The organism is Pseudomonas sp. GW821-FHT12A04 (assembly GCF_058807755.1).
In genome coordinates this window covers 1-228762 of record NZ_JBXAQZ010000011.1, presented here as the reverse complement: position 1 = coordinate 228762, position 228762 = coordinate 1, and the positions used below count along the sequence as shown (strand labels likewise).

Annotated in this window: 209 protein-coding genes, 1 other RNA gene, 2 pseudogenes and 1 riboswitch (1 of these 213 only partly in view); of the genes and pseudogenes, 110 read left to right on the top strand and 102 right to left on the bottom strand. The window is 59.9% G+C overall.

Going from position 1 to position 228762, the window contains the following annotated elements; all coding sequences use genetic code 11:
- Together murI and AC1RS8_RS18740 are read left to right on the top strand one after the other, a co-directional pair.
- On the top strand, positions 1-216 hold the final stretch of the coding sequence (gene murI / locus AC1RS8_RS18745; RefSeq protein ID WP_489339214.1) for a glutamate racemase. 576 nt of this gene lie to the left of the window's left edge; the window shows 216 of its 792 coding nt (coding positions 577-792); the start codon falls outside the window, past its left edge; its stop codon occupies positions 214-216.
- Positions 217-338: 122 nt separating this feature from the next.
- Positions 339-857 carry an acyloxyacyl hydrolase gene (locus tag AC1RS8_RS18740; RefSeq protein ID WP_057713321.1) on the top strand — a complete coding sequence of 173 codons (519 nt, stop codon included), beginning with the start codon at positions 339-341 and terminating at the stop codon, positions 855-857.
- Between the two features lie 144 nt (positions 858-1001).
- Here the strand turns inward: AC1RS8_RS18740 and AC1RS8_RS18735 are convergent, their stop codons facing one another.
- The 7 genes and pseudogenes from AC1RS8_RS18735 to AC1RS8_RS18705 all read right to left on the bottom strand — a co-directional run bounded on the left by AC1RS8_RS18735 (position 1002) and on the right by AC1RS8_RS18705 (position 6792).
- Entirely contained in the window at positions 1002-1307 is a 306-nt protein-coding gene (locus AC1RS8_RS18735) for a YkgJ family cysteine cluster protein (RefSeq protein ID WP_056726267.1), read from the bottom strand.
- Between the two features lie 99 nt (positions 1308-1406).
- Complete coding sequence (locus tag AC1RS8_RS18730; RefSeq protein WP_489339213.1) at positions 1407-2189, bottom strand: SDR family NAD(P)-dependent oxidoreductase; 783 nt, start codon at positions 2187-2189, stop codon at positions 1407-1409.
- A pseudogene (locus tag AC1RS8_RS18725) lies at positions 2186-2285 on the bottom strand (nuclear transport factor 2 family protein); the annotation flags it as partial. The pseudogene AC1RS8_RS18725 and the gene AC1RS8_RS18730, both read right to left, overlap by 4 nt.
- A 2-nt stretch (positions 2286-2287) precedes the next feature.
- The gene (gene phrB, locus AC1RS8_RS18720; RefSeq protein ID WP_489339212.1) at positions 2288-3730 is read right to left on the bottom strand and encodes a deoxyribodipyrimidine photo-lyase; all 1443 of its coding nucleotides are present in this window, start codon (positions 3728-3730) and stop codon (positions 2288-2290) included.
- A gap of 21 nt (positions 3731-3751) precedes the next feature.
- Positions 3752-4693: a MerR family transcriptional regulator gene (locus AC1RS8_RS18715; RefSeq protein WP_057713323.1), complete on the bottom strand. Its 942-nt coding sequence runs from the start codon at positions 4691-4693 to the stop codon at positions 3752-3754.
- A complete protein-coding gene (locus AC1RS8_RS18710) occupies positions 4693-5652 on the bottom strand; it encodes a YbgA family protein (RefSeq protein ID WP_489339211.1) in 960 nt (319 codons plus the stop codon). The genes AC1RS8_RS18715 and AC1RS8_RS18710 overlap by 1 nt, the downstream gene beginning before the upstream one ends.
- 153 nt (positions 5653-5805) lie before the next feature.
- Entirely contained in the window at positions 5806-6792 is a 987-nt protein-coding gene (locus tag AC1RS8_RS18705; RefSeq protein WP_489339210.1) for an NAD(P)/FAD-dependent oxidoreductase, read from the bottom strand.
- Positions 6793-6988: 196 nt separating this feature from the next.
- On the opposite strand from AC1RS8_RS18705, the gene AC1RS8_RS18700 reads away from it, so the two are divergent.
- The gene (locus AC1RS8_RS18700) at positions 6989-7891 is read left to right on the top strand and encodes a TIGR01777 family oxidoreductase (protein WP_489339209.1); all 903 of its coding nucleotides are present in this window, start codon (positions 6989-6991) and stop codon (positions 7889-7891) included.
- A 13-nt stretch (positions 7892-7904) separates the two neighbouring features.
- Positions 7905-8927 (top strand): ferrochelatase, encoded by a 1023-nt coding sequence (gene hemH / locus AC1RS8_RS18695; protein WP_349736485.1) that lies wholly within the window; start codon positions 7905-7907, stop codon positions 8925-8927.
- 103 nt (positions 8928-9030) lie between these two features.
- Here the strand turns inward: hemH and AC1RS8_RS18690 are convergent, their stop codons facing one another.
- Positions 9031-10305, bottom strand: a complete 1275-nt coding sequence (locus AC1RS8_RS18690) for a uracil-xanthine permease family protein (protein ID WP_057713328.1) — start codon at positions 10303-10305, stop codon at positions 9031-9033.
- 2 nt (positions 10306-10307) lie between these two features.
- The gene (gene upp / locus AC1RS8_RS18685; protein ID WP_053159679.1) at positions 10308-10946 is read right to left on the bottom strand and encodes a uracil phosphoribosyltransferase; all 639 of its coding nucleotides are present in this window, start codon (positions 10944-10946) and stop codon (positions 10308-10310) included.
- Between the two features lie 166 nt (positions 10947-11112).
- Between upp and AC1RS8_RS18680 the strand changes: the two genes are divergently transcribed.
- From AC1RS8_RS18680 to AC1RS8_RS18665, 4 genes are all read left to right on the top strand, one after another.
- Entirely contained in the window at positions 11113-11670 is a 558-nt protein-coding gene (locus AC1RS8_RS18680; protein ID WP_008045996.1) for a hypoxanthine-guanine phosphoribosyltransferase, read from the top strand.
- 3 nt (positions 11671-11673) lie between these two features.
- Positions 11674-12147 (top strand): WbuC family cupin fold metalloprotein, encoded by a 474-nt coding sequence (locus AC1RS8_RS18675; protein ID WP_057713329.1) that lies wholly within the window; start codon positions 11674-11676, stop codon positions 12145-12147.
- A 170-nt stretch (positions 12148-12317) separates the two neighbouring features.
- Complete coding sequence (locus AC1RS8_RS18670) at positions 12318-12803, top strand: hypothetical protein (protein WP_489339208.1); 486 nt, start codon at positions 12318-12320, stop codon at positions 12801-12803.
- Positions 12804-12866: 63 nt separating this feature from the next.
- Complete coding sequence (locus AC1RS8_RS18665) at positions 12867-13154, top strand: PA4642 family protein (protein ID WP_015096805.1); 288 nt, start codon at positions 12867-12869, stop codon at positions 13152-13154.
- Positions 13155-13219: 65 nt separating this feature from the next.
- Here the strand turns inward: AC1RS8_RS18665 and mqo are convergent, their stop codons facing one another.
- Together mqo and AC1RS8_RS18655 are read right to left on the bottom strand one after the other, a co-directional pair.
- The gene (mqo, locus tag AC1RS8_RS18660; protein WP_154860509.1) at positions 13220-14728 is read right to left on the bottom strand and encodes a malate dehydrogenase (quinone); all 1509 of its coding nucleotides are present in this window, start codon (positions 14726-14728) and stop codon (positions 13220-13222) included.
- Between the two features lie 739 nt (positions 14729-15467).
- Positions 15468-15707 carry a hypothetical protein gene (locus AC1RS8_RS18655; protein WP_057713332.1) on the bottom strand — a complete coding sequence of 80 codons (240 nt, stop codon included), beginning with the start codon at positions 15705-15707 and terminating at the stop codon, positions 15468-15470.
- Positions 15708-15911: 204 nt separating this feature from the next.
- Between AC1RS8_RS18655 and AC1RS8_RS18650 the strand changes: the two genes are divergently transcribed.
- Complete coding sequence (locus AC1RS8_RS18650) at positions 15912-16496, top strand: YajG family lipoprotein (RefSeq protein WP_057713333.1); 585 nt, start codon at positions 15912-15914, stop codon at positions 16494-16496.
- A gap of 119 nt (positions 16497-16615) precedes the next feature.
- On the opposite strand, the gene AC1RS8_RS18645 is transcribed toward AC1RS8_RS18650, so the two are convergent.
- Positions 16616-16822, bottom strand: coding sequence for a hypothetical protein (locus AC1RS8_RS18645; RefSeq protein ID WP_033052291.1), 207 nt, complete (start codon positions 16820-16822; stop codon positions 16616-16618).
- Positions 16823-17012: 190 nt separating this feature from the next.
- Here AC1RS8_RS18645 and AC1RS8_RS18640 point away from each other — a divergent pair, with 190 nt between their 5' ends.
- Positions 17013-17291: a hypothetical protein gene (locus AC1RS8_RS18640; protein ID WP_057713334.1), complete on the top strand. Its 279-nt coding sequence runs from the start codon at positions 17013-17015 to the stop codon at positions 17289-17291.
- A gap of 173 nt (positions 17292-17464) precedes the next feature.
- On the opposite strand, the gene AC1RS8_RS18635 is transcribed toward AC1RS8_RS18640, so the two are convergent.
- Positions 17465-18631 (bottom strand): 1-acyl-sn-glycerol-3-phosphate acyltransferase, encoded by a 1167-nt coding sequence (locus AC1RS8_RS18635; RefSeq protein WP_057713335.1) that lies wholly within the window; start codon positions 18629-18631, stop codon positions 17465-17467.
- Between the two features lie 139 nt (positions 18632-18770).
- Between AC1RS8_RS18635 and AC1RS8_RS18630 the strand changes: the two genes are divergently transcribed.
- The 3 genes from AC1RS8_RS18630 to AC1RS8_RS18620 are packed head-to-tail and all read left to right on the top strand — an operon-like array spanning position 18771 to position 19882.
- Positions 18771-18953, top strand: coding sequence for a CPXCG motif-containing cysteine-rich protein (locus tag AC1RS8_RS18630; RefSeq protein WP_053159662.1), 183 nt, complete (start codon positions 18771-18773; stop codon positions 18951-18953).
- A gap of 9 nt (positions 18954-18962) precedes the next feature.
- Positions 18963-19223 carry a putative signal transducing protein gene (locus AC1RS8_RS18625; RefSeq protein ID WP_489339207.1) on the top strand — a complete coding sequence of 87 codons (261 nt, stop codon included), beginning with the start codon at positions 18963-18965 and terminating at the stop codon, positions 19221-19223.
- Between the two features lie 35 nt (positions 19224-19258).
- On the top strand, positions 19259-19882 hold the full coding sequence (locus AC1RS8_RS18620) for an SOS response-associated peptidase (protein WP_046041890.1): 624 nt from the start codon (positions 19259-19261) through the stop codon (positions 19880-19882).
- 111 nt (positions 19883-19993) lie between these two features.
- Here AC1RS8_RS18620 and AC1RS8_RS18615 read toward each other — a convergent pair whose 3' ends face one another.
- Together AC1RS8_RS18615 and AC1RS8_RS18610 are read right to left on the bottom strand one after the other, a co-directional pair.
- The gene (locus AC1RS8_RS18615; protein ID WP_371918691.1) at positions 19994-20737 is read right to left on the bottom strand and encodes a methyl-accepting chemotaxis protein; all 744 of its coding nucleotides are present in this window, start codon (positions 20735-20737) and stop codon (positions 19994-19996) included.
- 111 nt (positions 20738-20848) lie between these two features.
- Positions 20849-21046 (bottom strand): annotated as a pseudogene (locus tag AC1RS8_RS18610) (HAMP domain-containing protein); the annotation flags it as partial.
- 1360 nt (positions 21047-22406) lie between these two features.
- On the opposite strand from AC1RS8_RS18610, the gene AC1RS8_RS18605 reads away from it, so the two are divergent.
- Positions 22407-23225: a M48 family metallopeptidase gene (locus AC1RS8_RS18605; protein ID WP_090457990.1), complete on the top strand. Its 819-nt coding sequence runs from the start codon at positions 22407-22409 to the stop codon at positions 23223-23225.
- 120 nt (positions 23226-23345) lie between these two features.
- Here the strand turns inward: AC1RS8_RS18605 and AC1RS8_RS18600 are convergent, their stop codons facing one another.
- The 3 genes from AC1RS8_RS18600 to AC1RS8_RS18590 form a co-directional block, all read right to left on the bottom strand.
- Positions 23346-23930 carry a TMEM165/GDT1 family protein gene (locus AC1RS8_RS18600; RefSeq protein WP_008016665.1) on the bottom strand — a complete coding sequence of 195 codons (585 nt, stop codon included), beginning with the start codon at positions 23928-23930 and terminating at the stop codon, positions 23346-23348.
- A gap of 89 nt (positions 23931-24019) precedes the next feature.
- A riboswitch (yybP-ykoY riboswitch) is annotated at positions 24020-24144 on the bottom strand.
- A gap of 50 nt (positions 24145-24194) precedes the next feature.
- Positions 24195-25193 carry a methyltransferase gene (locus tag AC1RS8_RS18595; protein WP_489339206.1) on the bottom strand — a complete coding sequence of 333 codons (999 nt, stop codon included), beginning with the start codon at positions 25191-25193 and terminating at the stop codon, positions 24195-24197.
- Positions 25194-25226: 33 nt separating this feature from the next.
- A complete protein-coding gene (locus tag AC1RS8_RS18590; RefSeq protein ID WP_489339205.1) occupies positions 25227-26192 on the bottom strand; it encodes a 2-hydroxyacid dehydrogenase in 966 nt (321 codons plus the stop codon).
- A gap of 91 nt (positions 26193-26283) precedes the next feature.
- On the opposite strand from AC1RS8_RS18590, the gene AC1RS8_RS18585 reads away from it, so the two are divergent.
- The 7 genes from AC1RS8_RS18585 to AC1RS8_RS18555 all read left to right on the top strand — a co-directional run bounded on the left by AC1RS8_RS18585 (position 26284) and on the right by AC1RS8_RS18555 (position 36990).
- Positions 26284-26913, top strand: a complete 630-nt coding sequence (locus AC1RS8_RS18585; RefSeq protein ID WP_150815205.1) for a LysE family translocator — start codon at positions 26284-26286, stop codon at positions 26911-26913.
- Between the two features lie 270 nt (positions 26914-27183).
- Positions 27184-28866 carry a fatty acid--CoA ligase gene (locus tag AC1RS8_RS18580; RefSeq protein WP_090457632.1) on the top strand — a complete coding sequence of 561 codons (1683 nt, stop codon included), beginning with the start codon at positions 27184-27186 and terminating at the stop codon, positions 28864-28866.
- Positions 28867-29205: 339 nt separating this feature from the next.
- Positions 29206-31110, top strand: a complete 1905-nt coding sequence (locus tag AC1RS8_RS18575) for a DUF1302 domain-containing protein (protein WP_102670976.1) — start codon at positions 29206-29208, stop codon at positions 31108-31110.
- 28 nt (positions 31111-31138) lie between these two features.
- Complete coding sequence (locus AC1RS8_RS18570; protein WP_057713344.1) at positions 31139-32503, top strand: DUF1329 domain-containing protein; 1365 nt, start codon at positions 31139-31141, stop codon at positions 32501-32503.
- A gap of 177 nt (positions 32504-32680) precedes the next feature.
- The gene (locus AC1RS8_RS18565; RefSeq protein WP_489339204.1) at positions 32681-35419 is read left to right on the top strand and encodes a winged helix-turn-helix domain-containing protein; all 2739 of its coding nucleotides are present in this window, start codon (positions 32681-32683) and stop codon (positions 35417-35419) included.
- 90 nt (positions 35420-35509) lie between these two features.
- On the top strand, positions 35510-36151 hold the full coding sequence (locus tag AC1RS8_RS18560) for an MBL fold metallo-hydrolase (RefSeq protein WP_493163260.1): 642 nt from the start codon (positions 35510-35512) through the stop codon (positions 36149-36151).
- Positions 36152-36255: 104 nt separating this feature from the next.
- Entirely contained in the window at positions 36256-36990 is a 735-nt protein-coding gene (locus AC1RS8_RS18555; protein WP_057713347.1) for a YiaD family glycine zipper/OmpA-like lipoprotein, read from the top strand.
- A gap of 274 nt (positions 36991-37264) precedes the next feature.
- Here the strand turns inward: AC1RS8_RS18555 and AC1RS8_RS18550 are convergent, their stop codons facing one another.
- Entirely contained in the window at positions 37265-37699 is a 435-nt protein-coding gene (locus tag AC1RS8_RS18550; RefSeq protein WP_008045970.1) for a Z-ring associated ZapG family protein, read from the bottom strand.
- Between the two features lie 144 nt (positions 37700-37843).
- Here AC1RS8_RS18550 and AC1RS8_RS18545 point away from each other — a divergent pair, with 144 nt between their 5' ends.
- From AC1RS8_RS18545 to zapE, 3 genes are all read left to right on the top strand, one after another.
- The gene (locus AC1RS8_RS18545) at positions 37844-38473 is read left to right on the top strand and encodes an alpha/beta hydrolase (protein ID WP_057713348.1); all 630 of its coding nucleotides are present in this window, start codon (positions 37844-37846) and stop codon (positions 38471-38473) included.
- 24 nt (positions 38474-38497) lie between these two features.
- On the top strand, positions 38498-39853 hold the full coding sequence (locus AC1RS8_RS18540) for a tryptophan--tRNA ligase (protein ID WP_340312917.1): 1356 nt from the start codon (positions 38498-38500) through the stop codon (positions 39851-39853).
- Positions 39854-39943: 90 nt separating this feature from the next.
- Positions 39944-41038 (top strand): cell division protein ZapE, encoded by a 1095-nt coding sequence (gene zapE / locus AC1RS8_RS18535; RefSeq protein ID WP_007998226.1) that lies wholly within the window; start codon positions 39944-39946, stop codon positions 41036-41038.
- A gap of 90 nt (positions 41039-41128) precedes the next feature.
- On the opposite strand, the gene AC1RS8_RS18530 is transcribed toward zapE, so the two are convergent.
- The 5 genes from AC1RS8_RS18530 to AC1RS8_RS18510 form a co-directional block, all read right to left on the bottom strand.
- Entirely contained in the window at positions 41129-42112 is a 984-nt protein-coding gene (locus AC1RS8_RS18530; RefSeq protein WP_489339203.1) for an asparaginase, read from the bottom strand.
- Between the two features lie 77 nt (positions 42113-42189).
- A complete protein-coding gene (locus AC1RS8_RS18525; RefSeq protein WP_489339202.1) occupies positions 42190-43383 on the bottom strand; it encodes a hypothetical protein in 1194 nt (397 codons plus the stop codon).
- A 16-nt stretch (positions 43384-43399) separates the two neighbouring features.
- Positions 43400-44287 (bottom strand): nitrilase family protein, encoded by an 888-nt coding sequence (locus tag AC1RS8_RS18520; protein ID WP_407516661.1) that lies wholly within the window; start codon positions 44285-44287, stop codon positions 43400-43402.
- Between the two features lie 207 nt (positions 44288-44494).
- The gene (locus AC1RS8_RS18515) at positions 44495-46441 is read right to left on the bottom strand and encodes a flavin monoamine oxidase family protein (RefSeq protein ID WP_489339201.1); all 1947 of its coding nucleotides are present in this window, start codon (positions 46439-46441) and stop codon (positions 44495-44497) included.
- A 198-nt stretch (positions 46442-46639) separates the two neighbouring features.
- On the bottom strand, positions 46640-47560 hold the full coding sequence (locus AC1RS8_RS18510; RefSeq protein WP_174245557.1) for a GlxA family transcriptional regulator: 921 nt from the start codon (positions 47558-47560) through the stop codon (positions 46640-46642).
- Positions 47561-47782: 222 nt separating this feature from the next.
- Here AC1RS8_RS18510 and AC1RS8_RS18505 point away from each other — a divergent pair, with 222 nt between their 5' ends.
- Positions 47783-48919, top strand: coding sequence for an acyl-CoA dehydrogenase family protein (locus AC1RS8_RS18505; RefSeq protein WP_150814948.1), 1137 nt, complete (start codon positions 47783-47785; stop codon positions 48917-48919).
- Between the two features lie 101 nt (positions 48920-49020).
- Here the strand turns inward: AC1RS8_RS18505 and AC1RS8_RS18500 are convergent, their stop codons facing one another.
- A complete protein-coding gene (locus AC1RS8_RS18500; RefSeq protein ID WP_150814947.1) occupies positions 49021-50061 on the bottom strand; it encodes an NADP(H)-dependent aldo-keto reductase in 1041 nt (346 codons plus the stop codon).
- A 245-nt stretch (positions 50062-50306) separates the two neighbouring features.
- On the opposite strand from AC1RS8_RS18500, the gene rplM reads away from it, so the two are divergent.
- The 7 genes from rplM to AC1RS8_RS18465 all read left to right on the top strand — a co-directional run bounded on the left by rplM (position 50307) and on the right by AC1RS8_RS18465 (position 55195).
- Positions 50307-50735, top strand: coding sequence for a 50S ribosomal protein L13 (gene rplM / locus AC1RS8_RS18495; protein ID WP_007917032.1), 429 nt, complete (start codon positions 50307-50309; stop codon positions 50733-50735).
- A gap of 14 nt (positions 50736-50749) precedes the next feature.
- On the top strand, positions 50750-51142 hold the full coding sequence (rpsI, locus tag AC1RS8_RS18490; RefSeq protein ID WP_003228056.1) for a 30S ribosomal protein S9: 393 nt from the start codon (positions 50750-50752) through the stop codon (positions 51140-51142).
- A 268-nt stretch (positions 51143-51410) separates the two neighbouring features.
- Complete coding sequence (petA, locus tag AC1RS8_RS18485) at positions 51411-52004, top strand: ubiquinol-cytochrome c reductase iron-sulfur subunit (RefSeq protein ID WP_057713353.1); 594 nt, start codon at positions 51411-51413, stop codon at positions 52002-52004.
- Entirely contained in the window at positions 52004-53215 is a 1212-nt protein-coding gene (locus AC1RS8_RS18480) for a cytochrome b (protein ID WP_489339200.1), read from the top strand. Before petA ends, AC1RS8_RS18480 begins: the two co-directional genes overlap by 1 nt.
- On the top strand, positions 53215-53997 hold the full coding sequence (locus tag AC1RS8_RS18475) for a cytochrome c1 (RefSeq protein ID WP_057713354.1): 783 nt from the start codon (positions 53215-53217) through the stop codon (positions 53995-53997). The genes AC1RS8_RS18480 and AC1RS8_RS18475 overlap by 1 nt, the downstream gene beginning before the upstream one ends.
- 150 nt (positions 53998-54147) lie before the next feature.
- Entirely contained in the window at positions 54148-54765 is a 618-nt protein-coding gene (locus tag AC1RS8_RS18470) for a glutathione S-transferase N-terminal domain-containing protein (protein WP_007989864.1), read from the top strand.
- Between the two features lie 16 nt (positions 54766-54781).
- Positions 54782-55195, top strand: a complete 414-nt coding sequence (locus tag AC1RS8_RS18465; protein ID WP_007998247.1) for a ClpXP protease specificity-enhancing factor — start codon at positions 54782-54784, stop codon at positions 55193-55195.
- Between the two features lie 156 nt (positions 55196-55351).
- Here AC1RS8_RS18465 and AC1RS8_RS18460 read toward each other — a convergent pair whose 3' ends face one another.
- From AC1RS8_RS18460 to AC1RS8_RS18445, 4 genes are all read right to left on the bottom strand, one after another.
- Entirely contained in the window at positions 55352-55930 is a 579-nt protein-coding gene (locus AC1RS8_RS18460; protein WP_057713355.1) for a BON domain-containing protein, read from the bottom strand.
- Entirely contained in the window at positions 55927-56520 is a 594-nt protein-coding gene (locus tag AC1RS8_RS18455; protein ID WP_007972584.1) for a phosphoheptose isomerase, read from the bottom strand. Before AC1RS8_RS18455 ends, AC1RS8_RS18460 begins: the two co-directional genes overlap by 4 nt.
- A 103-nt stretch (positions 56521-56623) precedes the next feature.
- Complete coding sequence (locus tag AC1RS8_RS18450; protein ID WP_489339199.1) at positions 56624-56986, bottom strand: YraN family protein; 363 nt, start codon at positions 56984-56986, stop codon at positions 56624-56626.
- Positions 56986-58797 carry a penicillin-binding protein activator gene (locus AC1RS8_RS18445; RefSeq protein ID WP_489339198.1) on the bottom strand — a complete coding sequence of 604 codons (1812 nt, stop codon included), beginning with the start codon at positions 58795-58797 and terminating at the stop codon, positions 56986-56988. The genes AC1RS8_RS18450 and AC1RS8_RS18445 overlap by 1 nt, the downstream gene beginning before the upstream one ends.
- Before the next feature lie 177 nt (positions 58798-58974).
- Between AC1RS8_RS18445 and rsmI the strand changes: the two genes are divergently transcribed.
- The 18 genes from rsmI (at position 58975) to lpxC (ending at position 78499) form a co-directional block, all read left to right on the top strand.
- Positions 58975-59880, top strand: coding sequence for a 16S rRNA (cytidine(1402)-2'-O)-methyltransferase (rsmI, locus tag AC1RS8_RS18440; protein WP_167362876.1), 906 nt, complete (start codon positions 58975-58977; stop codon positions 59878-59880).
- A gap of 75 nt (positions 59881-59955) precedes the next feature.
- An RNA gene (gene rnpB / locus AC1RS8_RS18435) (RNase P RNA component class A) lies at positions 59956-60309 on the top strand.
- A 356-nt stretch (positions 60310-60665) separates the two neighbouring features.
- A complete protein-coding gene (gene mraZ / locus AC1RS8_RS18430; protein ID WP_007917012.1) occupies positions 60666-61121 on the top strand; it encodes a division/cell wall cluster transcriptional repressor MraZ in 456 nt (151 codons plus the stop codon).
- Positions 61118-62065: a 16S rRNA (cytosine(1402)-N(4))-methyltransferase RsmH gene (gene rsmH / locus AC1RS8_RS18425; protein ID WP_007972589.1), complete on the top strand. Its 948-nt coding sequence runs from the start codon at positions 61118-61120 to the stop codon at positions 62063-62065. The genes mraZ and rsmH overlap by 4 nt, the downstream gene beginning before the upstream one ends.
- On the top strand, positions 62062-62355 hold the full coding sequence (ftsL, locus tag AC1RS8_RS18420; protein ID WP_007998257.1) for a cell division protein FtsL: 294 nt from the start codon (positions 62062-62064) through the stop codon (positions 62353-62355). Before rsmH ends, ftsL begins: the two co-directional genes overlap by 4 nt.
- Positions 62355-64094 (top strand): peptidoglycan D,D-transpeptidase FtsI family protein, encoded by a 1740-nt coding sequence (locus tag AC1RS8_RS18415; RefSeq protein WP_173677933.1) that lies wholly within the window; start codon positions 62355-62357, stop codon positions 64092-64094. The genes ftsL and AC1RS8_RS18415 overlap by 1 nt, the downstream gene beginning before the upstream one ends.
- Complete coding sequence (locus AC1RS8_RS18410) at positions 64094-65557, top strand: UDP-N-acetylmuramoyl-L-alanyl-D-glutamate--2,6-diaminopimelate ligase (RefSeq protein ID WP_489339197.1); 1464 nt, start codon at positions 64094-64096, stop codon at positions 65555-65557. The genes AC1RS8_RS18415 and AC1RS8_RS18410 overlap by 1 nt, the downstream gene beginning before the upstream one ends.
- Positions 65550-66917, top strand: coding sequence for a UDP-N-acetylmuramoyl-tripeptide--D-alanyl-D-alanine ligase (locus tag AC1RS8_RS18405; RefSeq protein WP_489339196.1), 1368 nt, complete (start codon positions 65550-65552; stop codon positions 66915-66917). Before AC1RS8_RS18410 ends, AC1RS8_RS18405 begins: the two co-directional genes overlap by 8 nt.
- Positions 66917-67999 (top strand): phospho-N-acetylmuramoyl-pentapeptide-transferase, encoded by a 1083-nt coding sequence (mraY, locus tag AC1RS8_RS18400; protein ID WP_015096766.1) that lies wholly within the window; start codon positions 66917-66919, stop codon positions 67997-67999. Before AC1RS8_RS18405 ends, mraY begins: the two co-directional genes overlap by 1 nt.
- A gap of 6 nt (positions 68000-68005) precedes the next feature.
- Positions 68006-69352, top strand: coding sequence for a UDP-N-acetylmuramoyl-L-alanine--D-glutamate ligase (murD, locus tag AC1RS8_RS18395; protein WP_349736472.1), 1347 nt, complete (start codon positions 68006-68008; stop codon positions 69350-69352).
- A complete protein-coding gene (gene ftsW, locus AC1RS8_RS18390) occupies positions 69349-70566 on the top strand; it encodes a putative lipid II flippase FtsW (protein WP_056726220.1) in 1218 nt (405 codons plus the stop codon). The genes murD and ftsW overlap by 4 nt, the downstream gene beginning before the upstream one ends.
- Positions 70556-71626, top strand: a complete 1071-nt coding sequence (gene murG / locus AC1RS8_RS18385; protein ID WP_046041926.1) for an undecaprenyldiphospho-muramoylpentapeptide beta-N-acetylglucosaminyltransferase — start codon at positions 70556-70558, stop codon at positions 71624-71626. The genes ftsW and murG overlap by 11 nt, the downstream gene beginning before the upstream one ends.
- Entirely contained in the window at positions 71619-73079 is a 1461-nt protein-coding gene (murC, locus tag AC1RS8_RS18380; protein ID WP_057713364.1) for a UDP-N-acetylmuramate--L-alanine ligase, read from the top strand. Before murG ends, murC begins: the two co-directional genes overlap by 8 nt.
- Entirely contained in the window at positions 73076-74059 is a 984-nt protein-coding gene (locus AC1RS8_RS18375; RefSeq protein WP_150814942.1) for a D-alanine--D-alanine ligase, read from the top strand. The genes murC and AC1RS8_RS18375 overlap by 4 nt, the downstream gene beginning before the upstream one ends.
- 4 nt (positions 74060-74063) lie before the next feature.
- Positions 74064-74933 carry a cell division protein FtsQ/DivIB gene (locus AC1RS8_RS18370; protein WP_057713366.1) on the top strand — a complete coding sequence of 290 codons (870 nt, stop codon included), beginning with the start codon at positions 74064-74066 and terminating at the stop codon, positions 74931-74933.
- A 15-nt stretch (positions 74934-74948) separates the two neighbouring features.
- Entirely contained in the window at positions 74949-76208 is a 1260-nt protein-coding gene (ftsA, locus tag AC1RS8_RS18365) for a cell division protein FtsA (protein WP_007989901.1), read from the top strand.
- A 73-nt stretch (positions 76209-76281) separates the two neighbouring features.
- The gene (gene ftsZ, locus AC1RS8_RS18360; RefSeq protein WP_489339195.1) at positions 76282-77475 is read left to right on the top strand and encodes a cell division protein FtsZ; all 1194 of its coding nucleotides are present in this window, start codon (positions 76282-76284) and stop codon (positions 77473-77475) included.
- Between the two features lie 112 nt (positions 77476-77587).
- The gene (lpxC, locus tag AC1RS8_RS18355; RefSeq protein WP_007916984.1) at positions 77588-78499 is read left to right on the top strand and encodes a UDP-3-O-acyl-N-acetylglucosamine deacetylase; all 912 of its coding nucleotides are present in this window, start codon (positions 77588-77590) and stop codon (positions 78497-78499) included.
- Between the two features lie 173 nt (positions 78500-78672).
- Here lpxC and AC1RS8_RS18350 read toward each other — a convergent pair whose 3' ends face one another.
- From AC1RS8_RS18350 to AC1RS8_RS18320, 7 genes are all read right to left on the bottom strand, one after another.
- The gene (locus AC1RS8_RS18350) at positions 78673-80175 is read right to left on the bottom strand and encodes a sensor domain-containing diguanylate cyclase (protein WP_489339194.1); all 1503 of its coding nucleotides are present in this window, start codon (positions 80173-80175) and stop codon (positions 78673-78675) included.
- Positions 80176-80417: 242 nt separating this feature from the next.
- A complete protein-coding gene (locus AC1RS8_RS18345) occupies positions 80418-80642 on the bottom strand; it encodes a hypothetical protein (protein ID WP_489340646.1) in 225 nt (74 codons plus the stop codon).
- 247 nt (positions 80643-80889) lie between these two features.
- Positions 80890-82254, bottom strand: a complete 1365-nt coding sequence (locus AC1RS8_RS18340) for a heavy metal sensor histidine kinase (protein WP_489339193.1) — start codon at positions 82252-82254, stop codon at positions 80890-80892.
- Positions 82244-82921: a heavy metal response regulator transcription factor gene (locus tag AC1RS8_RS18335; RefSeq protein WP_056726212.1), complete on the bottom strand. Its 678-nt coding sequence runs from the start codon at positions 82919-82921 to the stop codon at positions 82244-82246. The genes AC1RS8_RS18340 and AC1RS8_RS18335 overlap by 11 nt, the downstream gene beginning before the upstream one ends.
- A 9-nt stretch (positions 82922-82930) precedes the next feature.
- Positions 82931-86032 (bottom strand): multidrug efflux RND transporter permease subunit, encoded by a 3102-nt coding sequence (locus AC1RS8_RS18330; RefSeq protein ID WP_090457605.1) that lies wholly within the window; start codon positions 86030-86032, stop codon positions 82931-82933.
- On the bottom strand, positions 86029-87189 hold the full coding sequence (locus tag AC1RS8_RS18325; RefSeq protein ID WP_057713371.1) for an efflux RND transporter periplasmic adaptor subunit: 1161 nt from the start codon (positions 87187-87189) through the stop codon (positions 86029-86031). Before AC1RS8_RS18325 ends, AC1RS8_RS18330 begins: the two co-directional genes overlap by 4 nt.
- Positions 87190-87891: 702 nt before the next feature.
- Positions 87892-88860, bottom strand: coding sequence for a LysR family transcriptional regulator (locus AC1RS8_RS18320; RefSeq protein ID WP_057713372.1), 969 nt, complete (start codon positions 88858-88860; stop codon positions 87892-87894).
- Positions 88861-89200: 340 nt separating this feature from the next.
- Here AC1RS8_RS18320 and AC1RS8_RS18315 point away from each other — a divergent pair, with 340 nt between their 5' ends.
- Genes AC1RS8_RS18315 through AC1RS8_RS18300 form a run of 4 tightly spaced genes read left to right on the top strand, consistent with a single transcriptional unit; the run spans position 89201 to position 94023 of the window.
- Positions 89201-90700, top strand: a complete 1500-nt coding sequence (locus tag AC1RS8_RS18315; protein WP_489339192.1) for an efflux transporter outer membrane subunit — start codon at positions 89201-89203, stop codon at positions 90698-90700.
- A gap of 52 nt (positions 90701-90752) precedes the next feature.
- Positions 90753-92945: an FUSC family protein gene (locus tag AC1RS8_RS18310; protein ID WP_489339191.1), complete on the top strand. Its 2193-nt coding sequence runs from the start codon at positions 90753-90755 to the stop codon at positions 92943-92945.
- Positions 92935-93135 carry a DUF1656 domain-containing protein gene (locus tag AC1RS8_RS18305; protein ID WP_090457594.1) on the top strand — a complete coding sequence of 67 codons (201 nt, stop codon included), beginning with the start codon at positions 92935-92937 and terminating at the stop codon, positions 93133-93135. Before AC1RS8_RS18310 ends, AC1RS8_RS18305 begins: the two co-directional genes overlap by 11 nt.
- A gap of 24 nt (positions 93136-93159) precedes the next feature.
- Positions 93160-94023, top strand: a complete 864-nt coding sequence (locus AC1RS8_RS18300; protein ID WP_489339190.1) for an efflux RND transporter periplasmic adaptor subunit — start codon at positions 93160-93162, stop codon at positions 94021-94023.
- A gap of 115 nt (positions 94024-94138) precedes the next feature.
- Here the strand turns inward: AC1RS8_RS18300 and AC1RS8_RS18295 are convergent, their stop codons facing one another.
- The 16 genes from AC1RS8_RS18295 to yaaA all read right to left on the bottom strand — a co-directional run bounded on the left by AC1RS8_RS18295 (position 94139) and on the right by yaaA (position 114458).
- A complete protein-coding gene (locus AC1RS8_RS18295; RefSeq protein ID WP_489340645.1) occupies positions 94139-94528 on the bottom strand; it encodes a DUF4440 domain-containing protein in 390 nt (129 codons plus the stop codon).
- A gap of 144 nt (positions 94529-94672) precedes the next feature.
- Positions 94673-95497, bottom strand: coding sequence for an SDR family oxidoreductase (locus AC1RS8_RS18290; protein ID WP_057713376.1), 825 nt, complete (start codon positions 95495-95497; stop codon positions 94673-94675).
- A gap of 33 nt (positions 95498-95530) precedes the next feature.
- The gene (locus tag AC1RS8_RS18285) at positions 95531-95995 is read right to left on the bottom strand and encodes a hypothetical protein (protein WP_057713377.1); all 465 of its coding nucleotides are present in this window, start codon (positions 95993-95995) and stop codon (positions 95531-95533) included.
- A 289-nt stretch (positions 95996-96284) separates the two neighbouring features.
- Complete coding sequence (locus tag AC1RS8_RS18280) at positions 96285-97736, bottom strand: mannose-1-phosphate guanylyltransferase/mannose-6-phosphate isomerase (protein ID WP_057713378.1); 1452 nt, start codon at positions 97734-97736, stop codon at positions 96285-96287.
- A gap of 187 nt (positions 97737-97923) precedes the next feature.
- Positions 97924-98580, bottom strand: coding sequence for an alginate O-acetyltransferase AlgF (locus AC1RS8_RS18275; RefSeq protein WP_489339189.1), 657 nt, complete (start codon positions 98578-98580; stop codon positions 97924-97926).
- 14 nt (positions 98581-98594) lie between these two features.
- Positions 98595-99770, bottom strand: coding sequence for an alginate O-acetyltransferase (locus AC1RS8_RS18270; protein ID WP_489339188.1), 1176 nt, complete (start codon positions 99768-99770; stop codon positions 98595-98597).
- An 11-nt stretch (positions 99771-99781) separates the two neighbouring features.
- Positions 99782-101347: an MBOAT family O-acyltransferase gene (locus tag AC1RS8_RS18265; protein WP_057713381.1), complete on the bottom strand. Its 1566-nt coding sequence runs from the start codon at positions 101345-101347 to the stop codon at positions 99782-99784.
- 213 nt (positions 101348-101560) lie between these two features.
- Positions 101561-102685: a mannuronate-specific alginate lyase gene (locus tag AC1RS8_RS18260; protein ID WP_057713382.1), complete on the bottom strand. Its 1125-nt coding sequence runs from the start codon at positions 102683-102685 to the stop codon at positions 101561-101563.
- Positions 102686-102693: 8 nt separating this feature from the next.
- A complete protein-coding gene (locus tag AC1RS8_RS18255) occupies positions 102694-104142 on the bottom strand; it encodes an alginate O-acetyltransferase (protein WP_340312941.1) in 1449 nt (482 codons plus the stop codon).
- Positions 104143-104152: 10 nt separating this feature from the next.
- Positions 104153-105727 carry a mannuronan 5-epimerase AlgG gene (algG, locus tag AC1RS8_RS18250; RefSeq protein WP_057713384.1) on the bottom strand — a complete coding sequence of 525 codons (1575 nt, stop codon included), beginning with the start codon at positions 105725-105727 and terminating at the stop codon, positions 104153-104155.
- 26 nt (positions 105728-105753) lie between these two features.
- The gene (locus tag AC1RS8_RS18245; protein WP_150814297.1) at positions 105754-107238 is read right to left on the bottom strand and encodes an alginate export family protein; all 1485 of its coding nucleotides are present in this window, start codon (positions 107236-107238) and stop codon (positions 105754-105756) included.
- Positions 107235-108737, bottom strand: coding sequence for an alginate biosynthesis TPR repeat lipoprotein AlgK (gene algK, locus AC1RS8_RS18240; protein WP_429520395.1), 1503 nt, complete (start codon positions 108735-108737; stop codon positions 107235-107237). The genes AC1RS8_RS18245 and algK overlap by 4 nt, the downstream gene beginning before the upstream one ends.
- A 15-nt stretch (positions 108738-108752) precedes the next feature.
- Positions 108753-109922: an alginate biosynthesis protein Alg44 gene (locus AC1RS8_RS18235; protein ID WP_057713387.1), complete on the bottom strand. Its 1170-nt coding sequence runs from the start codon at positions 109920-109922 to the stop codon at positions 108753-108755.
- Between the two features lie 36 nt (positions 109923-109958).
- Positions 109959-111440, bottom strand: a complete 1482-nt coding sequence (gene alg8 / locus AC1RS8_RS18230; protein WP_057713388.1) for a mannuronan synthase — start codon at positions 111438-111440, stop codon at positions 109959-109961.
- Positions 111441-111535: 95 nt separating this feature from the next.
- Complete coding sequence (locus AC1RS8_RS18225; RefSeq protein ID WP_057713389.1) at positions 111536-112852, bottom strand: nucleotide sugar dehydrogenase; 1317 nt, start codon at positions 112850-112852, stop codon at positions 111536-111538.
- Positions 112853-113678: 826 nt separating this feature from the next.
- The gene (gene yaaA / locus AC1RS8_RS18220) at positions 113679-114458 is read right to left on the bottom strand and encodes a peroxide stress protein YaaA (RefSeq protein ID WP_489339186.1); all 780 of its coding nucleotides are present in this window, start codon (positions 114456-114458) and stop codon (positions 113679-113681) included.
- A gap of 267 nt (positions 114459-114725) precedes the next feature.
- Here yaaA and AC1RS8_RS18215 point away from each other — a divergent pair, with 267 nt between their 5' ends.
- The 6 genes from AC1RS8_RS18215 (at position 114726) to AC1RS8_RS18190 (ending at position 120067) form a co-directional block, all read left to right on the top strand.
- Positions 114726-115850, top strand: a complete 1125-nt coding sequence (locus tag AC1RS8_RS18215) for a polysaccharide deacetylase family protein (RefSeq protein WP_489339185.1) — start codon at positions 114726-114728, stop codon at positions 115848-115850.
- Between the two features lie 336 nt (positions 115851-116186).
- Positions 116187-117581 (top strand): PhoH family protein, encoded by a 1395-nt coding sequence (locus AC1RS8_RS18210; RefSeq protein WP_008050144.1) that lies wholly within the window; start codon positions 116187-116189, stop codon positions 117579-117581.
- A gap of 235 nt (positions 117582-117816) precedes the next feature.
- Positions 117817-118290, top strand: coding sequence for a cyclic pyranopterin monophosphate synthase MoaC (gene moaC, locus AC1RS8_RS18205; RefSeq protein ID WP_057713392.1), 474 nt, complete (start codon positions 117817-117819; stop codon positions 118288-118290).
- A complete protein-coding gene (gene moaD / locus AC1RS8_RS18200) occupies positions 118287-118529 on the top strand; it encodes a molybdopterin converting factor subunit 1 (protein ID WP_057713393.1) in 243 nt (80 codons plus the stop codon). Before moaC ends, moaD begins: the two co-directional genes overlap by 4 nt.
- 3 nt (positions 118530-118532) lie before the next feature.
- The gene (gene moaE, locus AC1RS8_RS18195; protein ID WP_007989960.1) at positions 118533-118985 is read left to right on the top strand and encodes a molybdopterin synthase catalytic subunit MoaE; all 453 of its coding nucleotides are present in this window, start codon (positions 118533-118535) and stop codon (positions 118983-118985) included.
- Between the two features lie 305 nt (positions 118986-119290).
- Positions 119291-120067, top strand: a complete 777-nt coding sequence (locus tag AC1RS8_RS18190) for an ABC transporter substrate-binding protein (protein ID WP_150814303.1) — start codon at positions 119291-119293, stop codon at positions 120065-120067.
- Positions 120068-120193: 126 nt separating this feature from the next.
- Here AC1RS8_RS18190 and AC1RS8_RS18185 read toward each other — a convergent pair whose 3' ends face one another.
- The 5 genes from AC1RS8_RS18185 to AC1RS8_RS18165 form a co-directional block, all read right to left on the bottom strand.
- Complete coding sequence (locus AC1RS8_RS18185; protein ID WP_007972668.1) at positions 120194-120835, bottom strand: helix-turn-helix transcriptional regulator; 642 nt, start codon at positions 120833-120835, stop codon at positions 120194-120196.
- Between the two features lie 90 nt (positions 120836-120925).
- Positions 120926-122053, bottom strand: coding sequence for an NAD(P)/FAD-dependent oxidoreductase (locus AC1RS8_RS18180; RefSeq protein WP_489339184.1), 1128 nt, complete (start codon positions 122051-122053; stop codon positions 120926-120928).
- 150 nt (positions 122054-122203) lie between these two features.
- Positions 122204-123148 carry an ornithine cyclodeaminase family protein gene (locus AC1RS8_RS18175; protein WP_057713397.1) on the bottom strand — a complete coding sequence of 315 codons (945 nt, stop codon included), beginning with the start codon at positions 123146-123148 and terminating at the stop codon, positions 122204-122206.
- A gap of 138 nt (positions 123149-123286) precedes the next feature.
- Positions 123287-124777: an ATP-dependent RNA helicase RhlB gene (rhlB, locus tag AC1RS8_RS18170; RefSeq protein ID WP_057713398.1), complete on the bottom strand. Its 1491-nt coding sequence runs from the start codon at positions 124775-124777 to the stop codon at positions 123287-123289.
- A 98-nt stretch (positions 124778-124875) separates the two neighbouring features.
- Positions 124876-125532, bottom strand: a complete 657-nt coding sequence (locus AC1RS8_RS18165) for an alpha/beta hydrolase (RefSeq protein WP_057713399.1) — start codon at positions 125530-125532, stop codon at positions 124876-124878.
- A gap of 469 nt (positions 125533-126001) precedes the next feature.
- On the opposite strand from AC1RS8_RS18165, the gene AC1RS8_RS18160 reads away from it, so the two are divergent.
- From AC1RS8_RS18160 to AC1RS8_RS18120, 9 genes are all read left to right on the top strand, one after another.
- Entirely contained in the window at positions 126002-127033 is a 1032-nt protein-coding gene (locus AC1RS8_RS18160; protein WP_008018591.1) for an amino acid ABC transporter substrate-binding protein, read from the top strand.
- Positions 127034-127098: 65 nt separating this feature from the next.
- Positions 127099-128280, top strand: a complete 1182-nt coding sequence (locus AC1RS8_RS18155) for an amino acid ABC transporter permease (protein ID WP_407514545.1) — start codon at positions 127099-127101, stop codon at positions 128278-128280.
- 10 nt (positions 128281-128290) lie between these two features.
- A complete protein-coding gene (locus AC1RS8_RS18150) occupies positions 128291-129388 on the top strand; it encodes an amino acid ABC transporter permease (protein WP_057713401.1) in 1098 nt (365 codons plus the stop codon).
- A gap of 28 nt (positions 129389-129416) precedes the next feature.
- Positions 129417-130181 (top strand): amino acid ABC transporter ATP-binding protein, encoded by a 765-nt coding sequence (locus AC1RS8_RS18145; RefSeq protein WP_489339183.1) that lies wholly within the window; start codon positions 129417-129419, stop codon positions 130179-130181.
- A 252-nt stretch (positions 130182-130433) separates the two neighbouring features.
- Positions 130434-131093: a FadR/GntR family transcriptional regulator gene (locus AC1RS8_RS18140; protein ID WP_489339182.1), complete on the top strand. Its 660-nt coding sequence runs from the start codon at positions 130434-130436 to the stop codon at positions 131091-131093.
- Complete coding sequence (locus AC1RS8_RS18135; RefSeq protein WP_223501938.1) at positions 131083-132387, top strand: CynX/NimT family MFS transporter; 1305 nt, start codon at positions 131083-131085, stop codon at positions 132385-132387. The genes AC1RS8_RS18140 and AC1RS8_RS18135 overlap by 11 nt, the downstream gene beginning before the upstream one ends.
- A gap of 111 nt (positions 132388-132498) precedes the next feature.
- Complete coding sequence (locus AC1RS8_RS18130) at positions 132499-132969, top strand: nuclear transport factor 2 family protein (protein ID WP_057713404.1); 471 nt, start codon at positions 132499-132501, stop codon at positions 132967-132969.
- A 40-nt stretch (positions 132970-133009) separates the two neighbouring features.
- The gene (locus AC1RS8_RS18125) at positions 133010-133330 is read left to right on the top strand and encodes a GIY-YIG nuclease family protein (protein ID WP_349736453.1); all 321 of its coding nucleotides are present in this window, start codon (positions 133010-133012) and stop codon (positions 133328-133330) included.
- 88 nt (positions 133331-133418) lie between these two features.
- Positions 133419-134354: a glutathione S-transferase family protein gene (locus tag AC1RS8_RS18120; protein ID WP_489339181.1), complete on the top strand. Its 936-nt coding sequence runs from the start codon at positions 133419-133421 to the stop codon at positions 134352-134354.
- Positions 134355-134455: 101 nt separating this feature from the next.
- Here AC1RS8_RS18120 and AC1RS8_RS18115 read toward each other — a convergent pair whose 3' ends face one another.
- On the bottom strand, positions 134456-134806 hold the full coding sequence (locus tag AC1RS8_RS18115) for a glutaredoxin family protein (protein ID WP_057713407.1): 351 nt from the start codon (positions 134804-134806) through the stop codon (positions 134456-134458).
- Positions 134806-135810, bottom strand: coding sequence for a nucleoid-associated protein YejK (gene yejK / locus AC1RS8_RS18110; RefSeq protein WP_349736452.1), 1005 nt, complete (start codon positions 135808-135810; stop codon positions 134806-134808). Before yejK ends, AC1RS8_RS18115 begins: the two co-directional genes overlap by 1 nt.
- A gap of 396 nt (positions 135811-136206) precedes the next feature.
- Here yejK and AC1RS8_RS18105 point away from each other — a divergent pair, with 396 nt between their 5' ends.
- Positions 136207-136488, top strand: coding sequence for an HU family DNA-binding protein (locus AC1RS8_RS18105; protein WP_007905514.1), 282 nt, complete (start codon positions 136207-136209; stop codon positions 136486-136488).
- A gap of 173 nt (positions 136489-136661) precedes the next feature.
- Here the strand turns inward: AC1RS8_RS18105 and rlmF are convergent, their stop codons facing one another.
- The 5 genes from rlmF to AC1RS8_RS18080 form a co-directional block, all read right to left on the bottom strand.
- Positions 136662-137684 carry a 23S rRNA (adenine(1618)-N(6))-methyltransferase RlmF gene (gene rlmF / locus AC1RS8_RS18100; RefSeq protein ID WP_057713408.1) on the bottom strand — a complete coding sequence of 341 codons (1023 nt, stop codon included), beginning with the start codon at positions 137682-137684 and terminating at the stop codon, positions 136662-136664.
- Positions 137685-137953: 269 nt separating this feature from the next.
- Positions 137954-140800, bottom strand: coding sequence for a valine--tRNA ligase (locus AC1RS8_RS18095; protein WP_057713409.1), 2847 nt, complete (start codon positions 140798-140800; stop codon positions 137954-137956).
- A 239-nt stretch (positions 140801-141039) separates the two neighbouring features.
- Entirely contained in the window at positions 141040-142356 is a 1317-nt protein-coding gene (locus AC1RS8_RS18090) for an MFS transporter (RefSeq protein WP_057713410.1), read from the bottom strand.
- Between the two features lie 260 nt (positions 142357-142616).
- Complete coding sequence (locus AC1RS8_RS18085; RefSeq protein WP_057713411.1) at positions 142617-143849, bottom strand: transporter associated domain-containing protein; 1233 nt, start codon at positions 143847-143849, stop codon at positions 142617-142619.
- 12 nt (positions 143850-143861) lie between these two features.
- Positions 143862-144674, bottom strand: a complete 813-nt coding sequence (locus AC1RS8_RS18080) for a cytochrome C assembly family protein (RefSeq protein ID WP_057713412.1) — start codon at positions 144672-144674, stop codon at positions 143862-143864.
- 210 nt (positions 144675-144884) lie between these two features.
- On the opposite strand from AC1RS8_RS18080, the gene ffh reads away from it, so the two are divergent.
- From ffh to rplS, 5 genes are all read left to right on the top strand, one after another.
- Positions 144885-146261: a signal recognition particle protein gene (gene ffh, locus AC1RS8_RS18075; protein ID WP_057713413.1), complete on the top strand. Its 1377-nt coding sequence runs from the start codon at positions 144885-144887 to the stop codon at positions 146259-146261.
- Positions 146262-146670: 409 nt separating this feature from the next.
- Positions 146671-146922: a 30S ribosomal protein S16 gene (rpsP, locus tag AC1RS8_RS18070; protein WP_007972721.1), complete on the top strand. Its 252-nt coding sequence runs from the start codon at positions 146671-146673 to the stop codon at positions 146920-146922.
- A 5-nt stretch (positions 146923-146927) separates the two neighbouring features.
- Positions 146928-147464 carry a ribosome maturation factor RimM gene (gene rimM, locus AC1RS8_RS18065; RefSeq protein ID WP_057713414.1) on the top strand — a complete coding sequence of 179 codons (537 nt, stop codon included), beginning with the start codon at positions 146928-146930 and terminating at the stop codon, positions 147462-147464.
- Positions 147465-147466: 2 nt separating this feature from the next.
- Positions 147467-148219 (top strand): tRNA (guanosine(37)-N1)-methyltransferase TrmD, encoded by a 753-nt coding sequence (trmD, locus tag AC1RS8_RS18060; protein WP_007897583.1) that lies wholly within the window; start codon positions 147467-147469, stop codon positions 148217-148219.
- Between the two features lie 45 nt (positions 148220-148264).
- Entirely contained in the window at positions 148265-148615 is a 351-nt protein-coding gene (rplS, locus tag AC1RS8_RS18055; RefSeq protein WP_003175895.1) for a 50S ribosomal protein L19, read from the top strand.
- Between the two features lie 203 nt (positions 148616-148818).
- Here rplS and AC1RS8_RS18050 read toward each other — a convergent pair whose 3' ends face one another.
- Positions 148819-150630 carry a cation:proton antiporter gene (locus AC1RS8_RS18050; protein WP_489339180.1) on the bottom strand — a complete coding sequence of 604 codons (1812 nt, stop codon included), beginning with the start codon at positions 150628-150630 and terminating at the stop codon, positions 148819-148821.
- Positions 150631-150737: 107 nt separating this feature from the next.
- Between AC1RS8_RS18050 and xerD the strand changes: the two genes are divergently transcribed.
- The 6 genes from xerD to AC1RS8_RS18020 all read left to right on the top strand — a co-directional run bounded on the left by xerD (position 150738) and on the right by AC1RS8_RS18020 (position 157470).
- Positions 150738-151634 (top strand): site-specific tyrosine recombinase XerD, encoded by an 897-nt coding sequence (gene xerD / locus AC1RS8_RS18045; protein WP_056853624.1) that lies wholly within the window; start codon positions 150738-150740, stop codon positions 151632-151634.
- Between the two features lie 266 nt (positions 151635-151900).
- A complete protein-coding gene (gene dsbC, locus AC1RS8_RS18040) occupies positions 151901-152632 on the top strand; it encodes a bifunctional protein-disulfide isomerase/oxidoreductase DsbC (RefSeq protein ID WP_057713416.1) in 732 nt (243 codons plus the stop codon).
- 133 nt (positions 152633-152765) lie between these two features.
- Entirely contained in the window at positions 152766-154070 is a 1305-nt protein-coding gene (locus AC1RS8_RS18035; protein ID WP_489339179.1) for a homoserine dehydrogenase, read from the top strand.
- Between the two features lie 66 nt (positions 154071-154136).
- A complete protein-coding gene (gene thrC, locus AC1RS8_RS18030; protein ID WP_150814684.1) occupies positions 154137-155546 on the top strand; it encodes a threonine synthase in 1410 nt (469 codons plus the stop codon).
- Positions 155547-155665: 119 nt separating this feature from the next.
- Positions 155666-157021, top strand: coding sequence for a transporter substrate-binding domain-containing protein (locus AC1RS8_RS18025; RefSeq protein WP_057713419.1), 1356 nt, complete (start codon positions 155666-155668; stop codon positions 157019-157021).
- A gap of 161 nt (positions 157022-157182) precedes the next feature.
- Complete coding sequence (locus AC1RS8_RS18020; RefSeq protein ID WP_489339178.1) at positions 157183-157470, top strand: DUF3509 domain-containing protein; 288 nt, start codon at positions 157183-157185, stop codon at positions 157468-157470.
- A gap of 169 nt (positions 157471-157639) precedes the next feature.
- On the opposite strand, the gene AC1RS8_RS18015 is transcribed toward AC1RS8_RS18020, so the two are convergent.
- Both AC1RS8_RS18015 and AC1RS8_RS18010 read right to left on the bottom strand, forming a co-directional pair.
- The gene (locus AC1RS8_RS18015) at positions 157640-158608 is read right to left on the bottom strand and encodes a TIGR02285 family protein (RefSeq protein WP_489339177.1); all 969 of its coding nucleotides are present in this window, start codon (positions 158606-158608) and stop codon (positions 157640-157642) included.
- On the bottom strand, positions 158562-159761 hold the full coding sequence (locus tag AC1RS8_RS18010; RefSeq protein ID WP_090457552.1) for a CaiB/BaiF CoA transferase family protein: 1200 nt from the start codon (positions 159759-159761) through the stop codon (positions 158562-158564). The genes AC1RS8_RS18015 and AC1RS8_RS18010 overlap by 47 nt, the downstream gene beginning before the upstream one ends.
- A gap of 147 nt (positions 159762-159908) precedes the next feature.
- Here AC1RS8_RS18010 and AC1RS8_RS18005 point away from each other — a divergent pair, with 147 nt between their 5' ends.
- The 3 genes from AC1RS8_RS18005 to AC1RS8_RS17995 all read left to right on the top strand — a co-directional run bounded on the left by AC1RS8_RS18005 (position 159909) and on the right by AC1RS8_RS17995 (position 163603).
- On the top strand, positions 159909-160451 hold the full coding sequence (locus AC1RS8_RS18005; protein WP_007971297.1) for a YaeQ family protein: 543 nt from the start codon (positions 159909-159911) through the stop codon (positions 160449-160451).
- Between the two features lie 66 nt (positions 160452-160517).
- On the top strand, positions 160518-162227 hold the full coding sequence (recJ, locus tag AC1RS8_RS18000; RefSeq protein WP_489339176.1) for a single-stranded-DNA-specific exonuclease RecJ: 1710 nt from the start codon (positions 160518-160520) through the stop codon (positions 162225-162227).
- A gap of 269 nt (positions 162228-162496) precedes the next feature.
- Positions 162497-163603: an NADH:flavin oxidoreductase/NADH oxidase gene (locus tag AC1RS8_RS17995; RefSeq protein WP_489339175.1), complete on the top strand. Its 1107-nt coding sequence runs from the start codon at positions 162497-162499 to the stop codon at positions 163601-163603.
- 66 nt (positions 163604-163669) lie between these two features.
- Here the strand turns inward: AC1RS8_RS17995 and glpD are convergent, their stop codons facing one another.
- The 4 genes from glpD to AC1RS8_RS17975 all read right to left on the bottom strand — a co-directional run bounded on the left by glpD (position 163670) and on the right by AC1RS8_RS17975 (position 168811).
- Entirely contained in the window at positions 163670-165208 is a 1539-nt protein-coding gene (glpD, locus tag AC1RS8_RS17990; RefSeq protein ID WP_489339174.1) for a glycerol-3-phosphate dehydrogenase, read from the bottom strand.
- Positions 165209-165528: 320 nt separating this feature from the next.
- Positions 165529-166284, bottom strand: coding sequence for a DeoR/GlpR family transcriptional regulator (locus tag AC1RS8_RS17985; RefSeq protein ID WP_007971301.1), 756 nt, complete (start codon positions 166282-166284; stop codon positions 165529-165531).
- A 95-nt stretch (positions 166285-166379) separates the two neighbouring features.
- The gene (gene glpK / locus AC1RS8_RS17980) at positions 166380-167885 is read right to left on the bottom strand and encodes a glycerol kinase GlpK (protein WP_057713425.1); all 1506 of its coding nucleotides are present in this window, start codon (positions 167883-167885) and stop codon (positions 166380-166382) included.
- 74 nt (positions 167886-167959) lie between these two features.
- On the bottom strand, positions 167960-168811 hold the full coding sequence (locus AC1RS8_RS17975; protein WP_154909543.1) for an MIP/aquaporin family protein: 852 nt from the start codon (positions 168809-168811) through the stop codon (positions 167960-167962).
- Between the two features lie 347 nt (positions 168812-169158).
- On the opposite strand from AC1RS8_RS17975, the gene ybaK reads away from it, so the two are divergent.
- Both ybaK and AC1RS8_RS17965 read left to right on the top strand, forming a co-directional pair.
- A complete protein-coding gene (ybaK, locus tag AC1RS8_RS17970) occupies positions 169159-169629 on the top strand; it encodes a Cys-tRNA(Pro) deacylase (RefSeq protein ID WP_057713427.1) in 471 nt (156 codons plus the stop codon).
- Between the two features lie 109 nt (positions 169630-169738).
- Positions 169739-170521, top strand: coding sequence for a PhzF family phenazine biosynthesis protein (locus AC1RS8_RS17965; RefSeq protein ID WP_489339173.1), 783 nt, complete (start codon positions 169739-169741; stop codon positions 170519-170521).
- 114 nt (positions 170522-170635) lie between these two features.
- On the opposite strand, the gene AC1RS8_RS17960 is transcribed toward AC1RS8_RS17965, so the two are convergent.
- Both AC1RS8_RS17960 and argF read right to left on the bottom strand, forming a co-directional pair.
- Complete coding sequence (locus tag AC1RS8_RS17960) at positions 170636-171745, bottom strand: ABC transporter ATP-binding protein (RefSeq protein ID WP_489339172.1); 1110 nt, start codon at positions 171743-171745, stop codon at positions 170636-170638.
- A complete protein-coding gene (gene argF, locus AC1RS8_RS17955) occupies positions 171742-172662 on the bottom strand; it encodes an ornithine carbamoyltransferase (protein WP_057713430.1) in 921 nt (306 codons plus the stop codon). Before argF ends, AC1RS8_RS17960 begins: the two co-directional genes overlap by 4 nt.
- Positions 172663-173236: 574 nt before the next feature.
- On the opposite strand from argF, the gene AC1RS8_RS17950 reads away from it, so the two are divergent.
- Complete coding sequence (locus AC1RS8_RS17950) at positions 173237-175345, top strand: molybdopterin oxidoreductase family protein (protein WP_489339171.1); 2109 nt, start codon at positions 173237-173239, stop codon at positions 175343-175345.
- 97 nt (positions 175346-175442) lie between these two features.
- The gene (gene grxD / locus AC1RS8_RS17945; RefSeq protein WP_007971318.1) at positions 175443-175784 is read left to right on the top strand and encodes a Grx4 family monothiol glutaredoxin; all 342 of its coding nucleotides are present in this window, start codon (positions 175443-175445) and stop codon (positions 175782-175784) included.
- A 185-nt stretch (positions 175785-175969) separates the two neighbouring features.
- Here grxD and bfr read toward each other — a convergent pair whose 3' ends face one another.
- Both bfr and AC1RS8_RS17935 read right to left on the bottom strand, forming a co-directional pair.
- Positions 175970-176446 (bottom strand): bacterioferritin, encoded by a 477-nt coding sequence (gene bfr, locus AC1RS8_RS17940; protein WP_057713432.1) that lies wholly within the window; start codon positions 176444-176446, stop codon positions 175970-175972.
- Between the two features lie 198 nt (positions 176447-176644).
- Positions 176645-176863, bottom strand: coding sequence for a bacterioferritin-associated ferredoxin (locus AC1RS8_RS17935; RefSeq protein ID WP_007985869.1), 219 nt, complete (start codon positions 176861-176863; stop codon positions 176645-176647).
- Positions 176864-177174: 311 nt separating this feature from the next.
- Here AC1RS8_RS17935 and AC1RS8_RS17930 point away from each other — a divergent pair, with 311 nt between their 5' ends.
- Positions 177175-177777, top strand: a complete 603-nt coding sequence (locus AC1RS8_RS17930; RefSeq protein WP_057713433.1) for a peroxiredoxin — start codon at positions 177175-177177, stop codon at positions 177775-177777.
- A gap of 186 nt (positions 177778-177963) precedes the next feature.
- Here AC1RS8_RS17930 and rnt read toward each other — a convergent pair whose 3' ends face one another.
- Together rnt and pyrC are read right to left on the bottom strand one after the other, a co-directional pair.
- On the bottom strand, positions 177964-178641 hold the full coding sequence (rnt, locus tag AC1RS8_RS17925) for a ribonuclease T (protein WP_057713434.1): 678 nt from the start codon (positions 178639-178641) through the stop codon (positions 177964-177966).
- The gene (gene pyrC / locus AC1RS8_RS17920; protein ID WP_489339170.1) at positions 178638-179684 is read right to left on the bottom strand and encodes a dihydroorotase; all 1047 of its coding nucleotides are present in this window, start codon (positions 179682-179684) and stop codon (positions 178638-178640) included. Before pyrC ends, rnt begins: the two co-directional genes overlap by 4 nt.
- Before the next feature lie 159 nt (positions 179685-179843).
- Here pyrC and AC1RS8_RS17915 point away from each other — a divergent pair, with 159 nt between their 5' ends.
- Both AC1RS8_RS17915 and AC1RS8_RS17910 read left to right on the top strand, forming a co-directional pair.
- Positions 179844-180749 carry a flagellar protein MotY gene (locus AC1RS8_RS17915; RefSeq protein WP_057713436.1) on the top strand — a complete coding sequence of 302 codons (906 nt, stop codon included), beginning with the start codon at positions 179844-179846 and terminating at the stop codon, positions 180747-180749.
- Between the two features lie 129 nt (positions 180750-180878).
- Positions 180879-182096, top strand: a complete 1218-nt coding sequence (locus tag AC1RS8_RS17910) for an argininosuccinate synthase (RefSeq protein WP_007972320.1) — start codon at positions 180879-180881, stop codon at positions 182094-182096.
- 150 nt (positions 182097-182246) lie between these two features.
- On the opposite strand, the gene AC1RS8_RS17905 is transcribed toward AC1RS8_RS17910, so the two are convergent.
- Complete coding sequence (locus AC1RS8_RS17905; RefSeq protein WP_218494252.1) at positions 182247-182945, bottom strand: hypothetical protein; 699 nt, start codon at positions 182943-182945, stop codon at positions 182247-182249.
- A gap of 546 nt (positions 182946-183491) precedes the next feature.
- On the opposite strand from AC1RS8_RS17905, the gene AC1RS8_RS17900 reads away from it, so the two are divergent.
- The gene (locus tag AC1RS8_RS17900; RefSeq protein WP_008053528.1) at positions 183492-184118 is read left to right on the top strand and encodes a response regulator transcription factor; all 627 of its coding nucleotides are present in this window, start codon (positions 183492-183494) and stop codon (positions 184116-184118) included.
- A gap of 83 nt (positions 184119-184201) precedes the next feature.
- On the opposite strand, the gene AC1RS8_RS17895 is transcribed toward AC1RS8_RS17900, so the two are convergent.
- From AC1RS8_RS17895 to metG, 8 genes are all read right to left on the bottom strand, one after another.
- The gene (locus tag AC1RS8_RS17895) at positions 184202-184381 is read right to left on the bottom strand and encodes a PA3496 family putative envelope integrity protein (RefSeq protein ID WP_007972325.1); all 180 of its coding nucleotides are present in this window, start codon (positions 184379-184381) and stop codon (positions 184202-184204) included.
- Positions 184382-184487: 106 nt separating this feature from the next.
- Positions 184488-185126, bottom strand: coding sequence for an endonuclease III (gene nth / locus AC1RS8_RS17890; protein WP_057713439.1), 639 nt, complete (start codon positions 185124-185126; stop codon positions 184488-184490).
- Between the two features lie 25 nt (positions 185127-185151).
- Positions 185152-185736 carry an Rnf-Nqr domain containing protein gene (locus tag AC1RS8_RS17885; protein WP_489339169.1) on the bottom strand — a complete coding sequence of 195 codons (585 nt, stop codon included), beginning with the start codon at positions 185734-185736 and terminating at the stop codon, positions 185152-185154.
- Positions 185729-186340: an RnfABCDGE type electron transport complex subunit G gene (locus AC1RS8_RS17880; RefSeq protein WP_489339168.1), complete on the bottom strand. Its 612-nt coding sequence runs from the start codon at positions 186338-186340 to the stop codon at positions 185729-185731. Before AC1RS8_RS17880 ends, AC1RS8_RS17885 begins: the two co-directional genes overlap by 8 nt.
- Positions 186337-187323 carry an RnfABCDGE type electron transport complex subunit D gene (locus AC1RS8_RS17875; protein ID WP_489339167.1) on the bottom strand — a complete coding sequence of 329 codons (987 nt, stop codon included), beginning with the start codon at positions 187321-187323 and terminating at the stop codon, positions 186337-186339. The genes AC1RS8_RS17880 and AC1RS8_RS17875 overlap by 4 nt, the downstream gene beginning before the upstream one ends.
- Positions 187310-188323, bottom strand: a complete 1014-nt coding sequence (gene rsxB, locus AC1RS8_RS17870) for an electron transport complex subunit RsxB (protein WP_407514598.1) — start codon at positions 188321-188323, stop codon at positions 187310-187312. The genes AC1RS8_RS17875 and rsxB overlap by 14 nt, the downstream gene beginning before the upstream one ends.
- Positions 188320-188889: an electron transport complex protein RnfA gene (locus AC1RS8_RS17865; RefSeq protein WP_154860461.1), complete on the bottom strand. Its 570-nt coding sequence runs from the start codon at positions 188887-188889 to the stop codon at positions 188320-188322. Before AC1RS8_RS17865 ends, rsxB begins: the two co-directional genes overlap by 4 nt.
- Positions 188890-189142: 253 nt before the next feature.
- Entirely contained in the window at positions 189143-191194 is a 2052-nt protein-coding gene (metG, locus tag AC1RS8_RS17860) for a methionine--tRNA ligase (protein ID WP_056726133.1), read from the bottom strand.
- Positions 191195-191370: 176 nt separating this feature from the next.
- Here metG and apbC point away from each other — a divergent pair, with 176 nt between their 5' ends.
- Complete coding sequence (gene apbC, locus AC1RS8_RS17855) at positions 191371-192465, top strand: iron-sulfur cluster carrier protein ApbC (RefSeq protein ID WP_223459660.1); 1095 nt, start codon at positions 191371-191373, stop codon at positions 192463-192465.
- A 122-nt stretch (positions 192466-192587) separates the two neighbouring features.
- Here the strand turns inward: apbC and AC1RS8_RS17850 are convergent, their stop codons facing one another.
- Positions 192588-193346 carry an SDR family oxidoreductase gene (locus tag AC1RS8_RS17850; RefSeq protein WP_489339166.1) on the bottom strand — a complete coding sequence of 253 codons (759 nt, stop codon included), beginning with the start codon at positions 193344-193346 and terminating at the stop codon, positions 192588-192590.
- Between the two features lie 162 nt (positions 193347-193508).
- On the opposite strand from AC1RS8_RS17850, the gene AC1RS8_RS17845 reads away from it, so the two are divergent.
- The 4 genes from AC1RS8_RS17845 to groL all read left to right on the top strand — a co-directional run bounded on the left by AC1RS8_RS17845 (position 193509) and on the right by groL (position 197022).
- Positions 193509-194240, top strand: a complete 732-nt coding sequence (locus AC1RS8_RS17845) for a HugZ family pyridoxamine 5'-phosphate oxidase (RefSeq protein ID WP_057713448.1) — start codon at positions 193509-193511, stop codon at positions 194238-194240.
- A 66-nt stretch (positions 194241-194306) separates the two neighbouring features.
- Complete coding sequence (locus AC1RS8_RS17840) at positions 194307-194783, top strand: FxsA family protein (protein ID WP_057713449.1); 477 nt, start codon at positions 194307-194309, stop codon at positions 194781-194783.
- A 248-nt stretch (positions 194784-195031) separates the two neighbouring features.
- Positions 195032-195325 (top strand): co-chaperone GroES, encoded by a 294-nt coding sequence (locus AC1RS8_RS17835; protein WP_007985847.1) that lies wholly within the window; start codon positions 195032-195034, stop codon positions 195323-195325.
- Positions 195326-195375: 50 nt separating this feature from the next.
- Positions 195376-197022 carry a chaperonin GroEL gene (gene groL / locus AC1RS8_RS17830; protein ID WP_489339165.1) on the top strand — a complete coding sequence of 549 codons (1647 nt, stop codon included), beginning with the start codon at positions 195376-195378 and terminating at the stop codon, positions 197020-197022.
- 173 nt (positions 197023-197195) lie between these two features.
- Here the strand turns inward: groL and AC1RS8_RS17825 are convergent, their stop codons facing one another.
- Positions 197196-197939 carry a phosphatase PAP2 family protein gene (locus AC1RS8_RS17825; protein WP_489339164.1) on the bottom strand — a complete coding sequence of 248 codons (744 nt, stop codon included), beginning with the start codon at positions 197937-197939 and terminating at the stop codon, positions 197196-197198.
- A gap of 218 nt (positions 197940-198157) precedes the next feature.
- Here AC1RS8_RS17825 and colR point away from each other — a divergent pair, with 218 nt between their 5' ends.
- The 5 genes from colR to AC1RS8_RS17800 all read left to right on the top strand — a co-directional run bounded on the left by colR (position 198158) and on the right by AC1RS8_RS17800 (position 201876).
- Positions 198158-198841, top strand: coding sequence for a two-component system response regulator ColR (gene colR, locus AC1RS8_RS17820; protein WP_007985839.1), 684 nt, complete (start codon positions 198158-198160; stop codon positions 198839-198841).
- On the top strand, positions 198831-200105 hold the full coding sequence (locus AC1RS8_RS17815) for a sensor histidine kinase (RefSeq protein WP_340313041.1): 1275 nt from the start codon (positions 198831-198833) through the stop codon (positions 200103-200105). Before colR ends, AC1RS8_RS17815 begins: the two co-directional genes overlap by 11 nt.
- A gap of 154 nt (positions 200106-200259) precedes the next feature.
- The gene (locus AC1RS8_RS17810) at positions 200260-200928 is read left to right on the top strand and encodes a class I SAM-dependent methyltransferase (protein WP_057716567.1); all 669 of its coding nucleotides are present in this window, start codon (positions 200260-200262) and stop codon (positions 200926-200928) included.
- Between the two features lie 4 nt (positions 200929-200932).
- Positions 200933-201646 (top strand): lipopolysaccharide kinase InaA family protein, encoded by a 714-nt coding sequence (locus AC1RS8_RS17805; RefSeq protein WP_057713452.1) that lies wholly within the window; start codon positions 200933-200935, stop codon positions 201644-201646.
- A 2-nt stretch (positions 201647-201648) separates the two neighbouring features.
- Complete coding sequence (locus AC1RS8_RS17800; RefSeq protein WP_079246712.1) at positions 201649-201876, top strand: hypothetical protein; 228 nt, start codon at positions 201649-201651, stop codon at positions 201874-201876.
- Between the two features lie 86 nt (positions 201877-201962).
- On the opposite strand, the gene AC1RS8_RS17795 is transcribed toward AC1RS8_RS17800, so the two are convergent.
- The 7 genes from AC1RS8_RS17795 to AC1RS8_RS17765 all read right to left on the bottom strand — a co-directional run bounded on the left by AC1RS8_RS17795 (position 201963) and on the right by AC1RS8_RS17765 (position 213910).
- Positions 201963-204989, bottom strand: coding sequence for a multidrug efflux RND transporter permease subunit (locus AC1RS8_RS17795; protein WP_489339163.1), 3027 nt, complete (start codon positions 204987-204989; stop codon positions 201963-201965).
- A gap of 13 nt (positions 204990-205002) precedes the next feature.
- Positions 205003-206151 carry an efflux RND transporter periplasmic adaptor subunit gene (locus AC1RS8_RS17790; RefSeq protein ID WP_090457521.1) on the bottom strand — a complete coding sequence of 383 codons (1149 nt, stop codon included), beginning with the start codon at positions 206149-206151 and terminating at the stop codon, positions 205003-205005.
- A gap of 202 nt (positions 206152-206353) precedes the next feature.
- A complete protein-coding gene (locus tag AC1RS8_RS17785; RefSeq protein ID WP_154909460.1) occupies positions 206354-207454 on the bottom strand; it encodes a DUF1513 domain-containing protein in 1101 nt (366 codons plus the stop codon).
- Positions 207455-207468: 14 nt separating this feature from the next.
- Positions 207469-208533 carry an imelysin family protein gene (locus AC1RS8_RS17780; RefSeq protein ID WP_489339162.1) on the bottom strand — a complete coding sequence of 355 codons (1065 nt, stop codon included), beginning with the start codon at positions 208531-208533 and terminating at the stop codon, positions 207469-207471.
- Positions 208534-208560: 27 nt separating this feature from the next.
- Positions 208561-209988, bottom strand: coding sequence for a di-heme oxidoreductase family protein (locus AC1RS8_RS17775; protein WP_493163204.1), 1428 nt, complete (start codon positions 209986-209988; stop codon positions 208561-208563).
- A gap of 293 nt (positions 209989-210281) precedes the next feature.
- The gene (locus tag AC1RS8_RS17770) at positions 210282-211631 is read right to left on the bottom strand and encodes an imelysin family protein (RefSeq protein WP_489339160.1); all 1350 of its coding nucleotides are present in this window, start codon (positions 211629-211631) and stop codon (positions 210282-210284) included.
- A gap of 227 nt (positions 211632-211858) precedes the next feature.
- Positions 211859-213910, bottom strand: coding sequence for a putative bifunctional diguanylate cyclase/phosphodiesterase (locus tag AC1RS8_RS17765; RefSeq protein WP_090457513.1), 2052 nt, complete (start codon positions 213908-213910; stop codon positions 211859-211861).
- A 1194-nt stretch (positions 213911-215104) separates the two neighbouring features.
- Between AC1RS8_RS17765 and AC1RS8_RS17760 the strand changes: the two genes are divergently transcribed.
- Positions 215105-215368 (top strand): DUF6124 family protein, encoded by a 264-nt coding sequence (locus tag AC1RS8_RS17760; protein WP_090457509.1) that lies wholly within the window; start codon positions 215105-215107, stop codon positions 215366-215368.
- Positions 215369-215562: 194 nt separating this feature from the next.
- Here the strand turns inward: AC1RS8_RS17760 and AC1RS8_RS17755 are convergent, their stop codons facing one another.
- From AC1RS8_RS17755 to AC1RS8_RS17745, 3 genes are all read right to left on the bottom strand, one after another.
- Positions 215563-216159 (bottom strand): superoxide dismutase, encoded by a 597-nt coding sequence (locus AC1RS8_RS17755; protein WP_008022038.1) that lies wholly within the window; start codon positions 216157-216159, stop codon positions 215563-215565.
- A 164-nt stretch (positions 216160-216323) separates the two neighbouring features.
- Positions 216324-216926 carry a LysE/ArgO family amino acid transporter gene (locus AC1RS8_RS17750; RefSeq protein WP_057713460.1) on the bottom strand — a complete coding sequence of 201 codons (603 nt, stop codon included), beginning with the start codon at positions 216924-216926 and terminating at the stop codon, positions 216324-216326.
- 7 nt (positions 216927-216933) lie between these two features.
- Positions 216934-217335: an ACT domain-containing protein gene (locus AC1RS8_RS17745; RefSeq protein ID WP_223503966.1), complete on the bottom strand. Its 402-nt coding sequence runs from the start codon at positions 217333-217335 to the stop codon at positions 216934-216936.
- A gap of 96 nt (positions 217336-217431) precedes the next feature.
- On the opposite strand from AC1RS8_RS17745, the gene AC1RS8_RS17740 reads away from it, so the two are divergent.
- The 4 genes from AC1RS8_RS17740 to AC1RS8_RS17725 all read left to right on the top strand — a co-directional run bounded on the left by AC1RS8_RS17740 (position 217432) and on the right by AC1RS8_RS17725 (position 221441).
- A complete protein-coding gene (locus AC1RS8_RS17740; protein ID WP_489339159.1) occupies positions 217432-218325 on the top strand; it encodes a LysR family transcriptional regulator ArgP in 894 nt (297 codons plus the stop codon).
- A 54-nt stretch (positions 218326-218379) separates the two neighbouring features.
- The gene (locus AC1RS8_RS17735; RefSeq protein ID WP_150813342.1) at positions 218380-219372 is read left to right on the top strand and encodes an NAD-dependent epimerase/dehydratase family protein; all 993 of its coding nucleotides are present in this window, start codon (positions 218380-218382) and stop codon (positions 219370-219372) included.
- Between the two features lie 116 nt (positions 219373-219488).
- Positions 219489-220361 carry a coiled-coil domain-containing protein gene (locus AC1RS8_RS17730; RefSeq protein WP_057713464.1) on the top strand — a complete coding sequence of 291 codons (873 nt, stop codon included), beginning with the start codon at positions 219489-219491 and terminating at the stop codon, positions 220359-220361.
- Positions 220362-220592: 231 nt separating this feature from the next.
- Complete coding sequence (locus AC1RS8_RS17725; RefSeq protein ID WP_489339158.1) at positions 220593-221441, top strand: cache domain-containing protein; 849 nt, start codon at positions 220593-220595, stop codon at positions 221439-221441.
- A 48-nt stretch (positions 221442-221489) separates the two neighbouring features.
- Here the strand turns inward: AC1RS8_RS17725 and AC1RS8_RS17720 are convergent, their stop codons facing one another.
- Positions 221490-223007 carry an MDR family MFS transporter gene (locus AC1RS8_RS17720; protein WP_489339157.1) on the bottom strand — a complete coding sequence of 506 codons (1518 nt, stop codon included), beginning with the start codon at positions 223005-223007 and terminating at the stop codon, positions 221490-221492.
- A gap of 78 nt (positions 223008-223085) precedes the next feature.
- The gene (gene pobA / locus AC1RS8_RS17715; protein WP_218494271.1) at positions 223086-224279 is read right to left on the bottom strand and encodes a 4-hydroxybenzoate 3-monooxygenase; all 1194 of its coding nucleotides are present in this window, start codon (positions 224277-224279) and stop codon (positions 223086-223088) included.
- A gap of 181 nt (positions 224280-224460) precedes the next feature.
- On the opposite strand from pobA, the gene AC1RS8_RS17710 reads away from it, so the two are divergent.
- Positions 224461-225357, top strand: a complete 897-nt coding sequence (locus tag AC1RS8_RS17710; RefSeq protein ID WP_090457497.1) for a helix-turn-helix domain-containing protein — start codon at positions 224461-224463, stop codon at positions 225355-225357.
- Between the two features lie 9 nt (positions 225358-225366).
- Here the strand turns inward: AC1RS8_RS17710 and AC1RS8_RS17705 are convergent, their stop codons facing one another.
- Positions 225367-225588, bottom strand: a complete 222-nt coding sequence (locus AC1RS8_RS17705) for a hypothetical protein (RefSeq protein WP_057713469.1) — start codon at positions 225586-225588, stop codon at positions 225367-225369.
- Positions 225589-225745: 157 nt separating this feature from the next.
- A complete protein-coding gene (locus AC1RS8_RS17700) occupies positions 225746-226651 on the bottom strand; it encodes a LysR family transcriptional regulator (RefSeq protein ID WP_489339156.1) in 906 nt (301 codons plus the stop codon).
- A 223-nt stretch (positions 226652-226874) separates the two neighbouring features.
- Between AC1RS8_RS17700 and AC1RS8_RS17695 the strand changes: the two genes are divergently transcribed.
- Positions 226875-227753 (top strand): MBL fold metallo-hydrolase, encoded by an 879-nt coding sequence (locus AC1RS8_RS17695; protein WP_489339155.1) that lies wholly within the window; start codon positions 226875-226877, stop codon positions 227751-227753.
- A gap of 220 nt (positions 227754-227973) precedes the next feature.
- Positions 227974-228588 carry an NAD(P)-dependent oxidoreductase gene (locus AC1RS8_RS17690; protein WP_489339154.1) on the top strand — a complete coding sequence of 205 codons (615 nt, stop codon included), beginning with the start codon at positions 227974-227976 and terminating at the stop codon, positions 228586-228588.
- Positions 228589-228762 lie beyond the last annotated feature (174 nt).

Here is a 228762-nt window from a genome sequence, read left to right as displayed (position 1 = left end):
ATGCTGCGGCAGATGATCCCCGAGGACATCAGCCTGATCGACACCGGCGCCGCCGTCGCGCGACAACTTCAGCGTCTGCTGGCCGAAGGCGAGCTGCTCGCCCAGGGACCTTCCCGTGAGGCACAGTTCTGGACCAGCGCTGATCCGCTTCATTTCAGAAATATCTTGCCGATACTGTGGAATACCTCTGGTGTTGTGCGAAGCTTCAACAGGTAGATGGCTGTCCGGGGGAATACGAAGAGTCGGGGTAAACTTCTGATAAATCGCTGACTTCTATAGTTTTGCAGGGCTTGGTAACAAAAAAACCATACGAAATCGTTCGGAAAAGGAAGTTTCAAGTGAAGCGACTATTCTGCTTGGCCGCGATTGCGACCGCACTTTTGGGGCACACTTTTACCGCGCAGGCGGCAGGTGTGGAATTTGCCGTGGGGCAAACCGGCGAGTCGACCATGACCTATCGATTGGGGATGCAATTCGATTGGGACCAGAGCTGGTGGCAGAGCGACGTTGGTCGTCTGACCGGTTACTGGGACGGCGCCTATACCTATTGGGAAGGTGACGAGAAATCCAGTAACCACAGCCTGTCGTTCTCACCCGTGCTTGTTTATGAATTTGCCGGCCAGAACGTCAAACCCTACATCGAGTTTGGGATTGGCGTGGCGGCGTTTGCCAGCACCGAAGTCGAAAGCAACGATCTGGGCAGCGCCTTTCAGTTCGAAGACCGCTTTGGTTTCGGTTTGCGCTTTGCCGGCGGACATGAAGTCGGGGTTCGTGCGACGCACTATTCCAACGCCGGGATCACCACTCCGAACGATGGTGTAGAAAGTTACGCATTGCATTACACGATGCCGTTGTAAGCACCACGGTTTCAGCGGGTTGTAAATCCCTCTGTGGGAGCGAGCTTACTCGCGATGACGATGTTTCATTCAACATCAATGTTGAGTCTGAAATCGCTATCGCGAGCAAGCTCGCTCCCACAGGGGGACACGTGGTTTTCCAGTTCAGCGATACGCCGTCGAAATCCCCTGGCGTTCTTCGATGCACTCCGGAGCGCCCATCTCGAACTCCCGGCAGATCAGCGGGCGTTTTTCGTAGATCGTGCACATCATCGTGTTGCGATCCAGCGCGGCACACCAACCGTCATCCAGGCGCAACATCACTTCCCCGCCCCAGTCATCGGTATCGATGAACCGTTCAGGCACGCCCGTATCTGTGATCAGCATGACTTCGAGCTGGCAGCAGCAGGCTGCGCAGGTCGAGCAGGTGACCGCGGGTTCCGCGATTTGCGTATGGGGGATGGTTTTCATGGCGCGCAGTGTAAGGCAGTCACCGGGTACTGTGTGAAAGGTCTGACGGACGCTCAAATATCTGAGCGTCCGAGACACCGCCGCCATTGATGACGACTTTCAGGGTTGATCCTTGATCGGCGGCTGGCTGCGCACCATGCGTTTGCCGATCTCCAGTTTTATTTGGTCCGGCCGTTTGGAGAGTGGCCAGAGGGCGGTCATGAACGCTGCGGGGAAAGCGATTTCCAACGGGCGGTCCTTGAGTTTTTCGAAGATGTGCCGCGCGGCTTTCTCCACCGGCCAGCTCAAGGCCATGGGTGAGTCGTTTTTTGCCGTCAGCGGCGTCTCGACAAACCCGGGGCTGATTACCGTGAGTTCTATGCCTTCCGGGGCCAGGTCGATGCGCAGGGATTCGAACAGGTAACGTAGCCCGGCCTTCGAGGTGCCGTAGGCTTCTGCCTTGGGCAGCGGCAGGTAGGTCACCGTACTGGCCATGGCCACCATATGCGGTGCGGTGCCGGCACGCAGCAATGGCAGGGCGGCGTCGATGCAATAGCTGCTGGCCAACAGGTTAGTGCGCACCACATGCTCGACAATCGACGCATCGAACTGCTTGGCATCCACGTACTCGCAGGTGCCGGCGTTCAGTATCACGGTGTCCAGCGAGCCCCAGTCCTGGGCAATCTGCTCGCCGATCTCGCGTACGGTCTGGCTGTTGGTCAGGTCTCCGGGGACCACCAGCACTTGCCCCGGATAACGTAGCGACAAGTCTTTCAGGGGGGCCACGGTGCGCGAACTGACGGCCAGGTGCGCACCGGCTTTCAGGATTTCTTCGGCCAGGGCGGCACCGATGCCGCTGCTTGCACCGGTCAGCCAGTATCGTCGTGCGAGTGTCCGACTCATCCCAATCTCCTTTTCAGCCAGGCGATTGCCCGGCCCAATACGGGTAAATGTTCATAAAGCAAAGCCCCCGGCATCGAAGTAATCCCGGTGGCGGTAATTCATGACCCAACGGCGGCGTATTGCCGTGAGGGCAGGTTTTTGAATGCCGTCAACGCACGTGTACGGGAAGTACCCAGGTCGACGATCGGTGAGGGGTAATCCACAACACCGAAAAGGCCGCCGAGATTGGCGGGGTTGTGCACGTCTTTTTTATTCAACCCGGCCAGTTCTGGCAACCACTGCTTGATGAATACGCCTTCGGGGTCGAATTTTTCCGACTGGCTCAGCGGGTTGAAAATCCGGAAGTAAGGCGCCGAGTCGGTGCCGGTGGAAGAACTCCACTGCCAGCCACCATTGTTCGCCGCCAGGTCGCCATCAATCAGGTGACGCATGAAAAAGCGTTCGCCTTCGCGCCAGTCGATCAGCAGGTTTTTGGTCAGGAACATCGCCACCACCATGCGCAGGCGGTTGTGCATCCAGCCGGTTGCCAGCAGTTGGCGCATGGCGGCGTCGATGATCGGCAAGCCGGTGCGTGCCTGTTGCCAGGCGGCCAGTTCTTCTGGGGCGTTGCGCCAGGCCAGCGCTTCGGTTTCCGGACGAAACGCGCGGTGCCGGGAAACCCGTGGGTAGCCTACCAGGATGTGTTTGTAGAACTCGCGCCACAGCAGTTCGTTGATCCAGGTGACGGCGCCGGTCTTGCCGCTTTCGAATTCACCTTGATTGCTGTTCAAGGCGGCGTGCAGGCATTGGCGCGCAGAAATCACCCCGGCGGCGAGATAGGCCGAGAGCTGACTGGTGCCGGGCTTCGCCGGGAAATCCCGTTCGCTTTGATAGTGCTCGATCTGCACATCGCTAAAGCTGTCGAGGCGACGCCGGGCTTCGGCTTCGCCCGCCGGCCACAGGTTGCGCAGGTTATCAGCGGGTGTTGCGAAGCCGTCGACACTCAAGGGGATCGTATCGCTGGCAATGTTCAGCGGCGCTTGTTTGTGCGGCGCGCGTACCAGGCTGGGCAGCGAGTGGTGCAGTCGTTCGTAGCAGACTTTGCGGAACTGGCTGAAGACCTGAAAGAAAGTGCCGGTGCGGGTCAGCACGCTCCCGGGCTTGAACAGCAATTGATCGAGGTAGCGGCGAACTTCGATCCCTTCAGCCTGTAGCGTCCGGGCGACCGCTGCATCGCGACGGGACTCGTGGATGCCGTATTCCTCGTTGAGGTGCAACGCATCGACCTGCCATTGTCGGCACAGGTTCAGCAATACGCTGGGTGCGTCATCCCAGCGAGGGGCCTGGTGGATCAGCAGGGGAATGTTCAGTTGACCCAGTTCACGGCTCAACTCGCGCAGGTTGCGCAACCAGAAGTCCACTTTGCAAGGCGCATCGTCGTGTTCCAGCCATTGTTCCGGACTCAGCAGATACACCGCCAAGCACGGGCCGCGAGCCGCGGCGGCCGAGAGGGCGGTGTTGTCATGTAGGCGCAAGTCGCTGCGCAGCCAGATCAATTGCATTTTGGTATCCACGCGATTCATTTAAATCAGCCCGCGCTGAACGAGTGCCTGATGTGCCGACAACGGATCTTCGGCCAGGTACAGATCAGCGATCACGGCAGTACTTGCGGACAACTCGGTGTGGTGGATGCATACCGTTGGTCCGGCAATCATTTTTGGGCAACTGACACCTTTGAAAAGTTTCGGCAGCTGTGCCGGATTCAGGGCTTTGCTTGAGTACAGCAGAACTCCTCGGGGTTGCAGAAGTTCGACCGCCAATGCCAGTTCTCCGACAGGCAGCGGCCAGTCGAAGACCTCCACCGGGCAATCCGCGCTGCTGATCAGCCAGGCCGTGAGCCACAGGTGCGGTTCCACGGGCAGGTCCGAGTGGTTGACCAGCAGCAGCGGCGCGGTGCGCAACTGACGATTGTTATGGTAGATGCGCGCACCGAACTTGCTGCGCAGCCAGGCACAAAAAAAGCCCCGCTCCATCTGCGCCCCGAACTGGCCTTGCCAGCGTTGCTCCAGAGCGGCCAGCAAGGGCATCAGCAATTGCTCGCACAGGGTTCGCGGCGGATACAGCGCCATCGCCTGATTGACGCTGTCATCCAGGGCGCGCTCCTGCAATCGGCTGACTGCCTGCAGCAACGTTTGCAGCAAGGCGTGCCAATCGTTGTCGACGGACTCGCTGAAGGCTTGCGGCGTGTCGAGCAATGGTTTGACCTGGCTGACGGCAACGCCACGGTTGAGCCAGGTGAGGATGGTCTGGATGCGTTGTACGTGGTCGGCCGAGAACAACCGATGGCCCTTGGGCGTGCGTAGCGGCACGATCAGCCCGTAGCGCCGCTCCCAGGCACGCAAGGTCACGGCATTGACTCCGGTCTGCCGCGCCACCTCACGGATCGGCAGCCAGCCTTCGTCCAGCGCCTTTTTAAAGTCATCGCCGAGGTCTTCGCGGGCGCTGGTGTCGAGTGCTTTTTTCATCAAATGGCGTTTCGCAGGCTGAGGTTTTCCGGGTGCGGTTGCAGGTAAACCTGCTGTGCGATGTACGGATCGGGGTGTTGGCGAAAGTGATGTTTGAGCAGTGTCAGCGGCACCACCAGCGGCACGATGCCCAGACGGTACTGGCTGATCACGTGCTGCACTTCCCGCTTGTCTTCGCCGCTGATGGCCTGTTTCAGGTAGCCACTGAGGTGTTGCAGGACGTTGGTGTGAGTGCGACGTGTGGCGCATTTTTTCAGCGCAGCCATCAGTTCGCTGAAATATCGGGGGCCCAGTTCCTGTGGATCGGTTTTGCCCATGTTGCCCAGCAGGTTGCCCAGGGTTTTGTATTGCACCGGGTTGTGGGCCATCAGCAGGTATTTGTAGCGCGAATGAAAGTCCGTGAGACCGCGCCGGCTCATGCCCTCTTGGCGTAGTTGCTGCCAGGCGCTGTAGGCGAACACTCGGGTGAGGAAGTTTTCCCGCAGCACCGGATCGTTGAGCCGGCCGTCTTCCTCCACCGGCAAGTCCGGGTGCTGCAGGCAGAAGGCCCGGGCGTAGATCCCGCGCCCGCCACTGTCCGCCCGTGCGCCGTTGGCGTGGTAGACCTTGACCCGCTCCAGGCCGCAGGACGGAGAATTTTGCATGAAGATGTAGCCGCAAATTTCCCCCAGCTGCACTGCCATTTCCTGGCCGTAGGTGGCCAGCGGTTGTGTCACGTTAAGGTTGTGATCGAGGGTGCCCACGGCTTCGGGTTGATCTGCACTGCCCACCAGCCGAATCGGTTGGCGGGGTACGCCCAGGCCGATGGCCACTTCCGGGCAGACCGGGATGAAATCGAAGTAGTCAGTGAGGGTGCGGCTGCACAACCGCGATTCCTTGTGTCCGCCGTTGTAGCGTACGTCGAGCCCCATCAGGCAGGCGCTGATGGCGATTTTCGGTTTGGCGGGGGAGTGGAGCATCGGAGCACCTCGAATCTAAACCTATACAAATATTCGGGTCTGTACAAGATAACTTCATCATAGATTCGAAGTTGTACAAGTCAAATTATTTGTATAAGTTTTTGACGGGCTGCTGTCAGGGCGACAGCAGCGATTTGCTCGGATTGATGCTCTTTACTGCAGGTGCTCATGCAAGCGGCGGGCGGCCTCCTGACCGCTGAGCCAGGCCCCTTCGACGCGTCCGGACAGGCACCAGTCGCCACAGGCGTACAGCCCCAGGTCGGCATCGGCCAGGGTGCCCCATTCGTGACTGCTGGCGGGGCGGGCGTAGAGCCAGCGGTGGGCGAGGCTGAAGCTCGGCGCGGGCATTGAGTCGTGCAGCAGTTCGGCAAATGCGCCGTGCAACTGTTCGATCACCGCTTCCTTGGACAGGTCGATGTGCTGGCGACTCCAGACGCTGGTGGCATGCAAGACCCAGGTGTCGAGGGTGTTGTCGCGTCCGGGTTTGCTGCGGTTTCGGGCCAGCCAGTCGAGGGGGCTGTCCTGTACGAAGCAGCCTTCCATGGGCGTTTCCAGCGGCGTTTCGAAGGCCAGGGCGATGGCCCAGGTCGGGTCCATTTTCACCCCGGCGGCGGCCCCGGCGAGTTTCGGCGCCGATGCCAGCAGAGCCGTGGCCTGTGGGGCCGGCGTAGCGATAACCACGTGGCTGAACGGTCCGTGGGTGAAGCCTTCGGCGTCCTGCAGGTGCCAGTGTTCTTCACCGCGATAGACCTCGGTGATCCGGCAGGCGAAATGCACTTCGAGGTCACCGAGCAGGGCGCGGGTGATGGCGCTCATGCGAGGCGTGCCGACCCAGCGGGTCTGCTCGTCCGGCGACAGGTTGAGTTGGCCGCCATGGTAGGTGTACAGCTGCGGCGTCCACTCGGCGACCCAGCCCTTGGCTTGCCAGCGCTGGACTTCGTTGACAAAACGCCGGTCGCGGGCAGTGAAATACTGCGCGCCCATGTCCAGAGCACCCGCATCGCTGCGCTTGCTCGACATGCGCCCGCCGCTGCCGCGACTTTTATCGAACAGTTGGACCACGTGCCCGAGGTCCGTCAGGGCCTGGGCGGCGGAGAGTCCGGCAATGCCGGTGCCGATGATTGCGATAGGTACAGTCATAGGGGCCTCGTTTACCTTTCTGTACAGACTACGCCGGGGTTCAAACCTGTACAATATTGTTTTTTGGTATAACTTTTAGCGTTCTCGATCTGACAGCTTGGCCTATTGTTAAACATAGAGCCTGCTCGATACCAAAGATCCCTGCTTATAAAAATAGACTAATGGACAAGGTAAAACGCCACGCGAGGAAGAAGTCATGCACATATTGCTGACCGGCGGTACTGGTTTGATAGGACGTCAGCTTTGCCGGCACTGGTCGGGTCAGGGATATCGCCTGACGGTCTGGAGTCGCCAACCTGAAAATGTCGCGAAAATATGTGGTGCCCAAGTGCGTGGAGTTGCACGGCTGGAGGATCTGGGGCAAGAACCTGTCGATGCGATTATCAATCTTGCCGGGGCACCGATCGCCGACCGACTCTGGACGCACAAACGCAAAGCCCTGCTGTGGAGTAGCCGCATCACGCTGACCGAAACCCTTCTGGCCTGGCTTGAAAGCCGCGCACAGAAACCGCAGGTGCTGATCTCCGGTTCTGCAATCGGTTGGTATGGCGATGGTGGCGAACGTGAGTTGACCGAAGAGTCGCCACCGGTCATCGATGATTTTGCCAGTCAGTTATGCATCGCCTGGGAAGAGACCGCACAGCGAGCTGAGGTGCTGGGTATCCGCGTCATCCTTATTCGAACCGGGTTGGTGCTGTCGGCAGAGGGCGGCTTTTTGTCGCGGCTGTTACTGCCGTTCAAACTGGGCCTGGGAGGGCCGGTCGGCAACGGCCGGCAGTGGATGCCGTGGATTCATATCGACGATCAAATCGCCCTGATTGATTTTCTTCTGCATCGCAACGAGGCCAGCGGTCCCTATAATGCGTGCGCGCCCGAACCCGTGCGTAATCGCGAGTTTGCCAAAACACTGGGTAGCGTGCTGCATCGCCCGGCGTTCATGCCGATGCCGACCCTTGCCTTGAAAGTAGGCCTGGGCGAATTGTCTTCGTTGTTGCTGGGCGGCCAGCGCGCGACTCCAGTGCGTTTGTTACAGGCTGGTTTCACTTTTAAGTTCACGGATTTGCGCGCGGCTTTGGACGATCTGTCCAGTCGCCTTTGAAATAGGACGTTGCATGACCGATCACGCGTTGCTTCTGGTCAACCTGGGTTCGCCTGCCTCCACCTCGGTGGCGGATGTGCGCAGTTACCTCAATCAATTTCTGATGGACCCGTACGTGATCGACCTGCCATGGCCGGTTCGACGGCTGCTGGTGTCGCTGATCCTGATCAAGCGTCCCGAGCAGTCGGCCCATGCTTATGCCTCGATCTGGTGGGACGAGGGCTCGCCGCTGGTGGTGCTCAGCCGTCGCCTGCAACAAGCGATGACCAGTCAGTGGCAACACGGCCCGGTCGAGCTGGCGATGCGTTACGGCGAGCCGTCGATCGAATCGACGCTGGTGCGCCTGGTCGCGGCGGGGCACAAGCGAATCACCCTGGCGCCGCTTTATCCACAGTTCGCCGACAGCACCACGACTACGGTCATAGAAGAGGCCAGGCGCGTGGTACGCGAGAAAAACCTCGACGTGCAGTTGTCGGTACTCCAGCCGTTCTACGACCAACCGGAATACCTCGATGCGCTGGTGGCCACGACCCGGCCGCATTTGCAGCAGGATTTCGATCACTTGCTGATGAGCTTTCATGGCTTGCCGGAACGGCATCTGAAGAAGCTCAACCCCGGTCACAGCTTCGAGGGTGGCGGTGATTGCTGCGCCGGTGCGCCGCCGGAGGTGGTCGCCACCTGTTATCGAGGCCAATGCCTGCGTACGGCGGCAGAGTTTGCCAAGCGCATGGGATTGCCGGAGGGCAAGTGGTCGGTGTCGTTTCAGTCGCGGCTGGGGCGCGCCAAATGGATCGAACCCTACACCGAAGCGCGCCTCGATGAGTTGGCCAAAAGCGGCGTGAAAAAGATTCTGGTGATGTGCCCGGCGTTCGTAGCCGATTGCATCGAGACCCTGGAAGAGATCGGTGATCGCGGCAAGGAGCAATTCCGCGCAGCAGGGGGAGAGGATCTGGTGCTGGTGCCGTGCCTCAACGATGACCCGCATTGGGCGAAGGCGTTGGCGACCTTGTGTGAAAGGGCACCGTTGGCGCTTTAAAAGCTTCGCGAGCAAGCCCGCTCCCACAGGGAAATGCATTCCAAATTGTGGGAGCGAGCTTGCTCGCGATAGCTGTCTGGCAGACTACAAATATCTCAAGCTGTCAGATCAGCGGCTCATTCGCCTTCTTGTGCTTCCAGCTGTCATTGCCCGGCAGGATCAGGTTCAAGCCGATCGCCACCACCGCGCACAGCGCGATACCCTTGAGGCCGAAATCGTCCGGCCCGGTGCCGGTGCCGATCAGCACGCCGCCGATCCCGAATACCAGGGTCACCGAAACAATCACCAGATTGCGCGCCTCGCCCAGATCGATCTTGTGGCGGATCAGCGTATTCATCCCCACCGCCGCAATCGAACCGAACAACAGGCACAGAATCCCGCCCATCACCGGCACCGGAATGCTTTGCAGCAGTGCGCCGAATTTACCGATGAACGCCAGGCTGATGGCGAAGATCGCCGCCCAGGTCATGATTTTCGGGTTGTAGTTCTTGGTCAGCATGACTGCGCCGGTCACTTCGGCGTAGGTGGTGTTGGGCGGGCCGCCGAACAGACCGGCCGCCGTGGTGGCGATGCCGTCGCCGAGCAGGGTGCGGTGCAGGCCGGGCTTCTTCAGGTAATCGCGACCGGTCACGCTACCCACGGCAATCACGCCGCCGATGTGTTCGATGGCCGGGGCCAGGGCCACCGGAACGATGAACAGAATCGCCTGCCAGTTGAATTCCGGTGCGGTGAAGTGCGGGATGGCGAACCACGGTGCCGCCGCAATCTTCGCGGTGTCGACCACTCCGAAGTAGAACGCCATGCCAAAACCCACCAGCACGCCGGAGATGATCGGCACCAGGCGAAAGATGCCCTTGCCGAAAACCGCGACGATCAGTGTGGTCAGCAGAGCGGGCATCGAAATCATCATTGCCGTCTGGTAATGAATCAACTCACTGCCGTCACCGGCCTTGCCCATGGCCATGTTGGCTGCAATCGGCGCCATGGCCAGGCCGATCGAAATGATCACCGGCCCGATCACCACTGGCGGCAACAAGCGGTCGATGAAGCCGGTGCCTTTGATCTTCACCGCGAGGCCGAGGAAGGTGTAGACGAAACCTGCCGCCATCACGCCGCCCATGGTCGCGGCCAGGCCGAACTGGCCCTTGGCGAGAATGATCGGGGTGATGAAGGCAAAGCTCGATGCCAGGAACACCGGCACCTGACGCCCGGTGACGATCTGGAACAGGATCGTCCCCAGGCCGGCCGTGAACAGCGCCACGTTCGGGTCGAGACCGGTAATCAGCGGCATCAACACCAGGGCGCCAAAGGCCACGAACAGCATCTGTGCACCCGACAGCACCGTGCGCCAGAGCGGATCGTTGAACTCTTGCTGCATGGTCACGCGTCCTTCTGCTTGGTGCCGAAGATCTTGTCACCGGCATCGCCCAACCCTGGGATGATGTAGCCGTGTTCGTTCAGTTTTTGATCAATGGAAGCGGTGTAGATGATCACGTCCGGGTGAGCTTTTTCTACAGCGGCGATGCCTTCCGGGGCGGCAACCAGCACCATGGCGCGGATGTCCCGGCAGCCGGCCTTTTTCAGCAGGTCGATGGTGGCGACCATGGAGCTGCCGGTGGCGAGCATCGGGTCGATGATCATCGCCAGGCGTTCGTCGATTTCCGGAACCAGTTTTTCCAGGTAGGTGTGGGCCTGCAGGGTTTCTTCGTTGCGGGCAACGCCCACGGCGCTGACCTTGGCGCCCGGGATCAGGCTGAGCACGCCCTCAAGCATGCCGATGCCGGCGCGCAGGATCGGTACGACGGTAATCTTCTTGCCGGCGATTTTCTCGACCGACACTGTGCCGCACCAGCCTTCGATATCGTAGGATTCCAGCGGCAGGTCTTTGGTGGCTTCATAGGTCAGCAGCGCACCGACTTCCTGAGCGAGCTCACGGAAATTCTTGGTGCTGATGTCTGCGCGGCGCATAAGGCCAAGTTTATGACGGATCAGCGGGTGGCGGATCTCATGGATGGGCATGGGGAAAGGCTCCGGCGGCGGGCAAAAAAACCGGCCTAGATTAATCTATCCGAGGGTGTTGTCCTATAGACATACAGTACGTTAGTCCACAAACGCTTGATCTGGCCTCGCTTGATGCGTACCTTTGCCCGCTTTTCCTGATTCCGCCACCCCTTTGGAGAGCACCATGTCTGCTGATCTCGAGCATATCCGTCAAATCATGCGAGAGGCTGACTGCCTGTACACCGAAGCTGAAGTCGAGGCGGCCATCGCCCGCGTCGGTGCACAAATCAACGATCAACTGGCGGATTCCAACCCAGTGGTGTTCTGCGTGATGAACGGCGGGCTGATTTTCTCCGGCAAGCTGCTGACCTATCTGCACTTCCCGCTGGAAGCGTCCTACCTGCACGCCACCCGTTATCGCAACGAAACCAGCGGCGGCGATCTGTTCTGGAAAGCCAAGCCGGAAGTTTCTTTCATCGACCGTGACGTACTGATCATCGACGACATCCTCGACGAAGGTCACACCCTGGGCGCGATCATCGACTTCTGCAAGCACGCCGGTGCCCGCAAAGTGCACACCGCCGTGCTGATCGACAAAGACCACGACCGCAAGGCCCGCCCGGACCTCAAGGCCGATTTCGTCGGTTTGCCGTGCATTGACCGCTACATCTTCGGTTATGGCATGGACTACAAAGGTTACTGGCGTAACGCCAACGGGATTTTCGCCGTTAAAGGAATGTAAGACATGGATACGCCTCGCTTTCTGGATCAGACCTTGTTCGCCGAACTGGCCGGGAAAGCCGCGGCCAATCCTCGTGGGCGCCAGCACCACAATTTCCATCAGATGGAAGACGCCTGTCATCGCATGGCGGTGGGGCTGCAGCCGTCCACGTATATCCCGCCTCATCGGCATTTGGGCGACAACAAGGCCGAAACCCTGTTGGTCCTCAAGGGGCGGCTGGGCGTGTTGATCTTTGACGAGGCCGGTGCGGTGTTGAGCAAGACCGTGCTGCAGGCCGGTGGGGACTGTGTTGGCGTGGACCTGCCAACCGGTGTGTTCCACGGTTTGGTGGTACTGGAGGCCGACAGCCTGATGTTCGAATGCAAGGCCGGTCCTTACCGCCCGGTCGGTGAGGGTGAGCTGGCGCATTGGGCGCCGCGCGAAGGCGAGCCGGGTGTTGCCGAGTATCAGGCCTGGATGCGCGCGCAGTTCGACTGATCGGTACCCTGTGGGAGCGAGCTTGCTCGCGATGGCGATGTCACTGACACATTGATGCTGGATGTGCCGACGTCATCGCGAGCAAGCTCGCTCCCACAGTGGCTTCTGTGCATTTGAACCACGTCCGTTTGCTCATGCTAGAGTGTTCGGCCCCGATTCCGGAGCCTGTCATGAGCCGTTCGATCCGCAGTTGCGCCGCCCTGTTGCTGACCCTCAGCCTGCCACTGGCCGCCGCGCCGGCGCTCATGCACAGCCAATTCCTGCCGCCGGACGATCTCACGCTGCGCGATGCCGATCCCGAGCAGCAGCAACTGATGCAGGTCACCGATTATTCGGTGGTGGTCGGCGCTCAGCGTCAATCCAATCAACAGCCGATTCCGGTCACTTCGCCGCTGATGATTCGGCTCAAGGGCAAATCCCTGAACAAGGGTGCCACCATCAGTCAGGTGCTGGTCAACTTCGATGGTGAAAGCAAAAGCCTGAAGAAGCCGGTCTACGACGATAAGAGCAAAACCCTGACCCTCTATTACCCGCTCGCTCAATACCGGGTAGTGATCGACTTGTTGCGCAACGACACGGTGTATTGCCAGTTTCTCAGCTACGCCAATGGCCATGTCTGGGCCGATCTGCACACCGGCAGCACTCGTGCGCGTTGAGCCTTGAGCTCGCGCAGGGGTAAACTGCCCGCCCCGTGAAATGTCTGCGAGCTGGAGTCGGCAATGCGTAAAGATAAAAAACAAGTGATTGGTGACGAGATCGGCGATGAGCAGATCAAGTTGTTCCTCGATTTCGAACCGGTCGACGCGACTTCTCCGTCCCTGCACAAACTGGTCAAGGCCTACCGTGGCCTGCGCATCGACGATTTCGAGCGTTTCCTGACGTTCTTCGTCGAAGCGGGTTACGACGTGAATGGCAAGGATGAGCACGGCAATGACTTCGTCGCCCTGATCAAGGATCAGCGCAACGCGCCGGACTACATTGAACTGATCGAAAAAGCTCGCGGCTGAGTAAATTTCAGCCATAAAAAACGCCCCGCTCTCAGTGAGAACGGGGCGTTTTTTTTAAGGCCGAATCAAGCGTAGCTTTCGGTCTCGCTGCTGGCTTCAACCAGTTCCAGGGCAACGTTGTTCTGCGTGTTGATCTTGCGATACAGCGCAGCGTCGGTTTCCAGGACCTTTTCCCGGGCCGGGAAAATTTCGGCCAGTTTGGTGGCCCATTCGCCCTTGGCTTTGCCCGGGAAGCATTTTTCGATCAGCTCAAGCATGATCGAAACGGTCACCGAGGCACCTGGCGAAGCGCCGAGCAGTGCCGCCAGGGAACCGTCCTTGGCCGCGACCAGTTCGGTACCGAATTGCAGGATGCCGCCTTTCTTCGGGTCTTTCTTGATGATCTGCACCCGTTGACCGGCCACTTCCAGGCGCCAGTCTTCAGCTTTCGCCTCAGGGTAGAAGCGACGCAGGGACTCCAGGCGCTGCTCCATCGACTGCATCACTTCGCTGACCAGGTACTTGGTCAGGTCCATGTTGTTTTTTGCCACGGACAGCATCGGCCCGATGTTGCCGGCGCGAACCGACATCGGCAGGTCCATGAAGGAGCCGTGCTTGAGGAACTTGGTGGTGAAGCCGGCGTACGGTCCGAACAGCAGGGATTTCTTGCCTTCAACGACGCGGGTGTCCAGGTGCGGCACGGACATTGGTGGCGAACCCACGGCAGCCTGGCTGTAGACCTTGGCCTGGTGGTGCTTGACCACTTCCGGGTTGTCGCAACGCAGCCATTGGCCGCTGATCGGGAAGCCGCCGAAGCCTTTGCTCTCTTCGATGCCCGAGGCCTGCAGCAGCGGCAATGCCGCACCGCCCGCGCCGAGGAAAACGAACTTGGCGTCGACTTCACGGGTGTTGCCGCTGTTGACGTCCTTGATGCTGACAGTCCAGCCGCCGTTGCTGCGCTTGAGGCCGGTCACACGCTTGCAGTACTTGACCTGGGCATCGGGTGCGCTGGTCAGGTGCTTGAGCAACTGGTTGGTCAGGGCGCCGAAGTTGACGTCGGTGCCATTGATCACGCGGGTCGCGGCGAGGGTTTCGCCAGGATCGCGACCAGGCATCATCAGCGGCATCCACTCGGCCATTTTGGCCTTGTCTTCGGTGTACTCCATGTCGGCGAAGGCGTGGTGCTTGCTCAGCACCTTGAAGCGTTCCTTGAGGAAGGACACGCCGCTGTCGCCCTGCACGAAACTCAGGTGTGGCACCGGGCTGATAAACGATTTGCACGAGCCGAACGTGCCTTTTTTGGTCAGGTACGACCAGAATTGCTTCGACACCTCGAACTGGGTGTTGATGTGCACGGCTTTCTTGATGTCGACGGCGCCATCGGCGGCCTGCGGCGTGTAGTTGAGCTCACACAGCCCGGCGTGACCGGTACCGGCGTTGTTCCACGGGTTGGAACTCTCCGCGGCACCGGAATCCATCAGCTCGACGACTTCCAGCTTGATCGCGGGGTCGAGCTCTTTGAGCAGTACTGCAAGGGTGGCACTCATGATGCCGGCCCCAACCAGTACTACGTCGACTGCTTCGTTATGCGCCATTTAACGCGTCTCCAAAATCTGCAGCACCAAATTGTCGGCATGGCTGCCAGGAGTGACGGGGCGTGTCAGTGTTGCCCCAGGTACCCATGGCAGGATCGCCATGTCCGAATCTTCGCAATTTATCGCAACTTCGACGGACGCTACCTGCCAGGCCTAATGAGCCATATGAACTCATTTCAGCGCGCGGGAGGCAATTCGACTTATGGTCGATACATCCGTTTGTGCAACCAAATCCGTAGCGGACAGGCTTCAGGCTCCGGTGTTCGAGGAATACTCGGTCCTGTGTCGTTGGGCTGTTGTAGACGCTAATGGTGCATGTTCAGACGCAAAACTATTCATTTGCTCGCCACACTCTTGTGAAGTTGTGAAAACCCGTTTTTTTCACGCTCTTTTGAAGACGTGAACCTCAAAAAGGGCTGTCCCAGCCTGGCACCGTGCCCGGATGGATTGCCGCCATGGGATACAGGGCAGGCAAAACGGGCAAACAGCTCAGTGACCGAGCGTAATGACAGCTCTGCAGATTCGCGAAAAGTGGAGGTTTTGCTCAACAAAACAGCAAGCACGCCAGCTTCACTCGATCTGTGTGGGCGGCTCTCTGTGGGCGGTGCGGGGGTGTCAATACAAGCGCATTGACGATGCTGCGAGGCCCGATCAGGAGACGTCCTTATAATCGGGGGGAGATTGTATCTAAGAAACGCAGGGAAATGGTCGTGTTTAATGACTTTTATTAGGTGTTTGGTCAGGTCGTCATCATTTGCTGTGCACGCGAGCGTGGCCGGTGCTGCTGCGAAACGACGCGGGCACCGGCAGGCAGCGGCTGATTCAGCCAGTTCAAGCGGATCTCTTCGATTTCAACCCAGCCATCGCCCATGGGCTGGAGGCTGCACTGTTTGAAGGCCTGGCAACGGCCGTTGCGGTCGAGCAGGGCGAAGCAGCGATGCAGTGGGCGTGGCGCGAACAGAGAGATCAGATGGCGCATGGCGATATACCGTTTGGGTGTCTGCCGAGAAGATTGCCTGCAGGCCATTACGTGCAAGTGTATGGGGGGTGACATCTGCATGACAGGAACCGCGTTGCCAGGGGCTTGTCAGAGATTTCATCAAACACTGTGAGGTGCTGGTTACCCGCAGTGGCGCACCGCTATACTGCCGGCCTGTTTGTGCCTGATTCTGGAGAGAAGAGCATGTTGCAACGCCTGTTGTTCGGTTTGATCACTGTGACCAGTTTGACCCTGGTTGGCTGCGCCCACAGCCCGCAACAACTGAGCCCGGAACCCAAGCTGACGGCTCAACTGGCGCCCGTCGGCCACGGTCAGCCTGTTGTGGTGCGTGTGGTGGACGGACGTCCGTCGCCAACCCTCGGCACCCGTGGTGGCCTGTACCCGGAGACCAGCGCGATTACCGTACAAGGCGCGCAGATCCTGCCGAAACTGCAGGCTCAGGCCGAAGCTGCCGTGCGTCTGTTGGGTTTCACCCCGACCGCCAATGCGGCGAACGCACCGCAAATCACCGTGACCCTGGCCGAGCTGAAGTATCAGTCGCCTAAAGAAGGCATGTACGTGACCGAAGCGACCATCGGCGCGACCTTCCGCTCGGATGTGCAGAACGCCAACCGTCGCTACAGCGGCCGTTATGGTGCTTCCCTGGACCAGCGCTTCGGTATGGCGCCGAACCAGGAAACCAACACCAAGCTGGTCAGCGATGTGCTCAGTGATGCGTTGACCCGCCTGTTCAAGGACCCGACTGTGGGGCAGGTTCTCGGCGAGTAATGCGAGCCCACTGCAGGAGCGAGCCTGCTCGCGATGGTCGTTAACGATTACGCGGGGAATCTGATTCCCCGCGGCGCCCTCAAGTCCATCGCGAGCAAGCTCGCTCCTACAGATCGGTTTCAGGCGGCTTGCGAGTAAAAATCCAGCACGCTGACGCCCGTCAGCAAATCCGCCTCCGGCAAATCCGCATGCTGGTGGCCACCGAGTGCGCAATACACCAGCCAGTGGCGATCCTGAACGTTGAAGGCGAGGCTGCCGACGAGGGCTTGTTGTTCTTCGCTGGGGGTGATGAGGTAAAGACGATCCTGGTTTTCGGCGTGGAGCATGACGTGATCCGTGTCGGTTTCGAGGCGCGCATGTTCGCCGATACAGATGACGAAGCCGTGACTCAGGACAGCTATTCATCAAACGCTTCGTTATTTGTCGGAAACATAGGGCAGGCGCGCAGGCTTTCGGTAGAATCCGCGCCGCGGTCGCCGGTCCGGCACCTGCCACCTGTGTTACTTGAGGTTTGTGATGTCGCTGCACTTGATGACGCTGTTTACCGCCCATCCCGCCAAATTGATCAATCTGCTGGCCTTGTTCTTTGCCTTCCCCGGCGGCTGGTTGCTGCACGCCACCCGTCGTCGCGAACTGCGCGCGATGGCCAGTTTGCAGGCGCAGCGCCAGAGCAGCCCCAGCGTAGAGCCCACGCTGGACTGGGCGACCTTGCGCAAGAACCGGTTTTTCTACATCTTCGGCTTTGCCTGCATGGGGATGGCACTGCTGGTGTCGTGGATCAGTACGCAGGTCTGAGGCTGAAGTAAACCCTGTGGCGAGGGGGCTTGCCCCCGTTCGGCGGCGAAGCCGTCGTCACCTCGACAGGGACGCTGTGTCAGAGGGAAAGCCTTCTTGGGTTTTAGGGCCGCTTCGCAGCCCAACGGGGGCAAGCCCCCTCGCCACAAAAAGCGCCGTCAGGCCGATACCGCTTACAGCGGCAACCCTGCCTTCACCCGGTACTGATTGCGCACCGGCGTCGCATATTGCAGCACCAGGAATGGACGATGCTCTTCAGGGCAGGCGTCCAGGCGGCGTTGCCATTCTTCCTGGGCCTTGGCCAGTTCCTCGGCCGGGAACACTTCGGCGGCTTTCGGCACCTGCAACTGCGGATCGGTGTCCTTCCACTGCGCGTAAGCCAGGTAGTGCACGGGGAACAAGCGGTATCCGCTGAGGATTTGCCGGTCCATCTCGACCGCCAATTGCTTGGTGTCTTCGAACAGCTCGGTGATCGGCGCGGCAAAGTTCACATGCACCCGGCCCTTGTAGCCGGTGATGCCCTTGGCGATGCTCACGTCATCCTCGCCCGGCACCTTGGTGTAGCTGCCGGTGGTGGCGCGGATGTAAAGCTCGCGGGCCTTGGCCTGATCGCAAGGGTCGTACTCGTAGCTGATCGACACCGGGGTCAGGTTCAGCGACTGAATGACTTCGCCGAACGGCTCGTCCTTGCGGCTCATGTGGAACATCTTGAGGATTGCCGATTCGGTACGGTCGTCACCGTCCTTGGCTCGTCCTTCGGCCTGGGCGATCCAGATCGAGGCGCAATCGTTGCGGATCGAATGATTGATGTACGCCGACAACAGCTGATAAGCCGCCATTTTTTCCCGACGTCCGCTGATCGAGCGGTGCACGATGAAGCTCTTGTTCAGGCGCATCAGGTCGCTGACGAAAGGCTTTTGCAGCAGGTTATCGCCAATGGCGATGCGTGGCGTCGGTAGGCCGGCGTGGTAGACGGCATAGTTGACGAAGGCCGGGTCCATCACGATGTCGCGGTGGTTGGCGATGAACAGATAGGCACTGCCGGACTTGAATTGCTCCACCCCGGTATAGGTGACACCGTCGGTGGCACGCTCAATGGTGTGGTCGACGTAAACCTCGACTTTGTCCTGCAGCGTGGCCACTGAGGTAATGCCGGCAAACTCACGGCGCAGCCGATGGGCTATAAGAGGTTTGAGTGCCCAGCCTAAAGCGCCGGCGAAACGCGGGAAGCGGAAGTGGGTGAGGATATCTAGAAACGCCTTGTCGCCGAGCAGCCGGTCCAGCACCGCTGGGACTTCGCTGTCGTCGTAAGGTCGGATGGCATCGAATTCGCCCATCATGCTCTCTTGTTAGAAACGGCTAGGGTAAGTAAAGGTTTTGATCGAAAACCGGCGGGGTACGCTCTGAAAAAGTAGCCAGACAAAAATAGCCCTGCAAATAGACCGGCGATTATACGCACAAGTCACTTGGGAGACCGCGATGCTGGAAACTGCGCAATATGAATGTCCGTATTGTGGTGAGGAAGTCGAGACGACGCTGGATTTGTCCGGTGGCGATCAGACCTATATTGAAGACTGCCAGGTGTGCTGTCGGCCGATAACCTTCGTGTTGCAGGTTCATGAAGAGGAATGGCATCTCGAAGTGTTCAGCGAAAACGAGTGAGGAGCGTGTATGCAGCGCATCTACGACCTGGAAAACCTGATGGAAGGCGAGTTGCTGCAAGGCATGCTCGCCAGCGAGGGCATCGAGGCGCATCTGGTGGGACGCGATCTGGTGGGAGCCACCGGTGAGTTACCGATTTTCGGTTTGCTGGGTTTGGCAGTGGATAACGACCAGGCCGAATACGCCCGCGAGTTGATCACCGCGTACAATGCCGCGCTGCCGCTGTCCGGCGATGAACCGGACAGCTTCCCCGGCACGCTGGTCTGTTAGGCTGGCGTTCGTTTGATCAAGAGTCGTGCTGCCCCATGTGTGGACGTTATGCCCTGTTTCGCTGGAACCCCGCCTTCGCGGCGCTGCCCGGTTTTCCCGCCGACCAGCAGGCGCAGTGGAACATTTCCCCCAATGATTCGGTGTTGATGCTACGGGCCGAGCCAGACGGCCAGCGCACGCTGGCCCGTGCCCGCTGGGGCCTGACGCCACCCTGGCTGACCGATCTGTCCCGCACCCCGGCCCACGCCCGCGCCGAAACCGTTGCCGAACAGCCAATGTTTCGCCAGGCCTTGCGTGAGCGCCGCTGCCTGTTGCCGGCCAATGGTTTCTACGAATGGCGCGGCACGACGCGCAAGCGCCCGTATTGGCTGACACCAGGGGAGGGCTCGTCATTATTTTTTGCGGCGATCTGGGAGGCGTATCCGGTGCAGGAGCAGGTGTGGCTGAGTACCGCCGTGATTACCCAGCCGGCGGCGAGCCAGCGGCGGCCGTTGATTCTTGATGAGGCGGGGCAGGCCGCGTGGTTGGATCCCGAGACGCCGCTGCATGCTTTGCAAGCATTGCTGGCCAGTGAACCTGCGGCATTGCGCGAACGGGTGCTGGCCAATATGGTGAATGATCCGAAGCTCAATGGGCCGGAGTGCCTTACTCCGGGTTGAGTTATTGGGTGGCTGAACCGGCCCTATCGCGAGCAAGCTCGCTCCCACATTGGATCTGTGGCGTCACAAATTCCCTGTGGGAGCGAGCTTGCTCGCGATGGGGGCTTCGGATCAGACCCGGAACTGATTGATCAACCGCCGCTGCTGCTCAGCCAGTTTGGTCAAGTCCGCACTGGCCGCACTCGACTCATCCGCCCCACCAGCCACTTCATTGGCCACCTGGCCGATGTTGATCACGTTGCGGTTGATGTCGTCCGCCACCGCACTTTGCTCCTCGGCCGCGCTGGCAATCTGGGTGTTCATGTCGTTGATCACCGACACTGCCTGAGTAATGGTTTCCAGTGCTTCGGCGGCCTTCGAAGCGTGCAGTACGCTTTCGTCCGTGCGGTTCTGGCTGTCCTCCATGACTCGCACCACATCCCGCGTGCCCTGCTGCAGTTGCTGGATCATGGTCTGGATTTCTTCGGTGGCCTTTTGCGTCTTCTGCGCCAGGTTACGCACCTCGTCGGCCACCACGGCAAAACCTCGGCCCTGCTCACCGGCACGGGCGGCTTCGATGGCTGCGTTAAGGGCCAGCAGGTTGGTCTGCTCGGCGATCCCGCGAATGGCGGTGAGGATGGCGTTGATGTTTTCGCTGTCCTTGGCCAGGGTTTGCACCACGCCGACGGCCCGGCCGATCTCCACGGCGAGAGCACCAATGGAGTTCGAGGTGTCGCGCACGATCTGCATGCCCTGGCTGGCGGCCTGATCGGCATGGCTGGCAGCCTGTGCGGCCTGGGTCGCATTGCGCGCGACGTCCTGGGCGGTGGCGGTCATTTCCTGTACGGCGGTGGCCACTTGATCAATCTCGGCCATTTGCTTGTGCACACCGGTGTTGGTGCGGATGGCGATGTCGGCGGTGTGTTCCGACGAATCGCTGACGCTCTGCACCGAAGTCACCACTTGGGTGATCATCGCCTGCAACTTGGCCAGGAAAGTGTTGAAGCCTTTGGCGATCGAGCCTAGTTCATCGGCGCGATCGCTGGTCAGGCGTCGGGTCAGGTCGCCTTCGCCCTGGGCGATATCGTCGAGCATGGCCACCATCTGCTTGAGCGGGCGGGCGATGCCGTGGCCCACCAGCCAGATCACCAGCAAGCCGATACCGGCAATCACCAGGCCAACCATCGCCATGCCGAAGGTGTCGGATTTGCGCTGCGCGTCCAGGTCGGCCTGGAGCTTTTGCAGGTCGGCCATGACCGCATTCAGCGGCAACTGCAGCATCAAAGTCCAGCGGGCGTCGGTCTGGCCGATGCCGAAAGGCAGGTACAACTCGATCCGGCCCTGGGCCTTGTCGACGGTATAGGTGACTTCGCCGCGCTTGAGATTGGCCATGTTGGCGATCTGTTTGCTGTCGAGGATGTCGCTGACCTTCTCGCCGAATTTGCTCGGATCCTTGGTGTAGGCAACGATCCGGCCATTGCCGCCGATCAGGGCCATTTCCCCGGCGCCGCTGTAAAGCTTCTGGTTGGCGCCCAGGAGCATTTCCTGGATGAAGTTCACCGACAGGTCGGCGCCGACGATGCCCTGGAAGGCACCGTTGAGCATGATTGGCTCAATAAAGGAGGCGAGCATGACGATTTTGTCGCCCACCTTATAAGGCGCCGGGTCGATCACGCAGGATTTTTTGGTTTCTTTCGAGCACAGGTAGTACTCGCTGGCGCGCACGCCGGTGGACAGGGTTTTCTGGTCGTCGACGTCCACCAGTTTGTCCAGACCCAGGGTGCCGTCGTCGTTGCGGAACCACCAGGGCAGGAAGCGCCCGTTGCTGGCGTCGATGCCGACCACCTGGGTGCCGACGTAGGCCGCATCGTTGTGATCCAGTGCGTCTTTTTCCCAGCCGATGTAGGTGCCGAGGATTTTCGGGTTCTTGACCACGTTTTCCTTGATCAGGCCGATCAGTTGCTCGCGGCTAAGGCTCAGTGAAGGCTGGCCATCGGTACCCGGTGTGCCGATCAGGGCGTTGACCCGCACCAGTCCGCCGGCAATCAGCAGCGGTGCTTCGAGTTCGCGCTGGATCTGGCTGACCTGGGTTTGCGCCAGGGACGTCAGGCGTTGTTCGATGACTTGCTCGAATTGGGCCTGGGTCCGCTCCTGGACCATGTCTTGCGTCCGGGCGCCGGAGAACAGTGCGTACACAACCAGCGCTGCCACGACACTAAGGACAATGGCGCCGGCAAGGGCCGCCACGGAAAACTGGATCGACTTGAATTTCATGGGGGCTCCGCACGCGAAAGGACGTCTGCCCAGATGTATCGGCAGGGTGACGGGCGGGCATGAGCGTGGGCAGTTGAAAGGACCGTTTTTGCGTGCCGGATGTCGTAATTGAATCAATGAGCGGCGTGATGGGCTGCGGGTTGTCGCCGTATGTGAATTTTTTCTACGGCGATGAGAGCTTTGTTCGAATTGTGCGTCTTACGTCCATTGTATCTGGCGTCGATACATTTCCAAGCTTAGGATAAACGGCATGTTTTCAGAGAGTTTTTTGATGAACAAGATTTTGGTTGTCAGTGCACTAAGCGCAGCGCTGTTGCTCGCCGGCTGCCAGTCGGTCAATACCACCAAAGGCGGCGCTGTAGGCATTGAGCGCAAGCAGTACATGTTCAGCATGTTGTCCTCGCAACAGGTCGACCAGATGTACGCCCAGTCCTATCAGAAAACAGTGGGCGAAGCGTCCAGCAAGGGTGTGCTGGACAAGACCAGCAATGAAGCCCAGCGGGTTCAGGCGATTGCCGACCGGCTGATTGCCCAGGCGCCGAACTTCCGTCCGGACGCGGCCCAGTGGAAGTGGGAAGTCAACCTGATCAAGAGCGATGAGCTCAACGCCAACTGCGGCCCTGGCGGCAAGATCATTTTCTACACCGGGTTGATCGACAAACTGCAACTGACCGACGATGAAATCGCCGCGATCATGGGCCATGAAATCGCCCACGCCCTGCGTGAGCACGGTCGTGAAGCGATGTCCAAGGCTTACGGCATCGAAATGGCGAAGCAGGGCGCGGGTACCTTGCTCGGGTTGGGGCAGGACAGTCTGGCCCTGGCCGATACCGTGGCCAACTACGGCATGACCTTGCCCAACAGCCGTGCCAATGAAAACGAAGCGGACCTGATCGGCCTGGAACTGGCCGCCCGCGCCGGTTACAACCCGAATGCCGCGATCACCCTGTGGAACAAGATGAGCAAGGCCTCGGAAGGTTCGCCACCGGAGTTCATGAGCACTCACCCGGCGTCGTCGAGTCGTATTGCGGCGTTGCAGGCGGCGATTCCGAAGGTCATGCCTTTGTATGAGCAGGCCAAGAAGTCCTGATGTCTCGCTACCGCCATCGCGAGCAAGCTCGCTCCCACATTGGTTTTGTGCTCGACGCCGAACCCTGTGGGAGTGAGCCTGCTCGCGATGAGCGATAACGCGGTCTAACGACCTATCGCGTCAAACCCACCCGCTGCTCTGCATCGCCTTGTACACCGCGACAATCGCCAGGATGAAGAACGCCGACGCCGCCAGTCGACGGATCAGGGTCAACGGCAATTTGTCCGCGGCAAAGTTACCGGCCAATACCACGGGCACGTTGGCAATCAGCATGCCGAGGGTGGTGCCGATGATCACCAGCCACAATTCTGGATATTGCGCAGCCAGCATCACGGTCGCGATCTGCGTCTTGTCGCCGATTTCCGCCAGGAAGAACGCGATCAGCGTGGTCAGGAACGGCCCGAACTTTCGGGCGGTGCTGGCTTCGTCGTCATCCATCTTGTCCGGGACCAGGGTCCACAGCGCCGTGGCGGCGAAGCTCGCGGCGAGGATCCAGTGCAACATCGTATCCGAGAAGAAACTGCCGACCCAGGCGCCCACTGCACCGGCGGCCGCATGGTTGGCCAGGGTCGCGGCGACGATACCGGCGATGATCGGCCAGGGCTTGCGGAAACGGGCAGCGAGAATGAGCGCGAGCAGTTGCGTCTTGTCGCCGATTTCGGCCAAGGCAACGATTGCGGTAGGTACGAGTAGTGAATCCAGCATCAGGGGTTTTCCTAAGGGGCGGGTCGACACGGCTATGACACGTACAGCCTCCCCGCCCCGGGTAAGGTGTTCGTGTCATAGGTCTTGTCAAACCCTGCAATCCATCTGATGTGGATGCTTGGGTCGCATGCGCCATGGTCTGAGGACCAAGTATGTTGACGCATGCCGGACGAGCGTGGCGCTCGTGGGAGACTACTCCCCTAGGACGGAGCGGATTCTGCCTTTGCAAAACCCATTCGGCAAGCCTTCTTTTTCAAAGAAGTTCTATCCGCGCTTGGCTCGGTAGATCCGGAAGCCCTGTCCTTCGGCCTTGATCGCGCACACACCAAGATGCTCTTCGATCAACGGTTGATACTTCAGGAAGCTATTCGCTACCAGGCGAAGTTCGCCACCGTTTTTCAGATGTTTGGCCGCTTTTCGCAGCAAATTCTCCGTTGCGAAATAGTCGGTGTGCACGCCGACATGGAACGGCGGATTGCTCAGGATCGCACTCAAACCCATCGGGGCGGCATCAATGCCGTCACCGGTAATCACCTCGGCTTCCAGACCATTGGCCGCCAGGGTCAGGCGACTGCTGGCAGCGGCAAAGGCATCCACATCCAGCAACGTGACCTGGTTATGCGGGTAACGACGTTTCACTGCCGCGCCCAAGACCCCTGCGCCGCAACCGAAATCGAGCAAGTGACCGCTGGGCAGTTTGTCCAGATGTTCCAGCAGCAGCGCGCTGCCGCGATCCAGGCGACCATGGCTGAACACCCCCGGCAGGCTGATGACCTTCAACGGGCCTTCGGCCAGCGGCAGTTCATAGGTCTGCGCCAGGCTTTCCAGCGGTTTGGCTTCAGGCGCGTCGGCCACGGTGACCAGCCAGAGCTGGCAGTGGCGCGCGCTGTCGAGTTTGCGTGGCTTGCCGAACGGGTTGAGTTGTTTGGCGGCGCCTTCGATGCCGCTTTTTTTCTCGCCGACCAGGTACAGCTCGCGGCCAGCCAGCCGCGAGGCGAGGGCGTTGAGAATGTAGTCGGTCAGGTCCTTGGCCTTAGGCAGAAACACCACCGCTGTATCGAACTCGCGCTTGGGAGCATTCACACCAAAATGGCTGCGCTCGGCGAAGCGGGCGTCCAGCGCGGCCTGATCGCCGGCGTGCCAGCACCAGCCATGAGCTTCGGGCAGACGGCCCAGCAAGTCGTCAGCGGGCAAGCCGGCCAACAACACCGAACCCTGGAATAACTCGGCCTGACGAAGCAGTACTTCACTGCGCGGATCCATAACTGCTCCTGTGAAAAAAAGTGCCGCAGTTTATCAACTGACGACCCGCTGCGCCTTACCGCTGAAGTATCCCAGTGCGTTTTCGGTCACCTGGCCAACGATTCGCTGGCGCGCTTCGCGGCTGCCCCAGGCGTTGTGCGGGGTGACGATCAGGCGCGGGATGTCATGGGCCAGCAGCGGATTGCCGTTGACGGGAGGCTCGACGCTCAGCACGTCAGTGGCGGCGCCGCCCAGATGCCCGTTGCGCAAGGCGTTGGCCAGCGCCAGTTCGTCGATCAGGCCTCCGCGGGCGGTGTTGACCACGAACGCGCCGGGTTTCATCGCGGCCAGTTCGCGGGCGCCGATGAAGTGGCGGGTGTGTTCGTTGAGCGGGCAGTGCAGGGTTAGGGCATCGACTTGCGGTAGCAGTTCATCCAGTGGCAGGCGGTCCGGCCGTGCAGGGCGCCCTGGAATTTGCCCCAGCACAACGCGCATACCGAAGGCTTCAGCCAGCCGTGCGACCGCGCCGCCCAATTCGCCATGGCCCAAAAGACCAAGGGTTTTGCCTTCGAGTTCGACAATCGGGTAATCCAGCAAACAGAATTGTTTGGCTTGCTGCCAGCGGCCTTCGCCGACGGCTTTTTGATAATCGGCCAGGCGCGTGGCCAGGTTGAGCAGCAGCATGATCGTGTGCTGCGCCACCGACGGTGTGCCGTAGCCCTGGCAGTTGCACACGGTAATCCCGTGGGCGCGGGCGGCGGCGAGGTCGACATTGTTGGTGCCGGTGGCGGTGATCAGGATCAGCTTGAGATCAGGGCTGGCGGCCATGGCGGCGGCATCGATCAGGATCTTGTTGCTGATGGCGACGGTCGCACCCTTGAGGTGTTCGATGACTTGATCTGGCAAGGTCTGGGCGAACAGTTGCAAATCGCTGAAGCAGCTGCGCAAGGGGTCTAGGTCAAGGTCGCCGAGGTCCAGGGACGGGTGGTCGAGGAATACGGCGCGGCGAGTGTTCGTCATCAACTGTACCTTTTGTGCAATGAACTGAAGGCGTAATCTGCCGAGCCTACCAGATGAAATAAATAGTTACGCTTGGCCTGAAGGAGCCCCCATGTACTGGACAGAGTTCTTGACCGTTGCCCTGATTCACCTGCTGGCCGTGGCCAGCCCTGGCCCGGACTTTGCCGTGGTGGTGCGCGAGAGTGTTACCCACGGTCGTCGCGCGGGCACCTGGACTGCGCTGGGCGTGGGCACGGCGATTTTCCTGCACGTGGGTTACTCGCTGTTGGGTATCGGCCTGATCGTGTCCCAGTCGATCGTGCTGTTCAATGCCTTGAAATGGGCCGCCGCCGCTTACCTGCTGTACATCGGTTACAAGGCGCTGCGCGCGCAACCGGCCAAGTCTGTGGCTGACGACCTGCACAAGGAAGCCGGCGAGCGCACCGCCCGTGGTGCCTTCACTTCGGGTTTCGTCACCAACGGTCTCAATCCGAAAGCCACGCTGTTCTTCCTCTCGCTGTTCACTGTGGTGATCAACCCGCACACGCCGCTGGCCGTGCAGGCCGGGTACGGGGTTTACCTGGCGGTGGCGACAGCGATCTGGTTTTGCCTGGTGGCGATGTTGTTCAGCCAGCAGCGCGTACGCGCCGGTTTCGCCCGCATGGGCCACTGGTTCGACCGGACCATGGGCGCGGTGCTGATCGCGATTGGCGTGAAGCTCGCTTTTACCGAGATGCATTGATCAGATATCTATCCCTGTAGGAGCTCGCTCGCGATGCTCGTCAACGATAACGCTTGATATCTGACCCCCCTGCGGTAATCCCGGGTTCATCGCGAGCAATCGAGCGTCGACCGGCTGCTCCTACAGATGATCAAACCTCGCGAATGATGGCGCAGCGCTATCATTCATGGGGTTCTGCAAATCATTCCTTTGGCTGATTTGGCTGACGTTCAAGGGCACTACAGTGCGTACTTTCAGTCACGACCGTGCAGTCAGATTAAAGGGATTATTATGTTGAAGACTCGCGTTATCCCCCCGGCCGAAGGCGCTTACCAGTACCCGCTGTTGATCAAACGGCTGCTGATGTCCGGTGCCCGTTATGAGAAAACCCGCGAGATCATCTACCGCGACAAGTTGCGCTATAGCTACCCGACCCTGATCGAACGGGTAGCCCGCCTGGCCAACGTGCTGACAGCGGCCGGAGTCAAGCCCGGGGATGCCGTGGGTGTGATGGACTGGGACAGCCATCGTTACCTGGAATGCATGTTCGCCATCCCGATGATCGGTGCGGTGATCCACACCATCAACGTGCGCCTGTCGCCGGAACAGATCCTCTACACCATGAACCACGCCGAGGACCGCTTTGTGCTGGTCAACAGCGAGTTCGTCGGTCTCTACAAGGCCATCGAGGGGCAACTGACCACGGTCGACAAAACCCTGCTGTTGACTGACCTGCCGGAAAAAACCGCGGACCTGCCGAATCTCGTCGGCGAATACGAACAACTGCTGGCCGCGGCGAGCCCGCAATACGACTTCGAGGATTTCGACGAAAACTCGGTCGCGACCACGTTCTATACCACCGGCACCACCGGCAACCCCAAGGGCGTGTACTTCACCCATCGGCAACTGGTGCTGCACACCATGGGCGTGTCGACCATCATGGGCGCGATCGATAGCGTAAGGCTGCTGGGCACCAACGACGTGTACATGCCGATCACCCCGATGTTCCACGTGCACGCCTGGGGCTTACCGTATGTGGCGACCATGCTCGGGCTCAAGCAGGTGTATCCCGGCCGCTATGATCCGGAGTATCTGGTGGAGTTGTGGCGCAAGGAAAAGGTCACGTTCTCTCATTGCGTACCGACCATTTTGCAGATGGTCCTCAATGCCAAGGCCGCGCAGACCGTCGACTTCGGCGGCTGGAAAATCGTCATCGGCGGCAGCGCCCTGAACCGCACGTTGTACGAGGCGGCCAAGGCCAAAGGCATTCAGCTGACCGCTGCCTACGGCATGTCGGAAACCGGGCCACTGGTTTCGTGCGCGCACCTCAACGACGAATTGATGGCGGGTACCGAAGACGAACGCACCACTTACCGGATCAAGGCCGGCGTGCCGGGGCCACTGGTGGAGGCAGCGATCGTCGACACCGAGGGCAACTTCCTGCCCGCCGATGGCGAGACCCAGGGCGAACTGGTGTTACGCGCTCCATGGCTGACCGAGGGGTATTTCAATGAGCCGCAGAAGGGCGCCGAGCTCTGGGCCGGAGGCTGGCTGCACACCGGTGACGTGGCGACCCTGGACAGCATGGGCGTGATCGACATTCGTGACCGCATCAAGGACGTGATCAAGACCGGTGGCGAGTGGATCTCCTCCCTGGACCTGGAAGACCTGATCAGTCGTCATGCGGCGGTACGTGAAGTAGCAGTGGTGGGGATCCCCGATCCGCAGTGGGGTGAGCGGCCGTTTGCCCTGCTGGTGCTCCGTGAGGGGCATGCAATCGGGGCGCGGGAACTCAAGGAACACCTCAAGCCGTTTGTGGAGCTGGGGCACTTGAGCAAGTGGGCGATTCCGAGCCAGATCGCCCTTGTTACTGAAATTCCCAAGACCAGTGTCGGCAAGCTCGACAAGAAGCGCATTCGTGTCGACATCAGCGAATGGCAAGCCACCAACAGCACCTTCCTCTCGACGCTTTAAGCGTCACCTGGCGTGCTCGAAAGGGCACGCCAGCCCCCACCAAGCAAGCGCTTGGCTTGTCAAAACGAAATTTTCAGCCATCCTTGCCGTGCCGACGGGTGTCGGACTGGCGAAAGGACTGTTCCAGAGTGGCTGGCAGCTGCAAATCACACTTTAGAGGGATCAAGCGCTACTACCTGCTGGCTATAGTCCACTCAAGGATTTTTAAGAACGGGGCAACCGCACGAACCGGGGCGATGCAACTTTGGAATGACTTTGGGATGCCATGGCTCCCGGTTATCCACAGCGTTTTTAGAAGTGCTCTTGCCATAAAAATAAAATGCACATGGAGTAGCGTCGATGACATCAGCAAACCAGTTCTGGCGCCGGGCGAAACTGCCCCTGGCTGTCAGTCTTGCCTCTACGCTCGCCGGGCCAGCATTCGGCGTCAGTTTCAACGTCGGTGAAATCGAAGGTCAGTTCGACTCATCCCTGTCGATCGGTGCCAGTTGGTCTACCGAAAGTGCCAACAAGAACCTCATCGGTGTCAACAACGGCGGCAAGGGTCTGTCCCAGACTTCTGATGACGGTCACCTGAACTTCAAGAGCGGGGAAACTTTCTCGAAGATCTTCAAGGGCATCCATGACCTTGAACTGAAATACGGCGATACCGGTGTTTTCGTCCGTGGCAAATACTGGTACGACTTTGAACTGAAGGACGAAAGCCGTCCGTTCAAGGACATCAGCGACGACAACCGCAAGGAAGGCGCCAAGTCTGCCGGCGGCCAGATCCTCGACGCCTTCGTCTACCACAACTACTCCATTGCTGATCAGCCAGGCTCCGTGCGCCTGGGCAAGCAGGTCGTGAGCTGGGGTGAAAGTACCTTCATCGGTGGTGGCATCAACTCGATCAACCCGATCGACGTGTCCGCGTTCCGCCGTCCGGGGGCCGAGATCAAGGAAGGCCTGATCCCGGTCAACATGTTCTATGTGTCCCAGAGCCTGACCGAAAACCTCTCTGCCGAAGCGTTCTACCAAATTGAATGGGACCAGACCGTTGTCGACAACTGCGGCACGTTCTTCTCCCAGCCAGACATCGTTGCCGACGGCTGCGACGACAACCTGCGCGTACTGGCCAAGCGCTCGCAAATTCCGGCCATTGCCCTGGGGCCTTTGGCCGCCAACGGCGTCGACGTCAACAATGAGGGTGTTCTGGTGCGTCGTGGCCCCGATCGCGATGCCCGCGACAGCGGCCAGTGGGGCGCGTCCCTCAAGTACATGTTCGATCCGCTGGACACCGAGTTCGGCGCCTACTTCATGAATTACCACAGCCGTGCGCCGATCTTCAGCGCTACCGGTGCGCCGCAGTCGGTCTACAACACTGCAGCGGCCCTCCAGGGCGGCCCGTTCGCCGCACTGGCGCCATTGCTGGTGGCGGGTAATTCGCAGTACTTCATCGAATACCCGGAAGACATCCGCCTCTACGGCCTGAGCTTCTCCACCACCCTGCCTACCGGTACGGCGTGGAGCGGTGAGATCAGCTACCGTCCGAACGCTCCGGTGCAGCTCAACTCCACCGACATCCTGTTCTCCGGTGTTCGTCCTATAGGCAATAACAACCCGAACAACCCGTTGACCAATGCATCGCTGCTTACCGGCGTGCCGGGTCAGGACCTGCACGGGTATCGTCGCAAGGAAGTCACCCAGTTCCAGACCACCCTGACGCACTTCTTCGATCAGGTCATGGGCGCCAGCCGTCTGACCCTGGTGGGCGAAGTGGGCGTGACCCACGTTGGCGGCCTGGAAAGCACTTCCGACGTTCGTTATGGCCGCGATCCGGTCTACGGTCCGGGTGAATTGCCAGCCTCTGGCGCGCTCAATACCTGCGTGACACTCAACAACAGCACCATCAGCGGTGCCGGCCCGGGTACGCCGACCAACAACCGCAGCCGCAACTGCACCGACGAAGGCTTCACCACCGCGACTTCATGGGGCTACCGCGGTCGTGCCATCTGGGAATACAACGACGTGTTTGCCGGTGTGAACCTCAAGCCAAACGTAGCCTGGTCTCATGACGTGGAAGGCTACTCCCCTGGGCCTGGCGGCAACTTCGAGGAAGGCCGCAAGGCGGTGAGCCTGGGTGTCGACGCCGAGTACCAGAACACCTACACCGCGAGCCTGGCCTACACCAACTTCTTCGACGGCAAGTACACCACCGTGGATGACCGCGACTTCGTTGCGCTCAGCCTCGGCGTGAACTTCTAAGCACTGAATTTTCAGGACGAACGAACATATGAAAATAACAAAGAGTCTGTTCCACGCCGGTGTTCTGGGGCTTTCGCTGCTGGCGACCAGTGTCATCGCAGCGGTTCCCCAGGCCGAGGCCGACAAGCTGGGCAAGAGCCTGACCCCGATGGGCGCCGAAATGGCGGGTAACGCCGACGGTTCGATTCCGACCTGGAAACCGTTGCCGAAGAACGCCGGAGCGGTCGACAGCAAGGGCTTCCTGTCCGATCCGTACCCGGGTGAAAAACCGCTGTTCACCATCACGGCGCAGAACGTCGACCAGTACAAGGAAAAGCTTGCCCCGGGCCAGTACGCGATGTTCAAGCGCTACCCGGAAACCTTCAAGATGCCGGTCTATCCGTCCCACCGCGGTGCCACCGTGCCGGATGAGGTGTTCGCCTCCATCAAGAAGAACGCCACCAACACCAAGCTGGTGTCCGGCGGCAACGGCCTGGAGAACTTTGAAACCGCCATTCCGTTCCCGATCCCGAAAAGCGGCGTTGAAGTCATCTGGAACCACATCACCCGCTATCGCGGGGGCAGCGTGACCCGCCTGGTAACCCAGGCCACGCCACAGCCGAACGGCTCGTTCAGCCTGGTGTACTTCCAGGACCAGTTCGTGTTCCGCGACAAGATGAAGGACTACGATCCGGCGAACCCGGGCAACATCCTGTTCTACTTCAAGCAGAAAGTGACCGCGCCGGCGCGTCTGGCCGGTGGTGTACTGCTGGTTCACGAAACCCTCGACCAGGTCAAGGAGCCGCGCTCGGCATGGGTCTACAACGCCGGCCAGCGTCGTGTGCGCCGTGCGCCGCAAGTGTCCTATGACGGCCCGGGTACCGCAGCCGATGGCCTGCGTACGTCCGACAACCTGGACATGTACAACGGTGCACCGGATCGTTACGACTGGAAGCTCGAAGGCAAGAAAGAGATGTACATCGCCTCCGATGCCTACAAGCTCGACGATCCGAAGCTCAAGTACACCGACATCATCAAGGCCGGTCACATCAACCAGGACCTGGCTCGTTACGAGTTGCGTCGTGTGTGGCATGTAGTTGCCACCCTGAAGGAAGGTCAGCGTCACATCTACGCCAAGCGTGACTTCTACATTGACGAAGACACCTGGCAGGCAGCGGTCATCGACCATTACGACGGTCGCGGTCAACTGTGGCGCGTCGCCGAGGCCCATGCCGAGAACTACTACGACAAGCAAGTGCCGTGGTATGCCCTTGAAACCCTGTACGACCTGCAATCGGGTCGTTACCTGGCGCTGGGCATGAAGAACGAAGAGAAGTCGGCTTATGACTTCGGCTTCACTGCCACCACCAGCGACTTCACCCCGGCCGCCTTGCGTCAGGATGGTGTTCGCTAAAGTGAACTGAGTAGAGGCCGCACCCTCTGAAAACGCCCCGACTGGTTCGGGGCGTTTTTTTTTTGCTTGTAGACTTTTTGTAGCCATTTGTAGCAATTACCTTCATTCCCTATCCGTTTACGGCTAGTCTGCGGACATCTGCAACGCCGCCACCCGCAATTCAAACAAGAGCCGGCTATGACTGATTTGTCTACATCCCCAGGTTCTGCAAACGTTGCTGTCGCGACACTCGACGGGCGCTTCTTCCGCCCGCCGTTGCCCGACGGCCATGTGCTGCGTCCACGTTTGTGCGAGCGCCTGAGTGCCGGGCTCGGTGGCAGGTTATTGCTGGTCAGCGCACCGGCAGGGTTCGGCAAGAGTTCGTTGGCGGTGGAGTTTTGTCAGGGGTTGCCGGCGCACTGGCAAAGTCTCTGGCTGGGGTTGAGCCCACGAGACAGTGACCCGGGACGTTTTCTCGAACGCCTGCTGGAAGGCCTCCAGGACTACTTCCCGCACCTGGGCAGGCAATCGCTCGGGCTGTTGAAAATGCGCCAGCGCCATCAGCCTTTCGCATTCGAAGAATGGCTGGATGGCCTGCTCGACGAATTGGCCGAGCACTTGTCCACCGCGATGCCATTGCTGCTGGTGCTGGATGATTACCATCTGGCCCAGGGGCCGGTACTGGACCGTTGCCTGCAATTTTTCCTCAATCATCTCCCTGATGGCTTGCTGGTGATGGTCACCAGTCGCCAACGTCCCGACTGGCATCTGGCGCGGCTGCGGCTGTCGCGACAACTGCTTGAATTGCATGAACAGGATCTGCGCCTGACCCACGACGAGGCCTTGAGCCTGCTCGACCGGCACAGCAGTTCCTTGCGCGGTGAAGCACTGGAAAACCTGATCCAGCGCAGCGAAGGTTGGGTCGCGGGGTTGCGTTTCTGGCTGCTGGCCGCCTCGGAGGCGGGTACCGATGGCGCGCTGCCGCAATCGTTGCACGGCGGGGAAGGGCTGATCCGCGATTACCTGCTCGAAGAGGTCATCGATTGCCTGCCCGCCGAGGTCCAGTCGTTCCTCTACGACACGGCGCCCCAGGAGCGTTTTTGCAGCGAACTGTGCGATGCCGTTCGCGACGCCCATGACAGCGGCGAAATCCTGCGCTTCCTGCTCGCCCACCAGGTGTTCCTGGTGCCGCTGGACGAGCACGGCCACTGGTATCGTTACCATCACCTGTTTTCCGATCTGTTGCGCACGCGCCCGACTTCCCAGTCGATGGTGCCGGCCGCCAGCCTGCACCTGCGTGCCTGCCGCTGGTTCAATGCCCAGGGACTGCTCGATGAGGCCGTGGAGCAGGCCTTGCGCGCCGGTCACCTGGACGTCGCGGCGAACCTGGTGCAGAACCTCTCCGAAGAGCAACTGCTGGCCGAGCAGAATGTCGGCATGTTGCTGCGCTGGAAAATGGACTTGCCTGACAGCTTGCTGATCAGCACGCCGCGGCTGATCGTGCTCTATAGCTGGGCGTTGGGGATGGCTTGCCAACTGGATGCCGCCGAAGAGCTGGCCAGCCATTTGAGCCGTTTCCTGCCTGCTCCGTCGGCCACCGCACAGAAGTCGATGCTCGCTCAATGGCTGGCGTTGAGCGGCATCATTGCCCGTGGACGCGGCAACCGCGAACTGACGCTGCGGTACTGCCGCGAAGCGTTGGAAAGTCTTCCGTGCAAGCGTTACGGCCAGCGCCTGATGTGCCTTTCGACCCTGTCCAACCTCGCCATTGCCGACGGCGATTTGTGGCGGGCACGGGGATTGAACCGCGAATCGCTGGAGTTGGCGCAACGGGTCGGCAACCCCTTGTTCGAAGCACTGGCGCACTACGATCGCGCCCGGGTGTTGCAAGCACGCGGGGAAATCTGTCGGGCGCTGGAAGAGGTCCGTCAGGGAATGCAGCGCCTGCAGAGCTTGCCTGCGCAACGGCTATACGCGGTTCGCGCTCGGCTGACCTTGTACGAAGGCTTTTTGCTGGCCCTGCGCATGCAGCCGCAATTGGCGCGGGTGCGATTGCAGGCCGGTTTGAGCGAGGCGCGCGCCTGCCGTGACATCAGCGTGCTGATCGGCCACTGCGTGATTGCCAGGCTGGAAGGCAGCAGTGGCGAGTTCGCCAAGGCCTTTGCCGAGCTTGCCGAAGCCGAACGGCTCATGCACATCTGGGATGTGCCACCGATCTACTACCTGGCCATGATCACCCTGGTCAAATGTGAACTCTGGCTGGCCCAGGGGCGCACCGATCTGGCCGAAGCCTGGCTGGCGCGCCTGGGACAGACCTATAACGGCGAAAACGCGGCGGCACCACCGGAGTTCCACCCGCAATTGCCGCTGCATATCGAATTGCAGCAAGCCTTGCTCGACGTCATCCAGGGCCAACCGATGCTGGCCGAAGGGCGTTTGAATGCACTGCTCGAACATGGCCAGCAAAGCGGTCGGCAGATGCTCAGCGCCATGGCGCTGACCCAGAAAGTGGCGTTGTTGCTGGGTAGCGGACGGGAACCGGAAGCACGCAAGGCACTGGCCCAGGCGCTGGACGCCGCCGGCGGAGGGGTGCTGCAACCCTTCGAGGGCTTGCTGGCCGAGCACCCGGACTGGCTGCGTGGGCAGCTTCAAAGCTGTCCGCCAACCCCCGTTTCCCTGAGCCTCAGTGAAAAACTGCCGGCATTGGCTGCCCGTCCCGGGCTGGAGTCCTGTGCAGCCGCGGAGCAACTCAGCGCCCGGGAAATGGCGGTCCTGCGATTGATCGCCCAGGGCTGTTCGAACCAGGAAATCAGCGATCAGCTGTTTATTTCCCTGCACACGGTCAAGACCCACGCCAGCCATATCAATAGCAAACTCGGGGTCGAGCGGCGTACGCAGGCGGTGGCGCGAGCCAAGGAATTGGGGGTGCTGGGTTAAGGATTTTTCACGTTACACATCGCGGCCATTGGCTGGATACTCAATTGTGAGAAAATCACTCATCCCCCGTTTATCGAGCAGGCCCCGCCGATGTCCCAGCAACCCACCCTCATTCGCGAAACCTTCCCCGTCGGCCCGTTGCAGTGCAACTGCACGATCATCGGCGATCCGGTAACGAAAAAGGCCATCGTCGTCGATCCAGGTGGCAATCATGAGCTGATCCTGGCGCGTCTCGACGCCCTGGGGCTGAAAGTGGTCAGCATCATTCACACCCACGCCCACCTCGATCATTTCCTGGCTTCCGGTCAACTCAAGGAGAAAACCGGCGCGACGCTGCATCTGCACAAGGAAGACCAGTTTCTCTGGGACAACCTGGAAATGCAGTGCCAGATGTTCGGCGTTCCTTATACCCCGGTGCCGTCCCCGGATCGCTGGCTGGCCGATGATGAAGAACTGGTCTGCGGCTGCGGCGTGGCGCTGCACACGCCAGGTCATACGCCGGGCTCCATGAGCTTCTGGTTTTCCGAGGCCAAGCTGCTGATTGCCGGAGATACCCTGTTTCGTCGCGGCGTCGGACGCACGGATTTGTGGGGTGGCGACCAGGCGACCATCGTGCGCTCGATCAAGCAGCGGCTGTACACCCTCGACGAAGACGCAACCGTGGTGACCGGGCATGGTCCGGACACCCGTCTGGGCGATGAAATGCGCGAAAACCCGTTTGTTCGGGGCTGATTTGTAACATTCGGAATTTTTACCCGTTAACATGATCCAACGCCCGCAAAGGCTGATGCCTTGGTCCGTTGCACCACAGAATGCAAAAAAAGTAGGAGCTTTACATGTTCACCATGCGTCGTTTGATGATTGTCGCTACTGCCGTGGCCGTACTGTCCGGCTGTGCCTCGCCCAACCCTTATGACGGTCAGCCGCAGGGTCAGGCGGATGGCAGCTCCCAAGGCATGAGCAAAACCGCGAAATACGGTGGCCTCGGCGCTCTGGCCGGTGCGCTGGCCGGTGCTGCGATCAACCACGATAACCGTGGCAAGGGCGCACTGATCGGTGCTGCGGTGGTCGGTGCTTCCGCCGCCGGTTACGGTTACTACGCCGATCAGCAAGAGAAAAAGCTGCGCGCCAGCATGGCCAACACCGGTGTTGAAGTGCAACGCCAGGGCGACCAGATCAAGCTGATCATGCCGGGCAACATCACGTTCGCTACCGATTCGGCGAACATTGCCCCAAGCTTCTATCAGCCGCTGAACAACCTGGCGGGCTCGCTCAAAGAGTTCAACCAGAACCAGATCGAGATCGTCGGCTATACCGACAGCACCGGCAGCCGCCAGCACAACATGGACCTGTCCCAGCGTCGCGCCCAGAGCGTGGCAACCTACCTGACCTCGCAAGGTGTCAGCGGTGCCAATCTGAGCGCCCGTGGCGCCGGTCCGGATAGCCCGGTTGCCAGCAACGGCGACGCCAATGGCCGGGCGCAGAACCGCCGTGTAGAGGTCAACCTCAAGGCGATTCCGGGCCAGCAGTATGGTGGTCAGCAGCAAGGTCAGGTTCAGCAGTACCCTTGATCGTCTGATTGAACCCCAGGCGTAGAAAAGCCCGCTCGATCTTCTACGGATCGGGCGGGCTTTTTTTTGTCGTCAGTTCCGGCCCCTTCGCGGGCAAGCCCGTTCCTACAGGTCATGTGTTGGATGCAGATTTTGTGTACGACATCGACCATTGTGGGAGCAGGCTTGCCCGCGAAGAGGCCAGACCAGGCAGCAGAAATCTGGAACAGACAGAAACAAAAAAGCCCCCGGACCAGTGAAAGTCCGGGGGCTTTTTGTATGGCGCGAAAGCTGATTACTTCTTCAGGCCATAATGCTCATCGAGCATGCCCGGCGAGTTCGGGGCTTTCGGTGCGTAATCGCGAGGCGGCTCCTGATCGCGCGGTGGCGTCAGGCGTTCACGGGGTGCCTGCGCCGCGTCGGCGTGCAGGGAAGCCAGCAGGCGTTGGCGAGTCTGTTCGTCCAGGGCCAGGCGGTTGGCGCCCTCGGCGAGATGGTCCTGCACTTCCTGATAGCTCTGAGTCAGTTTCTTGACCAGTGTCGCGGTGCTGTTGAAGTGGGTCACCACCTCGTTCTGATAACTGTCGAAACGTTCCTGAATATCGTCCAGCTGACGCTGCGTGCGGCTGGGCGCGGCGTTCGGTGCAACGCGAGCGATCAGGAACCCAATGGCGACACCCACAACCAGGGCAAGAGTCGGTAACAACCAAACTAAGAGCGAGTGTTCCACGAGTCCTTCCTCTATAAACGGCTTTGCTTTACGTTAACGGCTCGAACCTGCGCTGTATACCGCGATTCACTCGCAATAGACAGCCACAGACAATTTGCTAGACGAGTCGACCTGATTCGAGGTCACGGAGTTCCTTCCTTGCTTATGCGTGAAACCCCTGTAGTGATTGATGGCCCGGTGGGTCAACTGGAAGCACTGTACCTGGACAACGAGCAGGCGCGTGGCCTGGCGCTGATCTGCCATCCGAACCCGGTACAGGGCGGCACCATGCTCAACAAAGTGGTCTCGACCCTGCAGCGCACCGCGCGTGATGCCGGTTTGATTACTTTGCGTTTCAACTACCGCGGGGTGGGTGCCAGTGAGGGTACACATGATATGGGCACCGGCGAAGTCGATGATGCCCAGGCTGTGGCCGAATGGTTTCGCGCCAGGCACCCACAATTGCCACTGACCCTGTTCGGTTTCTCCTTCGGTGGATTTGTTGCAGCAAGTCTTGGCGGACGTCTGGAAGCGAAGGGCGAACCGCTCAAACATCTATTCATGGTCGCACCGGCGGTCATGCGCCTGAGCGCTCAGGACTCACTGCCACAGCAGGGCGAACTGACCCTGATCCAGCCGGAAACCGACGAAGTGATCGATCCGCAGCTGGTTTACCAATGGTCCGACACGCTTGAACGTCCCCATGAGCTGCTGAAAGTGGCAGAATGCGGACACTTTTTTCATGGCAAGCTGACCGATCTCAAGGATCTGATCCTGCCGCGTCTCTCGAATTGATTGCAGTCTGACAAGCGATTACCCATGACGACTCGTACCCGTATCCTCACCGGCATCACCACCACCGGCACGCCGCACCTGGGCAACTACGCTGGTGCCATCCGCCCGGCGATCCTGGCCAGCCGTGACAGCAATGCCGACTCGTTCTACTTTTTGGCGGACTACCACGCCCTGATCAAGTGCGATGACCCGCTGCGCATCCAGCGCTCGCGTCTGGAAATCGCTGCGACCTGGCTGGCCGGTGGCCTGAATGTCGACCGCGTGACCTTCTACCGCCAGTCCGACATCCCGGAAATCCCCGAACTGACCTGGCTGCTGACCTGCGTCGCCGCCAAGGGCCTGCTCAACCGCGCCCACGCCTACAAGGCTTCGGTGGACAAGAACGTCGAGACCGGCGAGGACCCGGATGCAGGCATCACCATGGGCCTTTACAGCTACCCGGTGCTGATGGCCGCGGACATCCTGATGTTCAATGCGCACAAGGTGCCGGTCGGTCGTGACCAGATCCAGCACGTGGAAATGGCGCGGGACATCGGCCAGCGCTTCAACCATCTTTTTGGCCAGGGCAAAGAGTTCTTCACCATGCCCGAGGCTTTGATCGAAGAGAGCGTCGCCACGTTGCCAGGCCTGGATGGTCGCAAGATGTCGAAGAGCTACGACAACACCATCCCGCTGTTCAGCAGTGCCAAAGAGATGAAGGACGCGATTTCGCGGATCGTCACCGACTCCCGCGCACCGGGCGAAGCCAAGGATCCGGACAACTCGCACCTGTTCACCCTGTTCCAGGCGTTTGCCACCCCGGCGCAAGCCGACGAGTTCCGCAGCGAACTGTTGCAGGGCCTGGGTTGGGGCGAGGCGAAGAATCGTCTGTTCCAGTTGCTCGACAACGAACTGGGCGAATCCCGCGAGCGTTATAACCAGCTGATCGAGCGCCCGGCGGATCTGGAAGACATCTTGCAGCACGGCGCGAAAAAAGCCCGTGCGGTAGCGACACCCTTCCTCTACGAACTGCGTGAAGCGGTGGGCCTGCGCTCCTTCGTTGCCCAGACTCAAGTGGCGGCGACCACCAAGAAGAAAGCCGTGAAGGCTGCACGTTTTGTCAGCTTCCGTGAAGACGACGGCAGTTTCCGCTTCCGTCTGCTGGCGGCAGATGGCGAACAACTGCTGCTGTCGCGCAACTTCGCCGATGGTAAAACCGCCGGGCAGGTGACCAAGCAACTGCAAGCGGGCCAGGCATTGGACGTGCGCAGTGAAGACCTGGGGTTCAGCGTCTGGCTGGAAGGCGAGTGCGTTGCCGACAGCCCGGCATTTGCCGACAGCGTCGCCCGTGACGCTGCCATCGAAGCCTTGCGCATTGCCCTGACGCCGGTTCAGGAATAAACAACGGTTCGGCCCGACCAAGGGCCGATTGCCATTCCTCGGGGTCGTCGCTACAGTGTCGGCCCGTTTTTGTTGCCTTGCTAACGAATTATGACGCCCCTAGAACGATATCAAGCTGATCTGAAACGCCCGGAATTCTTCCATGACGCCGCGCAGGAAACTGCCGTGCGTCATTTGCAGCGCCTGTACGACGACCTGGTCGCGGCCGAGCAAAACAAGCCGGGCCTGCTGGGCAAGTTGTTTGGCAAGAAGGATCAGACCCCGGTCAAGGGCCTGTATTTCTGGGGCGGCGTAGGTCGCGGCAAGACTTACCTGGTGGACACCTTCTTCGAAGCGCTGCCCTTCAAGGAAAAGTCCCGCACCCACTTCCACCGCTTCATGAAGCGCGTGCACGAAGAGATGAAAACCCTGGGCGGCGAGAAAAACCCGCTGACCATCATCGCCAAGCGCTTCGCCACCGAAGCCCGGGTCATCTGCTTCGATGAATTCTTCGTTTCCGACATCACCGACGCCATGATCCTTGGCACCCTGATGGAAGAACTGTTCAAGAACGGCGTAACCCTGGTTGCGACTTCGAACATCGTGCCGGATGGCCTGTACAAAGACGGCCTGCAACGCGCGCGCTTCCTGCCGGCCATTGCGCTGATCAAGCAGAATACCGAGATCGTCAATGTCGACAGCGGCGTCGACTATCGTCTGCGTCACCTCGAACAGGCCGAGCTGTTCCACTATCCACTCGACGAAGCCGCCAACGAAAGCCTGCGCAAGAGCTTCCGTGCACTGACACCGGAATGCACGGCAGCGGTCGAAAATGACGTGCTGATGATCGAAAACCGCGAAATCCGTGCCCTGCGCACCTGCGATGACGTGGCCTGGTTCAACTTCCGTGAACTGTGCGACGGCCCGCGCAGCCAGAACGATTACATCGAGCTGGGCAAGATCTTCCACGCCGTGCTGCTCAGCGATGTCGAGCAGATGAGCGTCACCACCGACGACATCGCCCGACGCTTCATCAACATGGTCGACGAGTTCTACGACCGTAACGTGAAGCTGATCATTTCTGCTGAAGTCGAGCTAAAGGATCTCTACACCGGCGGGCGCTTGAATTTCGAATTCCAGCGTACCCTCAGCCGACTGCTGGAAATGCAATCCCACGAATTCCTGTCCAGGGCGCACAAGCCGTAAGACAGTTCGGAAAATGAAAGAGGCCTGCAAATGCAGGCCTTTTTTGTCAGCGCAAATCCTCTGCCCACGGGTTTGTACATTGTTTTGAAGTCAAATGTCTTCGTTGAGATACTGCGCAAGCTCGTGTTGCCGTTGGCAACCAAGCAGCAGCCAAAGCAGAATTCTGGCTTTTCGCGGACATAGAAAGCCCGCCATCGACGCCCCCTTGCGGATCAAGTCCATTTCACCACCACCAAAACCGTAAGATGCACGTGCGGTGGAGCCGGAGCCTGTTCGGGTCGCAATGATCACGGGGATTCGTTCGGCAATATGCTCAATCATTGTCGCCCAGCGCTGCGAGATGTGGCCGGCGCCGAAACCGCCGATCACCAGTCCGTCGTAATCGAGTGCGAGAATATTCTCCAGTAGCAGGGTGTCGGCCGAAAGTGAGGCCTCAAGCAGCGCAACCTTCTGTGTGGTCTGTTGCGGCAAAGGCAACACCGTGCGCGGCCCCGGCGGGCGCAGGTAGCGAACACGGTCTTCCACCAGCAGGCCTGCGGGCCCCACGACCGGAGAGGAAAACGCCTGCAATGCCAGCGAATCGGTTTTGCGTACGCTGCACGCTTGATGAATCTGTCCGTTCATCACGACCTGGACACCGCGCTGCCGGCTGTTCTGCGCCAGGGCAACGCGACATGCATCCAGCAGATTGGCCGGTCCATCGGCACCTGGCTGTGCTGCGGAACGCATGGCACCGGTCAGCACCAAGGGGGTGTCGTAGGGCCACAGGTAATCCAGAAACGCCGCGGTTTCTTCGAGGGTGTCAGTGCCCTGGGTCATCACGACCCCAACGGCGCCCTGTTTGACCTGAAACTCAGCCCAGGACAATACGTTCAGCAAAAACTCGAAATCCAGGGACGCACTGGGCAGCAGGCTGAGGGTCTCGACGGTGACTCCGGCCAGCGTCGTCAGTTCCGGTATGGAAGTCAGCAGGGCTTCGCCGCTGACGGTCGGGATGACGCCTTCACCGGCATTGCTCGCTTGCATGCTTACCGTGCCGCCAAGTGCCGCGATGGACAGTTTGGGCAGGTCCATGGGATACCTCGCTTGTTTGTAATGAAAAGTGGCTGTATCCGCTTTTGAGGCCGCGATACAGCCGAATGGCTGGGACATCAGTCAGCGATCAGAAAGCCGATCAGCGGCACGATCAGCAGTGTGCTGATGGCCATCGACAGTACATTGGCGATGTAGGCGTGCATGTCGGCCGGTAATTTCCTGGCAATCACACAGGCCAGCGGTGGTGCGAGCAATGCCCCCAGCAGTGCACTTGAGACGATAATCTGCCAGCTGCCGCCATAGGCCAGGATCGCCGCGGGCACCACTGAAACCAGCGGGATGTAAGTGGGATACCAGCCGCGCAACATCCATTGTCGACGCCAGATCAGCACGCCGATGGCCGAGGCCAATGCCTGCGCACCGATGATGTGCAGCAACAGGCCCGATCCGTACGCGGGGCTTGAAGGGTTCAAGCTGTACGCCAGCAATGCCCCCAGTATCAGGCCAAGGCTGGCCAGCTCATTGCCGAAGAACGGTGCTTCGGAAAAGTCTGCCAGAATCCGGCGCAGGCTCCAGATGACGCCATAGTCGGGCGCCTTGGCGGTGGCAATCGAGGCGGGTGGCGTTTCCGATGACCTGGATTTCACCAGGTTCGGCCAATAGCGGCAGAACAGAAACGCCAGGACACTGGCAACCGCCATGCCCAGCACATTGCCAATCACCGCAGGCAAGGCCAGCGGTTGGCACACGTAGTTGACGATCAGCAGGCACATCGGTGTGACGAGTACGGCGCCCATGAGTGCGCCGTTGATCGTGACCTTCCAGCCTCCGCCAAACATCAGCACCATCGCCGCTGGCAACGAGACGAATGCTACGAATGTGGGTTGCCAGGTTGTGGCTGTCACCGTCCAGCCCCACAGCAGATTGCTCAGCAGCAGCCCGAGCAATGAACTGGTGACCAGCCAGGGCCAAAGTCCCGTTCCATAGGAGATGGCAAACCCTTGCCAGGATTTCCCCGTTCGATTCGCCCAGTAAGCCAGATAAGCGCCCGCCAGCAGGCCGATCGAGGCGAACTCGTGCTTGTAGAAAGCCACCTCGCTGATGTCACCTAACACCCAGCGCAACCAGGCGCTTGGTTCGGGTAGCAGCGATACCATGTCGCCGTACCCGGGCCAATGCGCTCCCCAGAAAGTCCGGTTGCTGAAAGAAAGCCACACGATCAGCAGTGTCGCGCCGATAATTAGCAGGACCACGGCTGTATCAATCGGCGATTTGCGCGATGGTTGGTTTTTGTCGGTTGTAACTTCCATGCGATAGGCCTCCTGATCAACGTGGGAGGCAAGGGTGTTGGGTGTAGCCGAGCATCTGATCGTATAGATCGGCTCGGCGATCGCGATGCAGGTCGTTCAGGTTGTTCCAGATGGGCGCACTGCGGGAGCTGGTCAGGTCGACATCGGCAAACAGGATTTCCTGCCTGTCTGCCGAAGCCACGGCACCAATCGGCCAGCCATTGGTTCCGGCAATCAACGAGCAACCCAGGTAGCGCGCACCGCGCTCCTCGCCGATCCGGCTGGCGGCAGCGATAAACACGTTGTTGACGTGAGCCGCGGTCATCGTCAGATAAGACGCCATGCACTTACCGGCATCGTCGAACAGCGGCGGCGGTGTCCAGACCCAGTTGTTCAGGCTGCAAATGATGTCCGCGCCTTGCTGGGCGAGGATCCGTGGCACCTCCGGGAACCAGATGTCCCAGCAGATCAACAGCCCGATGCGGCCGATCGGTGTGTCGAAAACCGGGAAACCCAGGTCGCCGGGGGTGAACCAGAGCTTCTCCATATTCCACAAATGGGCTTTGCGGTACTTGCCGATAAAACCGTCTGGTCCTACCAGAACGCCGGTGTTAAAGAGTCGCATGCCGTCGCGTTCGGCCAGACCGGCCACGAGGTAAACGTTGTGTTCGCGGGCGAAGTCGATCCAGCGCTGCACGCTTGACCCGTCGGGAACCGCTTCTGCATGGGCGAAGGCATCCTGCCGATTGCTGAAGAAATAGCCGGTATTGGAAAGCTCGGGCAGAACGATGAGATTCGCACCGCCGTTTACCGCTTCAAGCGCCAATTCCAGGCTGCGCCGCAGATTACCTACACATTTCTCGATGCCGACTTGTGGATCGAATTGCACGACTGCTACACGAACAGGGCTTGTTGGCTCAGTCATTCCGTCGTTCCTCTTTTAATTGTTTTTCAAGGTGTTAAATGGCGTGCTTATAAGAGGGGAATCAGGAATGGGGCGTAAGTCAGCTACTTCCGTTTAGGTCGTAGTCCTTGTCCGAAAATGGATCAGCGTGATGTTTGATGGCAGTGGGTAGCAGGCACGAGAAGTAGAGCCATGTATTGCGAGCATGGCTCTGGAACGGGGATGTGATCAGGTTTTGAGTTGGTAGTGCGGGTAGTCGCTCAAGGAAAACCCGCCATTGAAGGTTGCGGCAGTTTTGTTGCAGATATGAATCACTGCATCGACAGCGCCGCGAAAACATGGCTCCGTCCAACCGGCGTCGACGGAAAATGACTCGCCGGAAAAATACAAGCCTGAGACATGAGCAAGGTCCCGGTTGTACTTCATCAGGCCGACGGCATCGTAGTAGGTGCCCGGTCGGTAAAGCTTGGCACAGCCCAGAGCATTTTTATCAGTGATCCAGCGCTGAACCACCGCTTGATCAATGCCTATGTAGGGAGAAATTTTCTCCTGGATGTTGGCAGAGTTCATGAGTATGCGATCCAGCTCTTCGGCGCATTTTGATACCAACTCCTTGTCGCTGAATGAGGCGAGCTTGGTTGCGTCATCCTCCCAGGTATAACTCAGCAGGATGCAGTCATAGCTGTAGTTATCGTTGTAGCGGTAGGTATAGACATCGTGGATAAAACTGTCGGTTACGATGGCTTGCGGGATGTTTTTGTTTTTCGAAAGAAATGATTTTTTCAGCGGTGCAAACACTTTGCAGCTAGTTTCCCAGTGCGCGGTTTTGTAGGCGTTAATCGTCTCGAAAGGCAGCATCTCCCGGGTGAAATTTTCGAGCTTGAGTCGAGTTTCAATTAGCCAGGAGGGTAGTGTCATGATGACCGAGTCAAAGTCATCAAATTGCTCCTGGATTTGCTCGGGCTGACTGTGTTTCCAGTTGTAATGGACGCGTATTTTTTGATTGGTCAGCTTTTCCAGTTTTGTGACGGATGAGTCGGTGAGAAGCCCATTGCTTCTTTCGAGGCTATGTTCGTAGATGGACTTTCCGGTTTCGTCGGTTTTCACAAACAGCAGGCATTCGTCCAGCGCGGCGAGGCCGATGTAGCGAGGGCTGTCGAAACTCTGGCCCATTGAGTCAAAAACGGCTTCGCTATTCAGGTAGGGCGAATCCAGTGGATCGCCGTTTGAGTCCACTCGACCATGGATCAGTTGCAATTGGCTGCTGAAACCGAAAATTGCGGTGCGCAGGGGGTAAAGGCAGCAGACGTCGTAAAAAGCTCCCCAGCTACCGTCACCTATACCTATCGCGTAAAAAATAGCGGATTCTTGCGCAGACATTCCCATTCCGCCGAAATCCCCGGGTGAGCGGTCATCCCAAGCTTCCAGTGCTGGCATGCTGACCAGGTCGCGGAACGAGACACTCTCATATTTTTCGACGATGGAAGCCCATATGGCTTCCCATTCCTGGGTCGCATAAAGCTCGGCAACGTGGCGGGTCATGCGATCGGCAAAGGCTTTCCACTTGGAATAAACCTTTTGCAATTCATCGCCGGGAGGTGGTGTGACACCGTCTTCGTTTTTCCATATCAACATTTGCGGCGCCGATCCGCCGCCCATGCTGCCCTCCCGGAGATAGATGCCTGTCGAGCTAACCCATTGGCTACCGGGGTTGGCGAAGTCTGAAAACACCAATTCAAATTGATTGGCGTAGTAAGCCATCAGCGACCGACCTTCTGTCGGTGGTTCATCCGCCCGGTTGAAGAAGGGCATGCGCATGGCGCCCATTTCAAACGGGGTATGGCTTGCTGCCGAGTTTCGGCTACCGGAAACGGTCAGATGCCTGCCGCCGATGCGCCTGGATTGTTCGATGAGAGTGATATGGGTAAAACCGCAGCGATAGAGTTCTCTGGCGGCAGTCAGACCTGTGACGCCGGCGCCGATGATGCAGATTTTATGTTGCGGGTCAGTTGCCCTGGCGATGCCGTTTTCCTGTTCTACCAGTGCACGATAGTCAAAACACAAATCCGGCGGATTGGGGAAGCGAGCCGCCCATTTGTTTTTAGCCGAGCGCTTTGTTCGGGCGGCCTCCTTGGCGATGTATGAAGGGTAGTTGTAGCTTGATCCGATAGTCATGGTTGATCTTCCCTGATGGTGTTTGCAGGGAAGATGTTGGGTCTTTTAAGGGGCTGCGTCTGCGAGCAGGGTTGGTTGCTCTGGCGCTCTGTATTCCGCTTTTTGCGTAGGAAAATGCATAGCGAAAGAGCTGTTTGGCTGGCGCAAGACTCAATGTGGAAGCGAGCAGGCTCGCTCCCATATTCGGTTGGTGTTCGGCTATGCAGCCTGCTGAAACTGCTGCCGATACTGGTTCGGCGACAACTCTGTGTGCTGGCGGAACAGCCGCGCAAAGAAGCTCGCATCGTCATAACCAACCTCGTAGCTGATGGTCTTGATGCTCTTGCGGCTGCCGGACAGCAAGCCCTTGGCGGTTTCGATGCGCAGGCGTTGCAGGTAGTGCAGTGGCTTGTCGCCGGTGGCGGTCTGGAAGCGGCGCATGAAGTTGCGGATGCTCATGCCGTGTTCGCGGGCGACGTCCTCGAAACGGAACTTGTCGGCGAAGTGTTCTTCGAGCCAGTGCTGGATCTGCAGGATGATCACGTCCTGGTGCAGTTTCTGCCCGCCGAATCCAATCCGTCCCGGTGAATAGCTGCGCTGCACTTCATAGAGGATGTCTCGGGCTACGGCCTGGGACACGTTGGCGCCGCAGAAGCGCTCGATCAGGTAAATGTACAGGTCGCATGCCGAGGTGGTGCCGCCGGCGCAGTACAGGTTGTCGGCATCGGTCAGGTGTTTGTCCTGATTGAGCTGGACCTTGGGGAAGCGTTCGGCGAAGGCATTGAAGAAGCGCCAGTAGGTGGTCGCTTCCTTGCCATTGAGCAGCCCGGCTTCGGCCAGCCAGAAAACACCAGTGGCCTCGCCGCACAGTACGGCACCGCGCGCATGTTGCTGGCGCAGCCAAGGCAGGATTTGCGGGTAGCGTTTGCTGAGGTTGTCGAAATCGTCCCAGAACGCGGGAAGAACGATGATGTCGGCGTTTTCCAGTCCGCCATCCACCGGAATCATCACATCGCTGAAAGTGTTGACCGGTTTGCCATCGGGGCTGACCAAGCGGGTTTCGAACGCCGGTGTCAGGCCCTGGCCCAGCTGTTTGCCGTAGCGCAGGCTGGCGAGATGGAAGAAATCCTTGGCTTGCATGAGGGTGGAAGCGAAAACCCGGTCGATGGCCAGGATGCTGACGCGCCGCAGGGGCGTGGAGGCTTGGTTAGACATAATTCAACTTTATTTTTATAGGGGGAAGTGGTCACCAGACGGCTGGATCGTCTTATTTTTTGTCGGATGTGTCCAGTGTCCTGTATCGGAAGCGAGGCATAGTCTCTGAAGGTCAACTCCTTCTAAAAACAAAGATAAAGGTGCCGCATGATCCCCAGAACCCTGTTCAGTTCCGAGCACGAGCTTTTCCGCGACAGCGTGCGGACGTTCCTCGAAAAAGAGGCGGTGCCGTTCCATGGGCAATGGGAAAAACAAGGCTATATCGACCGCAAACTCTGGAACAAGGCTGGGGAGGCGGGGATGCTTTGCTCGCACTTGCCGGAAGAGTACGGCGGCCTGGGGGCGGACTTTCTCTACAGTGCGGTGGTGATCGAAGAAGTGGGGCGACTTGGCCTGACCGGCATCGGTTTTTCCTTGCACTCGGACATCGTGGCGCCCTACATCCTGCATTACGGCAGTGAGACGCTGAAGCACAAATACCTGCCGAAACTGGTGTCCGGCGAGATGGTTACCGCGATCGCCATGACTGAACCGGGCGCCGGTTCCGATCTGCAAGGGGTGAAAACCACGGCCGTGCTCGATGGCGATGAGTACGTGATCAATGGCTCCAAGACCTTTATCACCAACGGCTACCTGGCCGATCTGGTGATCGTCGTCGCCAAGACCGATCCGAAGGCTGGCGCGAAGGGCACGAGTCTGTTTCTGGTGGAGGCCAATACGCCGGGCTTCGACAAGGGCAAGCGCCTGGAGAAGGTCGGAATGAAAGCTCAGGACACCTCGGAGCTGTTCTTCCAGGATGTGCGGGTGCCCAAGGAAAACCTGCTGGGCCAGGCCGGTATGGGCTTTGCCTACCTGATGCAGGAGTTGCCCCAGGAGCGCCTCACGGTGGCCATTGGCGGGCTGGCTTCAGCCGAAGCGGCGCTGCAATGGACGCTGGACTACACCCGTGAGCGCAAGGCATTCGGCAAGTCGATCGCCGACTTCCAGAATACCCGGTTCAAACTGGCGGAGATGGCCACGGAAATCCAGATCGGCCGCGTCTTCGTCGACCGCTGCCTGGAGCTGCACCTGCAAGGCAAGCTCGACGTGCCGACGGCGGCGATGGCCAAGTACTGGGGCACCGACCTGCAGTGCAAGGTGCTCGACGAGTGTGTGCAGTTGCACGGTGGCTACGGGTTCATGTGGGAGTACCCGATCGCGCGGGCATGGGCGGATGCACGGGTGCAGCGGATCTATGCCGGGACGAACGAGATCATGAAGGAGATTATTGCGCGGTCGCTTTGATTTGCGCTGACCGGGCGGACGCCATCGCGGGCAAGCCCGCTCCCACAGGTATCACCGAACCTGTGGGAGCGGGCTTGCCCGCGATTGGTTTTAAAGATCAATCAAGGCGCAGGATTCGGATGATCCTTGTGAATCGCCTCGATCCCTTCCAGCACTTCCTCCGACAGCTTCAAGTCGAAACTGGCGATGTTGCTCTCCAGTTGCTCCATCGTCGTAGCGCCAATGATGTTGCTGGTCACGAATGGCTGCTGCGTCACGAACGCCAGGGCCATTTGCGCCGGGTCAAGGCCGTGCTCGCGAGCCAGGGCTACGTAACGGCTGCATGCCGCTTCCGACTGCGGGTTGAAATAGCGGCTGAAGCGACTGTAGAGGCTCAGGCGACCTTTTGGCGGGCGGGCGCCACCTTCGTACTTGCCTGACAGGAAACCGAACGCCAGCGGCGAATAGGCGAGCAGGCCGCATTGCTCGCGGATGGCGATTTCCGCCAGGCCGACTTCGAAGCTGCGGTTGAGCAGGTTGTACGGGTTCTGGATCGACACGGCGCGCGGCCAGCCACGGGCTTCGGCCAGGGCCAGGAAGCGCATGGTGCCCCATGGCGTCTCGTTGGACAGGCCGATGTGGCGGATCTTGCCGGCGCGGACCTGTTCGTCCAGTGCTTCGAGGGTGTCCTCCAGAGGCGTCAGGTTGGCTTCGATCTTGTGCTTGTAGCCCAGTTGCCCGAAGAAGTTGGTGCTGCGCTCCGGCCAGTGCAGTTGGTAGAGGTCGATGTAGTCGGTCTGCAGGCGCTGGAGGCTGGCATCCACCGCTTCGGTGATGTGCTGGCGGTTGTGGCGCAGGTTTTTGTCGCGGATGTAGTCGATGGTGTTGCCGGGGCCGGCGATCTTGCTGGCCAGGATCCAGTCGGCACGATCACCGCGGCTTTTGAAATAATTGCCGATGTAGCGTTCGGTGGAGGCGTAGGTTTCGGCCTTGGGTGGCACCGGGTACATCTCGGCGGTGTCGATGAAGTTGATCCCGGCGCTCTTGGCTCGCTCAATCTGGGCGAAGGCGTCTGCCTCGCTGTTTTGCTCGCCCCAGGTCATGGTTCCGAGGCAGAGGGCACTCACGTTCAGATTGGTTCGGCCTAGCTGGCGATAGTCCATCGGGTGCTCCTTGGGCAAAACAATCATAAAAGCAGGTTGAATTATTTTTCGCAATCTGCATAATTGCGCACCTCTTTCTGCAGTGGAAGTGATGCGCCGCCGCCGAAGAATCTTGCCGTTGAACGGACGCGCCGACCCGAGCCCCCGAAAGCGTCTGTATCCGGCTGCCTTTGACTTGTCAAAGTACGCACTATTCAGTAAGATCCGCCGTCTAATTTACAGGGCGGCCCCTGAGGCTATAAAGAATGAAAACTTTTACTGCTAAACCGGAAACAGTAAAGCGCGACTGGTTTGTCGTCGACGCTGCTGGTCAGACCCTGGGTCGTCTGGCCACCGAAATCGCGAGCCGTCTGCGTGGCAAGCACAAGCCTGAGTACACTCCTCACGTTGACACCGGCGACTACATCGTCGTAATCAACGCTGAGCAGATTCGTGTTACCGGTGCTAAAACCACTGACAAAATGTACTACTCCCACTCCGGTTTCCCGGGCGGCATCAAGTCGATCAACTTTGAAAAGCTGATCGCCAAGGCCCCTGAGCGCGTGATCGAGACCGCGGTTAAAGGCATGCTGCCTAAGAACCCACTGGGTCGCGACATGTACCGTAAGCTGAAAGTCTATGCGGGCGCTGCACACCCACATACTGCTCAGCAGCCCCAAGAACTGAAGTTTTAACGGAATAGTACATTATGTCGGCGACTCAAAATTACGGCACTGGCCGTCGCAAGACCGCAACCGCACGCGTTTTCCTGCGTCCGGGTACTGGTAACATCTCCATCAACAACCGTTCGCTGGATAACTTCTTCGGCCGCGAAACTGCCCGCATGGTAGTTCGTCAGCCGCTGGAGCTGACTGAGACCGTCGAGAAGTTCGACATCTACGTCACCGTGATCGGCGGTGGTGTGAGTGGTCAGGCTGGCGCAATCCGCCACGGCATCACTCGTGCTCTGATGGACTACGACGAGACTCTGCGCAGCGCCCTGCGTAAAGCCGGCTTCGTAACCCGCGATGCTCGTGAAGTTGAACGTAAGAAAGTCGGTCTGCGTAAAGCGCGTAAGCGTCCGCAGTACTCGAAGCGTTAATTCGCTTTCACGTTCAAAAAAGAACGCCCAGTTTCCTCACGGAGCTGGGCGTTTTTTTATGTCTGCGATTTATCAAAGAATTGCGCTGTGACAACTTGCCACATCCGCAGACACCCTATACTACAAGGCTTGGGGGTGATGGGTTCCGGTAATTACCTTGTCAGAATTGGGGCTTTTCATTACCATTCGGCAAAATTTTTATAAGTACATAGTTTTACTTAGTAGATGCCTGATTTAACAGGCCACAAAGCTGATGGGAGAGGACTGAATGAGCAATGACGGCGTGAATGCAGGCCGGCGTCGCTTCTTGGTAGCAGCCACATCCGTGGTGGGTGCTGCAGGAGCGGTGGGGGCTGCGGTCCCGTTCGTGGGGTCATGGTTTCCCAGTGCCAAGGCGAAAGCCGCAGGTGCACCGGTGAAAGTGAATGTCAGCAAAATCGAGCCAGGCCAGCAGATGATTGCTGAGTGGCGCGGCCAGCCGGTGTTCATCGTCCGCCGTACACAGGAAATCCTGGGGAATCTTAAGAAGATCGAGGGCCAGCTCGCTGACCCGGCCTCCAAGAACTCGACACAACCGACTTACGTTGATCCGGAAACCCGTTCGATCAAGCCCGAGGTCCTGCTGCTGATCGGTATCTGCACGCACCTGGGTTGCTCGCCGACCTTCCGTCCCGAAGTGGCACCTGCGGATCTGGGTAAGGACTGGGTAGGCGGCTATTTCTGCCCTTGCCACGGTTCCCACTACGATCTGGCTGGTCGCGTCTACAAGTCGCAGCCTGCGCCTTTGAACCTGCCAGTTCCCCCGCATTCCTATGAGACCGATGAAATTATTATCATTGGCGTCGATACGGAGAAAGCGTGATGAGCAAGTTCATGGATTGGGTTGATGCGCGCTTTCCCGCCACCAAGATGTGGGAAGACCATCTCAGCAAGTATTACGCTCCGAAGAACTTCAACTTCTTCTACTTCTTTGGCTCCCTGGCGCTGCTCGTTCTGGTCAACCAGATCGTTACCGGTGTCTGGCTGACCATGAGCTACACCCCGTCGGCGGAAGAGGCATTCGCCTCCGTCGAATACATCATGCGCGACGTCGAGTACGGCTCGATCCTGCGTCTGCTGCACTCCACCGGCGCTTCGGCGTTCTTCATCGTGGTCTATCTGCACATGTTCCGTGGCCTGCTCTACGGTTCGTACCAGAAGCCGCGTGAACTGGTGTGGGTCTTCGGCATGCTGATCTACCTGGCGCTGATGGCCGAAGCCTTTATGGGCTACCTGCTGCCGTGGGGCCAGATGTCCTACTGGGGTGCACAGGTGATCATCTCGCTGTTCGGTGCGATCCCGGTCATCGGCAACGACCTGACCCAGTGGATTCGTGGTGACTACCTGATTTCCGGTATTACCCTGAACCGCTTCTTCGCCTTGCACGTGGTTGCCCTGCCGATCGTTATCCTGGGTCTGGTGGTGCTGCACATCCTGGCGTTGCACGAAGTCGGTTCGAACAACCCGGACGGCGTGGACATCAAGAAGCACAAGGACGAAAGCGGCATACCGCTGGACGGCATTGCCTTCCACCCGTACTACACCGTGAAAGATATCGTCGGCGTGGTGGTGTTCCTGTTCATCTTCTGCTCGATCGTGTTCTTCTTCCCGGAAATGGGCGGCTACTTCCTCGAAAAGCCGAACTTTGAAGTGGCGAACGCCTTCAAGACCCCAGAGCACATTGCTCCGGTCTGGTACTTCACTCCGTTCTACGCCATCTTGCGTGCGGTTCCGGACAAGCTCCTGGGCGTTATCGCCATGGGCGCGGCCATCGCCGTGCTGTTCGTCCTGCCGTGGCTCGACCGCAGTCCGGTCAAGTCGATGCGCTACAAAGGCTGGCTGAGCAAGATCTGGCTCTGGGTATTCTGCATTTCGTTCGTGATCCTGGGCGTGTTGGGTGTTCTGGCTCCGACTCCAGGCCGTACGCTGTTGTCGCAGGTGTGTACCTTCCTGTACTTCGCCTACTTCATTCTGATGCCGTTCTACACCAGGCTCGAGAAGACCAAACCGGTTCCGGAAAGGGTGACTGGCTGATGAAAAAACTATTTGCTGTATTGATGCTTGCTGCACTGCCGGTGTTTGCTTTCGCAGCTGAGCACGGTGGCCCCGAGCTGGAAAAAGTCGACATCGACGTTTCCGATAAAGCGGCCATGCAGGACGGCGCGCGTACCTTCGCCAACTACTGCATGGGTTGCCACAGTGCCAAGTTCCAGCGCTATGAGCGTGTTGCCGACGACCTGGGCATTCCTCATGAGTTGATGCTCGAGAAGCTGGTGTTCACTGGCGCCAAGATCGGCGATCACATGAGCATCGGCATGCAGCCAGCGGACGCCAAGGCCTGGTTTGGCGCAGCGCCGCCGGACCTGACCCTGGTTGCTCGTGTTCGCGGCACTGACTGGCTCTACGGTTACCTGAAGTCGTTCTACGAAGATCCTTCGCGCCCATGGGGTGTGAACAACAAGGTCTTCCCTAACGTGGGCATGCCTAACGTCCTGGTCGGCCTGCAGGGTCGTCAGGTGGTGGGTTGCAAACAGGTTCAGATCGTCGAAGACGGCAAGAAGCAATATGATCCTCTGACCGGTACGGCGCTGACTCATGAAGCGTGCGATCAGTTGACCATCGTGCCGAAAAGCGGTGCCCTGACTGCAGAGCAGTTCGATGAGAAGGTCAAGAATCTGGTAACCTTCCTGGCTTACTCGGCTAACCCGGTTAAGCTGCAACATCAGCGCATCGGTACGTACGTATTGTTGTACCTGGCGTTCTTCTTCGTCTTCGCTTACCTGCTCAAGCGCGAATACTGGAAAGACGTGCACTGATAAAGCTTCAAGCTATTGCTGTTAATCGCGCGCGCCCAAGGGCGCCTCTGAAGATGTAGCGAAACTGGTGATCCAGTCGTTACGGGAGGCGCCCTCTGGGCGCGCTCGTTTTTCCGCTTTCGATAATTTCTACAAGCGAGGAGGATCGCCATGGGCGTGACCAATCGGTTGGCCTGTTACTCCGACCCCGCCGACCACTATTCCCACCGAGTGCGCATCGTACTGGCAGAGAAGGGTGTCAGCGCCGAGATCATTTACGTGGAGGCTGGTCGCCAGCCACCTAAACTGATTGAGGTGAACCCTTACGGCAGCTTGCCCACGCTGGTCGATCGCGACCTGGCGTTGTGGGAGTCGACTGTGGTGATGGAATATCTGGATGAGCGTTACCCGCACCCGCCGCTACTGCCGGTTTATCCCGTGGCGCGTGCCAACAGTCGCCTGCTGATGCACCGCATTCAGCGAGACTGGTGTGGTCTGGTGGACCTGATTCTGGATTCACGGACCAAGGAAGCGGCTCGTGCCGTGGCTCGAAAAGAGTTGCGCGAAAGCCTGACGGGTGTGTCGCCACTGTTTGCCGACAAACCGTTTTTCCTCAGTGAGGAACAAAGTCTGGTGGATTGCTGCCTATTGCCAATACTCTGGCGATTGCCGATTCTGGGTATAGAACTGCCGCGGCCGGCGAAGCCGCTGCTTGATTATATGGAGCGCCAGTTTGCGCGTGAGGCTTTCCAGGCGAGTCTGTCTGGTGTCGAACGCGACATGCGCTAAGGCTTAAGGAGCCGTTATGAACTCCAGTCGACCTTATCTGGTCCGCGCGCTCTATGAGTGGATTGTGGACAACGATTGCACCCCGCACATGCTGGTCAATTCCGAGTACCCGTCGGTGCAGGTGCCTCAGGGGTTTGCCAGTGACGGACAGATCGTCCTGAACGTATCGCCACAAGCCGTGCGTCACTTGCACATGGATAACGAGGCGGTCAGTTTCGAGGGGCGCTTTGGTGGCGTACCGCACACCTTGTACGTGCCAATTGCTTCGATCCTGGGTATCTACGCCCGGGAGAATGGCCAGGGCATGGTGTTCGATCTGGAATCGCCCATGGGCGAGGACGACGAGATCGAGCCGGATGACGATCTTCCACCACCCGACAGTGAGCCACCGCGTCCAAGCGGTCGCCCGAGTTTGAAGGTGGTGAAATAAAAAAAGGGTGATCCGCAAGGGTCACCCTTTTTTATTCCGCCGCCTTCAAACGATGTAGGAGCGAGCCTGCTCGCGATGGGTGTGAACGATGACGCGTGCAGTCTGAATGAACGCATTCGCCAAGCGTTTTTCGCGAGCAAGCTCGCTCCTGCAGGGTCAGTCGATGTACTCGAACAATTTCACGATCTTCTGCACACCGGAAACCCCTTGCACCAGGTTGGTCGCCTGTGCCGCTTCCTGCTTGGTCAGCAGGCCCAGCAAGTAGACGATGCCGTTTTCAGTGACTACCTTGATGCGCGAGCCAGGGATGTTCGCATCGGCGAGCATCTGGGTCTTGATCTTGGTGGTCAGCCAGGTGTCGTTCTGGCGTGCCAGCAACGAAGAGGGTGGCAGGACTTGCAGTTCGTTGTGCACCTTTTTCACGCGCTGGACAGCGGCGGCAGCCTGTTCGGCCTTGGCCTTGAGGTCTGCGCGTGGCGTTTGCCCGGCGAGCAGTACGACACCGTTGAAGCTGGTGACGACGATATGCGAATCCTTATCCAGGGCCGGGTCGGCCTTGGCGACGTTCACGCCAACCTTGGTGTCGATCAGGGAATCGTCGATCTTGCTGCCCAGTGTGCGAGTGCCGCGGTCATCTTCAATCGGTGCTTCACGGCTGGCAGTCACCACCGAGGTGCAACCGCTGATGCTGAGGCACAGGGTCAAGGCCAGTAGGCCAAGGCGATTAGGGGTCATTCTTCACTCCCGAACAATTGGCTGTCGATCAAGTCGCAAAGGCAATGGATCGCCAGCAGGTGGACTTCTTGAATACGAGCGGTGACGTTGGCCGGTACGCGAATCTCGACGTCCTCGGGCAACAGGAGCGACGCCATGCCGCCGCCATCACGTCCCGTCAATGCTACGACAATCATTTCGCGATCATGTGCGGCCTGAATCGCTTGAATTATGTTGGCCGAGTTGCCGCTGGTGGAGATAGCCAGCAACACATCGCCCGGTTGGCCGAGTGCACGGATCTGCTTGGAGAAAATTTCGTTGTAGCTGTAGTCGTTGGCAATCGAGGTGATCGTCGAGCTGTCGGTCGTAAGGGCGATGGCCGGCAGGCTTGGGCGTTCGCGCTCAAAGCGATTGAGCAGCTCGGAGGAGAAGTGCTGGGCATCGCCGGCAGAGCCGCCATTGCCGCAGGAAAGCATTTTGCCTTCGTTGAGCAGGGCGTTGACCATGACCTGGCTGGCTTGCTCGATGTGCGGTGCAAGTACTTCCATCGCCTGTTGCTTGGTGTCGATACTGGCCTGAAAAAGCTGGCGAATTCGGGATTGCATGTCCATCTGTGTGACCTTAAGTAGCGCGGCTGTTCGGCACGTGAATGTGCAGCCCGCAAAGCAAAGAGCAAAATGTTGGGTGATAGTGTCCGGTTCGCAATGCCGGCGATCAGCCGTCGAAGGCATTCTGTAGCCAGTTCAACTGATCGAGGTGGCTGTCGATGGCAATCACGTCGAAGCGGCAAGGGGAATTGGCCCAGCGCGGCTCGCGCTGAAGATAATATTGCGCGGCGAAAATCAGTTTTTGCCGTTTGCGCTCATCGATGCTATCGAGCGCGCCACCCCATTGAGTGTTTTTTCTGTAGCGGACTTCAACGAATACTACTGTATCGCCATCTAGCATGACCAGATCAAGCTCGCCGCGTTTACACAACCAGTTCTGCGCCAGCAGGCGCAGACCCCGTTGTTGAAGATGCTCGAGCGCATGGCGCTCGGCATCCTTGCCGCTTTGCTGGCGTGACCTGTCAGGCATCAGCGAGCGGTGTCCGGCAGGCGCTGAATCTGGCCATTGGCGAACTCGGCCCATGGTAACTGGCGCACGACCCGCTGGCTCTGGGACATGCCAAGGCTGCCCGATTCACCGTCGATGCGGCTGTCCGGCAGTGACTTGAGCTGGCCCAGGCGTGGCGCCAGACGATAGGCGTCCACACCCATGGCATACAGGCGCCCCAGGCTACCGGCGGCTTGTGGCCACTGGGCAGTGACCTGGCGGCGTAGTGGATCATTGGCGTCCAGCAACCATGGCGTCTCGCAGAAGCGAATGCCATTCATGTCGTTGTACTGGTTGACGTCACCGTTGGCGCTGAACACGTGGGAGGTGGCGTAGACCGGAACATCGCCGGCGTACTGGAAGTTCAGGGTCGGTTTGATCTGCTGGGCCTGTTGCGGTGTAGCGGCGAGGAAAATGAACTCGATGTCCTGGCGGCGCGATGGCTGGGCAGCCACTTGCGAGCCAACGGTGCTTTGCAGGCTCTTGGCGCGACCTTCGCTCTGACGCAGCTGGAACATGTCGGCAATTTGCTGCGCCAACTGGACCGGTTGGTCGACGCGTTCGGTGGCGACGATGGTGCCGCCATTGGCTTGCCAATCCTGGCTGAACGCCTTGAGCACGCGGTCGCCCCATTCACCTTTCGGCACCATGATGGCTGCGCGATGCAGGCCGTCGGCGCGAGCGCGGCGCGACACTTCGCGGGCTTCGTCTTCAGCGGCAAGGCCGAACTGGAACAGCTGCGCCGGGCCTTGATCGCCCTCGCTGTAATTCAATGCCAGGGTGGTGATCGGCAGCTGCGGGCGAGTGCTCAGCTGTTTGACCAGCGGCTTCTCCAGCGGGCCGACGACCAGTTGCACGCCATCGGCCTGGGCCTTGCGGTAGAACTCGTCCATGGAAGTCAGGCGCGAGCTGTCATAAAACTCGATGGCGGGTGGTTTCTGCCCGGCCTGTTGGGCCTGGTAGTGGGCGGCCATGAAGCCGTCGCGCAGCGCTTTGCCAACCGAGGCCAGTTGGCCGTCCTGAGGCAGCAGCAGGGCGATCTTGTTCAGGGGCTGGCTGGCCAGCTCCTTGAGTTGGGTCAGTGGCTGCGGCAATTGAATGGCTGCCGGGTGCTTCGGATTCTGCGCGCGCCAGTTGTCGATGGCGGCCTGTTGCTGCTCCAGGGTGCCGGCGGATTTCACGGCCAGTGCCAGGGCCATCCAGCCGCCGAGATCGTTGGTGGCACTTGGCTGCAACTGATTGGTCGGCAGCGAAGCGATCAGGGTCCAGATGGCTTCGTGGTTTTTGCTCGCGGCTTCGCCTTCGAGCATCGGGGCGATGAAAATGCGCTGGCGAGCGGCGGCAAGGGTCTGGCCATCGGCTTCAAGTGCGCGGGCGTGGATGGTGCCGGTGCGGACCTGTTGTTCGTCGGGCAGTTCGCTCAAGTATTGCAGGCTCGGATGGCTCAAGGCGGCCAGCGCGGCCTTGGGCTGATTGCGTGTCATGGCCAGTTCCGCCGCCAGGGTGTTGGCGAAAACCTGTGGGCCCGGCTTGAGCTGTTCGACGGGAACCTGTTGCAGAATTTGCGCGGATTGGCCGGCATTGCCCTGGCGATAAGCCAGGTCGGCAGCGCTCAGGCGCAGCAGGGCGGCATCTTCCGGTGATTTGCTTTGGGAGGCCTTCTCAAGCAGTTGCTCGATACTGGCGTCCGGTGTCCGTGGAAGCTCGCCAAGGCTGGAGGAGGGCGAGCTGGCGCAAGCCGTCAGCAAGGCAGCGAGGCAGAGGGCAGATAACAGCCGCAGGCAAGCGATCATGTAAGCGTTCCTGATACTCGATCAAATTAGCGTGGAATTGTACCCAAGCACTGGCCGGGGCGCGATGTTACTGGCGTGAATCGATCAATTTAGCTGGTGTAAATGTTGCGCCAGCGCACAAACGGTCACCGATACCTCGTTTGCTTGCGGGTATCGTGAGTCTCGCTACGCGCTACAATGGCGACTTTTACCGACCATGAGGTGTGCGCTTTGACTGCTCCAGGTGCTTTGAATTCCGCTGCTGGCTCGCTTTATGTGGTGGCGACGCCCATCGGCAACCTGGATGACATCAGTGCGCGGGCGCTGAAGATTCTCCGTGAAGTGGCCCTGATCGCCGCGGAAGACACCCGTCATTCCCAGCGCTTGATGCAGCACTTCGGCATTGCGACGCCATTGGCGGCCTGCCATGAACACAACGAGCGGGATGAAGGTAGTCGCTTTATCACTCGCCTGCTTGCCGGTGACAACGTGGCGTTGATCTCGGATGCCGGGACGCCGCTGATTTCCGATCCGGGTTATCACCTGGTGCGGCAGGCCCGGGCAGCGGGCATTAATGTAGTGCCGGTTCCGGGTGCCTGCGCGTTGATTGCAGCGCTGTCGGCAGCAGGGCTGCCTTCCGACCGCTTCATATTCGAAGGTTTTCTGCCTGCAAAGGCTGTGGGGCGACGTGCGCGTCTTGAGCAGGTAAAGGAAGAGCCTCGCACATTGATCTTCTATGAGGCCCCTCATCGCATTCTTGAATGTCTGCAGGACATGGAGCTGGTGTTCGGTCCCGAGCGCCCGGCGCTGCTTGCCCGCGAGCTGACCAAGACGTTTGAGACCCTCAAGGGGCTGCCGCTGGCTGAGCTGCGCGAGTTCGTCGAGTCGGATAGCAATCAGCAGCGCGGCGAGTGCGTGGTACTGGTGGCGGGCTGGTCCGCGCCCGAGGAGGAAGGTGCCGTCAGCAGCGAGGCGATGCGCATCCTCAACCTGTTGCTTGAAGAAATGCCGCTCAAGCGTGCGGCGGCATTGGCGGCGCAAATCACCGGCGAGCGAAAGAATGTGCTGTACCAAATCGCGCTGGATCAGCAGAAGGGCGAGTAAAACCCGACGCGCAGGCGTGCCCAATGGCGCTTGGTGCTTGTTCTTCGGGCGCTCTGCCGGTAACCTTCGCGGCGGAGAGTCGATCGGACAGTCGCTGCCCCCTATGAAAATTAGGGGGGGGAGGAAAGTCCGGGCTCCATAGGGCGAAGTGCCAGGTAATGCCTGGGAGGCGTGAGCCTACGGAAAGTGCCACAGAAAATAACCGCCTAAGCGCTTCGGCGCCGGTAAGGGTGAAAAGGTGCGGTAAGAGCGCACCGCACGTCTGGCAACAGTTCGTGGCTAGGTAAACCCCACTTGGAGCAAGACCAAATAGGGTCCCAAGGCGTGGCCCGCGCTGGGACCGGGTAGGTTGCTAAAGATGTCCAGTGATGGCCATCGTAGACGAATGACTGTTCAAGACAGAACCCGGCTTACAGATCGACTCTCCACCTTTTTCTTTCCTCTGCTTGAATCATTGAGCAGGGGGGTGGGTGATAGCAATTTCCCTCCTTACACATTCATCCGCAGAACCTCTTTTGTAATACCAAAAAAATCTTACTCTTAATAAATTACTTTAACTTTCGAACGCAGCCTTCTGTGCTGATTCAAGTTATCGATCAGTTTCATCTGCCGGATTCTCGTTGTCCCTCCGTTAATGCTCCTAAATCTCAGTTCTGTAAGGGTTTTCCTTTACTCCGCGCCTTGACGGTGTGGTGGGCGCATTCCTATAGTGTGCGTAAGTGGCGGAAAGTGGCATGAAGTGGGTTTTTTGAACTCAAAACGCTAGAATTTGGAGAAACGCAGACGTGTTTCGCGGAGCCAACGCTATCAGTCTCGATGCAAAGGGCCGTCTCGCAATGCCGAGCCGGTACCGTGACGAGCTCGATTCGCGCAGTTCCGGTCAATTGATCGTGACAATTGATGCCGTTGATCCTTGTTTGTGTGTTTACCCCCTCGATGAGTGGGAAATTATTGAAACCAAACTGCGCGCACTGCCTTCGCTTCGCGAAGAGAACCGCCGCCTGCAACGTTTACTGATTGGTAATGCCGTCGACCTCGAGCTCGATGGCAGTGGTCGTTTTCTGGTTCCGCCGCGTCTTCGTGAATATGCCAAGTTGGATAAGCGCGCGATGTTGGTAGGCCAACTGAACAAGTTCCAATTGTGGGACGAGGATGCCTGGAATGCGGTTTCTGCCGCTGACCTGGCTGCCATTCAACAACCGGGCGCGATGCCTGATGAACTGCGTGATTTGATCCTGTGACTATTGATAGCGGCTTTAACCACATCACCGTACTGCTTGACGAAGCCGTCGAGGCTCTCGCCGTACGTCCTGATGGCTGCTATCTGGACGGCACGTTCGGACGCGGCGGACACAGCCGGTTGATCCTCAGTCAGCTCGGTCCCGACGGTCGGTTGCTCGGATTCGATAAAGATCCACAAGCGATTGCCACCGGGCAGACGCTAGCGGCCGAAGACGGCCGCTTTGTCGTTGTGCAGCGCAGCTTTGCCGAGCTCGGTTCGGAAGTCGCCGAACGCGGTCTGGCCGGCAAGGTCAGCGGCGTGTTGCTGGATCTTGGCGTGTCCTCGCCACAGCTCGACGACCCTGAGCGCGGCTTCAGCTTCCTCAACGACGGTCCGCTGGACATGCGCATGGATCCGTCCCGTGGCATCAGCGCCGCCGAATTCGTCAACACCGCGCCCGTGGAAGAAATCGCCCGGGTGTTCAAGGAATACGGCGAAGAGCGTTTCTCCGGCCGCATGGCCCGTGCTGTGGCCGAACGTCGCGACATCAAGCCATTCGAGCGCACCGGTGACCTGGCGGAAGTCCTGAAAGTCGCCAACCCAGCCTGGGAAAAGGGCAAGAACCCCGCAACCCGCGCGTTCCAGGGGTTGCGTATCCACGTCAACAACGAACTGGGTGATCTGGAAACCGGCCTCGAAGCCGCGCTGGAGTGCCTGGAAGTGGGCGGTCGCCTGGTGGTGATCAGCTTCCATTCGCTGGAAGACCGTATCGTCAAACTGTTCATGCGCAAGCTGGTGAAAGGCGAAGCCGACAACCTGCCGCGCAACCTGCCGGTTCGGCATGTCGCCTTCGAACCGAAAATCAAAGTCCATGGCAAAGCGCAGACGGCCTCCGACGCCGAACTCAAAGCCAACCCACGTTCCCGTAGCGCTGTCATGCGTGTGGCGGAGAAGCTGCGGTGAGCAAGCTTTTCGCCAAGCCATTGCCCGGCGGAAGCTTCTTCATGCTGCTGCTGTTTGTCGGCGTGCTCGTGTCGGCCATCGGCGTGTCTTACAGCGCGCACTGGAACCGTCAGCTATTGAATTCGCTGTACAACGAACTGAGCGTGCGCGACAAGGCGCAGGCGGAGTGGGGCCGGTTGATTCTGGAGCAGAGCACCTGGACCGCCCACAGCCGTATCGAAGTGCTGGCCACCGAACAATTGAAAATGCACATCCCCGGTGCCGCTGACGTGAAGATGGTGGCGCCATGATGAAACTCGAAGGTGCACTCTTTCCTTGGCGGTTCCGCGTGGTGCTGGGTTTGCTCGGCATCATGGTGGCCGCGATTGCCTGGCGCATCATCGATTTGCAAGTGGTCGACCGTGCCTTCCTTAAAGGTCAGGGCGATGCCCGCAGTGTTCGTCATATTCCGATTCCGGCTCACCGTGGTCTGATCACCGACCGTAACGGCGAGCCTTTGGCCGTGAGTACTCCGGTCACCACCCTCTGGGCCAATGCCAAGGAAATGCAAACGGCCAAAGAAAAGTGGCCGGCACTGGCGGCTGCCCTGGGGCAGGACCCGAAAGCCCTGGCCGAGCGCCTTGAAGCGCAGGCCAACAAGGAATTCATTTATCTGGTGCGCGGGCTGACGCCTGAGCAGGGCCAGGCGGTGCTCGATCTCAAAGTGCCTGGCGTCTATGGCATCGAAGAGTTCCGCCGTTTCTATCCGGCCGGTGAAGTGACCGCGCATATGGTCGGCTTTACCGACATCGATGACCATGGCAAGGAAGGTATCGAGCTGGCCTATGACGAATGGCTGGCCGGGGTGCCGGGTAAACGACAAGTCATCAAGGACCGGCGCGGCCGGTTGATCAAGGATGTCCAGGTCACCAAAAACGCCAAGGCCGGCAAGCCCTTGGCGTTGTCCATTGACCTGCGCCTGCAATACCTGGCCAACCGCGAACTGCGTAACGCGATCATCGAGAACGGCGCCAAGGCCGGCAGCCTGGTGATCATGGACGTGAAGACCGGCGAGATTCTCGCGATGGTCAACCAGCCGACCTACAACCCGAACAACCGCCGCAACCTGCAGCCGGCGATGATGCGTAACCGCGCGATGATCGACGTGTTCGAGCCAGGCTCGACCATGAAAGCGATCTCGATGAGCGCCGCCATCGAAACCGGCCGCTGGAAACCGAGCGATACCGTCGAGGTGTATCCGGGCTCCCTGCAGATTGGCAAGTACACCATCAAGGACGTATCCAAGACCGAAGGCCCGGTGCTCGACCTGACCGGCATCCTGATCAATTCCAGTAACGTCGGCATGAGCAAGGTCGCGTTCGATATCGGCGGCGAAACCATTTTCCGTCTGGCGCAGAAAGTCGGCCTCGGCCAGGACACTGGCCTGGGCTTCCCGGGCGAGCGCGTCGGCAATCTGCCGAACTACCGCGAATGGCGCAAGGCAGAAACCGCCACGCTGTCCTACGGCTACGGTGTTTCCGTGACCGCGATCCAGTTGGTCCACGCCTTCTCGGCCCTGGCCAACAACGGTCGCCTTGCACCGTTGACCCTGATCAAGACCGACAAGGCGCCGCAAACCACCCAGGTGCTGCCGGAGGCCGTCGCAAAAACCATGCAAGGCATGCTGCAACAAGTGATCGAAGCCCCGCGCGGTGTGTTCCGTGCGCAGGTGCCGGCGTATCACGTGGGCGGCAAGTCGGGTACTGCGCGTAAAACCTCGGTCGGCACCAAGGGTTACGCCGTGAACTCCTACCGTTCGCTGTTCGCCGGTTTCGGCCCGATGAGCGATCCGCGTTACGCCATCGTGGTGGTCATCGACGAGCCGACCAAGGCCGGTTACTTCGGCGGCCTGGTTTCTGCGCCGGTGTTCAGCCGTGTGATGTCGGGCACCCTGCGCCTGATGAACATTACCCCGGACAACCTGCCACCTACTCAACAAGCGAACGCAACACCGGTCGTTCCGCTGAAAGCCAATGGAGGGCGCGGCTGATGTCCCTGAGCCTGAACAAGATTTTCCCTCACGCCGGCCACGATCTGCTGATTCGCGAACTCGCCCTGGACAGCCGCAATGTGCGTGCGGGTGATCTGTTCCTCGCTGTGCCGGGCGGTAAATTCGATGGGCGCGCGCATATGGTTGACGCCCTGCAGCGTGGTGCTGCCGCGGTGGCCTATGAAGTAGAAGGCGCCACGGTCCTGCCGATCACTGAAGTGCCGTTGATTCCGGTCAAAGGTCTGGCGGCTCAGCTGTCGGACATCGCCGGGCGTTTTTATGGCGAGCCAAGCCATCACCTGAACCTGGTGGGCGTGACCGGTACCAACGGCAAGACCAGCGTGACTCAATTGATCGCCCAGGCGCTGGACCTGCTCGGCCAGCACTGCGGCCTGGTCGGCACGCTCGGTTCGGGTTTCTATGGGGCGCTGGAAAGCGGCCTGCACACCACGCCGAACCCGATTGCCGTGCAAGCGACCCTGGCGGACCTGAAAAAGGCCGGGGCCAAGGCCGTGGCGATGGAAGTTTCTTCCCATGGCCTGGATCAGGGGCGCGTGACTGCCTTGGCGTTCGATGTGGCAGTGATGACCAACCTGTCCCGCGATCACCTGGATTATCACGGCACCATGCAGGCCTACGGCGAAGCCAAGGCCAGGCTGTTTGACTGGAATGACTTGAAATGCCGCGTGGTCAACCTCGACGACAAGTTCGGCCGGCAACTGGCCGCCGACAAGCGCGAGTCGCGGTTGATCACCTACAGCCTGGAAGACTCCGGCGCCTACCTGTATTGCCGTCAGGCGCAATTCGACGACGAAGGCGTGCGCGCCACGCTGGTCACGCCACAGGGCGAGCACCACTTGCGCAGCACCTTGCTCGGTCGCTTCAACCTGAGCAATGTCCTGGCGGCGGTCGGTGCGTTGCTCGGTCTGGATTACGCCCTGGACGAAATTCTCAAGGTGCTGCCGAAGCTTGAAGGCCCTGCCGGGCGCATGCAGCGCTTGGGCGGTGGCTCGCAGCCGCTGGTGGTGGTCGATTACGCCCACACCCCGGATGCCCTGGAAAAAGTGCTGCTGGCTCTGCGTCCACACGCCAAGGGCCGGTTGCTGTGCCTGTTCGGCTGTGGCGGCGACCGCGATCGCGGCAAGCGTCCGTTGATGGCCGAAGTGGTTGAGCGCCTGGCCGATGGCGTGCTGGTGACCGATGACAATCCGCGCACTGAAGACCCTGCAGTGATTTTCGATGACATCCGCGCCGGTTTCACGGCTGTGGATAAAGTGGAGTTCGTTGCCGGTCGTGGTCAGGCGATTGCCCGGTTGATCGCCAGTGCCTCGGCGGATGACGTGATTGTCCTGGCCGGGAAAGGTCACGAGGACTATCAGGAAATCAACGGCGAACGCCATGCCTTTTCCGATCTGGTCGAGGCCGATCATGCCTTGACCGCGTGGGAGGTGGCCCATGCTTAAGGCCTTGAAACTGTGTGAACTGACCGGTGCGCTGAGTGCTCGCCTGGTGTCCGTCGATGCCAGCTTCGACGGCGTCAGCATTGACAGCCGTGCAATCAAGCCGGGCCAGCTGTTTATTGCCCTGACCGGTCCGCGTTTTGACGGTCATGACTATCTGAATGAAGTCGCCGCCAAGGGCGCCGTGGCTGCGCTGGTCGAGCGTGAAGTCGCTGGCAGCACGCTGCCGCAGTTACTGGTCAGCGACACTCGCCAGGCCCTCGGTCAGTTGGGCGCGCTCAATCGCGCCGCCTACACCCATCCGGTCGCGGCCGTCACCGGTTCCAGCGGCAAGACCACGGTCAAGGAGATGCTTGCGAGCATCCTGCGCACCCGTGGTCCGGTGCTGGCGACTCGTGGCAACCTGAATAACGACCTTGGCGTGCCGTTGACCTTGCTCGAACTGGCACCGGAACACACCGCTGCCGTGATCGAACTGGGTGCCTCGCGCCTGGGTGAAATTGCCTACACCGTCGGCCTGACCCGGCCGCACGTGGCCATTCTCAACAATGCCGGGACCGCCCACGTCGGCGAGTTCGGCGGCCCGGACAAAATCGTCGAAGCCAAGGGCGAGATCATCGAAGGGCTGGATGCCGATGGCGTCGCCGTTCTCAATCTTGACGACAAGGCATTCGGTATCTGGAAGGCACGCGCCGGTGATCGCAAAGTGCTGACGTTTGCGTTGAGCAACGCCAGCGCCGATTTCTACGCCAGTGACCTGACTACCGATGCCCGCGGCTGCCCGGCGTTCAATCTGCACAGCCCTGAAGGCGTGGAGCGCGTTCAATTGAACCTGCTCGGCACCCATAACGTCGCCAATGCCATGGCCGCCGCCGCAGCCGCCCATGCCCTGGGTGTGTCGCTGTTCGGTATCGCCACCGGCCTTGGCGCGATGCAACCGGTCAAGGGGCGCACCGTCGCGCAACTGGCCACCAACGGCATGCGCGTGATCGATGACACTTACAACGCCAACCCCACCTCCATGTGCGCTGCCGTTGATATACTGGCCGGCTTTTCCGGTCGCACCGTCCTGGTGCTCGGGGATATCGGCGAGTTGGGCGAATGGGCGGAGCAGGGGCACCGCGACGTGGGCGCGTACGCCCGTGGCAAGGTTTCTGCGCTGTACGCCGTCGGGCCAATGATGGCTCACGCCGTGAACGCATTCGGTCCACAGGCTTTTCACTTCAGCACGCAGGCTGAACTGATCAAGGCCCTGGGTGCCGAGCAAGACACAAACACCACCATTTTGATCAAGGGGTCGCGCAGCGCTGCGATGGAAAACGTCGTCGCCGCCTTGTGCGGGTCCAGTCTGGAGAAACATTAATGCTGCTGCTGCTAGCGGAGTATCTGCAACAGTTCTACAAAGGCTTCGCGGTCTTCCAGTACCTGACCCTGCGCGGGATTCTCGGTGTACTGACCGCGCTGGTCTTGTCGCTGTGCTATGGCCCATGGATGATCCGCACGTTGCAGAACCGTCAGATCGGTCAATCCGTTCGCAACGACGGCCCACAGTCGCACCTGTCCAAGTCGGGTACACCGACCATGGGCGGCGCGCTGATTCTGTCGTCCATCGGTGTCAGCACCCTGCTGTGGGCTGACCTGAGCAACCGTTACGTCTGGGTCGTTCTGCTGGTGACCTTGCTGTTCGGAGCCATCGGCTGGGTCGACGACTACCGCAAGGTCATCGAGAAGAACTCCCGTGGCTTGCCGAGCCGCTGGAAATATTTCTGGCAATCGGTATTCGGTCTGGGCGCGGCGATCTTCCTTTATATGACTGCCGCCACGCCGGTGGAAACCACGCTGATCCTGCCGATGCTCAAGGACTACAGCATTCCGCTGGGCGCCGGCTTCATCGTGCTGACCTATTTCGTGATTGTCGGTTCGAGCAATGCGGTCAACCTGACCGACGGCCTCGACGGCCTGGCGATCATGCCGACCGTGATGGTTGGTGGTGGCCTGGGCATTTTCTGCTACCTGTCGGGTAACGTGAAGTTCGCCGAATACCTGCTGATTCCTTACGTACCGGGCGCAGGCGAGTTGATTGTGTTCTGTGGCGCGTTGATCGGAGCCGGCCTGGGCTTCCTGTGGTTCAACACCTATCCGGCACAAGTCTTCATGGGTGACGTCGGCGCACTGGCGCTGGGCGCGGCCCTGGGCACCATCGCGGTGATTGTCCGTCAGGAAATCGTCCTGTTCATCATGGGCGGCGTGTTCGTGATGGAAACCCTGTCAGTCGTCATTCAGGTCGCCTCTTTTAAACTGACCGGTCGCCGCGTATTCCGCATGGCGCCCATTCACCACCACTTTGAACTCAAGGGCTGGCCCGAGCCGCGCGTGATCGTCCGTTTCTGGATCATCACCGTGATTCTCGTGCTGATCGGCCTTGCCACCCTGAAGCTGAGGTAGAAACAAGTGTCTCTGATCGCTTCTGACCACTTCCGCATCGTTGTCGGCCTCGGCAAGAGCGGCATGTCCCTGGTTCGCTTCCTGGCGAACCGGGGCGTGGCGTTTGCCGTGGCCGATACGCGGGAAAATCCACCGGAACTGGCCGCGCTCAAGCGTGACTATCCGCACGTGGAAGTGCGTTGTGGCGAGTTGGATGTCGAGTTCCTGTGCCGCGCCGACGAGCTCTACGTGAGCCCCGGCCTGGCGCTGGCGACCCCGGCCCTGCAGGCCGCCGCCGCCCGTGGCGTGAAATTGTCCGGCGACATCGAGCTGTTCGCGCGTAACGCGAAGGCGCCCATCGTGGCCATCAGCGGCTCCAACGCAAAAAGCACCGTGACCACGCTGGTCGGCGAAATGGCGGCGGCGGCGGGCAAGCGTGTTGCCGTCGGTGGCAATCTTGGCACGCCGGCGCTGGATCTGCTGCGGGACGACGTCGAGCTGTACGTGATGGAGTTGTCGAGTTTCCAGTTGGAAACCACCGATCAACTCAACGCCGAAGTCGCGACCGTGCTCAACATCAGCGAAGACCACATGGACCGTTACAGCGGTCTGCCGGCCTATCACCTGGCCAAGCACCGGATCTTCCGTGGCGCCAGGCAGTTTGTGGTCAATCGCCAGGACGCTTTGAGTCGTCCGCTGATGGGCGAAGGGCAGCCATGCTGGACCTTCGGCCTGAGCAAACCCGATTTCAAGGCTTTCGGTATTCGTGAAGAAGACGGCGAGAAATACCTGGGCTTCGAATTCCAGAACCTGATGCCAGTGCGCGAATTGAAGATTCGTGGCGCCCACAACCAGTCCAACGCCCTGGCGGCCCTGGCCCTGGGCCATGCGGTCGGCCTGCCGTTTGATGCCATGCTGTCGAGCCTGCGCACCTTCGCCGGTCTCGAGCATCGCTGCCAATGGGTCCGCGACCTCGACGGCGTGGGTTACTACAACGATTCCAAGGCCACCAACGTCGGTGCCGCACTGGCGGCCATCGAAGGCCTCGGCGCGGACATCGACGGCAAGATCGTGCTGATCGCCGGTGGCGACGGCAAGGGTGCCGAGTTCAAGGACCTGCGCGATCCGGTGGCGGCCAACTGCCGCGCCGTGGTCCTGATGGGGCGTGACTCCGACAAGATCGGTGAAGCCATCGGCGATGCCGTGCCGCTGATCCGCGCCGGCTCCCTGGTCGAAGCCGTCGAGCAATGCCGCGCTGCAGCCCAGCCGGGCGACGTGGTTCTGCTGTCGCCTGCCTGCGCCAGTTTCGACATGTTCAAGAACTACGAAGACCGTGGTCACCAGTTCGTCCAAGCCGTGGAGGATCTGGCATGAGCCTCAAAGGCATCATCAAGCCGTATCCATCGCCGCTCATCACCGGGCGCGGTATCGACCTCGACTTCCCGATGCTCGCCGGCTGCCTGACGCTGCTCGGCCTGGGGCTGATCATGATCGCCTCGGCATCGACCGAAGTGGCGGCCGTGCAGTCGGGCAGCGCCCTGTATTACATGATTCGCCACCTTATTTACGTGGTGCTGGGCCTGGGTGCCTGCATCGTCACCATGATGATCCCGATTGCCACCTGGCAACGCCTGGGCTGGCTGATGCTGCTGGGGGCGTTCGGCCTGCTGGTGATGGTGATCATTCCGGGGATCGGCCGTGAAGTGAACGGTTCGATGCGCTGGATCGGATTCAGTTTCTTCAACGTCCAGCCTTCCGAGATCGCCAAGGTGTTCGTGGTGATCTACCTCGCCGGTTATCTGGTGCGTCGCCAGAAAGAAGTGCGTGAAAGCTGGATGGGCTTCTTCAAGCCGTTCATCGTGCTGCTGCCGATGGCGGGCCTGCTGCTGATGGAGCCGGACTTCGGTGCCACCGTCGTGATGATGGGGGCCGCGGCGGCGATGCTGTTCCTTGGCGGCGTCGGGTTGTTCCGCTTTTCCCTGATGGTGGTCCTGGCCGTCGGCGCAGTGGTGCTGTTGATTCAAATGCAGCCGTATCGAATGGCGCGTCTGACCAACTTTGCCGACCCATGGGCCGACCAGTTCGGCGCTGGCTATCAGTTGTCCCAGGCATTGATCGCCTTCGGTCGCGGCGAATGGCTGGGCGTGGGCCTGGGCAACAGCGTGCAGAAACAGTTCTACCTGCCGGAAGCCCACACTGACTTCGTGTTCTCGGTCCTGGCCGAAGAGCTGGGTGCGGTGGGTTCGTTGTGCACCGTGGCACTGTTTGTCTTCGTGTGTATTCGTGGCATGTACATCGGTTTGTGGGCTGAAAAGGCCAAGCAGTTTTTCGCAGCTTATGTGGCATACGGTCTGTCGTTCCTGTGGATCGGCCAGTTCCTGATCAACATCGGGGTGAATGTCGGCCTGCTGCCGACCAAGGGGCTGACCCTGCCGTTCCTCAGTTATGGCGGTAGTTCGTTGGTGATTTGCTGCGCCTGTCTCGGCTTGTTGCTGCGCATCGAGTGGGAAAGTCGAACCCACCTGGGCAGCGAAGAGATGGAGTTCCATGAGAGCGACTTCGCCGAGGAGCCGAACCATGGGCGCTAACGTCATGATCATGGCTGGCGGTACCGGTGGCCACGTGTTCCCGGCGCTGGCCTGTGCCCGCGAATTCCAGGCGCGCGGCTACACCGTGCACTGGCTCGGCACCCCGCGTGGGATCGAGAACGATCTGGTGCCAGCGGCCGGTATCGAACTGCATCGGATCAATGCCAGCGGTCTGCGCGGCAAGGGCAAATTGTCCCTGCTAAAGGCACCGTTCATGTTGTTCAAGTCGGTCTGGCAGGCGCGGGCGATCATTCGCCGTCTGCAGCCGGTCTGCGTCGTTGGCTTTGGTGGGTTTGTGACCGGTCCTGGCGGCGTCGCGGCCAAACTGGCCGGTGTACCGGTGATCGTTCACGAACAGAACGCCGTTGCCGGTACCGCCAATCGGTTGCTGGTGCCGTTGGCCGCCCGAGTCTGTGAAGCGTTCCCCGACACCTTTACCCTGTCGGACAGCCGCCGGACCACCGGTAATCCGGTGCGCACCGAGCTGTTCCTCGAGACATCGCGACCTGCCCTGGCCGGTCGCAAGGCACGTTTGCTGATCCTGGGCGGAAGTCTGGGCGCAGAACCGTTGAACAAGTTGCTGCCTGAAGCCCTGTCGCAAGTCGCTGCCGATTTGCGTCCGGAAGTGTTCCATCAGGCCGGCAAAAACCACGATGAAGTGACTGCAGAGCGTTATCGCGCGGCTGGCGTCGAGGCGCAGGTGCAGCCCTTCATCAAAGACATGGCCCAAGCCTACAGCTGGGCCGACCTGGTGGTATGTCGCGCAGGCGCGCTGACCATCAGTGAACTGGCCGCCGCCGGTCTGCCCTCGATGCTGGTGCCTTTGCCTCACGCCATCGACGATCACCAGACCCGCAACGCCGAATATTTGGCCCGTGAAGGCGCAGCCTTCCTGATGCCACAAAGAACGACTGGCGCAGCGGATCTTGCCGCTCGCCTGACAGAGGTCCTGATGCAACCACAACGACTCAACGAAATGGCTACCGCGGCACGCCGCCTCGCCAAACCCGATGCCACCCGTAACGTGGTCGATAGCTGCCTGGAGGTGGCCCATGGTTGAGAGTCAGAAAGCCATGCCGCAACCGGAAATGCGCCGCATCCGTCGCATCCACTTCGTCGGTATCGGCGGTGTGGGCATGTGCGGGATTGCCGAAGTGCTGCTGAACCTGGGTTATGCCGTGTCCGGCTCTGACCTGAAGGCTTCGCCGGTGACTGAACGCCTGGAGTCCTTCGGCGCGCAGATCTTCATCGGCCATCGCGCCGAGAACGCCGCGGCCGCCGACGTGCTGGTGGTGTCGAGCGCCGTGAACACGTCCAACCCGGAAGTCGCTACCGCACTGGAACGCCGTATCCCGGTGGTGCCGCGTGCAGAGATGCTGGCTGAGCTGATGCGTTATCGCCACGGTATCGCCGTTGCCGGTACCCACGGCAAAACCACGACCACCAGCCTGATCGCTTCGGTGTTCGCTGCCGGTGGCCTGGACCCGACATTCGTGATCGGTGGCCGCCTGAATGCCGCGGGCACCAATGCCCAGCTTGGCACCAGCCGCTACCTGATCGCCGAAGCCGACGAAAGCGACGCCAGCTTCCTGCACTTGCAGCCGCTGGTGGCTGTGGTCACCAACATCGACGCCGATCACATGGCGACCTACGACGGTGACTTCAACAAGCTGAAGAAAACCTTCGTCGAATTCCTCCACAACCTGCCGTTCTATGGCCTGGCCGTGGTGTGCCTGGACGATCCGGTGGTGCGTGAAATCCTCCCGCAGGTCAAGCGTCCGACCGTTACTTACGGCTTCGGCGAAGACTGCGACGTGCGCGCCATCAACGTGCGCCAGCAAGGCATGCAGACCTTCTTCACCGTACTGCGTCCCGACCGCGAGCCACTGGATGTTTCGGTCAACATGCCGGGCAACCACAACGTGCTGAACTCGCTGGCGACCATCTGCATCGCCACCGACGAAGGCGTCAGCGATGAAGCCATCGTCCAAGGCCTGTCCGGGTTCCAGGGGGTCGGCCGACGCTTCCAGGTCTACGGCGAACTGCCGGTGGACGGCGGCAATGTGATGCTGGTCGATGACTACGGTCACCACCCGACGGAAGTCGCGGCCGTGATCAAGGCCGTACGCGGTGGCTGGCCGGAGCGCCGCCTGGTGATGGTCTACCAGCCGCACCGTTACAGCCGCACCCGTGACCTGTACGACGATTTCGTCAATGTGCTGGCCGACGCCAACGTACTGCTGCTGATGGAAGTCTATCCGGCCGGCGAAGAGCCGATTCCAGGCGCCGACAGCCGCAAGCTGTGCAACAGCATCCGTCAGCGTGGCCAGCTCGACCCGATCTACATCGAGCGTGGCGTCGACCTCGCGCCAGTGGTCAAGCCGCTGCTGCGCGCCGGCGACATCCTGCTGTGCCAGGGCGCCGGTGATATCGGCGGTCTCGCACCAAAACTGTTGAAAAGTGAGTTGTTCGCCGGTGCCGTTGCCGCACCGGAGAAGGGGAAGTTGAAATGACTGTTGCCTACGCCAACCTGGTCTCCACGATCGCGCCGAAAGACTTCGGCCGCGTCGCCGTGCTGTTCGGCGGCAAGAGCGCCGAGCGTGAGGTCTCCCTGAAGTCGGGTAACGCCGTTCTGGACGCACTGCAAAGCGCCGGTGTGGACGCGTTCGGCCTCGACGTGGGCGATGACCTGCTGCAGCGTCTGCTCAACGAAAAAATCGACCGCGCCTTCATCATCCTCCACGGCCGTGGTGGTGAAGACGGCAGCATGCAGGGCTTGCTCGAATGCCTGGGCATTCCGTACACCGGCAGCGGCATCCTGGCTTCGGCCCTGGCCATGGACAAACTGCGAACCAAGCAGGTCTGGCACAGCCTGGGCATTCCAACCCCACGTCACGCGGTACTGAGCAGCGAGGCCGATTGTATTTCGGCGGCGACGGAACTGGGCTTCCCTTTGATCGTCAAACCGGCCCATGAAGGTTCAAGTATCGGTATGGCCAAAGTGAGTTCCGCGTCCGAATTGATCGACGCATGGAAAGCGGCCAGTACCTACGATTCGCAAGTGTTGGTCGAGCAATGGATTCACGGTCCGGAGTTCACCATCGCCACCCTGCGTGACCAGGTGTTGCCACCGATTGCCCTGGGTACCACGCACAGCTTCTACGACTACGACGCCAAGTACATCGCCAACGATACCCAGTACCGCATTCCGTGCGGTCTGGACAGCGCCAAGGAAAAGGAACTCATGGACCTCACGGCGAAAGCCTGTGAAGCGCTGGGTATCGCCGGTTGGGGCAGGGCAGACGTGATGCAGGACGCCGACGGGCAGTTCTGGTTCCTGGAGGTCAACACCGCACCGGGCATGACCGATCACAGCCTGGTGCCGATGGCGGCCCGTGCCGCCGGTCTGGATTTCCAGCAACTGGTTCTGGCCATTCTGGCCGAGAGCGTTGTCGGCAAGACTGCCGGTAACCAAGAGTCGACGAGAGGTTAAGGCCATGCAAGGCGCTCAGCTCAGACATCAGCCCACCGCACCGACCGGCCGCAAGCCGGTACCGCGGGGTGCCAGCCGAATGGTGGCCAAAGAGCCGATGTCCGCGCGCCTGCCGAAAGCCAACTTCGGTTTTCTCAAAGCGTTGTTCTGGCCGGTACTGCTGGTGGCTTTGGGGTTCGGTACTTACGAAGGCGCGACACGGTTGTTGCCGTATGCCGATAGGCCGATCACCAAGATCAACGTGCAGGGCGACCTGAGTTACATCAGCCAGCAAGCGGTGCAGCAGCGGATCGCCCCTTACGTGGCGTCGAGCTTCTTCACCATCGACCTGGCGAGCATGCGCACCGAGCTGGAACAGATGCCATGGATTGCCCACGCCGAGGTGCGCAGGGTGTGGCCGGATCAAGTGGTGATCCGCCTGGAAGAACAACTGCCAGTGGCCCGTTGGGGCGACGAGTCGCTGTTGAACAACCAGGGCCAGGCCTTCACCCCGCGCGAGCTGGCGAACTATGAACACCTGCCACAGCTGTTCGGCCCACAGCGGGCTCAGCAGCAAGTGATGCAGCAATACCAGGTACTGAGCCAGATGCTCAGGCCGCTGGGCTTCTCGATTGCACGCCTCGAACTGCGTGATCGCGGCAGCTGGTTCCTGACCACCGGCCCCGGCAGTGCGGGTCCCGGGATCGAACTGCTGCTGGGACGCGGCAACCAGGTGGAAAAGATGCGCCGTTTCATCGCCATCTATGACAAGACGCTCAAAGAACAGATTACGAACATTGCGCGCATCGATCTGCGCTACGCCAACGGCCTCGCTGTTGGCTGGCGGGAACCTGTAGCGCCCACGGCAGCCCAACCCGCTGTCGCGAAGAATTAAGAAGAGGCAGGACCCATGGCAAACGTGCAAAGCGGCAAAATGATCGTCGGTCTCGATATCGGCACCTCCAAGGTGGTGGCGCTGGTGGGCGAGGTCGCGGACGACGGCACGCTGGAAATCGTCGGGATCGGCACCCATCCGTCCCGTGGCCTGAAAAAAGGCGTGGTGGTGAACATCGAGTCCACCGTGCAATCGATCCAGCGCGCCATCGAAGAAGCGCAGCTGATGGCTGGTTGCCGCATTCACTCGGCGTTCGTCGGCGTGGCCGGTAATCACATCCGCAGCCTGAACTCCCACGGCATCGTGGCGATTCGTGATCGCGAAGTCAGCTCGGCGGACCTTGAGCGTGTGCTCGACGCTGCCCAGGCCGTGGCGATCCCGGCTGACCAGCGCGTGCTGCACACCTTGCCGCAGGATTACGTAATCGATAACCAGGAAGGCGTCCGCGAACCGCTGGGCATGTCCGGCGTACGTCTGGAAGCCAAGGTCCACGTGGTCACCTGCGCCGTCAACGCTGCGCAGAACATTGAAAAATGCGTGCGCCGCTGCGGTCTGGAAATCGACGACATCATTCTCGAGCAACTGGCTTCCGCGTACTCGGTACTGACCGATGACGAGAAAGAGCTGGGCGTGTGCCTGGTGGACATCGGTGGCGGTACTACCGACATCGCGATCTTCACCGAAGGCGCGATCCGTCACACCGCGGTGATCCCGATTGCCGGTGACCAGGTGACCAACGACATCGCCATGGCGTTGCGCACTCCGACCCAGTACGCCGAAGAAATCAAGATCCGCTACGCCTGTGCCCTGGCCAAACTGGCCGGTGCCGGTGAAACCATCAAGGTGCCAAGCGTTGGTGACCGTCCGCCGCGTGAGCTGTCCCGCCAGGCCCTGGCCGAAGTGGTCGAGCCGCGCTACGACGAGCTGTTCACGCTGATCCAGGCCGAACTGCGCCGCAGCGGCTACGAAGACCTGATCCCGGCCGGCATCGTGCTGACCGGCGGTACGTCGAAGATGGAAGGCGCTACCGAACTGGCCGAGGAAATCTTCCACATGCCGGTGCGCCTGGGCGTGCCTCACGGCGTGAAAGGTCTGGATGACGTGGTACGCAACCCGATCTATTCCACCGGCGTCGGCCTGTTGATGTACGGCCTGCAGAAGCAGTCCGACGGCATCTCGTTCTCGGGCATCGGCAGTCGCGACAGCTACAGCAACGAAGAGCCACAGGCTCCGCTGCTGGACCGCCTGAAGAAGTGGGTCCAGGGCAATTTCTGAAGATTTACCGCAATACCGTTACACCGAAGCACGCAGTAGGCGAAAAAACTAGAGAATGTAAAGGAGAGGGAAAATGTTCGAACTCGTAGACAACATCCCCGCAAGCCCGGTAATCAAAGTTATCGGTGTCGGCGGTGGCGGCGGCAACGCTGTCAACCATATGGTCAAGAGCAACATCGAAGGCGTCGAGTTCATCTGCGCCAACACCGATGCTCAAGCGCTGAAAAACATCGGCGCGCGGACCATCCTGCAACTGGGCACCGGTGTGACCAAGGGTCTGGGCGCTGGCGCCAACCCTGAAGTCGGCCGTCAAGCCGCTCTGGAAGACCGTGAGCGCATTGCCGAAGTACTGCAGGGCACCAACATGGTGTTCATCACCACTGGCATGGGCGGCGGTACCGGTACCGGTGCTGCGCCGATCATCGCCGAAGTGGCCAAGGAAATGGGCATCCTGACCGTTGCGGTCGTGACCCGTCCGTTCCCGTTCGAAGGCCGCAAGCGTATGCAGATCGCCGACGAAGGCATCCGTATGCTCTCCGAAAGCGTCGACTCGTTGATCACCATTCCCAACGAGAAGCTGCTGACCATCCTCGGTAAAGACGCCAGCCTGCTGTCGGCTTTCGCCAAGGCAGACGATGTACTGGCCGGTGCCGTCCGCGGTATCTCCGACATCATCAAGCGTCCGGGCATGATCAACGTCGACTTCGCCGACGTGCGTACCGTGATGAGCGAAATGGGCATGGCGATGATGGGCACTGGCTGCGCCAGCGGTCCGAACCGTGCACGCGAAGCCACCGAAGCGGCCATCCGCAACCCGCTGCTCGAAGACGTGAACCTGCAAGGCGCACGCGGCATCCTGGTGAACATTACCGCCGGTCCGGATCTGTCCCTGGGTGAATACTCTGACGTGGGTAGCATCATCGAGGCATTCGCTTCCGAGCACGCGATGGTCAAGGTCGGTACCGTTATCGATCCGGACATGCGCGACGAACTGCACGTGACTGTCGTTGCCACAGGTCTGGGCGCTAAAATCGAGAAGCCTGTGAAGGTCATCGACAACACCGTTCACACTTCGATGGCTGCACAGCCACAACAACAGGCCCCTGTTCGTCAGGAAGCTCCAGCGGTGAACTACCGTGACCTGGAGCGTCCGACCGTCATGCGCAACCAGGCTCAGGCCGGTGCTGCGACTGCCGCGAAGATGAATCCGCAAGATGATCTGGACTACCTGGACATCCCGGCTTTCCTGCGTCGTCAGGCCGATTGATGGAATGTATCAGGGCTATGAAGGTGATTGGTGTTCAGCAAAGGCGTGGTCTGCTATCATCGCCAGCCTTTGTTGATACCAGTTCGCAATTTGCGCTGAAGCGGCCCAAGCCATGATTAAACAACGCACACTGAAAAATATTATCCGTGCCACAGGTGTAGGCCTGCACTCCGGGGAGAAGGTCTACCTGACCCTCAAGCCTGCGCCTGTCGACACTGGCATTGTGTTTTGTCGCGCTGACCTCGACCCTGTGGTGCAAATTCCTGCCCGCGCGGAAAACGTCGGTGAAACCACTATGTCGACCACGCTGATCAATGGCGACGTCAAAGTGGACACGGTAGAGCACTTGCTCTCGGCCATGGCTGGCCTGGGCATCGATAACGCCTACGTCGAGCTCTCCGCGTCCGAAGTCCCGATCATGGATGGCAGCGCTGGACCCTTCGTATTCCTGATTCAATCGGCAGGCCTGGAAGAACAGGACGCCGCCAAGAAATTCATCCGCATCCTGCGTGAAGTGACAGTGGAAGACGGCGACAAGCGCGCCACTTTCGTCCCTTTCGAAGGGTTCAAGGTGAGCTTCGAGATCGATTTCGATCACCCGGTTTTCCGGGACCGCACCCAAAGTGCAAGCGTGGATTTTTCCAGCACTTCGTTCGTAAAAGAAGTCAGCCGCGCCCGTACTTTCGGTTTCATGAGTGACATCGAGTACCTGCGCAAGCACAACCTCGCACTCGGCGGCAGCGTTGAAAACGCTATTGTGGTCGACGCCGATGGCGTACTGAACGAAGACGGCCTTCGCTATGAAGACGAATTCGTGAAGCACAAGATTCTCGATGCAATTGGTGACCTCTACCTGCTGGGCAATAGCCTGATTGGTGAGTTCAAGGGCTTCAAGTCCGGCCACGCACTGAACAACCAGCTGCTGCGCAAGTTGATTGAGCAGACAGATGCCTGGGAAGTCGTGACGTTCGAAGACGCCAGCACCGCACCGATCTCTTACATGCGTCCGGTTGCGGCCGTGTAAGCAAAAAACCTCTCTAGTTTTTTAAAGGCTACCTTCGGGTGGCCTTTTTTTATGTCCGAAGTTTGTAGTGCCTGGGCTGGCCTCATCGCGAGCAAGCTCGCTCCCACAGTTGATTGCATTCCCCTGTGGGAGCGAGCTTGCTCGCGATGAGGCCAGCCCATCCAATAAAAATCCTATTCGGCACACACCACCCGGTTACGCCCCCCTTCCTTGGCCTGATACAGCGCCTTGTCGGCACTGAACAGCAATTGCTCCAGGTTGATATCGCTGGCCGCCGTCCAAGTGGCAATACCGATACTTACACTCATCGGCGGCTCACCGGCGTCCACCAGTGGCAGTTTCTGCACCGCCTCGCGGATGTACTCGGCGATCTGCTTCGCGCCTACACTGTCAGTTTCGGCCAGGACCACCGAAAACTCCTCGCCGCCATAGCGAGCCACCAGATCCGTCGGGCGATGGACATTGGCGCGCAGGACCCCGGCCAACGCCCGCAAGGCTTCGTCGCCGGCCTGATGCCCGTGCCGGTCATTGAAGGCCTTGAAGTGATCGGCATCGATCATCAGCAACGACAACGGCCTGCCACTGCGCTGCGCACGAAACCATTCATGGCGCAGGGTCTGATCAAGGGATCGACGGTTGGCCACGCCGGTCAAGGCATCGGTGGCCGCCAGTTGCGCCAATTCCTGCTCGGCACTTTGGCGCCGTCGCAGCTCGCGGCAGAGCAGCCAGGTCAGCCACAACAGGCCGATGCACAAGACCCCTGTTGCACCGCTGATCACATAGGCCGTGCGGTTCCAGGTGGCGAACACTTCGTCGATGGAAAGGGCCACGATGACGGTCAGCGGCAGATTGCCGACCCGGGTAAAGGTGTACAGGCGCCGTTGATGATCGACACTCGATACGCTTTCAAAGGTACCACTGCGCTCGCGCAGCATGCGTACGACGTTGGGACGGCTGGAGAGGCTTTTGCCGATGGCGTTTTGCTCCCGGTACGGTTTCTGCGCCAGGAGGATCCCGTCATCGTTGATGATGCCCAGCGTACTGCCGTTGCCGATGTCGAGGCTGTTGAACAGTTGGTCGAAGTAGCTCATGCGCATCGACGCCACCGCGACCCCCAGAAACTCACCCGTGGGCGAAGAAATGCGCCGGCTGAAACTGATGCGCCATTCGTCGCTGTCATCGCAGTCGCAGCGTGGCTTGAACGGTCGGCTGATAAACATGCCGGTGTCGCGATTGAAGGCATGGGCCAGGAAGTAATCGCGGTCAGCGAAGTTGCCCGGTTTCGGCTCGATCAATGATGAGTCGGCCAGCACGTCGCCGTGCTTGTCCAGCAGCAGGATGTCGCCCTTGTAGCGCGCAGTGGTGGAGCGGTCGAACAGCACCAGATGACGGATCTGCGGTGCAATCTGTTTAAGGTCGTCCCGTTGGGCGGCGGCGATCAGGCCCTGCAAGGTCAAGTCATAGAGCTCGACCGTACGCAGGACATCGGTATCGATCAGTTGCGCGATGGTGGTCGCGCTGCGTGTGGCGGTCTGCTGGGCGTAGGCGTGTTCGCGGATCAGCAGGAAAGTGACGATGCACAGGATCGAGATGACGGTCAGGGTACTGCCGAAGATCACCATGATCTCGGGTCGCCCGGTCGGGCCTTGAAAATGTGCGGTGCGGCTTGCGGTCATAGGGCTGACGTCTGCTAAAGGGACGCTCTAAGCGTAGTTGCATAAACGTAGTAGCCGAGTGAATCGTTCCCTCGAATGATTGATCCTGGGTGTGGGCGTCAGTGACGTTCGTTGCGCAAATTGCAATGAAGGCCGAGTCGCCACTATAAAAAAAGCCGCTGACAGCAGCGGCTTCGAAGACAACTTTTCAAAGGGAAGAGCCGATGAAAAGTGTCGAGGGAAACGGGTGTGATCGGTGCGGGTCAGCTGTCTTTCTCGGCCAGTGGCTGGGCCTGGATGCTGGATGCCTGCGGGGCTTGGGAGTCTTGAGCAGCCTTGGCCGTCATCTCGATCTGATGCTCTTCGAACGTTGCAGCGCGTGTGGCGTTATGCGCGACGAAAGTCTGCGATTCTTCCGCCATCGCCAATGGCGACAGGAACAAAGAGGACAAAACGAAAGCGCTGGCAATACCCATACTGTTGGACATTTTTAAAACCTTCTTGCTTGGCAAGTGCTGTTTGGTGCGGGCAAAGATAAGGATATGAGGCGAGGGGAAAAAGAGCGGATTCATGAAAGGACTGTTGCGCTTATGGCAATAGTTGATTGGCCGTCTATATGTGTTCAACTCAATCCAATGTGGGAGCGAGCTTGCTCGCGATAGCATCACCTCGGTTCAGAAGTTGCACCGAGTCGCCTGCATCGCGAGCAAGCTCGCTCCCACAAAGGAGAGGGTTTCAGACGGGAAGATGAATCCCGAACGTATTCATCCCATGATCACTGCGCACGAACACATCGCCGCCATGCATCAGCGCAATTGCCTTGACGATGGCCAGCCCCAGACCGTGATTGTGGCCGCTGTTGCTGCGCGACGCATCGACCCGGTAGAAGCGTTCGAACAGGCGCGGCAGATGTTCGTTGGCAATCGGCGAACCCGGGTTGGCGACGCCGATGCTGACTTGATGCTCCTGGGCTTCGATCCGCACTTGAATCACCTGCCCGGGCGCGGTGTGCTGCACCGCATTACTCAGCAAGTTGATCAACGCCCGGCGCAGATGGGCGATCTCGATGCACACCTGCGCATCACCACTGACCTCAACCTGGACCTGAGCGTCTTCGAGAATGAAATCCAGATATTCCAGGGTCGTGGCCACCTCATCGGCCAGCGAGGTTGAGGTGAGTTTGGTCGCCTTGCTGCCCTGGTCGGCGCTGGCGAGAAACAGCATGTCGTTGATGATCGAACGCAGTCGCTCAAGCTCTTCGAGGTTCGATTGCAGTACTTCGAAGTATTGCTCGGCGGAGCGCCCGCGGGTCAATGCGACCTGGGTCTGGCCGATCAGGTTGGTCAGTGGCGAGCGCAGTTCATGGGCGACATCGGCGTTGAATGACTCAAGGCGCGAGTAGGCTTGCTCGACCCGTTCCAGGGTCGAGTTGAACGAGCTGGCGAACTGATCGAGTTCCGGCGGCAACGGTGACAATCGCAAGCGCCCCGAGCGCAACGGCGGGGCCAGGCGCTGGGCTTCCTGGGACAGTTTGATCAGCGGCTTGAGCCCGATCCGCGCCACCCAATAACCCAGTGCCGAGGCCAGCAGCACACCGACAATCGCCAGGCTGATCAGCGCGACCAGCAGGTGATGCTGGGTATGGAAAAACGTTTCGGTGTCGATGGCGATCATGAAGCGCAACGCTGGGCGCTGGTCCTTGGCCGGAAACTCGCTGACCAGCACTTTCAGTGGATACGGGTGCTCCGGCAGATGCATGTCGCGCGTGCCCAGCGGGCCTTGGGCAAAGGCACGGATCTGCGAGGTCAGGTTGCCGTATTCGTAGTGTGGATCGCCGCTGATGATCCAGAAACTGATGCGCTTGTCTTCTTCGCTCAGCAGGTTGAGCTTGTTGTTGATCTTCACCCAGTGCTCAGGCGTGCCGTAACGGCCGACCGTGGATTCGAGCACGCTGTAGCGCGCATCGAGTTCGGCTTCTGGCAGCAGGCCCAGGCCCTTGTCGACCTGCTGGTACAGCGCCCAGCCGATCAGCAGGAACACCAGCAGCGCCACCAGCGTGAACATTGCGCTCAGACGCAGGGCGATGGAATTACTGGACACCACGGCTCTCCAGCACATAACCCATGCCACGAATGGTGTGCAGCAGTTTCTCTTCGAACGGCCCGTCGAGCTTCGCCCGCAGGCGTTTGATCGCGACTTCGACGACGTTGGCGTCGCTGTCGAAATTGATGTCCCAGACCATCTCGGCAATGGCGGTTTTCGAGAGGATTTCACCCTGGCGCCGGGCCAGTACACTGAGCAGCGAGAACTCCTTGGCGGTCAGGTCCAGGCGTGTACCGGCGCGGGTGGCCTTGCGGCTGATCAAATCTATCCACAGGTCGGCGATGCTCACTTGCACCGGTTCATGACCGCCGCTGCGCCGGGTCAGCGCTTGCAGGCGTGCCACCAGTTCAAGGAAGGAAAACGGTTTGCCCAGATAGTCATCGGCGCCTTCACGCAGGCCCTTGATGCGGTCTTCCACACGCTCGCGGGCGGTGAGCATGATCACCGGGGTTTGCTTGCGCGCACGCAGGGCGCGCAACACACCGAAGCCGTCGAGGCCCGGCAGCATGACGTCGAGGACGATCACCGCGTAGTCGCTCTCCAGCGCCAGGTGCAGACCTTCCACACCATCGCGGGCCAGATCCACGGTGAAACCCTGTTCCGTCAGGCCGCGATGTAGATAGTCCGCGGTTTTTTCTTCGTCTTCGATAATCAGAACGCGCATGACCCCGCCTCAGTCTGTGGTCGCCAGCACCGGTTCTGGCGCAGGTTTAGGTCGATGGAATAGCCGCTCAAGCCACAAGTATATGACCGGTGTGGTGAACAGCGTCAGCGCCTGGCTCACCAGCAAACCGCCGACCACCGCGATCCCCAGGGGCTGGCGCAGCTCGGCACCGGTGCCATAGCCGAGCATCAACGGCAGAGCGCCGAGCAGGGCGGCGAGGGTGGTCATGATGATCGGCCGGAACCGTGTGATGCAGGCCTTGAAAATTGCGTCCTCGGGCGACATTCCGCCATTGCGCTGCGCTTCGAGGGCGAAGTCGATCATCAGGATGCCGTTCTTCTTGACGATACCGATCAACAGCACCAGTCCGATCAAGGCCATGATGGAAAAGTCCTGGCCGCAAATCCACAGCATGATCACCGCGCCGAGGCCCGCCGAAGGCAAGGTCGAAATGATCGTCAGCGGGTGCACGAAGCTCTCGTAGAGCACGCCGAGAATGATGTACACCGCCAACAGCGCCGCCAGGATCAGCCACGGCTGGCTGGCCAGCGAACTCTGGAACGCCTGGGCCGCGCCCTGGAAATTACCGCTGATGGCGGTCGGCATGCCGATGTCGGCCTTGGCCTGGTTGAGCATGATCACCGCATCGCCCAGTGCCACACCGGGGGCCAGGTTGAACGACAGGTTGGCGGCGGGGAACATCCCGTCATGGGCGATGGACAGCGGGCCGACAGTCGGCGCATCGAACCTGGCCAGGGCCGACAGCGGCACCATTTCCCCGCTCAGGGGCGAGCGCAGGTAGAAGTAGTTAAGGCTTTCGGCCTTGCCGCGCTGCTTGGTATCCAGTTCCAGGATCACGTTGTACTGGTTGATCTGGGTCTGGAATTCATTGACCTGACGCTGGCCGAAAGCATCGTACAGGGCTTCGTCGACGTCACTGGCGGTGAGGCCGAAACGTGCAGCGGCGCTACGGTCGATGCTGATGTGGGTGATGCTGCCGCCCAGTTGCAGGTCGTTGGAAATATCGCGGAACGCCGGGTTGCTGCGCAGTTTTTCCGTCAAGCGTTGGGTCCAGGTGCTGAGGGTCGCACCGTCGTTGCTCTTGAGCACGTATTGGTACTGGGCGCGGCTCGGGCCGGAGCTGAGGTTGATGTCTTGCCCCGCACGCAGGTACAGGACGATGCCCGGGACTTTCATCAGTTGCGGGCGAATCCGGTCAATGAACTGACTGGCCGAGACATCGCGGTCGCTGCGTTTTTTCAGGGTGATCCAGAAGCGGCCGTTGGCGATGGTCTGGTTGCTGCCGGAAACCCCGACCGAGTGCGAGAACGTTTCCACCGCAGGGTCGGCGGCGACGATTTCCGCCATTGCCAGGTGTTTTTTCACCATGTCGCCGTAGGAAATGTCGGCAGCGGCTTCGGTGGTGCCGAGGACGAAACCGGTGTCCTGGATCGGGAAGAAACCTTTCGGGATCAGAATGTACCCGGCAACGGCCAGGCCCAGTGACAGGCAGAACACGCCGATCATCAAGCGCTGATGGGCGAGGGCGTGGCGCAGGCCTTTTTCGTACCATGCCAGCAGACGCTCGCCAAAGCCCGGTTTGTCGTGGGCATGATGCACGGGCGCGCGCATGAACAGCGCAGCGAGGGTCGGTGCCAGCGTCAGCGAAACCACCACCGAAATCATGATGGTGGAGGTGGCGGTCAGGGCGAATTCCTTGAACAGCCGGCCGACCACACCGCCCATGAACAGCAGCGGAATGAACGCCGCCACCAGCGAGAAACTGATCGACACCACGGTAAAACCGATCTCGCCGGCGCCCTTGATCGCCGCCTCGCGCATGCCGTCGCCGGCCTCTAGATGCCGGTGAATGTTCTCCACCACCACGATCGCATCGTCCACCACAAAGCCCACGGCGACCACGATCGCCACCAGCGTGAGGTTGTTCAGGCTGAAGCCCATGACGTACATCAGCGCAAAGCTGGCGATCAGCGACACACCGAGCACTGCCGACACGATCAGCGTGGCCGACAGTTGGCGCAGGAACAGCGCCATCACCGCCACCACCAGCATCACAGCGATCATCAAGGTGATTTCCACCTCGTGCAGCGAGGCGCGGATGGTCTGGGTGCGGTCGATCAACACCTTGACCTGCACCGAGGCGGGCAACATCGCTTGCAGCGCCGGCAGCGCGGCCTGAATGCGATCCACGGTCTCGACGATGTTGGCGCCTGGCTGGCGGAAAATCACAAGGTTCACGCCCGGTTGCGAACCCGCCCACGCCTGAACGTAGGCATCTTCCGAACCGTTGACGACTTTCGCGACATCCTTGAGGTGAACCGGTGCACCGTCCTTGTAGGAAACGATCAACTGGCTGTATTCGTCGGGATGGAACAACTGGTCGTTGGTCGACAGGGTTGAAATGCTCGATTCGCCGTACAGCGCCCCTTTGGCCAGGTTGAGGCTGGTCTGCTGGATCGCCAGGCGAATGTCCGCCAGGGTCAGGCCGATGGCGGCGAGTTTGTCGGCGGACACCTGGACACGGATCGCTGGACGCTGCTGACCGGTGATGACGACCTGTCCTACACCGTCGACCTGACTGAGCTGACGGGACAACAGGGTTTCCGTCAGGTCGCTGAGCTCCGGGCCTGGCATCAGCGAGGAGTTGACGCTGAGGATCAGCACCGGGCTGTCGGCCGGGTTGACCTTGCGCCAGGTTGGCAGGTTCGGCATGTCCTTGGGCAGTTTGCCCGCGGCGGTGTTGATCGCCGCCTGCACTTCCTGGGCGGCGGTGTCGATGCTCTTGTCGAGGGTGAATTGCAGGGTCAGGTTGGTCGAGCCCAGTGCACTGCTCGAGGTCATCTGGGTTACGCCGGGAATGGCACTGAATTGCACTTCAAGGGGCGTGGCCACCGAGGAAGCCATGGTTTCCGGGCTGGCGCCGGGCAGTTGCGCGGCCACCTGGATGGTCGGGAATTCTGCTTCCGGCAACGGCGCTACCGGCAGGCGCGGAAACGCGATGACACCCAGCAGCACCAGGGCGAACGTCAGCAGGACCGTGGCCACCGGGTGGTCGATGCACCAGGCTGAAATCGAACCATGGCCCTTCATTGCGCCGCCTCCGATCGCACCACTTGAGGTGGCTCGGTCAGCACTTGCACAGTAGCGCCGGGCTTGAGCCGCGACTGACCATCGCTGACCAGTACATCACCCGGCTTCACACCCTTGATGATGTCCTGGCCGCTGCCTTGATAGACCATCTGTACCTGCACGGCTTCGACCTTGTCCCCATTGACCCGGTACACGAAGTGCTGGTCGAGGCCGCGTTGTACGACTGTCGGCGGCACCACCAGCGCATCTTTATCCAGGGCAGTCTGAATCTTTACCGTCACCAGCAGGCCCGGCCAGAGTTTCTGTGCGTCGTTGTCGAATTCGGCTTTGGCGCGGATGGTGCCGGTGTTGGCGTTGATCTGGTTGTCGATCAGGGTCAGGTGACCTTCGCCGAGCAGGTTGCCGGTTTCGCCGTCGGTGTCGGCCCCGATGTAGGCCTTGACCCGGGCGTGCTGTGGGTCGTTGATCAGGCCTTGCAGGGTCGGCAGCATTTGCTGTGGCAGGGAGAATTCCACAGCGATCGGGTCGATCTGGGTCACGGTGAACAGGCCTTGGGTGTCGGTCATGCGCAGGAAGTTGCCTTCGTCGACGGTACGAATGCCGACACGACCGCTAACCGGGGAGCGAATTTGTGTGTAGGAAAGCTGTACCTCGGCGGAGTCAATCGAGGCCTGGTTACCTTGGGCGGTGGCCTTGAGCTGGTTGACCAGGGCTTGTTGCTGGTCGTAAGTCTGCTTGGACACGCCGTCGTCGACACTCAACAGCTTGTAGCGCTTGAGGTTGACCAGCGCCACTTGCAGTTGCGCCTGGCTTTCGCCCAGTTGTGCCCGGGCCTGGTCGAGGCTGGCGCGGATCGACCGGTCGTCGATGGTGGCCAGCAGGTCACCTTTTTTCACCAGCTGGCCTTCCTTGACCAGCAATCTGGTGAGGATGCCGTCGATTTGCGGGCGTACCACGACGCTGTGCAGGGACAGTACCGAACCGATGCCGCTGACGTAGCGCGGTACGTCTTTTTCGGCGACGGCGACCACGCGCACCGGGATGGCGGTGGGGGTGGCGAGTTTGGCCTTGGCCGGTTTGGTGGCGTACCACAGGCCCAGCGCTGCCAGGACGATCAGAAGGGCGACGAGCAGGGCGGATTTTTTCTGGATTCGCATGCGAGTGGGGCGCCGGGGCTGGGTGGTCGGTAGGTGGGTAAGGTAGTTTCCTTTATAAACCTGTTTGCCGGTCAGGAGGGTGACGGCTAACTGACGGCGCTGTCAGTTTGGGGGGACTTGGCGGCCTGTGGGCCGACCATGTTCTTGGTTGACCGTGTACATATCCGTTTCTTCGGTAACGGCCACTTATGGTTTCGCCCTTACGGCGACTCACTTTTTTTAACAAGCGCCTCAAAAAAAGTAAGCAAAAAAAGCGCTCGCCCCGAACGTCCGGCCCCTCGCTGGGGCTCGGCGTTCCATCGCTCCGGCATTCATCCGTGGGCATTGCCCTCCGGTCGGCTTCGCTTCGACCTACATGCAATGAGTTCGACTGCGTCGAACGGCGCTGCGCGCCAATCCCCGGATGAAAGCCTCCACTCAGCCTCCCGAGGGGGCGGGCAGATCAAAAGCAGCCGAGGCGGCCTACCGGCCGGCCTGATTTTCCTGACCGTGCATAATTCAAAATGTGGGAGCGGGCTTGCTCGCGAAGGCGGCCTGACAGCCGGCCAATTTCTGGCAGATTGATGCAAATCCAACTGTGGGAGCGAGCCTGCTCGCGAAAGCGGTGTATCTGCTCACAGAGATTTGAATGTGAGAACGCTATCGCGAGCAGGCTCGCTCCCACAAGGAATCAATCTGATGTGAGCCGGGCTCGGGCATCCATCAATTCGCCACCCGAACCCCACCCAGGCTCCCGCTCAATTCATACGCCGCCAATTCCGCCTGATGCGCCGCCAGCAATTCCGGCAACGATCCACGCAAATACTCGACCCAGGTCTTGATCTTCGCATCCAGGTACTGGCGCGACGGGTAGATCGCATACAGGTTCAGTTCCTGGGAGCGGTAGTTGGGCATCACGCGCACCAGTGTGCCGTTGCGCAGGCCTTCTATCGCGGCGTACAGCGGCAGCACCCCAACGCCCATGCCGCTGATGATCGCGGTTTTCATCGCGTCGGCGGAGTTCACCAGGAAGGGTGAGCTGTTGATGGTGACCATTTCCTGGCCATCAGGGCCGTCGAAGGCCCATTTCTCCAGCGGAATCACCGGGCTGACCAGGCGCAGGCAGGCGTGGTTGAGCAGGTCGCTGGGTTTTTGTGCGCAGCCGTTGGCTTTGACGTAGGCCGGCGAGGCGCAAACGATGCTGTAGGTGATGCCCAGGCGCTGGGAGACGAAACCCGAATCCGGCAGTTCGCTGGCGAGGACGATGGACACGTCGTAACCCTCGTCGAGCAGGTCCGGCACGCGGTTGGCCATGGTCAGGTCGAAGGTCACGTCCGGGTGGGTCTTGCGGTAGCGGGCGATGGCGTCGATCACGAAGTGCTGGCCGATGCCGGTCATGGTGTGCACTTTCAGTTGCCCGGCCGGGCGTGCGTGGGCGTCGCTGGCCTCGGCTTCGGCTTCTTCGACGTAGGCCAGGATCTGTTCGCAGCGCAACAGGTAGCGCTTGCCGGCTTCGGTCAGGGCGATGCGGCGGGTCGTTCGGTTGAGCAGGCGGGTTTGCAGGTGGGCTTCCAGGTTGGAGACCGCGCGCGAGACGTTGGCCGTGGTGGTGTCCAGTTGAATGGCGGCGGCGGTGAAGCTGCCGGCTTCGGCCACGTAACTGAAGGCGCGCATGTTTTGCAAAGTGTCCATGGGGTGCTCTCTCGTCGAATGACAAATTGTGACACGAAGTTTCTGTTTATTTACAGGCGACTAAAGATCTACCAACGGATTATCTCGTTAACGGTAACAAAGATTCACAGGAATCCCAGCTTATCGCCATTCAGGCCGCCCCATAGAATTGCGCAACTTGGCAAACCGGGGGCACGGCCCCAGCCGCACAACCTGTGGGAGCGAGCTTGCTCGCGATGGCGGCGGTTCAGCCAACACAGATGTTGAATGTGGCTCCGCTATCGCGAGCAAGCTCGCTCCCACAAATGCGGCGCTGTTTCCAAAAAGCGTGTACCTCCCCCTATTTCAGGAAATCGCAGCAGTGCCGCGTCGCATCAGCAGAGCGCTTCAGCCGCTCAGTGTTTTGGCTTTAACCCTGGCAATCAGCGGCTGCATCGGAACCGGAGGTATTGCCCCACAGGGCAAGGCGCTGGAGGCCAACTCACTGGCGACCGACGAAGCGATCCAGAGCGCCGCGCAGGATGCCCACTGGCCCACTGCACAATGGTGGCAAGCCTACGGCGACCCGCAACTGAATCGCTGGATCGACCTCACCCTGCAAGGCAGCCCGACGCTGGCCATGGCCGCCGCCCGGGTGCGTCAGGCCAGGTCCATGGCCGGCGTGGCCGAAGCGGCCGAATCGCTGCAGATCAATGGCGAGTCCACCCTCAAGCGTCACAACTGGCCTACCGACCAGTTCTACGGCCCCGGTGAGCTGGCCAACAGCACTACCTGGGACAACAACGCCGCGCTGGGTTTCAGCTATGCCCTCGACCTCTGGGGCCGCGAAAGCAATGCCACCGAGCGCGCCGTTGATATGGCGCACATGAGCGTTGCCGAAGCGCGTCAGGCCCAGCTCGAATTGCAGGACAACATCGTACGGGTCTACATCGAGTTGTCGTTGCATTACGCCCAGCGGGACATCGTTGAAGCGACCTTGAAGCAGCAACAGCAGATTCTCGATCTGGCACAGAAGCGCCTGGACGGCGGCATCGGTACCCATTTCGAAGTCAGCCAGGCTGAAACACCGCTGCCGGAAACCCATCGTCAGATCGACGCCCTCGACGAAGAAATCGCCTTGAGCCGCAACCAGCTCGCCGCCCTCGCCGGCAAGGGCCCGGGGGAGGGCGCGCAGTTGCAGCGGCCAACGCTGTCGCTGGGTGCGCCGCTGAAACTGCCGTCGTCGCTGCCGGCGCAATTGCTCGGTCAACGCCCGGACGTGGTCGCCAGCCGCTGGCAAGTGGCGGCGCAGGCGCGGGGTATCGATGTCGCCCATGCCGGTTTCTACCCGAACGTCGATCTGGTCGGCAGCCTTGGCTACATGGCCACCGGCGGTGGAGCCCTGGAGTTCTTGACCGGCAAGAAACTCAACTACAGCGTGGGGCCGGCGATTTCGTTGCCGATCTTCGATGGCGGGCGCTTGCGCTCGGAGTTGGGCGAAGCCTCGGCCGGGTATGACATCGCCGTGGCCAAGTACAACCAGACCCTGGTCAACGCCCTGAAAAACATCTCCGACCAGTTGATCCGCCGCGAGTCCATGGACAAACAGCAGGCGTTCGCCGCCGAGTCGGTGGCCACTGCGCAGAAGACCTACGACATCGCGATGATCGCCTACCAGCGTGGCCTGACCGACTACCTCAACGTGCTCAATGCCCAGACCTTGTTGTTCAAGCAGCAGCAAGTGCAGCAGCAGGTTCAGGCGGCGCGCCTCAGTGCCCATGCCGAACTGGTGACGGCGTTGGGCGGTGGTCTCGGTGCCGGTATTGACGTGCCGAACGCCGAACAGACTCAAGTGCCGAAAACCCCGAGCCTTTTGCGTTGAACACGAACCCACAGGTCCTGAGTCTGACCTTATTTTTATTGAGCAGGATTTCATGACTCCCTTGCCCGCCCCTTTGCGCTGGCTGTACTCCCTGGAATGGCGCCGGGGTTTCTTCGACTGGGCACGCAGCGACGGCGTGACTTGGGTCTACATTTTCAAGGTACTGTTCGCGGCATTCCTGGCGTTATGGCTGGCCATGCGCCTGGAGCTGCCGCAACCGCGTACGGCGATGATCACCGTGTTCATCGTCATGCAGCCGCAAAGCGGCCAGGTGTTCGCCAAGAGTTTCTATCGTTTTCTCGGCACCCTGGCCGGGTCGGCGGTGATGGTCGCGCTGATCGCCCTGTTTGCGCAGAACACTGAGCTATTCCTCGGTTCGTTGGCGATCTGGGTCGGTATCTGCACGGCCGGCGCCGCCCGCTGCCGCAACTTCCGCGCCTACGGTTTCGTCCTCGCCGGATACACCGCGGCGATGGTCGGCTTGCCCGCGCTGGCCCACCCGGAGGGGGCGTTCATGGCGGCGGTCTGGCGGGTGCTGGAAATCTCGTTGGGTATTCTCTGTTCGACCCTGATCAGTGCCGCCATCCTGCCGCAATCGGCTAGCGCGGCGATGCGCAATGCCTTGTATCAGCGCTTTGGTGTGTTCGCCCTGTTCGTCACCGACGGCTTGCGCGGTCGCAGCCGGCGGGAGGCGTTCGAGGCCGGCAACGTGCGTTTCATCGCCGAAGCCGTGGGCCTGGAAGGCTTGCGCAGTGTCACGGTGTTCGAAGACCCGCACATGCGTCGGCGCAATGGCCGGCTCAGTCGCCTGAACAGTGAGTTCATGGGCATCACCACGCGCTTCAATGCCTTGCACCAGTTGCTCGAACGCTTGCGCAGCAGCGCGGCGGACACCGTGGTGGCGGCCATCAAGCCGGGTCTGCAGGACCTCGCCGAGTTGCTCGACGGCTTTAGCGGTCGTGCCCTGACCAGCGCCGATGCGGCGCGTCTGGTCATGGTGCTGAGCGCCTACAAGGAAGGTTTGCCGGCGCGGGTGCGTTGTCTGCGGGCAACGTTCCAGCAGAGCGATCCGAGCGATGCCGAGCAACTGGATTTCCACACGGCGTACGAGCTGCTCTATCGTTTCGTCGACGACTTGCACGGTTATGCACAGACCCACGCCTCCCTGGCCGATCACAGTCACGAACGGGAGCGCTGGGACGAGCCGTTCACCCCGCAAACCAACTGGATGGCAGCGGCAGCATCGGGAATTCGCGCAGCGTTCATTCTGGCGGTATTGGGCAGCTATTGGGTGGCAACCGCCTGGCCGAGCGGCGCGACCATGACCCTGATTGCCGCCGCGACGGTGGGCCTGTCCGCCGCTACCCCGAACCCGAAACGCATGGCCTTTCAGATGGCGTGCGGGACATTGCTCGGGGCGCTGATCGGCTTCGTCGAGATGTTTTTCATTTTCCCGTGGATCGACGGATTCCCGTTGCTGTGCGTGATGCTCGCGCCGGTGATCGTGCTGGGCTCGTTCCTGACTTCGCGGCCGCAATACGTCGGCGTCGGCCTGGGTTTGCTGATCTTCTTCAGCACCGGTTCGGTGCCGGACAACCTCACGGTCTACAACCCCTACACCTTCATCAACGACTACATCGCCATGGTGCTGGGCATGCTGGTGTGTGCAGCGGCCGGGGCGATCATTCTGCCGCCCAACAGCCGCTGGTTGTGGCGTCGGCTGGAGCAGGATTTGCGCGGCCAGGTGGTGTACGCCATCAGCGGCAAGCTCAAGGGATTGGCGTCGAGTTTCGAAAGCCGCACCCGCGATCTGGTGCATCAGGCCTACGGCTTCGCGGCGGGCCAACCGCAAGTGCAGCGGGACTTGCTGCGCTGGATGTTCGTAGTGCTGGAAGTCGGCCACGCGATCATCGAGTTGCGCAAGGAACAGGCGATTTTGCCGGTGCATCCGGCCTATGCCGAATCCCAGCCGTGGCGCCAGGCGATCCGGGTGATGGGGCGTGCGCTGGTGCGGCTGTTCCTGCAACCGAACAGCAGCAATCTCGAACGCGCGCTGATTGCCGTCGATCACGCGATCAGCCGTGTGCAGTCCACCGACGAACCCTTCGCCCCGCACTTCGATACCTCGGCGTTGCGCCGGGTGAAGAGCTACCTGCACTTCATCCGCACCTCTCTGCTCGATCCGCAATCACCGCTCGCCACCTTCGCAAGCAGCCAGCCCCAAGGACTTGAACATGCCTCGTGAAATCGCCTTCCACGGCGTGTACATGCCGACCATGACCCTGATGTTTTTCATCGCCGCGGCGCTTTCCTGGGCGCTGGACCGGTTCCTGTCCGGGTTCGACCTGTACCGTTTTTTCTGGCATCCGGCGTTGCTGCGCCTGAGCCTGTTTACCTGTCTGTTCGGCGCGTTGGCGCTGACTGTCTACCGTTGACTCTCTATCCCTGAGAATGCCCCGATGAAAAAGTTTTTCAGCCTGCTCGCGACCTTGCTGGTGCTGGCCCTCGCGCTGTGGATCGGCCGCTCCTTGTGGGAGCACTACATGAACACGCCATGGACCCGCGACGGCCGCGTGCGCGCCGACATCATCAACGTCGCCGCCGACGTCACCGGCGAAGTAGTGGACGTGCCGGTGCGCGACAACCAGTTGGTGAAGAAGGGCGATTTGCTGATGCAGATCGACCCCGAGCACTACCGTCTCGCAGTGAAACAGGCACAGAGTCTGGTGGCATCGCGCAAGGCGACCTGGGAGATGCGCAAGGTCAACGCCCATCGTCGCGCCGATATGGACAACCTGGTGATCTCCCGGGAAAACCGTGACGACGCCAGTAACCTCGCCGACTCGGCCCTGGCTGATTACCAGCAGGCCCAGGCGCAACTGGAAACCGCCGAGCTCAACCTGAAACGCACTGAAGTGCGCGCGGCGGTGGATGGCTACGTGACCAACCTCAACGTGCATCGCGGCGACTACGCGCGCATCGGCGAGGCTAAAATGGCCGTGGTCGACATGAACTCGTTCTGGGTCTACGGCTTCTTCGAGGAAACCAAGCTGCCCCACGTGCGCGTGGGTGATAAAGCCGACATGCAACTGATGAGCGGCGAAGTGCTCAAGGGCCACGTGGAAAGCATCTCGCGTGGCATCTACGACCGCGACAACCCGGAGAGCCGAGAGCTGATTGCCGATGTGAACCCGACGTTTAACTGGGTACGTTTGGCGCAGCGGGTACCGGTGCGGATTCACATCGATGAAGTGCCGGAGGGTGTGCTGTTGGCGGCGGGGATTACGTGTACGGTGGTGGTCAAGCAAGGTGATGGGGCATAACCCATTCCCCTGTAGGAGCGAGCCTGCTCGCGAAAAGCCTGAGCGCGACGCGTGCTTTCTGAATGCCTGCGTTATCGTTGACGTCCATCGCGAGCAGGCTCGCTCCTACAGTTGATCAGCAAAACGTCTCCTGCAAATGCCGCCAAAGGATCTTGCCTTCCACCTTCTCGAACACCACGGTCGAGCGACGATCCGAGTGTAGTCCGGTCGCATCGGTCTGCTGTTCGCGGTAACTCACGGTCGCGCCACCGTCATGCAACGCAATACCACGCAACTCACTGAGCTCGATGCGGAACCCGAGCTTCTTGCCGCCCGCCAGCGAGAACAATTCGTTCAGTGCGTCAAAGTCCAGCACCCGGCCGAGCGGCGAGACCATGGAGAACTGCGGCGAAAAACGTGTCAGCAGTTTTTCGAGTTCGCACGCGTCCCGTTCTTCGGCCAGCCATTGTTCGATGGCCACGTGGGCCTGGATCACTTCGTCGAAATATTCGGTGTAGTCGGTCATGTTGATACCTGAATTCTGGGGTGTTTGTTCCGGCGCCATCGCGAGCAAGCTCGCTCCCACAGGGGGCATCTGGGTGGCATAGATGGCATTCATACCCACAATCCCTGTGGGAGCGAGCTTGCTCGCGATAGGGGCACCGTGGTCTCAGAGCTGCCCACGCAGCCCGAACCGCTTCATCAGCCCGGACTCGAGCCAACCCTTGGGCAACAAACCCGCAAGCAGCGGCAACGCGCGGCTGCCATTGCCCAGGCGAATCAGTCGCGGTGGCTTGTCCTGCTGCACAGCCTTGAGCAAACCGACGGCAAATTCACTGGCCGGGGTCGGATTGTCCTGAGAGGCTTTGGCCCGGGCGCGTATGCCTTCGCGCAGCGGAAACCATGGCGACTGTTCGCTGATCAGTTGCTCGGCTTCGTGCCCGGCATTCCTGGCGAAACTGGAAGCGATGGCTCCCGGCTGGACTTCCATGACTCGCACACCGAACGGCGCCAGTTCCATGCGCAAGGCATCGCTCAAGGCATGCACGGCGGCTTTCGAGGCGCAGTAGGCGCCGGCGAATGGCGTGACCAACACACCCGAAACGCTGCCGATATTCACGACCAATCCTTTGGTCCGGCGCAGCACGGGAAACATCGCGCGAGTGACGCCGACGATGGCGAACACATTGGTTTCGAACTGGCGCTGCATGGCTGGTACGCCACCATCGAGCAGCGGTCCCATGGCGCCATAACCTGCGTTGTTGATCAGCACGTCGAGACCACCGCGCTCCTGGTTGATGCGCTCGCTCAACTGCTCAAGGGCAACACCGTCGTTTACGTCCAGTTGCACAGCGGTAAATCCGGCAGCGCTCAGCATGGCAACATCTTCGGTCTTGCGCGCACTGGCCCAGACTTCATAGCCGGCGACTTTGAACGCGTCGGCAAGGGCTCGGCCAATGCCGCTGGAGCAACCGGTAATCAACGCAACGGGCATGGCGCATTCCTTGTGCAAAAAGGGGGGGAGGGATCAGTCGGAGAAACTACCCTGCAATCGCTCGGCGCGAAACTCCAGGGTTTCCGGACGGTAGCCAGGGCGCAGTGGCGGCAGCGGCAAACAGTCTTCCCAGTTGCCACCGGCCTGCAATTCACCAGGGCCACGATAACGCGGGGCGGTGTATTGATTGTCGGCCAGGTTCACCGTATCGCCCGGTGCATAAGCCGCGACCCGCCAGCGCAACTCAGTGAGCGGCACGTCATTGCCGTTGTTCAGGGTCAATTGCAATGGGCGGTCGGCGGGACACTGCTGCGGCGCGTAACTGATGCGCAACTCCAGGCGTTGCAGTTGCTTGAGTTCGTGGTGGTCCATCCAGATGACCCAGGTGGCGACGATGCCCAGCCCCACGGCGGCAGCCACGGATACGGGCAAGGCCTTGGCCGGATAGCGCAGCAACAGGATCAGCCAGGTGATGACCAGCAGGACGCCGATGAACATGACGTGAAATCTCGGGAATAGAGAGGGTCATCCTACCTAAGCGCAGGTGGGGTTGGCGATGGGCGATTCGGTGGTGTGCCGACTGGCCCCATCGCGAGCAAGCTCGCTCCCACAGTGTACCGAGCCGAGCACAAAATCCGTGATCAACCCAACACCCTGTGGGAGCGAGCTTGCTCGCGATGGGGCCAGGCAAGGCACTACAAAAACTCAGTACAAAAAAAGCCCCCGCCCAGCCTGCTGCGGATAGGGAACGCAGCAGGCTGGACGGGGGCTTCTGTTTTACTGAACGTTACTGCGCGATGGTTTTCACCGACACGCCACGCTCAACCGGGGTCGAGCGCCCGTAGATATCTTCAAACCGCTCGATATCGTCTTCGCCCAGGTAGCTGCCCGATTGAACTTCGATGATCTCCAACGGAATCTTGCCCGGGTTGCGCAAACGGTGAACCGAAGCGATCGGAATGTAGGTCGACTGGTTCTCGGTCAGCAGGAACACGTTCTCGTCACAGGTCACCTCGGCGGTGCCGCTGACCACGATCCAGTGCTCGGCGCGGTGGTGGTGCATCTGCAGGGACAGGCAAGCCCCCGGTTTGACCGAGATGTGCTTGACCTGGAAACGGCCGCCCATGTCCACCGAGTCGTAGGAGCCCCACGGACGGTAGACCTCGCAGTGGTTCTGGGTTTCGCTGCGGCCCTGTTCGTTGAGGGTGTTGACCATCTGCTTCACGCCTTGGACCTTGTCCTTGTGGGCGATCATCATGGCGTCCTTGGTTTCGACCACGACGATGTTTTCCAGGCCGATCACCGACACCAGCTTGCCGTTGCCGTGGATCATGCAGTTTTTGCTGTCCTGGATCACCACGTCGCCTTTGGTGACGTTGCCGTTGGCGTCTTTTGCATTGACTTCCCACAGCGACGACCAGCAGCCGACATCGCTCCAGCCCGCGGTCAGCGGCACGACGCAGGCGCGTTGGGTTTTTTCCATCACCGAGTAGTCGATGGAATTGTCCGGGCAGCACGCGAAGGTGGCTTCGTCGAAGGTGATGGTGTCGGCATCCTGGTGGCTGCGCTCCAGGGTCAGCACGCAGGTGTCGTAGATGTCCGGATCGTGCTTCTTCAGCTCTTCAAGGAAGCGGCTGGCGCGGAACAGGAACATGCCGCTGTTCCAGAAGTAACCGCCGGACTGGACGAACTCGGTGGCGCGCTTCACGTCGGGCTTTTCGACGAAGTGCGAGACGCGGCTGACGCCTTCAGGCAGCAGCGAGTCGTTGGTCGACTTGATGTAGCCATAACCGGTTTCCGGCTTGGTGGCCGGCACGCCGAACAGCACCATTTCGCCGTTTTCTGCGGCGACGGTGGCCAGGGCCAGGGCGCGTTGCAGGGCTTTCTGGTCTTCCAGCACGTGGTCCGCCGGCAGCACCAGCATCAGCTCGTCGCGACCTTCATTGACCAGCATCAACGCGGTCAGGGCCACGGCCGGCGCGGTGTTGCGACCGAACGGTTCCATCAGGATGCGCTGGGTTTCCAGCTTGCGCGCGGCCAACTGCTCGTTGACGATGAAGCGGTGGTCCTTGTTGCAGACCACGATTGGCGAATCCATGCCTTCGAACACCAGGCGTTCCAGGGTTTGCTGGAACAGGGTGTGTTCGCCGGTCAGGGCCAGGAACTGCTTGGGGAATTGCTTACGGGAAAGCGGCCAAAGACGTGAGCCACTACCACCTGACAAGATCACCGGAATCATGTTTTTACTCCTTGAAAATCGATTGGTTAGAGCTACTGCGTTCTGTCGTTTCACTCTTGTTTTTGTTCCGTGTCCGGATTGACGCCTCGGTCCTTGTGGGCGCTGGCTTGCCTGCGATGGCGGTCTCAAGGGCCTCATCGCGGGCAAGCCCGCTCCCACAGGGATTGGGTCAAGCCAGACGAATGTATTAGCGCGTCGACACCGGGCGTTTCACCCAGACCGGCGACAGGCTGCTGCCGCTGCCGGTGACGTACAGCACCGCGGCTTCACCGCGTTCCAGGGCGACCGGTTTCACGTCGCCGACTTTGGTGGTGCCGTCGTACAAGGCCAGGCTGACCTTGACCGGGTTGATTTCACGCTCGCCGCGACCCTTGGGTGCAACGTTCGGGACCACGTCGGTCTTACCGTCGGCGGTCTTCAAGGTCAGCGCCTTGTCGCTGAGGTTTTGCACTCGTACCAGGGACTTCTGTTTGTTCTTGAACGGCGGCTCTTCGATCAGTTGCGGGGCGCCGCTGGCGTTGTTGACCAAGGTGTAATAGTGGTCGCCGGCCAGTTTCACCGGCAGGCTCTGGCTACCGACCTTGGCGCTGTAGTCGCCGCCCGGCATGAAGCTGAAGTCAGTGCTGGACAGTGGCGCGACGTCGCTCAGGTTGGTGCTGCCGACGGTGGCGCTGACTTCGGCGTTGCCGGCGTTGTAGATACGCACGAAGGTCGAGCCTTTCGGTGCGGTCGGGCCGTACAGGGCGGCGTCGCCTGCGGCGAAAGCCTGTACCGACAGCACGCTGAGGCCGGCAACCAGGGCAAAGCTTTTAGCGAGACGACGAGGAGTTGTAGTGAAAGTCATGGTGTACCTCTCTTTCAGTTTTGCGCCCGGTCGGGCGTCTCGGATTTAGTGTTTGCAGCTACGTTTTGTTGGCGGGCGCCGGCTTGTTTAAGCTCTGCGACCCACTGCGGGTCGGCGTCGCCGATTTCGTTGTTCACGGGCAGATATCGTTCAGGGAACTCCCAGATCAGCACCTGTGGCGGGCTGTTCTTGAAGGCGTCGCTCTTGAGGTAGCTGAGCATCGGCAGAATCGGGCCGTGGCCGTCTTCGGCGTAATTGACCACGTCGCTGTTCAGCGCTTGCTTGAGCGCACCGACGAAGTTCCAGTTGGGGTTGGCGCTGTAGCTGGTGCCGATCAGGGCCACCGGCACTTCGGTGTTGGCGAACAGCGCGTCGTCACCGGCGGATTGATCTTCAGCCACGACCGTATTGCGCTTCTGCAAGTGCTCCTGTTTAGGCATCAGGTTTTCGAACAGCGGGTCCAGTGGCAGGAACAGACGCAGGTCGCCCTTGTGCGTAATGGTTTCCGCAGGTTCAGTGACGAAACGCTGGGGCTCGCCGCTCAGCGGGTACTTGTCGGCAATGGTCCTGGCCAGACGGTTGGCGGCGATCTCGGCACCTTGCGGCGTCCAGTGGGTGTCGGTGCGCAGGAACACTTGCTGGCCATTCTGCTTGGCCTGTTGCAGGGGGCCGAGCAGGTCAGGGGCCGGAATCCGGTCGGCGGCCAGGCGCTGGTGGAAGTCCTTGTAGAGGTTGGCGTGGATGCTCGCCGGTTTCACTTCACCGAGGTGTTCCGGGTACAGGCGCACCTTGGCCGGCACCACCGCCATCACCAGTTGCACGCCTTTTTCCTTCAAGGTCTGGCGTACGCCTTCGACCAGCGCGTAGTTGCCTTGCAGGTTCAGCTCTTCGTTGACTACCGGGTGGAATTCTTCATCGCTGTACAACCACTGGTCGCGACCGAGCACCACGCCCGGACGACCTTCGTTGAACAGTTTGAAATCCAGCGCGGCCCAGAGGTTGGTGCCCAGGCGTTTGATCGGGAACTCGTCGTCGTAGTGCGTTTCCACGGCTTTGCTCCAGCGGCCGTTGAGCACAGTCGCATCGGCGTTGGTGCTGAAGCCGAAGAAGCTGCGCACCGACCACAGACCGAGCACCAGCAAGGTCACCAGGAACAGCGCGATGTAGAAGATGCGTAATGAGCGGGTCATGGTCAGATCCCTCAGAACTGGAAGTAAAGGAACGGCGAGAAGCTCTGCGCCGAGAGTTTGAGAATCGAGGCAATGAACAGCAGCAGCACCAGCGCACGCATCACGTAACGCGACCAGTCAGCGGTCCAGTAGGCCGGTTGCACCTGGGCTTCGACGCCGACGGTGTAGCCTGGCTGGTGGATGCTCGCCGGGTTATCCCCAGGCACGGCCTTGATCGTTCCCGGTGTCGCAGCGGCCGGGCCGTCGGTGTCGACGCTCACGGCAGGCTTGGTCTTGACCGGAGGCTGGTTGGTGTAGAAGTCGCGCAGGCCGAAGAACGCCAGGGTCACGTAGGCCACGATCAGGGTCGCCACTTGCAGACCGGTGAGGCTGGCCTGGTTGAGTTCCGACAGCGACCAGTCGCCGAAGCTGAACATCGCGCCGTACATGCGCCCGGCGACGTGCAGGTTTTCCGCGCGGAAGATCACCCAGCCCATCACCACCAGCAGGAAGGTCAGTGCCCAGCGGATCGGGTTGAAACTGCGTGGCGAGGTGTTCAGGCCGATGGCTTTTTCAATCGCCAGCCACATGCCGTGCCACGCACCCCAGACGATGTAGGTGATGTTCGCGCCGTGCCACAGACCACCAAGCAGCATGGTCAGGAACAGGTTGCGATAGGTCATCAGCGTGCCTTTGCGGTTACCGCCGAGGGTGATGTACAGGTAGTCACGCAGCCAGGTCGACAGGCTGATGTGCCAGCGCCGCCAGAACTCGGTGATCGACTGGCTGATGTACGGCTGCTTGAAGTTTTCCATGAAGCGGAAACCCATCATCAAGCCCAGGCCGATGGCCATGTCGCTGTAACCGGAGAAGTCGAAATACAACTGCGCGGTATACGCCAGGGCGCCGAGCCAGGCATCGCCCGTGCTCGGGTTTTGCAGGGCAAAGCAGTGGTCGGCCACCACCGCCAGGGTGTCGGCGATGAAGACTTTCTTGATGAAACCCTGCATGAACCGCGTGCAGCCCTCGGAGAACTTGTCGAGGGTGTGGGTGCGGTTGTTGAACTGGTCGGCCAGGTCACGGAAACGCAACACGGGGCCCGCGATCAAGTGCGGGAAGATCGCCACGAACGCTGCGAAGTCGATCAGGTTGCGGGTCGCCGGGGTGTCGCCACGGTAGACGTCGATGATGTAGCTGATGGACTCGAAGACGTAGAACGAGATCCCGATCGGCAGCAGCACGTGGGTCAGGATGAAGGGTTCCAGGCCCACCGACGTCATCATTGCGTTGATGCTGTCGACGCCGAAGTTGGCGTACTTGAAGTAGCCGAGGATGCACAGGTCGACAGCCACGCCGAGCAGCAGCCAGCGCTGCGCCGGTTTGGTCCTGACCCCGGCGGCACCGACTTTCAGGCCGATCCAGTAGTTCCACAGCGTAACGCCGGCGAACAGCGCGAGGAAGTCCACACGCCACCAGGCGTAGAACACGTAACTGGCAATCAGCAGCAGCAAATTGCGATAGCGTTGCCCGCTCAGATAGTACAAGCCGAGGAAGATCGGCAAGAATAAAAACAGGAACACGTTGGACGAAAAAACCATCCCGATCTCTCCTTGTTTGAACCAACAGTCAAGGGCCAACGGCCCCCCCAAACCCCCCACGGAAATCCGGGGGGCTAACTCACAAAACTCACTTTCGACACCGACCCTGTGGGAGCGAGCTTGCTCGCGATGAGGGAGTGTCAGTCGACATCGATGTTGAATGTCAGACCGCTATCGCGAGCAAGCTCGCTCCCACAGGTTTTGTGTCTGTCTTCAAGAACCCTTGCTGCCCTTTTCATTGGCCGGGTCGTAGACCTTGGTCAGGTCACCGCCGAGGCGGAAGGTCTTGAACGGTTGCATCTTGTGCTTCTTCGCCAGCACCTCGGGCGAGCAGGTGTAGAGCGAGCAGAACGGTTCGAGCCAGGCGAATTTCGAGTCGACCTTCAAGTCGGTCATGTCCTGTTCCTTGCCGTTCTTTTCCTCGAACTCATCCGGGTCATTCACCCCGGCGAGCACGCGATCACCCAGGCGTTTCAATGCGCCGTTGTTTTCCTGGCGCAAATCCACACCGTTGACCTGGGCGAAACTGGCGATCATCGCCAGTGGCGGCAGGGCGTAGTTGTGGTAGGCCAGGGCCCGTTGCTGACGCTTGAGTTCGTTGGGCAGGTAGCCGTCGGCGTCGACCTGGTTGGCGCCGACCTTGTATTCCTTCACTGCCCAGTCAAACAGGTCGCGACGGTTGGTGGCGACGGACGTGGCCATCACCGACCAGGCGGCCCAGTACGAGTGGTTGTTGGTCTGGTCGAGCGGCAGGTTGTCCCAGTCGCTGACCACCTGGTCGGCCATCTTGCTGAACCAGGCTTCGATCAGCTGCGACTCTTGCTGATGGTTGGCCAGCGGACGGGAGTCGGAGAATTTCAGGCGAATGTACGACGACGCCATGCTGCCCAACGCCCATTTGCGCATGGACTTGCCGGTGTGGTTGAAGTCCTTGGACATCAGCGCATCGGCCTTGGCCCAGGCGGTCAACCAGGTCAGCGTGCACTCCAGTTGTTCTGGGCGGCCGTCACGCATGAACTGCATCACGCGCTTACTGATGCCTCGCTCGATCTTGGTGATGTCGGCGGTGCTTTCGCGGAAGGCTTTTTCCGACTGCTCGTTCAGGGTCGCGCGGGCCTTGTCCGAACCTTCGTATTTGCTGCGAAATTGCAGCGAGCCGGTGTACGGCGTCGGCATCGCATCGCAGCCTTCGCTCTTGTCGCCGGTTTTGATTTTTTCAATCGGCGCGAAGTATCCCTGCGGCGGGCGCAGTGGCGCCGCAGCCTGCGCTGCACCGGCGAACATCGCCAGGCTTAACAGGGTGGGTGCCAACAATTTTGAAAGTATCGGATTTCGCATAGCAGACCTCATTGCCCGACCGAAGCAGTACGCTGTTCGGCGCTCGGGAATACGTTGCGTTTGCAGATTTTCGCTTCGACTTTCTGTGGCGTGGTGGCGTTTTCAGGCCCCTGGATTTCGACGGCCAGCAGATTCTGCGTGGCCCAGTCTTCGTCCGTGCGCAACTCGAAGGCGAAACGCCCGTCGGTATCGGAGGTTTCCGGTTTTTCGATCTTGATGTCCTCGTGGCGTCCGTTCATGTACCAGAGGGTGGCTTGCAGGGTTTTCACCGAGGTGTCGGCGAAGCGGATGTCTACCTGGTGACTGCCGTTTTGCAGGTTCAGGTTTTTGCTGTTGACCATCAGTTCATTCTTGCCCGGCTTCAGGGTGGTGCTGCCGGACATCTGTGCATCCTTGCCTTCGCAACCGTTGTCCAGCAGCGCCATCATCTGGCGGTAGATGGTTTCCTGGTCGAGGCGATACAGCGGCGAGAATTCCCAGATGAGAATCTTCGGCGGGTTCTTCTGGAACTCGTCGCTGCCCAGGTACTGCAGCATCGAACCTTCCAGGCCGCCGCCGGGGAACGCCACGTTGAGGATGTCGGCGCCGATGGCCTCTTCGAGGAAACCGGCGAAGTTGTAGTTCTTGCCGCTGTGGGAGGTACCGACCAGGGTGATTTCCGGATTGCCGGAATCGCCGAACAGATCGCCATCGCCCGCTTCGCCCTTCGGCTCGGTGGTGAACTGATCCATGTACTGGATCGCGTAGCTGGTGCCACAGAGTTGACCGGCCATGTTGTGCAATGTTCCGGTCTTGCCCATGCGACCCGACTTTTTGGTCTCGAATTCGCGCTTGGGAATGTCGGCGAATTCAGGCAACTGTTTGACTTTCTCGGCGACGATTTTCGCCGTGCGCTGGGCACCGTACGGGGTCCAGTGCTGGTCGCCACGGAAGTAGAAATCGTGGGCGGGCAGGGTGTCGGGCAACGACTCGTTGGTCAGCGGCGAAAGGTCCGGGACGACATAGCCCATCTGCGCGAAACGACCGAGCATGGTCTTGTAGTTCTGCAGCGCTTTGTCGAAGTCGAAGCTGGCTTTCTCCGCCGGGTTGAGTTTGTTGCGGTTCACCAGGCCACGGGTCGGCTGGTACACGATGACCAGTTCCACACCTTTGCTCTTGAACGCATCGTGCAGTTGTTTCATGCGTTTGTAGCCGGCGGGCGTGGTGTCGAATTCGGTGCGCAGGTCTTCCTGGGTCCGGAACAGCCAGTCGCCCTGGGCCTGTACCAGGGTGGTGAAGTTCTGCTGATAACGGGTGGTGTAGTTCTTCGCATCGTGGGCGGCCGGGCACAGGCTGCAGCACGGTTCTGCGGTGAAGCTAGGCGCTTTGACCTCATCGGCGCGAGCACCACCGCTGGCGGCGAGAATGCCGGCGGTCAGGGCCGACAGGCTGAGTAATTTGATCAAGTGTGGGTGCATAAGATTATCCTCAGTCCCGCATTTCGGTCTGGCGTTCGACGGGGTCGATCAGCACGGCTTTCTGCTGGCGCACCAGCAGGTCGAGAATTTCATCCTGGCGCTCGCCGAGAATCCCCGAAAAGCTGATGCCGCTGGATTTGGTCGGAGCGAGCATGGACACGCGATACAACTCGACACTCAGCGGCGAGTCGATGGACAGCGGCCCGCTGCCGTTGGCCGCCAACTCACCGCCGACCACGATCAGCGACACCTGGGCGTCGAACGGGTCGAGCTTGATGTCACGGTCGGTGTTGCTCAGGTCCTTGATGTGGCCATAGACGCCGGTCAGGCCGTTGGCCATGGCGACGTTTTCGTACAGGCGAATGTTCACGCTGTTACGAATGCGGATGCCGTGGCGACGGTTGCTGACGACTTTGTTGCCCCACAGCAGGTTGTCGGCACTCTCGTAGAGGGTGATGCCGTCGGTGTGGTTCTGGTAGATCTCGTTGTGGGCGATCAGGTTGTTCACGCTGTTACGGTCGATCACCAGGCCCGACAACTTGTTGTCGTAGCTGCGGTTGTTGAAGATAAAGCTGTCGTTGACCTCACGGGAAATAATGATCCCGTGCTTCTTCTTGGTCCCGTACACCGTGTTGTCGGCAATGATCAGACCGTGGGAACGGTCGTGGGGGTCGATGCCGTAGACGATGTTGTCTTTGTAGGTGTTGCCCTTGACCACGAAGTCGCGGGTTTCATAGCAGTAGAAGCCGTACCACATGTCCGAGAACTCGGAGCCGACGATCCAGCCGGTCGGCTCAGGGCGCTTGAGCACCTTGGCCATGTTCGGCGTGTACTGGGAAATACTCACGCCGTAGGATTTACTGTTGGCGTAGCCGAAACTGGCGATCTTGCTGTTGGCGATGTAGGTCTCGGTGCCGCCCCAGGACAGCAGGAACGGACGGAATTCCTTGGGCGAATTGAACGTCGCCGGGCCGTTGTCTTTCTCGCGCCAGCCAGTGATTTTTGTGTCACGCACGAACAGCTGGCCGTCGTTGACCAGGAACGAGCCGGCTTCCTGGGACAGGCGCAGTTCCTGGGTCTGCTTGTCGATTTCCAGGATGCCGTGGCGACCGACCACGATCGGCAACTTCGCCAGGAACACACCCGGCGAGGTTTCGCTGAAGTACTGCTTGGGGACCTTTTTCGCCAGGTCCTTGAGGTTCATGTAGCCGTCGTCGACGAAGATCGCCTGGGGGATGCCGTGCTGACGCACTACCCACTCGGCCATCTTGTTGTCGCCACCGATGAAGTCCTTCAGGGCGTCTTCCTGCATCATCCGGCGCAGGCTGATCTTGCCCGGTTTGCTGCGCACGATCTTCGCGGCTATGGCTTCGGCTGTGTAGCCGGAAACGTCCGGCAGTTTCGGCGTGGCCAGTTCCAGCGGCGCGGTCGGTGCGCTGCTGACGGTGTAGGTCTTGGCCTGTTGCAGTTCCTTGGCCGTGGTTGCCGGCTTCGCCGGCTCCACATTGGCGAAGCCAGTCGCACTGGCCAGCAGCATCGCGCCGGCCAGCAGGCTGATCGAGCCTTTTCGGGCTGGATGATTCATCTGGAAGACTCCCTTCGCAATGTGCATCAGAAGCGCCAGATCACGTCGATGAACGCGCGGTGCATGTACGAATCGACTTCCTTGCCGTACGCATCGCCTGGCTTGAACACGCCGCCACGAAAGCGCACCAGGGCCGAAGGCTCATCGATCGCCTGACTCATCGAAGCTGGCAACAGGCCTTGCTTGAAGTACTTGGTCACCACCAGGTCCATTTCCTGACCGAGGTCTTTCTCGCCATCGTTCAGTGGCAGGGACGTACTGGAGAGGATCGCGCCAGTCACGTCATCGGTATTGTTCTGCACAGCGTCGATGCCGTTGCTGCCGACCGGCTTGTTGCCGTCGACGCGCCAGAATTTGTGGTAGATCAGGCTGGCGTCGTATTCGTCGTTGAGCATCCACGAACCGAACAGAGTGGCGCTCTGCATGTTGTTCATTTCGCCACGGAAGGCCTCGCCGAAACGGTGCACGCGCGAGCGGGTACCGGTGTAGTTCGAGCGGTTACTTTCCAGACCGTTCTGTTCATAGTCTTCGCTGGCGCGGGCGTAGGCCGCACCGACTTGCCATTGCGGATCGAGGCGCAGGCGAACACCCAGATCGGTGGCCCAGCCATCGACATCGCCGCTGCGCTTGGCTTGTGCGGGAGCGGTGCCATCGGCGTTCAGCGGATTGACCGTGTCGCGGTCGCCGCTCATGCCGGTGATGCTGCCCCAGTAATTGACTGTGTTGGTATTGCGCCAGTTGTAGGCGTCGCTGTCGGCGGTGAGGCCGAGCCAGCTGATGTCGCCGTTCTGTTTCTTGTCCAGCGAATCGCTCGGTACGCCCGGTTGTGCGTAGTCGAGTTTGCCGTCGTCGTGGGTGTGATGACCGCGGATGCCCACCCAGTTGCCCGGTGTCCACTGGTACGCCGCATCGGCGTAAGCGTGCAGGCGATCCTTGTCCTCTGGTGCGAGCTCCTTGAGGTCGGTGCGGTACTCGCTGAAGCGTTCGGCGATACCGACGTTGGCGCGCAGCAGGGTGGTGTCGAAGGTCCAGTTAAGGGCTTCGATGTTGGTGTCGCGCCATTGGCCGTCGTCATTGCGCAGGCGCTGGCGACCGAACTTCAGGATCTCACCGGGGTAGGGCGTGAAGCCGCTGTAGCCGACCCAGAACTCACGCATCGCCAGGTAGTTTTTCTTGGTCTCGCGATCACCATTGTCGGTGTTCTCGGCGCCATCGGATTGTTGCAGGGTGTCGGTCTCGATGATGTCGGTGGACGTCACAGCCTGACCCATGGCGTAGGCGCTCCACGCGCCGCTTTCGCCGTAGACCCACGGACGCAGGTCGAGGCCGACGCCGTTGACGTCGCCGCCGTCGGCGGTGCCGAGGTCACGGTCGTCTTCGGACTGGCCGGTGATTTTTACGTCCAGGCCGAAGTTCTTGGTTTCTTCAGTCATCGCAGCAAGCGTCGGGCAAGACCAGATCAGCGCGAATGTCAGGCCAATGCCGGCCTTCATGAATGGATTCAACTTCATTGGGATTCCTCGCCATCTTCTTCTTGCAGGGCATGCAGTTCCGGCGTGTTCGGGCTCAGGGCACCGCGCACGGCCTGTTCTTGTTTCAACAGGCGTTGGGCTTCGGCCAACCGGTCGGGCGGCAATTGCGTTTGGATTGTTTGCGCAAGCTCGGTGGCTTGCGGAGTGTTCTGGGCCAGGGCCAGTTGGCTGAAAACGTAGGCGTTCAGCGGATCAGGCTTGGTGCCCTTGCCTTGGGAAAACAGTTGGGCGATGGCGAAGTCGGCGCTGTTCTGGCCGTTGCGCGCAGCGGTCAACAGATGGTCGAGGGCCTTCTGCGGATAGACCTTGCCCAGGTAGCCACGGCGATAGATCTGGCCGAGGTAGTAATCGGCAGCGACTTCACGGCCGACGGCTTTCTGGAAATGCGCTTCGGCAACCTTGGCGTCGGCCGGTACCAGTTTGCCTTCGAAGTAGAGCTTGCCCAGCAACAGCTCGGCGCGGGGCTGGTCGGCAGCGCGACCGTTGTCCAGGTACTTCATCATCTGGTCGACGTCGCCCAGTTCCGGGAAGTCGTAGAGCAGTTGCGCGAGGGTGACCCACGACGCCGGGTAGCCCGGTGCGATCGGTTCGAGCAGCGACTGTGCGGTCTTCTCGTCGGTCTTGCCCAGGGACGCATCGGCAAGCACGCGGGCGACGCTGTCGACGCGCTGCGCGGAAACGGTGCCTTGGGCATGAGCCGCTTGCATCTGCTTGATCAGCTCGGCCTGTTGCTCTGGCTTGGCCTGTTTCTGATAGACCGTGGCCAGTTCGACGTAGCAGATGTCGCTGGTGTTGAGCGCGGCCTTGCAGATTTTTTCCACGTCATCCAGATGCTGGTCGTAGGTGCCCTGGGTGCGATAGAGCAGCACCTGCGCCAGACCCGCTTCCGGCTTGCCTTCGGCGCGCCATTGGCTGATCTGCTGCTGGGCATTCACGTTGGGGAAGCTGTGCGGGTATTGCAGGTACAGCATCGCCAACGGGATCAGCGTATTGCCTTCGCCCGCCGCAGCGGCTTTTTTCAACAGGGTTTCGGCTTCGTGTTGTTCCGCTTCGGTGGAACCGGGCTTGGCCACCAGCAGACGACCGAGGCGTGCCTGGGCGCGCGGCGAAACGCTGGCTGCGGCGCGGTAAGTCGCCTCGGCCTGTTTCATCTGCGTCGGGTCACGGCTGTCGACCTGGATATCGGCCAGGCCAACCTGGGCTTCGCTGTAGCCCAGGTCTGCCAGTTGCCGGTAGTTCTGCGCGGCGGTGGCGGTATCGCCACGTTTGAGCGCTTCGTTGGCCAGGCGCTGGTCGGGCAGGCCGGCGCAGCCGCTGAGGCTGACCGCCAGGGCTAGCGAACAGAACGCAAATCCCATGTGGGAGCGAGCTTGCTCGCGATGCGGCTGGCTCGGTGCATCAGACAGACCGCGTCGATCCCATCGCGAGCAAGCTCGCTCCCACAGGGTCGGCGGCGTGTTGAGGGTTGGAGTAGTCACAGGCATGTCCTCGACTTAAAGACCGACAGCCATGGCTTTGTCGATCAGCCAGTTCAGGTTCGGGCCACGGTCGCTGTTCACTTCCACCGGGCGGCCGGCGAGGGAGCTGTCCAGGGTTTCGTCCGGCTGGATCAGCACGCGGATGTCCGAAGACAGGTCGGCGCTTTTCAGGCTGGTGCTGCTGACGATCTTGCCGGTGCGGCTCTTGTCCTCGCCGGCGATCTGGAAGCGCACCGAAGTACCCGGGCGCACGTCGCCGAACTGGCGATAGGAGAAGCGCGCTTCAACATTGGCTTCGCTGTTACGCGGCACCAGTTGGAAGATCACGTCGCCCTTGCTGGCGTACTGACCGTTGGCGACCATTTGCTGGGCCACGGTGCAGTCGCAAGGCGAGGTCAGGGTGCCGGTCATCTGCTTGCCGAACAGTTCTTCAACCTTGGCCGGTTGCAGTTGGTCTTCGTCCAGATGGCCCTTGAGCACGTCGAGCATGCTGGTGCTGAAGGTCGCCAGCGGTGCGCCCTTGGCGGCCACGCCGTCGGCTTTCACCAGGCTCTGCACGGTGCCGTCGCGGGGCATGGTGATGTTCACGCCCGGCACGCTGACCAGACCGGCCTGGGCGTGGCTGACGAAGTACATGCCATACACCGATTTGAAGACAAAGCCGAATGCAGCCACGCCGACAACGAAGATCCCCAGGCTGAAGGTCACGGCTTTCAGGCGTCCGAACGCGGACATGCCGTGGCCGCCGTCCTTGACCTTGCGCGCCTTGGTGAAGTTGTCGCGCTGCAGGGTCGCCAGCATTTCACCCACGCTGACGATGTCGCCAGCCAGGTGCGAAGTGATCAGGTGGCGCAGGGTCGAGATGTCCCGTGGTTCCAGGTTCTGGAACTGGCAGCCGGCGCGTCCGGTCTCGCGATCGAAAGAGCGGACCTGCAACTCGACGTCCATGGCCAGGCCGAGGTTGTCGATGACGAATTGCAGGCGGGCCTTGTACACGTCACCCATCTTCAGCGGCAATTGACCGGCGTTGAACGCCAGGCCACCGGCGGACAGGTCGATCACCCGGGCTTCGACCGGCGTCCGGTCAGGGCCGAAGAAACGCAACTTGGCCGGGATTTTCACTCGGGCGTGTTGGCGCTGGGCTTCGGATTCATGCACTACGTTGGCGTTGACGGCGGTATTCATAAAGGCGATTTCCTGGTTAATTCAATAAGGGGGCGGTCAGACCATCAACAGCAGCACGGCGACAAAAATGCTGCCGGCAGAGAAGGTCATGGTCCGAGACGACCAGGTGTTGAACCAACGTTGAAAGCTGGCGAGATCACGGGTCAGAGACGTGGGTTGGCGGGTCCAGGACTGTTGGTCGAGGCGGAAGAACACGTAGATCTTCACCAGCGCGCCGACGATCTGGTTGTAATAGAGAATCGCCGGGTAAGCCGGGCCGATCCGGTGTCCGGAGCACGACAGCAACAAGGTCAGGATGAACCGGGTGATGCCGATCCACAGCAGGTACACCAGGATGAACGCGGTGCCGTACTTGAAGCTGGCGATCAGTGCCACGGTCAGGCCCAGCAGCGAGGTCCACATCGACACGCGCTGGTCGAACAGCACCACTGAAGTGAACACGCCGAGGCGTTTGACCCCCAGGCCCAGGGCACGGGAGTTCTGCCGCAGGTTGTTGCCGTACCAGCGGAACATCAGTTTGCGGCTGGCCTTGATGAAGCTCTTTTCCGGCGGGTGTTCAACGGTGTTGATCGCCGCGTCGGGCACATAGAACGTGTCGTAGCCCAGGCGCATCAGGCTGAACCAGCTCGACTTGTCATCGCCGGTAAGGAACTTGAAGCGACCCAGGCGCCAATGTTGCAGCGAGTCGCTTTCCACGTCGGCGATGAAGTCCGGGTTGGTGACCACGGTGGCGCGGAACACCGACATGCGGCCGGTCATGGTCAGCACGCGCTTGGACAAGGCCATCGAACACATGTTGATGTGGCGCTGGGCGAAACGCAGCTTGTGCCATTCGCTCATGATGTAGCCGCCGCGCACTTCGCAGAATTCGTTGGTGGTCAGGCCGCCGACGTTGCCGAACATCTGGAACCACGGCACGGTCTTGAGCACCACGCCTTCGGCCAGCACGGTGTCGCCATCGATCACTGCGACCACGGCGCGATCATCCGGCAGGTGCCGGGAGATGGCGCGGAAGCCGTAGGCCAGGCCATCGCGTTTGCCGGTGCCGGGAATGCGCACGAAGTCGAGCTTGACCCGGGACGGCGGGTTCATCCGTTTCCACAGGCTTTTGACCAGCAGCTCATCGGACATTTCCACGATGGAGCAGACCACGGTGGTAGGCAGACCGCAGTCGATGGCTTCGCGGATCACCGAGCTGTAGACCTGTGCGGTGGTCAGGGCGTCGATGCGGAAACTGGTGACCATCAGGAACACGTGGGACGGGTCAGCCGCTTTGCCCAGCTTGCGCACTTTGCGCCGCAGGTGCGGGTAGACGATGTACAGAAAAATCATGCCGCGCACAAAGTGGGTGGCACCCATCGAATAGCGCCAGATACCCACGGCGCCAATCAGGAAAATAAAGTCCTTCGACTCGGAGTCGAACGTGGACACGGGCAACGCCATGGCGAGGCCCATCAGTAAACTCAGGTAGAACAGCCAACCGGCGGCCTGGAGTAGGCCGTGTTTTAGCCTGTGCATAATCGGAATCCTAAAGTCAGTTGCAAGCCCCAAGCTTCAAGCCCCAAGCGAGGAGCTTTGAACTTGCGGCTTGGAGCTTGAAGCTTGCGGCTGCTTTACCAGCAGATACCTTCAGTCCGGCCAGTCACGCTGGTGGCCTTGGACATGAAACCGACCAGGTCGATCACTTGCTTGCCGTGTGGAACTTCCTGCACCAGCGCGCGGAACTTCTCGTCGCGGTTGCCGAGGATGATCACGTCGGAGTTGTTGATCACCGCGTCGAAGTCGGAATTGAGCAAGGACGAGACGTGAGGGATCTTCGACTCGATGTAGTCCTTGTTCGCACCGTGAACGCGGGCGTACTCGACGTTGCTGTCGTAGATGCTCAGGTCATAGCCCTTGCCGATCAGCATTTCCGCCAGGTCGACCAGCGGACTTTCGCGCAGGTCGTCGGTGCCGGCCTTGAAGCTCAAGCCCAGCAGGGCGACTTTGCGTTTGTCGTGGCTGGAAACGATGTCGAAAGCGTTCTGCACCTGGGATTCGTTGCTGCGCATCAGCGAGTTGAGCAACGGGGCTTCCACGTCCAGGGAACCGGCGCGGTAGGTCAGGGCACGCACGTCTTTTGGCAGGCACGAGCCGCCGAAGGCGAAGCCTGGGCGCATGTAGTACTGGGACAGGTTGAGGGTCTTGTCCTGGCAGACCACGTCCATCACTTCACGACCGTCGACGCCGACCGCCTTGGCGATGTTGCCGATTTCGTTGGCGAAGGTGACCTTGGTGGCGTGCCACACGTTGCAGGTGTACTTGATCATCTCGGCGACCGCGATGTCCTTGCGGATGATCGGTGCGTCGAGCTCTTCGTACAGCGATTGCAGAACGTCGCCGGACGCCTTGTCGAATTCACCGATGACGGTCATTGGCGGCTGGTCGTAGTCGGCGATGGCGGTGCTTTCGCGCAGGAACTCAGGGTTCACGGCCACGCCGAAATCAACACCGGCCTTCTTGCCGGAGCAGTCTTCGAGAATCGGGATGACCACATTGGCCACGGTACCCGGCAGTACGGTGCTGCGCACCACGATGGTGTGGCGGGTGGTCTTGTCACGCAGGACAAAACCGATTTCGCGGCACACTGCCTCGATGTAGTTCAGTTCCAGATCGCCGTTCTTCTTGCTCGGCGTGCCTACGCAGATCATCGACAGGTCGGTGTCGCGAATCGCCTCGGCGAAGTTGGTGGTGCCACGCAGACGACCTGTCTGGATGCCTTGGGCCAGAAGTTCACCCAGGCCTGGTTCAACGATCGGCGATTTGCCGGCATTGATCATATCGATCTTGTCTTTGGCCACATCGACGCCAACGACGTCATGGCCCCGTGCAGACAGGCAACCGGCACATACTGCGCCGACGTAACCCAAACCAAAAATGCTGATGCGCATCGCAATTACCTCTCTGTTATCAAGCCTGTAAACATCAAGCCATTAAATGGCCGGAGTTAATGGTATTCAGCGTGTTTTAGTGCACTCGCAAGTGTGCCTTACAGGCACGACAATGCCCTGTGCTGGCATATAAGTTACGAGTGTCTAAATAAATGCACTCAAGGGGTGCGCAACTAGGCCTTGTTGTTATGATTTGCCCTGTTATGCAGCCGATCCTCCTGTCGGAAGGATGCAGGTGCAACGGCCTTGCACGCCTGATGTCAGGCCGAAAGCCCGTGGATCAAGCGGTTGGGTGCTCGGGTGAGCACGTTTATAGGGGCGCTGTCGTGGCCTTGTAGGGGATAGTCATACCGCGTTATCTCCTGTCCGATTACTGTTGTCCAAATCGGTGATTAGTCAGCGCAAGTTAATATTACAACTTCGCTACACGAATCGCTTATCTGCGTAAGTTATCTCGTACACGCTCGGCGAGAATCGTTACCGGTGGTATGAGCGGCTCGTTTGGACATAGTTCCAGCCCACTCATCGCGAAATCTGAAATTTCTTGAAATATTGAGAAAGATGGCACTGCTCTCAAATTGATAGCACTTGCCGTTTCGCCCTTTATATATAGGCGGCTCAACAGAGGGGATATTTTTTTGCCACTACTGTTAAAAAAAGTCAGTGCCACTACGCAAAAAAATGATTGAAGTCGAGTGAAACTAAAGTTAGAAAATCAGCTGGTGTTTTTATGGCGCCAAAAAAATGGCGAAATGGCAGGGAAGTCTGAAGTGAATCAAGGGTCGGCGCACGAGGGTTTGTGGAGGTCGTGCACCGACCGGATGCATCACTCTGGTGCGTGATCGCGTAGAAACACCAGATTGTCCGACTTGGACTGTTCGGCGCTGTAGCGATAGCCTTGAACGTCGAACTGTTTGAGGGTGGCCGGGTCGTTGATGCGTTCTTCGATGACGAAGCGACTCATCAAGCCACGGGCCTTTTTCGCGTAGAAGCTGATGATCTTGTATTGGCCGTTCTTCAGGTCCTTGAATTCGGTATTGATGATGCGCGCGTTCAAGGCGTTGCGTTTGACGGCCGAGAAGTACTCGTTGGACGCCAGGTTGAGCAGCACGTCATCGCCTTGATCGACCAGGGCTTCGTTCAGCCACTCGCTGATGCGCGTGCCCCAGAAGGCATACAAATCCTTGCCCCGAGCGTTGGCCAGTTTGGTGCCCATTTCCAGTCGATAGGGTTGCATCAGGTCCAGCGGACGCAGCAGGCCATAGAGGCCCGAGAGCATGCGCAGGTGTTTTTGGGCGTAATCGAAATCGGCTTCGCTGAGGGTTTGCGCATTCATGCCGGTGTACACATCGCCCTTGAAGGCCAGCAGCGCCTGCTTGGCGTTTTCCGGGGTGAACGCGGGCGTCCAGCTGCCGAAACGCGCGGCGTTGAGCCCGCCGATCTTGTCGGACACGTGCATCAATTCGCTGATTTGCGCGGGCGTCAGCTCGCGCAATTGCAGGATCAACTCCTGGGAGTGGTCGAGGTACTGCGGCTGGGTGAAGCGCTGGGTCGCCGGCGGTGTTTCATAGTCGAGGGTCTTGGCGGGTGAAATCACCATCAGCATGAAGTCGTCTCCTTTAATCGTGGCGGCGATTCTAGGGGGTTGTCCTCGTTGACTCCAGCTATCGCGTCCATAGGTGATGACTGGTGGCATAGCACAAAACCTGTGGGAGCAAGCTTGCTCGCGATGACGGTGTGTCAGCTGACATCATTGTTGAATGTCAGATCGCTATCGCGAGCAAGCTCGCTCCCACAGTGGTTCAGTGTTGCTGCAGGAGGTGTGTGTGGATCAGCTATAGTGCCGCGCGGGTTTTGTTATGGAGACATCCCATTGCGTATCGCTTTTCTCATTTCGATCTGGCTACTGAGCTTCGGCGCCATCGCGGCTCCGGGCGATGTGGCGACGCTCGATCGCAGCACCTGGCCGGAGAAACTCGGCAACCCGACACTGTTCGACGTGGCGTCCAGGGCCGAGATCCTCATGTTTTCCAGTGTCCTGTTGGCCAGCGAGTCGCTGGATGAGCCCGCCCTGGCCCAGCGCCTGGGCCTGCGCACGATCAATCTGGAGTCGGTCGACCGGGTTCGTCAGCGCATGTGGCAACGGCTGCTGGCCAACTACAACTTCGCCCAACAGAGTTGCGACCAGGATGCCTCCTTCTGTTTTCTGGTCGAAGACATGCCCACCTTGCGCGAGCAGGCTGCCAAATTCCAGGTCGGCGCAGACAGCTATTACATCAAGTGGGCCGAGCCGAGCCGTGTGTTCCACACCCAGTACCTGGACGAACAGCTGCGCAAGGCCGCTTTGTTCCCGCAAACCAGCAGCGAAGTCGATCATTTTGGCGACTATGAGCGCAGCGGCGACGGGATGCATGACCGGCTGTTTCTGCTGACCTTCGACAGTGCCGCCAACGCCGTGCCGGATAACACCGCCTGGGTCACCGAGTACCTGCGCAAGTCGAACATGAGCGGGACGTTCTTCGTCCTCGGCAAGGACATCCTGGCCCGTTTGGCCGAACATTCGGTGAGTAACCTGCAAGCGACCTACTCGAGCCAGTGCATCGGCATACAAGGCTGGGAGTTCCGTTCCCACAGCCACTGGCAGGACTGGCAGGACTCGGTGCGCCGCAGCGCCGAACTGGTCAAGAGCAAGCTGCCGGAGAACTACGTGCCCCTGTTCCGTCCGCCCGACGGTCAGCGCCGTTCCGATGCCGAAGGCTTCTTCAAGACTCAGGGGTTGCAGGTAGCGTTGTGGGACATCGACGCCCAGGACGGTGCCGGCAAACTCAAGGGCAACCCGAGTGCGCAACGAGTGCTGACCCTGATGCTGCTGTGGCGGCACGGAGTGATCAATTTCAATGTGAAACAGGATGCAGTGAAAACGGCGTTGCCGTGGCTGGTCACGCAAACGGCGCCTGTCGGGATCGGCTGGGAGGATTGCCAGGATGCGTTTCGCTGAAAATGACAAAACCCCGTAAACATTGGGTTTTTGGCAATTTTGGAAGGGGATTCGTTGCAGGTGGACTTCCGACTTTAAACGGGTGATGGCAGTCCGCCAAGTGCTATTGGTCAATCTGAAAAATAAACTTCAAAAAAGCGTCAAAGTACTTTTTTCTGTCACACGTTTTGGAGTATTACGAAGACAGACCGCCGAAACCTGCAACACAGGTGGCGTCTTCCAAGACCCCGCATGTATGCAGAACACTTGAGTCCCCGCAGGTGTATTCGGCAGTCACTTCGAGGCGCAGCACCGTCAAGGTATTGCGTCGAATGGCTCCCACAAAGGTGACCGAGTATGGATGATCACGGACGTAGCTCTTCTTCCAACCAGCCAATCCTTTATGTACTCGATACCAACGTATTGATTCACGATCCAAACGCGCTGCTTAACTTCGAAGAACACCACGTCGCGATCCCGATGACCGTGCTTGAAGAGCTCGACAAGCTCAAGAGCGGGCATCACAGCGTAGCCGCCGAATGCCGCCAGGCCATCCGCCTGATCGACAAGACTCTGGGCGATGCCTCACCCGAGGACGTCGAGCAGGGTGTGCCGATCCAGCGTGGCAAAAGCGGACCCAAGGGTTTGCTGTCAATTCTGATGAGCAAGCATGCCGAGCCGAACCTGATTCTGCCCGAGCACCTGAACGACAACAAAATCATCAATCAACTGATCGACCTGCACGCGCGCGATCCGAAGAAGCCCGTGGTGCTGGTCACCAAAGACATCAACATGCGCCTCAAGGCGCGCGCCTGCGGAATCGCGGCCGAGGACTACAGCACCGACCAACTGGTCGATGACGTGTCCTTGCTGCCCAATGGCTACCACAACATGACCGGCTCTTTCTGGGACCGCGTGAGCAAGGTTGAAACCCGTCAGGACCACGGCCGCACCTGGCATCAGGTGCAATTGATCGACAACCTGCCGGCGGTGCACATCAACGAATTCATCATTGATGAACAGGGCTTTGTCGGCTGGATCAAGGAGATTGAAGAGGACCGCTTGCTGATCCTCGACCTGCACCAGGAACCGCTGCTGCACCAGGAAGCCTGGGGCCTCAAGCCGCGTGATATCTATCAGAGCCTGGCGTTGTACGCCTTGCTCGATCCGGATATCCACCTGGTCAACCTGTCGGGTGCCGCGGGTTCGGGTAAAACCATCCTGGCGCTGGCCGCTGCGATCGAGCAGACCATGGTCAGCAAACGTTATCGCCGCATCATCGCTACCCGTAGCGTGCAGGGCCTGGATCAGGAAATCGGCTTCCTGCCCGGCACCGAGGCGGAAAAAATGGAGCCGTGGCTGGGCGCCATCACCGACAACCTCGAAGCCTTGCACATGGATGACGAAAGCACCCATGGCAGCGTCGACTACATCCTCAGCAAAGTGCCGTTGCAGTTCAAATCCCTCAACTACATCCGGGGCCGCAGCTTCCAGCAGAGCCTGATCCTGATCGACGAATGCCAGAACCTCACGCCGCACCAGATGAAAACCATCATCACCCGTGCCGGTGCCGGTTCCAAAGTGGTGTGCCTGGGCAACCTGGCACAGATCGACACCCCTTACCTGTCTGCGACCAGCTCCGGGCTGACCTACCTCACTGAACGCTTCAAGGACTTCCCGAACGGGGTGCACATCACCCTGCAAGGGGTACCACGTTCGATCCTGGCCGAATACGCCGAATCGCATCTGTAACAGTCCACCGGAGCCGGGCGGCCCTAAAGCCGCCCGGTTTTTTATGGGCGTATGAAAAACCTGTGGGAGCGAGCTTGCTCGCGATGACGGTGTGTCAGTCGACATTTCAGGTGAATGGCAGGTTGCTATCGCGAGCAAGCTCGCTCCCACATTGGTTTGTGGTGACCCGATAATCGTGCGTGCGGAAAATTGACCCGCAGGTTTACAATCGACGCTCCTGATCAGGAGTAATCCCGTGCTGACTCATCTCGATTCCCAAGGTCGCGCCAACATGGTCGACGTCACTGAAAAAGCCGTGACGTTCCGTGAGGCGACCGCTCAAGCGCTGGTGCGCATGCTGCCCGAAACCCTGCAGATGATCGTCAGTGGCGGCCACCCCAAGGGTGATGTGTTTGCCGTGGCACGCATTGCCGGTATCCAGGCGGCGAAGAAAACCAGCGATCTGATTCCCCTGTGCCATCCGCTGATGCTGACCGGTGTCAAGGTCGAGCTCAGTGCCGAAGGCGAGGATTCGGTGCGCATCGTGGCGCGTTGCAAGCTGTCAGGGCAGACCGGCGTCGAGATGGAGGCCCTGACCGCTGCCAGCGTCGCCGCGCTGACGATCTACGACATGTGCAAAGCCGTGGACCGCGGCATGACCATCGAAAGCGTGCGTCTGCTGGAGAAGGTCGGCGGCAAGAGCGGACATTTCCAGGCGGAGCAGTCATGAACGTTACCGTAAAGTTTTTCGCCCGTTATCGTGAAGCGTTGGGTCTGGATTCGGTGAAAGTAGAAGGCAACTTCGCCACCGTCGACGACGTCCGCGCACTGTTGGCCCAACGTGACGGTGCCGAGGTGTTGAGCGAGCAGAACCTGATGTGCGCCCGCAACGAAGACCTGTGCCAGCTCGACGAGCCGGTCAGCGACGGCGATGAAGTGGCGTTCTTTCCGACTGTGACCGGAGGCTGAACCATGGCGATTCGCGTGCAGTCCACGGCGTTCGACCCTGGGGCCGAAGTCAACGCCATGCACGATGCCAATGTCGGCGTGGGTGCAGTGGTGAGTTTTGTTGGCTACGTGCGCGACTTCAATGACGGCCTCGACGTCGCCGGGATGTTCCTCGAACACTATCCCGGCATGACTGAAAAAGCGTTGGGCAAGATCGCCATCGAGGCAGAGCAGCGCTGGCCGCTGCTCAAGCTGGAAGTGCTGCACCGCATCGGCGCCCTGGAGCCGGGCGAGCCGATTGTCTTCGTCGGCGCGGCCAGCGCCCATCGTCAGGCGGCATTCGACGCCTGCGCCTTTGTCATGGATTACCTGAAAACCCGTGCGCCGTTCTGGAAGAAAGAAAACACCAGCGACGGGCCGCGCTGGGTCGAGGGGCGTGACAGTGATCATGCGGCGGCGGATCGCTGGAAGCAGTAGTTTCTGCGGCGTTCTTTAGTCAGTCTTCGCGGGCAAGCCCGCTCCCACAGGGTTCTGCGTCGTACACAAAGTTTGTGTTCATCCAGATCCACTGTGGGAGCGAGCTTGCTCGCGATGAGGCCTTTCGATTCAACCAATCACTCCCGGATTCACCACCCGACCATCGGCCGGAACGGGCTGCATTTACCTCATTGACGGTTCATACATAAAAGTCCAGTATGGAATTATAAGTACAAAAAAGTTTCCACCCGTTTCAGCTTTTTCTTCTGTCTTGCCAAACCAACAACAACCGCGAGAAAACGAACATGAAGAAGTTCCCCCTCATTACCGGTCTGGCCCTGAGCCTGTTGGCGTGCAGCTCTGTGTTCGCCGCCGAGAAAACCCTGCGCATCGGTATCGAAGCGGCGTATCCACCGTTCGCCTCGAAAACCGACAAAGGCGAAATCGTCGGTTTCGACTATGACATCGGCAATGCCTTGTGCGCACAGATGAAGGCCAAGTGTGTGTGGGTCGAAGGTGAGTTCGATGGTCTGATTCCGTCCCTGAAGGTGAAGAAAATCGACATGGCGCTGTCGTCCATGACCATCAATGAAGACCGCAAGAAGTCGGTGGACTTCACCCACAAGTACTATTTCACTTCGTCGCGTCTGGTGATGAAGGACGGCGCGGTGGTGGATGACCAGTACGCCAGCCTCAAGGGCAAGACTGTCGGTGTGCAGCGCGCCACCACCACCGACCGTTACGCCTCCGAGGTGTTCGAGCCCAAGGGCATCAACGTCAAGCGCTACAGCAACAACGAAGAAATCTACATGGATCTGGCCGCCGGTCGCCTCGACGCGATTTTTGCCGACACCATTCCACTGAATGACTTCCTGTCGATGCCGCGAGGCAAGGGTTACGCCTTTGTCGGGCCGGAGCTGAAAGATCCGAAATATGTGGGCGAGGGTGCCGGGATTGCCGTGCGCAAGGGCAACACCGAGTTGGTCAGCGAGCTGAACACGGCCATTGATGGCATTCGCGCCAGTGGTGAGTACCAGAAGATTTCGGACAAGTACTTCAAGTCGGATATCTACGGCGACTGACAAACCGCCATCGCGAGCAAGCTCGCTCCCACAGGTTCAGTGGTGTACATATCTCTTGCGCACGACTCGGACACTGTGGGAGCGAGCTTGCTCGCGATGAGGCCCTTCCAGCACATTTCTCAGGGCTCAGCCCTTCAATTCCTTCAAATGCTTGTACACCGTCGCCCGGCCCATGTTCAGCACATTGGCCACGTAGTTCGAGGCGCTTTTGCCCTTGAATGCGCCTTCGGCGTGCAACGCCAGCACCAGTTCGCGCTTGTGGTCGCGGGTCAGCAGATTCAGGCTCAACTGGCGCTCACGCAGCCATGCGTGGAGGAAGGTGTTGATCCGCTCCTGCCAGTCATCGCGAAACAGTGCATCCGGCTGCGGGATCAGCTTGGTCGGCGACAGGAACAGGTCCAAGGCGGCCTTGGCATTCTCGAACAGCGAAATATTCAGGTTGATGCACAACACCGCCAGCGGATGACCTTCGCTGTCCCGTAGCACCGTGCTGAGGCTGCGAATCTTCTGACCATCCCAATTGAGCTTTTCGTACGGCCCGATGTTTCGTTCGCTGACATCGTCGCTGAGCATGTCTTCCAGCGCCGAGTCGTCGCCGATTTCCCGCTTGGACAGGTTGTTGGCGATGTAGTCGACCTTTTGCGTGCGCAGGTCGTGCAGCACCACTTCGGCGTGGGGGAAAAACAACGTGGCGATGGCGTCGGCTATCGCGTGGAAGTTATCCAGGGACGTGTCGTCCAGGGCCGAGTCTTTTTCGGGGGCGTTCATACAGTGGAACTCCAGGCAGCGTCAGCGCCCCATCAAAGGGGCGCTGAAAGTGTGCCGTAATCGTGTGGACACGTCACCTGAGGATCAGGATCAGCCGAGGCGGGCAGGGGAGAGCATTTCGGCATTCAGGCCGAAACGGCCGAGCGACTCGGGCAACGCTGCACCGCGCACCAGTGCCGCGCTGGCCTGGCCCATGGCCGGCGAAGTCTGGATGCCATAACCGCCTTGTGCCGCGACCCAGAACAGCCCCGCTACCTGTGGGTCGAAGCCGGACAACAGGTCGCCGTCGCTGACGAAGCTGCGCAGGCCGGCCCAGGTGCGGGTCGGGCGGCGAATGGTCAGGGTCGTGGCTTCTTCGATCTGGTAGATGCCCATGGCAATGTCCAGCTCTTCGGGCTGCACGTCGTGGGGGTCCACCGGGTCGGCGTTGGCCGGCGAGCCGAGGAACATCCCGGCATCGGGTTTCATGTAGAAGGATTCGTCGAGGCTGACCAGCATCGGCCAATGGTGGATGTCCACGCCTTCGGGGCCGGCGAAGATGAACGCGGCACGGCGTTTGGGTTGCAGGCCCAGCGGTTTGGCGCCGGCCAGTTCGCCGATCTTGTCGGCCCAGGCGCCGGCGGCGTTGATGATGATTGGCGCGCTGAACGTCTGGCTGTTGGTCTGAACGTGCCATACACCTTGGCCGTCGCGGCTCAGGTCGACGACTTCGCTGTCGGTATGCACTTCGCCCTGGTTGCGGCGGATACCGCGCAAATAGCCCTGGTGCAGGGCGTCGGTGTCGATGTCGCTGGCGGTCGGGTCGTAGATGGCGCCGTGGACCTTTTCCCGGCGCAGGATCGGCACCAGCGCGCAGGCCTCGTCGGCGCCGAGCAATTGCATCTCCGGGACCGTGGTTTTTGCGCTCTGGTATTGCCTGTTCAGTTCGTCCGGGTCACCGGTCAGGTCCACGGTCATTTCGCCCCGCGGGGTCAGCAGCGGGTGTTCGCAGAAACCGCTGGGCGGGTTGTCGAAAAAGTCCCGGCTGGCCAGGGTCAGCGCCCGTACTTGCGGGGTGCCGTAGGCCGCGGTGTACAGCGCCGCCGAACGGCCGGTGGAGTGATAGGCCGGATGGGATTCGCGTTCGAGCACGATCACGCGGCCGTGCTGCGACAACCAGAAACCTGTGGAAGCACCGGCAATTCCGCCGCCGATGATGATGAAATCTGCCTGGCTCATGAACGTCTCCTGGTGGGGCGTAAATGCCTATGGTGAAGAAATTTTCTGTGGGAGCGAGCTTGCTCGCGATTGCGGTCAATCATTCAGCATGGATGTCGACTGACTTGACGCTATCGCGAGCAAGCTCGCTCCCACAGATGAGTGGTGGTGTCAGTGAGATAGGCGATAGATCGCATTGGCCAGTGCAATGTCTTCCAGGCCCAGGCCGATGGAGCGGAAAAACACGTGACGGTCGTAGTCGGGGCGCTGCACCTTCTCGCTGAGCAGGTCGGGCAGGTCGCCGACAATCGCGCCCTTGTCCCAGCCGTGCCGTTCGGCGGCGATCAGCATTTCGCCGGCCGAGCCCGGGGTGGTCAGGCGATAGTCGCAGAACACCTGCATGTCGTTGAGGCTCTGCGGCGGCACTTCGTGGGCACGCGGCGCATTGGTGCTGATGGAGGTGATCAACGCCGGTTTGCGCAAGCTCGATGGATCGATCACCGGACCGGCGGACGAGGTGCAGAGCATGATCACGTCGGCGTCCTGAACGGCAGCTTCGCGACTGTCGACGATGTTCAGGCGTGGCTCGATGTTTTTCAGCAGGCTCACGGTTTCGGCATCTTCGCTCAAGCTCGGCGAGTACAGGCAGATGCTCTGCCAGTCGCGCAGGCCTTTCACATAGTGCAGGTGCGCCTGGGCCACTTTACCGCTGCCGATGATGGCCAGGCGATTGGCTGTGAGTGGCGCGAGGGCGTCGACCGCCACGGCGGTGGTGGCCGCCGTGCGCGCGGTGGTCAGTTCTCCGGCATCGCACAACAACAGCGGCTGGCCGGTCTGCATCGACATCAGCAGCGTCCATGCAGTCACCAGCGGCCCCTGTTCACGGACGATGTACGGTGACGTCTTGATCCCGTACACGCCGTCTTCAGCCAACACGCCCAGGTAGTTGATGAAATCGCCCGCGCCCTGTGGAAACTCCACCAGTTGCTGCGCCGGTTGTACGGCCTGCCCGGCGGCCAGCTCGCGGAACAGTTTGCGCAGGATCTGCGGTACATCGACCTGCGCCAGTAGCTCGCGAGCCTGGGCTTGGGGGATCACTTGGGGCGTGCTGGACATGGTCGGCTCCGGAGATGGAAATAAACTAATTTGTCTATTATGGACTTTTAGTTATCGCGAGCAAGCTCCTGTTGAAAAAAAGCCGGGCGAAAAAAAAGCGCAGTCCGTTTCCGGCTGCGCTTGTCTTTTCAGCGTCGCTTAATGAGGACGCTTGCGTTCAACGGGCCGCAACAGATGCGTCGGTGGCGTTTCACAGCTGATCTTGCGCCCCAGCTTTTCCTCGATGGACGGTAGCTGGTAGGAGTCGTCTTCACCGGCAAAGCTGATGGATACGCCATCGGCACCCGCACGACCGGTACGACCGATGCGGTGCACGTAGTCGTCCGGCACTTCCGGCAGGGTGAAGTTGATCACGTGGCTGATGCCGTCGATGTGGATACCGCGACCGGCCACATCGGTGGCGACCAGCACGCGGATCTTGCCTTCGCGGAAGCCTTCGAGGGTCTTGATGCGCTTGTGCTGCGGCACGTCGCCGGACAGTTGCGCGGCGTTGATGCCGTCGCGCACCAGGCGTTCTTCGATGCGCCGCACTTCATCCTTGCGGTTGGCGAAGACAATGACCCGCTCCCAACCATTGTCGTTGACCAGGTTGTAGAGCAGCTTGTACTTGTCGGCACCGGCCACCGCGTAGATGTGCTGCTCGACGTTTTCGTTGGCAACGTTCTGCGACTCGATCTCGACGATCGACGGATCGGTGGTCCATTGCTTGGCCAGGTTCATCACGTCTTCGGTGAAGGTCGCGGAGAACAGCAGCGTCTGGCGCTCGGACTTCGGCGGCGTCTGGCGAATGATCTGGCGCACTTGCGGGATGAAGCCCATGTCGAGCATGCGGTCGGCCTCGTCCAGCACCATCACTTCGACCATGTCCAGATGCACGTCGCCGCGCTGGTTGAAGTCCAGCAGGCGGCCCGGCGTGGCCACGAGGATGTCGCAGTGGCGGGCTTCGAGGTGCTTGAGCTGCTTGTCGAAGTCCATGCCACCGACGAACGTCATGACGTTGAGGCCGGTGTACTTGGTCAGGTCGGCGGCGTCCTTGGCGATCTGCACCACCAGTTCGCGGGTCGGCGCGATGATCAGTGCCCGTGGCTCACCCATGTAGCGCTCTTTCGGCGGCGGGGTTTGCAGCAACTGGGTGATGATCGAGATCAGGAACGCAGCGGTCTTGCCGGTACCGGTCTGGGCGCGGCCGATGGCGTCTTTGCCCGCGAGGGTGAAGCCCAGCACCTGTGCCTGGATCGGCGTGCAATACGGGAAGCCCAGATCCTGGATGGCGTGCATCAGTTCAGGGGCGAGTTTGAAATCGTGGAAGCGGGTCTTGCCTTCCTGGGGTTCGACGACGAAGTCTTCGAGTTTCCATGGGATGACCGGTGCCTTGGGCTTGGGTTCGCGGCGCGGTTTGGCGGGTTTCGGCGTGTCGCTGCGCGGCTGCTCCGGGGCTGTGATCGCCGCAGGCTGGGCGTCTTCTACGGTCTTCGGCTCGTGCTTGGGTGCAGTCGTGGTGGCGGTCCGTTCAGACTGATTGCCGTCGGTGCGGTGGCCGGGAGCGTGAGACGGAGCGCTGGGGACTGGCGCGAGTTGCTCAGTCTCGCTTTTACCGAACATTTTCTTGAGTGCTTTGAGCACGGTCATCTCATCAATTGGTTAAGGAATGTACGCCGGGCAGTGTAATGCAAGAATCGGGCGCGGCGTAGTGGGATGGATCAAAGGGCGCTTTTAAACAGAAATGCTTAACGCAAGCGCTCGGCGAGCCAGACGCCGATGTCGCGAATTTCTTCAGGTAACACTTCGTGACCCATTGGGTATTCCTGCCATGTCACGGTGACACCACGCAGCTTCAAATGCTCGTAGGCGCTGCGCCCCATCGAGTTCTGCACCACATCGTCGTACTGGCCGTGCAGGCACAGCACTGGAATGCGCTGCTGGCTGGCGGACATTTCCAGTTGGTCACTGAAAGTCGGTGCATAAGTGGAGAGGGCGAGTACGCCACCCAGTGGTCCCTGCCATTTCAGAAACGCGGTGTGGAGCACCACCGCACCACCCTGTGAAAAACCTGCCAGGAAAATCCGCGAGGCGTCTATTCCGCTGGCCTTCTGCGTTTCGATCAGTTCGATGATCCAGTTGGCAGATTCTTCCAATTGCTCGCGGTTGATCGCGCGCGCGGGGCTCATGGCCAATATGTCGTACCAACTCGGCATCTCGTATCCGCCATTGATGGTGACGGCGCGGCTCGGCGCCTGGGGCAAAACAAAGCGGGTGCTCAACAGGGTTTCCTGCAGGGCTTCGGCCACTGGCAGGAAGTCGTAGCGATCGGCACCCAGGCCGTGCAGCCAGATAACGCAGGCATCTGCGGTCTTGACGGGTTCAAGAATCAAGGGGTTGGTCATGGCTGCTCCAAAAGTGTGCGTGCGCTCTTATTGAGTGCTAAGGCTGAGTGCGTGTCTGGTTGATCAGTTACGAAGATGTCGCAAGGTTACAAGTTTTGCTATTGACCTGCAGCTGAACCGCTTCGGAGAGCAGTGTGGTACGGGCTTTGCTATGGCGAAGTCTGTATGAAAAATCCCACGCCTGTCGGTAACACTATCAGGCCAAGGTTATTAGTGGGATTGAAAAGAATCCGGTGATGGATGTTCGCCAAAGGCCGATATGGGGCTTCGCGAACGTGAAAGGGCTACAGCCCGTTCGGCCGACTGGTGAGAGTGAGTTTTCCATGACGTGGATTTTCTCCTACTAGACTCATAGCTAACGTCTTACGTCGGTTGACCCCCAAAACAAGCCAACACGGGTCGACTACGCCTCAAAAGGGTGCGACAGGACTCACGCTCCGACACAACAAGAGCAAAACTGGAGGTTTGAATGAAGATGTTGAAATCCACCCTGGCTATCGTGACTGCAGCCGCAGTACTCGGTGTCAGCGGGTTTGCCCAGGCGGGCGCAACCCTGGATGCAGTGATGAAGAAAGGTTTCGTGCAGTGTGGCGTCAGCGATGGCTTGCCAGGCTTCTCGGTTCCGGATTCCACCGGCAAGATCGTGGGTATCGATGCTGACTACTGCCGTGCAGTAGCGGCGGCAGTCTTCGGCGACGCGACCAAGGTCAAGTTCAGCCAGTTGAACGCCAAGGAGCGCTTCACCGCGCTGCAGTCCGGCGAAATCGACATTCTGTCGCGCAACACCACCATGACCAGCTCCCGTGACGCGGGCATGGGCCTGAAATTCCCGGGCTTCATTACCTACTACGACGGTATCGGCTTCCTGGTAAACAACAAGCTGGGCGTCAAGAGCGCCAAGGAACTGGACGGTGCAACCATCTGCATCCAGGCCGGTACTACTACCGAGCTGAACGTTTCCGACTACTTCCGTGGCAACGGCCTGAAATACACCCCGATCACCTTCGACACCTCCGACGAAAGCGCCAAGTCGCTGGAATCCGGTCGTTGCGACGTACTGACCTCCGACAAATCCCAGCTGTTCGCCCAGCGCAGCAAGCTGGCTTCGCCGAAGGACTACGTGGTTCTGCCGGAAACCATTTCCAAGGAGCCTCTGGGCCCGGTCGTGCGTAATGGCGACGACGAGTGGCTGGCCATCGTGCGCTGGACTGGCTACGCCATGCTCAACGCTGAAGAAGCCGGCATCACTTCGAAGAACGTCGAAGCCGAAGCCAAGGGCACCAAGAACCCTGACGTTGCCCGTCTGCTGGGTACCGACGGTGAATACGGCAAAGACCTGAAAGTGAAGAAAGACTGGGTCGTGCAGATCATCAAGCAAGTCGGCAACTACGGCGAAGTGTTCGAGAAAAACCTCGGCAAGAGCACTCCGCTGGAAATCGACCGCGGGCTGAACGCTCTGTGGAACGCTGGCGGCATTCAATACGCACCACCAGTGCGCTGATGGTTCTATCACCCGGTGGGCCAACCACCGGGTGATGTTCTGTTCCATTATTTCCGGGGCACTTCATGCAAAATTCAATCGGCGCACCAAAGCAGAGGCTCAGCCTCAGCGATCCACGCGTGCGTGCTTGGGTATTCCAGATCATCACGATTATCGCGGTGGTCTCGCTGGGCTGGTATCTGTTCGATAACACCCAGACCAACCTGCAACACCGGGGCATTACCTCCGGTTTCGACTTTCTGGAGCGCAGTGCCGGTTTCGGCATCGCTCAACACCTGATCGACTACACCGAAGCGGACACATACGCCCGGGTGTTTGTCATTGGTCTGCTCAACACCTTGCTGGTGACCTTCATCGGCGTGATCCTGGCGACGATCCTGGGTTTCATCGTGGGTGTGGCGCGGCTGTCGAAGAACTGGATCATCGCCAAACTGGCGACGGTATATGTGGAAGTCTTCCGCAACATTCCGCCGCTGCTGCAGATACTGTTCTGGTACTTCGCGGTGTTCCTGACCATGCCGGGGCCGCGCAACAGTCATAACTTCGGCGACACCTTCTTCGTCAGCAGCCGTGGCCTGAACATGCCGGCTGCGTTGATGGCGGACGGCTTCTGGCCGTTTATGACCAGTGTTGTAGTCGCCATCGTCGCCATCGTGCTGATGAGCCGCTGGGCCACCAAGCGCTTCGAAGCCACCGGTGTGCCGTTCCACAAGTTCTGGGTTGGCCTGGCGATTTTCCTGGTCATCCCTGCGCTGTGCGCGCTGATTTTCGGTGCACCGGTGCACTGGGAAATGCCGAAGCTGCAAGGCTTCAACTTCGTCGGCGGCTGGGTGTTGATCCCGGAACTGCTGGCGCTGACGCTGGCTTTGACCGTGTACACCGCGGCGTTCATCGCCGAGATCGTGCGTTCGGGCATCAAGTCGGTCAGCCACGGCCAGACCGAAGCGGCGCACTCCCTCGGCCTGCGCAACGGTCCGACCCTGCGCAAGGTGATCATCCCGCAAGCCCTGCGCGTGATCATCCCGCCGCTGACCAGCCAATACCTGAACCTGGCGAAGAACTCCTCGCTGGCGGCCGGTATCGGTTATCCGGAAATGGTCTCGCTGTTTGCCGGGACCGTGCTCAACCAGACCGGCCAGGCGATCGAGGTGATTGCCATCACCATGAGCGTGTACCTGGCGATCAGTATCAGCATTTCCCTGCTGATGAACTGGTACAACAAGCGCATTGCGCTGATCGAGCGGTAAGGAAAAGCGCATGAGTACTCATACTTTCAAACCCGACATGCCACCGCCGGCCAAGGTCTTCGGCCCGATGGCGTGGATGCGCGCGAACATGTTCTCCAGCTGGCTCAACACCCTGCTGACCCTGTTTGCGTTCTACCTCATCTACCTGGTGGTACCGCCGATCCTGCAGTGGGCGATCCTTGACGCCAACTGGGTCGGCACCAGCCAGGCCGACTGCACGAAGGAGGGCGCCTGCTGGGTGTTCATCCAACAGCGCTTCGGCCAGTTCATGTACGGCTACTACCCGCCGGTACTGCGCTGGCGCGTGGACCTGACGGTGTGGCTGGCGATTGTCGGCGTGGCGCCGTTGTTCATCTCGCGCTTTCACCATAAGGCGGTGTACGGGCTGAGCTTCCTGGTGCTGTACCCGATTATTGCCTGGTGTCTGCTGCATGGCGGCGTATTGGGTCTGGACGCCGTGGCGACCAGCCAGTGGGGCGGCCTGATGCTGACCCTGGTGATTGCCACCGTCGGCATCGCCGGTGCGTTGCCACTGGGGATCGTCCTGGCGCTGGGCCGTCGTTCGAACATGCCGGCGATTCGCGTGGTCTGCGTGACCTTCATCGAGTTCTGGCGCGGCGTGCCGTTGATCACGGTGCTTTTCATGTCCTCGGTGATGCTGCCGTTGTTCCTGCCGGAAGGCATGAACTTCGACAAGCTGCTGCGGGCGCTGATCGGCGTGATCCTGTTCCAGTCGGCCTACGTGGCCGAAGTGGTGCGCGGTGGTCTGCAAGCAATTCCCAAGGGACAGTACGAAGCGGCGGCGGCGATGGGCCTGGGTTACTGGCGCAGCATGGGTCTGGTGATTCTGCCGCAGGCCCTGAAACTGGTGATCCCCGGCATCGTCAACACCTTCATTGCGCTGTTCAAGGATACGAGCCTGGTGATCATCATCGGCCTGTTCGACTTGCTCAACAGCGTCAAGCAAGCCGCCGCCGACCCGAAATGGCTGGGCATGGCCACCGAAGGCTATGTGTTCGCCGCCCTGGTGTTCTGGATTTTCTGTTTTGGTATGTCGCGCTATTCCATGCATCTGGAACGCAAGCTCGACACTGGCCACAAGCGCTAAGTCGCTACCTAATTTAGGAAGTTTTGTGATGAGCGAAGCAATCAAACCGCCTGTGAGCCCTGAAGGCATTATTCAGATGCAGGGCGTGAACAAGTGGTACGGTCAGTTTCACGTACTCAAGGACATCAACCTCAACGTCAAGCAGGGCGAGCGTATCGTGCTGTGCGGCCCGTCGGGTTCCGGAAAGTCCACCACCATCCGCTGCCTCAACCGTCTGGAAGAGCACCAGCAGGGCCGCATCGTGGTCGATGGCGTGGAGCTGACCAACGACCTCAAGCAGATCGAAGCGATCCGCCGTGAAGTCGGCATGGTGTTCCAGCACTTCAACCTGTTCCCGCACCTGACCATCTTGCAGAACTGCACCCTGGCGCCGATGTGGGTGCGCAAGATGCCCAAGCGCAAGGCCGAGGAAATTGCCATGCACTACCTGGAACGCGTACGCATTCCGGAGCAGGCGCACAAGTACCCGGGGCAACTGTCCGGCGGTCAGCAACAGCGTGTGGCGATCGCTCGCGCGCTGTGCATGAAGCCGAAGATCATGCTGTTCGACGAACCGACGTCGGCACTCGACCCGGAGATGGTGAAAGAGGTACTGGACACCATGATCGGCCTGGCCGAAGACGGCATGACCATGCTCTGCGTGACCCATGAAATGGGCTTCGCGCGCACCGTGGCCAACCGCGTGATCTTCATGGACAAGGGCGAAATCGTCGAACAGGCTGCGCCGAACGACTTCTTCGACAAGCCGCAGAACGAGCGCACCAAGCTGTTCCTGAGCCAGATCCTGCATTGATCAGCCCCTGGCACTGAAATAAACCCGGACTGAGTTCCGGGTTTATTTTTGTCTGCGGAAAACTCATACCCCTGTAGGAGCGAGCTTGCTCGCGATGGACTGGAGAACGCCGCGGGGTGCCTGCCAACCAGCGTTATCGTTGACGACCATCGCGAGCAAGCTCGCTCCTACAAGGGGGCTGTTGCCGTTCTGGGATATGTTGACTAACATGTCAGAAAATTCATCCTATGATTGGATGAAAGGGCGAATTCCATGTCAGAAATTTCTCCATTAGTGAAGCGATCCCTGGTCGATCAGGCCCTGGATCAGTTGCGCCTGCGCATCAACCAGGGCACCTGGGTCGTGGGCCAGCGCTTGCCCACCGAGCCTGAGTTGTCCGCCGAGCTGGGCATCAGTCGCAACACCGTGCGCGAAGCCATGCGCGTGTTGGCGTTTTCCGGGTTGATCGAAATCCGTCAGGGCGATGGCAGTTACCTGCGGGCGGTGGTCGATCCGCTCGATACTTTGAAGGCGCTGTCCCGTTGTTCTCTTGATCAGGCCCGGGAAACCCGGCACATCCTCGAAGTCGAGGCCATTGGCCTGGCGGCAGTGCGCCGAACCGATGAAGACCTGGTGGCATTGCGCGAGGCCCTGAGTGTCAGCGGCAGCCACTATCACGGCGATCTCGACACCTACATCGCCTGCGACCTGGTATTTCACCGCCGTCTGGTGGACGCCGCACACAACCCGACTCTCAGCGAGTTGTATCGCTATTTCTCCAGCGTCGTCGGCGCCCAATTGCGCCAGATCCTGAACATCGTCCCGCGCCGTCAGGAAGTGTTCGACCTGCATATCGAGTTGCTCGATGCCGTCGAGCAACGCGACCCGGAACGAGCCAAAGCCCTGTCGAGGCAGTTGATCAATGAACCTTGAAACCGAGAAGTCCATGCACCGCAGTGAGTTATCCACAGCCCTCAAACGTTCGGCCGAGCTGGAAGAGTTGCTGATCGATGCCGAGGCCGATGACGAACAGGTCCAGCAAGCTCACCCGGTTCTGCACCGGCCCTGGCTGTTGCTGCTGGGCCTGATTCTGGTGGCGCTGAACCTGCGCCCGGCGCTGTCGAGCATGGCGCCGATGCTCAGCGAGGTCTCGAAGTCCCTTGGCTTGTCGGCGTCCGCGGCGGGGTTGCTGACCACGTTGCCGGTGCTTTGCCTTGGCCTGTTTGCGCCGTTGGCACCCGTGCTGGCACGGCGATTTGGTGCGGAGCGGGTGGTGCTGGGCATTCTTCTGACCCTGGCGGGCGGGATCATCCTGCGCAGTTCGTTCGGTGAAATCGGTCTGTTTGCCGGCAGTGTGCTGGCCGGTGCCAGCATCGGCGTGATTGGCGTATTGCTGCCGGGCATCGTCAAGCGCGACTTCCCGAAACAGGCCGGGACCATGACCGGTGTCTACACCATGGCCCTGTGCCTGGGCGCGGCGATGGCGGCGGGTGCGACCGTGCCGTTGAGTGAACACTTCGACAAGAATTGGGCGATGGGCCTCGGCTTCTGGGTCATTCCGGCATTAGCGGCCGCACTGTTCTGGTTGCCGCAAGTCGGCCAGAAACACGGCGCGCACAACGTCGCCTACCGGGTTCGCGGATTGCTGCGCGATCCGCTGGCCTGGCAAGTGACCTTGTACATGGGCCTGCAATCGTCCCTGGCCTACATCGTATTCGGCTGGTTGCCGTCGATCCTGATCGGACGCGGCCTGACTCCGACCCAGGCCGGTCTGGTGCTGTCGGGTTCGGTGATCGTTCAACTGGTCAGCTCCCTCGCCGCGCCATGGCTGGCGACGCGCGGCAAGGATCAACGCCTGGCGATTGTGATCGTGATGGCCCTGACCCTCGGCGGTCTGTTCGGTTGCCTGTACGCCCCGATTGAAGGTCTGTGGGGCTGGGCGATTGTGCTGGGGCTGGGGCAGGGCGCCACGTTCAGCCTGGCATTGACTCTGATCGTGCTGCGCTCGCGGGACTCCCACGTTGCGGCGAACCTGTCGAGCATGGCCCAGGGCTTCGGTTACACCCTGGCGTCCATGGGGCCGTTCGCGGTCGGCATCGTGCATGACTGGACCGGCGGCTGGACGGCCGTGGGCTGGATCTTCGGTGTCATCGGCTTAGGTGCGATCCTCGCCGGCCTGGGGGCCGGACGTGCGTTGTACGTGCAGGTCGAAAGCGAAAAGGTCTGATTCCCGCACACTGTCGGTATTCGTCTTGCGAATGCCGATAGTGTTCGACCCATTTGCAGACTATCGTGCAGGCAATCTTTCGATACCCATTGCACAACAGGGAGTCTGCCCATGAGTGAAGTCCACAGCGCCTTGATCACCCGTTTCTACCAGGCCTTCCAGCGTCTCGACGGCGAGGCGATGGCTGCCTGCTACACCGATGACGTGGTGTTCAGTGACCCGGCGTTCGGCGAGCTTCGTGGTCGTGATGCTGGCGATATGTGGTGCATGCTCACCACCCGCGCCAAGGATTTCTCCCTGACCTTCGATCATGTCCGTGCCGATGATCGTATCGGTAGCGCCCATTGGGTCGCGACCTATCTGTTCAGCCAGACTGGCAATACCGTGGTCAATGACATCCAGGCACGCTTTGTCTTTCGCGATGGCAAGATTTGCGAACATCACGACAGTTTCGACCTGTGGACATGGTCACGCCAGGCCCTGGGTTTCAAAGGTCTGCTGCTGGGCTGGACGCCACTTGTTCGCAACGCCGTTCGCTCACAGGCCCTGAAGGGGCTGAAGGCATTCCAGGCCAGTCGCTGATAAGATCGCGGCTTGTTTTCCTTCAAGCCCTGATCGTTACGTGACCACCCTCAGCGAAAGCCCTGTCGACGCCGACACCCCCGCGAGCAAAACCTGGTTCGTCTACCTCGTTCGCGCGGCCAACGGTTCGCTCTATTGTGGGATCAGCGATGATCCCGTGCGTCGCTTCGCCAAGCATCAAAGCGGCAAGGGCGCGCGATTCTTTCTTTCCAGCCCGGCCATGGCCCTGGTCTACACCGAACGCTGTCGCGACAAAAGCGATGCGTTGCGTCAGGAGCGGCTGATCAAGAAACTCAAGAAGAGCGCCAAGGAATGCCTGGTGGCGAGCGCAGCGAGCACAGCCCCTGGCTTATCACTCTGACTGATCGGTTCCCATCAGGCAGATCTGTAGGCTGCCAGGTGATTGCGCGCTAAGCTGCGGACTCCTGATCCTTGCGGCGGAGCCGAGCATGTCCGAGTTGATTCTGCATCATTACCCGACGTCCCCCTTTGCCGAGAAGGCCCGCCTGCTGCTGGGCTTCAAGGGCTTGTCCTGGCGCTCGGTGAAGATCTCGCCAGTGATGCCAAAACCGGATCTCACGGCGTTGACCGGTGGCTATCGCAAGACACCGGTGTTGCAGGTCGGTGCCGATATCTATTGCGACACGGCATTGATTGCCCGGCGACTGGAGCAGGAAAAGGCCTTGCCGGCGTTCTTCCCGGAAGGTCAGGAAATGATCGCTGCGTCCTTTGCCGCCTGGGCTGATTCGGTGGTGTTCCAGCATGCGGTGAGCCTGGTGTTCCAGCCGGAATCGATTGCCGTGCGTTTCGGTAATTTACCGCAGGAAGCGATCAAGGCGTTTCTGGCCGACCGCGCCGGTTTGTTCAGTGGTGGTAGCGCGACAAAATTGTCTACCGAACAGGCGAAGCACCAGTGGCCGACGATCATGTCGCGTCTGGAGCAACAGTTGCAGCGCGAGGAGGGTGACTACCTGTTTGGCGAGCCGTCGATTGCCGACTTCGCCCTGGCTCATTGCCTCTGGTTCCTCAAGGCCACGCCGGTGACGGCTCCGCTGGTCGAAGCTTATCCGGCAGTCAATGCATGGCATGCGCGGGTATTGGGCTTCGGTCATGGCGCATCCAGCGAGATGAGCTCCGAGGAGGCTCTGGCAGTGGCGCGCACGTCCACGCCAGCGGCTTTGCCGGATGAGCAATTCGTCGATCCCAATGGATTCAAGGCAGGGCAGCAGGTAGTGATCGCAGCCACGGACTACGGTGTGGATCCAGTGGCAGGGGAGTTGTTGTTTGCCGGCCGCGAAGAACTGATTGTACGGCGCGAGGACGAGCGCGGCGGTGTGGTGCATGTGCACTTCCCGCGGTTCGGTTTCCGGATAGAAGCCTGCTGAAAAAACTTTGTGGGAGCGAGCTTGCTTGCGATGGCGGACTGACATTCGACAAAATTGTTGGCTGTGTTGGCCTCATCGCGAGCAAGCTCGCTCCTACAGAGTTACTTCAACGCAGCCAGAATCGCATCCGGGTCATACCCGCGAATCAGCGTCCCGTTCACATCGATGATCGGAATGCCCCCACCGCCCAGCGCCTGATAGTCCTCGCGCGCGGCAGCATCCTTCTCGATGTCGAACTCCTTGTACGCAATGCCTTTCTGGTCGAGGAAGCGCCGGGTCAGCTTGCAGTAACCACACCATTCGGTGGCGTAGAGCACAACGTTGGCCTTGGCCTGCGTCTGCGCCGACACCACTTGCGATGGATTGAACACCCGCTCGATCTTGCCCCAGTTCTGATAGGCCACGACCACCAGCAGGATCAGCAGGAATTTCTTCAGTACGCCGCCGAGCATCAGTTGCGACGCTTCAGCTGATCGGTGAGCGAAGTGGGCAGGCCCTTGATGATCAACGTGCCGGCTTCCTCGTCGTACTCGATCTTCGAGCCCAGCAGGTGTGCTTCGAAACTGATCGACAGGCCTTCGGCGCGACCAGTGAATCGGCGGAACTGGTTCAGGGTGCGTTTATCGGCCGGGATTTCCGGCGAGAGGCCGTAATCCTTGTTGCGGATGTGATCGTAGAAAGCCTTCGGGCGTTCTTCGTCGATCAGCCCCGACAACTCTTCCAGGCCCATCGGCTCACCGAGCTTGGCCTGGCTACTGGCGTAATCCACCAGGGTCTTGGTCTTCTCGCGGGCGTCGTCTTCCGGCAGGTCTTCGCTTTCAACGAAATCACTGAAGGCCTTGAGCAGGGTGCGGGTTTCACCCGGACCGTCGACGCCTTCCTGGCAGCCAATGAAGTCGCGGAAATACTCCGAAACCTTTTTGCCGTTCTTGCCTTTGATGAACGAAATGTACTGCTTGGATTGTTTGTTGTTCTGCCACTCGGAAACGTTGATCCGCGCCGCCAGGTGCAACTGGCCAAGGTCGAGGTGGCGGGATGGGGTCACGTCCAGTTCGTCGGTTACGGCCACGCCTTCACTGTGGTGCAGCAGCGCGATGGCCAGGTAGTCGGTTATGCCTTGCTGATAGTGTGCGAACAGCACGTGGCCGCCGACCGACAGGTTCGACTCCTCCATCAGTTTCTGCAGATGCTCGACCGCCACGCGGCTGAACGCAGTGAAATCCTGACCGCCCTCGAGGTACTCCTTCAGCCAGCCGCTGAACGGGAACGCGCCGGATTCCGGATGGAACAGGCCCCAGGCTTTACCCTGTTTGGCGTTATAGCTTTCGTTGAGGTCGGCGAGCATGTTCTCGATGGCCGCAGACTCAGCCAGTTCAGAGTCGCGGGCGTGGAGAACTGCAGGTGTGCCGTCGGGTTTTTTGTCGATCAGGTGGACGATGCAATGACGGATCGGCATGGGCTTCTCGGCTGAATGAAGAGAGGAGGGCGCGCTCCCCCGAAAAAGCGCCCAGTGTACCGCAACCACTGGTTTTGGCGCGGTGCGAAGGCCAATTCCCGGGCGACCGGCGGCGCTTATGCGATTTTTTCCCGATTTAGAGCAATAAAGCTGACCAAATGGGTAGCTGGAGGCGGATATTTCCCCGTCTCTGTGCTAGCTTTGCCCGGTCTTGCGCGAAGTCACTGCGTTAAGCGTGCAGTCAGCATTTGTCAGGTCGAACCAAACCCTGATTTCGGTATCTATAACCCCGATCCCGAGGTTATTTGGCCGAGGGTGCCAGATCCAGAAGATCGGGCTCGATAGCTGACATTGCACTCTGCAATCCATATGAATTTGATAGGGAAGGAACACTAAATGGCTCTTACTAAAGACCAACTGATCGCCGACATCGCTGAAGCTATCGACGCGCCGAAAACCACCGCGCGTAACGCTCTGGACCAACTGGGCCAAATCGTTGCCGATCAGCTGGAAAACGGCGGCGAAATCACTCTGCCAGGTATCGGCAAGCTGAAAGTGACTGAGCGCCCTGCCCGTACTGGCCGTAACCCTTCGACTGGCGCTGCCATCGAAATCGCTGCCAAGAAAGTGATCAAGCTGGTTGTGGCCAAAGGCCTGACCGACGCTGTTAACAAGTAAGACTTGTTAAAAAAAACCGTGCACCGGAGCGATCCGGGCACGGTTTTTTTGTGCCTGCGATTGTAGGAGCGAGCCTGCTCGCGATGGGCGCAAACGATAACGCGGGCAGTCTGAATGAACGCGTTGCTCTCAGGTTTTTCGCGAGCAGGCTCGCTCCTGCAGGTGGACGTGTTTTAGTTTTTAGGCGCCCAACGTTCGCGCCAAACCTGTTGCTGGACTGGAGTCTGGAAAGTCCACGCCACGAAGCGGCTCTGCTTCTGTCCCTGACCCATTTCCACTACCTGACTGTCCAGCGCGCCAGCCTTGTTCAGGGCCGCCTGGATCGCCGGCAGGTTCGACGCCTTCGACACCAGTGTGCTGAACCACAGCACTTGTTGCGCCACCTGCACACTCTCGCTGACCAGTTGCGTGACGAAACGCACTTCTCCGCCCTCACACCACAATTCCGCCGCTTGGCCGCCAAAGTTCAATACCGGCAGCTTGCGTTTCGGATCGGCCTTGCCCAGGGCTCGCCATTTGCGTGTGCTACCCCGTGTGGCCTCGTCCAGCGAGGCGTGGAATGGCGGGTTGCACATGGTCAGGTCGAACCGCTCTGCGCTCTCCAGCAGGCCGGTGAGGATCTGCTTAGGGTTGCTCTGCTGGCGTACCTGGATCGCTTTGTTCAGGCCATTGGATTGAATGATGGCCTTCGCCGCGGCGATGGCGGTCGCATCGATATCGGAACCGAGGAACTGCCAGCGATAGTCGCTGTAACCGATCAGCGGATACACGCAGTTGGCGCCCATGCCGATGTCCAGCACCTTCACGGCGGCGCCACGGGGGATTACACCGTCATTGCCACTGGCCAGCAGGTCGGCGAGGAAGTGCACGTAATCGGCGCGGCCTGGCACCGGTGGGCACAAGTAGTCGGCCGGAATGTCCCAGTGAGCGATGCCATAGAACGACTTGAGCAGCGCTCGGTTGAACACCCGCACGGCTTCCGGGCTGGCGAAGTCGATGCTTTCCTTGCCGTACGGATTGATGATTACGAATTTCTTCAGTTCCGGGGCACTTTTGATCAGCGCCGGAAAGTCGTAGCGACCCTGATGGCGATTGCGCGGGTGCAGGCTGGCCTTTTCCTTCGGGGCGACGGCCGTGGCCGGGGTCTTCGGGGCAGGCTTTTTGCGCGCAGGCTTGGGGGAGCGGGGGGCGGTCATGGCGGTGGTCGATTCGGGTATGGCTAAAAGTGGCGGGCATTGTCCCACATCCGGCCCGTGTGAACCCAATTGTGGCAAACACCGCTGTCCCTTGTGGGAGCGAGCTTGCTCGCGATGGCGGTCGGTCAGTCAATATTGATGTTGAATGTTATAGCCTCGTCGCGAGCAAGCTCGCTCCCACAGGGGATTTTTGGCGTTTGGGAAAATGGGACAGCAGGCACAAAAAAGGGAGGCCATTGCTGGCCTCCCTTTTTCATTGCGACTCGCCGTTACAAACTGGCAATCCGCGCATGCTGCTCGGCCAGCTTGCCCAGGGCCTGTTCGGCCTCGGCCAGTTTGGCGCGTTCTTTCTCGATGACTTCAGCTGGTGCCTTGTCAACGAAACCGGCGTTGGACAGCTTGCCGCCGACTCGTTGCACTTCACCTTGCAGACGCTGGATTTCCTTGTCCAGACGCGCCAGTTCCGCACCTTTGTCGATCAAGCCGGCCATTGGCACCAGTACTTCCATCTCGCCGACCAGCGCGGTGGCGGACAGCGGTGCTTCTTCACCAGCAGCCAGTACGGTGATCGATTCCAGGCGCGCCAGCTTCTTCAGCAGGGCTTCGTTCTCGGTCAGGCGACGCTGGTCCTCGGCGCTGACGTTCTTCAGGAACAGCGGCAGCGGTTTGCCCGGGCCGATGTTCATTTCGCCGCGGATGTTGCGGGTGCCGAGCATCAGGCCCTTGAGCCATTCGATGTCATCTTCGGCCGCCTGATCGATGCGTGTTTCGTTGGCCACTGGCCAAGGTTGCAGCATGATCGTCTTGCCTTCGATGCCGGCCAGCGGCGCGATGCGCTGCCAGATTTCTTCGGTGATGAACGGCATGAACGGGTGCGCCAGGCGCAGGGCGACTTCCAGTACGCGAACCAGGGTGCGACGGGTGCCGCGCTGGCGTTCGACCGGAGCGTTCTCGTCCCACAACACAGGCTTGGACAGTTCCAGGTACCAGTCGCAATACTGGTTCCAGATGAACTCGTACAAGGCTTGTGCTGCCAGGTCGAAACGGAACTGGTCAAGCTGGCGGGTCACTTCGGCTTCGGTGCGCTGCAGCTGCGAAATGATCCAGCGGTCAGCCAGGGACAGCTCAAAGGCTTCGCCGTTCTGGCCGCAGTCTTCGCCCTTGTCCAGTACGTAGCGCGCCGCGTTCCAGATCTTGTTGCAGAAGTTGCGATAGCCTTCGACGCGGCCCATGTCGAACTTGATGTCACGACCGGTGGACGCCAGCGAGCAGAAGGTGAAGCGCAGGGCGTCGGTGCCGTAGCTGGCGATGCCTTCGGCGAACTCGTCGCGGGTCTGCTTCTCGATCTTCTTCGCCAGTTTCGGCTGCATCATGCCGGAGGTGCGCTTCTGCACCAGGGCTTCGAGTTCGATGCCGTCGATGATGTCCAGCGGGTCCAGGACGTTGCCCTTGGACTTGGACATCTTCTGGCCCTGGCCATCGCGCACCAGGCCGTGGACGTAGACGGTCTTGAACGGAACCTGCGGAGTGCCGTCTTCGTTTTTCACCAAATGCATGGTGAGCATGATCATCCGGGCAACCCAGAAGAAAATGATGTCGAAGCCAGTCACCAGGACGTCGGTGGAGTGGAATTTCTTCAGGAACTCGGTTTTTTCCGGCCAGCCGAGGGTGGAGAACGTCCACAGGCCCGAGCTGAACCAGGTGTCGAGAACGTCGTTGTCCTGTTGTAGCGCAACGTCCGGGCCGAGGTTGTGCTTGGCCCGCACTTCGGCTTCGTCGCGACCGACGTAGACCTTGCCCGACTCGTCGTACCAGGCCGGAATCCGGTGGCCCCACCACAACTGGCGGCTGATGCACCAGTCCTGGATGTCGCGCATCCACGAGAAGTACATGTTTTCGTACTGTTTCGGCACGAACTGGATACGGCCGTCTTCAACGGCGGCAATCGCAGGCTCGGCCAAAGGTTTGGTGGACACGTACCACTGGTCGGTCAGCCAAGGCTCGATGACGGTGCCGGAGCGGTCGCCTTTCGGCACCTTCAGGGCGTGATCGTCAACGCTGACCAACAGGCCGGCGGCGTCGAACGCGGCCACGATCTGCTTGCGCGCTTCGAAGCGGTCGAGACCGGCGTATTCGGCCGGGATCTTGCCGTCGATGGTTTCGTTCAGCGTGCCGTCGAGGTTGAACACCTGACAAGCCGGCAGGACCGATGCGTTCTTGTCGAAGATGTTCAGCAGCGGCAGGTTGTGACGCTTGCCGACTTCATAGTCGTTGAAGTCGTGGGCCGGGGTGATTTTCACGCAGCCGGTGCCGAATTCAGGGTCGCAATAATCGTCGGCGATGATCGGGATGCGGCGGCCAACCAGCGGCAGCTCGACAAATTTGCCGATCAGGGCTTTGTAGCGTTCATCGTTCGGGTTAACGGCCACGGCGGAGTCGCCGAGCATGGTTTCCGGGCGAGTGGTCGCGACGATCAGGAAGTCGTTGCCTTCAGCGGTCTTGGCGCCGTCGGCCAGCGGGTATTTCAGGTTCCACAGGAAACCTTTCTCGTCGTGGTTTTCCACTTCGAGGTCGGAAATCGCCGTGTGCAGCTTGGTGTCCCAGTTGACCAGGCGCTTGCCGCGGTAGATCAGGCCGTCTTCGTGCAGGCGGACGAAAGCCTCTTTAACGGCCTCCGAGAGGCCGTCGTCCATGGTGAAGCGCTCGCGGCTCCAATCTACGGACGAACCGAGACGACGGATCTGACGGCTGATGTTGCCACCGGACTCATCTTTCCACTCCCAGACTTTCTCGAGGAATTTCTCGCGGCCCAGGTCATGGCGGCTCTGGCCCTTGGCTTCGAGCTGACGCTCCACCAACATCTGCGTGGCGATACCGGCGTGGTCGGTACCCGGCTGCCACAGGGTGTTGCGACCCTGCATGCGGCGGAAACGGATCAGGGCGTCCATGATCGCGTTGTTGAAGCCGTGACCCATGTGTAGGCTGCCGGTGACGTTCGGCGGCGGGATCATGATGGTGTAGGACTCGCCCGCGCCTTGCGGGGCGAAGTAATTCTCTGACTCCCAGGTGTTGTACCAGGAAGTTTCAATGGCGTGCGGCTGGTAGGTCTTATCCATGCGCGGCGGGACCCTATTGGCATTTATTCAGGAAAAGCCGGGAAGTATAGCGGGGATGAGCCCATGCGCGTAGAGCGAGGTGACAATGGGTGGGGGAAAAGTTGTGGTTTTTCGGGGAGTGTTTTGTCTGCAATGACGCCATCGCGGGCAAGCCACGCTCCCACAGGATCAGTGTCGATCACAAAATAGTGGTTCGACAAAAAACCTGTGGGAGCGGGCTTGCCCGCGAAAGCAATCTGTCAGGCGACCTGATTCAAATCGTTATGTCGCGTTTCCTTCAGGCACAGCACCGCGATCAAACTCAGCACCGCCGCCGCGGATACATAACCGCCGACATAACTCAACCCGCCCATCGCCACCAGTTTCTGGGCGAAGAACGGCGCCGCGGAAGCACCGACGATACCGCCCAGGTTGTAGGCCGCCGAGGCGCCGGTGTAGCGCACGTGGGTGGGGAACAGCTCCGGCAGCAACGCCCCCATAGGCGCAAATGTCACACCCATCAGAAACAGTTCGATGCACAGGAACAACGCCACGCCCCAGGTCGAGCCCTGGGTCAACAGTGGTTCCATGAGGAAGCCGGACAGGATCGCCAGCACACCGCCGATGATCAGCACCGGCTTGCGCCCATAACGGTCGCTGGCCCAGGCCGACAGCGGGGTGGCGGCAGCCATGAACAACACCGCGAAGCACAACAGGCCGAGGAAGGTTTCGCGGCTGTAGCCGAGCGTTGCCACGCCGTAACTCAGGGAAAACACGGTGGAGATGTAAAACAGCGCGTAGCACACGACCATCGCGCCGGCGCCCAGCAAGACGGGTACCCAGTATTGGCCGAACAGCTCGAACAGGGGGATCTTTACCCGTTCCTGGCGCGCCATGGCGTTGGCGAACACCGGGGTCTCATGCAGCTTGAGACGAACGTATAGGCCGACCATCACCAGTGCGGCGCTGAGCAGGAACGGAATACGCCAGCCCCATGAGCGGAACTGTTCGTCATCCAGCACCACGGCCAGGGTCAGGAACAGGCCGTTGGCCGCCAGAAAGCCGATGGATGGACCCAGCTGCGGGAACATGCCGAACCACGCGCGCTTGCCTTTCGGCGCGTTCTCCGTGGCCAGCAATGCCGCGCCGCCCCATTCGCCGCCCAATCCAAGGCCTTGGCCGAAGCGCAGGACGCAAAGCAGGATCGGTGCCCAGGCGCCAATGCTGTCGTATCCCGGCAGCACGCCGATCAGCGTGGTGCACACGCCCATCAGCAGCAGCGAGGCGACCAGGGTCGACTTGCGGCCGATACGGTCGCCGAAGTGACCGAAAAGGGCCGAACCCAAGGGGCGTGCAAGGAAGGCGATGCCGAACGTGAGAAAAGCCGAAAGCATCTGGGCGGTGCCGGATGTCTGCGGAAAGAACACCGGGCCGATCACTAGCGCGGCGGCGGTGGCATAGACGTAGAAGTCGTAGAACTCGATGGCGGTACCGATGAAGCTTGCGGTGGCCACGCGGGTGGCGGAGTTCGTCGGTTGCGCAGGTGTGGAGTCGCTGTAAGTCGTGCTGGTCGTCATGCGGTTATCCCTGACAGTCATGTGCTCCAGTGGAGCGAATTATTATGGTCGAGAACCCAGGGATGTGGGCGGAGGCACGGTCGCTGTTCAAGGTAGGAACAGTCGTCGGTTTGTTGCGGACTTTGCTGGTGGACAGGCCGGATGCTGCGAAGTGCGGGGTAAGCACGGGGCCGGCGAGGCTTGGGTAAGCGTTTCGATTATAGGAAGGTGGCTAACGATCGAACAAGAGGGCTTGCGAGGACAGGGATTTGTGTCGGGTTTTAGATAACGACAGGCATCGGGCTGGTCTGCCAGATCAGCACTCGCGTGACACGGTTTTCCTCGGTCTCGAGAATTTCCAGGCGATACCGACCGATCTTCAGGCACACCGCGCTTTCGGGAATGGTTTCCAGGGCCTCGGTGACCAGACCGTTCAGGGTTTTCGGGCCATCGCTGGGCAGGTGCCAGCCGAGGCTCTTGTTCAGCTCGCGAATGGACGCGGCACCGTCGATCACCAGGCGTCCGTCGGCTTGCGGATGAATGTGTGGGTTGTCCAGGCTCTGCTGACTTTCGAACTCGCCGACGATTTCTTCGAGAATGTCTTCCAGGGTGACGATGCCCAGCACTTCGCCGTATTCGTCGACCACCATGCCCAGGCGCCGCTGCTGCTTGTGAAAGTTGAGCAGTTGCAGTTGCAACGGGGTACTTTCCGGCACGAAGTACGGCTCGTGGCTGGCTGCCAGCAACGCTTCCCTGGTCAGGCTCGCATCGGGCAGCAAGTGAAGGATGTGTCGGGTGTTGAGGACGGCTTCGACCTGGTTGATATCACTGTGGAACACCGGCAGGCGCGTGCGCTTGTTGTGGCGCAGTTGTTCGATGATTTCCTCGATGGAGTCATCGAGATTGATGCCGTCCACGTCGCTACGCGGTACCAGGATGTCATTGACGGTAATGTTGTCCAGCGCGTGGATGCCTGGCAGCGGGTGGGGGCGGCTTGCGGTTTCGGAGGGCGCATGCCGCTCCGTCAGCGTTTCGTCCTCGCTTTGTTGCACCACTTTGGCTTTACGGGCGAATGGGCGCGTCAGCAGCTGACTGATGCTGTTGAGCAGCCATGCCGCGGGATAGATGATTTTCAGCGGCAACCGCAGCAGGTTGTTGCCCTGGGCCAGGATCGCATCCGGATAGCGGGTGGCGAGGGCGCGTGGCAAATAGTCGGAAAACACCAGCAACATGGCGCCCGCTCCGAGGCAGGCGACCCACGGGCCGTTCTCGGCCCAGGTGAACAAGGCCAGCAAGGTGCTGATGACCACCACGAGTGCACGGCAGAGGGTGTTGCAAAAAATCAGGCTGGCCAGTGGGAAGCTGAGTTTCGCTACCGGTTTGTCGCTGGAACGCGTTGCGGTGCGCTGGGCCAGCAAATGCTGGTGCGCCGCTTCGATGGCGGTAAACAGCCCTGACCATAAAACCAGCAGGGTCACTACCGCGAGCATCGGCCCTATGGGCAAGTCGTCCATTAATGCCGCCCGTCAGATATGCAGGATGTATTCACGAACCAGCTTGCTGCCGAAATACGCCAGCATCAGCAGGCAAAAACCGGCCAGGGTCCAGCGAATGGCTTTGTGCCCGCGCCAGCCAAGGCGATTGCGTCCCCACAGCAGCACGCTGAAAACGACCCAGGCCAGGCAGGCCAGCAGTGTTTTGTGCACCAGATGCTGGGCGAACAGGTTCTCGACGAACAGCCAGCCGGAAATCAGCGACAGCGACAACAGCGTCCAGCCGGCCCAGAGGAAACCGAACAGCAGGCTTTCCATGGTTTGCAGCGGCGGGAAGTTCTTGATCAGCCCGGATGGGTGTTTGTGCTTGAGCTGGTGGTCTTGAATCAGCAGCAGCAAGGACTGGAACACCGCGATGGTGAACATGCCATAGGCCAGAATCGAAAGCAGGATGTGGGCGAGGATGCCCGGCTCCTCATTGATGATCTGTACCGTGCCGGCGGGGGCAAAATGCGCCAGCAACACGGTCAAGGCCCCAAGCGGGAGCAGCAGGACCAGCAGGTTCTCCACCGGAATCCGCGAGCAGGCCAGCAGGGTCAGTGCGATGACCGCCACGGCTATCAGGCTGGCGGCACTGAAGAAGTCCAGGGCCAGGCCGGTCGGGGTCAGCAGGTGGGTGAGCAGGCTGACGCTGTGGGCCAATACGGCGAGCACGCCGAGCATGACCAGCAGGCGTTTGTTGACCTTGGCGCCGGACGCCAGGCGAGTGCCCTGGTAAATGGTCGCAGCGGCGTACAAGCAGGCGGCGGCGAGAGTAGTTAGCAAGCTGGGTGACAAGGGGAGCATAAATCCTGTTAGGCAAGCCCGAAAGTCGCTGAGTTTGGCATAGAACCCCCGCCACACGAAAGACCGCGCAACCCGACGGCGAGGTGTCCGCCGGCCGCAGTCTTCGCTATAATCCGCGACCTGCCCACGCCGCAGGCTCGCCGAGCACACGTTTAGTCCGGTCCGGGCCGCCATTATCCCGGTCTACACAGGGCCTGAAAGGATCGCGCAATGTTTGAAAACTTAACCGACCGTCTCTCGCAGACGCTGCGCCATGTCACCGGCAAGGCCAAGCTGACTGAAGACAACATCAAAGACACCCTGCGCGAAGTGCGCATGGCGTTGCTCGAAGCCGACGTCGCCCTGCCGGTGGTCAAGGACTTCGTCAATTCGGTCAAGGAACGCGCCGTCGGCACAGAGGTGTCACGCAGCCTGACGCCGGGCCAGGCCTTCGTGAAGATCGTCCAGGCCGAACTCGAAAGCCTGATGGGCGCGGCCAACGAAGATTTGAACCTGAGCGCAGTGCCGCCAGCGGTCATCCTCATGGCAGGTTTGCAGGGCGCTGGTAAAACCACCACCGCCGGCAAGCTCGCGCGCTTCCTTAAAGAGCGCAAGAAGAAGTCGGTCATGGTCGTGTCCGCCGACGTTTATCGTCCAGCGGCGATCAAACAGCTGGAAATGCTCGCCGGTGAAGTCGGCGTTACCTTCTTCCCGTCCGACCTGAGCCAGAAGCCGGTCGCGATCGCGCAAGCGGCTATTAAAGAAGCCAAACTCAAATTCATCGACGTGGTCATCGTCGATACCGCCGGTCGCCTGCACATCGATGAAGAGATGATGGGCGAGATCAAGGCCCTGCACGCCGCGATCAACCCGGTCGAAACCCTGTTCGTGGTCGACGCCATGACCGGCCAGGACGCCGCCAACACGGCCAAGGCCTTCGGCGATGCATTGCCGCTGACCGGTGTGATCCTGACCAAGGTCGACGGTGACGCCCGTGGCGGTGCCGCACTGTCGGTGCGCGCCATCACCGGCAAGCCGATCAAGTTCATCGGTATGGGCGAGAAGAGCGAAGCGCTCGATCCGTTCCATCCTGAGCGTATCGCCTCGCGCATCCTCGGCATGGGCGACGTGCTCAGTCTGATCGAGCAGGCAGAAGCGACCCTCGACAAGGACAAGGCCGACAAACTGGCCAAGAAGCTGAAGAAGGGCAAGGGCTTCGACCTCGAAGACTTCCGCGATCAGCTGCAACAGATGAAGAACATGGGCGGCCTCGGCGGGCTCATGGACAAGCTGCCGAACATGGGTGGCGTGAACCTGGCGCAAATGGGCAACGCCCAGGGTGCGGCAGAGAAGCAATTCAAGCAGATGGAAGCCATCATCAACTCCATGACCCCGGCCGAGCGCCGTGACCCTGAGATGATCAGTGGTTCGCGCAAGCGCCGGATCGCCATGGGTTCCGGCACCCAGGTGCAGGACATCGGCCGCTTGATCAAGCAGCACAAGCAGATGCAGAAGATGATGAAGAAGTTCTCCGCAAAAGGCGGAATGGCCAAGATGATGCGCGGCATGGGCGGAATGTTGCCCGGCGGCGGCATGCCAAAGATTTAGTGTCCAGTCACGCCAATACTGCTCAATTTTGGCGGCGCCTGTGGACCTCATGCTGCGTTGCCGCTCCTCGCCATAGCCAGCTATGACTCGTCGCGGCGCCTTGCCTGAGGTCCACAGTCACTCGCCAAAATATGAGCATTATTGGCGAGACTGGACAGAAGAATCCGCGCCGGTCATCGCACCGGCGCAGACCCGCAAGGAAGCGGGATCTCCAGCAAACCCGCACTTGGCGGGAGCTGACCGGCCGTTTTCAACGACGGCTCTATAGCAAATCTGCATGGCGGCCGATAGACCGCCGGAAAAAGTCATTTGCAAAAGTCCGGATATTCCTTAGAATATGCGGCCTTTCGGGCACCCATGCCCGCTGTGCCTTTAGATTTGCAGCACCGACTACAGGAACGATGTTCACATGCTAACAATCCGTCTTGCCCTTGGCGGCTCCAAAAAGCGCCCGTTTTACCACTTGACCGTAACCGACAGCCGCAACCCGCGCGACGGTTCGCACAAGGAACAGGTTGGCTACTTCAACCCTGTTGCCCGTGGTCAGGAAGTTCGTCTGTCCGTGAACCAAGAGCGCGTAGCCTACTGGCTGAGCGTTGGTGCACAACCTTCTGAGCGCGTTGCTCAGTTGTTGAAGGAATCTGCTAAGGCTGCGGCCTGAGCAATATGAACGCGACGCCAGCCATTGCTGATGATTTGATCGTTATCGGCAAGATTTATTCTGTTCACGGCGTTCGCGGCGAAGTGAAGGTGTACTCCTTTACTGATCCGATTAAAAACCTGCTGGACTACAAAACCTGGACGCTCAAGCGTGACGGTAATGTAAAGCAGGTAGAGCTGGTCAGCGGACGCGGGAATGACAAGTTCCTGGTCGCAAAGCTCAAGGGTCTCGATGATCGCGAAGAAGCTCGTCTTCTGGCCGGTTATGAGATCTGCGTGCCGCGCAACCTGTTCCCTGAACTGACCGACGGCGAGTACTACTGGTACCAGCTGGAAGGTCTCAAGGTCATCGATACGCACGGACAACTGTTCGGAAAAATCGATCACCTGCTGGAGACCGGCTCGAACGATGTCATGGTGGTCAAGCCTTGCGCTGGCAGCCTGGATGATCGCGAACGCCTGTTGCCCTATACGGAGCAATGCGTGTTGGCCGTCGACCTGGCCGCGGGCGAGATGAAGGTGGATTGGGACGCGGATTTCTAAGCGTGGCTAACTTGCGCGTAGAAGTGATCAGTCTGTTTCCCGAGATGTTTTCCGCCATCAGCGAGTACGGCATCACCAGTCGGGCGGTGAAACAGGGGCTCTTGCAGCTCACCTGTTGGAATCCGCGAGACTACACGACGGATCGACATCACACTGTGGACGATCGCCCGTTTGGCGGTGGTCCGGGCATGGTGATGAAGATCAAGCCCCTGGAAGATGCTCTGGTTCAGGCCAAGGCAGCAGCCGGGGAGGCGGCGAAGGTGATTTACCTGTCCCCCCAAGGCCGTCAACTGACTCAGTCGGCGGTACGCGAGTTGGCGAATCTGGATGCATTGATCCTGATTGCCGGCCGCTATGAAGGCATTGACGAGCGTTTTATTGATGCTCATGTCGATGAAGAGTGGTCGATTGGCGACTATGTACTGTCTGGCGGCGAGCTGCCGGCGATGGTCCTGATCGATGCGGTTACACGACTGCTGCCTGGAGCTTTAGGGCATGCGGACTCCGCAGAGGAAGATTCCTTTACGGATGGTTTGCTGGATTGCCCGCACTACACCCGACCGGAGGTGTATGCGGATCAGCGTGTTCCCGACGTATTGCTAAGTGGCAATCACGCGCACATCCGGCGTTGGCGTTTACAGCAGTCCCTTGGTCGGACCTTTGAACGACGCGCCGATCTTCTGGAAAGCCGCTCGCTTTCTGGAGAAGAGAAGAAGCTGCTCGAGGAATACATCCGCGAGCGGGACGATAGTTAACAACGTATCGATGGTAGATCCGACGATTTACCTTAGGAGCACAGCATGACTAACAAAATCATCCTTGCACTCGAAGCAGAGCAGATGACCAAAGAGATCCCTACCTTTGCCCCGGGCGACACCATTGTCGTTCAGGTGAAAGTGAAGGAAGGCGACCGTTCGCGTCTGCAAGCGTTCGAAGGTGTTGTTATCGCCAAGCGTAACCGCGGCGTAAACAGTGCATTCACCGTTCGTAAAATCTCCAACGGTGTTGGCGTAGAGCGTACTTTCCAGACCTACTCCCCGCAAATCGACAGCATGGCTGTCAAGCGTCGCGGTGACGTACGTAAAGCCAAGCTGTACTACCTGCGCGACCTGTCGGGCAAAGCAGCTCGCATCAAGGAAAAACTGGCTTAAGTCCAGCTTCCGATGCAAAAAAAGCAGCCTGCGGGCTGCTTTTTTGTTGCCTGCGATTTAACGAATTCTCCGGATCGCGGCCTGACGCGAGACCGAGTTGCGGCCATCTCGAGCAAGCTCGCTCCCACAGTAGATCTACTGCGAGCACAATGCCTGTGAACGCCATAGATCCCCTGTGGGAGCGAGCTTGCTCGCGATGCGATTTACATAGCGTCGCTGGTTTCAGGCTGAATCAACGCCAACAACGTCCACCCTGCTGAAGGCTTGACCGCACTGTCCGGCGTCACCACATGCACCCAGCCACTGTCATCACGAGCAAACAGCAGAGTCGCACGCTCGCCATGCAACGCCTGATAATCCTCCCAGCCAAAGCCCTCGGTCAGGTTCGTGCTGTACAACTCACCCCCCTGATGCAGCTGATTGGCCAGCTTGATGTAGGTTAACTCCTCATTGCCTAGCAAACGCCCGCGATGTTCATGGCTGGCGCGATGTTTGTCGGTGCGTCGGCTCTCCTGGCCGCTGGCCAGTCCGAACAGCCGTTGATGGCCGAAATCATGGCGAAAACGCATTGCGGCGAGGGTGTTCAACTCGCCGGACGGTGACAACGCCAGCAAATGCCCGAGGCCGACCAGATCCAGATGCGCATCGGCATGTTGCGAGGCCGGGTTGCCAAAATAGGTCGGCAAGCCTTCCATCCGGGCTGCGCGAATGTTTTCCCAGCTCGAATCTGTCAACAGTACGCGACTGCCCAGTTGCTGCAAGGCCTTGCCCAGCGTGCGCGCAGGTCCATTGGCGCCGATGATCAGAAAGCCGCTCGGTGCCGGTTCCGCCACCTTCAGCAGGCGCGCCAGCGGTCGTGCCGTGGCGCTTTGCAACACCACCGTGCCGATGATCACCGCAAAGGTGAGCGGCACCAGCAGCAACGCTCCCTGGTGACCGGCCTCATGCAGGCGAATGGCGAAGATTGCCGACACCGCCGCTGCCACGATGCCCCTTGGGGCAATCCACGCCAGCAGCGCCCGTTCGCGCCAACCCAGGCTGGAGCCCGCCGTGCTCAGCAGCACATTCAAAGGGCGGGCGATGAACTGAATGACCAGCAGCAAAATCAGCACCAGAGGCCCGAGACCGATCATGGCGTTCAGGTCCAGCCGTGCCGCCAGCAGAATGAACAGGCCGGAGATCAGCAACACGCTGAGGTTTTCCTTGAAATGCAGGATGTGCCGTACATCCACGCCTTTCATGTTGGCCAGCCACATGCCCATCAGTGTCACGGCCAGCAACCCGGATTCATGGGTGACCTCGTTGGAGGCAATGAAAATACCCAGGACTGCCGCGAGCGCCGCCAGGTTGTGCAGGTATTCCGGCAGCCACTGGCGGCGAATCAGGGTGCCGAGCAACCAGCCACCCAAAATACCGAACAGGCTCCCGCACAAAATCACGCCGCCGAAGGTCAGCAGGCTTTCCTTGAGGCCGTTACCTTCGGCACTGGCAATGATGAAGCTATAGACGACTACCGCCAGCAGGGCGCCGATGGGGTCGATGACAATGCCTTCCCAGCGCAGGATATTGGCAATCGACGCTTTCGGGCGCACGACGCGCAGCATCGGTACGATCACAGTTGGCCCTGTCACCAGGGTCAGGCTGCCGAACAGGATGGCCAGCAACCAGTCGAACCCCAGCAGCCAGTGAGTGGCGACAGCAATGACCACCCAGGTGGAGAGGGCGCCAATGGTGACCAGGCGATGGACGACGCTGCCGATTTCGCGCCACTCGGACAGATGCAGGGTCAGGCTGCCTTCGAACAGGATCAGCGCCACCGCCAAGGACACCAGCGGCATCAGTAATGGCCCGAACATTTCTTGCGGGTCGAGCAAGTGCAGCCCGGGGCCAGCCAGGATGCCGGTCAGCAGCAGAAAAAGAATCGCCGGCAATTTCAAGCGCCAGGCCAGCCATTGGCAAAGCAGCGCCGCCGCGCCTATCCCGCCAAATGCCAATAAAATCTGCTGCTCGCTCATTGCTGCTCCCTGTTCCTTGAAATGGCGGCCTATGAAAGACTAGCGGCTGTTTTCATGTCCAATCTTAATTTTGCGTGCAGCCTCAAGGCTGCATGATTCGAGTACCCATGCCTGCCATTGATCACCCACTGATAGACCAATTCCTCGATGCCCTGTGGTTGGAGAAAGGTCTTTCCGACAACACCCGCGATGCCTATCGCAGTGACCTTGCGCTGTTCAACGGCTGGTTGCAGGAAAAGGGGCTGGAGCTGATCAACGCTGGCCGCGAACTGATCCTTGATCACCTGGCTTGGCGTCTGGAGCAAAACTACAAGCCTCGTTCCACTGCGCGATTTCTCTCCGGTGTGCGTGGGTTCTATCGCTATTTGCTGCGGGAAAAACTCATCGCCGTCGATCCGACCCTTCGCATCGACATGCCGCAGCTGGGTAGGCCGCTGCCGAAATCCTTGTCGGAAGCCGACGTGGAGGCGCTGTTGAAAGCGCCGGACCTGAGCGAAGCCATTGGCCAGCGTGACCGGGCCATGCTTGAAGTCCTGTACGCCTGCGGCCTGCGAGTGACGGAGCTGATCAGCCTGACGCTGGAGCAGGTCAATCTACGTCAGGGCGTGCTGCGCGTGATGGGCAAGGGTAGCAAGGAGCGTCTGGTGCCGATGGGTGAAGAGGCAATTGTCTGGGTCGAGCGCTACATGCGCGATGGCCGTGGCGAACTGCTCGGCGGGCGTCCCAGCGATGTGTTGTTCCCGAGTCAGCGTGGCGAGCAGATGACCCGTCAGACCTTCTGGCACCGGATCAAGCACCAGGCCAAGGTGGCCGGGATCGGCAAGTCGCTGTCGCCGCACACCTTGCGCCATGCCTTCGCCACGCATCTGCTCAATCACGGTGCAGACCTGCGGGTGGTGCAGATGCTGCTGGGGCACAGCGATTTGTCTACGACGCAGATCTACACCCATGTTGCCCGGGCGCGCTTGCAGGATTTGCACGCCAAGCATCATCCACGCGGGTGAATCTCCCGAGATCCGCTTTTCTGTGGGGGCGGGCTTGCCCGCGAAGAGGCCGGCACATACAACATTGATGTCGCCTGATACGACGCTTTCGCGAGCAAGCCCGCTCCCACAGGAGATTGTGTCGCCACAAATGTCTTGCATCAGGTGCATTCGGCCATGTGGGCCTTATGTGATAGGCTGGGCCGGTTTGCACGATGGGCGTTTATGACCCGGTGTTTCGGCACGGGCGTTCTGATCGTCCCATTTGTCCGTCTTCAGGAGTTCTCATGCGTCTGACCCAGATTTTCGCCGCCGCAGCCATTGCGTTGGTCAGCACCTTTGCCGTCGCCGATGACGCGGCCGACAAAGCCATTCGTAAAAGCCTGGAAAACCTCCAGCTCGAAGTGCCGGTAGAGACCATCACCGCCAGCCCGTTGCCAGGCCTGTACGAAGTCAAGCTCAAGGGCAGCCGTGTGCTGTACGCCAGCGCCGACGGCCAGTACGTGGTTCAGGGCTACCTGTTCGATCTCAAGGACGGCAAGCCGGTCAACCTGACCGAGAAGACCGAGCGCCAGGGCATCTCCAAGCTGATCAACGCCATCCCGGTTGCCGAAACCGTTGTCTACCCGGCCATTGGCGAAACCAAGTCGCACATCACCGTATTCACCGACACCACCTGCCCGTACTGCCACAAACTGCACGCCGAAGTGCCTGAACTGAACAAGCGCGGCATCGAAGTGCGTTACGTCGCGTTCCCGCGTCAGGGCCTGGGCTCGCCGGGTGACGAGCAACTGCAAGCAGTGTGGTGCTCGAAAGACAAGAAAGCGGCCATGGACAAAATGGTCGACGGCAAGGAAATCAAGGCCGCCAAGTGCGATAACCCGGTCTCCAAACAGTTCGCCCTCGGCCAGTCGATCGGCGTGAATGGCACACCGGCCATCGTTTTGGCCGACGGTCAGGTCATTCCGGGCTACCAGCCTGCGCCACAAGTCGCCAAACTGGCGCTGGGCGCGAAGTAAATTCGCATCGTCACGGCAAGCCCTGACGATCATGGTCCGGTAGCGACATTCGCCGGGCCATCAATAGAGAGCCGCGAGTCTGCGGTTGTTTTCACGGCCGGCCTCGAGTCGGCCGTTTTATGGGGAGTTCACAGTGAAACCGGTCAAAGTAGGCATCTGTGGGTTAGGAACCGTCGGTGGCGGTACCTTCAACGTACTTCAGCGCAACGCCGAGGAAATTGCTCGTCGTGCCGGGCGTGGAATCGAAGTGGCACAAATTGCCATGCGCACGCCAAAGCCTCAGTTCCAAACGACCGGTATTGCGATTACCAACGATGTCTTCGAAGTGGCCACGAACCCTGAGATCGACATCGTCATAGAGCTGATGGGCGGCTACACCGTTGCCCGCGAGCTGGTACTCAAGGCCATCGAGCATGGCAAGCATGTGGTCACCGCGAACAAGGCGCTTATCGCCGTTCACGGTAATGAAATTTTCGCCAAGGCCCGCGAGAAGGGCGTGATCGTTGCGTTCGAAGCGGCGGTGGCCGGTGGCATCCCGGTGATCAAGGCGATCCGCGAAGGCCTGTCCGCCAACCGCATCAACTGGGTAGCCGGCATCATCAACGGCACCGGCAACTTCATCCTGACGGAAATGCGCGAGAAGGGTCGCACCTTCGAAGACGTATTGGCCGAAGCCCAGGCCCTGGGTTACGCCGAAGCCGATCCGACCTTCGACGTCGAAGGTATCGACGCCGCTCACAAGCTGACGATCCTGGCATCCATCGCGTTCGGTATTCCGTTGCAGTTCGACAAGGCTTACACCGAAGGCATCACCAAGCTGACCACCGCCGACGTGAACTACGCCGAAGCGCTGGGCTACCGCATCAAGCACCTGGGCGTGGCGCGCAGCACCGCGGCCGGTATCGAACTGCGCGTGCACCCGACGCTGATCCCGGCCGATCGCCTGATCGCCAACGTCAACGGTGTGATGAACGCGGTGATGGTTAACGGCGATGCTGCCGGTTCGACCCTGTTCTACGGCGCTGGCGCCGGCATGGAACCGACCGCTTCGTCGGTGATCGCCGACCTGGTGGACGTGGTCCGCGCCATGACTTCCGACCCGGAAAACCGCGTACCGCACCTGGCGTTCCAGCCGGATTCGCTGTCGGCTCACCCGATCCTGCCGATCGAAGCCTGCGAAAGCGCCTACTACCTGCGCATCCAGGCCAAGGACCATCCGGGCGTATTGGCTCAGGTCGCGAGCATCCTTTCGGAGCGCGGCATCAACATCGAGTCGATCATGCAGAAGGAAGCCGAGGAGCACGACGGCCTGGTGCCGATGATCCTGCTGACCCACCGTGTGGTGGAACAGCGCATCAACGACGCCATCGCTGCTTTGGAAGCCTTGGCGGGTGTGGTCGGTCCGGTCGTACGGATCCGTGTCGAGCACCTGAACTAAGCCGATATCGTTGACCGGGCTCGCTTGCGGGCCCGGCACTACGAACACTGTCCATTGGAGTCAGTCATGCGTTACATCAGTACCCGCGGCCAGGCACCGGCCCTGAATTTCGAAGACGTCCTGCTGGCAGGTCTTGCCACCGACGGCGGTCTGTACGTCCCGGAAAACCTGCCACGTTTCACCCAGGAAGAAATCGCTTCCTGGGCCGGCCTGCCGTATCACGAGCTGGCCTTCCGGGTGATGCGCCCGTTCGTCACCGGCAGCATTCCGGACGCCGATTTCAAAAAGATTCTTGAAGAAACCTACGGCGTGTTTGCCCACAGCGCCGTTGCGCCGCTGCGTCAGCTGAACGGCAACGAATGGGTGCTGGAGCTGTTCCACGGCCCGACCCTGGCGTTCAAGGATTTCGCCCTGCAACTGCTCGGTCGTCTGCTCGACTACGTGCTGGAAAAGCGCGGCGAGCGCGTGGTGATCGTCGGCGCTACTTCCGGTGATACCGGCTCGGCCGCCATCGAAGGCTGCAAGCACTGCGAAAACGTCGACATCTTCATCCTGCACCCGCACAACCGTGTGTCCGAGGTGCAGCGTCGGCAGATGACCACGATTTTCGGCGAGAACATCCACAACATCGCCATCGAAGGCAACTTCGATGACTGCCAGGAAATGGTCAAGGCGAGCTTCGCCGACCAGGGCTTCCTCAAAGGCACTCGCCTGGTCGCGGTGAACTCGATCAACTGGGCGCGAATCATGGCCCAGATCGTTTACTACTTCCACGCATCCCTGCAGTTGGGCGGCCCGGCGCGTTCGGTGTCGTTCTCGGTGCCGACCGGCAACTTCGGCGACATCTTCGCCGGTTACCTGGCGCGCAACATGGGCCTGCCGATCAACCAGTTGATCGTCGCCACCAACCGCAACGACATCCTGCACCGCTTCATGAGCGGCAACCAGTACGTCAAGGATACCCTGCACGCCACGCTGTCGCCGTCGATGGACATCATGGTGTCGTCGAACTTCGAACGCCTGCTGTTCGACTTGCACGGTCGCAACGGCGCGGCCATCGCCGGGCTGATGGATTCGTTCAAGCAGGGTGGCGGTTTCAGCGTCGAGCAAGAGCGCTGGACCGAAGCCCGCAAGTTGTTCGACTCGCTGGCCGTGGATGACGCGCAAACCTGCGAAACCATTGCCGAAGTCTACGAGCAGACTGGCGAAGTGCTGGATCCACACACGGCCATCGGCGTGAAAGCTGCCCGGGAATGCCGTCGCAGCCTGGACATTCCAATGGTGATCCTGGGCACCGCCCACCCGGTCAAATTCCCGGACGCCGTGGAAAAAGCCGGTGTAGGAAAAGCGCTCGAACTGCCGGTACATCTTTCTGATTTGTTTGAGCGAGACGAACGTTGCACCGTATTGCCAAATGACCTGAAGGCCGTGCAGGCCTTTGTCAGCCAGCATGGCAACCGCGGCAAGCCGCTGTAACCGGTCAGCGCTGTTACATTTTGAAGCCCGTCTCCTGACGGGCTTTTTCATTTCTGCATGCACACTTGTCGTGTTATCGCCGCGAAGGGACAGGCGAATGGATCACCAAGGACGTGGGAATGCTGTTTACAAGTGTGTTCAAGCCAGTCGCGCGCTGGCTGTTTTTATTCGGCATGCTGGGAATCGCCGAATGGGGAGGGGCAAGCCCTGCATCGATTCAGGAGCGTGGGAAGTCTGCCGCACGGTCAATGGTCGTGCTGGATGACCAGGAGTTGCAGTGGATGGCCAAGCATCCTCGGGTCGTGGTCACGGCGCTGGAATACCCGTTGTACCTGTTCAAGGATGAACATGGCCAATGGACGGGCTTGAACAGTGACCTGCTCAAGCGCATCAGTGACATGACGGGGTTGCAGTTCGTTTACCAAGAGTCTTTTTCCACCGATCAGATGCTGGCCCATCTGGAAAGCGGCGCTGCGGATTTGAGTACGACCCTGGCGATGAATGACGAACGCAAGGCGTTTCTCGATTTCAGTCATGCGTTCGGCGGTGCAGGATGGGTCTTTCTCGGACAGGCCGGAGCACCACCGGTGCAGTCGCTGGAGGATCTGGCGAAGCGGGTACTGGTGCTGCCGACCCGGCATGCACTGGAGGCGATGATCCGTCGTAATTATCCGTCCATCGAGTTGCGTTCGGTTAAAACCTACGCCGAAGCCCGTGCCTGGGTGGAAAGCGGCGAAGCCTACGCCACCATCGAAAGCGAAATCGGCGCCCAGCTTATTCCGTCGGGCCGGCTAAAGATCGACGCCGTGGTGCCGGGAAAATGGGATGCGGATTATCTGGCGGTGCGAAAAGGCCAGCCGCAGTTGCTGAGTATCCTCAACAAGGCGCTTGAGGCGTTTCCTGAACAGGAGTTGCGCGGCCTTCGCCTGAAGTGGTTCGGCGGCGCTACCGCGCCACAGGCGCCTGGCCTCTGGCAGCGGATTGACCAGTGGGTTTGCTGGGGCGTGTTGGTGGTCAGCCTGTTCGGTCTGTTGTCCCTGCTCTGGAATCGGCGGTTGGCGGTGGTGGTCAGGCAACGGGTCGAGGCTCAAAGCAGTCTGCGCGATCAGCTCGCCTTCCAGCATGCCCTGATGGATGCCATGCCTGACCCGATGTTTGTCCGTGATCTGCAAGGGCGCTTGATCATGTGCAACAAAAGTTATGAGGACGCCTTGTCGACGCGTTTTGACCGGATGCAGGGGCGGCAGTTGATCGAGGTCGATGCCATGCCCAGACAAACCGCGGAACTGCTGCATGCCGAGTTCATGGCGCAATTGAGTACGCGCAGGACGCGCTTTTTCGAGCGTCAATTGATGTTCAAGGACGGTGTCAGGGATATCTACCAGTGGACAGTGCCGTTTTATACGGCGGATGGCCAGCTACGAGGATTGTTGGGGGGATGGGCCGACATCGCCCGGCGCACCCGACAGACGTGATGGTTGGGTTTTTTCTCTGTCATGTTCGCCGTGCATGCTCTCTTGACTGGGCTGCAGGTTCGCCTGCAGTCAGTACCCAGAACTTTCTTCTCGGGCCAGCGGTCATTTGTAGTAGGCATGCCCCAGGCACGTTGTTTTCGGACTATTGAGTGGTGATCGGGATGGAAAGTATCAGTCTGTTGCTCGGTGAGGCGCTAAGCCCGTATCAGGTTACGTTGACCCCGTCAGGCATTCGTGGCGAATGCCGGGTGACCCTGAAGAATGCTATCGGCGAGACCGTGGTCGAGCGCGAGTTCAATCAGGCCCAGTTGAATGACAAACGCCTGCTGACGGATGTGGTCGACGGTTTGCATCGCGACGTGCTGATTGCTGAAGGACGTCTTGAGCCTTGTGTGATCGCGGCATTGCGTAATGCGGCGCAGGACAAGCTGCTGGCCAGCCGCAATTGAACGGTTTTTTGCGGGAACCTTCCCGCGCCCAGGTCAGTCAGACTTTGTAACAGCAGGATCAAGCATTGTGCTCCGGTGCTTGTAGCTTGCTGCTACTGGTCTCCAAGCAGACCACGTTTGACCCCGAGTCGTCTCCCCACTTCTCGGGGTTTCTTTTGCCCGGGATTTGTCAGGGGTGCGCCAGATTGTCGAAAAACGCCTTGGTGTCTTTCAGGTAATCGTTGCGGCTTTCGGGATCCAGCCAGGCGGCGTAGGCCTCATCTAGGCGTTCACGGGGAAGGGTGCGCAACACCTGGTTGATCTCGACAATGGCCTGCCGGCCCTTTGGCGTGTCGGTGCAACCGATATAACCGGACAGGTATTTGCCCGTGCCACGGATCGGATAGAACTGCAATTCATCCTCGGCAATGCCTTGCAGCGAGGCCTGGTAGCGTATTTCCGGGCGATAACCCAACAGCAGGCGTAAGCGTCCCAGGCGCTGCATTTGCAGCAGGCTGCCCAAGGCGTCGTTACCGTAATGAGGGGCCAGCGCGTCGGCTGGCGCTTGCTTGAGCAGTCCGTCGAGGTATTCGCCGTAATTGCGCTCGGCAATAATTCCCAGTTTTTCGCTACCGCTGGCGAGCAGCGCTGCCAGGTCCACTTCGTCGTCCTTGATAAATGGCGTCAGCACTTTCTGGTCGACGCGCCGCACGGCCAAGCCATTGCTCATGGCGCGGAAGACCGGAATGGAAAAGGCGATCCACTTTTCCCGTTCCTTGCTCCAGTTCAGCGCCGCGTCGCAGACGAGGGACGGTTCGTGGAGCATTTGCAGTCCACGCGCGCGATTGACCCTCATCACGCTGTGCTGGTATTGCGGCATGCCGGCAATCAACAGTGGAAGCAATTGATCGATAACGCCCAGACCCTTTTTCGGCCCGTCGAAAATCGTCAGCGGCGGCAGGTCGCGCTTGAGCCAGATCAGGGGTTCCCCGGTTTGCGCCAGGGCTGACGGGATCGGTCCAGGGAGCAGGAACAAGATCGCCAGCATGCACAGCAGCCGCCCGCCGCGTGGCGGGCAGTGTCGAACGGGCCATGCGGGCAGGTGCCTCAGCCTAGATGGCTCCGTCTTTGCGCAACTGTGCAATCTGCGTCGCGTCATAGCCAAGTTCCTGGAGTACCTGTGCGTTGTGCTCACCCAGTTGTGGCCCGACCCATTCACATTCCCCGGGTGTCTCTGAGAGTTTCGGCACAATGCCCGGCATCTTGAAGTCTTTGCCGTCCGGCAGCTTGGCTTGCAGGAACATTTCCCGCGCCAGGTACTGGGGGTCATTGAACATGTCTTCGGCACTGAAGATCCGGCTGGCCGGCACCTCGGCCTGATTGAGCTGCGCCAGCACCCTGTCCAGCGGCAACGAGTTGACCCAGCGATCGATGACGCCATAAATCTCGTCGCGTCGGGCATCGCGGCCATCGTTGCTGGCAAGCTGGGGGTCATTGGCCAAGTCTTCCCGGCCAATGATCAGCATGAAGCGTTTGAAAATCGCGTCGCCATTGGCGCCGATCTGCACGTGCTTGCCATCGGCACTGGTGTGGATCGAGGACGGGGTGATGCCGGGCATGATATTGCCCGTGCGTTCGCGGATGAAACCGAACACGTCGAACTCCGGAACCATGCTTTCCATCATCGCGAAGATGGCTTCATACAGCGCCACGTCCACCACTTGCCCCTGGCCGCCGTTGACCTCGCGATGACGCAGGGCCATCAACGCGCCGATCACGCCCCAGAGCGCGGCAATCGAGTCGCCGATGGAAATGCCGGTGCGCACCGGTGGGCGGTCTTCGAAGCCGGTGATGTAGCGCAGGCCCCCCATCGACTCACCGACTGCGCCAAAGCCGGGCTGATCCTTCATCGGGCCGGTCTGGCCGAATCCCGACAGCCGCACCATGACCAGCTTCGGGTTCAAGGCGTGCAGGACATCCCAGCCCAGGCCGAGTTTTTCCAGGACGCCGGGACGAAAGTTTTCGATCAGTATGTCTGCCTCACCCAGCAGCTGTTTCAGGATGGCCTGACCGTCGGGGTGCTTGAGGTTGAGGGTCAGGGACTTTTTGTTGCGGGCCTGGACGAACCACCACAACGAAGTGCCTTCATACAACTTGCGCCATTTGCGCAATGGATCACCGCCGTCCGGGGATTCGATCTTGATTACGTCGGCGCCGAATTCCGCGCAAATACGCGAGGCAAACGGGCCGGCAATCAAGGTGCCCAATTCGATGACTTTCAGACCGGAAAGCGGTTTGGCGGTGAACGGCATGCTGGATCCTGTGGGGCAAAGGTTGAGCGGATAGAGCGTTTTAACATAGCCGACTGTCAGACGCTCCAGCTTGATTGTGTTCAATTCGTGGATTGCCCGTCGCATCGGTTAGACTTGCCGCCTTTCCTCGTATCAAGAAGCCCGTACATGGCCCAGCCGTCCACGACCTACAAGTTTGAACTGAACCTCACCGACCTCGACCGCAGCGTCTATGAGAGCGTGAAGCAGACCATCGCCCGTCACCCTTCGGAAACCGAAGAGCGCATGACCGTGCGCCTGCTGGCCTACGCCCTCTGGTACAACGAGCAGCTGTCTTTTGGCCGTGGTCTGTCAGAAGTGGATGAACCGGCCTTGTGGGAAAAAAGCCTGGATGACCGCGTCCTGCACTGGATCGAAGTCGGCCAGCCGGATGCCGAGCGCCTGACCTGGTGCTCGCGCCGCACTGAACGTACCAGCCTGTTGGCCTACGGCAGCCTGCGCGTGTGGGAGGGCAAAGTGGTGCCGGCGGTGAAAAACCTGAAGAACGTCAACATCGCTGCCGTGCCTCAGGAAGTCCTGGAAACCCTGGCCAAAGACATGCCCCGCGTCATCAAGTGGGACGTGATGATCAGCGAAGGGACGATCTTCGTCACCGACGACCGTGGTCAGCACGAAGTCCAGTTGCAGTGGCTGGCCGGTGAGCGCGGCTGATTTTTCGCAACTGCCCCGCGTCACCCGGTTTTATCCTACGTATTGAAGAGAAGCATCTTTCACCCCATGCGCATCGAACCTCGCCTGCTGCCCGACACCCTGCCATTCCTCGGTGATATTCCGCCGCTGTTGACCCGCCTGTACGCGGCTCGGGGCGTGCTGTCCGAGGCGGAACTGGACAAGAGCCTGGCGCGGTTGATTCCGTTCCAGCAACTCAAGGGCATCGATGCCGCCGTGGATCTGCTGGTGACTGCGCTCGAACAGCGTCAGCGCATTCTGATCGTCGGCGACTTTGATGCCGACGGCGCGACGGCGAGCACCGTGGGCACCTTGGGTTTGCGTCTGTTGGGGGCGGCACATGTCGACTACCTGGTGCCCAACCGATTCGACTACGGCTATGGCCTGACACCGGAAATCGTCGCGGTGGCGCTTGAGCGTCAGCCGCATTTGCTGATCACCGTCGACAACGGCATCTCCAGCGTCGAAGGCGTGGCAGCGGCGAAAAAGGCCGGGCTCAAGGTGCTCGTCACCGACCACCACTTGCCCGGTGACGAGCTGCCGTTGGCCGATGCCATCGTCAATCCGAACCAGCCCGGTTGCGAGTTTCCGAGCAAGGCGCTGGCCGGTGTCGGGGTGATTTTCTATGTGTTGATGGCCCTGCGTGCGCGGTTGCGCGAGCTGGGCTGGTACACAAGCAGGCCGCAGCCGAATATCGGCGAACTGCTCGATCTGGTGGCTCTTGGCAGCGTGGCCGACGTGGTGCCGCTGGATGCCAACAACCGGATTCTGGTGCATCAGGGCCTGGAGCGGATTCGCGCTGGACGTGCCCGGCCGGGGATCAAGGCGATCCTCGAAGTGGCCAAGCGCGATCATGCGCGTATCACCTCCACCGATCTGGGCTTCATTGTCGGCCCGCGCCTGAACGCAGCAGGGCGCCTGGACGACATGAGCCTGGGCATCGAATGTCTGCTGACCGAAGACGCAGGTCTGGCCCGTGAGATGGCGGCGCAACTGGACGGCATGAACCAGGATCGCAAATCCATCGAGCAGGGCATGCAGCGCGAAGCGCTGGCGCAGCTCAAGGATCTGCCGGTGGAGTCGATGCCGTTCGGCTTGTGCCTGTTCGATCCCGAGTGGCACCAGGGTGTCATCGGTATCCTCGCGTCACGGATGAAAGAGCGCTATTTCCGCCCGACCATCGCCTTTGCCGATGCCGGAGATGGCCTGCTCAAGGGCTCGGGGCGTTCGGTCCAGGGCTTTCACATCCGCGACGCCTTGAGCGTGGTGGCGGCGCAGCATCCGAATCTGATCACCAAATACGGTGGTCACGCGATGGCGGCCGGCCTGACGCTGCCGGAAGCAAATTTCCCCTTGTTCGCCGAAGCCTTTGACGCTGAAGTGCGCCGGCAGCTGCGCGAAGAAGATCTGACTGGCCGCCTGTTGTCGGACGGCACCCTGGCGGTGGAAGAGTTCCACCTGGAGCTGGCTCGTGCCTTGCGGCATGCCGGTCCTTGGGGACAGCACTTCCCGGAACCGTTGTTTCACGGGGTGTTCCAGTTGGTCGAGCAGCGCGTCGTTGGCGAGCGGCATCTTAAAGTCGTGCTCAAAAGTGAATGTGGTTCGGTGAAACTCGACGGCATTGCCTTCGGGATCGATCGCGAAATCTGGCCGAATCCGACCATCAAATGGGTGGAGCTGGCCTACAAACTCGACCTCAACGAGTTTCGCGGCAACGAGACGGTTCAATTGATGATTGCCCACATCGAACCGCGTTGACCCGACACCTGTAGGTGCGAGCTTGCTCGCGATGGTCGTGAACGATGACGATACCCCGCGGTGTCCTGTCGTCCATCGCGAGCGAGCTCGCTCCTACAGGGGGGCGACATTCCCCGATGTCGACTAGGCTCTAAGCACTGCTTGATTTTGGCCTTGTGACGTCTTGTCGAATTTTTTGCCCGCGGGGGCGGGTGTTGTACCTTTTTCCTGTCACTCGTCGACTATTCAAACAGAACCTGGAGCCTGCCCACTGATTCGAGAGGTGCCCCATGAGTCTGCTGCTTGAACCCTTTACCCTTCGCCAATTGACCCTGCCCAACCGCATCGCGGTATCGCCGATGTGCCAGTACTCCAGCGCCGATGGCCTGGCCAATGACTGGCATCTGGTCCACCTCGGCAGCCGTGCTATCGGCGGGGCCGGGCTGGTGTTTACCGAAGCCACGGCGGTCACCGCCGACGGGCGTATCACGTCCGAGGATCTCGGTCTGTGGAATGATGAACAGATCGAACCCCTGCAACGCATCACCCGCTTCATCAACGCCCAGGGCGCCGTTGCCGGCATTCAGCTGGCCCATGCCGGGCGCAAGGCCAGCACCCACCGGCCGTGGCTCGGCAAGCATGGCAGCGTCAAACCCGACGAGGGCGGCTGGGTGCCGGTCGGACCTTCGCCGATTGCGTTCGACCCGCAGCACACCCAACCCAAACAACTGGATGACGACGAGATCGCCAAGGTGATCCAGGCCTTTGTCGATGCGGCAAAGCGCTCACTGACGGCCGGTTTCAAAGTGGTCGAAGTGCACGCGGCCCATGGTTACCTGCTGCATCAATTCCTGTCGCCGTTGAGCAATCAGCGTCGCGATCAATATGGTGGTTCGTTCGAAAATCGTATTCGGCTGGTGCTGCAGGTCACCGAAGCGGTGCGTGCGGTGTGGCCTGAAGAGTTGCCGGTATTTGTCCGGGTCTCGGCTACCGACTGGGTGGAAGACGGCTGGAACCCCGATGAAACCGTGGAGCTGGCCCGCCGCCTCAAAGCCTTGGGGGTCGACCTGATCGACGTCTCGTCGGGCGGGACGGCAGTCAATGCCGAAATTCCCACAGGCCCCGGTTACCAGACCCGCTTCGCCGAGCGGGTGCGCAAGGAGTCGGGCATGGCCACCGGCACAGTCGGCATGATCACCGAGCCGGCCCAAGCCGAGCACATCCTGCGCACCTGTCAGGCGGACATCATCTTCCTGGCCCGTGAGTTGTTGCGCGATCCGTACTGGGCGCTGCACGCGGACGACGACCTGGGCGGGCACAAGGCCGTGTGGCCGGCGCAATATCAGCGGGCGACTCACCGTGAGCAGCCCATTCATGAATCGGATTTGCGCGACTGAAATCCATCGATACGAAAAAGCCCCTGAATCGTGAGATTCAGGGGCTTTCGTTTATCCGGATCGTGGTCAGGCCGCTTCGATCTTGTTGCGGTTTTGCTCGATCTTGTTCAGGTAATCCTTGAGTTTTTCCTGCTCCGCGGCTGTGGTGAACAAGCCGAGCTTGCTGCGCCGCCAGAGGATGTCGTGTGCGGTAGTGGCCCATTCTTCACTGCACAGGTAATCGACCTCGCGGGTGTAGAGACCGCCGCCGATATGCTCGCCCATATCGCTTAGGTCCTGTACGCCTTCGAGCATGCGCCAGGTACGGCTGCCGTAGGAGGTGGCCCAGCGGCGAGCAATATTGCTTGGTAGCCAGTCGAATTTGTCGCGGATACGTGAGCTCAAGGCCTGTGGGGTGGTCATGTCTTCACCGCCCGGCAGCGTGGCGCTTGCGGTCCAGCTTGGCTGGATGTGCTTGAAGTAGGGTGCCAGTTGCGCCAGCGCCGACTCGGCCAGTTTGCGATAGGTCGTGAGCTTGCCGCCGAACACCGACAGCAACGGAGCCTCTTCGCCAGTGCCGGACAGCGCCAGGGTGTAATCGCGGGTCACGGCCGACGGGTTGTCGGATTCGTCGTTGCACAACGGGCGCACACCGGAATAGCTGTGCAGGATGTCCTCGCGGCTGATTTGCTTTTTGAAATGGGCGTTGACCACGTTCAACAGGTAATCGGTTTCGCCGTCGGTAATTGCAACCTTCGCCGGATCGCCGGTGTACTCGCGGTCGGTGGTGCCGATCAGGGTGAAGTGATTCAGGTACGGAATGGTGAACACGATGCGCTGATCTTCGTTTTGCAGGATGTGCGCGTGTTCGCCTTCGTACAGTTTCGGCACGATCAGGTGGCTGCCCTGGATCAGGCGGATGCCGTAAGGCGATTCCATCTTCAGGTCATCGCGAATGAACCTGGCGACCCAGGGCCCGGCCGCATTGACCAATGCCTTGGCGCGGATCGAAAACAGGCTGCCATCGGCGCGCTCCAGGTGCAGGTGCCACAGGCCCTTGGTGCGACGTGCGCTGACGCAGCGGGTCTGGGTGTGAACGTGGGCGCCTTTTTCCCGGGCGGCCATGGCGTTCAACACCACCAGGCGGGCGTCGTCGACCCAGCAGTCGGAGTATTCGAAGCCCTTGGTGATTTCGCTTTTGAGCGCGCTGTCGGGGCCGAACTTCAGGCTTTTCGAACCTTGCAGTTGCTCGCGCTTGCCCAGGTTGTCATAGAGGAACAGACCGGCGCGAATCATCCACGCCGGGCGCAGGTGCGGGCGGTGCGGCAATACGAAACGCATTTGCTTGACGATGTGCGGCGCCTTGGCCAACAACACTTCGCGTTCAGCCAGGGCCTCACGCACCAGGCGGAACTCGTAATGTTCGAGGTAGCGCAGGCCACCGTGAATCAGCTTGCTGCTGGCCGACGATGTATGGCTGGCCAGGTCATCCTTTTCACAAAGGAACACCGAGAGACCGCGTCCGGCGGCGTCCGCTGCGATCCCCACGCCATTGATCCCGCCACCGATGACGGCGATATCGTAGACCTCGGCGAGAGGGGGCGTAGGCAAGGTGGAAGTGGGCATCGGCTCGGCCTCGGAATTCTTTGATGTTCTGTATTTGAATTCGAACATTAATGTTCATTTGCGAAAATACTAGCCCATAAAGACGCCCGCAGCCAGTCAGCTTCGATTGAAAATACTCATCGAAGGGCCGTTAAAGGAAAATTTACGAACATTGAAAGGTTGCAGGCTGCTTTTGTGGCGAGGGGGCTTGCCCCCGTTCGACGGCGAAGCCGTCGCAGGTTGGGGCTATGAATGTGCCTATCTGAACTCGGCTGAATGGTTTTAGGGCCGCTTCGCAGCCCAACGGGGGCAAGCCCCCTCGCCACAGGGGAGCGGTGTGCTTAAACGACTTCCAGCCGAACCTTGTGCTGGTTCAACAACTGCGCCAGCGCCGGGGAGGGTTGCTGATCGGTGACCAGGCAATCGACCAGGCTGATCGGCCCCAGGCGAATCATGGCGTTGCGCCCGAACTTACTGGAGTCGGCCGCGAGGATCACTTGCCGGGCATTGGCGATGATCGCCTGGGATACCCGCACTTCCTGATAGTCGAAGTCCAGCAGGCTGCCGTCTTCATCGATGCCGCTGATGCCGACCAGGGCGAAATCGACCTTGAACTGATTGATGAAGTCGACACTGGCCTGACCCACCACGCCACCATCGCGCCGCACGTTGCCGCCAGTGAGCAGGACATCGAAATCGTCCTTGGCGCTGAGCATGGAGGCGACGTGCAGGTTGTTGGTGATGATCTTCAGGTGACTGTGGTTGAGCAGTGCCCGGGCAATGGATTCGGTGGTCGTGCCGATGTTGATGAACAGCGAGGCATGGTCGGGAATCTGCGCGGCAATGGCTTCGCCGATACGCTGTTTTTCATCGCGCATCTGATCGGCGCGCATGGCGTAGGCGGTGTTTTCAACGCTGGAGTCGTAAGCCGCGCCGCCGTGGTAGCGACGCAACAAATTGGCTTCCGCGAGCTGATTGATGTCGCGGCGAATGGTCTGCGGGGTAACTACGAACAGCGTGGCCATTTCCTCGATGCTGACATAGCCGCGTTCGCGGACCAGTTCGAGGATTTGCTGCTGACGGGGAGGCAGATTCATGGGGCGTCCTTTGGGCTGCCGTGCAAAATTTGCCCATGATGCCGCAGGAATCTGCTCCCGACCAGTTACATACAGATACGAGCCTGCGTCTTGGCTTATTCAGTCTCGTCTTCAGCCGCCCAATCGCGGGTACGGCTGACCGCTTTTTTCCACCCCGCGTAGAGTTTTTCCTTCGCCGTTTCATCCAGCGTCGGCTCGAACTTGCGTTCGATCACTGCCTTGCCGCGCAACTCTTCCAGGCTGCCCCAGAAGCCACAGGCCAGACCTGCCAGGTAAGCTGCACCCAGTGCCGTGGTTTCGCGCATTTGCGGACGCTCGACCTGCGTGCCGAGGATGTCGGCCTGGAACTGCATCAGGAAATTGTTCGCCACCGCGCCGCCGTCCACGCGCAGGGCCTTGAGGCGTTCGCCGGAGTCCTGTTGCATGGCGTCGAGCACGTCGCGAGTCTGGTAGGCAATCGATTCCAGCGCTGCGCGAATGATGTGATCTACGCGCACGCCGCGGGTCAGGCCGAACAAGGCGCCACGGGCGTACGGGTCCCAGTAGGGAGCACCAAGGCCGGTGAAGGCCGGCACCAGGTACACACCGTTGCTGTCCTTGACCTTGTTGGCGAAGTATTCGGTGTCGTGGGCGTCGTTGATGATCTTCAGTTCGTCACGCAGCCATTGCACGGTGGAGCCGCCGTTGAACACCGCGCCTTCCAGCGCGTAGGCCACTTCGCCACGTGGGCCGCAGGCGATGGTGGTGAGCATGCCGTGTTGGGACTTAACGGCTTTGTCGCCGGTGTTCATCAGCAGGAAGCAGCCAGTGCCGTAGGTGTTTTTCGCCTGGCCTGGTTCGACGCACATCTGGCCGAACAGGGCGGCTTGCTGGTCGCCAGCGATGCCGCCGATGGCGATGCCGCTTTTGGTGTGACCGTAGATTTCCGAAGAAGACTTCACTTGCGGGAGCATCTCACGCGGGATATCGAGGACCTCCAGCATCTTCGCGTCCCACTCCAGGGTGTGGATGTTGAAGAGCATGGTGCGCGACGCGTTGGTGTAGTCCGTGACATGCACCTTGCCACCGGTGAATTTCCAGATCAGCCAGCTGTCGACGGTGCCGAACAACAGCTCACCGTTGCGCGCGCGTTCGCGGCTGCCTTCGACGTTGTCGAGGATCCACTTGAGCTTGGTTCCGGAGAAGTACGGGTCGGTGACCAGGCCGGTGGTGTCGCTGATGTATTGCTCGTGGCCATCGCGCTTGAGCTGCTGGCAGATCTCGGTGCTGCGTCGGCACTGCCAGACGATGGCGTTGTAGATCGGGCGGCCGGTGTTCTTGTCCCAGACCACGGTGGTTTCGCGCTGGTTGGTGATGCCGATGGCCGCCACCTGGTCGTGGTGCAGGCCGGCTTGCGCCAGGGCCTCGACCATCACGGCGCTTTGGGTAGCGAAGATTTCCATCGGATCGTGTTCGACCCAGCCGGCTTGCGGGTAATGCTGTGCGAACTCCCGTTGGGCGGTGCAGACCACGTTCGCGTCGCGGTCGAAAATGATCGCGCGGGAGCTGGTCGTACCCTGATCGAGGGCAATGATGTAGTTCTTATTCTGTGTGTCGGTCATGTCGATTGCCTTGGACGAAATAAGGGAGTGAGGTCTGGCGCGCGATCAAAGGGCAGGGGCACGCGCCAACGGTATCAAGAAGTTCTGGGTTTGCCGTCAATGACAGCTGTTGCATCCTTTGTAGCAGGTACGGCGCTGGGCAGATGGCGGGCAATCAGCCCGCGATAGGCGGCAGCACCGAGGCAGGCACCGACAATCGGTGCAAAAACAGGAATCAGGAAATACGGGATATCGCGTCCGCCAGTGAAGGAAATTTCACCCCAGCCAGCGAAGAAAGTCATCAGTTTAGGGCCGAAGTCCCGCGCAGGGTTCATGGCAAAACCGGTCAGCGGTCCCATCGAGCTACCGATCACCGCAATCAACAGGCCGATCAGCAGCGGTGCCAGCGGGCCTTTGGGCAGGCCATTGTTGTCATCGGTCAGGGACATGATCACGCCCATCAGGATGGCTGTGATGATCACCTCGACCAGAAATGCCTGGGCGGTGGTCAGCACCGGGTTCGGGAAAGTGGAGAACACGGAGGCCAATTCGAGGCTGGCTTGAGTGCCGCGAACCATATGGTGCGTTTGTTCGAATTCGAAGAATAGATTGCTGTAGAGCGTGTAAACCAACAGCGCTCCACAGAAGGCACCCGCCACTTGGGCGAGTATGTAGAAAGGCAATTTACGTTTTTCGAAGTCCGCGAAAATGCTCAGGGCAATGCTGACGGCAGGGTTCAGATGAGCCCCGGAAACCCCAGCGGTAAGGTAGATCGCCATGCTGACGCCGACACCCCAGATAATGCTGATTTCCCACAAGCCAAAACTGGCACCCGCGACCTTGAGCGCGGCAACGCAACCTGTACCAAAAAAGATCAGCAGCGCCGTACCCAGAAACTCGGCCATGCATTGGCTCGAGAGCGACGGTTGTTGTAAAGCAGTTGTCATTGAAACCTCATTTTTTTTGTTGTCTGGCGCTTTTTCCATCATGGTCGGAGCGCGGTTTTCGCCGAGGCAGGATCCCCATCCTGGTCGCGGTTTACTGCTGGGTGCAGCGGTAGGACGTTTCGTACAGTTTCATAAACGAAAAAATATAGACAAGAAACGCTGCTGTCAAAGGTCGAAAGTGAACCATTGGTCACAAAGAAACTATTCGCTGTATGAATGACCGGGTTGTTGAGGAATGGGGTGGCCAGGCAATGGCGTCATGAATGCGCCGCTGTAGAGCCTTTTAATGATCAATGTCCTAGAATCGGGCGCAGTATTTTTCTTCTGCCGCCCAGTCTGGAGCTGCCATGACCCCCGCATTGGATTTGTTGAAAAAGGTTCGGGCCGAACATCGCGTACACAGTTACGAACATGACCCCAAGGCCGCCTCCTACGGGTTGGAAGCGGCGGAAAAACTCGGGCTCGATCCGGCGCAGGTGTTCAAGACCTTGCTGGCGGCCAGCGAAAAGGGCGAGTTGCTGGTGGCCGTGGTGCCGGTTGTCGGCAGCCTGGACTTGAAAGGGCTGGCCCACGCCGCTGGCGTGAAGAAGGTCGAAATGGCCGACCCGGCGGCAGCGCAGCGCTCTACCGGCTATCTGTTGGGCGGGATCAGTCCGCTGGGGCAGAAAAAGCGCTTGCGTACCTTCATTGATAATTCGGCCCAGCCCTTCGCCAGCATTTTTGTCAGTGCGGGGCGGCGAGGACTGGAAGTCGAACTGGCACCGGCGGTGCTGGCCGAGCACACCCAGGCCAGATTTGCCGATATCGGCCGTGCGTGAACATCATCGGAGTCCGCGCAGCGCTGTATGGTGAAAATCAGCCTGCTCTGTCACTGGTGCCGGCTGAGCCAGCGCGGCATGCTTTGTGGTCTGACAAAGGGAGAAGGTTATGCAACTGGAGTTTCATCAGGTCGACGCGTTCAGCAATCAGCCATTTAGCGGCAATCCGGCGATGGTCTATCGGCTCGACACCTGGCTCGCCGATGAGTTGATGCAAAAGATTGCCGCCGAACACAACCTCGCCGAAACGGCGTTTGTCGTGCGTGAAGGGCAGGGCTGGCACATCCGTTGGTTTACGCCGACCACCGAGGTGCCATTGTGCGGTCACGCGACGCTGGCTAGCGCTCATGTGCTGTTCGAGATTTATAAGGAGCCCGTCGAGCGACTGGACTTCACCTGCAAATCCGGCCCGTTGGGCGTGACCCGTGAAGGTGGGCGGCTGTGGCTGGATTTCCCGGCGATCACTGCATCGCCGGTGAACGTGATCTCGGACATCGAGCGTGCACTGGGCGTGAAGGCTGTTGAGGTACTGGCTTCAAATGAGCTGTTCGTGGTGCTGGAGTCGGAGCAAGCCGTGCTCGACTGCAAGCCGGACATGGTGGCCCTGGCGAAACTGCCATGGCTGGGCGCCATCGTGACGGCGCGGGGCGAGCAGCACGATTTCGTTTCCCGCTACTTCGCCCCGGCAATCGGCATCAATGAAGACCCGGTGACCGGATCGACCCATTGCCTTCTGATTCCGTACTGGTCGGAGCGCTTGGGCAAGTCGAGCCTGACGGCCTGTCAGCGTTCGACGCGAGGAGGGGAGTTGTTCTGCCGGCTGGAAGGTGACCGGGTGAAGATCGGCGGGAATGCGACGCTCGTAGCGAGCGGGACGCTGATGTTGAGCTAGCGAAAATCCAATGTGGGAGCGAGCTTGCTCGCGATAGCGGTGGATCAGTCAACATCTCTGTTGAGTTTGAAGCCGCCATCGCGAGCAAGCTCGCTCCCACGGGGATTGTGTTGTTTAGTTGGCCGTGCTGTAGCGCCGGACACCTGATTCAACAGCTGGAATCTGCGCCGCCGTGCTGCCGGACGCCTGGAACAGCACCAGGTGTTCAGCCGCGACACGAATACCCACCTCCGCCCCAATCTGACGATCGACATGGCTCGGGAAGATCGCCTCCAGCTGTGCGCCTGTCGGCAGTTGCAAGCGATACAGGGTCGATGCACCCAGGAACGTCTTGCCGGCAATTCGCGCCTTCAGTGCGCTGTCCGGCGCATAGACGATATCGTCCGGGCGCAGCAACACGTCCACGGCGCCGCCTACCGGCCAGGTGTAGGCCCGATTGCCGCGCAGCTCACCCAGTTCGGTTTGCACCGATTCTGGGCTGCTCAACTGACCGCGAATGAAATAGCCCTGGCCGATGAAACTCGCGACAAAAGGTGTCAGGGGTTCGTGATACAGGTTGTAGGGCGTATCCCACTGTTCCAGGCGACCTTCCTTGAACACACCAACGTGGTCGCTGACCGCGAAGGCTTCTTCCTGGTCGTGAGTCACCAGAATCGCGCTGGTGCCACGGGCCTTGAGGATGTCGCGTACTTCATGGCTGAGCTTGCGGCGCAATTCGCCATCAAGGTTGGAGAAGGGTTCGTCGAGCAACAGCAGTTGCGGTTCCGGCGCCAGGGCACGGGCCAGTGCAACACGTTGCTGCTGACCTCCTGAAAGCTCGTGGGGGAAACGCTTGCCGAGATTCTTCAGGTTGACCAGTTCCAGCAGCTCTTCGGTCACGCGATCCTTTTGCGGATGCTTGCGAATGCCGAAGGCGATGTTGTCTGCCACGCTCAAATGCGGAAACAGCGCGTAGTCCTGGAACACCATGCCGATGCGACGTTTCTCCGGCGCAAGGGTGAAGCCGGCGCTGGAGATGGTCTCGCCAGCCAGCTGGATTTCGCCTTCGTGCACCGGTTCGAAACCGGCAATCGCCCGCAGGGTGGTGGTCTTGCCGCAGCCCGACGAGCCCAGCAGGCAACCGATGTCGCCTGCGTTCAGGTGCAGGTTGAGGTTCTGCACCACGCGCTGGTCTTGATAGCCGCAGGCGAGGTTGCGCAGGTTAAGCAGTAATGGCTGGCTCATGCGTGGTGATACGCCGGTTCGACGAGGAACTCGAGCAGGGCTTTTTGCGCGTGCAGACGGTTTTCGGCTTGATCCCAGGCCACCGAGCGCTTGTCATCGAGCAGGTCGATGCTGATTTCCTCGCCACGGTGCGCTGGCAAGCAGTGCATGAACAGCACGTCTTCAGCGGCCAGGTCGAGCAGAGCGCGGTTGACCTGATACGGCGCGAACAGTTGCAGACGCTTGGCGGTTTCCTCTTCCTGGCCCATGGAGGTCCAGACGTCGGTGCTCACCAGGTGTGCGCCACGCACGGCTTCCTTCGGATCGCGAACGATGGTGACCCGATCACCGGCCTTGGCCAGGAACACCGGGTTGGGTTCATAGCCTTCCGGGCAGGCAACGCGCAACTGGAAGTCGAACTGGATCGCCGCTTCTATATAGCTGTTGCACATGTTGTTGCCGTCGCCAATCCAGGCCACGGTCTTGCCCTGGATGGAGCCGCGGTGTTCGAGGAAGGTCTGCATGTCGGCCAGCAACTGGCACGGGTGCAGGTCATCGGACAGGCCGTTGATCACCGGTACGCGGGAGTTGGCGGCGAATTCGGTCAGGTTGCTGTGGGCAAAGGTACGGATCATCACTGCATCGAGCATGCTCGACATGACGATGGCGCAGTCGCCGATCGGCTCGCCACGACCCAGTTGGGTGTCACGTGGCGACAGGAAGATCGCCTGCCCGCCGAGCTGGATCATGCCTGCCTCGAAGGAGATCCGGGTACGGGTCGAGGATTTCTCGAAAATCATTCCCAGGACGCGGTTTTTCAGAGGCTCGAACAGTACGCCGCGGTTACGCAGGTCCTTGAGCTCAACGCCTCGACGGATCACGCTGACCAGCTCTTCGGGCGTGCAATCCATCAGGGAGAGAAAGTGCCTTGCGCTCATCATTGACTACCTTTTGCTACAAACCGCAGATGCTCAAAGCCTTGTTTAACGGAACAACGGGCGAGACCTGCGGCGTAAGCCGCACGGGGCGACGAAATAGGGGAAGGCGCGATCTTATAATTAAATGTCGCGTCTTACCAATAGGGCTACAGTTTTTAGGGAGTTTCAGAGGTGCTACGGGTTTACCGAGGTAGCGCTTTTGAAGCCTGTTTCCTGATAGCAGCGGTTCATTTGTACACCGGCCCCTCGGGGCTTGGCAATCAGGCGAGGCGGCAATGGTGCGCTGACAGTCGGTTTTTGACTTGTCATTCATCAGCGCCGGGCTTGATGAGCACTGGCGCCCGATCGGCGAGCAGACCGGCGCGCATGGACCCCACGGACCGATTGAAACCCTTCAGGAATTTCAGTTGCAGGCGCCGCCCAGGCTGCCTTCGAACTGAACTCGGACGGCCATCGGCTGGCCTGATAACCCTCGATTCACAAGACGAACGTCGCTGGCGTGTCGGCGGCTCTGGCGCCATAGTTTTGTTTCCGCGGCCTACGTTGCCCGCCCATAACAAGACAGAGACTGGCCATGACCAAGACTCTCCATCACCGTGCTTGCCATTTGTGCGAAGCCATCTGTGGCCTGACTATCGAAACCACCAGGGGCGAAGGCGGTAACGTCCAGATCACTTCGATCAAGGGCGACCCCCAGGATACGTTCAGTCGTGGGCACATCTGCCCCAAGGCCGTGGCGTTGCAAGACATTCAGAACGATCCGGATCGCCTGCATCAGCCGATGCAGCGGGTGGGCAATGAATGGCAGCCCATCGAGTGGGAAGCGGCATTCAATCTGGTCGCCGAACGCCTCGCCGCCATTCAGGCGCATCACGGGCAAAACGCCGTGGCGGTCTATCAGGGCAACCCGAGCGTGCACAATTACGGGTTGATGACCCACAGCAATTACTTCCTCGGCCTGTTGAAAACCCGCAACCGGTTTTCCGCGACGTCGGTCGATCAATTGCCCCATCACCTGACCAGTCATTTGATGTACGGCCACGGTCTGCTGCTGCCGATCCCGGATATCGACCACACCGATTTCATGCTGATCCTGGGCGGCAATCCACTGGCTTCGAACGGCAGCATCATGACCGTGCCGGATGTGGAGAAACGCTTGAAGGCGATACAGGCCCGGGGTGGCAAGGTGGTGGTGGTCGATCCGCGCCGTAGTGAAACGGCGGCGATTGCCGACCAGCATCTGTTCGTACGCCCGGGCGGTGATGCAGCGCTGTTGTTCGGCCTGCTCAATACCTTGTTCGCTGAAGGTCTGACCCGCGACAGCCATCTGCCGGTGGACGGCCTGGAGGACGTACGGGAGGCTGTCGCACCGTTCACTGCCGAGGCCATGAGTCCGTTGTGCGCCGTACCGGCCGAACAGATCCGCCAGTTGGCGCGGGACTTCGCCGCGGCACCGAGTGCAGTCTGCTATGGCCGCATGGGCGTCTCGACCCAGGCCTTCGGTACTCTGTGCCATTGGGTGGTGCAGTTGATCAACCTGGTCACCGGCAATCTCGATCGCGTGGGTGGTGCCTTGTGCACCGAGCCAGCAGTGGATCTGGTGGCGTCGACCTCGGGCGGGCATTTCAATCTGTGGCAGAGCCGGGTTTCCGGGCGCCCGGAGTACGCCGGAGAACTACCTGTCTCGGCGCTGGCCGAAGAGATGCTCACTGAAGGGGAAGGGCAAGTCCGCGCGCTGATCACCGTGGCGGGCAATCCGGTGTTGTCCACACCCAATGGCCGACAACTCGAACAGGCGCTGGACGGGCTGGAGTTCATGGTCAGTATCGACCTGTACATCAATGAAACCACGCGTTACGCCGACCTGATCCTGCCGTCCACATCGGCGCTGGAAAACGACCATTACGACACCACGTTCAACCTGTTCGCGGTGCGCAACGTCAGCCGTTTCAACCGCGCCATCCTCGCCAAACCCCAAGGTGCATTGCACGACTGGGAGATTTTCGTCGGCCTGGCCAAGGCATTTGCCGTCAGGACCGGCAAAGAACTGAAGCCCACCATCGCCCCTGCGCAAATGATCGATCGCGGCTTGCGCATGGGAATGTACGGCGACAATTCAGAGCACAAGCTGTCGCTGGCGACTTTGTTCGATCATCCCCATGGCGTCGATCTGGGCGCGCTCAAGCCTAACCTGACGCCACGCCTGAAGACTGCCAATCAACGCATCCAGGCCGCGCCTGCGGCGATTCTCGCTGACCTGGCGCGCTTTGCAGCCTTGAAGGCGCCAGCCACCGACGAGTTGTTGATGATTGGCCGCCGGCATGTACGCAGCAACAATTCATGGATGCATAACTATCATCGGTTGGTAAAGGGCAAGCCACGTCACCAGTTGCTGATGCATCCGGACGATCTGGCCAGTCGCGGGCTCAGCGACGGACAGCGTGTTCGGGTCAGTTCGCGGGTGGGTGTGATCGAAGTCGAAGTGCTTGGCAGTCTGGACATGATGAAAGGCGTGGTCAGCCTGCCTCACGGCTGGGGGCACGCGCGGCCGGGCGTGCAAATGTCGATTGCCAGCAGTCAACCGGGCTCCAGCGCCAACGACCTGACCGACGAACGCCAGATTGACGAGCTGTCGGGAAATGCCGCGCTCAATGGTGTGCCGGTGATCGTGGTGGCGGCGTGAATCAGTCAGACGGAGAGACCGAGCAGGGCGCTCGGCTTTCCGTTACAATGCGCCACCGTGCCGACCCATGAGTCGGAAAGTTCAGCCGAGGTGCTCCATGGATATCATCGAAACGATTAAAGAGCAGATTGCCAACAACACCATTCTGCTTTACATGAAAGGCTCGCCGAATGCCCCGCAGTGCGGCTTCTCCGCGAAAGCCGCGCAGGCCGTGATGGCGTGTGGCGAAAAGTTTGCGTACGTGGACATCCTGCAGAACCCGGAAATCCGCGCCAACCTGCCAAAATACGCCAACTGGCCAACCTTCCCACAGCTGTGGGTTGCTGGTGAGCTGGTCGGCGGTAGCGACATCATGACTGAAATGGCTGCTGACGGTTCGCTGCAGAGCCTGATCAAGGACGCCGCCGCCAAGGCTGCTGCTCCAAAGACCGAAGCCTGATTCGCTTCCTGTAGGAGCGAGCTCGCTCGCGATGGACTAAAGAACGCCGCTGGGTGTCAGGCTCCCAGCGTTATCGTTAACGTCCATCGCGAGCAAGCTCGCTCCTACAAGAGCAGGCAATAAAAAGCCCCGCCACTCGAAAGAGGGCGGGGCTTTTTATTGCATCGAGATTAATGGCGTAGAACTTACTCGTCTTCGCCCATCTGCGATTGCAGATAGTTCTCAAGGCCCACTTTATCGATCAGGCCCAGTTGGGTTTCCAGCCAGTCGATATGTTCTTCTTCGGACTCGAGGATATCTTCAAGCAGTTCACGGCTACCGAAGTCGCCAACTTTTTCGCAATGCGCGATAGCCACTTTGAGATCGGCATGGCCGGTTTTCTCGATACGCAGGTCACACTCAAGCATTTCCTTGGTGTGCTCGCCGATGTGCAGCTTGCCCAGGTCCTGGACATTCGGCAGGCCTTCAAGGAACAGGATGCGCTTGATCAGCTTGTCCGCGTGCTTCATCTCGTCGATGGATTCGTGGTACTCGTGCTTGCCGAGCTTGTTCAGGCCCCAATCTTCATACATGCGCGCATGCAGGAAGTATTGATTGATCGCGACCAGCTCATTGGCGAGGATCTTGTTGAGATGCTGGATGACTGTAACGTCGCCTTTCATGATGGGGTCCTGCCCTGTATTAGCTGTCAATAGAGCAGAGTTTGAGCCTCGTATTTAATAGTGTCAAACCTAAGTTATTGAAACTTAAATGAAAATTAATCGGAATAAGAATGTTTGTGTTCCGCGTCTAGAGCATAACTAGTTGATTTTGAGGCATAAAAAAACCGGACATATGTCCGGTTCTTTGAAATTCGATGTTTAAGCCGCGGTAAATTCTGCTGGATAAGGAATTGCAGCCTGGGCCGTTTGCAGTTTGGTCAGGGTCTCGCGGACCACTTCCTTGGCGAGGCAGGCACATTTGCCGCACTGGCTCGCAACGCCGGTGGCTACACGGACTTCCTTGTAGCTGCAGCATCCTTCATAGATCGCATCGCGGATTTGACCGTCGGTGACGCCAGTGCAGAGGCAAACATACATAGGGAAGGACCGTCGCTGATTGTGACTCAATTGCGATGGATCTTAATGTTAACGAGAATGATTGTCAAAGTGGTTTCAGAGCACTTTTCGTCATAAACGGGTATGGCTGACGAACGGTCTACCTGGCAAATCGGTGATCCAAAACCGGCGGGGATTTCATCGTACGGGGAAAAAACAGCTAAGCCAGCTCAAACACGCGGTGTATGATGGCCGGTCTTTTGCGACCGGGGATCGTGTCACAGGGCTGTCGCCTCAGGGTGGCAGGCTGATGCGAGCCCTGTTTCTCACGCTATTACACCAGGAGATATCCAATGAGCGTACTCGTAGGCAAACAAGCCCCTGACTTCACCGTACCGGCCGTACTCGGCAATGGCGAGATCGTTGACAGCTTCACCCTGTCCTCGGCGATCAAAGGCAAATACGGCCTGGTGTTCTTCTATCCACTGGACTTCACCTTCGTTTGCCCGTCCGAGCTGATCGCTCTGGACAACCGCATGTCTGACTTCAAGGCACGCAACGTTGAAGTGATCGCTGTTTCGATCGACTCGCACTTCACCCACAACGCATGGCGCAACACTCCAGTGAACAATGGCGGTATTGGCCAGGTTCGCTACACCATGGCTGCCGACATCAAGCAGGACATCATGAAGGCCTACGACGTTCAGTCCGCTGATGGCGTGGCTTTCCGTGGCGCGTTCCTGATCGACGACAAAGGCGTTGTCCGCTCGCAGATCGTCAACGACCTGCCGCTGGGCCGTAACATGGAAGAGTTGATCCGTCTGGTCGACGCTCTGCAATTCCACGAAGAGCACGGCGAAGTCTGCCCTGCCAACTGGAAAAAAGGCGACAAAGGCATGAACGCTTCGCCAGAAGGCGTTGCTGCTTACCTGACCGAGCACGCTGCCGCTCTGTAAGGCGTTCCAGGTATAAAAAAACCGGCCTTCGAGGCCGGTTTTTTTATGGACGGAATTCACTCAGTCGTCTGTAGGAGCGAGCCTGCTCGCGATGGACTTGAGAGCGCCGCTGGGTGTCAGGCTCCCCGCGTTATCGTTCACGACCATCGCGAGCAAGCTCGCTCCCACATTGATTCGTGAGTGCACTCAGTCGCCGAAGTCTTCCCAACCACCCATCTGTTTCCAGCGATTGACGATGCCGCAGAACAGCTCTGCCGTCTTCTCGGTGTCGTAGCGAGCCGAGTGAGCCTCGCGACCGTCGAAGTCGATGTCCGCTGCCTGGCACGCCTTGGCCAACACGGTTTGGCCGTAAGCGAGACCGGCCAGCGTTGCGGTATCGAAGCTGGAGAACGGATGGAACGGATTGCGCTTCATGTCCAACCGTGCAACCGCCGCATTCAGGAAGCCCAGGTCGAAACTGCTGTTATGCCCGACCAGGATCGCCCGTTTGCAACCGTTGGCCTTGAGGGCCTTGCGCACGCCGCGGAAGATATCGTTCAGGGCAGACTCTTCACTCACCGCCATGCGCAGCGGGTGATCGAGCTTGATCCCGGTGAATTCCAGGGCTGCCGCTTCGATGTTCGCACCCTCGAACGGCTCGACACGGAAAAAGTAGGTGTGATCCGGGTAAACAAAACCCTTTTCATCCATGGCGATGGTGGTCGCGGCGATCTCCAGCAGGGCGTCGGTGGCCGAGTTGAAGCCACCGGTCTCTACGTCGACGACAACCGGCAGGTAACCACGAAACCTTGCCGCCATTGGATGACGAGGGCCGCCTCCGCCGCCATTGCCTTCCAGTTCGTCGTCGAAATGGTCTTCACTCACGCGTGTTCCTCCAGCAGGCGCCAGCGCAGTTTTTCACCGGCGCGCAGCGGGATAACGGTCAGCTCGCCAAATGGCAGGCTGGTCGGGGCGGTCCACTCTTCGCGGACCAGGGTGATGCGATCGGTGTTGGCCGGCAGACCATAGAACCGAGGGCCGTTGAGGCTGGCGAAGGCCTCGAGCTTGTCCAGCGCATTGCGCTGTTCGAAGGCTTCGGCGTACATCTCGATTGCCGCATAGGCGGTGTAGCAACCGGCGCAGCCGCAGGCCGCTTCCTTGGCATGCTGGGCGTGGGGGGCCGAGTCGGTGCCGAGGAAGAACTTGTCGCTGCCGCTGGTGGCCGCGTCGAGCAGGGCTTCCTGGTGGGTATTGCGCTTGAGGATCGGCAGGCAATAGAAGTGCGGCCGAATCCCGCCCACCAGCATGTGGTTGCGGTTGTACAGCAGGTGATGCGCGGTGATGGTCGCGCCCACGTTGGCCGAAGCCGAGTTGACGAACTGCACGGCGTCCGCGGTGGTGATGTGTTCGAAGACCACTTTGAGGGCCGGGAAACGCTCGACCACACGACGCAAGTGCTCGTCGATGAAGATTTTTTCCCGGTCGAACACGTCGACATCGCCCCGGGTGACTTCACCGTGGACCAACAACGGCATCCCGACTTCGGCCATGGCCTCGAGTGCAGGGAAGATCTTGTCGATGCTGGTGACGCCAGAATCCGAGTTGGTGGTCGCGCCGGCCGGGTACAGCTTGGCGGCGTGAATGAATCCGCTGGCCTTGGCCTCGCGAATTTCTTCAGGCTGGGTGCGGTCGGTCAGGTACAGGACCATCAGTGGCTCGAACAGGCTGCCGGCCGGGCGGGCAGCGAGAATCCGCTGCCGATAGCCGTCGGCTTCGGCCGCATTGCGTACCGGTGGAACCAGGTTGGGCATGATGATGGCGCGGCCAAAGGTGCGCGCGACATCCGCGACGGTATTGGTCAGCACGGCACCATCGCGAAGATGAATATGCCAGTCGTCGGGACGCAGCAGGGTCAGGCGGTCGGACATGAGGGGATTCCAGGCGGGTCAAACTCAAGGGAATGCTACCGGAAAAGACTCTTGCAGGCACTCGCTATCAAGTTTTGCAGGAAGCTTCCGATATCCAACAGGTATGCCGTAAACATGTGTGTGTCGGTCTTTTTGTTGTAGAAGCCAGTGGAGCCTCCCGTGCGCCAGCGTTATTTAGCCTTGCTCAGTGTGTTTGCCAGCCTTCCGGCGATGGCGCTCACTTTCCAGACACGTCTGGAGAACATTGAGTGGACGGTCGAAGGCGACAAGTTCGAATGCCGCCTGACTCAGCCGGTTACCGACTTCGGCTCGGGCGAGTTCGTGCGTCGTGCCGGTGAGCAGGCGACTTTCCGCCTGAAAGCCTACAACCCGATGATCGGCGGTGGTTCGGCCACCTTGCTGGCCGCTGCCGCGCCGTGGCAACCGGGCCGTGACGATATCAACCTGGGCACGGTGAGAATCGGCAGTGGCAACGTATTGTTCAACAGCTCACAGGTTCAGGCCGGGCGTTTGATCAGTGGCCTGATGGACGGTCGCAGCCCGGTCGTTCGACATTCCTCGGGGGATGGGCGGGTGTCGGAAGTACGCTTGTTGCCGGTCAGGTTCACCAAGGCGTTTGCCGACTACCAGGGGTGCGTGGCGAAACTGTTGCCACAGAATTTCGAACAGGTGAAGCAATCGGAAATCGGCTTCCCCGGCGGCGGAATCGAACTCGACAGCGCCGCAAAAGCCAAACTGCAGGTAATGCTGGAGTACATGAAGGCCGATCCGACGGTCAATCACATCGAGCTCGACGGTCACTCCGACAACAGCGGCAATCGCCTGACCAACCGCGACCTGTCGCGGCGCCGAGCCCTGGCAGTGATGGAGTTCTTCAAGGCCAACGGCATCCAGGAATCGCAAATCACTCTGCGTTTCCATGGCGAGCGTTATCCGGTGGCGCCGAACACCAACAACACCAACCGCGCGAAGAACCGTCGAGTAGCGGTGCGCCTGGAGCGCGGAGCACCCGCGGAACAAGTCGCCCCGCAGGCGACGAAAGCGGCCACTTCGGCCACTTCCTGACCCGGCTGTAATCGTCGCGCTCTCGACATAATCTGTCGCTTCGTCGTCATAAGCTGTCGCGCCACTGTAAATTATTCTGCATGAGCGGTAGACTTCCCGGCTTTCCGTAGAACCCCGTGGAGTGATGGCATGGCGGACGTAAACAAGGTCGTTCTGGCGTATTCCGGCGGCCTGGACACTTCGGTGATCCTCAAGTGGCTGCAGGATACTTATAACTGTGAAGTAGTGACCTTCACCGCTGACCTGGGTCAGGGCGAAGAGGTCGAACCTGCACGCGCCAAGGCTCAGGCCATGGGCGTCAAAGAGATCTACATCGACGACTTGCGCGAAGAGTTCGTGCGCGATTTCGTTTTCCCGATGTTCCGCGCCAACACCGTTTACGAAGGCGAGTACCTGCTGGGTACTTCCATCGCTCGTCCGCTGATCGCCAAGCGCCTGATCGAAATTGCCAACGAAACCGGTGCAGACGCCATTTCCCATGGCGCCACCGGCAAGGGTAACGACCAGGTTCGTTTCGAACTCGGTGCGTACGCCTTGAAGCCAGGTGTGAAAGTGATCGCTCCTTGGCGCGAGTGGGACCTGCTGTCCCGTGAAAAGCTGATGGATTACGCCGCGAAGCACGCGATTCCGATCGAGCGCCACGGCAAGAAGAAGTCCCCGTACTCCATGGATGCCAACCTGCTGCACATCTCCTATGAAGGCGGCGTGCTGGAAGACACCTGGACCGAGCACGAAGAAGACATGTGGCGCTGGACCGTTTCCCCGGAAAACGCGCCAGACAAGCCGCAGTACCTGGAGCTGACCTACCGCAACGGCGACATCGTCGCGCTGGACGGCGTCGAAATGACTCCTGCCACCGTGCTGGCGACCCTGAACCGTATCGGTGGTGAGCACGGTATCGGCCGTCTCGACATCGTCGAGAACCGCTACGTGGGCATGAAGTCCCGTGGCTGCTACGAAACCCCTGGCGGCACCATCATGCTGCGTGCCCACCGTGCGATCGAATCGATCACCCTGGACCGCGAAGTGGCTCACCTCAAGGACGAGCTGATGCCCAAGTACGCCAGCCTGATCTATACCGGCTACTGGTGGAGCCCTGAGCGTCTGATGCTGCAACAGATGATCGATGCGTCCCAGGTCAACGTGAACGGCGTTGTGCGCCTGAAACTGTACAAGGGCAATGTGATCGTCACTGGCCGCAAGTCCGACGACTCGCTGTTCGACGCCAACATCGCTACCTTCGAAGAAGATGGCGGCGCGTACAACCAGGCGGATGCCGCGGGCTTCATCAAGCTCAACGCCTTGCGCATGCGCATTGCGGCGAACAAAGGCCGGAAGCTGTTCTGAGACCTTTGACATCGTGATGGATACCTGACCTCGTCCTCGACGAGGTCAGGTACCTGAAAACGGGGTGTGATACCAGTTACTGTGTTGTCGGGTGTTTTCGTTTCCGCTGATGATTTACTGTTTTTCTCCTTCTCGATGGCCTGACCTGTACTACAGGTTGCTGTTCGCCGGTTGCCCGGCGTGATCAATGACCGACAATCTGTGCGAGTCCAGATTGTAGGCCACATAAAAGGCGGCACCGCGTTTGCTGGCCTGCTTTGTATGTCCAAGCGCACTGGCTTTCAGTAATTTCTCCGAAACGGCACAAGTGACAAACAGAATCACGTACGCCGTCTTTTCCCGTGGCCTCTGGATTTTTTCCAGCAGCGCTCCAAACTCGACCTCTTCGCTCATCCAGCGCACATCAACGATGTACAGGTCTTTTACCGGTTCCGGTAACTGAAGGTGATGCTGAACAGAGACAGTGGTTTGCAGACCAATCCCGGTTGGCGGGTCCTGTGCGCCACAGGGCGTTCGGGCTGACCGCCAGTCATTCGCTGACGTTTCCAGTGTGGGGTTTTCAGGCGGTTTTGCGGACGCTTTTTTTTCCGAGCGCCCAACATCATCCATGACCTTCATGAAGTGCTTTCCCTTTTCAAAATCGGAGGGTGCATAAAGTGATTTATAGTTGAAGTTGAGTGTCGCGAAAAAAAGCAAAAGTAAATAAAACGGAAAGCTGATCAGGAACCAGACGTAGAGTTCTCTTTCCTCCTGATCAAGGAAGGGTAGAGAGACGGCTGCCGACGTTTCAGAGAGCGCTGCGAATATCGCGATAATTGTCATTGGGTTGGTGATTCGTTTTTTTATCATATTCTGTACTCATGCCGGGTTGTCTGTTCTCGAGTGGTTTATGAAGTTGGTTCGATGTGGTGCCTATTGTAGTGATTTTGATTGTCTGCTGGTTTTTGACAGGTTTTTATTTGTTTGTTGTATTGCTCTTCGGTTTCTTGAATTTTTGGCGTGTTTTAATGATTGCTCAAAAAATATTATTTGCTGTAAGAGTAATTGGATGCGAAGTGTGTGATATTTCTGGTGTGAGTGTTGAGTGCGAAAATATCAGTTACGTTTTAGCGGAAAGGTAGAGGCTAGTGTTTGTCAGGGCGGGACCGGATCAAGCTGGCTCTCGAAAAAATCTGGTCGTAAATCGACACAGGTGGCTGCTGGAAAGTGCGACACACTGACGCTGGTACAGTTTTAAATTCATTCTGTTCGAGGGATTTTTGTAGGAGGAATCCGTGTTGTTTGTAGGGGATGTCTCTTGGTGTGGGTGGCCGGGAGGGGCGACATGCCATGGGTGAAACGACTAGGCTATTGTGCGGGCTCTAAAAATTCGAACAGCGAAAATTGGACTTGCCCATGAATAAAGTGCTGATCGTGGATGATCACCCCGTCATTCGTCTTGCGGTACGTATGCTAATGGAGCGTCATGGCTACGAAGTTATTGCAGAAACCGATAATGGTGTGGACGCACTGCAACTAGCCCGAGAACTTATGCCGGACATTGTCATTCTGGATATCGGGATTCCGAAGCTGGACGGGCTGGAAGTCATCGCGCGTTTGTCTTCGACTTCAATGCCGATGAAAGTGCTGATTTTGACATCCCAGGCGCCGGGACATTTTTCGATGCGTTGCATGCAATCCGGTGCAGCCGGTTATGTCTGCAAACAACAAGATCTCACGGAGTTGCTCAGTGCAATAAAGGCCGTTTTGTCAGGCTACAGTTACTTTCCTAATCAAGCCTTGCATACCGTACGATGCAGTTTGGGGAATGCCAGTGAGGCCGATATGGTCGATCGATTGTCGGGGCGGGAAATGATGGTCCTGCAGCAGTTGGCCCGAGGAAAGACCAATAAAGAGATTGCCGATGGGATGTTTCTCAGCAATAAAACAGTCAGTACTTACAAGACCCGCCTGTTGCTCAAGCTGAATGCGCGGTCTCTGGTCGATCTGATCGAACTGGCACAACGCAATGGTCTGGTGTGATGGCATAACTGCGCGACAAGGGGCGCCTATCGGGGTACGGCACTTAGCAAAAAAAAGCCTCCGTTTCGGGAGGCTTTCAGGTGTCATAAATCAAAATCGTAATCGGCCAATTGCTTTTGCAGTCGGCGCTCCTCCAGCAGGTTGTCGATGGTGCGGCGTTTGCTCAGATTAGTTTTCGCTACTTCAACCACCGGTTCAGCATCATCGGTTTCGGCGGTGGTGAAATCGTCTTCTACGTCTAATTGCTCTTTGCCAGTACTCATTTAGTTGCTCCAGGCTAAGAAGGCCTTTGGCGCCCCTTATATCGACATTCTCCCGGCGGGTAAAAAAGATTTTTTCAATCGACAAATCAATAAACCCAATAGCGCCTCAATCGTCGGAGGTTTTGTGCTTGTATTCGCACAAATCCTCGATCCGGCAGCTTCCGCATCGGGGCTTGCGGGCCAGGCAAACATAGCGACCATGAAGGATCAGCCAGTGATGGGAGTCGAGCAGGTACTCCTTGGGCACGAACTTCATCAGTTTTTTCTCGACTTCCACCACATTCTTGCCGGGAGCAATGCCAGTCCGGTTGCTGACCCTGAAAATATGCGTGTCGACGGCCATGGTCAGCTGACGGAATGCCGTATTGAGTACCACGTTGGCGGTCTTGCGGCCGACGCCGGGCAGTGCTTCCAGCTCTTCGCGGGTTTGTGGGACCTCGCCGGCGTGACGCTCGACCAGCAAACGGCAGGTTTCGATCACGTTTTTCGCTTTGCTGTTGTACAGCCCGATGGTCTTGATGTACTCCGACAGCCCTTCGACACCCAGGGCATGCATCGCTGCCGGGGTATTGGCGACCGGGAAAAGCCTGGCTGTGGCCTTGTTGACGCCGACATCGGTGGACTGCGCCGAGAGAATCACGGCAATCAGTAATTCGAAGGGGGAGGAATAGGCCAGTTCGGTCTTTGGTTCCGGGTTGTCCTCGTGCAGTCGGCGGAAAATTTCCAGACGTTTTGCGGCATTCATGGGCAGTGCGTTTCCTCGAAGGCAATCAATGTGTGGGCGTCGGGCGCCAGGCCTGCCAGGCGGCGATCATGAGTCCGAGCAGGATGAACCCGCCAGGGACCAGTGTGGTCAGGCGCAGCCCGCCGTCAGCCACCATCACCCAGCCATGCCAGTCAGTTTGCGTTGCACCGAACAGCCACGATAGATGGTTTCCAAGTGTTCCGTTGCCGATGAGTTCGCGCAGCAGGCCCAGCGTGATCATCAGCGTGGCAAACAGGCTATTGAGTCGCAGGCGTTGACGCCAATCGCTCTGAAAGACCCCGGTGTGTTCCAGTACAACGCATTGCAAGGCGATCAAGGCTCCATAAATCCCCAGATGCTGCTGCCATTGCAGCGACCAGGCTTGTGCCATGAGTTCCGCGCAACTGGTGAGGGTGGCTGCCAACAGGATGCTGGCCAGCATACGGGTCGCCGGGACCAGTCGAGATCGCAGGGCACCCATGGCCAGACCGAACAACTGAGTCACCACCAAGAACATCAGGCACAGGCCAACTGCAGCCATCAGCGAGTGGGTGACGCCGATCAGTGGCGTCAGCATCAAGGCGTTGCGCAGAGTCGATGAGTTATCCATGGGCAGGGATTCCGAGCAGTTGTTGCCGGTGTTCATCGAAGTAGCGCAAGGCATCGTGGACGGCATTGATCACCGCTCTTGAGGTGATGGTTGCGCCTGCGATCTGATCGAACTGTCCCTGATCCTTTTTCAGCGCCCAGCCGCTGTCACCGGGTTCTGTTCGAGACTTGCCGGAAAAAACCTGGAGCCAGGCATTGGGCCAGTCGGCGATCCGAGCCCCCAGTCCAGGTGTTTCCGACTGTTTGAGGGTTTTGACGCCCAGCAACCTGCCACTGGCGTCGACTGCGATCAACAGGTCGATGGCACCGGCGTAGCCAAGGGTTTGACTGCGCAGCAAGACCGCGACGGGTTGATCGGCCCGGGTCGCCAGATAACCACCCAGCAAGGTGCTGTTGGTCAGTGCGGTCGCTTCTATCGTTATGGGGTGTTCGAGTGGTTGATTGTCGTAGCTGTCCGGCGCGATCAGGTCCAGCAGGTTACGGCTGTCGATCAGGCGCTGTTCGGCTGCAATGCGTGGCGCGCTGCCGAGTTGTACGAAGTACGTCACGCCAAGGCCCAGTGCGGCCAAAAGCACCACAAGCGCGATGCTTGATGTCCGGTTCATGGCACCTCCGGCTGTTGCCTGGCCGCCACGAACCGCTCCAGCGCCGGCACGCACAGGTTCATCAACAGCACAGCGAAGGCGATGCCGTCCGGGTAGCCACCCCAGGTACGAATCAGATAAGTCAGAAGCCCAACACCAGCGCCGAACAACAGTTTCGCGCCAGGGCTTCTGGCGCCGGACACCGGTTCGGTGATGATGAAGAACGCACCCAGCATGGTCGCGCCGGTCAGCAGATGAAACAACGGCGAGCCATGGGAGTCGGAGCCCGAGCCGTTCCAGCACAACAGGCTGATGATGAACAGGCTGGCCAGCATGCCGACCGGTGCATGCCAGCTGATCACCCTTCGTTGCAGGAGAAACGCTCCACCCGCCACAAAGGCCAGGTTCACCCATTCCACCCCCCGGCCGCCAAAGTGGCCGAATGCCGGGTTGCCGGCAAACAGTTCATCCATGGTCAGGCTTTTGTTGATCCGCAGACTGTCCAGTGCCGTGGCCTGCACCCACGCATCCGGCACATGGCCGATGCCAAACACGTGCTGCAGGCCGCTCAGCAGATCCATGCCATGGGGCAATGGCCAATGGGTCATTGGTTGGGGAAAGGTCACCAGTACCAGAGCCAAGCCAAGCATCGCCGGGTTGAAGGGATTCGAACCGACGCCACCATACAAGTGCTTGCCGAACACCATCGCAGAAGCGGCAGCACTGAGGGTCAGCCACCATGGGCAGTAAGGCGGCAGCGCCAGAGCCAGCAATGTGGCACTGACCAGCGCGCTTCCGTCACTCAAAGTTGGCCACGGCGGCTGCTTGCGCCATTGCACGATGGCGGCCTCGACGGCCAACGCGGTAGTGGCCGCCAGAACTAGATTGATCAACACACCCCAGCCGTACAGCCAGAACGCCGCCAGGATTCCCGGCAGCGTGGCCAACAGCACCAGTTTCATCGCCTGTTGCAGGCGATCATCCACCACGTCAAGGGCTGGCATGGGCGTCCACCAGGCGTTCGGCTTCACCGAGTGCGCGTTCCAGGGCTTCGATTTGTTCCGCTGGTGCTTCGTTGGCCTGAGCCTTCTTGAGTTCGGCGCGGCGCATGGCCAACTGGATTTTCGCCCGTTTCAGATCGGCATCATTTGACGACGCAGCCGCGACCGTCGGTGCAGGGGAAGGTGGAGCGGCGCTTTCCAGTTGCGCCAGGTTTTGTTCGGCGGCTTCGAACTGTTGTTGCAGTGCGATCAACTGCGATTGTTGTTCGAAGGTCGGCGGATGCCCGAAGGCCTTCAGCGATTTGTGCAACTGCGCCCGACTCATCGCCACCTCGATCTTGGCCTTTTTCAGCGCGGCATCGGCATTGGCGGTTTTCTGTGCGCGGACGCGCTCGAGGGCCGCCTGCACCGGGTCGGCTGTCGTCTCGGCAGGTTGTGCGGCTCGCTGCCTTGCCTGGCGCTCGGCGATTTTCTGTTGCTCCTCACGCTGCAGGCGGGCATTGCGTTGTTCGAAGCGGCGCCGTGCGTGATCGCGCTTGAGGTTGCGGGCCTGCCGCGCCTGCGGTGTGAGGGCCAGGCCCCCGACAACAGGCAGTACAGTGTTCGGCTGCAATGGGCGCATTTCGATGCAGTCCACCGGGCACGGTGCCACGCAGAGGTCGCAACCGGTGCACTCATCAATGATCACCGTGTGCATCAGCTTGGCCGCGCCGACGATGGCATCGATCGGGCAGGCCTGAATGCACTTGGTGCAACCAATGCACTCGGCCTCGCGGATATAGGCGATCTGCGCAGGTGCCGAGCCGCGAGTGATGTCCAACTCCAGCACCGGCACCTTCAGCAATTCAGCCAGGGCCGCGATGGTTTCGTTGCCTCCGGGCGGGCACTTGTTGATCGGCTCACCGCTGGCGATGCCTTCGGCATACGGCTTGCACCCGGGGTGCCCGCACTTGCCGCATTGGGTTTGCGGCAAGAGTGCGTCGATGCATTGAATCAGACTCATGTTTTGATCAGTCCGCTGAATCCGAGAAAAGCCACTGCGATCAGGCCGGCACCAATCAGGTCGATCGGCAAGCCGCGAAAGGGCAGGGGAACATCGTTGTCGGCCGTGCGTTCACGCAAATCAGTGAACAGGCTCAACACCAGCCAGAAGCCCAACCCTGCACCGAGGCTCAAGGCAGTGGCGTGAAAAAAACCCTTGTCTTCCTGAGCATTGAGCAGGGCCACGCCGAGTACGCCAGCATTGCCTAGCAGCAACGGCCAGAGGCCTTCGAATGGTAGTGTCGAAAACAACCGCGCCAGCAACTTCAGCAACGGGCTGATCAGCAGCACGCTCAATGGCAGAAACACAAACAGACGCAGCGGCGTCAATTGTAGTGGCACCAGCATCCATTGATAGAGCGCGTAGCCGAGCATGCCCACGACCAGCATCAGGCATGTCGTCGCAATGCCCAGGGCATGTACCTGACGACGCTGACCGGCCAACAGTGGATCGACGGCCAATGGCCATTGCAACACGAGGTTGTTGATCAGGGCAGCACTGATAAGCGTAAGCAGGATTTCGGTCATTGTTCGTGCCGACAAGAACGGTAGTTTTTGTAGGAGCGAGCTTGGTCCGGGCGGCGTTCCGACGATGGACTCAAGGGCGCTGCGTTCAACCTGTGGACACGCATAATCGTTAACGACCATCGCGAGCGAGCTCGCTCCTACAGGAGATGGTCTAAAAAGCTTAGGCATTATCCGGCAAGGCGGGAGGGTGGGCCAGACATGAAAATCCCACAGCCGCGCCAGGCACGACTGTGGGATCGATTTGCCGCAGACCTTACTTGATGCGCTGGCCAGGCTTGGCGCCGCTGTCAGGGCTGAGCAGGTAGATTTCTTCTCCGCCAGGGCCTGCCGCCATCACCATGCCTTCGGAGATACCGAACTTCATTTTCCGTGGCTTGAGGTTGGCGATCATCATGGTCAGGCGCCCATCGAGCTTGGACGGGTCCGGGTAAGCGCTCTTGATCCCGGAGAATACGTTGCGTTGCTCGTCACCGATATCCAGGGTCAGGCGCAACAGCTTGTCGGCACCTTCCACGTGTTCAGCCTTGACGATCAGCGCGACACGCAGGTCGACAGCGGCAAAGGTGTCGAACTCGATTTCCGGCGACAGCGGATCCTTGGCCAGTTCGCCATTGCCGGCAGGTGCGGCTTCGCCAGTGTCGGTCTGGCTGGCGGTCAGGTCTTCTTTCGAGGCGTCGGTCATGGCTTGCACTTTTACCGGGTCGATGCGGGTCATCAGCGGCTTGAACTCGTTCAGCTGGTGATTGCCGAGCAAGGTCGCGTGATCGTTCCAGGTCAGCGGCGCGACGTTGAGGAACGCCTCGGCGTCGGCGGCCAGCAGCGGCAGCACCGGCTTGAGGAAGATCACCAGTTGGCGGAACAGGTTGACGCCTGTGGCGCAGATGGCCTGGACTTCATCCTGTTTGCCTTCCTGTTTGTTCAACGACCACGGCGCCTTGTCGGCGATCCAGGCGTTGGCGCGGTCGGCCAGGCCCATGATCTCGCGCATGGCACGGGCAAAGTCGCGGGCTTCATAGGCGTCGGCGATACCTGGCGCGGCGGCCAGGAAGGCTTCGGTCAGTTCAGGCGCGGCGTTGGTGTCGACCATTACGCCGGCATTGCCCTTGTTGATGAAACCGGCACAACGGCTGGCGATGTTGACGACCTTGCCCACCAGGTCGGAGTTGACCTTCTGCACGAAGTCTTCGAGGTTCAGATCGAGGTCATCAACGCCACGGCCCAGCTTGGCCGCGTAGTAATAGCGCAGGTATTCCGGCGACAGGTGGTCCAGGTAGGTCCGGGCCTTGATGAAGGTGCCGCGGGACTTGGACATTTTCTGACCGTTGACAGTCAGGTAGCCGTGCACGTTGATGCCGGTCGGCTTGCGGTAGCCCGCGCCCTCGAGCATGGCTGGCCAGAACAGGGCGTGGAAGTTGACGATGTCCTTGCCGATGAAGTGGTACAGCTCGGCGGTGGAGTCCTTGCCCCAGAACGCGTCGAAGTCCAGCTCCGGCGTGCGGTTGCACAGGTTCTTGAAGCTGGCCATGTAACCGATCGGCGCATCCAGCCACACGTAGAAGTACTTGCCCGGTTCGTCGGGGATTTCAAAACCGAAATACGGTGCATCGCGGGAGATGTCCCACTGTTGCAGGCCGGCATCCAGCCATTCGGCGATCTTGTTGGCGACGGCATCCTGCAGGGTGCCGCTGCGGGTCCAGGTTTGCAGCATTTGCTGGAAGTCTGGCAGCTTGAAGAAGAAGTGCTGGGAATCCTTGAGCACCGGGGTGGCGCCGGAGATCGCCGACTTCGGATCCTTCAGGTCGGTCGGTGCGTAGGTCGCACCGCATTTTTCGCAGTTGTCGCCGTACTGGTCTTCGGTGCCGCATTTCGGGCAGGTGCCCTTGATGAAGCGGTCGGCCAGGAACATTTTCTTTTCCGGGTCGAAGTACTGGGTGATCGAACGCGTGGCGATGTGCCCGGCGTCACGCAGCTTCAGGTAGATCTGGCTCGACAGCTCACGGTTTTCTTCGGCGTGAGTGGAGTGGAAATTGTCGAAGTCCACCAGGAAGTCGGCAAAGTCGGCGCTGTGTTCAGCCTGGACGTTGGCGATCAGTTGTTCCGGGGTGATGCCTTCCTTTTCCGCGCGCAGCATGATCGCCGAACCGTGGGCGTCGTCGGCGCAGACATAGATGCATTGATTGCCGCGGTGCTTCTGGAAACGCACCCACATATCGGTCTGGATGTATTCCAGCATATGGCCGAGGTGAATCGAACCATTGGCATAGGGCAGGGCGCTGGTGACGAGGATCTTGCGTGGCTCGGACATGGGGCTCGGCTACTTGATGAAACGGAGGTCGGCCACTATAAAGCGCCGGCGCATATTTTTCACCCTGTGAGCCTGTTTCATTGGATGAGTAACAGGTGAAGGTTCAACATCCCGCCGAGCGCTCGGAACAGGTACGATACCCACTATCTTTTCCAGTCCTGTTTTCGGAGTTGCCCATGAGCGCCGTCAATCGCGCAGCGGTGGAAGCCGTCCTTCGCCAATACACCGACCCTTACCTGAACCAGGACCCGGTCAGCGCCGGGTGCGTGCGCAACATCGAGATTCAGGGCGACCGCGTCAGCGTTCAGCTTGAACTGGGTTACGCCGCCGGTCTGTTCAAGAGTGGCTGGGCGCAGATGCTGGAAATGGCCATTCAGGGGCTGGATGGCGTGGCAAGTGCCAAGGTCGAAATCACCAGCGTGATCGCCGCACACAAGGCTCAGGCGCAGATTCCGGGCTTGGCGAACGTGAAAAACGTGGTGGCCGTGGCGTCCGGCAAGGGCGGCGTGGGCAAATCCACCACGGCGGCCAACCTGGCCCTGGCTCTGGCCCGGGAAGGCGCCAAGGTCGGGATTCTCGATGCGGATATCTACGGTCCGAGCCAGGGCATCATGTTCGGCATCCCCGAGCGTACCCGCCCCGAGGTCAAGGATCAGAAATGGTTCGTTCCGCTCAAGTCCCATGGCGTCGAAGTGATGTCCATGGCTTTCCTCACCGACGACAACACGCCGATGGTCTGGCGTGGGCCGATGGTTTCGGGCGCCCTGTTGCAACTGGTCACCCAGACCGCGTGGGGTGACCTCGATTACCTGGTCATCGACATGCCGCCAGGCACCGGTGACATCCAGTTGACCCTGGCGCAGAAAGTGCCGGTGGCCGGTGCGGTGATCGTGACCACCCCGCAGGACCTGGCATTGCTGGACGCACGCAAGGGCGTGGAAATGTTCCGCAAGGTCAACATCCCGGTGCTGGGCGTGGTGGAAAACATGGCCGTGCACATCTGCTCCAACTGCGGGCATGCCGAGCATCTGTTTGGCGAAGGCGGTGGTGTGAAACTGGCCAATCAGTATGGCGTTGAACTGCTGGCTTCGCTGCCGCTGTCGATGGTCATCCGCGAGCAGGCCGATGGCGGCAAGCCAACAGTGATCGCCGAGCCTGATAGCCAGATTGCGATGGTTTACCAGGAACTGGCCCGCCATGTCGGCGCGCGGATCGTGTTGCAGGAAGCGTTGACGCCGGCGATGCCGAACATCAGCGTCAGCGACGACTGAGGGTGTGAACGCAATCCCCTTGTAGGAGCGAGCTTGCTCGCGATGGTGGGTCAGTTACACCAATGTGCCTGACACACCATCGCGAGCAAGCTCGCTCCTACAGTAGTTGTTTTGTGGTGGATTTAGAGACGCAACCCGCCATCCATCTCCAGAATCCGACCGGTGTAATAGTCGTTCTCGAAGATGTAAGCCGCCGAATGGGCGATTTCCTCAGGCTTGCCCATGCGCTTGAGCGGGATCCCCGCAGTCATCTTCTCCAGCGCTTCAGGCTTCATGCCCAGGGTCATTTCGGTTTCGATGAAGCCCGGTGCAATGCCGGCGACGCGAATGCCGTAGCGTGCCAGCTCCTTGGCCCAGGTCACGGTCGCCGCAGCAACACCGGCCTTGGCGGCGGAGTAGTTGGTCTGACCGACGTTGCCGGCGCGGGAAATCGACGAGATATTAATGATCGCGCCAGTGTTGTTCAGCTCGACCATTTTCGCCGCGACTTCACGGGTGCACAGGAACACGCCGGTCAGGTTGACGTCGATAACGGCCTGCCACTGGGCCAGGCTCATCTTGGTCATTTCGCCATCCTTGACCTTGAGCAACAGACCGTCGCGCAGGATCCCTGCGTTGTTGATCAAGCCATGGATCGCGCCGAAGTCTTCAGCGACCTGGGCAACCATGTGGGTCACTTGCTCTTCGTTGGCCACGTTGCACAGGTAGGCGCGGGCCTCGACACCTTGGGCCTTACAGGCCGCGACGGCGTCGTCGAGTTTTTCCTGGTTCAGGTCCACCAGCGCGAGTTTCGCGCCCAGGCCTGCGAAATACTCGGCCATGGAGCGGCCTAAACCCTGGCAACCGCCAGTGATAATGATTACTTTGTCAGTGAGTTGCATTCGCATGCCCCGGTAGCAGGTCTGAGTGGTTTCCTTTAGAGAGCCTCTCGATCTGCGCCTGACCTGGCTTGGCTGCACATGAGAACTGCCCCGATGGCGTGCTGGGACTTTCGCCAGCAGCTCGTCCGTTTTTCTGACGGATTCTATTTAAGGAGTCATAAATTGAGCGTTGAAGCGGCTAAGCATGCACGAGAATTGCTTCTCAAGGAATACCGTGGGGTGCTCTCGACGCACTCCAAATCAATGCCCGGTTTTCCGTTCGGTTCCGTGGTTCCGTACTGCCTGGACGAGCAGGGCCGGCCGCTGATCCTTATCAGCCGCATCGCCCAGCACACTCATAATCTGCAAAAAGATCGGAAATGCTCGCTCTTTGTCGGCGAACGTGGTGCCGAAGATGTCCAGGCCGTTGGTCGACTGACTTACCTGGCTGAGGCGCAGCAGCTCGAAGACGAAGCCGCCATCGACGCGGCCTCCGAGCGTTACTACCGCTACTTCCCGGAGTCGAAGGGTTATCACAAGGCCCACGATTTCGATTTCTGGGTGCTTGAGCCTGTACGCCACCGTTACATCGGCGGTTTTGGCGCGATTCATTGGGTCAACGAGCTGACCCTGGCCAACCCGTTCGCCGGCAAGGCCGAAGTGAGCATGGTCGAGCACATGAACGCCGATCACGCCAAGGCCATCGCCCATTACGTCGATCTGGCCGGGCTGCCGAAAAACGTGCCGGCGCAAATGGTCGGCATCGATTGTGAAGGCATGCACCTGCGCATCGGTCAAAGTCTGTACTGGTTACCGTTCCAAGCGCCTTGTAATACGCCGACACAAGTTCGCGAAGCCTTGGTTTCTCTGGCTCACGCCGATCATTGGCCGAAAAATGAAGTGGCCGACGCTTGAATTCACGAAACGGCGACGTCATCTAAGGTGAACTGGCAAGGCATTCTTGCGTTGAGGAACCATTTGATGCGCCCTTTTTTGTTGCTCTTTCTGCTGTTCCCGGTGTTGGAGCTGTTCGTATTCGTCAAGGTGGCAGGGTCCATCGGGTTTTTCCCGGCCCTGCTGCTGATCATTCTCGGCTCGATGTTCGGCGTGTTTGTGCTGCGCATCGCCGGCCTGGCCACGGCCCTGCGTGCCCGTGAAAGCCTGAGCCGCGGCGAACTGCCGGCCCAGACCATGCTCGAAGGCCTGATGCTGGCATTGGCCGGTGGCCTGCTGATTCTTCCGGGCTTCATCAGCGATGTGATCGGCCTGTTCATGCTGCTGCCGTTCAGTCGTCGCCTGCTGGCGGGTAAAATGCGTCAGCGCGCCGAAGAGCAGGCGATGCGTCAGCGAGCGTTCGCCGACGACCTCCAGGCCCGTGGCGGCCCGGCGCCTCGCGAGCCGCTGGGCCGCGAGCCCAACGTGATCGAAGGCGAGTTCGAACACCGCGATACCAAGTAATACGCACATCGACACGGCACCTTCGGGTGCCGTGTTCGTTTGCGGGGCATCGACCTGAAAAATTTTTCATCGCCGCCCTTGTAATAAGCTTATGCGCCCTTATGTAACGGTCACCGCAAGGTTTCTGGCGAACATGCCAGACAGACTTCCGCGGTTCGCTTGACGAGCCGCAACCGGCACCGCCGGCCTTTGTTAAACCCGCCGGGACTACACCGGCCGATGAAAACCACAATTAGGAGAGATCGACAATGAAGCTTCGTCCTCTGCATGACCGCGTCGTCATCCGTCGCAGCGAAGAAGAAAAGAAAACCGCTGGCGGTATCGTCCTGCCAGGTTCGGCTGCTGAAAAAGCCAACAGCGGCGAAATCCTCGCTGTAGGCACCGGCCGCGTACTGGAAAACGGTGAAGTGCGTGCACTGTCCGTGAAAGTGGGCGACAAGGTTGTGTTCGGTCCTTACTCCGGCAGCAACACTGTGAAAGTCGACGGCGAAGACCTGCTGGTAATGAGCGAGAACGAAATTCTCGCCGTTATCGAAGGCTGATACCCCCGTTCATTTTCCCGCTACTACAAAGTATTTAAGGAATATCGATCATGGCTGCTAAAGAAGTTCTGTTTGGCGATTCCGCCCGTAAAAAAATGCTCAAGGGCGTCAACGTCCTGGCTGACGCGGTAAAAGCGACCCTGGGCCCGAAAGGCCGTAACGTGATCATCGAGAAGAGCTTCGGCGCTCCGACCATCACCAAGGACGGCGTTTCCGTCGCCAAAGAAATCGAACTCGAAGACCGTTTCGAAAACATGGGTGCGCAGCTGGTCAAAGACGTTGCCTCCCGTGCCAACGATGACGCTGGTGACGGTACTACCACCGCTACCGTTCTGGCTCAGTCGATCGTCAACGAAGGCCTGAAAGCCGTCGCTGCCGGCATGAACCCGATGGACCTCAAGCGCGGCATCGACAAGGCGACCATCGCCATCGTCAAAGAGCTGAAAAACCTGTCCAAGCCATGCGCTGACACCAAGGCTATCGCTCAGGTCGGCACCATCTCGGCCAACTCCGACAACTCCATCGGCGACATCATTGCCGAAGCCATGGAAAAAGTCGGTAAAGAAGGCGTGATCACCGTTGAAGAAGGCTCGGGCCTGGAAAACGAACTGTCGGTTGTTGAAGGCATGCAGTTCGACCGTGGTTACCTGTCCCCGTACTTCGTCAACAAGCCAGAGACCATGGTCGCTGAGCTGGACGGCCCGCTGATCCTGCTGGTCGACAAGAAGATCTCGAACATCCGCGAAATGCTGCCAGTGCTGGAAGCCGTTGCCAAAGCCGGCCGTCCACTGCTGATCGTGGCCGAAGACGTTGAAGGCGAAGCCCTGGCGACTCTGGTTGTGAACAACATGCGTGGCATCGTTAAAGTCGCAGCCGTCAAGGCTCCAGGCTTCGGCGATCGTCGCAAGGCCATGCTGCAGGACATCGCTGTTCTGACCGGCGGTACCGTTATCTCCGAAGAGATCGGCCTGAGCCTGGAAAGCGCAACCCTGGAAAACCTGGGCAGCGCCAAGCGCGTGACCCTGTCCAAGGAAAACACCATCATCGTTGACGGTGCTGGCGTACACAGCGACATCGAAGCACGCATCACTCAGATCCGTGCTCAGGTTGCCGAAACTTCCTCGGACTACGACCGTGAAAAACTGCAAGAGCGTCTGGCCAAGCTGTCCGGCGGCGTTGCAGTGATCAAGGTTGGCGCTGGTTCCGAAGTTGAAATGAAAGAGAAGAAAGCCCGCGTTGAAGACGCCCTGCACGCTACTCGTGCAGCCGTTGAAGAAGGCGTGGTACCTGGCGGTGGCGTTGCGCTGATCCGCGCTCTGCAAACCCTGAACGATCTGAAAGGCGACAACGCTGATCAGGACGTAGGTATCGCTGTTCTGCGTCGTGCCGTTGAAGCACCGCTGCGTCAGATCGCTGCCAACAGCGGTGACGAGCCAAGCGTTGTGGTCAACGAAGTCAAGAACGGCAAAGGTAACTTCGGTTACAACGCTGCGACTGGCGAATACGGCGACATGATCGAAATGGGCATCCTGGATCCGACCAAGGTCACCCGTTCCGCGCTGCAAGCTGCATCGTCGATCGGCGGTCTGATCCTGACCACCGAAGCCGCTGTTGCTGATGCACCGAAGAAAGAAGGTGCAGCTGGCGGCGGTATGCCAGACATGGGCGGTATGGGCGGCATGGGCGGCATGATGTAAGCCAGCCTTACCCCTGTACGAAAAAACCCCGTCTGCGAAAGCAGGCGGGGTTTTTTATTGCCTTCAATTTGGGGTTGGCTGGAGATTGCGTCGCGCCCATCGCGGGCAAGCCAGGATCCCACAGGATCTGCATCGTCTCTGTGGGAGCGTGGCTTGCCCGCGAAGGCGTCAGGTCAGGCGCTGACAGGTTCTGCACTTGCCACGCGATCCGCCCTCAAGGCCGGTCGATACAGAACGTAGTAATACGACCCCAAACAAATCAGCCAGCAGAACACCGCCGTCCACACGTTGTGCGAGAAGAAGTGCGCGCCCTGCATCATCCGCCCGATGGAGAACACCGAGCCGAGGGCAAAGGCGAAGACCAACGCTGCGCGAGCCATGCGCGGGCGACGGTCGCGCAGTACGAAAAACAGGGCAAACAGGGTGAAGCCGGTGGCCGCATGGCCGCCGGGCCAGCAACGCCCTGGTTTATCGGTGTGCGGGCGAGGACTCAACAGTTCGCTGTAGGTCTCGTGACCGCCGAATTGTTCGAGGCTCCATGGGCATTGCACCGCGGTCACTGCTTTGATGGGCGTGACAAAGGAAGTCGCCAGGCCCAGGGACAGCACCAGGCAACCCAGTTCCCGCTTGAGCGGTTTGAGCCTGGCCATGAAGAACGAAGCGATGAAGGCGAGAATGGCAAACACCGAGAAGGTGATGACCACTTGCTTGGCGCGATCGTGCAGGATGTCCTCGAGGAAGTAACTGTGGCGTCCGATGAATTCCCCGGTGACCGGGTCGTAAAACAGCTTGGCCAGGTCCATGTCCAGAGTGGTCAATTCGAGCAATACCAGAATGATCGCAGCTACGGCGGGGACTCCAAGGCACACCCAGAAATTGAGCGGACGAGGGGAAGGGCGGGCAAGGGTCGAAACCATGCTAGTTCCTTGATCAGTGAAATGTTCTCAAATGCGCAGCCGCGCAGAGTTTGAACCCGATTCTGTCGCCAGCATGTGAATCGCCGGTGAAAAACTCGTTAAGGCTGTAATCGGTCAATTTCCGCGCTTTTGCGCTTCACTCAGTCCTAGCCCTGAGCGGAACTTCGCCTTAAGCTGCGCGGGCCACGACGGCCGTTACTGTGGACGGAGAGATACCCATGCGAATTCTATTGGTTGAAGACAACCGCGATATCCTCGCCAACCTGGCCGATTACCTGGGGCTCAAAGGCTATACCGTCGATTGCGCTCAGGATGGTCTGTCGGGCCTGCACCTGGCGGCCACCGAGCACTACGATTTGATCGTGCTCGATATCATGTTGCCCGGCATCGATGGCTACACCCTGTGCAAGCGCCTGCGCGAGGATGCTCGCCGCGAAACGCCGGTGATCATGCTCACGGCCCGCGATCAGCTGGATGACCGTCTGCAGGGCTTCAAGTCCGGCGCCGATGACTATCTGATCAAACCGTTCGCCCTGTCTGAGCTGGCAGCGCGTATCGAAGCGGTCATGCGCCGAACCCAGGGCGGCGGGCGGCGGACCTTGCAGGTCGGCGACCTTAGCTACGACCTCGACACACTGGAAGTCACTCGCGAAGGCCGGTTGCTGAAACTCAACCCGGTCGGCCTGAAGTTGCTGGCCGTGTTGATGCAGAAAAGCCCTCATGTGTTGCGCCGTGAAATTCTTGAAGAAGCGCTCTGGGGCGACGACTGCCCGGACAGCGACAGCCTGCGCAGTCATGTCCACCAACTGCGCCAGGTGATCGACAAGCCGTTCGCCAAACCATTACTGCAAACCGTGCACGGTGTGGGGTATCGCCTGGCCGAGGGCCGTGATGGAGTTTAAGCAGAGCCTTGCTCAACGCATCATCATTGCCTTTGCGCTGATGAGCGCACTGGTGGCGGGTGCCTTTGCCATGGGCATCGTGGCGACCGTGCACCTGGTGGAGGAAAAACTGATTTCGGCCGGTCTGGGCGGCGATTTGCAGCGCCTGTTGCTGATGGACAATGTCACGGACTGGAGCCACCGACCCGAACCGGACCAATTGTTCTACTTCAGCAACGGGCCAGGCGATTTCAATTTGCCCAAGGATTTGCGGCATCTGGAGCCGGGTTTCCACGAAGTGTTCCGCGAAAACCTGTCGTACCACGCCATGGTCGAAATCGTCGACGGCCGACGTTACGTGCTGTTGCAGGACCAGAGCGATTTTGAAGAGCGCGAGCGGGTGCTGTTTGCCGTGGTGCTGGTGGGTTTCGTACTGAGCCTGGCACTGGCTGTATTTCTCGGCTGGGTGCTGGCACGCAAGGTCATGGCGCCGGTGGTACGGTTGGCCCGCCAGGTACGCCATCGCGATCAACTGCTGGGTTTGGCTCCTCCCTTGGCTCCGGATTATGCCGCCGACGAAGTGGGCGAACTGGCCGTGGCCTTCGACGCCACCCTCGGGCGCTTGCGTCAGGCCCTGACCCGCGAGCGTTTGTTCACCAGCGACGTCAGCCACGAATTGCGTACGCCCCTGATGATCCTGGCCAGTTCCTGCGAGTTGTTGCTGGAAAACCCAGGTCTCGATCAGCGCGGTCGCGCTCAGGTCGAGCGCATTGCCCGGGCATGTGAAGAAATGCGTGAGCTGGTGCAAACCTTCCTGATGCTGGCCCGCGCCAAGCGCGAAGACACCAGCATGTCGCCGCAGCAGCCCCTGGGCCAGGTAGCCGAGGGCCTGGTCGGTCTGTGGCGCGGGCCCATTGAAAGCAAAGGGTTGAAACTGATCTTCGAACCGGGCAACCCTGAGGCCAAGGGCTACAATGCGACGCTCCTGCACGCGGTGATGGGTAACTTGCTGCGCAACGCCTTGCACTACACAGAACGGGGCTTCATCCGCCTGAGCCTGACGGGCACGGGATTTCTGGTCGAAGACAGCGGTGTGGGCATTCCCGAGGAAAAACGCGAGGCAATGTTCGAACCCTTCGTTCGGGGCACTGAAAAACGCGGGGAAGGCTTGGGCCTGGGGCTTTCACTGGTGCAGCGGATTTGTGAAAACCAGGGCTGGAGCGTCAGCCTGACTACGATGGAGCCCAGTGGCTGCTGTTTTCAGGTGGAGCTGTCCCGAACTTGATCTGTTAAGTCAGGCGTTCAGCAAACCCTGTCAACTCCGTAAAACCCTGTAATATTTCAGGTTTTCCCATAACGATATTTTCACAAATGGATGACCAGACGCCGACACTACAAAATCTAAGGTAGCTGCTATCAGAAGTTCAGGAGACCTGATGATGGACGGCCCGATCAAGCTCGATTTTTCCGAAAAGTACGACGATCAACACGCGCAACGCTATTTGCGCAAACACCAGGAAGGTCTCGGCCGTCGATTGTCCCACTGGCGTGACGAACAACTGGCGCGCAAGGCACTGGCCCTGGTTGGCGAGCCTGGTCTGGTCCTCGATTTGCCTTGTGGTGCAGGGCGCTTTTGGCCCTTGTTGGCGGAAAAATCCAACCGTGTGATCATCGGTGCCGATAACTCGCCGTCCATGCTGAAGGTCGCAACCCAGGCGCAACCTGCCGATGTGGTGAAGCGGGTACAACCCTTGCACACATCTGTATTCGACATCGCCTTGCCGGACAACGCCGTCGACAGCATTTTTTGCATGCGTTTGCTCCACCACATCGGTGAAGCCAAGCATCGCATGGCTATTTTGCGTGAGTTCGAGCGGGTTTCCCGCGACAGCGTGATCCTTTCGCTGTGGGTCGATGGCAACTTCAAGGCCTGGAAACGCAAGCGTTCGGAGAAAACCCGTGGGCAGGAAGGTTACCAAAACCGGTTTGTGTTACCGGCCGCTACCGTAGAGAAGGAATTTGAGCAGGCGGGTTTCCGAATCCAGGAACAACTGGACTTTTTGCCGCTCTATGCCATGTGGCGAGTTTACGTATTACGCAAGAGGTAACAGGATGGCAGTGCAGTGTGCAGCAGAAACGGAAGTCGTTCCCCAGGACCGCTTCGATTACTTTTGGAATCAGCGCGGTGAATGGGTAGAAGAACCCAACGTCCGTCGCGGCGGGGAAAGCGGCGTTCAACGCCTGATGGGCAGTGATGGTCAACTGCTCTACGTCAAGCGCCAGACCGGGCATATCCATCGTAGCTTGCAGCACCCTTTCGGGCGGCCGACGGTCATGCGTGAGCATGCTGCGCTCACCGGTGTGACCGCGCTTGGCGTACGGGTTCCGGAAATCGTTTTCTGTGGCGCACAGCGCGATCCTGTGCACAAGTGGCGTGCCTTGCTGGTCACCAAGTCGCTGGACGGCTTCGAGGAAATCGATCGCTGGTACGCCGGTGGCGGTCGCGAGCGTCATGGTGAAGCCATAAACGAACGAGTGCTCAAGGACCTGGCTGAAAACCTGGCTCGCATGCACAAGGGCCGCTGGCAGCACGGATGTATTTACGACAAGCACGTATTCGTTCGCGTGACCGGTGAGGGCGAGACGGCCAAGGTCGAAGTGGCACTGATCGATCTGGAGAAATGCCGGCAGCGTTTGACGGCCCATCGCGCAGCTGTCCATGACATGAAGCAATTGCGTCGCCACTCGTCGTTCAGCGACGCAGACTGGGAAAAACTCATCTACTTTTATGAGACGGCGTTTGGCAGCGCTATCAAGGGTTTATAGCGATGAAACTCGAAATTGCACGAGGTTTGTTTCTGGTAGGAGCCTTGGCAGTTGCATCGATCGCGATGGCAACCTGGGAGCAACCACGCCCCCAGGTTCTCAGCTCGATAAATGCAGAAGAACATTGTCCGTTGCCACGGATTGCCAAGGCATCCGTGGCCACTCGACCCGATCATGACTTGTTGCTGTTCATGTTCGGACTTTCTCAGGGATTGAGGCCGCAGAGTTGAACCGATTGAAGCCAAAATGAAAGGCCTCGCTGATGCGAGGCCTTTTTTTATTGCCCTGACTTCGGGCTCCCACAGGTTTTTCTGCATCAGGGTTTATCCGGCTTGGCCAGCAAGGTGTAGACGCAAGGCAATACAAATAAGGTGAACAGGGTGCCGATCGACATGCCGGTCGCGATGACCGTGCCGATGTCGAACCGGCTGACCGCGCCAGCACCGCTGGCGATGATCAATGGCACCATGCCGAACACCATTGCCGCCGTGGTCATCAAGACCGGACGCAGCCGGATGGCCGCTGCTTCCTCCACCGCTTCCCGTGCGGTCAGGCCCTTGTCCTTGCGTAACTGGTTGGCAAACTCGACGATCAGAATGCCGTGTTTACTGATCAGCCCGATCAAGGTCACCAGCCCGACCTGGGTATAGATGTTCATGCTCGACCAGCCCAGGAACAGCGGAATCAATGCACCGCAGATAGACAGGGGCACGGTGACCAGGATCACCAGCGGGTCGCGGAAGCTTTCGAACTGGGCCGCCAGCACCAGGAAAATGATCGCCAGCGCCAGGGCAAAGGTGACCCACAGGGCACTGCCTTCCTGAACGTACTGCCTCGATGCGCCGGCGTAGTCGAAGGCAAAACCGGCGGGTGCCTCTTCCCGGGCGATCTGGCGCACGAGGTCGATGGCTTCCCCCATGCTCACCAGCGGCACGCCGGACAGGATGGCCGAGTTGAGTTGCTGGAACTGGTTCAGCTGTCTCGGTCGGGCACGGTCGGTGACGGTGATCAGGGTCGACAACGCCAACAGTTCACCCTTGGTGTTTTTCACGTAGTAATTGTTCAGCCAGTCCGGATTGTCACGGAACGGCCGCTCGACCTGGGCAATGACCTTGTAGCTGCGACCTTCAATGGTGAATCGGTTGATCTCGCCTTCACCCAGCAGGGTCGCCAGGGTTCCCCCCAGGTCCTGCATGGAAACCCCCATCTGCGCAGCCTTGGCGCGGTCGATATCCACCACCACTTCCGGCTTGTCGAAGGCCAGGTCAACGTGGACAAACGCAAACTTGCCGGATTCCTTCGCACGTTTTTTTACCCGGTCGACCACCTGCAGCAGCAATTCGTAATCGTTGGCGGAGTTGATGACGAACTGGAACGGCACGCCTTCGCCGGTGCCCGGCAGCGACGGCAGGTTGAAGCCGAAGATCTGCAGCCCCGGGATCTTTTCCAGTTTGGCTTGCACCTCGGGCAGGATCGCCATTTGCGTTCGACTGCGATCGTCCCATGGCTTGAGCAGGAAACCGCCGATGCCCGATTGCACGCCGTTGAAACCGTTGATCTGGAACGACGAGTAGTACTCGGGAAATGCCTTGAAGATCGAGACGAACTCGTCGGTGTAGGTGTTCAGGTAGTCGAGGTTGGTCGGTTGCGGGGCATTGGCGATCATGAAAATGATGCCCTGGTCCTCATCCGGCGCCAGCTCCGATTTGGTGAAATTGAGAAGGACCGGAATCAGGCACAACACGATCACGGCGAACACCAGCACCACCGGCCGGGTGTTGAGGGTGCCGTGAAGCAGGCTCTGGTAGCGGCGCTTGAGGCGTTCGAAAATCATGTCCAGGCGATGGGCCAGGCCGCTGGGGTTCTCGTCGTGACGCAGCAGAAACGCACACATCATCGGCGACAGGGTCAGGGCGACGATACCGGAAATCACCACCGCGCCGGCCAGGGTCAGGGCGAACTCCTTGAACAGCGCCCCGGTCAGGCCAGTCAGGAAACCGATCGGTGCGTACACCGCCGCCAGGGTGATAGTCATCGAAACCACCGGCATGGCGATTTCCCGGGCGCCTTCAATGGCGGCCTCGAGCGGTGTCCTGCCTTCCTCGATGTGACGGTGAATGTTTTCCACCACCACGATGGCATCGTCCACCACCAGGCCGATGGCCAATACCATCGCCAGCAGGGTGAGCAGGTTGATCGAGTACCCCATCATCTGCATGAAGAACATGACGCCGATCATCGACAGCGGGATGGTCACCACCGGGATCACCACCGAGCGCAGGGCACCGAGGAACAGGAACACCACCACGATCACGATCAGCACCGCTTCGAACAGGGTCTTCACCACTTCGTCGATCGAGGCCTGGATGAACAGGGTGGCGTCGTAGGCGATTTCACCTTTCAGGTTCGGCGGTAGCTGGGCCTCCAGGTCCGGCATGATCTTGCGCACTTCCTTGATCACTTCCAGCGGGTTGGCGCCGGGTGTCGCCTTGATGCCGATGTACACCGACGGGGTGCCACCGAACGAGCTGATGGAGTCGTAGTTCTCCGCACCCATTTCCACGCGCGCCACATCTCGCAGCAACACTCGGCTGTCGCCATCGACCTTGAGCGGAATCGCCCCGAAGGCTTCGGCGGACTTGAGTTCGGTATTGGCGTTGATGCTGGTGACCACGTATTCGCCCTTCACCTCGCCGGCGGCAGAGAGGAAGTTGTACTGGCGCACCGCATTGGTCACATCGCTGGCACTGAGGCCGAAACCCGCCAGCTTCATCGGGTCCAGCCACAGGCGCATGGCAAATACCTGGTTACCGAGGATCTCGGCTTCGGCCATGCCGGGCAAGGTCGCCAGCTTGGGCTGGATCACCCGTGACAGGTAATCGGTAATCTGCGGGTTGCTCAACTCCTTGCTGAAGTAGCTGATGTACATCAGCACTGACGCATCGGCCGATTCTTTGCTCAGCACCGGGTCTTCAGCGTCCTGGGGCAGCTGGTTCTTGACCTCGTTGGCCTTGGCCAGCAGTTCGGTAAACAGACGGTCGCTATTGGCGCCGACGCGCGCGTAGATCGAGATCACCGAGAAATTCTGGCGACTGACCGAGGTCATGTAGTCGATGCCCTCGGCGCTGGCCAGGCTTTGCTGCATCGGTTGGGTGATGTAGCCCTGGATGGTCTCGGCGTTGGCCCCGGGGTAGGCGGTGGTCACCGTGATCAGGGCGTTTTCCATTTGCGGGTACTGGCGTAGCGGCAGCTTGCTCCAGGCCTGAAAGCCCAGCAGTACAATCAACAGACTGACCACGGTAGCGAGAACCGGACGGCGGATGAACGGGTCGGTAAAAGCCATGGGAATTCCTTGATCAGTCCGCGCGTGGCTGGCTGTTCTGCCCGGCCAGGGTCTTGTCGTCGCTGATGGCAATGCGTGAGCCGTTATCCAGTTTGAGCTGGCCGGCGGTCACCACTTTCTCGCCGCTCTGCACGCCTTTGGTGATCATCACTTGCCCATCGCGGCGTTCGCCGGTCTCGACAAACCGCCGTTCGGCGATCAGCACCGGTTGGCCCTTGTCGTCCTTTACCAGGCTGCCATCCTCGGCTTTCTTTGGTACGGCCACATACACCGAGTTGCCGTAGAGCGTGTAGGTAATCGCGCTTTCCGGCACCACGATGCGCGGTTGCGGGTCGGGCAGGAGCACCTGGAGGCTGGCGAACATGCCTGGCATCAACTTGCCATCGGGGTTGGCCAGGGTGGCGCGGACCTGCACGTTACGGGTGCTGTTCTCGACTTTAGGGTTGATTGCACTGATGGTGCCGGGGTACTCCACGGTCGGATACGCCGCGACAATGACCTGCACTGGCTGGCCGAGCGCAATCTTCGGCACCGACTGCTCGGGCACAAAAAAGTCGACATACAGGCTACTGAGGTCTTGCAGGGTGGCGATCATGGTGCCACTGGCCATGTAGTCGCCAACGTCCACCTGACGAATGCCGATGGTGCCGCTGAACGGCGCGATGATGCTTTTTTTGCCGAGCGCAGCCTTGAGTTGATTGACCGTGGCCTTGCTCTTTTTCAGCACCGCCGAAAGTCGGTCGAATTCGCCTTTGGAAATGGCCTGGCTGCCGACCAGTTGGCTACCGCGACCGTAATCAAGCTGTGCCAGCCCGAGGTCGGCCAGAGCAGTTTCCAGCAGGGCACTTTCAACGGCGCTGTCGAGGCGCAGGAGTGGTTGGCCGGCCTTGACCTTCTGCCCCGACTCGAACTGGAGATCGATGACGGTGCCATCGGTCTCCAGGCTCAGGTCGACGCCCTGCAATGCCTTGAGCGTGCCAACGGTAGGCAGGCGGGCTTGCCATGGGCGCTCGGTGGCGGTGGCCACGGCAACGCTGACGGCCGGTCTGGGCACAGAGAAGCCTTGAACCATCGTATAGATCGAGAAGGCTTTGTACGCAGCCAGGGCCAGCACAATCAATAGAACCACACCCAACATGATCAGCATGCGGCGACGCAGCATATTCCAGTTCCTTGGAGAAAATCAGGTGAGACAGCAGGGAACATTACCGCGAGTGTAGAGGGTAAATCCAACTGCCGTTTTTACAGGTTGTGAGGTATTAGAGGGGGGAAAGCCTGAAAAGATTCGCCGTCTCGGGTCTCACCTGCGGGGTGTACGTCATCCCGATGCAGGCGCGGCCCAGGCCGGCGATCTTTTCAATGATTCAGGCCATCAGATGCAGATGGTTGTCCCAGAGCCCTGCGGGTAGCTCCAGCGGTTTTGCAACGAGGTTTGTCTGGCGGCAATCGTAGTAGCGGCAGCGCCCCTGGCCCGAGGTCACGACAAAACCATCGGCCACGGCACCGACCCCGGCGCAATCGGGAAGTGGCGCGTCCAGGCGTACTTCACCGCTGTCCAGGTCCCAGATGAAAAAGCGGTTGCCCCGCGGTGCGGTCAACGCCACCAGGCGCAAGTCGCTGTGTATTGCGACGCTGGCGGTGTAGTGTCCCATGGCCTGCAACTGGTGCTCGGGTACCGGGAACGCGACGAAGGGCTGACCGGGGCGCTTGATCGCCAGCAACTCCGACGACTCGTGGGCCGCACCCATGAACTGCTGGCTGGCGACGATGGTGCCGTCGCTGGCGATGGCCAGATGACGCACGCTGTTCATCTGCTGGGCGAGGGTTTCCTTGCTCAGCAGGGTGCCGTCGCGGTGCATCAGGACCAGGCTCGGTTCCATGGCGTTGAGGTTCATCTCCACCCGGCTTTCGGCCTCGGTGCGAATCCCGCCGTTGGCCACCACCAGGGTTTCGCCATCGGGCATCCACGACACCTGATGCGGACCGAGGCCGTGGGTAGAAATCTCACCACTGTGCACCAGCCGTTCGCCTTCGAACTTATACACGCCGAGCAGGCCGCGGCCGGGATCGGAGGTGTCGTTTTCGGTGGCGTACAGCCAGTCGCCGCTGTGGTGAATGACCGCGTGCCCGTAGAAGTGCCGGTTCGGCTGTGACACCACGGTTTGCAGGAGCGCGCCGTCGCGCAGGTCGATCAGGTAGCTCTCGGTGCCCGGACGGCGAGCGACGAACAGTGCAATCGGCTGTGTCGGGTGGTTGATGATGTCGTGGCAACGCTGGCCGACCCGGGTGGCGAACACTTGGGTGCCATCGAGCCGATAACCGACGGCGTAATGCTGGCCGTCGGTGTCGTCCCGTGCCGAAAGCAACAACGGACTCCTGTCCTTTTGCTTGAACAGCTTCCAGCCGCCCAGCGTCACTGCACCCAGCAGCAAACTACCTAATGTCAGAACCTGGCGTCGCAGCATGGAACCGGCCCTCATCAGTCACCGTCGTTGGCGTTGAAGCCCAGCTGGATGCCCAGTGCCTTGGCCAGATCGGCCTCGTGCAGGCGATGGACGACGTTGAGGCTGTCATACAGCTCGTTGAGTTGCTGGCGGCCGGCCTCGTCATTGAGCATGTCGGTCAGCGAGCGCTGGTTGCCGGCGAACAGCTTCAGCGAGGCGGTATAGGCTGCATCGATCTTGTCGGCCAACGGCTTCTGCTCGCTCGGCAACAGGCCGCGCAGGCCTTTGTTATCCACACCTTCCCAGACGGTCCTGGCGGCCGCGAGGCTGGCTTCGAGGCTGGTCAGGGACGCCTGGCTGCGCCATGCATCGGCCTGGAATGGTTGCGGCACGCCCTTGCTCTGGCGGCCCATCGGCGTGCCGAGCTTTTTCTTCAGGGTGTCGATGGCGGTGACTTGCACGCGCAGCAGATCGGCGATCGCCTCATGGGAGTCCGCGTAGCGCTGGTTCGGGAACTTGCTCATTTGCGCGAGCATGCCGTCGGTGTTGTTCCAGGTTTGCAGAATTTCTTCGGCCAATTGCTTCTGGCGTTCGCCGATGGCGATCAGCAGCGGGCAGTATTTGCTCTTCTGCTCAGCGTTGGCCACGTCGGGCTTGCTGTCGAACAGAATGTATTCGTAGGCCGAGAGCCCCTGTACCACGACGCTGGACTTGGCCAGGGCGGCGGCATCGATTTGCGGCTGGGCGGTGACCAGTTGCTCGACCTGACGGCCGACCAGGTTTTTCTTGTCCGGCCAGAACTGCACTTGCCACGAACGGTTGCCTTCGGCCAAAGGCCCGATCAGCAGCGGTTGCAGTTCGGCCCAGGCTTTTTGCGCATGCAGGAAGTCGGCACGGGCTGTTTCCAGGTTTTCCTTGCCTTCGCAGTAGGCGAGGGCGCTGACCGCCAATTGACGATCGGCCTCAACCCAGCGGGTGTAGGTCGGCAGGATCACCGACTTGGCAATGGCCGCCGACGTGACCGCTTGCGGGTCCTGGGGCGAGCAGGCGCCCAGGGCGAGGGCGGCAAGGCTGGTGAACAACAGTTTGGGACGGAACATGTCGGGCTCCCGCGAGTGGAATGCGTGTTAAAGGGAATTCAGGAACGCCAGCAACGCAGCGCGTTGCTCGGCATTGAAAGACAAAACCTGTTGTTGCGCCGCAGTCGCCTCGCCGCCATGCCAGAGCACGGCTTCGAGCAGGTTGCGGGCGCGGCCGTCGTGCAGGAACTGGGTGTGGCCGCTGACCGCCTGTGTCAGGCCGATGCCCCATAACGGCGGGGTGCGCCATTCGCGGCCGCTGGCCTGGAATTCGCTACGGTTGTCGGCCAGGCCGTCGCCCATGTCATGCAGCAGCAGATCGCTGTACGGGCGAATCACTTGATTGGCCAGTTCAGGTTCGGCGGCGTTGGCGACGGTGGTGTATTTCGGTGTGTGACAGGACTGGCAACCGGCCTGATAAAACAGGGTCTTGCCGGCCAGCACTTCAGGGGCGTTGACGTCACGGCGGGCCGGTACGGCAAGGTTGCGGCTGTAGAACAGCACCAGGCGCAGGATGTTGTCGCTGACTTCCGGCTCGCCATCGGGGCCGTTGCCACTGGGTGCCTGTTTGCAGGCCGTTTGCGCGTCCGTGCAGTCATCAAGGGGTCTAAGGCTGGTTGTGAGCCCCATATCCCCCGAAAACGCGTGGACATTCTGTTGATTGAGGTTCGGTTGTCCGGCTTTCCAGCCAAATCGTCCCAGAACGGTCTTTTGCAGAGCGTCATCCCAGACCCGGTTCGGTCGCCCGTTGATGCCGTTGTTCGCCTTGGCCTGTGCCTCGGCGTTGGCCAGGATCGCCTCCTCGGGGATCGCTTCGAGCAGGCCCAGGCCAATCATTGGCGGCGCCACGCGGGCCGAGAAACGGGTGTCGGGGTGCATCGGGCCGTAACCCAGCTGGGTGATGTTCAGGCTCGGTTTGCGTAACTCGACTTCGGTGCCGTCCTTGAAGCGAACCGGCACGGGGGTGTAATCGACCCGCACTTTGCCTTCGGGGGCCACGCCGGGTACGGACATGTCCTGGAACTGGCCGCCGTAGACGGGCTCCGGCACCACGCCGAGCTGTTCGATGACCTTGGCATACGCCGGGGCGTCGGGAATCGACAGGCGTACCAGCATCGACACCGCGTTCACATCGTCGGGCGTCGGCGGATGGCCGCGGCCGTCCTTGATGTGGCAGCCCTGGCAGGCATTGGTGTTGAACAGTGGACCGAGACCATCGCGAGCTGTCGTCGTCGACGGGGCGATCACCCAAGGGCTGCGGAAGAAGCTGTTGCCGACACTGAAATCCACACGCCGTGATGGCGGCAGGTTCGCCGAGGGCATGGAAAACGCGTTCTGATCGGTCTTGCGCACCGTCGCACTGCCGCCGGAGCGGGCTTCACCGGGTTCGGCCTGGGTGAATTTCGGGGCGTCATCGCAGGCACTCAGGCCCAGGGCCAGAAACAGTGCGGACAAGCGAAGAGGCAGCGGGGGCATCAGACATCCTGCAAGACGAGCAAAACAAGGGCGCAAAGTCTAACAGGGGATGGGAATTTGAATAAGAGGAATTATCGTTTGCTTGATGTGGGGCAAGGTTTTCACTTGAGACCGCGGTGCAGCCATCGCGGGCAAGCCACGCTCCCACAGGGATTGAAGGTGCTCACAGATGATGTGATCAGCACGGATACTGTGGGAGCGGGCTTGCCCGCGATGAGGCCATGAGCGTCACCCAAAAAGCAGGCAAGAAAAAAGCGACCCGAAGGTCGCCTTTTTCACTCGGCCAGCGTTGATCAGAATTCGTGATCAGCGTTGTCCGGGTTCAGGTCGTTGATACCCAGTTTGCCAGCGGCGGCTTCGATCGAACCGGTCTGCTTGACCAGGGACGCGATAGCGTCACGGACGATCTGGTTGCCTGCGGTGTTGCCGGCAGCGATCAACTGGTCGTAGTGCTCGCCCTTGTTGGCGTGGTCGACCATGACCTGAAGCTTGGCTTCAGTGGCGGCCAGGTCGTCCTTGAGCGCGGTGTCGGCAGCCGGGTCGGCTTTGGCCACCAGGGACGACAGGCTGGCGCCGGTCATTTTGGTGCCATCGACGCGAGTGTATTCACCCAGGTACACGTTACGAATGCCCTTGGCATCGTAGAAATGCGAGTTGTGGGTGTTGTCGCTGAAGCAATCCTGTTCGTCTTCCGGGGAGTTGGCTTCCAGGGAAACCTTCATGCGCTCGCCCGCCAGTTCGCCCAGGGACAGGCTACCCATGCCGAACAGCATTTTGCGCAGGCCGGTTTCAGCCGGTTCCGCTTCCAGGGTGGCGCGGTAGTTGTCGGCCACGTTCGGCTTCCAGTTACCGACCATTTCTTCCAGGTCGTTGACCAGCAGCTGAGTCACGGACTTCAGGTAGGCACGACGACGATCATTGTGACCGCCGGTAGCGCCTTTGCCTTCCAGGTAGTCCGAAGCCGGACGGTTGCCGGCGCCAGGGCCGGTGCCGTTCAGGTCCTGGCCCCAGAGCAGGAATTCGATGGCGTGGTAACCGGTGGCGACGTTGGCCTCGGAACCGCCCAGCTCGTTCAGGCTGGCGAGTTTTTCCGGGGTGATGTCTTTGACATCGACCTTGTCTTCGCCGATCTGCACTTGAGTGTTGGCGATGATGTTGGCAGTGGCACCCGGGTTGCCCAGGGCGTGTTCGTAGGATTTGTCGACGTAGTCGATCAGGCCTTCGTCCAGCGGCCAGGCGTTCAGCTGACCTTCCCAGTCGTCAACGATGGTGTTGCCGAAACGGAACACTTCGCTCTGCAGGTAAGGCACGCGAGCGGCAACCCAGGCAGCCTTGGCGGCTTTGAGGGTGTCGGCGTTCGGCTTGGCGAGGAAGGCGTCTACGGCGGTTTGCAGGGTCTTCGCGGTGGATTCGGCATCGCTGTAAACGGCGAAAACGATGTCGGCGTAATGGGCGACAACGGCTTTGGCGGCAGCTTCGTCGACCTTACCGGCAGCGGCAGACGCAGTGGCTGGAGCAGCCGGGGCAGCTGCAGTGCTGGCAGCTGGCGCGGCAGCTTTTTCTTGGTCTTTACCTTCGCCGCAACCGGCGAGGGAAATAGCGATGGCCAACAGACTGGCGGTAGCCAGAGGCATACGAATCATGGCGAACATCCTGCTTCGATAGGGGTGGAGTCGTGCTATGCGCACGCAAAACTGCGACATAATGCAAATCTTTCGCATTATGTGTAAAGGGTTGTACCTGTAAATATTTCTTATTCACAGAGCGCGGCTCGCAACCCTGTAGGAGCGAGCTTGCTCGCGATGAACCTGAGAACCACGCGCTCATCCAGAATGAACGCGTTATCGTTCACGACCATCGCGAGCAGGGGTTACAAAATAGCCGCATTGCTGCGTTGGGCCTGCTTGAGGTAAACGCCCAGTTCCCGTGCCGGCAACGGTTTGCTGTAGTGATAGCCCTGACCTTCGTGGCAGCCTTCGGAAATGATGTATGCCTCTTGCTCGGCGGTTTCCACGCCCTCGGCAATCACCTGCATGCCCAGGCTTTTGCCCAGCTGGATGATGGCGCGAACGATGGTCGCATCGTCGTCGTCATCGAGCAGGTCCTGGACGAAGCTCTTGTCGATCTTGATCTTGTCCAGAGGCAGGCTCTTGAGATAGCTCAAGGACGAATAGCCGGTTCCGAAATCGTCGATGGCGATCAGCGCGCCGGAGCGGCGCAGGCTGAGCAAGTGCTGGGCCGCGGTGCTGATGTCTTCCATCAGACCGGTTTCGGTGACTTCCAGCTCCAGGCTGCGCGGTGGCAGGCGGTACATCTGCAGCAGGTTGTTGACCACCCGGGGCAGTTCGGCGTGGTGCAATTGAACCGTGGAAAGGTTTACCGCCATGCGCAGGTCGCTGAAGCCCTGGTCATGCCACTCGCGTAGTTGTTTGCAGGCCTGGTCCAGCACCCATTCGCCGATGGCGATGATGGTGCCGTTCTGTTCGGCCAGCGGGATGAATAGGTCCGGCGGCACCATACCGTGCTCGGGGTGTTGCCAGCGAATCAGGGCTTCGACGCCCACCACGCGGTTGTCGCGGTAGCTGATCTGCGGTTGATAGACGAGGTAGAACTGATTGCGGATCAACGCATCGCGCAGGTCTTTTTCCAGCTCGCGGCGGCGACGCATTTCGGTATCGACGCTGGCGATATAGAACTGATAGCGGTTGCGCGAACGGGTCTTGGCCAGCGTCATGGTCTGCTCGGCCTTTTGCAGCAATTTCTCGGTGCTGTCACCGTCCTCGGGGAACAGGGTGATGCCGATAGTGGCGCGCAGGCGGATCTCCTGATGATCGAGGGCAAACGCCGCTTCCAGGTCATCGAGAATGCTTTGCGCCAGCTCGGCGGCTTCGTAGGGTTGCTCGATATCGGCCTGGACCAGGGCGAACTGGTCGCCGCCGAGGCGGGCGAGGGCGCCCAGGCGACCGCTATGACCGCGCAGGCGATCGGCCAGGGCCAGCAACAATTGGTCGCCGGTCTGGTAGCTGAACTGCTCGTTGATGCCCTTGAAGTCATCGAGGCCGACACACAACACCGCGACCCGGCGCTGCAATTTGCCGGCGTCGATGAGGATCTTGTCCAGTTGCTGCTGCAATTGCTGGCGGTTCGGCAGCCCCGTCAGGAAATCGTACTGGGACATGCGCACCAGGCTGTTTTCCGCTTCGTGGCGCAGATGGGTATTGCGTTCGATGGATTCGAGCAACTGGTTGGCGGTGTTGATCCAGATGCCCAGTTCGTTGTTCTCGTGGCCCTTGAGCAGCGGAATCTTGTGTTCGCTGGGACGATCCGGATTGATTTCCGTGAGGTGCTCGATGATCCGCGACAGCGGCTTGGTCAGCAGCCAGTGGTAGACCAGGTACAACACCAGTCCCATGGCGAGTGCGCGCAGGACGCCGGAAATGAAGATGATCACCGAGCTGACAATGAACCCTTGGCCGTAGGTGGCGGTATCGAGGGTGATGCTCAGGTCGCCGTAATACTCACTGTAGGGCCCGCGACCGACCAGTTGGGTGGTGAAGGTGCGTTCCTTGCCAAGAATCAGGTCGGTCAGCCAGCGGCTGTGGGAGTGCTGCAATTCGCGGGTTTTTTGCGCGAGCATGGCTTCGTTGGGATGGCCGATGGAGGCCTTGCGCACGGCGGCGTCCTGAAACAGGCCTTCGATCACCTGCATGCCCATTTCCCGGTCCAGGCTGTAGACGGCCTGGGTCGAGGGGTCGCGAAACATGTCGAGGATGCGTTCCGCATCGCTGGCGACGGCCTGACGTGTTTTATAGGCATCGAACACAATCTGCGCGCAGCTCAAGACCACGCCGACGATCAATGCCGACAGGAGTACGACCCGGAGCAACTTCACCGACAAGCTGTTCTTGAGTTCCAGCTTCAAAGGGTTATTCCTTGTTCCGTGCGGGTAGCATCAAGTTGCCATGAGTATTGGCAATCCCGTGATGGCAGTCAAAGGGACAATCATCCTTGGGGGATTTTGCCTGCTGCTTGGCCGATTTGCAGTTGACCTGGCGAGTTAGCCTATTAGTACTGTGTCGGTTGTCGAGTCCTTCAACTTGAGGGGCGGGATGGAGATATTTTCCTTTTGTTTGATGTTAGTCGGCGTGGGCGGGGGAGCAAGGGGCTGGAGGCTGGTTTCATCTTGGGAGATTGGCTTCGTTCGGGTTTTTTGGGTGGGGGGGCATATCCATTGCTGTGGTAACGGCGGCTGGCGGTTTCGCCCTTACGGCGAGTTCCTTTTGTCAAACGACACAAAAGGAACCAAAAGGTCTCGCCCCTTACGTACGGCCCCTCGCTTAGGCTCGGGGTTCCTTCGCTCCGGCATTCATCCGGGGGCATCGCCCTCCGGTTGGCTTCGCTGGCACCTACATGCGATGTGTTCGACTGCGTCGAACGGCGCTGCGCGCCAATCCCCGGATGAACGCCTCCACTCAGCCTGCCGAGGGGGCGGGTGGATCAAGATCAAAAGCTGCAGGCGAGCTAACGCTCGGCCTGTTGAGTGGTGAGAAGCGTGGGTGTATGCCGATCTGCCTTTGCTCTGCTCTTCTGTAGGAGCGAGCTTGCTCGCGATGGACGTTAACGATAACGCGGGCTGACTGAATGCCCGCGTTGTCCTGGCGTTTTTCGCGAGCAAGCTCGCTCCTACAGGGATCGTCAGTGGCCACAAGTCCCGACTGAAAGCCGGGGACCCAATGTGAGTGAGTCATATCCATGTGTGGCCAGGGATGCTTCGCGTTACGTTTTGGGCGTTAGCGCGGTGTAGGAAAGCGCCAGAAGTTTCCCACGCAGTTTTCAGGTTGTCCGTCGGAAGCGGGCTGAATAACCTTTGGTGATCGCTGAAATGCTTCAGCGATCGGGCGTGAGAACCCGCAAGAGAGTGTTAATCCAGCGCCAGTACCACCATAATTGCCGCCAGCTTATCCGCTGCCAGCAATGTTTTATGGCGGCTGTGTGCGGGCAGACCTCGGTCTGGCCGGATTGCTCTCTTGCCGGTTTCTCACTCCGCACATAGCTGCCACCTCTTCGTTCGCGTGAGAAACGGCGAGAGATGGCTCCAATCGATAAGGAGCATATTTTGGATAAGTTAATCCCAGATCCCCCCTGCAACACCACCAAACCCTACAGCCCTCGCACCATGTTCATGATCGTCCCCGACATGGACACTGAAAGCCTGCTTGCCCACGCTTGTGAATCACTGGCTTCAGCCAATGTCATGGCGAGTGATTTCGCTACCTGCCTGGCTGGCCCCCAGCGCAACACGGCGCTGGCCATTTCGCAGATTGTCATGTTGGCGGAGCTGGCGGTGAATCGCGCGTTGGATAACCTCGATCCGCAGTAGTTGGCAGGCTGACCGCGTTATCGTTCTTCGCGAGCAAGCCCGCTCCCACTGGCTCGGTGGTGACCTGTGGGAGCGGCGGTGCGGCGATCCGACTTGCTCGCGAAGGCGGCGGGACAATCACCACCGTCCCTTTGCTCATATTCCTTCCATAAAAAAACCCGGCACAAAGCCGGGTTTTTTGTCTGGCATCGAGCTTAAGCGGTGAAGGTTTTGCCTTCGAACTGCTCAGCCACGAATTTCCAGTTGACCAGGTTCCAGAACGCTTCGACGTACTTCGGACGCAGGTTGCGGTAGTCGATGTAGTAAGCGTGTTCCCAAACGTCGCAGGTCAGCAGCGGGGTGTCGCCGTTGGTCAGCGGGTTGCCGGCGCCGATGGTGCTGGCCAGGGCCAGGGAACCGTCAGCCTTCTTCACCAGCCAGCCCCAACCGGAACCGAAGGTGCCGATGGAAGTCTTGCTGAACTCTTCCTTGAACTTGTCGAACGAACCGAAGGCCGCGTTGATGGCTTCAGCCAGTGCGCCGGTTGGTTGACCGCCAGCGTTTGGCGCCAGGCAGTTCCAGTAGAAAGTGTGGTTCCAGACCTGAGCGGCGTTGTTGAAGATACCGCCCGAGGAAGTCTTGACGATTTCTTCCAGGGTCTTGCCTTCGAACTCGGTGCCTGGCACCAGGTTGTTCAGGTTCACGACGTAGGTGTTGTGGTGCTTGTCGTGGTGGAACTCCAGGGTTTCCTTGGAGATGTGCGGCTGCAGGGCATCGTGTGCGTACGGCAGTGGCGGCAATTCGAAAGCCATGATGATTCTCCTAATCAGGTCAGTTGCGGTGAGCGCAAGGCCGATCACGGGCGGCCAGACAAGCGCCGGGGAGTTTGTACTCTTTGCGGCGCAGGGAGTCGGATCATAGCACCGGGGGGGCGGCATAACCACGCAACAACTGTGTGGAATAGAGGTTCCGCCAATCAGATGGCCGCGATCAGCTGCAGCGCTACGGCAAACATCATCACCGCCACCAACAGATCGAGAATTCGCCAGGTGCCGGGCCGGGCGAGCCACGGCGCCAGCCATGCCGCACCGAGGGCCAGGGTGAAGAACCACAGCAGCGAGGCACTGGCCGCGCCGACGACATAAGCGCCGGGCTCGGTTTGTTGTGCGCCCAGGGAGCCGATCAGCAAAACGGTGTCCAGATAGACGTGCGGGTTGAGCAAGGTCACCGCCAGCGCGCTGAGCATCACCGCCCGCAGCGAACGTACGGTCTGGCCTTCGCCCTGCTCAAGGCTCTGCTTCGAGAAGGCCCGGCGCAGCGCCTGGCTGCCGTACCACAACAGGAACGCTGCGCCGCCCCAGCGTGCGATGGCCAACAGCGTCGGGTTCTGTGCCAGCACCGTCGCCAGGCCGAATACCCCGGCGGCTACCAACAGGGCATCGCAGGTCACGCAGAGTGCCGCCACCGGCAGGTGATGTTCACGCCGCAGGCTTTGCGCCAGGACAAACGCATTCTGGGTGCCGATCGCCATGATCAGGCCGAAGGCCACGAGCAGCCCGTTCACATAACTTTGCCACATGATTTTTTTACTCCGCGTTGGCTGCCAGATCCCGCAGCACTTGCAGGGCTCGGTCGGCGTCGGCCTGGCCGACGAACAAATGGTCGTGGTAGTAGCCTGCAATCACGTTGCAGCTGATTCCGGCCTTGCCCAATGCCGTGGCGAACGCGGCGGTCAGGCCGACGGCTTCGAGGGCCGAATGTACGTTCAAGGTGATCCAGGCGGCGATGTAGTCGAAGCTGAATCCGGCTTTTTCGGCGTGGGAACGTTCGAGAATCACGGTCAGGCCTTCCTGCTCGCGGAAGCTGCCGACAATCTCCAGATCCGCAGGCAACTTGCCGTCGCGCAGGGTGCAGAACACGTATTCGCCAGCGTTGAGTTGCGGGCTCATGCTGCGCAGCAGCGTTGCCAATGAAGTTTCGCCAGCCATGTGGGTGATCCTTGTTCAAGAGTTCTTGCTGGTCATTGTCCTTGTGAAGGCTGTATAAGAAAAACCAATCTTGCTGATCGCTCATTAGGAAAACTGATGTTCGACTATAAATTGCTTTCTGCCTTGGCCGCCGTGGTCGAACAGGCCGGTTTTGAACGGGCGGCTCAGGTACTGGGCTTGTCGCAATCGGCGATTTCCCAGCGCATCAAGCTGCTGGAGGCGCGGGTTGGCCAACCGGTGCTGGTGCGGGCCACGCCGCCAACGCCGACGGAAATCGGTCGACGGCTGCTCAACCACGTGCAGCAGGTGCGATTGCTTGAACGGGATTTGCAAAGCCTGGTGCCGGCGCTGGATGAAGAGGGCCTGCCGGAACGCCTGCGCATCGCCCTGAACGCCGACAGCCTGGCCACTTGGTGGGCGCAGGCCGTGGGGGCGTTTTGCGCCGAACAGCATCTGCTGATGGATCTGGTGGTCGAAGACCAGACCGTCGGTCTCAAGCGCATGCGCGCCGGTGAAGTGGCGGCTTGTGTCTGCGCCAGCGAGCGGCCGGTGTCGGGTGCGCGCAGCGTGTTGCTGGGGGCCATGCGTTACCGTGCGCTGGCCAGCCCCGCCTTTATTGCCCGGCATTTTCCGCAGGGCGTACGCGCCGATCAGTTGGCCCGGACCCCGGCGCTGGTATTTGGCCCGGACGATTTCCTGCAGCATCGCTACCTTGCGTCCCTCGGCGTCGAGGGTGGATTCGAACACCATTTGTGCCCGTCCTCCGAAGGTTTTATCCGCTTGGCGGAAGCCGGTCTGGGCTGGGGGCTGGTTCCGGAACTGCAGGTGCGCGAGCAGCTGCAAAGGGGTGTATTGCAGGAGCTGCTGCCAGATAAGCCGATCGATGTGCCGCTGTACTGGCATCATTGGCGTAATGGCGGCCAGTTGCTGGGGCTGCTCACCGATCAATTGGTCAGCGCATCTAAGCAATGGCTGGTGCCCTTGGACTGACGCGCAGCGTCAAGACCTCACGTAATACGCAAAACGAAATATTCGGAGCAATTCATGAAGATTCTGGTTACCGGCGCAAGCGGCTTCATCGGCGGGCGCTTTGCGCGTTTTGCCCTGGAGCAGGGCCTGGACGTGCGGGTCAACGGTCGCCGGGCCGAGAGCGTGGAGCATCTGGTACGCCGGGGAGCCGAGTTCATCCAGGGTGACTTGAGCGACCCGGAACTGGCGCGCGAGCTGTGCTCGGACGTCGAGGCCGTGGTGCATTGCGCCGGTGCTGTTGGATTATGGGGACGTTATCAGGACTTCCATCAGGGCAACGTCCAGGTCACCGAGAACGTGGTCGAAGCCTGCTTGAAGCAACGGGTTCGGCGGCTAGTGCATTTGTCGTCGCCGTCGATCTACTTCGATGGTCGCGATCACCTGGGTCTGACCGAAGAACAGGTGCCCAAGCGCTTCAAACACCCTTACGCCGCCACCAAGTACCTGGCCGAGCAAAAAGTCTTCGGTGCCCAGGAGTTCGGTCTCGAAACCCTGGCCCTGCGCCCGCGTTTCGTCACCGGGGCCGGCGACATGAGCATCTTCCCGCGCCTGTTGAACATGCAGCGCAAGGGGCGCCTGGCGATCATCGGCAACGGTCTGAACAAAGTTGATTTCACCAGCGTGCAAAACCTCAACGAGGCGTTGCTCAGCAGTTTGCTGGCCAGCGGTTCTGCGCTGGGCAAGGCTTACAACATCAGCAACGGCACGCCGATTCCCCTGTGGGACGTGGTCAATTACGTCATGCGCAACATGGAAGTCCCACAGGTCACCCGCTACCGTTCCTACGGCCTGGCCTACAGCGTGGCGGCGCTCAACGAGGGCGTGTGCAAGTTGTGGCCGGGGCGTCCAGAACCGACGCTGTCGCGTCTGGGCATGCAGGTGATGAACAAAAATTTCACCCTGGACATCAGCCGCGCGCGGCATTATCTGGATTACGATCCCAAGGTCAGCCTCTGGACGGCGCTCGATGAATTCTGTGGCTGGTGGAAGGCCCAGGCTGTTCGCTGACGCTCGAACAACGACCCCCGACTGAACCGGATTCGGGCTTGGGGGTCAATGGTTGCGGCTGTGGGGTTTATACTGCGCGGCATAAAGCCATTATGTGATTCACTAAGGTTGATTCAATGTCCATGCGAAACGATGCCAACGACGACTTCGATGATGTACCGAGCCTGCGTGCAGACGTTCTCGATGACGACTTTGCGCCCACCGCCCGTACGGTCGTGCATTCGCGCACGACGCCGGTGGTGAAGGTCAAGGCGGCGAGTACCGGTGCCTTGTGGGCGTTGGTCGGGGCGTTGTTCTTTGCGTTCGCGGGCCTGGCCTGGTGGAGCTTTCAGCAGATCTCCCTGATGGAACAGCAATTGGTGGCGACCCAGGAAAGCTTCGCGCGAATCAGTGAGGAAGCGGCAGGGCGCCTGCAGGATATTTCCGGAAAGGTTGTTGCCAGCCAGACCAGTGTCAACACCGACAGCGAGGCCTTGAAGCTGCAAATCCGCCAGCTGGAAAGCAAGCTCCAGGACCAGAACGCCCAGCAGCAAGGTGTTGCCGGCCAGGCCTCGGACCTGGACAAGCGACTGGCACAAATGACCGCGCAAACCACCGAACTGGACAAACGCCTGGCGCAAATGAATGCCCAGAACACCGAACATCAGACGGCCAATACCCAGTTGCAGACCCAGGTCAAAGCATTGAGTGCTGAATTGGCCACCCTGAAAAGTGCCCCGTCGGACGCTGAAAAACTCGATGCACAACTGAAGAGCCTGGGCGCCGATATCACAGCGCTGAAGAAACAAGGCAACCCAAGCGCTGCTATCGAGCGTCTCGAGCAAGACATGATCGTGCTCAAGAGCGAGCAGGACAACCGTCCAGCGGTCACGCAGGGCTCGACCAATACCGCCGAGTTCGATGCGTTCCGCAGCCAGGTCACCCGCAACATCAATACCCTTCAGGCGCAGATCCAGAACCTTCAGCAGCAACTGCGCGCCCGGCAGTAATCCGAACACTTGTGGCGAGGGGGCTTGCCCCCGTTGGGTGGCGAAGCCGCCCCAAATCCATTCGCCGCGGTTCACCAGATCAACCGCGGTGCCTGATTTACGACTGCTGCGCAGCCGAACGGGGGCAAGCCCCCTCGCCACAAAAGCCTATGACCCTGTTCTGGCGAATATTCGTACATATCCCATTGCCGTCTACGCTCTTGAAACACCATCAGGAACGAGGGATGCGCAATGGGGTTTCTGCATAGGTTTACCTTGCTGTGCGGCATGTTTTTGTTGTGTCTGGGCCAGGCGCAAGCCGCCGGGACGGAAAAGGACGACAGCAAGGCGGCCATTGCCCTACTGGAAAAAGCCCTGGCCTACTACCACCAGAATGGCGACAAGGCGCTGGCGGCATTCAGCCGCCAGGGTGAGTTTGTCGACAAGGACCGTTATGTCTTTGTGCTCGACACCAAGGGCGTGATGCTCGCCAGTGGCGGGCCGTCGTCGGCGCTGATTGGCCGGGACGTGTCGCAAGTGCTCGGGCCGGATCTGCAGAAAGCTTTCAAGGACGCCCTGAAAGTGCCGGAAGGCAATGGCATTCAGCAGGCGGAATATCGCTGGCAGAACTGGAATGACGGCAAGGTCGAGCGCAAGCATGTCTACTACCAGCGCGTTGGGCAGCGGATTCTGGCGGTCGGTTATTACCTGCCACGGGCCTCCGCCGAACAGGCCATGACCTTGCTGAACAAAGCGGCAACCGATCTGGCCAAGGACGAAAAGGGCACCCTGACGGCGATCAATTCCCTCAAGGGCGGCTACCTGCAGGATGACCTGTATGTGTTTGTTGTCGACCTGGATACTCAGCGTTACGTGGCCCACGGCACCAACCTGCGGCTGATCAATACCGACTTCAGCAAGATCGTGGACCCGGAAGGCAAACCGGTGGGCGAGCCGATTCTGGCGTTGATGGCCCAGCAGGATTACGGCGAATACGAATACCGCTGGAAAAACCCGGTGACGGGCAAAGTCGAGAACAAGCATGCCTACCTGAAGAAGGTCGGACATTTTCTGGTGGCGGTCGGGTATTACAGCCCTTGAATGGTAGTGACTGTCAGACCGCTATCGCGAACAGGCGACCCGGTCTATCTACCGAACCTTGTCCTCGCGCCCGCGCAACAACATGTTCGGCATGGCAATCGCCGCCGCCAGCCCAAGCAATGAAACGGCCGCGCTGACCGTCAGCAAATGCCGGAACGTCAGTAACAATTCGGCACGCAGGGTGTTCTGCGCATCACCCGGCGCGGCATTCAAACCGTCCAGCAACACATTCCCCGAGCTGCCTTCGGCAATCAGAGACGAACCGGCCAGGTGCGCGAAACTCGAATCCTGCAACAACGCCAACAGCAGCGCCGACATCAACGCCACACCCACGGCACCACCCAGCGAACGGAACAGGTTGGTGGTGCTGGTGGCTACACCGATGTCCCGCTGGTCCACCGAGTTCTGCGTGCCGACCAATGACGTCGGGAACTGCATGCCCGAGGATATCCCGCAGAGCAGCATGAACAGACTGCTCACGACGAACGCCTGCGGCGGGCTGAACGCCATGCCGATAATCGAGACAGGCATCAGCGCCGCACCGGTAAGGATCATCGGTTTGTAGCGTCCGGTGACCGAGGTGCGGCGGCCTGCGAAATACGCGCCAATCGGCAAACCCATGGCCAGGGGCAGCAGGTGCAGGGCGGCGCTGTCGGCACCGGCGCCGGTGACGCTCTGAAAGCGCAGCGGCATCAACACAATCAGCGAGATGGCCTGGAAACTGGTGAAGAAAATCGTGCACCAGCACAGGATCGCGTTGCGGTTGGCGAACAGATGCATGGGCAACAACGGTTCTCGCGCCCGCCGCTCGCGGACGACGAACAGCCCCAGCACCAGTACCGCACAAGCGAGCAGCGCCAACACCTCGGCACTGCGCCACGAATGGCCCTGGCCGACCTGGGTGATGCCCAGCAACAATGCTGTCAGCCCGATGATCATCAACACGGTGCCCAGGTAGTCGATGATCGGTTTGCGTTGCGGAATCGGCAGGCCCACCAGCGTGCGATAGGCGACCAGCCAGGCGCCCAGGCCCAGTGGCAGGTTGATCAGGAACACCCAGCGCCAGGACAGGTATTCGGTCATGTAACCGCCGAGCACCGGGCCGGCCACGCTGGCCACTGCATACATGCTGCTGAAATAGCCCTGATACCGGCCGCGCTCCCGAGGCGGCACGATGTCACCGATGATCGCCTGGCTCACCGAAATCATCCCGCCGGCCCCGATGCCCTGGAAGATTCGCGCCAGTACCAGTTGTTCCATGCTCTGTGCCATGCCGCAGAACACCGACGCCAGGGTGAACAGGCCCATGCCGAACAGCATCAGCTTGCGCCGCCCGTACAGGTCACCCAGTTTGCCGTAGATCGGCACCGCCACGGTCATGGCCACCATGTAGCCGGAAATAACCCAGGCCAGCAGGCTGACGTCCTTGAATTGCGCGGAAATGGCCGGCATCGAAACGGCGACGATGGTCTGGTCCAACGCACCGAGAAAGATCGCCAGCATCAGGGCGATCAGCACGCTGCGAATGGCCGGTTTGGGCGTTTCAGGCTGGTGGAGATTGGTCACGGGAAAACCTGCGGGCAGTGATTGACCCGCAAGAGGCAAGGCGAGCGGGGATGCTCGCCAGTGTAAGTCGATAGGAGGCTATTCGATAGCCTCATAAGGAAGCCCGACGTAGTTTTCTGCAATGGTTTTGCGACCCGCCTGCGAATCGACAAAATAGTCCAGTTCCGACTCGGCAATGCGCTGGCTAAAGGCATCGTGATCATCAAAGCGGTGCAGCATCGAGGTCATCCACCAGGAAAAACGCTCGGCTTTCCACACCCGGCGCAGGCAGATTTCCGAGTATTTCTCCAGCAGATCAAGGCGATCGTTGCGGTAAACCTTGACCAGGATGTTGAACAGCGTGCTGACGTCACTGGCCGCCAGGTTCAGGCCCTTGGCCCCGGTGGGCGGGACAATGTGCGCGGCATCACCGACGAGGAACATCCGCCCGTACTGCATGGGTTCGACGACGAAGCTGCGCAGCGGCGCGATGCTTTTCTCGATGGACGGGCCGGTCACCAGTTTTTGCGCAAGATCGACCGGCAGGCGGTTTTTGAGCTCGTCCCAGAAGCGTTGATCGGACCAATCCTCGACATTTTCCTCTGCGGGCACTTGCAGGTAATAACGGGTGCGCGTCGGCGAGCGCATGCTGCACAGGGCGAAACCGCGCTCATGGCGGGCATAGACCAGCTCATCGTGGACCGGTGGGGTATCGGCCAGAATCCCCAGCCAGCCGAAGGGATAGATCCGTTCGAAGATTTTCAGGCTGTCGGCGGGAATCGATTGTCGCGCCACACCGTGGAAGCCGTCGCAACCGGCGATGTAGTCGCAGTCAAGTCGATATGGCTCGCCGTCCTTCTCAAAAGTGACAAACGCTTCATCGGTTTTCATGCCGTGGGGAACGACGTTACTGGCCTGGTAAATCGTCTGCGCGCCCACCTCCCGACGAGCGGCCATCAGGTCACGGGTGACCTCGGTCTGGCCGTAGATCATCACCGTCTTGCCGCCGGTCAACGCTTGCAGATCGATGTGTACCTGGCGCCCGTCGAGGGCCAGTTCGAAGCCACCATGGACCAGTCCCTCGGCGTCCATGCGCTGACTCACGCCGGCCTGACGCAACAGCTCTACCATGCCTTGTTCAAGCACGCCGGCGCGGATTCGACCGAGTACATAATCGGGGGTTTGACGTTCGAGAACGATGTTGTCGATGCCGGCGTTGTGCAGCAATTGGCCGAGCAGCAAGCCTGAGGGGCCAGCACCGATAATGGCAACTTGGGTTTTCAGCGTTTTCATTGTTCTTATGACTCGCAAGCTCCACACGACCTGGGCCGGTGAATGATTTTTATGGATCGAGTGCTTGCATTTTTCCCTTGCGAGTCTGTCAATTGAAGGTGAAAACTGAGCCGATAGCTGTACATTCTGCCAATCGGTGCGATTATCGCCCCAGATCAACCCCGAGGCCTGGATTGAAGTGATGAACAAGCCTGACCTGCCTTCGATTCCGGTGTTCAAGCTCTACGGTGAAAGCCTGGATTGGCCGACCCCGGACTTGCTGCACTGTGAAACCATTTCCAAACGCAGTCGCGAACATCATTGGGAAATCAAACCTCACCGCCACGCTGACTTGTGCCAGTTGCTCTTCGTATTCAAAGGTCAGGCCGAGCTTGAAATCGAAGGCAAGCGAACGCAACTGGTGGAGCCGGCAATCCAGATCCTGCCACCGCTGTCGGTGCACGGCTTTCGTTTTTCCGAGGACGTGGAAGGGTTTGTCGTAACCCTGGCCGCGCCGCTGATCGCCCACCTGCAGATGCAGTTGGGGCAATCGGTCAATGCCCTGGCCCAGTCCGAAAGCTACCCGGCAGGCAAGGACGCCGAGTACCTCAACAGCCTGTTCAGCGCCTTGCAGAACGAATACACCAGCCATCAACCGGCGCGGGAAATGCTCATGCATTCGCTGGTCAGCGTGATCGTGGTGTGGGTCAGTCGCCAGGTGATCCAGCGTCGCACCGCCATGGCGCGACCGCAGCGGGCCCGGGAATACCTCAACGGCTTTATTCAACTGGTGGAAGAGACGTATCGCCAGCACGTCAAGGTCGAGGATCTGGCACACCGGCTGGGGATTTCCGTGTCCCACCTCAACGGCACCTGTCGTGAGCTGGCGGGGCAACCGGCGTTGCAGATCATGCATGAGCGGCAATTGCTGGAGGCCAAGCGTTTGCTGACCTACACCAGCATGACCATTTATGAAATGTCCGACGTGTTGGGGTTTTCCGATCCGACCAACTTCACACGCCTGTTCCGACGTCGAGTGGGGATTTCGCCAAAGGCGTTCCGCGACCGCTTGAAGGCCGATCAGGACAACGAAGCCTGACCCCCTTCGTTACCGGAGGGCGTTGAGGGTGGCGTTGTGGGGGATGCAGCGCTCGAAGTTGCAGCTAGCGGCTTCACGGGGCAGGTTGCGCAGTTGCTCGACGCGCCAGGCCGCAGCGCCATAAAGCCCGAGCGTGACCGCACAGGTGATGAAAATCGCGAGGTATCTTCTTGTTCTGATGTTCATGGCGTTGACCTCTGAACGAATACCTTTCGGTACTACTTTGAGCATAGGTCAGCGCCGGTGAGTTACCAGCAATAGCGCGGTATTCAGAACACTGATCACCCCTGTGGGAGCGAGCTTGCTCGCGATAGCGGTGGATCAGTCGACATCATGGGTGAATGTTCGGTAGCCATCGCGAGCAAGCTCGCTCCCACAGGGCTTCCATTTACAACCCGATATCCCATTCCGGTTCTTGCGGAAACCTCACCACCAGAAAATCCAGCAAGCTGCGCAACGCCGCCGGCATGTGCTTGCGCGAGGCATACACGGCATACACGTTCATTTGCCGGGGGTCGGCCGTCGGCAGCAGGCGAATCAACTCGCCGCTGTGGATGTGCACGCCGGCCTGGTAGGTGGGTAGCATCGCCACCCCGGCGCCGGCAATCGTTGCGCGCAGCAGCGTGCTGGCCTCGTTGGCGCTGATGTTGCCCTGCACCGGTACGGAAACCTGCTCGCCATCCTGTTCGAAATGCCACAGGCTTTTGCCGAAGTAGGAGTGGGTCAGGCAATTGTGCAGGCTCAGGTCCTCGACCCGTTGCGGCGCCGGGTGCTCGCGCAAGTAAGCGGGGGACGCGCAGATCACCGAGCGGCAAACCGTCAGGCGGCGGGCGATCAGGTTCGGGTCCAGGTCGTTGCTGGTACGGATCGCCAGGTCGATGCGCTCATCCACCAGGTTCACGGTGCGGTCGAGCATCTGCATGTCGATGCTGACGCCGGGGTAGCGTCGGACATAGGCGGCCATGGCGTCGGCCAATTGCGCCTGGCCGAAGGAGGTGCTGACGCTGATTCGCAGCAGGCCGCGGGGTGCGTCATCCGGTTCGCTGACGGCGGCTTGCATGTCGGTGGATAAATCGAGCATCTGCCGGCAGCGGGGCAGGATCTCGGTGCCAGCGGCGGTGAGGCTCAACTTGCGTGTGGTGCGATGCATCAGGCGCGCGCCGACCCAGTCTTCCAGCTCCGCCAGATACCGCGACACCACCGGCCGTGACAGCTCCAGATGATCGGCGGCGGCCGACTGGCTGCCGAGGTCGACCACCGTGACGAACACACGCATTGCTTGAAGACGATCCATGATTTGCCCGCTTTCAGAAACAAACTATGTTCAAGCATCGCATTTTTTGTACCGAGTCAGGCAACTAAGCTCTGTTCCAGTGTAGGAGCGAGCTTGCTCGCGATGGCCATTAACGATAACGCGGGATACCGGTTATACGCGGCGCCTTCAAGTCCATCGCGAGCAAGCTCGCTCCTACAAAAAGGTATCCGCCAATCACGGCATTCGGACAACGGAGCAACAGATGATCGGACTCACCCTTCTCAAGCGAGTATTCCTGGCAAGCGCCGCCCTCGGTTTCGCTGCCCATGCAGCCGCCTCGACCCTGACGCTGGATGTCTACAACCCCGGCGAAAAAGCCATCTTCCCGGTGACCTCGGTGCTGGTCAGTGGCGAGAAAGAAGCGATCCTGGTGGATGCGCAATTCGGTAAATCCCAGGCCGAACAGGTAGTGGAAAAAATCCGCGCCAGCGGCAAGCAGTTGACCACCATCTACATCAGCCACGGTGACCCGGACTACTACTTCGGCCTCGATACCCTGACGGCCGCATTCCCCAAGGCCAAGGTCCTCGCCTCGCAGCCGACCGTCGACCACATCAAGCACACCGTCGACGGCAAACTGGCATTCTGGGGCCCGAAAATGGGGGCCGATGTGCCGGCTAAAACCATCGTGCCGGACGTGCTCAAGGGTGACAGCCTGATCCTCGAAGGGCAGAAGTTGCAGGTGGTGGGTCTTGAGGGCCCGCAGCCGGATCGCAGCTTTGTGTGGATTCCATCGATCAAGGCCGTGGTTGGTGGTGTCGTGGTGGCGCAAAACATCCACGTGTGGATGGCTGACACGCAAACTCCGCAGTCCCATGCCGATTGGCTGACTACGCTGCATGCCATTGAAACCCTGAAACCGCAGACCGTGGTGCCGGGTCATTACCTTGGCGAGAGCGATCGCTCACTGACGGCCGTGCAGTTCACCGCCGCCTACATCAAGGCCTTCGACGAAGAAACCGCCAAGGCCAAGGATGCTGCCGCGCTGATCGCCGCGATGAAAAAACGCTTCCCGACCCTGGGCGATGAAAGCTCCCTGGAGCTGAGTGCCAAGGTCGCCAAGGGCGAGATGAAGTGGTAACCGGAAGTACATGAAGCTGAAGCAAGTTTTGAGATGAAATTGATTACCTGTGGCGAGGGGGCTTGCCCCCGTTGGAGTGCGAAGCGCTCCCCTGCAATCCATCAGTCACACCCTAAGCACAGGTTTTACGACTGCTACGCAGCCGAGCGGGGGCAAGCCCCCTCGCCACAAAGGTCAGCGCAATTTGATACCGATACTTTCAAGCCAACTGGAGAACGTCATGAGCAAAATCGCAATCATCGGTGCCACCGGTCGTGCCGGTAGCCAAGTGCTGGAAGAAGCCCGGCGGTGCGGCCACAGCGTTACTGCCATTGCCCGCGACACATCGAAAATAGACGTGCGTGAAGGTGTGGTCAGCAAGGAAGTCGATGCCCTTGATGCCGCTGCGTTGCAAGCTGCGATTGCGGGCCATGACGTAGTCATCAGCGCCGCACATTTCGCGACCCTGCCTGCCAGTGCAGTCGTTGGCCCGGTGAAAAAAACCGGGGTTAAACGTTTGCTGGTAGTGGGCGGGGCGGGTTCGCTGCTATTGCCCGATGGCGCTCGAGTGATCGATAGCGAAGGTTTCCCTGAGGCTTACAAGGCAGAGGCCAGCGCCGGTGCCGAATTCCTCGCAAACTTGCGTCAAGAGCGGGATCTGGACTGGACCTTTCTGTCGCCATCGGCCGAATTTGTCGAGGGCGAGCGCACCGGGAAATTCCGCATCGGCAAGGACGATTTGCTGGTGAGCAGCGCAGGGCGCAGCTGGATCACGTTCGCCGATTATGCGATCGCGATGCTTGATGAAGTGGAAGCCCCGAAGCATTCGCGGCAGCGGTTTACCGTCGGTTATTGAGTCCACTGACTTCCTGTAGGAGCGAGCTCGCTCGCGATGATCGCCAACGATAACGCTGGGAACCTGATACCCCGCGGCGTTCTCAGGTTCATCGCGGGCAAGCTGAACTGGCCTAATAATTCCGGACACCTCTTAAGGGCGATATGATTTCGCCAACTTGGAGGTTCCATGAAC

Coding starts and splice junctions, on each gene's coding strand:
- AC1RS8_RS18540 (WP_340312917.1), top strand. CDS start 38,498: ATGACGACTCGTACCCGTATCCTCACCGGCATCACCACCACCGGCACG.
- AC1RS8_RS18600 (WP_008016665.1), bottom strand. CDS start 23,930: ATGCTGGATTCACTACTCGTACCTACCGCAATCGTTGCCTTGGCCGAA.
- AC1RS8_RS18500 (WP_150814947.1), bottom strand. CDS start 50,061: ATGGACTATCGCCAGCTAGGCCGAACCAATCTGAACGTGAGTGCCCTC.
- AC1RS8_RS18515 (WP_489339201.1), bottom strand. CDS start 46,441: ATGACTATCGGATCAAGCTACAACTACCCTTCATACATCGCCAAGGAG.
- AC1RS8_RS18225 (WP_057713389.1), bottom strand. CDS start 112,852: ATGCGCATCAGCATTTTTGGTTTGGGTTACGTCGGCGCAGTATGTGCC.
- AC1RS8_RS18665 (WP_015096805.1), top strand. CDS start 12,867: ATGCGTAAAGATAAAAAACAAGTGATTGGTGACGAGATCGGCGATGAG.
- AC1RS8_RS18260 (WP_057713382.1), bottom strand. CDS start 102,685: ATGCGAAATCCGATACTTTCAAAATTGTTGGCACCCACCCTGTTAAGC.
- AC1RS8_RS18635 (WP_057713335.1), bottom strand. CDS start 18,631: ATGATGGGCGAATTCGATGCCATCCGACCTTACGACGACAGCGAAGTC.
- mraY (WP_015096766.1), top strand. CDS start 66,917: ATGCTGCTGCTGCTAGCGGAGTATCTGCAACAGTTCTACAAAGGCTTC.
- xerD (WP_056853624.1), top strand. CDS start 150,738: ATGCCTGCCATTGATCACCCACTGATAGACCAATTCCTCGATGCCCTG.
- AC1RS8_RS17755 (WP_008022038.1), bottom strand. CDS start 216,159: ATGGCTTTCGAATTGCCGCCACTGCCGTACGCACACGATGCCCTGCAG.
- AC1RS8_RS18130 (WP_057713404.1), top strand. CDS start 132,499: ATGAGTGAAGTCCACAGCGCCTTGATCACCCGTTTCTACCAGGCCTTC.
- AC1RS8_RS18320 (WP_057713372.1), bottom strand. CDS start 88,860: ATGGACACTTTGCAAAACATGCGCGCCTTCAGTTACGTGGCCGAAGCC.
- AC1RS8_RS17895 (WP_007972325.1), bottom strand. CDS start 184,381: ATGAGTACTGGCAAAGAGCAATTAGACGTAGAAGACGATTTCACCACC.
- AC1RS8_RS18165 (WP_057713399.1), bottom strand. CDS start 125,532: ATGACCAACCCCTTGATTCTTGAACCCGTCAAGACCGCAGATGCCTGC.
- AC1RS8_RS18555 (WP_057713347.1), top strand. CDS start 36,256: ATGTTCACCATGCGTCGTTTGATGATTGTCGCTACTGCCGTGGCCGTA.
- AC1RS8_RS18690 (WP_057713328.1), bottom strand. CDS start 10,305: ATGCAGCAAGAGTTCAACGATCCGCTCTGGCGCACGGTGCTGTCGGGT.
- metG (WP_056726133.1), bottom strand. CDS start 191,194: ATGTCCGAGCCACGCAAGATCCTCGTCACCAGCGCCCTGCCCTATGCC.
- AC1RS8_RS18160 (WP_008018591.1), top strand. CDS start 126,002: ATGAAGATGTTGAAATCCACCCTGGCTATCGTGACTGCAGCCGCAGTA.
- AC1RS8_RS18565 (WP_489339204.1), top strand. CDS start 32,681: ATGACTGATTTGTCTACATCCCCAGGTTCTGCAAACGTTGCTGTCGCG.
- hemH (WP_349736485.1), top strand. CDS start 7,905: ATGACCGATCACGCGTTGCTTCTGGTCAACCTGGGTTCGCCTGCCTCC.
- grxD (WP_007971318.1), top strand. CDS start 175,443: ATGGATATCATCGAAACGATTAAAGAGCAGATTGCCAACAACACCATT.
- dsbC (WP_057713416.1), top strand. CDS start 151,901: ATGCGTCTGACCCAGATTTTCGCCGCCGCAGCCATTGCGTTGGTCAGC.
- AC1RS8_RS18460 (WP_057713355.1), bottom strand. CDS start 55,930: ATGACCCCTAATCGCCTTGGCCTACTGGCCTTGACCCTGTGCCTCAGC.
- AC1RS8_RS18625 (WP_489339207.1), top strand. CDS start 18,963: ATGCAGCGCATCTACGACCTGGAAAACCTGATGGAAGGCGAGTTGCTG.
- AC1RS8_RS18350 (WP_489339194.1), bottom strand. CDS start 80,175: ATGACCGCAAGCCGCACCGCACATTTTCAAGGCCCGACCGGGCGACCC.
- apbC (WP_223459660.1), top strand. CDS start 191,371: ATGAGCGCCGTCAATCGCGCAGCGGTGGAAGCCGTCCTTCGCCAATAC.
- petA (WP_057713353.1), top strand. CDS start 51,411: ATGAGCAATGACGGCGTGAATGCAGGCCGGCGTCGCTTCTTGGTAGCA.
- AC1RS8_RS18670 (WP_489339208.1), top strand. CDS start 12,318: ATGAGCCGTTCGATCCGCAGTTGCGCCGCCCTGTTGCTGACCCTCAGC.
- AC1RS8_RS18280 (WP_057713378.1), bottom strand. CDS start 97,736: ATGATTCCGGTGATCTTGTCAGGTGGTAGTGGCTCACGTCTTTGGCCG.
- AC1RS8_RS18270 (WP_489339188.1), bottom strand. CDS start 99,770: ATGACCCGCTCATTACGCATCTTCTACATCGCGCTGTTCCTGGTGACC.
- AC1RS8_RS18145 (WP_489339183.1), top strand. CDS start 129,417: ATGAGCGAAGCAATCAAACCGCCTGTGAGCCCTGAAGGCATTATTCAG.
- AC1RS8_RS18050 (WP_489339180.1), bottom strand. CDS start 150,630: ATGAGCGAGCAGCAGATTTTATTGGCATTTGGCGGGATAGGCGCGGCG.
- AC1RS8_RS18300 (WP_489339190.1), top strand. CDS start 93,160: ATGAAAAAGTTTTTCAGCCTGCTCGCGACCTTGCTGGTGCTGGCCCTC.
- glpK (WP_057713425.1), bottom strand. CDS start 167,885: ATGACCGACACACAGAATAAGAACTACATCATTGCCCTCGATCAGGGT.
- rplS (WP_003175895.1), top strand. CDS start 148,265: ATGACTAACAAAATCATCCTTGCACTCGAAGCAGAGCAGATGACCAAA.
- AC1RS8_RS18135 (WP_223501938.1), top strand. CDS start 131,083: ATGAACCTTGAAACCGAGAAGTCCATGCACCGCAGTGAGTTATCCACA.
- AC1RS8_RS17690 (WP_489339154.1), top strand. CDS start 227,974: ATGAGCAAAATCGCAATCATCGGTGCCACCGGTCGTGCCGGTAGCCAA.
- AC1RS8_RS18700 (WP_489339209.1), top strand. CDS start 6,989: ATGCACATATTGCTGACCGGCGGTACTGGTTTGATAGGACGTCAGCTT.
- AC1RS8_RS17775 (WP_493163204.1), bottom strand. CDS start 209,988: ATGCCCCCGCTGCCTCTTCGCTTGTCCGCACTGTTTCTGGCCCTGGGC.
- pyrC (WP_489339170.1), bottom strand. CDS start 179,684: ATGTCCGACCGCCTGACCCTGCTGCGTCCCGACGACTGGCATATTCAT.
- rlmF (WP_057713408.1), bottom strand. CDS start 137,684: ATGACCGCCCCCCGCTCCCCCAAGCCTGCGCGCAAAAAGCCTGCCCCG.
- AC1RS8_RS18335 (WP_056726212.1), bottom strand. CDS start 82,921: ATGCGCGTTCTGATTATCGAAGACGAAGAAAAAACCGCGGACTATCTA.
- AC1RS8_RS17700 (WP_489339156.1), bottom strand. CDS start 226,651: ATGGATCGTCTTCAAGCAATGCGTGTGTTCGTCACGGTGGTCGACCTC.
- murC (WP_057713364.1), top strand. CDS start 71,619: ATGGTTGAGAGTCAGAAAGCCATGCCGCAACCGGAAATGCGCCGCATC.
- AC1RS8_RS18245 (WP_150814297.1), bottom strand. CDS start 107,238: ATGAAGTTGAATCCATTCATGAAGGCCGGCATTGGCCTGACATTCGCG.
- ffh (WP_057713413.1), top strand. CDS start 144,885: ATGTTTGAAAACTTAACCGACCGTCTCTCGCAGACGCTGCGCCATGTC.
- AC1RS8_RS18025 (WP_057713419.1), top strand. CDS start 155,666: ATGCTGTTTACAAGTGTGTTCAAGCCAGTCGCGCGCTGGCTGTTTTTA.
- glpD (WP_489339174.1), bottom strand. CDS start 165,208: ATGCCCACTTCCACCTTGCCTACGCCCCCTCTCGCCGAGGTCTACGAT.
- AC1RS8_RS18175 (WP_057713397.1), bottom strand. CDS start 123,148: ATGTCCAGCACGCCCCAAGTGATCCCCCAAGCCCAGGCTCGCGAGCTA.
- AC1RS8_RS18345 (WP_489340646.1), bottom strand. CDS start 80,642: ATGTCCAACAGTATGGGTATTGCCAGCGCTTTCGTTTTGTCCTCTTTG.
- AC1RS8_RS18235 (WP_057713387.1), bottom strand. CDS start 109,922: ATGAATACCGCCGTCAACGCCAACGTAGTGCATGAATCCGAAGCCCAG.
- AC1RS8_RS17710 (WP_090457497.1), top strand. CDS start 224,461: ATGAACAAGCCTGACCTGCCTTCGATTCCGGTGTTCAAGCTCTACGGT.
- AC1RS8_RS17805 (WP_057713452.1), top strand. CDS start 200,933: ATGGCAGTGCAGTGTGCAGCAGAAACGGAAGTCGTTCCCCAGGACCGC.
- AC1RS8_RS18115 (WP_057713407.1), bottom strand. CDS start 134,806: ATGCTCGGCGGCGTACTGAAGAAATTCCTGCTGATCCTGCTGGTGGTC.
- AC1RS8_RS18615 (WP_371918691.1), bottom strand. CDS start 20,737: ATGGCCGAGATTGATCAAGTGGCCACCGCCGTACAGGAAATGACCGCC.
- AC1RS8_RS18525 (WP_489339202.1), bottom strand. CDS start 43,383: ATGGAAGTTACAACCGACAAAAACCAACCATCGCGCAAATCGCCGATT.
- AC1RS8_RS17840 (WP_057713449.1), top strand. CDS start 194,307: ATGCGCCCTTTTTTGTTGCTCTTTCTGCTGTTCCCGGTGTTGGAGCTG.
- AC1RS8_RS18605 (WP_090457990.1), top strand. CDS start 22,407: ATGAACAAGATTTTGGTTGTCAGTGCACTAAGCGCAGCGCTGTTGCTC.
- ybaK (WP_057713427.1), top strand. CDS start 169,159: ATGACCCCCGCATTGGATTTGTTGAAAAAGGTTCGGGCCGAACATCGC.
- AC1RS8_RS17735 (WP_150813342.1), top strand. CDS start 218,380: ATGAAGATTCTGGTTACCGGCGCAAGCGGCTTCATCGGCGGGCGCTTT.
- AC1RS8_RS18210 (WP_008050144.1), top strand. CDS start 116,187: ATGGATGATCACGGACGTAGCTCTTCTTCCAACCAGCCAATCCTTTAT.
- AC1RS8_RS17750 (WP_057713460.1), bottom strand. CDS start 216,926: ATGTGGCAAAGTTATGTGAACGGGCTGCTCGTGGCCTTCGGCCTGATC.
- rimM (WP_057713414.1), top strand. CDS start 146,928: ATGAACGCGACGCCAGCCATTGCTGATGATTTGATCGTTATCGGCAAG.
- AC1RS8_RS18275 (WP_489339189.1), bottom strand. CDS start 98,580: ATGACTTTCACTACAACTCCTCGTCGTCTCGCTAAAAGCTTTGCCCTG.
- moaD (WP_057713393.1), top strand. CDS start 118,287: ATGAACGTTACCGTAAAGTTTTTCGCCCGTTATCGTGAAGCGTTGGGT.
- AC1RS8_RS17730 (WP_057713464.1), top strand. CDS start 219,489: ATGTCCATGCGAAACGATGCCAACGACGACTTCGATGATGTACCGAGC.
- AC1RS8_RS18180 (WP_489339184.1), bottom strand. CDS start 122,053: ATGAGCCAGGCAGATTTCATCATCATCGGCGGCGGAATTGCCGGTGCT.
- rsxB (WP_407514598.1), bottom strand. CDS start 188,323: ATGAGTCTGATTCAATGCATCGACGCACTCTTGCCGCAAACCCAATGC.
- AC1RS8_RS18090 (WP_057713410.1), bottom strand. CDS start 142,356: ATGACGACCAGCACGACTTACAGCGACTCCACACCTGCGCAACCGACG.
- AC1RS8_RS18640 (WP_057713334.1), top strand. CDS start 17,013: ATGTCGCTGCACTTGATGACGCTGTTTACCGCCCATCCCGCCAAATTG.
- AC1RS8_RS18085 (WP_057713411.1), bottom strand. CDS start 143,849: ATGGACGACTTGCCCATAGGGCCGATGCTCGCGGTAGTGACCCTGCTG.
- AC1RS8_RS18310 (WP_489339191.1), top strand. CDS start 90,753: ATGACTCCCTTGCCCGCCCCTTTGCGCTGGCTGTACTCCCTGGAATGG.
- rplM (WP_007917032.1), top strand. CDS start 50,307: ATGAAAACTTTTACTGCTAAACCGGAAACAGTAAAGCGCGACTGGTTT.
- AC1RS8_RS17745 (WP_223503966.1), bottom strand. CDS start 217,335: ATGGCTGGCGAAACTTCATTGGCAACGCTGCTGCGCAGCATGAGCCCG.
- rhlB (WP_057713398.1), bottom strand. CDS start 124,777: ATGACCGTGCTCAAAGCACTCAAGAAAATGTTCGGTAAAAGCGAGACT.
- bfr (WP_057713432.1), bottom strand. CDS start 176,446: ATGAAAGGCGACGTTACAGTCATCCAGCATCTCAACAAGATCCTCGCC.
- AC1RS8_RS18530 (WP_489339203.1), bottom strand. CDS start 42,112: ATGGACCTGCCCAAACTGTCCATCGCGGCACTTGGCGGCACGGTAAGC.
- AC1RS8_RS18330 (WP_090457605.1), bottom strand. CDS start 86,032: ATGAAGGGCCATGGTTCGATTTCAGCCTGGTGCATCGACCACCCGGTG.
- AC1RS8_RS18190 (WP_150814303.1), top strand. CDS start 119,291: ATGAAGAAGTTCCCCCTCATTACCGGTCTGGCCCTGAGCCTGTTGGCG.
- AC1RS8_RS18010 (WP_090457552.1), bottom strand. CDS start 159,761: ATGCCGTTCACCGCCAAACCGCTTTCCGGTCTGAAAGTCATCGAATTG.
- alg8 (WP_057713388.1), bottom strand. CDS start 111,440: ATGCACAGGCTAAAACACGGCCTACTCCAGGCCGCCGGTTGGCTGTTC.
- AC1RS8_RS18095 (WP_057713409.1), bottom strand. CDS start 140,800: ATGGATAAGACCTACCAGCCGCACGCCATTGAAACTTCCTGGTACAAC.
- argF (WP_057713430.1), bottom strand. CDS start 172,662: ATGAGCGCAAGGCACTTTCTCTCCCTGATGGATTGCACGCCCGAAGAG.
- AC1RS8_RS17910 (WP_007972320.1), top strand. CDS start 180,879: ATGGCGGACGTAAACAAGGTCGTTCTGGCGTATTCCGGCGGCCTGGAC.
- AC1RS8_RS17800 (WP_079246712.1), top strand. CDS start 201,649: ATGAAACTCGAAATTGCACGAGGTTTGTTTCTGGTAGGAGCCTTGGCA.
- AC1RS8_RS18285 (WP_057713377.1), bottom strand. CDS start 95,995: ATGTTCATCGGCGTCCTGCTGGTCATCACCTGGCTGATCCTGTTGCTG.
- AC1RS8_RS18405 (WP_489339196.1), top strand. CDS start 65,550: ATGCTTAAGGCCTTGAAACTGTGTGAACTGACCGGTGCGCTGAGTGCT.
- AC1RS8_RS17865 (WP_154860461.1), bottom strand. CDS start 188,889: ATGACCGAAATCCTGCTTACGCTTATCAGTGCTGCCCTGATCAACAAC.
- groL (WP_489339165.1), top strand. CDS start 195,376: ATGGCTGCTAAAGAAGTTCTGTTTGGCGATTCCGCCCGTAAAAAAATG.
- AC1RS8_RS18305 (WP_090457594.1), top strand. CDS start 92,935: ATGCCTCGTGAAATCGCCTTCCACGGCGTGTACATGCCGACCATGACC.
- AC1RS8_RS18475 (WP_057713354.1), top strand. CDS start 53,215: ATGAAAAAACTATTTGCTGTATTGATGCTTGCTGCACTGCCGGTGTTT.
- AC1RS8_RS18595 (WP_489339206.1), bottom strand. CDS start 25,193: ATGGATCCGCGCAGTGAAGTACTGCTTCGTCAGGCCGAGTTATTCCAG.
- AC1RS8_RS18730 (WP_489339213.1), bottom strand. CDS start 2,189: ATGAGTCGGACACTCGCACGACGATACTGGCTGACCGGTGCAAGCAGC.
- AC1RS8_RS18680 (WP_008045996.1), top strand. CDS start 11,113: ATGTCTGCTGATCTCGAGCATATCCGTCAAATCATGCGAGAGGCTGAC.
- AC1RS8_RS18140 (WP_489339182.1), top strand. CDS start 130,434: ATGTCAGAAATTTCTCCATTAGTGAAGCGATCCCTGGTCGATCAGGCC.
- yejK (WP_349736452.1), bottom strand. CDS start 135,810: ATGCCGATCCGTCATTGCATCGTCCACCTGATCGACAAAAAACCCGAC.
- AC1RS8_RS18155 (WP_407514545.1), top strand. CDS start 127,099: ATGCAAAATTCAATCGGCGCACCAAAGCAGAGGCTCAGCCTCAGCGAT.
- AC1RS8_RS17935 (WP_007985869.1), bottom strand. CDS start 176,863: ATGTATGTTTGCCTCTGCACTGGCGTCACCGACGGTCAAATCCGCGAT.
- AC1RS8_RS18150 (WP_057713401.1), top strand. CDS start 128,291: ATGAGTACTCATACTTTCAAACCCGACATGCCACCGCCGGCCAAGGTC.
- AC1RS8_RS17850 (WP_489339166.1), bottom strand. CDS start 193,346: ATGCAACTCACTGACAAAGTAATCATTATCACTGGCGGTTGCCAGGGT.
- AC1RS8_RS18570 (WP_057713344.1), top strand. CDS start 31,139: ATGAAAATAACAAAGAGTCTGTTCCACGCCGGTGTTCTGGGGCTTTCG.
- AC1RS8_RS17985 (WP_007971301.1), bottom strand. CDS start 166,284: ATGAATCTGCCTCCCCGTCAGCAGCAAATCCTCGAACTGGTCCGCGAA.
- ftsW (WP_056726220.1), top strand. CDS start 69,349: ATGAGCCTCAAAGGCATCATCAAGCCGTATCCATCGCCGCTCATCACC.
- AC1RS8_RS17815 (WP_340313041.1), top strand. CDS start 198,831: ATGGAGTTTAAGCAGAGCCTTGCTCAACGCATCATCATTGCCTTTGCG.
- AC1RS8_RS17885 (WP_489339169.1), bottom strand. CDS start 185,736: ATGGATAACTCATCGACTCTGCGCAACGCCTTGATGCTGACGCCACTG.
- rpsP (WP_007972721.1), top strand. CDS start 146,671: ATGCTAACAATCCGTCTTGCCCTTGGCGGCTCCAAAAAGCGCCCGTTT.
- AC1RS8_RS17825 (WP_489339164.1), bottom strand. CDS start 197,939: ATGGTTTCGACCCTTGCCCGCCCTTCCCCTCGTCCGCTCAATTTCTGG.
- AC1RS8_RS18465 (WP_007998247.1), top strand. CDS start 54,782: ATGAACTCCAGTCGACCTTATCTGGTCCGCGCGCTCTATGAGTGGATT.
- AC1RS8_RS17740 (WP_489339159.1), top strand. CDS start 217,432: ATGTTCGACTATAAATTGCTTTCTGCCTTGGCCGCCGTGGTCGAACAG.
- murG (WP_046041926.1), top strand. CDS start 70,556: ATGGGCGCTAACGTCATGATCATGGCTGGCGGTACCGGTGGCCACGTG.
- phrB (WP_489339212.1), bottom strand. CDS start 3,730: ATGCAATTGATCTGGCTGCGCAGCGACTTGCGCCTACATGACAACACC.
- AC1RS8_RS17900 (WP_008053528.1), top strand. CDS start 183,492: ATGAATAAAGTGCTGATCGTGGATGATCACCCCGTCATTCGTCTTGCG.
- AC1RS8_RS17950 (WP_489339171.1), top strand. CDS start 173,237: ATGACCAAGACTCTCCATCACCGTGCTTGCCATTTGTGCGAAGCCATC.
- mqo (WP_154860509.1), bottom strand. CDS start 14,728: ATGGCGCATAACGAAGCAGTCGACGTAGTACTGGTTGGGGCCGGCATC.
- AC1RS8_RS18105 (WP_007905514.1), top strand. CDS start 136,207: ATGGCTCTTACTAAAGACCAACTGATCGCCGACATCGCTGAAGCTATC.
- AC1RS8_RS18590 (WP_489339205.1), bottom strand. CDS start 26,192: ATGACGAACACTCGCCGCGCCGTATTCCTCGACCACCCGTCCCTGGAC.
- AC1RS8_RS18450 (WP_489339199.1), bottom strand. CDS start 56,986: ATGCCTGACAGGTCACGCCAGCAAAGCGGCAAGGATGCCGAGCGCCAT.
- AC1RS8_RS17790 (WP_090457521.1), bottom strand. CDS start 206,151: ATGCTGCGTCGCCGCATGCTGATCATGTTGGGTGTGGTTCTATTGATT.
- AC1RS8_RS17880 (WP_489339168.1), bottom strand. CDS start 186,340: ATGAACCGGACATCAAGCATCGCGCTTGTGGTGCTTTTGGCCGCACTG.
- AC1RS8_RS17960 (WP_489339172.1), bottom strand. CDS start 171,745: ATGAGCCAGCCATTACTGCTTAACCTGCGCAACCTCGCCTGCGGCTAT.
- yaaA (WP_489339186.1), bottom strand. CDS start 114,458: ATGCTGATGGTGATTTCACCCGCCAAGACCCTCGACTATGAAACACCG.
- AC1RS8_RS18675 (WP_057713329.1), top strand. CDS start 11,674: ATGGATACGCCTCGCTTTCTGGATCAGACCTTGTTCGCCGAACTGGCC.
- zapE (WP_007998226.1), top strand. CDS start 39,944: ATGACGCCCCTAGAACGATATCAAGCTGATCTGAAACGCCCGGAATTC.
- AC1RS8_RS18455 (WP_007972584.1), bottom strand. CDS start 56,520: ATGGACATGCAATCCCGAATTCGCCAGCTTTTTCAGGCCAGTATCGAC.
- AC1RS8_RS18645 (WP_033052291.1), bottom strand. CDS start 16,822: ATGCTCCACGCCGAAAACCAGGATCGTCTTTACCTCATCACCCCCAGC.
- AC1RS8_RS17965 (WP_489339173.1), top strand. CDS start 169,739: ATGCAACTGGAGTTTCATCAGGTCGACGCGTTCAGCAATCAGCCATTT.
- AC1RS8_RS17780 (WP_489339162.1), bottom strand. CDS start 208,533: ATGTTCCGTCCCAAACTGTTGTTCACCAGCCTTGCCGCCCTCGCCCTG.
- AC1RS8_RS18560 (WP_493163260.1), top strand. CDS start 35,510: ATGTCCCAGCAACCCACCCTCATTCGCGAAACCTTCCCCGTCGGCCCG.
- AC1RS8_RS18585 (WP_150815205.1), top strand. CDS start 26,284: ATGTACTGGACAGAGTTCTTGACCGTTGCCCTGATTCACCTGCTGGCC.
- AC1RS8_RS18620 (WP_046041890.1), top strand. CDS start 19,259: ATGTGTGGACGTTATGCCCTGTTTCGCTGGAACCCCGCCTTCGCGGCG.
- AC1RS8_RS17995 (WP_489339175.1), top strand. CDS start 162,497: ATGAGTCTGCTGCTTGAACCCTTTACCCTTCGCCAATTGACCCTGCCC.
- AC1RS8_RS18480 (WP_489339200.1), top strand. CDS start 52,004: ATGAGCAAGTTCATGGATTGGGTTGATGCGCGCTTTCCCGCCACCAAG.
- AC1RS8_RS18120 (WP_489339181.1), top strand. CDS start 133,419: ATGTCCGAGTTGATTCTGCATCATTACCCGACGTCCCCCTTTGCCGAG.
- ftsZ (WP_489339195.1), top strand. CDS start 76,282: ATGTTCGAACTCGTAGACAACATCCCCGCAAGCCCGGTAATCAAAGTT.
- AC1RS8_RS18715 (WP_057713323.1), bottom strand. CDS start 4,693: ATGAAAAAAGCACTCGACACCAGCGCCCGCGAAGACCTCGGCGATGAC.
- AC1RS8_RS17785 (WP_154909460.1), bottom strand. CDS start 207,454: ATGCTGCGACGCCAGGTTCTGACATTAGGTAGTTTGCTGCTGGGTGCA.
- AC1RS8_RS17905 (WP_218494252.1), bottom strand. CDS start 182,945: ATGATAAAAAAACGAATCACCAACCCAATGACAATTATCGCGATATTC.
- AC1RS8_RS17725 (WP_489339158.1), top strand. CDS start 220,593: ATGGGGTTTCTGCATAGGTTTACCTTGCTGTGCGGCATGTTTTTGTTG.
- AC1RS8_RS18290 (WP_057713376.1), bottom strand. CDS start 95,497: ATGCCCGTTGCGTTGATTACCGGTTGCTCCAGCGGCATTGGCCGAGCC.
- AC1RS8_RS18255 (WP_340312941.1), bottom strand. CDS start 104,142: ATGCACCCACACTTGATCAAATTACTCAGCCTGTCGGCCCTGACCGCC.
- AC1RS8_RS17770 (WP_489339160.1), bottom strand. CDS start 211,631: ATGATTCGTATGCCTCTGGCTACCGCCAGTCTGTTGGCCATCGCTATT.
- AC1RS8_RS18510 (WP_174245557.1), bottom strand. CDS start 47,560: ATGCAAGCCAAGGATTTCTTCCATCTCGCCAGCCTGCGCTACGGCAAA.
- colR (WP_007985839.1), top strand. CDS start 198,158: ATGCGAATTCTATTGGTTGAAGACAACCGCGATATCCTCGCCAACCTG.
- AC1RS8_RS18410 (WP_489339197.1), top strand. CDS start 64,094: ATGTCCCTGAGCCTGAACAAGATTTTCCCTCACGCCGGCCACGATCTG.
- AC1RS8_RS18415 (WP_173677933.1), top strand. CDS start 62,355: ATGAAACTCGAAGGTGCACTCTTTCCTTGGCGGTTCCGCGTGGTGCTG.
- rsmI (WP_167362876.1), top strand. CDS start 58,975: ATGGCGACTTTTACCGACCATGAGGTGTGCGCTTTGACTGCTCCAGGT.
- AC1RS8_RS18375 (WP_150814942.1), top strand. CDS start 73,076: ATGACTGTTGCCTACGCCAACCTGGTCTCCACGATCGCGCCGAAAGAC.
- AC1RS8_RS17695 (WP_489339155.1), top strand. CDS start 226,875: ATGATCGGACTCACCCTTCTCAAGCGAGTATTCCTGGCAAGCGCCGCC.
- AC1RS8_RS18470 (WP_007989864.1), top strand. CDS start 54,148: ATGGGCGTGACCAATCGGTTGGCCTGTTACTCCGACCCCGCCGACCAC.
- AC1RS8_RS18575 (WP_102670976.1), top strand. CDS start 29,206: ATGACATCAGCAAACCAGTTCTGGCGCCGGGCGAAACTGCCCCTGGCT.
- lpxC (WP_007916984.1), top strand. CDS start 77,588: ATGATTAAACAACGCACACTGAAAAATATTATCCGTGCCACAGGTGTA.
- AC1RS8_RS18705 (WP_489339210.1), bottom strand. CDS start 6,792: ATGACTGTACCTATCGCAATCATCGGCACCGGCATTGCCGGACTCTCC.
- AC1RS8_RS17705 (WP_057713469.1), bottom strand. CDS start 225,588: ATGCTCAAAGTAGTACCGAAAGGTATTCGTTCAGAGGTCAACGCCATG.
- AC1RS8_RS18295 (WP_489340645.1), bottom strand. CDS start 94,528: ATGACCGACTACACCGAATATTTCGACGAAGTGATCCAGGCCCACGTG.
- ftsA (WP_007989901.1), top strand. CDS start 74,949: ATGGCAAACGTGCAAAGCGGCAAAATGATCGTCGGTCTCGATATCGGC.
- AC1RS8_RS18015 (WP_489339177.1), bottom strand. CDS start 158,608: ATGACGCGACGCAGATTGCACAGTTGCGCAAAGACGGAGCCATCTAGG.
- AC1RS8_RS18630 (WP_053159662.1), top strand. CDS start 18,771: ATGCTGGAAACTGCGCAATATGAATGTCCGTATTGTGGTGAGGAAGTC.
- pobA (WP_218494271.1), bottom strand. CDS start 224,279: ATGAAAACGCTGAAAACCCAAGTTGCCATTATCGGTGCTGGCCCCTCA.
- recJ (WP_489339176.1), top strand. CDS start 160,518: ATGCGCATCGAACCTCGCCTGCTGCCCGACACCCTGCCATTCCTCGGT.
- AC1RS8_RS18265 (WP_057713381.1), bottom strand. CDS start 101,347: ATGGTTTTTTCGTCCAACGTGTTCCTGTTTTTATTCTTGCCGATCTTC.
- AC1RS8_RS18580 (WP_090457632.1), top strand. CDS start 27,184: ATGTTGAAGACTCGCGTTATCCCCCCGGCCGAAGGCGCTTACCAGTAC.
- AC1RS8_RS18005 (WP_007971297.1), top strand. CDS start 159,909: ATGGCCCAGCCGTCCACGACCTACAAGTTTGAACTGAACCTCACCGAC.
- moaE (WP_007989960.1), top strand. CDS start 118,533: ATGGCGATTCGCGTGCAGTCCACGGCGTTCGACCCTGGGGCCGAAGTC.
- nth (WP_057713439.1), bottom strand. CDS start 185,126: ATGAATGCCGCAAAACGTCTGGAAATTTTCCGCCGACTGCACGAGGAC.
- AC1RS8_RS17835 (WP_007985847.1), top strand. CDS start 195,032: ATGAAGCTTCGTCCTCTGCATGACCGCGTCGTCATCCGTCGCAGCGAA.
- upp (WP_053159679.1), bottom strand. CDS start 10,946: ATGCCCATCCATGAGATCCGCCACCCGCTGATCCGTCATAAACTTGGC.
- AC1RS8_RS17875 (WP_489339167.1), bottom strand. CDS start 187,323: ATGCCAGCCCTTGACGTGGTGGATGATCGCCTGCAACAGGCGATGAAA.
- AC1RS8_RS18185 (WP_007972668.1), bottom strand. CDS start 120,835: ATGAACGCCCCCGAAAAAGACTCGGCCCTGGACGACACGTCCCTGGAT.
- AC1RS8_RS18020 (WP_489339178.1), top strand. CDS start 157,183: ATGGAAAGTATCAGTCTGTTGCTCGGTGAGGCGCTAAGCCCGTATCAG.
- AC1RS8_RS18370 (WP_057713366.1), top strand. CDS start 74,064: ATGCAAGGCGCTCAGCTCAGACATCAGCCCACCGCACCGACCGGCCGC.
- AC1RS8_RS18520 (WP_407516661.1), bottom strand. CDS start 44,287: ATGACTGAGCCAACAAGCCCTGTTCGTGTAGCAGTCGTGCAATTCGAT.
- AC1RS8_RS18650 (WP_057713333.1), top strand. CDS start 15,912: ATGTTGCAACGCCTGTTGTTCGGTTTGATCACTGTGACCAGTTTGACC.
- AC1RS8_RS18445 (WP_489339198.1), bottom strand. CDS start 58,797: ATGATCGCTTGCCTGCGGCTGTTATCTGCCCTCTGCCTCGCTGCCTTG.
- AC1RS8_RS18505 (WP_150814948.1), top strand. CDS start 47,783: ATGATCCCCAGAACCCTGTTCAGTTCCGAGCACGAGCTTTTCCGCGAC.
- AC1RS8_RS18655 (WP_057713332.1), bottom strand. CDS start 15,707: ATGCGCCATCTGATCTCTCTGTTCGCGCCACGCCCACTGCATCGCTGC.
- AC1RS8_RS18735 (WP_056726267.1), bottom strand. CDS start 1,307: ATGAAAACCATCCCCCATACGCAAATCGCGGAACCCGCGGTCACCTGC.
- AC1RS8_RS17795 (WP_489339163.1), bottom strand. CDS start 204,989: ATGGCTTTTACCGACCCGTTCATCCGCCGTCCGGTTCTCGCTACCGTG.
- AC1RS8_RS18080 (WP_057713412.1), bottom strand. CDS start 144,674: ATGCTCCCCTTGTCACCCAGCTTGCTAACTACTCTCGCCGCCGCCTGC.
- AC1RS8_RS18710 (WP_489339211.1), bottom strand. CDS start 5,652: ATGCTCCACTCCCCCGCCAAACCGAAAATCGCCATCAGCGCCTGCCTG.
- rpsI (WP_003228056.1), top strand. CDS start 50,750: ATGTCGGCGACTCAAAATTACGGCACTGGCCGTCGCAAGACCGCAACC.
- thrC (WP_150814684.1), top strand. CDS start 154,137: ATGCGTTACATCAGTACCCGCGGCCAGGCACCGGCCCTGAATTTCGAA.
- algG (WP_057713384.1), bottom strand. CDS start 105,727: ATGAATCATCCAGCCCGAAAAGGCTCGATCAGCCTGCTGGCCGGCGCG.
- AC1RS8_RS18325 (WP_057713371.1), bottom strand. CDS start 87,189: ATGCGAATCCAGAAAAAATCCGCCCTGCTCGTCGCCCTTCTGATCGTC.
- AC1RS8_RS18545 (WP_057713348.1), top strand. CDS start 37,844: ATGCGTGAAACCCCTGTAGTGATTGATGGCCCGGTGGGTCAACTGGAA.
- AC1RS8_RS17810 (WP_057716567.1), top strand. CDS start 200,260: ATGGACGGCCCGATCAAGCTCGATTTTTCCGAAAAGTACGACGATCAA.
- AC1RS8_RS17930 (WP_057713433.1), top strand. CDS start 177,175: ATGAGCGTACTCGTAGGCAAACAAGCCCCTGACTTCACCGTACCGGCC.
- AC1RS8_RS17975 (WP_154909543.1), bottom strand. CDS start 168,811: ATGACAACTGCTTTACAACAACCGTCGCTCTCGAGCCAATGCATGGCC.